162 protein-coding genes and 2 pseudogenes are annotated in these 164,945 nt (G+C 46.4%); 80 read left to right on the top strand and 84 right to left on the bottom strand.

From position 1 onward, the window contains the following. Positions 1 to 493: 493 nt before the first annotated feature. From ORJ01_RS14625 to ORJ01_RS14585, 9 genes are all read right to left on the bottom strand, one after another. Complete coding sequence (locus tag ORJ01_RS14625; protein WP_306178659.1) at positions 494 to 1,285, bottom strand: hypothetical protein; 792 nt, start codon at positions 1,283 to 1,285, stop codon at positions 494 to 496. A gap of 54 nt (positions 1,286 to 1,339) precedes the next feature. Next, the gene (locus tag ORJ01_RS14620; protein ID WP_306178658.1) at positions 1,340 to 3,421 is read right to left on the bottom strand and encodes a GNAT family N-acetyltransferase; all 2,082 of its coding nucleotides are present in this window, start codon (positions 3,419 to 3,421) and stop codon (positions 1,340 to 1,342) included. 3 nt (positions 3,422 to 3,424) lie between these two features. After that, entirely contained in the window at positions 3,425 to 5,593 is a 2,169-nt protein-coding gene (uvrD, locus tag ORJ01_RS14615; RefSeq protein WP_306178657.1) for a DNA helicase II, read from the bottom strand. A gap of 91 nt (positions 5,594 to 5,684) precedes the next feature. Further along, positions 5,685 to 6,383 carry an HAD-IA family hydrolase gene (locus ORJ01_RS14610; protein WP_306178655.1) on the bottom strand — a complete coding sequence of 233 codons (699 nt, stop codon included), beginning with the start codon at positions 6,381 to 6,383 and terminating at the stop codon, positions 5,685 to 5,687. Beyond that, positions 6,383 to 7,312, bottom strand: a complete 930-nt coding sequence (gene xerC / locus ORJ01_RS14605; protein ID WP_306178654.1) for a tyrosine recombinase XerC — start codon at positions 7,310 to 7,312, stop codon at positions 6,383 to 6,385. Before xerC ends, ORJ01_RS14610 begins: the two co-directional genes overlap by 1 nt. Then, positions 7,299 to 7,958, bottom strand: coding sequence for a DUF484 family protein (locus ORJ01_RS14600; RefSeq protein WP_306178653.1), 660 nt, complete (start codon positions 7,956 to 7,958; stop codon positions 7,299 to 7,301). Before ORJ01_RS14600 ends, xerC begins: the two co-directional genes overlap by 14 nt. Beyond that, entirely contained in the window at positions 7,955 to 8,785 is an 831-nt protein-coding gene (dapF, locus tag ORJ01_RS14595; protein ID WP_226751435.1) for a diaminopimelate epimerase, read from the bottom strand. Before dapF ends, ORJ01_RS14600 begins: the two co-directional genes overlap by 4 nt. Before the next feature lie 15 nt (positions 8,786 to 8,800). Beyond that, positions 8,801 to 10,057, bottom strand: a complete 1,257-nt coding sequence (gene lysA / locus ORJ01_RS14590) for a diaminopimelate decarboxylase (protein ID WP_226751434.1) — start codon at positions 10,055 to 10,057, stop codon at positions 8,801 to 8,803. A gap of 5 nt (positions 10,058 to 10,062) precedes the next feature. Next, the gene (locus ORJ01_RS14585; protein WP_226751433.1) at positions 10,063 to 10,236 is read right to left on the bottom strand and encodes a lipoprotein; all 174 of its coding nucleotides are present in this window, start codon (positions 10,234 to 10,236) and stop codon (positions 10,063 to 10,065) included. A 72-nt stretch (positions 10,237 to 10,308) separates the two neighbouring features. On the opposite strand from ORJ01_RS14585, the gene cyaY reads away from it, so the two are divergent. The 9 genes from cyaY to ORJ01_RS14540 all read left to right on the top strand — a co-directional run bounded on the left by cyaY (position 10,309) and on the right by ORJ01_RS14540 (position 18,083). Then, entirely contained in the window at positions 10,309 to 10,629 is a 321-nt protein-coding gene (cyaY, locus tag ORJ01_RS14580; RefSeq protein WP_226751432.1) for an iron donor protein CyaY, read from the top strand. 1 nt (position 10,630) lies between these two features. Beyond that, positions 10,631 to 11,311 (top strand): alpha/beta hydrolase, encoded by a 681-nt coding sequence (locus tag ORJ01_RS14575; RefSeq protein ID WP_306178652.1) that lies wholly within the window; start codon positions 10,631 to 10,633, stop codon positions 11,309 to 11,311. Positions 11,312 to 11,313: 2 nt separating this feature from the next. Next, positions 11,314 to 12,240 (top strand): hydroxymethylbilane synthase, encoded by a 927-nt coding sequence (hemC, locus tag ORJ01_RS14570; protein WP_226751430.1) that lies wholly within the window; start codon positions 11,314 to 11,316, stop codon positions 12,238 to 12,240. 8 nt (positions 12,241 to 12,248) lie between these two features. Further along, positions 12,249 to 12,986 (top strand): uroporphyrinogen-III synthase, encoded by a 738-nt coding sequence (locus tag ORJ01_RS14565; protein ID WP_306178651.1) that lies wholly within the window; start codon positions 12,249 to 12,251, stop codon positions 12,984 to 12,986. Continuing rightward, on the top strand, positions 12,983 to 14,107 hold the full coding sequence (locus ORJ01_RS14560; protein WP_306178650.1) for a uroporphyrinogen-III C-methyltransferase: 1,125 nt from the start codon (positions 12,983 to 12,985) through the stop codon (positions 14,105 to 14,107). Before ORJ01_RS14565 ends, ORJ01_RS14560 begins: the two co-directional genes overlap by 4 nt. Then, entirely contained in the window at positions 14,100 to 15,182 is a 1,083-nt protein-coding gene (locus tag ORJ01_RS14555; RefSeq protein ID WP_226751427.1) for a heme biosynthesis protein HemY, read from the top strand. The genes ORJ01_RS14560 and ORJ01_RS14555 overlap by 8 nt, the downstream gene beginning before the upstream one ends. Continuing rightward, positions 15,173 to 15,670: a DNA-deoxyinosine glycosylase gene (locus ORJ01_RS14550; RefSeq protein ID WP_306178649.1), complete on the top strand. Its 498-nt coding sequence runs from the start codon at positions 15,173 to 15,175 to the stop codon at positions 15,668 to 15,670. Before ORJ01_RS14555 ends, ORJ01_RS14550 begins: the two co-directional genes overlap by 10 nt. Before the next feature lie 200 nt (positions 15,671 to 15,870). Further along, the gene (locus tag ORJ01_RS14545) at positions 15,871 to 17,157 is read left to right on the top strand and encodes a TonB family protein (RefSeq protein ID WP_306178648.1); all 1,287 of its coding nucleotides are present in this window, start codon (positions 15,871 to 15,873) and stop codon (positions 17,155 to 17,157) included. A gap of 203 nt (positions 17,158 to 17,360) precedes the next feature. Further along, positions 17,361 to 18,083 (top strand): hypothetical protein, encoded by a 723-nt coding sequence (locus tag ORJ01_RS14540; protein ID WP_306178647.1) that lies wholly within the window; start codon positions 17,361 to 17,363, stop codon positions 18,081 to 18,083. A gap of 161 nt (positions 18,084 to 18,244) precedes the next feature. Here the strand turns inward: ORJ01_RS14540 and ORJ01_RS14535 are convergent, their stop codons facing one another. Beyond that, the gene (locus ORJ01_RS14535) at positions 18,245 to 18,652 is read right to left on the bottom strand and encodes a thioesterase family protein (RefSeq protein WP_306178645.1); all 408 of its coding nucleotides are present in this window, start codon (positions 18,650 to 18,652) and stop codon (positions 18,245 to 18,247) included. Positions 18,653 to 18,811: 159 nt separating this feature from the next. On the opposite strand from ORJ01_RS14535, the gene ORJ01_RS14530 reads away from it, so the two are divergent. Both ORJ01_RS14530 and ORJ01_RS14525 read left to right on the top strand, forming a co-directional pair. Further along, positions 18,812 to 20,161 (top strand): SEL1-like repeat protein, encoded by a 1,350-nt coding sequence (locus ORJ01_RS14530; protein ID WP_306178644.1) that lies wholly within the window; start codon positions 18,812 to 18,814, stop codon positions 20,159 to 20,161. A 58-nt stretch (positions 20,162 to 20,219) separates the two neighbouring features. After that, positions 20,220 to 21,569 carry an SEL1-like repeat protein gene (locus ORJ01_RS14525; RefSeq protein ID WP_306178643.1) on the top strand — a complete coding sequence of 450 codons (1,350 nt, stop codon included), beginning with the start codon at positions 20,220 to 20,222 and terminating at the stop codon, positions 21,567 to 21,569. Here ORJ01_RS14525 and fre read toward each other — a convergent pair whose 3' ends face one another. Genes fre through ubiD form a run of 3 tightly spaced genes read right to left on the bottom strand, consistent with a single transcriptional unit; the run spans position 21,570 to position 24,059 of the window. Next, positions 21,570 to 22,277 carry an NAD(P)H-flavin reductase gene (gene fre, locus ORJ01_RS14520; RefSeq protein WP_226751420.1) on the bottom strand — a complete coding sequence of 236 codons (708 nt, stop codon included), beginning with the start codon at positions 22,275 to 22,277 and terminating at the stop codon, positions 21,570 to 21,572. Between the two features lie 22 nt (positions 22,278 to 22,299). Continuing rightward, a complete protein-coding gene (locus ORJ01_RS14515) occupies positions 22,300 to 22,578 on the bottom strand; it encodes a 2Fe-2S iron-sulfur cluster-binding protein (protein ID WP_306178642.1) in 279 nt (92 codons plus the stop codon). Next, complete coding sequence (gene ubiD / locus ORJ01_RS14510; protein ID WP_306178641.1) at positions 22,575 to 24,059, bottom strand: 4-hydroxy-3-polyprenylbenzoate decarboxylase; 1,485 nt, start codon at positions 24,057 to 24,059, stop codon at positions 22,575 to 22,577. Before ubiD ends, ORJ01_RS14515 begins: the two co-directional genes overlap by 4 nt. A gap of 154 nt (positions 24,060 to 24,213) precedes the next feature. On the opposite strand from ubiD, the gene ORJ01_RS14505 reads away from it, so the two are divergent. Together ORJ01_RS14505 and ORJ01_RS14500 are read left to right on the top strand one after the other, a co-directional pair. Further along, complete coding sequence (locus tag ORJ01_RS14505; RefSeq protein ID WP_306178640.1) at positions 24,214 to 24,858, top strand: class II aldolase/adducin family protein; 645 nt, start codon at positions 24,214 to 24,216, stop codon at positions 24,856 to 24,858. An 85-nt stretch (positions 24,859 to 24,943) separates the two neighbouring features. Beyond that, on the top strand, positions 24,944 to 25,723 hold the full coding sequence (locus tag ORJ01_RS14500; protein WP_306178639.1) for an EAL domain-containing protein: 780 nt from the start codon (positions 24,944 to 24,946) through the stop codon (positions 25,721 to 25,723). 61 nt (positions 25,724 to 25,784) lie between these two features. On the opposite strand, the gene ORJ01_RS14495 is transcribed toward ORJ01_RS14500, so the two are convergent. Continuing rightward, the gene (locus ORJ01_RS14495) at positions 25,785 to 28,286 is read right to left on the bottom strand and encodes a TonB-dependent siderophore receptor (protein ID WP_306178638.1); all 2,502 of its coding nucleotides are present in this window, start codon (positions 28,284 to 28,286) and stop codon (positions 25,785 to 25,787) included. 158 nt (positions 28,287 to 28,444) lie between these two features. On the opposite strand from ORJ01_RS14495, the gene ORJ01_RS14490 reads away from it, so the two are divergent. Together ORJ01_RS14490 and ORJ01_RS14485 are read left to right on the top strand one after the other, a co-directional pair. Further along, positions 28,445 to 29,614 carry a cystathionine beta-lyase gene (locus ORJ01_RS14490; RefSeq protein ID WP_306178637.1) on the top strand — a complete coding sequence of 390 codons (1,170 nt, stop codon included), beginning with the start codon at positions 28,445 to 28,447 and terminating at the stop codon, positions 29,612 to 29,614. Between the two features lie 425 nt (positions 29,615 to 30,039). Beyond that, entirely contained in the window at positions 30,040 to 30,885 is an 846-nt protein-coding gene (locus ORJ01_RS14485) for an ion transporter (protein ID WP_306178636.1), read from the top strand. Here ORJ01_RS14485 and ORJ01_RS14480 read toward each other — a convergent pair. Beyond that, positions 30,876 to 31,586 (bottom strand): VC0807 family protein, encoded by a 711-nt coding sequence (locus tag ORJ01_RS14480; protein WP_306178635.1) that lies wholly within the window; start codon positions 31,584 to 31,586, stop codon positions 30,876 to 30,878. The genes ORJ01_RS14485 and ORJ01_RS14480 overlap by 10 nt on opposite strands. Before the next feature lie 162 nt (positions 31,587 to 31,748). On the opposite strand from ORJ01_RS14480, the gene ppc reads away from it, so the two are divergent. Then, a complete protein-coding gene (ppc, locus tag ORJ01_RS14475; RefSeq protein WP_306178634.1) occupies positions 31,749 to 34,379 on the top strand; it encodes a phosphoenolpyruvate carboxylase in 2,631 nt (876 codons plus the stop codon). A 314-nt stretch (positions 34,380 to 34,693) separates the two neighbouring features. Here the strand turns inward: ppc and ORJ01_RS14470 are convergent, their stop codons facing one another. The 5 genes from ORJ01_RS14470 to ltaE form a co-directional block, all read right to left on the bottom strand. Beyond that, positions 34,694 to 35,023 carry a hypothetical protein gene (locus ORJ01_RS14470; protein WP_306178633.1) on the bottom strand — a complete coding sequence of 110 codons (330 nt, stop codon included), beginning with the start codon at positions 35,021 to 35,023 and terminating at the stop codon, positions 34,694 to 34,696. A 267-nt stretch (positions 35,024 to 35,290) separates the two neighbouring features. Next, positions 35,291 to 35,686, bottom strand: a complete 396-nt coding sequence (locus ORJ01_RS14465) for a VOC family protein (protein WP_226751409.1) — start codon at positions 35,684 to 35,686, stop codon at positions 35,291 to 35,293. After that, positions 35,686 to 36,657: a lipopolysaccharide assembly protein LapB gene (locus ORJ01_RS14460; protein WP_306178632.1), complete on the bottom strand. Its 972-nt coding sequence runs from the start codon at positions 36,655 to 36,657 to the stop codon at positions 35,686 to 35,688. Before ORJ01_RS14460 ends, ORJ01_RS14465 begins: the two co-directional genes overlap by 1 nt. A gap of 17 nt (positions 36,658 to 36,674) precedes the next feature. After that, the gene (locus tag ORJ01_RS14455) at positions 36,675 to 37,970 is read right to left on the bottom strand and encodes an amidohydrolase (RefSeq protein ID WP_306178631.1); all 1,296 of its coding nucleotides are present in this window, start codon (positions 37,968 to 37,970) and stop codon (positions 36,675 to 36,677) included. 19 nt (positions 37,971 to 37,989) lie between these two features. Next, positions 37,990 to 39,075 (bottom strand): low-specificity L-threonine aldolase, encoded by a 1,086-nt coding sequence (ltaE, locus tag ORJ01_RS14450; RefSeq protein ID WP_306178630.1) that lies wholly within the window; start codon positions 39,073 to 39,075, stop codon positions 37,990 to 37,992. Between the two features lie 114 nt (positions 39,076 to 39,189). Between ltaE and ORJ01_RS14445 the strand changes: the two genes are divergently transcribed. After that, positions 39,190 to 39,807 (top strand): flavin reductase family protein, encoded by a 618-nt coding sequence (locus ORJ01_RS14445; RefSeq protein WP_306178629.1) that lies wholly within the window; start codon positions 39,190 to 39,192, stop codon positions 39,805 to 39,807. 10 nt (positions 39,808 to 39,817) lie between these two features. After that, entirely contained in the window at positions 39,818 to 41,377 is a 1,560-nt protein-coding gene (locus ORJ01_RS14440) for a serine hydrolase (protein WP_306178628.1), read from the top strand. Positions 41,378 to 41,429: 52 nt separating this feature from the next. On the opposite strand, the gene ORJ01_RS14435 is transcribed toward ORJ01_RS14440, so the two are convergent. Then, the gene (locus tag ORJ01_RS14435) at positions 41,430 to 43,670 is read right to left on the bottom strand and encodes a TonB-dependent receptor (RefSeq protein ID WP_306178627.1); all 2,241 of its coding nucleotides are present in this window, start codon (positions 43,668 to 43,670) and stop codon (positions 41,430 to 41,432) included. Positions 43,671 to 43,897: 227 nt separating this feature from the next. On the opposite strand from ORJ01_RS14435, the gene ORJ01_RS14430 reads away from it, so the two are divergent. Both ORJ01_RS14430 and ORJ01_RS14425 read left to right on the top strand, forming a co-directional pair. Beyond that, positions 43,898 to 45,958 (top strand): protein-disulfide reductase DsbD, encoded by a 2,061-nt coding sequence (locus tag ORJ01_RS14430; RefSeq protein WP_306178626.1) that lies wholly within the window; start codon positions 43,898 to 43,900, stop codon positions 45,956 to 45,958. Positions 45,959 to 45,998: 40 nt separating this feature from the next. After that, positions 45,999 to 46,598 (top strand): redoxin domain-containing protein, encoded by a 600-nt coding sequence (locus tag ORJ01_RS14425; protein WP_229586094.1) that lies wholly within the window; start codon positions 45,999 to 46,001, stop codon positions 46,596 to 46,598. A 21-nt stretch (positions 46,599 to 46,619) separates the two neighbouring features. Here ORJ01_RS14425 and ORJ01_RS14420 read toward each other — a convergent pair whose 3' ends face one another. The 7 genes from ORJ01_RS14420 to mtnK form a co-directional block, all read right to left on the bottom strand. Continuing rightward, entirely contained in the window at positions 46,620 to 47,528 is a 909-nt protein-coding gene (locus tag ORJ01_RS14420) for a sialidase family protein (RefSeq protein ID WP_306178624.1), read from the bottom strand. A gap of 12 nt (positions 47,529 to 47,540) precedes the next feature. Further along, a complete protein-coding gene (locus ORJ01_RS14415) occupies positions 47,541 to 48,776 on the bottom strand; it encodes an ABC transporter permease (protein ID WP_306178623.1) in 1,236 nt (411 codons plus the stop codon). Between the two features lies 1 nt (position 48,777). After that, complete coding sequence (locus tag ORJ01_RS14410; protein WP_226751398.1) at positions 48,778 to 49,959, bottom strand: efflux RND transporter periplasmic adaptor subunit; 1,182 nt, start codon at positions 49,957 to 49,959, stop codon at positions 48,778 to 48,780. Further along, entirely contained in the window at positions 49,959 to 50,954 is a 996-nt protein-coding gene (locus ORJ01_RS14405) for an HlyD family secretion protein (RefSeq protein ID WP_306178622.1), read from the bottom strand. Before ORJ01_RS14405 ends, ORJ01_RS14410 begins: the two co-directional genes overlap by 1 nt. Position 50,955: 1 nt before the next feature. Next, complete coding sequence (locus ORJ01_RS14400; RefSeq protein WP_226751396.1) at positions 50,956 to 51,897, bottom strand: multidrug transporter; 942 nt, start codon at positions 51,895 to 51,897, stop codon at positions 50,956 to 50,958. Next, positions 51,885 to 52,565, bottom strand: coding sequence for an ABC transporter ATP-binding protein (locus tag ORJ01_RS14395; protein WP_306178620.1), 681 nt, complete (start codon positions 52,563 to 52,565; stop codon positions 51,885 to 51,887). Before ORJ01_RS14395 ends, ORJ01_RS14400 begins: the two co-directional genes overlap by 13 nt. 380 nt (positions 52,566 to 52,945) lie before the next feature. After that, positions 52,946 to 54,139 (bottom strand): S-methyl-5-thioribose kinase, encoded by a 1,194-nt coding sequence (gene mtnK / locus ORJ01_RS14390; RefSeq protein ID WP_306178619.1) that lies wholly within the window; start codon positions 54,137 to 54,139, stop codon positions 52,946 to 52,948. A gap of 88 nt (positions 54,140 to 54,227) precedes the next feature. On the opposite strand from mtnK, the gene mtnA reads away from it, so the two are divergent. Further along, entirely contained in the window at positions 54,228 to 55,256 is a 1,029-nt protein-coding gene (gene mtnA / locus ORJ01_RS14385; RefSeq protein ID WP_306178618.1) for an S-methyl-5-thioribose-1-phosphate isomerase, read from the top strand. 89 nt (positions 55,257 to 55,345) lie between these two features. Here mtnA and ORJ01_RS14380 read toward each other — a convergent pair whose 3' ends face one another. Next, entirely contained in the window at positions 55,346 to 55,714 is a 369-nt protein-coding gene (locus tag ORJ01_RS14380) for a PH domain-containing protein (protein WP_306178617.1), read from the bottom strand. 238 nt (positions 55,715 to 55,952) lie between these two features. Here ORJ01_RS14380 and ORJ01_RS14375 point away from each other — a divergent pair, with 238 nt between their 5' ends. The 4 genes from ORJ01_RS14375 (at position 55,953) to lepB (ending at position 60,089) form a co-directional block, all read left to right on the top strand. Beyond that, the gene (locus ORJ01_RS14375; RefSeq protein WP_306178616.1) at positions 55,953 to 56,282 is read left to right on the top strand and encodes a helix-turn-helix transcriptional regulator; all 330 of its coding nucleotides are present in this window, start codon (positions 55,953 to 55,955) and stop codon (positions 56,280 to 56,282) included. 29 nt (positions 56,283 to 56,311) lie between these two features. Next, the gene (locus tag ORJ01_RS14370; protein WP_306178615.1) at positions 56,312 to 57,367 is read left to right on the top strand and encodes an alkene reductase; all 1,056 of its coding nucleotides are present in this window, start codon (positions 56,312 to 56,314) and stop codon (positions 57,365 to 57,367) included. A 336-nt stretch (positions 57,368 to 57,703) separates the two neighbouring features. Further along, positions 57,704 to 58,891: a GGDEF domain-containing protein gene (locus ORJ01_RS14365; RefSeq protein ID WP_306178614.1), complete on the top strand. Its 1,188-nt coding sequence runs from the start codon at positions 57,704 to 57,706 to the stop codon at positions 58,889 to 58,891. A 493-nt stretch (positions 58,892 to 59,384) separates the two neighbouring features. Beyond that, complete coding sequence (lepB, locus tag ORJ01_RS14360) at positions 59,385 to 60,089, top strand: signal peptidase I (protein WP_306178613.1); 705 nt, start codon at positions 59,385 to 59,387, stop codon at positions 60,087 to 60,089. Here the strand turns inward: lepB and ORJ01_RS14355 are convergent. The 7 genes and pseudogenes from ORJ01_RS14355 to ORJ01_RS14325 form a co-directional block, all read right to left on the bottom strand. Further along, on the bottom strand, positions 60,086 to 60,286 hold the full coding sequence (locus tag ORJ01_RS14355; RefSeq protein ID WP_306178612.1) for a hypothetical protein: 201 nt from the start codon (positions 60,284 to 60,286) through the stop codon (positions 60,086 to 60,088). The genes lepB and ORJ01_RS14355 overlap by 4 nt on opposite strands. Positions 60,287 to 60,590: 304 nt before the next feature. Beyond that, positions 60,591 to 61,163 carry a hypothetical protein gene (locus ORJ01_RS14350; RefSeq protein ID WP_226751387.1) on the bottom strand — a complete coding sequence of 191 codons (573 nt, stop codon included), beginning with the start codon at positions 61,161 to 61,163 and terminating at the stop codon, positions 60,591 to 60,593. Positions 61,164 to 61,717: 554 nt separating this feature from the next. Continuing rightward, a pseudogene (locus ORJ01_RS14345) lies at positions 61,718 to 61,831 on the bottom strand (IS5/IS1182 family transposase); the annotation flags it as partial. A 119-nt stretch (positions 61,832 to 61,950) separates the two neighbouring features. Then, positions 61,951 to 63,414 (bottom strand): cell division protein ZapE, encoded by a 1,464-nt coding sequence (zapE, locus tag ORJ01_RS14340; protein WP_306178611.1) that lies wholly within the window; start codon positions 63,412 to 63,414, stop codon positions 61,951 to 61,953. Positions 63,415 to 63,842: 428 nt separating this feature from the next. After that, on the bottom strand, positions 63,843 to 64,217 hold the full coding sequence (locus ORJ01_RS14335) for a hypothetical protein (protein WP_306178610.1): 375 nt from the start codon (positions 64,215 to 64,217) through the stop codon (positions 63,843 to 63,845). Between the two features lie 280 nt (positions 64,218 to 64,497). Next, the gene (locus ORJ01_RS14330) at positions 64,498 to 65,022 is read right to left on the bottom strand and encodes a hypothetical protein (RefSeq protein ID WP_306178609.1); all 525 of its coding nucleotides are present in this window, start codon (positions 65,020 to 65,022) and stop codon (positions 64,498 to 64,500) included. Between the two features lie 138 nt (positions 65,023 to 65,160). Further along, positions 65,161 to 65,457: a hypothetical protein gene (locus tag ORJ01_RS14325; RefSeq protein ID WP_306178608.1), complete on the bottom strand. Its 297-nt coding sequence runs from the start codon at positions 65,455 to 65,457 to the stop codon at positions 65,161 to 65,163. Between the two features lie 345 nt (positions 65,458 to 65,802). Here ORJ01_RS14325 and ORJ01_RS16205 point away from each other — a divergent pair, with 345 nt between their 5' ends. The 3 genes and pseudogenes from ORJ01_RS16205 to ORJ01_RS16195 form a co-directional block, all read left to right on the top strand. Beyond that, complete coding sequence (locus ORJ01_RS16205) at positions 65,803 to 65,955, top strand: phage integrase N-terminal SAM-like domain-containing protein (protein WP_371930766.1); 153 nt, start codon at positions 65,803 to 65,805, stop codon at positions 65,953 to 65,955. Continuing rightward, positions 65,937 to 66,050 (top strand): hypothetical protein, encoded by a 114-nt coding sequence (locus ORJ01_RS16200; protein WP_371930765.1) that lies wholly within the window; start codon positions 65,937 to 65,939, stop codon positions 66,048 to 66,050. Before ORJ01_RS16205 ends, ORJ01_RS16200 begins: the two co-directional genes overlap by 19 nt. Next, a pseudogene (locus tag ORJ01_RS16195) lies at positions 66,031 to 66,162 on the top strand (tyrosine-type recombinase/integrase); the annotation flags it as partial. The gene ORJ01_RS16200 and the pseudogene ORJ01_RS16195, both read left to right, overlap by 20 nt. Positions 66,163 to 66,736: 574 nt before the next feature. Here the strand turns inward: ORJ01_RS16195 and ORJ01_RS14315 are convergent. Both ORJ01_RS14315 and ORJ01_RS14310 read right to left on the bottom strand, forming a co-directional pair. After that, entirely contained in the window at positions 66,737 to 67,720 is a 984-nt protein-coding gene (locus tag ORJ01_RS14315) for an MDR family oxidoreductase (RefSeq protein ID WP_306178606.1), read from the bottom strand. A gap of 35 nt (positions 67,721 to 67,755) precedes the next feature. Further along, complete coding sequence (locus tag ORJ01_RS14310) at positions 67,756 to 68,382, bottom strand: TetR family transcriptional regulator C-terminal domain-containing protein (protein WP_306178605.1); 627 nt, start codon at positions 68,380 to 68,382, stop codon at positions 67,756 to 67,758. Positions 68,383 to 68,756: 374 nt separating this feature from the next. Here ORJ01_RS14310 and ORJ01_RS14305 point away from each other — a divergent pair, with 374 nt between their 5' ends. Further along, entirely contained in the window at positions 68,757 to 69,080 is a 324-nt protein-coding gene (locus tag ORJ01_RS14305) for a YajD family HNH nuclease (protein WP_226751378.1), read from the top strand. 162 nt (positions 69,081 to 69,242) lie between these two features. Here ORJ01_RS14305 and ORJ01_RS14300 read toward each other — a convergent pair whose 3' ends face one another. Further along, entirely contained in the window at positions 69,243 to 71,336 is a 2,094-nt protein-coding gene (locus ORJ01_RS14300) for a choice-of-anchor I family protein (RefSeq protein WP_306178603.1), read from the bottom strand. A 140-nt stretch (positions 71,337 to 71,476) separates the two neighbouring features. Here ORJ01_RS14300 and ORJ01_RS14295 point away from each other — a divergent pair, with 140 nt between their 5' ends. Next, a complete protein-coding gene (locus ORJ01_RS14295; RefSeq protein ID WP_306178602.1) occupies positions 71,477 to 72,634 on the top strand; it encodes a serine hydrolase in 1,158 nt (385 codons plus the stop codon). Between the two features lie 467 nt (positions 72,635 to 73,101). Here the strand turns inward: ORJ01_RS14295 and ORJ01_RS14290 are convergent, their stop codons facing one another. The 4 genes from ORJ01_RS14290 to ORJ01_RS14275 all read right to left on the bottom strand — a co-directional run bounded on the left by ORJ01_RS14290 (position 73,102) and on the right by ORJ01_RS14275 (position 76,050). Next, positions 73,102 to 74,010, bottom strand: coding sequence for a LysR substrate-binding domain-containing protein (locus tag ORJ01_RS14290; RefSeq protein WP_226751369.1), 909 nt, complete (start codon positions 74,008 to 74,010; stop codon positions 73,102 to 73,104). Positions 74,011 to 74,188: 178 nt separating this feature from the next. Further along, positions 74,189 to 74,731 (bottom strand): acireductone dioxygenase, encoded by a 543-nt coding sequence (locus ORJ01_RS14285; protein ID WP_306178601.1) that lies wholly within the window; start codon positions 74,729 to 74,731, stop codon positions 74,189 to 74,191. 6 nt (positions 74,732 to 74,737) lie between these two features. After that, positions 74,738 to 75,412 carry an acireductone synthase gene (gene mtnC / locus ORJ01_RS14280; protein WP_306178600.1) on the bottom strand — a complete coding sequence of 225 codons (675 nt, stop codon included), beginning with the start codon at positions 75,410 to 75,412 and terminating at the stop codon, positions 74,738 to 74,740. Next, positions 75,409 to 76,050, bottom strand: a complete 642-nt coding sequence (locus tag ORJ01_RS14275) for a methylthioribulose 1-phosphate dehydratase (protein WP_229586060.1) — start codon at positions 76,048 to 76,050, stop codon at positions 75,409 to 75,411. The genes mtnC and ORJ01_RS14275 overlap by 4 nt, the downstream gene beginning before the upstream one ends. Positions 76,051 to 76,193: 143 nt before the next feature. On the opposite strand from ORJ01_RS14275, the gene ORJ01_RS14270 reads away from it, so the two are divergent. The 5 genes from ORJ01_RS14270 to deoA all read left to right on the top strand — a co-directional run bounded on the left by ORJ01_RS14270 (position 76,194) and on the right by deoA (position 81,171). Beyond that, positions 76,194 to 77,342, top strand: a complete 1,149-nt coding sequence (locus tag ORJ01_RS14270) for a methionine aminotransferase (RefSeq protein WP_306178599.1) — start codon at positions 76,194 to 76,196, stop codon at positions 77,340 to 77,342. Next, positions 77,330 to 78,106, top strand: coding sequence for an amidohydrolase (locus tag ORJ01_RS14265; RefSeq protein WP_306178598.1), 777 nt, complete (start codon positions 77,330 to 77,332; stop codon positions 78,104 to 78,106). Before ORJ01_RS14270 ends, ORJ01_RS14265 begins: the two co-directional genes overlap by 13 nt. A gap of 93 nt (positions 78,107 to 78,199) precedes the next feature. Continuing rightward, entirely contained in the window at positions 78,200 to 79,375 is a 1,176-nt protein-coding gene (locus tag ORJ01_RS14260) for a sugar MFS transporter (protein ID WP_306178597.1), read from the top strand. Positions 79,376 to 79,429: 54 nt separating this feature from the next. Next, complete coding sequence (locus tag ORJ01_RS14255; protein ID WP_306178596.1) at positions 79,430 to 79,858, top strand: cytidine deaminase; 429 nt, start codon at positions 79,430 to 79,432, stop codon at positions 79,856 to 79,858. Between the two features lie 2 nt (positions 79,859 to 79,860). Then, positions 79,861 to 81,171: a thymidine phosphorylase gene (deoA, locus tag ORJ01_RS14250; RefSeq protein ID WP_306178595.1), complete on the top strand. Its 1,311-nt coding sequence runs from the start codon at positions 79,861 to 79,863 to the stop codon at positions 81,169 to 81,171. Between the two features lie 151 nt (positions 81,172 to 81,322). Here deoA and rho read toward each other — a convergent pair whose 3' ends face one another. Beyond that, positions 81,323 to 82,588, bottom strand: a complete 1,266-nt coding sequence (gene rho / locus ORJ01_RS14245; protein WP_226751360.1) for a transcription termination factor Rho — start codon at positions 82,586 to 82,588, stop codon at positions 81,323 to 81,325. Between the two features lie 194 nt (positions 82,589 to 82,782). Beyond that, positions 82,783 to 83,109, bottom strand: a complete 327-nt coding sequence (gene trxA / locus ORJ01_RS14240) for a thioredoxin TrxA (RefSeq protein WP_226751359.1) — start codon at positions 83,107 to 83,109, stop codon at positions 82,783 to 82,785. A gap of 102 nt (positions 83,110 to 83,211) precedes the next feature. On the opposite strand from trxA, the gene rhlB reads away from it, so the two are divergent. Together rhlB and gppA are read left to right on the top strand one after the other, a co-directional pair. Then, positions 83,212 to 84,501 carry an ATP-dependent RNA helicase RhlB gene (gene rhlB, locus ORJ01_RS14235; protein WP_306178594.1) on the top strand — a complete coding sequence of 430 codons (1,290 nt, stop codon included), beginning with the start codon at positions 83,212 to 83,214 and terminating at the stop codon, positions 84,499 to 84,501. Then, entirely contained in the window at positions 84,467 to 86,023 is a 1,557-nt protein-coding gene (gene gppA, locus ORJ01_RS14230) for a guanosine-5'-triphosphate,3'-diphosphate diphosphatase (RefSeq protein WP_306178664.1), read from the top strand. The genes rhlB and gppA overlap by 35 nt, the downstream gene beginning before the upstream one ends. Positions 86,024 to 86,074: 51 nt before the next feature. On the opposite strand, the gene hemB is transcribed toward gppA, so the two are convergent. From hemB to ORJ01_RS14180, 10 genes are all read right to left on the bottom strand, one after another. Further along, positions 86,075 to 87,082 carry a porphobilinogen synthase gene (gene hemB, locus ORJ01_RS14225; protein WP_229586055.1) on the bottom strand — a complete coding sequence of 336 codons (1,008 nt, stop codon included), beginning with the start codon at positions 87,080 to 87,082 and terminating at the stop codon, positions 86,075 to 86,077. Continuing rightward, positions 87,072 to 87,872, bottom strand: a complete 801-nt coding sequence (locus ORJ01_RS14220) for a TatD family hydrolase (RefSeq protein ID WP_306178592.1) — start codon at positions 87,870 to 87,872, stop codon at positions 87,072 to 87,074. The genes hemB and ORJ01_RS14220 overlap by 11 nt, the downstream gene beginning before the upstream one ends. A 2-nt stretch (positions 87,873 to 87,874) precedes the next feature. Further along, complete coding sequence (locus ORJ01_RS14215; RefSeq protein ID WP_306178591.1) at positions 87,875 to 88,384, bottom strand: hypothetical protein; 510 nt, start codon at positions 88,382 to 88,384, stop codon at positions 87,875 to 87,877. After that, positions 88,381 to 89,145, bottom strand: coding sequence for a twin-arginine translocase subunit TatC (gene tatC, locus ORJ01_RS14210; protein ID WP_226751354.1), 765 nt, complete (start codon positions 89,143 to 89,145; stop codon positions 88,381 to 88,383). Before tatC ends, ORJ01_RS14215 begins: the two co-directional genes overlap by 4 nt. After that, positions 89,123 to 89,503 carry a Sec-independent protein translocase protein TatB gene (tatB, locus tag ORJ01_RS14205; protein WP_226751353.1) on the bottom strand — a complete coding sequence of 127 codons (381 nt, stop codon included), beginning with the start codon at positions 89,501 to 89,503 and terminating at the stop codon, positions 89,123 to 89,125. The genes tatC and tatB overlap by 23 nt, the downstream gene beginning before the upstream one ends. A 2-nt stretch (positions 89,504 to 89,505) precedes the next feature. Beyond that, on the bottom strand, positions 89,506 to 89,760 hold the full coding sequence (tatA, locus tag ORJ01_RS14200; protein ID WP_226751352.1) for a twin-arginine translocase TatA/TatE family subunit: 255 nt from the start codon (positions 89,758 to 89,760) through the stop codon (positions 89,506 to 89,508). Positions 89,761 to 89,801: 41 nt separating this feature from the next. Next, positions 89,802 to 91,430, bottom strand: coding sequence for a ubiquinone biosynthesis regulatory protein kinase UbiB (gene ubiB / locus ORJ01_RS14195; RefSeq protein WP_306178588.1), 1,629 nt, complete (start codon positions 91,428 to 91,430; stop codon positions 89,802 to 89,804). Continuing rightward, positions 91,431 to 92,039, bottom strand: coding sequence for an SCP2 domain-containing protein (locus ORJ01_RS14190; protein WP_226751350.1), 609 nt, complete (start codon positions 92,037 to 92,039; stop codon positions 91,431 to 91,433). Then, a complete protein-coding gene (ubiE, locus tag ORJ01_RS14185) occupies positions 92,039 to 92,794 on the bottom strand; it encodes a bifunctional demethylmenaquinone methyltransferase/2-methoxy-6-polyprenyl-1,4-benzoquinol methylase UbiE (protein ID WP_226751349.1) in 756 nt (251 codons plus the stop codon). Before ubiE ends, ORJ01_RS14190 begins: the two co-directional genes overlap by 1 nt. A 123-nt stretch (positions 92,795 to 92,917) precedes the next feature. After that, complete coding sequence (locus ORJ01_RS14180) at positions 92,918 to 93,940, bottom strand: GGDEF domain-containing protein (RefSeq protein ID WP_226751348.1); 1,023 nt, start codon at positions 93,938 to 93,940, stop codon at positions 92,918 to 92,920. 258 nt (positions 93,941 to 94,198) lie between these two features. Between ORJ01_RS14180 and ORJ01_RS14175 the strand changes: the two genes are divergently transcribed. Then, on the top strand, positions 94,199 to 95,938 hold the full coding sequence (locus tag ORJ01_RS14175; RefSeq protein WP_306178587.1) for a DUF885 family protein: 1,740 nt from the start codon (positions 94,199 to 94,201) through the stop codon (positions 95,936 to 95,938). A 90-nt stretch (positions 95,939 to 96,028) separates the two neighbouring features. Here ORJ01_RS14175 and ORJ01_RS14170 read toward each other — a convergent pair whose 3' ends face one another. Both ORJ01_RS14170 and ORJ01_RS14165 read right to left on the bottom strand, forming a co-directional pair. After that, on the bottom strand, positions 96,029 to 96,271 hold the full coding sequence (locus tag ORJ01_RS14170; RefSeq protein WP_226751347.1) for a hypothetical protein: 243 nt from the start codon (positions 96,269 to 96,271) through the stop codon (positions 96,029 to 96,031). Positions 96,272 to 96,313: 42 nt separating this feature from the next. After that, positions 96,314 to 96,772, bottom strand: a complete 459-nt coding sequence (locus tag ORJ01_RS14165) for an EVE domain-containing protein (RefSeq protein WP_226751346.1) — start codon at positions 96,770 to 96,772, stop codon at positions 96,314 to 96,316. 62 nt (positions 96,773 to 96,834) lie between these two features. Between ORJ01_RS14165 and tesB the strand changes: the two genes are divergently transcribed. Then, positions 96,835 to 97,704 (top strand): acyl-CoA thioesterase II, encoded by an 870-nt coding sequence (gene tesB, locus ORJ01_RS14160; protein WP_306178586.1) that lies wholly within the window; start codon positions 96,835 to 96,837, stop codon positions 97,702 to 97,704. Here the strand turns inward: tesB and plsB are convergent. Then, positions 97,701 to 100,202 carry a glycerol-3-phosphate 1-O-acyltransferase PlsB gene (gene plsB / locus ORJ01_RS14155; RefSeq protein WP_306178585.1) on the bottom strand — a complete coding sequence of 834 codons (2,502 nt, stop codon included), beginning with the start codon at positions 100,200 to 100,202 and terminating at the stop codon, positions 97,701 to 97,703. The two genes, tesB and plsB, sit on opposite strands and share 4 nt — an antisense overlap. A gap of 80 nt (positions 100,203 to 100,282) precedes the next feature. Here plsB and lexA point away from each other — a divergent pair, with 80 nt between their 5' ends. From lexA to ORJ01_RS14130, 5 genes are all read left to right on the top strand, one after another. Beyond that, on the top strand, positions 100,283 to 100,903 hold the full coding sequence (gene lexA, locus ORJ01_RS14150; RefSeq protein WP_226751343.1) for a transcriptional repressor LexA: 621 nt from the start codon (positions 100,283 to 100,285) through the stop codon (positions 100,901 to 100,903). A 386-nt stretch (positions 100,904 to 101,289) separates the two neighbouring features. Next, positions 101,290 to 102,360, top strand: a complete 1,071-nt coding sequence (coxB, locus tag ORJ01_RS14145) for a cytochrome c oxidase subunit II (RefSeq protein WP_226751446.1) — start codon at positions 101,290 to 101,292, stop codon at positions 102,358 to 102,360. A gap of 3 nt (positions 102,361 to 102,363) precedes the next feature. Further along, the gene (gene ctaD / locus ORJ01_RS14140) at positions 102,364 to 103,947 is read left to right on the top strand and encodes a cytochrome c oxidase subunit I (protein WP_226751342.1); all 1,584 of its coding nucleotides are present in this window, start codon (positions 102,364 to 102,366) and stop codon (positions 103,945 to 103,947) included. Positions 103,948 to 103,957: 10 nt separating this feature from the next. Further along, positions 103,958 to 104,512: a cytochrome c oxidase assembly protein gene (locus ORJ01_RS14135; RefSeq protein WP_306178584.1), complete on the top strand. Its 555-nt coding sequence runs from the start codon at positions 103,958 to 103,960 to the stop codon at positions 104,510 to 104,512. Positions 104,513 to 104,514: 2 nt separating this feature from the next. Then, positions 104,515 to 105,393, top strand: a complete 879-nt coding sequence (locus ORJ01_RS14130; protein WP_226751340.1) for a cytochrome c oxidase subunit 3 — start codon at positions 104,515 to 104,517, stop codon at positions 105,391 to 105,393. 6 nt (positions 105,394 to 105,399) lie between these two features. Here the strand turns inward: ORJ01_RS14130 and ORJ01_RS14125 are convergent, their stop codons facing one another. Beyond that, positions 105,400 to 105,609, bottom strand: coding sequence for a DUF2909 domain-containing protein (locus ORJ01_RS14125; protein ID WP_226751339.1), 210 nt, complete (start codon positions 105,607 to 105,609; stop codon positions 105,400 to 105,402). Between the two features lie 21 nt (positions 105,610 to 105,630). On the opposite strand from ORJ01_RS14125, the gene ORJ01_RS14120 reads away from it, so the two are divergent. Genes ORJ01_RS14120 through ORJ01_RS14100 form a run of 5 tightly spaced genes read left to right on the top strand, consistent with a single transcriptional unit; the run spans position 105,631 to position 109,388 of the window. Next, entirely contained in the window at positions 105,631 to 106,356 is a 726-nt protein-coding gene (locus tag ORJ01_RS14120; RefSeq protein WP_226751338.1) for an SURF1 family protein, read from the top strand. Further along, entirely contained in the window at positions 106,349 to 106,861 is a 513-nt protein-coding gene (locus tag ORJ01_RS14115) for a hypothetical protein (protein WP_226751337.1), read from the top strand. The genes ORJ01_RS14120 and ORJ01_RS14115 overlap by 8 nt, the downstream gene beginning before the upstream one ends. Further along, positions 106,858 to 107,850: a heme A synthase gene (locus ORJ01_RS14110; RefSeq protein ID WP_306178583.1), complete on the top strand. Its 993-nt coding sequence runs from the start codon at positions 106,858 to 106,860 to the stop codon at positions 107,848 to 107,850. The genes ORJ01_RS14115 and ORJ01_RS14110 overlap by 4 nt, the downstream gene beginning before the upstream one ends. A 1-nt stretch (position 107,851) precedes the next feature. After that, positions 107,852 to 108,763, top strand: a complete 912-nt coding sequence (gene cyoE / locus ORJ01_RS14105) for a heme o synthase (protein WP_226751335.1) — start codon at positions 107,852 to 107,854, stop codon at positions 108,761 to 108,763. Beyond that, the gene (locus ORJ01_RS14100; RefSeq protein ID WP_226751334.1) at positions 108,753 to 109,388 is read left to right on the top strand and encodes an SCO family protein; all 636 of its coding nucleotides are present in this window, start codon (positions 108,753 to 108,755) and stop codon (positions 109,386 to 109,388) included. Before cyoE ends, ORJ01_RS14100 begins: the two co-directional genes overlap by 11 nt. An 11-nt stretch (positions 109,389 to 109,399) precedes the next feature. Here the strand turns inward: ORJ01_RS14100 and ORJ01_RS14095 are convergent, their stop codons facing one another. Together ORJ01_RS14095 and nfuA are read right to left on the bottom strand one after the other, a co-directional pair. Next, positions 109,400 to 110,413 carry a polysaccharide deacetylase family protein gene (locus ORJ01_RS14095; RefSeq protein WP_306178582.1) on the bottom strand — a complete coding sequence of 338 codons (1,014 nt, stop codon included), beginning with the start codon at positions 110,411 to 110,413 and terminating at the stop codon, positions 109,400 to 109,402. Positions 110,414 to 110,480: 67 nt separating this feature from the next. Next, a complete protein-coding gene (nfuA, locus tag ORJ01_RS14090; RefSeq protein WP_226751332.1) occupies positions 110,481 to 111,059 on the bottom strand; it encodes a Fe-S biogenesis protein NfuA in 579 nt (192 codons plus the stop codon). A gap of 124 nt (positions 111,060 to 111,183) precedes the next feature. Between nfuA and ORJ01_RS14085 the strand changes: the two genes are divergently transcribed. Further along, complete coding sequence (locus ORJ01_RS14085; RefSeq protein ID WP_306178581.1) at positions 111,184 to 113,739, top strand: M14 family zinc carboxypeptidase; 2,556 nt, start codon at positions 111,184 to 111,186, stop codon at positions 113,737 to 113,739. On the opposite strand, the gene ORJ01_RS14080 is transcribed toward ORJ01_RS14085, so the two are convergent. Continuing rightward, positions 113,694 to 114,452, bottom strand: a complete 759-nt coding sequence (locus ORJ01_RS14080) for a ComF family protein (RefSeq protein ID WP_306178580.1) — start codon at positions 114,450 to 114,452, stop codon at positions 113,694 to 113,696. The two genes, ORJ01_RS14085 and ORJ01_RS14080, sit on opposite strands and share 46 nt — an antisense overlap. 26 nt (positions 114,453 to 114,478) lie before the next feature. Here ORJ01_RS14080 and bioH point away from each other — a divergent pair, with 26 nt between their 5' ends. The 3 genes from bioH (at position 114,479) to ORJ01_RS14065 (ending at position 116,527) form a co-directional block, all read left to right on the top strand. After that, positions 114,479 to 115,243 (top strand): pimeloyl-ACP methyl ester esterase BioH, encoded by a 765-nt coding sequence (gene bioH / locus ORJ01_RS14075; protein WP_306178579.1) that lies wholly within the window; start codon positions 114,479 to 114,481, stop codon positions 115,241 to 115,243. A 64-nt stretch (positions 115,244 to 115,307) separates the two neighbouring features. Next, positions 115,308 to 115,604: a hypothetical protein gene (locus ORJ01_RS14070; RefSeq protein ID WP_226751328.1), complete on the top strand. Its 297-nt coding sequence runs from the start codon at positions 115,308 to 115,310 to the stop codon at positions 115,602 to 115,604. Positions 115,605 to 115,609: 5 nt separating this feature from the next. After that, complete coding sequence (locus ORJ01_RS14065; RefSeq protein WP_306178578.1) at positions 115,610 to 116,527, top strand: putative metalloprotease CJM1_0395 family protein; 918 nt, start codon at positions 115,610 to 115,612, stop codon at positions 116,525 to 116,527. A gap of 14 nt (positions 116,528 to 116,541) precedes the next feature. On the opposite strand, the gene ORJ01_RS14060 is transcribed toward ORJ01_RS14065, so the two are convergent. Together ORJ01_RS14060 and greB are read right to left on the bottom strand one after the other, a co-directional pair. Further along, positions 116,542 to 118,845 carry a Tex family protein gene (locus ORJ01_RS14060; RefSeq protein WP_306178576.1) on the bottom strand — a complete coding sequence of 768 codons (2,304 nt, stop codon included), beginning with the start codon at positions 118,843 to 118,845 and terminating at the stop codon, positions 116,542 to 116,544. A gap of 101 nt (positions 118,846 to 118,946) precedes the next feature. After that, entirely contained in the window at positions 118,947 to 119,444 is a 498-nt protein-coding gene (gene greB, locus ORJ01_RS14055; RefSeq protein ID WP_226751325.1) for a transcription elongation factor GreB, read from the bottom strand. 272 nt (positions 119,445 to 119,716) lie between these two features. On the opposite strand from greB, the gene ompR reads away from it, so the two are divergent. The 3 genes from ompR (at position 119,717) to ORJ01_RS14040 (ending at position 125,796) form a co-directional block, all read left to right on the top strand. Then, a complete protein-coding gene (gene ompR, locus ORJ01_RS14050; RefSeq protein ID WP_226751324.1) occupies positions 119,717 to 120,439 on the top strand; it encodes a two-component system response regulator OmpR in 723 nt (240 codons plus the stop codon). Beyond that, entirely contained in the window at positions 120,439 to 121,749 is a 1,311-nt protein-coding gene (gene envZ / locus ORJ01_RS14045; RefSeq protein WP_306178575.1) for a two-component system sensor histidine kinase EnvZ, read from the top strand. Before ompR ends, envZ begins: the two co-directional genes overlap by 1 nt. Before the next feature lie 291 nt (positions 121,750 to 122,040). Continuing rightward, a complete protein-coding gene (locus ORJ01_RS14040; RefSeq protein WP_306178663.1) occupies positions 122,041 to 125,796 on the top strand; it encodes a S8 family serine peptidase in 3,756 nt (1,251 codons plus the stop codon). 69 nt (positions 125,797 to 125,865) lie between these two features. On the opposite strand, the gene hslO is transcribed toward ORJ01_RS14040, so the two are convergent. Both hslO and hslR read right to left on the bottom strand, forming a co-directional pair. After that, entirely contained in the window at positions 125,866 to 126,711 is an 846-nt protein-coding gene (gene hslO, locus ORJ01_RS14035) for an Hsp33 family molecular chaperone HslO (protein WP_226751322.1), read from the bottom strand. A gap of 11 nt (positions 126,712 to 126,722) precedes the next feature. Continuing rightward, positions 126,723 to 127,136 carry a ribosome-associated heat shock protein Hsp15 gene (hslR, locus tag ORJ01_RS14030; protein WP_226751321.1) on the bottom strand — a complete coding sequence of 138 codons (414 nt, stop codon included), beginning with the start codon at positions 127,134 to 127,136 and terminating at the stop codon, positions 126,723 to 126,725. A 264-nt stretch (positions 127,137 to 127,400) separates the two neighbouring features. On the opposite strand from hslR, the gene gspC reads away from it, so the two are divergent. From gspC to ORJ01_RS13970, 12 genes are read left to right on the top strand one after another with little or no spacing between them, the layout of a single operon-like run. Then, on the top strand, positions 127,401 to 128,330 hold the full coding sequence (gene gspC, locus ORJ01_RS14025) for a type II secretion system protein GspC (RefSeq protein ID WP_306178574.1): 930 nt from the start codon (positions 127,401 to 127,403) through the stop codon (positions 128,328 to 128,330). Positions 128,331 to 128,358: 28 nt separating this feature from the next. Continuing rightward, entirely contained in the window at positions 128,359 to 130,452 is a 2,094-nt protein-coding gene (gene gspD, locus ORJ01_RS14020) for a type II secretion system secretin GspD (RefSeq protein ID WP_226751319.1), read from the top strand. Continuing rightward, positions 130,449 to 131,960 (top strand): type II secretion system ATPase GspE, encoded by a 1,512-nt coding sequence (gspE, locus tag ORJ01_RS14015; RefSeq protein WP_371930761.1) that lies wholly within the window; start codon positions 130,449 to 130,451, stop codon positions 131,958 to 131,960. The genes gspD and gspE overlap by 4 nt, the downstream gene beginning before the upstream one ends. Continuing rightward, on the top strand, positions 131,960 to 133,183 hold the full coding sequence (gene gspF, locus ORJ01_RS14010; RefSeq protein WP_306178573.1) for a type II secretion system inner membrane protein GspF: 1,224 nt from the start codon (positions 131,960 to 131,962) through the stop codon (positions 133,181 to 133,183). The genes gspE and gspF overlap by 1 nt, the downstream gene beginning before the upstream one ends. Continuing rightward, positions 133,184 to 133,621 (top strand): type II secretion system major pseudopilin GspG, encoded by a 438-nt coding sequence (gspG, locus tag ORJ01_RS14005; protein WP_226751317.1) that lies wholly within the window; start codon positions 133,184 to 133,186, stop codon positions 133,619 to 133,621. It begins immediately after the preceding gene. Then, positions 133,621 to 134,184: a type II secretion system minor pseudopilin GspH gene (gspH, locus tag ORJ01_RS14000; protein ID WP_306178571.1), complete on the top strand. Its 564-nt coding sequence runs from the start codon at positions 133,621 to 133,623 to the stop codon at positions 134,182 to 134,184. Before gspG ends, gspH begins: the two co-directional genes overlap by 1 nt. After that, positions 134,184 to 134,552, top strand: a complete 369-nt coding sequence (gene gspI / locus ORJ01_RS13995) for a type II secretion system minor pseudopilin GspI (RefSeq protein WP_226751315.1) — start codon at positions 134,184 to 134,186, stop codon at positions 134,550 to 134,552. The genes gspH and gspI overlap by 1 nt, the downstream gene beginning before the upstream one ends. After that, positions 134,545 to 135,159: a type II secretion system minor pseudopilin GspJ gene (gene gspJ, locus ORJ01_RS13990; RefSeq protein WP_226751314.1), complete on the top strand. Its 615-nt coding sequence runs from the start codon at positions 134,545 to 134,547 to the stop codon at positions 135,157 to 135,159. Before gspI ends, gspJ begins: the two co-directional genes overlap by 8 nt. Beyond that, on the top strand, positions 135,156 to 136,148 hold the full coding sequence (gene gspK, locus ORJ01_RS13985) for a type II secretion system minor pseudopilin GspK (RefSeq protein ID WP_226751313.1): 993 nt from the start codon (positions 135,156 to 135,158) through the stop codon (positions 136,146 to 136,148). The genes gspJ and gspK overlap by 4 nt, the downstream gene beginning before the upstream one ends. Beyond that, the gene (gene gspL / locus ORJ01_RS13980) at positions 136,145 to 137,338 is read left to right on the top strand and encodes a type II secretion system protein GspL (RefSeq protein ID WP_306178570.1); all 1,194 of its coding nucleotides are present in this window, start codon (positions 136,145 to 136,147) and stop codon (positions 137,336 to 137,338) included. The genes gspK and gspL overlap by 4 nt, the downstream gene beginning before the upstream one ends. Then, positions 137,335 to 137,805, top strand: coding sequence for a type II secretion system protein GspM (gene gspM / locus ORJ01_RS13975; RefSeq protein ID WP_226751311.1), 471 nt, complete (start codon positions 137,335 to 137,337; stop codon positions 137,803 to 137,805). Before gspL ends, gspM begins: the two co-directional genes overlap by 4 nt. A 55-nt stretch (positions 137,806 to 137,860) precedes the next feature. After that, a complete protein-coding gene (locus tag ORJ01_RS13970; RefSeq protein WP_306178569.1) occupies positions 137,861 to 138,556 on the top strand; it encodes a type II secretion system protein N in 696 nt (231 codons plus the stop codon). Here ORJ01_RS13970 and yrfG read toward each other — a convergent pair. Further along, positions 138,538 to 139,224, bottom strand: coding sequence for a GMP/IMP nucleotidase (gene yrfG, locus ORJ01_RS13965; protein ID WP_226751309.1), 687 nt, complete (start codon positions 139,222 to 139,224; stop codon positions 138,538 to 138,540). The two genes, ORJ01_RS13970 and yrfG, sit on opposite strands and share 19 nt — an antisense overlap. A 62-nt stretch (positions 139,225 to 139,286) precedes the next feature. Between yrfG and nudE the strand changes: the two genes are divergently transcribed. From nudE to pckA, 3 genes are all read left to right on the top strand, one after another. Beyond that, positions 139,287 to 139,898 (top strand): ADP compounds hydrolase NudE, encoded by a 612-nt coding sequence (gene nudE / locus ORJ01_RS13960; RefSeq protein WP_226751308.1) that lies wholly within the window; start codon positions 139,287 to 139,289, stop codon positions 139,896 to 139,898. Then, on the top strand, positions 139,852 to 140,676 hold the full coding sequence (gene cysQ, locus ORJ01_RS13955; RefSeq protein ID WP_306178568.1) for a 3'(2'),5'-bisphosphate nucleotidase CysQ: 825 nt from the start codon (positions 139,852 to 139,854) through the stop codon (positions 140,674 to 140,676). The genes nudE and cysQ overlap by 47 nt, the downstream gene beginning before the upstream one ends. Before the next feature lie 222 nt (positions 140,677 to 140,898). Continuing rightward, positions 140,899 to 142,497 carry a phosphoenolpyruvate carboxykinase (ATP) gene (gene pckA / locus ORJ01_RS13950; RefSeq protein ID WP_226751306.1) on the top strand — a complete coding sequence of 533 codons (1,599 nt, stop codon included), beginning with the start codon at positions 140,899 to 140,901 and terminating at the stop codon, positions 142,495 to 142,497. A gap of 173 nt (positions 142,498 to 142,670) precedes the next feature. On the opposite strand, the gene ORJ01_RS13945 is transcribed toward pckA, so the two are convergent. Genes ORJ01_RS13945 through ORJ01_RS13935 form a run of 3 tightly spaced genes read right to left on the bottom strand, consistent with a single transcriptional unit; the run spans position 142,671 to position 144,157 of the window. Next, the gene (locus ORJ01_RS13945; RefSeq protein WP_229586004.1) at positions 142,671 to 142,874 is read right to left on the bottom strand and encodes a DUF4177 domain-containing protein; all 204 of its coding nucleotides are present in this window, start codon (positions 142,872 to 142,874) and stop codon (positions 142,671 to 142,673) included. 39 nt (positions 142,875 to 142,913) lie between these two features. Beyond that, positions 142,914 to 143,156 carry a YheU family protein gene (locus tag ORJ01_RS13940; RefSeq protein ID WP_306178567.1) on the bottom strand — a complete coding sequence of 81 codons (243 nt, stop codon included), beginning with the start codon at positions 143,154 to 143,156 and terminating at the stop codon, positions 142,914 to 142,916. Continuing rightward, on the bottom strand, positions 143,153 to 144,157 hold the full coding sequence (locus tag ORJ01_RS13935) for a hydrolase (protein ID WP_306178566.1): 1,005 nt from the start codon (positions 144,155 to 144,157) through the stop codon (positions 143,153 to 143,155). Before ORJ01_RS13935 ends, ORJ01_RS13940 begins: the two co-directional genes overlap by 4 nt. A 53-nt stretch (positions 144,158 to 144,210) precedes the next feature. Here ORJ01_RS13935 and ORJ01_RS13930 point away from each other — a divergent pair, with 53 nt between their 5' ends. The 3 genes from ORJ01_RS13930 (at position 144,211) to ORJ01_RS13920 (ending at position 147,688) form a co-directional block, all read left to right on the top strand. Next, positions 144,211 to 144,708 (top strand): hypothetical protein, encoded by a 498-nt coding sequence (locus tag ORJ01_RS13930; protein WP_306178565.1) that lies wholly within the window; start codon positions 144,211 to 144,213, stop codon positions 144,706 to 144,708. Continuing rightward, on the top strand, positions 144,708 to 146,258 hold the full coding sequence (locus ORJ01_RS13925) for a GMC family oxidoreductase (RefSeq protein WP_306178564.1): 1,551 nt from the start codon (positions 144,708 to 144,710) through the stop codon (positions 146,256 to 146,258). Before ORJ01_RS13930 ends, ORJ01_RS13925 begins: the two co-directional genes overlap by 1 nt. Before the next feature lie 119 nt (positions 146,259 to 146,377). Then, a complete protein-coding gene (locus ORJ01_RS13920) occupies positions 146,378 to 147,688 on the top strand; it encodes a GGDEF domain-containing protein (protein WP_306178563.1) in 1,311 nt (436 codons plus the stop codon). On the opposite strand, the gene ORJ01_RS13915 is transcribed toward ORJ01_RS13920, so the two are convergent. The 4 genes from ORJ01_RS13915 to ORJ01_RS13900 all read right to left on the bottom strand — a co-directional run bounded on the left by ORJ01_RS13915 (position 147,668) and on the right by ORJ01_RS13900 (position 151,255). Continuing rightward, positions 147,668 to 148,462, bottom strand: coding sequence for a CLCA_X family protein (locus ORJ01_RS13915; RefSeq protein WP_306178562.1), 795 nt, complete (start codon positions 148,460 to 148,462; stop codon positions 147,668 to 147,670). The genes ORJ01_RS13920 and ORJ01_RS13915 overlap by 21 nt on opposite strands. 91 nt (positions 148,463 to 148,553) lie before the next feature. After that, positions 148,554 to 149,114 carry a CBS domain-containing protein gene (locus ORJ01_RS13910; protein ID WP_226751298.1) on the bottom strand — a complete coding sequence of 187 codons (561 nt, stop codon included), beginning with the start codon at positions 149,112 to 149,114 and terminating at the stop codon, positions 148,554 to 148,556. 68 nt (positions 149,115 to 149,182) lie between these two features. After that, on the bottom strand, positions 149,183 to 149,458 hold the full coding sequence (locus tag ORJ01_RS13905) for a hypothetical protein (RefSeq protein ID WP_236130366.1): 276 nt from the start codon (positions 149,456 to 149,458) through the stop codon (positions 149,183 to 149,185). 177 nt (positions 149,459 to 149,635) lie between these two features. Further along, positions 149,636 to 151,255 (bottom strand): NAD(P)/FAD-dependent oxidoreductase, encoded by a 1,620-nt coding sequence (locus tag ORJ01_RS13900; protein ID WP_306178560.1) that lies wholly within the window; start codon positions 151,253 to 151,255, stop codon positions 149,636 to 149,638. 179 nt (positions 151,256 to 151,434) lie between these two features. Between ORJ01_RS13900 and fdxA the strand changes: the two genes are divergently transcribed. Further along, positions 151,435 to 151,758 carry a ferredoxin FdxA gene (fdxA, locus tag ORJ01_RS13895; protein WP_226751295.1) on the top strand — a complete coding sequence of 108 codons (324 nt, stop codon included), beginning with the start codon at positions 151,435 to 151,437 and terminating at the stop codon, positions 151,756 to 151,758. Between the two features lie 12 nt (positions 151,759 to 151,770). Here the strand turns inward: fdxA and ORJ01_RS13890 are convergent, their stop codons facing one another. The 3 genes from ORJ01_RS13890 to ORJ01_RS13880 form a co-directional block, all read right to left on the bottom strand. Then, positions 151,771 to 151,902 (bottom strand): DUF3149 domain-containing protein, encoded by a 132-nt coding sequence (locus tag ORJ01_RS13890; RefSeq protein WP_229585993.1) that lies wholly within the window; start codon positions 151,900 to 151,902, stop codon positions 151,771 to 151,773. A gap of 75 nt (positions 151,903 to 151,977) precedes the next feature. Next, positions 151,978 to 152,493 (bottom strand): DUF2390 domain-containing protein, encoded by a 516-nt coding sequence (locus tag ORJ01_RS13885; protein ID WP_306178559.1) that lies wholly within the window; start codon positions 152,491 to 152,493, stop codon positions 151,978 to 151,980. Beyond that, positions 152,483 to 154,399, bottom strand: a complete 1,917-nt coding sequence (locus ORJ01_RS13880; RefSeq protein WP_306178558.1) for an ATP-binding cassette domain-containing protein — start codon at positions 154,397 to 154,399, stop codon at positions 152,483 to 152,485. Before ORJ01_RS13880 ends, ORJ01_RS13885 begins: the two co-directional genes overlap by 11 nt. Positions 154,400 to 154,512: 113 nt before the next feature. On the opposite strand from ORJ01_RS13880, the gene ORJ01_RS13875 reads away from it, so the two are divergent. After that, positions 154,513 to 154,719, top strand: coding sequence for a YheV family putative zinc ribbon protein (locus ORJ01_RS13875; protein WP_229585990.1), 207 nt, complete (start codon positions 154,513 to 154,515; stop codon positions 154,717 to 154,719). 16 nt (positions 154,720 to 154,735) lie between these two features. Here ORJ01_RS13875 and ORJ01_RS13870 read toward each other — a convergent pair whose 3' ends face one another. Together ORJ01_RS13870 and ORJ01_RS13865 are read right to left on the bottom strand one after the other, a co-directional pair. Beyond that, positions 154,736 to 154,963: a SlyX family protein gene (locus tag ORJ01_RS13870; RefSeq protein WP_226751290.1), complete on the bottom strand. Its 228-nt coding sequence runs from the start codon at positions 154,961 to 154,963 to the stop codon at positions 154,736 to 154,738. After that, a complete protein-coding gene (locus ORJ01_RS13865) occupies positions 154,956 to 155,927 on the bottom strand; it encodes a WD40 repeat domain-containing protein (RefSeq protein ID WP_236130361.1) in 972 nt (323 codons plus the stop codon). The genes ORJ01_RS13870 and ORJ01_RS13865 overlap by 8 nt, the downstream gene beginning before the upstream one ends. A gap of 104 nt (positions 155,928 to 156,031) precedes the next feature. On the opposite strand from ORJ01_RS13865, the gene ORJ01_RS13860 reads away from it, so the two are divergent. Then, on the top strand, positions 156,032 to 156,763 hold the full coding sequence (locus tag ORJ01_RS13860; RefSeq protein ID WP_306178557.1) for an FKBP-type peptidyl-prolyl cis-trans isomerase: 732 nt from the start codon (positions 156,032 to 156,034) through the stop codon (positions 156,761 to 156,763). Between the two features lie 49 nt (positions 156,764 to 156,812). Here ORJ01_RS13860 and rsd read toward each other — a convergent pair whose 3' ends face one another. Next, a complete protein-coding gene (rsd, locus tag ORJ01_RS13855; RefSeq protein WP_226751288.1) occupies positions 156,813 to 157,298 on the bottom strand; it encodes a sigma D regulator in 486 nt (161 codons plus the stop codon). A gap of 151 nt (positions 157,299 to 157,449) precedes the next feature. On the opposite strand from rsd, the gene nudC reads away from it, so the two are divergent. Both nudC and hemE read left to right on the top strand, forming a co-directional pair. Further along, positions 157,450 to 158,247, top strand: coding sequence for an NAD(+) diphosphatase (nudC, locus tag ORJ01_RS13850; RefSeq protein WP_306178556.1), 798 nt, complete (start codon positions 157,450 to 157,452; stop codon positions 158,245 to 158,247). 258 nt (positions 158,248 to 158,505) lie between these two features. After that, positions 158,506 to 159,576 (top strand): uroporphyrinogen decarboxylase, encoded by a 1,071-nt coding sequence (hemE, locus tag ORJ01_RS13845; RefSeq protein ID WP_306178555.1) that lies wholly within the window; start codon positions 158,506 to 158,508, stop codon positions 159,574 to 159,576. A gap of 46 nt (positions 159,577 to 159,622) precedes the next feature. Here the strand turns inward: hemE and sthA are convergent, their stop codons facing one another. Beyond that, a complete protein-coding gene (gene sthA / locus ORJ01_RS13840) occupies positions 159,623 to 161,044 on the bottom strand; it encodes a Si-specific NAD(P)(+) transhydrogenase (RefSeq protein WP_306178660.1) in 1,422 nt (473 codons plus the stop codon). Positions 161,045 to 161,147: 103 nt separating this feature from the next. Next, complete coding sequence (locus ORJ01_RS13835) at positions 161,148 to 162,266, bottom strand: fatty acid desaturase (RefSeq protein WP_226751285.1); 1,119 nt, start codon at positions 162,264 to 162,266, stop codon at positions 161,148 to 161,150. A 99-nt stretch (positions 162,267 to 162,365) separates the two neighbouring features. On the opposite strand from ORJ01_RS13835, the gene fabR reads away from it, so the two are divergent. Next, on the top strand, positions 162,366 to 162,974 hold the full coding sequence (gene fabR / locus ORJ01_RS13830; protein ID WP_306178554.1) for an HTH-type transcriptional repressor FabR: 609 nt from the start codon (positions 162,366 to 162,368) through the stop codon (positions 162,972 to 162,974). Here fabR and trmA read toward each other — a convergent pair. Further along, a complete protein-coding gene (gene trmA / locus ORJ01_RS13825; RefSeq protein WP_306178553.1) occupies positions 162,971 to 164,065 on the bottom strand; it encodes a tRNA (uridine(54)-C5)-methyltransferase TrmA in 1,095 nt (364 codons plus the stop codon). The genes fabR and trmA overlap by 4 nt on opposite strands. A gap of 125 nt (positions 164,066 to 164,190) precedes the next feature. After that, a complete protein-coding gene (locus ORJ01_RS13820) occupies positions 164,191 to 164,682 on the bottom strand; it encodes an RNA-binding protein (protein WP_306178552.1) in 492 nt (163 codons plus the stop codon). Positions 164,683 to 164,945: the final 263 nt, after the last annotated feature.

Here is a 164,945-nt window from a genome sequence, read left to right as displayed (position 1 = left end):
CATTGATAAAACGCTTCAAACCATTGCCACTGCCTCACCAATAGCCTCATAGTGATTTTCTTTATTTGTTAGAGTAGCGTTTTCAATGCTTGATGGCCCAGTGCATTGTCAGCGGTTTAATAAATCGAATTGCTGATCACTGAGGATCTTTCGATAATGTAAGCCTGCTAAACCTTGTAGACCAACTGTGTTGTAATAAGCGAAGCATCCTTTCCGTTATTTCAATGGTTCCTTTCAACTCATAACGTCTTGATTGAATGATATTGCTATAGCAGATTTGAGCGTTGTTTTACTTGATTAAATACAGATGAGAGCTTTTAGAATATCCTGATTTGTTAACATGCCTGTAATATCATCAGAATCACAGCTTTTGGCTACACAGTTATCTCATTAATAAAAATGGCTCTGTAAAGCTGAGCTGTTATTAATAAAATATAAACGTGTCATTATTTATATAATAAATGCGTAAAACAGTAAGTATATTTCAGATTAATTAAGGGCGTTGCAAGTTACCGTTACTATCAACTTGCCATTCTGTCTTGCCAAGGCTATTGATGAAATCTGCGACATCTTCTACTGGGCGAGCAGCGATATATTGCTTTTGTGCGTCAAGAAAAATCAGCCAATCGCCTTCAAACTTATTTAAATCAGCTTCGTTTATTTGAATGTGCATGCCCATGTATAACGGTGGCACGTTTTTCCAGCCTTGGGTAATTCGATAGATATAGCGACTGGTATAGTCTAAATGTAAAAAGTTGGCTTGTTCTATAGCGGTAAGTGTTTGTCTATCTGTAATGTTGACAATAGCTATGGTGCTACTGCGTTGGGCATAACTTTGCAGTAAAGCGGTGCTCTCTTGTTGTTGACTATTTACAGGGTTGGTCAGCAAGGGTTTTGTAATAGGTTCTGCAATCTCTAATGCAAAACGTTGTAGGGCATATTGATCAAGATAATCTTGATATACCATGGTTTTACTACAATCAACTAATGGCATGGGTTCGCGAGGTTTTAAACTTTGCCAAGCTTTAGCGTGGTTAATTGCAAATAGAAAATCTTGATAAGGAATATTTAAAGTGGCTTCAATGATGCTGGTTAATTCTCGTTTCTCAGGCAAACCCAATATTTGATAGTCTTTGATTTGTTGGCATTGAGCATACTGATCAGCAATAACGTTATAACTGGTTTGGGTATGGATAGCTGTTTGTAATAAGTTTCGCTCAGACAACGTAAGATGATCAAGAGTGGGTGCTGTACTACTGAGCAATAATGAAAATAAGCTAAACATAACGTCTCCGAAAATAAGGTCTTACTTTAGCATTAATAATGTAATGACAATAGTTTAGGCTGAATCTATGTGCTGTATTATTGCTTGTTGCATCAGTTTAATAGCGCAAGCTTTGCCTGAGAGTGAAAACCGTTGGCAAACCACTGCCCAGCTTTGTTTTTGCCAAAGTTTAGCAATGAATACTTGCTGCTGCAGCTTTGATAATACGACTGCGTATTGATTAAACCATTGTAGTAACTCACTAATCACGAGTTCAAAGGGGCGTTGATCTGCACTAAATAATTGCAGATTGGTAAGAGTAAGGAGCGTCATGGCGTGTTGAGTTGGCTGAATAAGTTGCAAAAGCAAATCACTCGCTATATTGCTTGGGTAGTCTGGTAATTCTTGATAAAGGCGCGAAGCAAATTCTAGTTTTAGCTGCTGAACCTTTGATACATTTTCTGCCGATAATGCTTTTAGCATAACCAGTGAAGGCTCCGCACTCGCTTTATCAAGCTGCATGCCGAGTCGAATAGCCGCAAAGCCCGCTTTTTGCCAAAAACGCACTAAATCAGCGGAAGCAGCAAAGCTACTGCCAACATAATGATAGCCTTGTTGCTGCAATGGCTTTTCTAATCGAGTTAGCAACTGACTTCCTAATTGCTGTCGTTGCAAATGAGGTGGCACCGCAATACGCATAATGCGCGCCAATTTAACGGTGGCTAATGCCGGGCTGGCCAAATGAAAAGCCAGATTTTGTGCTAATAAATGTCCTTGGATCCGGCGCTCTCCTTGATAGATTGCTTGGCTTAGCGCGTCATCGATCTCTCCCTCTTGGCTGATCAGGGCACAGGCCAGTAATTGTTTATCTTGTTCAAGGGTATAAACACTCAATGCTGGGTTATCTAGCAGTGCTGCCAGATCTTTTACCTGCGTTTGATAATGCGCAAAGCTCAACAAACCAAAGACTTGTTGTAGTTTCTTCGGTTCCGCTAGCCAGTCGCTGGCGTGATAATGTTTGAGTTCAAGGCTTTCAGCAGTGAGCGTCACGGCAGTCTCATCTGTCTGCTTTAAAAGAAAGCTTGATCTAATAATTTGTTCTAGCGGATCTTGTGCTTGATAACGGATAGGTTGAGTTAAACGTAATAATCGCCAATTCGGGCAGCGTTTCGTCAAATAAGGTTGAAAACGTAATTGAAAACCGCGGCCGGTGCCTTCGTAACCATGCTCGGTACTAGCAAAGACGATACGACTATAATGGTTTAGTAATTGTTGTAGTAAGGGCGTGGGTATTGCTGCTGCTTCGTCGATCAATAATAATTCGGCTTCGGGTTGTGAAGCTAATAACTCATCTACAGCAACAAAGCGCAGTGCTGATGAAGCAGAAGCCTCATGTTCGGTAAGTTGCGCAAAATGTGCTAAGGCGACTGCCGCTTGTGCCTTTGCCGGTGCGGTGATCAGTATGTGCTTTTTCCCTGATAGGGCTAAGTGTGCGGCGGCAATACCTAATGCTGCTGATTTACCACAGCCGCGATCGGCAAGTAATAATAATGGCCTGCGCCGATGGCCTGATACGACGTTTAAAATAGCGCTAACTGCGGTAGCTTGTTCAGACGTTTTATAAGGCATGGTAACGTCTAATGTTGCGGAGGTTGCCTCTGCCTTAGGCCAAGTTAAGTTATTAAAAAGTGTTGTGGCGTTGCCGCGCAAAACATTAGCTTGTTGTAATTGCCCAAGCCAAAACGCAATGAAGTAACCAGGGTAATCAGTGGGGGTTGGGTAAGAGCGTAAACGATGATGTGCTGGGTTAGCGAGTTGCTGCCATTGTAATGACTCAGGTGCTAATAATAACCAGAGTCCGCCTGCGGTGAGCGCACCCGCACTGGCCGCAATTTTGTCGGCATCAAAACCACTAAAGGCATTAATAATTAAGCAGTCACACTCAATTCCCAATAGTTGATGCGCTTTGTATTGTCCGATGTTCTGGCATTGCGCTGGTGTATTTGCGCCTAGCCACCAACTATGCGCAGGTTGTAGTGCCATTAACAAATGTTGTGCTTGAGCCAGTAACGACTTTTCATCACCTTGCAAAATAACCGGTAGGCGAATGCGGCAAGCTGCCGCCTTAGCTAACGCTTGTTGCAGTGCAGCAAGCATTTGTTAAACCGCCTCGAGTCGTGCATAAGCAGTCATTAACCATTTGCTACCTAACTGGTCAAAGTTCACTTGAATACGTGACTGTGGGCCGCTACCTTCATAATTTAACACCGTGCCTTCGCCAAACTTTTCGTGTAACACGCGTTGACCCAGTTTAAAGCCAGTATTTTCAAAAGCGCTATGGCTGGCGGCATGACTGTATCGGTTGAGCTGTGCTGGGCGACTGACTTGCGTGGTTAAACGGATCTCTTCAACACAATCATCCGGGATTTCGCGTAAAAAACGTGAGGGTTTTGGGTATTGCTCTTGACCGTATAAACGACGGCTTTGCGCATGGCATAAATACAGTTTTTGCATTGCTCGCGTCATGCCGACATAACAGAGACGACGTTCCTCTTCTAACCGTGTTGGATCATCACCACTTTGCTGGCTTGGAAACATACCTTCTTCTAAACCACACATAAATACTAACGGAAACTCTAAGCCTTTAGCGGAATGTAAGGTCATCAATTGTACGGCATCAGAATGTTCTTCTGCTTGGTATTCACCTGCTTCGAGCGCGGCTTGTGATAAGAAGGCTGCTAACGGGGTCATTTCTTCTTGCAGCACACTGTCGAAGTTCTGACAGGCGGTAACCAATTCATTTAAGTTTTCTATCCGAGTTTGGGCTTTTTCCCCTTTCTCGGCTTGATACATTGCATATAATCCCGACTGCTTAATCACTTGCTCGGCTTGTTCGTGTAACGGTAGCTCGTTAAGATCGGTATCTAATTGCGTGATCAACTGCATAAACTGCTCAATCGCATTCGCTGCTCGGCCACTGAGTTGTTTTTCTGCGAGCATTTGCTCAAGGGCTTGCCATAAGGTCTGTTGGTTAGCACGAGCCTGCTGGCGTACCTTGTTCATGGTGGTTTCACCGATGCCCCGCGCCGGAGTGTTAATTACCCGTTCCATCGCCGCATCATCTTGCCGATTATTCAATAAGCGCAGATAGGCTAAAGCGTCTTTGATTTCTTGTCGTTCATAGAAGCGTAAGCCACCGTATATCCGATAGTGTAATCCTTCTTGGATTAAGGCTTCTTCTAATACCCGCGATTGCGCGTTATTACGATATAAGATAGCGCTTTCGGTAAGTGGATTACCTTTGTTATGCCAATCGCGAATGCGACTGACAATAAAGCGCGCTTCGTCGAGTTCATTAAAAGCGTTGTAAGAAGAAATGGTTTCGCCTTCACTGCCGTCGGTCCATAGATCTTTACCGAGTCGACCACTGTTATTACTGATCACTGCGTTGGCCGCTTTAAGGATAGTGGCAGTAGAACGATAGTTTTGTTCAAGGCGGATCGTATCGGCACCAGCAAAGTCTTTTAAAAATTGCTGAATATTTTCAACTTTTGCGCCGCGCCAACCATAGATAGATTGGTCATCGTCACCTACGATCATCACCTTGGCACTGCTGCCGGCCAGTAGGCGTAACCAGTTATATTGAATAGCATTGGTGTCTTGAAACTCATCAACCAGAATATGCCGAAAACGTTGTTGGTAGTGGTTTCTGACGGCATCATGTGTTTTCAATAATTCAAAACTGCGTAGTAAAATTTCGGCAAAGTCGACTAAGCCAGCACGGTCACACATATCTTGGTAAGCCGCATAAATTTTAACCATTTGTTGTAAGCTAAAATCAGCACCGGCATCAATCATGCCTGGGCGTTGCCCTTCGTCTTTGCGGGCATTGATAAACCATTGAATTTGTTTGGCAGGCCAATGCTTTTCATCCAGATTCAGTGCTTTTAATACACGTTTGACTAAGCGATGCTGATCATCAGAGTCAATGATTTGAAAGCTTTGTGGCAAGTTAGCTTCTTGATAATGCGCGCGCAACATACGATGAGATAAACCGTGGAAGGTCCCCATCCATAAGTTATTTAAGCTAACGCCAATGGTGCTCTCAATCCGACCACGCATTTCTTGCGAGGCTTTATTGGTAAAGGTAACAGCGAGCAAGCTGTAAGGGGCCACTCTCTCTACCTGCATTAACCAGGCTAAACGATGCACCAGCACCCGGGTTTTACCACTACCGGCGCCAGCAAGTACCAGCATATGTTGTGGCGGTGCCGCCACGGCATCGCGTTGTTTATCGTTTAGCCCGTCCAGCAGGTAAGAAACATCCATTCGTCGCTCTCGATTCGCTATTTTTAGCCATTATAACAGCCTTGGTCTAAGCGCCAAGTCATACGCGTGGTATTAGTGTATAAATAACCAGTTATATTAGGTCGCGCAGTTGCTGTAATTGGTTAAAGTGCAAGTGGGGTAAAATTGACACCGGCGTTTGGTAATGGTCAAGCCACGCCGCCTGGCAACCCGCATTTAGGGCGCCCATCACATCAGCGCGATGGCTATCACCAATATGCAATATAGCACTGGGTTGCACAGCTAAACGTTGAGCTGCAACTAAAAAGAGATCGGCATAAGGCTTCATGCGGCCATCAGGGCCGGCTTGCAAGCTAAATTCAAATAAGTCGCCAAGCCCCATTTTTTTGATACAGGCATTACCGTTAGTGATGGCAATCAGTTGATAACGGCTGGCTAGACTTACCAGCAGTTCTGTTACTTCAGGTAACACGCTAATGGTCGTACGTGCATCCCAAAACGCTTGATATGCTAACTCGGCAATTTCGCCTGCTTCGCAAGATGTTAAGCCTAATGTCACTAAACCTGCCTCAACACCCAGTAAGCGCCAGCGGCCAATATCGTGGCGAATGTCGGGGTTGTTTTTCGCTAATAAACGGCGTTGCTGCCACCAAAAATCACTGTGGGTATTTTTTGTCAGAGGGGCATGCATATGCAGGCTTTGCAACATAGCGGCTTCAGCGGCGGCGATCACTGGTTTGTTGTCGTACAGGGTATCGTCCAAATCGAAAGACAATACCGAAATAGGTTGTAAGGCTTTAAATAATTGCATTATTTCTTCCTGGCCCTTGGATGGGCGCTATCATAAACCTTGGCCAGATGCTGAAAATCGAGGTGAGTATACACCTGGGTGGTGCTGAGATTGGCATGGCCCAATAGCTCTTGTACGCCGCGAAGGTCACCACTGGATTGCAATAAATGGCTGGCAAATGAATGGCGTAGCATATGCGGGTGTAAATGTTGGCCTAAGCCTTGCTGTTTAGCCCAATGCAGCACGCGCTCGCGCACTTGCCTTGGAGAAATACGTTGATGCTCAATACTTAAAAAAAGTGCATTGCGGTCTTGTTCGGCAGTGCTGTCGGAGAGAAGCGACGGGCGCATGTTTAACCAAGCCTGCAACGCACGAAGTGCTAACGAACCAACCGGAATTTGGCGTTGCTTATTACCCTTACCGGTAACACGAATTAAGGCTTCACCCTGATTTAAGTCGTTCAGATTAATCGCCACTAATTCGGCTAAACGTAAACCGGAAGAGTAAAACAACTCCAGCATGGCTTTATCGCGGCACGCCAAAATATCTTCAGAGCTATTAAAACTGAGCAATTGACTGAGTTGTTCAATTTCGAGTTGTTTCGGTAAGGTTTTGCTAGCTTTGGGTAATTTTAAAGATAGCGCCGGATTCTCGCGGGTTAAATGGGCTTGTTGTGCCCAGCGATAAAAGCTACGTAAAGACGACGCGCTAAGTGCCAAGCTACGGGCACTGAGCCCTGCTTTGCGAAATTGCAGCAATTGCTGTTGGATATGCGCTTGGCTTAATTTAAACCAACTTTCATGTGCAGGCTGTAAGGCATACGCGAGTTTGCTAAGTTGCTGCTGATAGGTTTGTAACGTCTGTTTGCTGTAACCGCGTTCCAGCCTTAAATAGCTTAAAAACTGCTGCACCGGCTCAGACCAGTGCAGCGGTAGCTCAGCTTTTGACATAAGGCGGTAACACCAAGGCTAACAAGGTAACCAAGTGGCTTAAAAACAACACATCCATACCCGGTTGAAAGTGCTCATCTTGCTCACTACCAAACGCCAAAATAGCCAATGGCTCATTGGCATGGTCAATGCGAAGTAGGGCTACCGAATGCACTTTCGCAGGAAAAATGCCTTGTTGCTCTTCTTTATTTAAACGGCCTAAATAAACCGACTGTTGCTGCAAGCGGCGGCTTAATAACAGTTCATAGGGGGCTAAATCTTGTTGGCCATTTTCTAAACCTAACAAACGACAATGCTTTACTAAGGGCATGGTATCAGCAAATTGCTGTAACGCTGCGGTCAGTTGTTTAAAGCTCGTTGCTTGGTGAATAGCGATATGCAAGGCATTAAGAGCGATGAAGATATGTTCGTTTTGCCGTGCTACCGACATTAAACGTGTTATATCTTCTTCAAGGAGATGAATTTTTTCACGTTGTAATTCAAGTTGTCGCTCGACTAATGACACTGTTCCGCGTTGTTGATGCGGTAAACGCAATTGCGGCAGTAAATCAGGATAGTGCTGAAAAAAATCAGGGTGCTGTTGTAAGTAATCGAGCACCACAGAAGCGGCGAGCAGCTCTTTTTTCTGGATCAGGCTGTCTGTCATAAGGATAATTGTCCATCAAATACATGTTCTGCGGGGCCGGTCATTTTTACCGGTGTACCCGGTCCGTTCCAACGAATTTGTAGGCTGCCACCAGGTAAGTCAACGCGAACCTGTTGCCCCAGTTTCTTTTGAAGTTGGCCTACTACTACCGCAGCACAAGCGCCTGTGCCACAGGCTAAGGTTTCACCAGCGCCGCGCTCCCACACTCGCAACTTAATATGGTGTTGGTTTAGCACTTCCATAAAGCCAATATTGGCTTTTTCTGGAAAACGCTCATGCGTTTCCAGTTGTGGCCCCAGCGTGTGTACATCGGCTGTGGCAACATCAGGCACATCAAGCACCGCATGCGGGTTGCCCATTGAAGCGACACCGCAAAATACGGTTTGTTGCTCTGTCAGCATAATGTAGGTCGCTTCTTGTTTTTGGGCTTTAAACGGCACTTTGGCCGGTTCAAGTTGTGGGATCCCCATATTCACCGTGACTTGACCGTCTTGTTCCACATACAAGGTGATTTTGCCTGATTTGGTACTGACGTTGATCTTAGTTTTATTGGTTAAACCACGATAGCGCACAAATTTAGCAAAGCAGCGGGCGCCATTGCCGCATTGTTCGACTTCTGATCCATCAGCATTAAAAATCCGATAATGAAAATCCAGATCCGGATCGTAAGGCGGCTCAACCATGAGTAGCTGATCAAAGCCGATGCCAAAGTTACGGTCGGCTAATTTTTTGATCTGCTCTTTGGTTAAAAAGACATTCTGACTGACTGCGTCAATCATAATAAAGTCGTTGCCTAAACCGTGCATCTTGGTGAAATTAAGTAACATATGAGCCCTAAATGCTTAGTCTGCGAGCAATTGTTCGCCACGCCATAAATCTTGCCATTGTTCACGGGCACGGATCAGGTGGCTGCGTGCGCCATCCACCATGATTTCAGCAGCTCGCGGGCGGCTATTATAATTCGAGCTCATGGTAAAACCGTAAGCCCCCGCAGAGCGCACGGCTAATAAATCGCCTTCACGAATGGCAAGCAGCCTGTCTTTACCTAAAAAGTCGCCTGTTTCACAGACCGGGCCCACCACATCATAAGTTTGTGGTGTCAGGTTTTGCTGTATGACTACCGGTACAATGTTCATCCAAGCACTATACAAAGCGGGGCGAATTAAGTCGTTCATCGCCGCATCAACGATGGCAAAGTGCTTTTCTTGTCCTGGTTTTAAGAACTCAACCTTCGTCAGTAACACCCCTGCGTTTGCAGTGATGGCCCGGCCAGGTTCCATAATCAGTTCTAACTCAGGATAGTCTTTTAAGCGCTCGACCACTTTTTTAATATAGTCTGAAGGTTGCGGCGGTTGTTCTTGGTCATAAGTTACTCCTAAGCCACCACCAATATCGATATGCTTTAATGCGATACCATCGGCACGAAGTTGAGTGATCAGCGCCAGCAGTTTTTCTAAGGCATCTAAGAATGGCTGTGTTTCAGTGAGTTGAGAGCCGATATGACAATCTACGCCAACCAACTCGATATGGCTTAGTTGCTTGGCATCACGATAAATCTCTGCGGCTAATAAAATATCGATACCAAATTTGTTCGCTTTTAAACCGGTCGAAATATAAGGGTGCGTTTTCGCATCGATATCGGGATTAACGCGCAGCGATACCGGGGCTTTTTTATTCAGCGACTTTGCCACCTCTTGTAAGCGGTGTAATTCACTCACTGATTCAACATTAAAGCATTTAATACCGAGTTGTAACGCAAAGTGCATTTCTTCAGCGGTTTTACCTACGCCAGAAAAGACCACTTTGGCTGGATCACCACCGGCAGCAATGACTCGACGTAACTCACCGGCAGAAACTAAATCAAAACCACTACCGAGTCGAGCCAGTATATTTAACACGGCTAAGTTGCTGTTGGCTTTTACAGCATAACAAACGAGACTGTGCGGATGCTGCGCGGCGGCATCGGCAAAGGCATGATAATGCCGTTCAATGGTGGCTTTAGAATAGACATAGGTTGGTGTGCCATAATTGGCCGCAATTTCTGACAGAGCAACTTGCTCTGCAAATAAGGTATCACCCTGATAATTAAAGTAATCCAATCTCGTCACCCTTGTTCTTCAGATTGTGTTGATATCTTTTGCGATGCGGGCTCTGCCACTTCTGGCTCGGCCTGTGGTAAGGTAAGTGGGCCTTTCTGGCCGCAAGCCGTAAGCAGAGCAGCGCATAATAGTCCGCTAAATAGCAGGCGTAACGGGCGTGAAATTCGCTGAGCGTACATGGTTTTTATTTCATTAATTAATTGACGCTCTATAATCGCATCCTTAGCAGTAAAAGCAAACAGGTGAAGCAGATGAATGACCTAGAATATGATGAATTAGCTGACCAAATGTTGTTAGCGGTAGAAGATGGCATCGAGCAACAGGACCTTGATCTGGATTATGAGTCGAATGGTGGTTTGTTGAGTATTGAGTTTCCCGACAAAAGTAAAATCATCATTAACAAACAACCGCCACTACACCAGCTATGGGTAGCAACTAAGTTTAACGGCCATCACTTTGAATGGCGCGATGGCCAATGGATTGATAATCGTACCGGTATTGAATTCTGGCAGTTAGTTAACGAGGCCGCTTCTAAACAAGCGGGTGCAACAGTTGTGTTGGGGCCGCAATAACATGGCATTACTTCCTTTTGTTGATGTACCGGCACAAGGCACGGCTCAAGCCGTTGTAGTTTGGCTACATGGTTTAGGCGATTCTGGTCACGGTTTTGCACCGATAGTACCGGAGTTGCGTTTACCTGCGAATGCCGGTGTTCGTTTTATATTTCCACATGCTCCTGAAATTCCGGTAACGATAAATGGCGGTATGCGGATGCGGGCTTGGTACGATATTAAAACCATGGATTTGACCAATCGCGCAGATGAAGCTGGCGTAAGGCAATCAGCTATCGCGGTCACGGCATTGCTCGATAAATTAATCAGCTCAGGTGTCCCGAGTGAACGCATTATGCTGGCGGGCTTTAGTCAGGGCGGTGTGATTGCACTGCACTTATTACCGCGTTTGCCTTATAAGTTGGCGGGTTTTATGGCGTTATCTACCTACATGGCTTGCCCCGATAAGCTGAGCGCAGAGCAGTTGAGCCACAACAAAAATACGCCGGTATTTATCGCACACGGTACTCAAGACTCTGTTGTGCCAATGGCTGCTGGTCAGCAGGCTTACAATACCTATAAAGCTGCTGGCTTTAACGTCAGCTGGCGCGATTATCGGATGCCGCACAGTGTTTGTGCGCAAGAAGTGGATGAAATCAGCCGCTTTATTCAAAGTCGCCTGATCAATAAGGCAGAGGTATAAGCATGGCCAAAATCCGTATTGCGACACGCAAAAGTGCCTTGGCACTTTGGCAAGCCGAATTTGTGAAAGCCGAGTTGCTGAAATATCATGCTGATTTAGATGTTGAATTAGTTCCGATGTCGACGCAAGGCGATAAAATTTTAGATACGCCGCTGGCGAAGATTGGCGGTAAAGGTCTGTTTGTTAAAGAGTTAGAAACCGCCATATTGGAAGACCGAGCCGATATTGCCGTACACAGTATGAAAGATGTGCCGGTAGCGTTTCCTGAGGGCTTACAGTTACAAACAATTTGCTTACGCGAAGATCCGCGTGATGCCTTTGTTTCTAACCAGTTCCGTAGTTTAGCTGAATTGCCACAAGGCGCTGTTGTGGGCACTTCGAGTTTACGTCGGCAATGCCAAATAAAAGCCTTACGGCCTGACTTACAAGTGCGTGATTTACGCGGTAATGTTAATACTCGGCTCAAGAAACTTGATAACGGGGAATTTGCAGCGATTATTTTGGCTGCGGCAGGGCTGATACGTTTAGGTTTTGCTGAGCGTATCGCCAGTTATTTAACCGTCGACAGCAGTTTGCCAGCCAACGGTCAAGGAGCAGTGGGTATCGAGTGTCGTAGTGATGATGCTCAGGTACAAGCCCTGTTAGCCCCTTTAGAGCACAGTCTAACGCGGCAATGTGTGTTGGCTGAGCGAGCAATGAATCGCGCGCTACAAGGGGGTTGTCAGGTGCCTATTGGTGCTTTTGCTATTTTAGAAGGTGAACAACTGTGGCTGCGAGGTTTAGTTGGCTCACTGGATGGTCAGCAGATTATTCGTGATGACGTTCGCGGTAGCATCGATGCTGCAGAGCAATTAGGTCAGCAATTGGCTGAACAATTGTTGGCAGCAGGCGCCGGAGAGATCCTCGCTGCTGTTTATCAGCAAAGTTAGCGCTTACTATGTTCTTAATTACGCGCCCTGCTGGCAAAGCAGACCATTTACTGGAATCATTAGACAGCTACGGTATTCCCTATCTGTATCAGCCGGTGATTACTACACAAATGGTGCAATTAAAACCGAAAGATATTCGCTGGCTAGAACAAGCGGATAGCTTAATTTTTGTCAGCATCAGTGCGGTGAACACCCTAGAGCAACAAGTTACAGTGAAACAATTGCCGGGGCGCTTATTTGCTGTCGGTGCCACCACCGGTGCCGCTTTGCAACGTTGGACTGGGCGTCAGGTGATCATCCCAGAAGATCAGCGCAGTGAAGGCTTGTTAGCACTACCAGAGTTGAACAGCGTTGCAGAGCAACAAGTGGTGGTGGTGCGAGGTAATGGCGGTCGTGAACTGATTAAACAAATCTTGGCGCAACGTGGTGCCACGGTGCGTTATGTGCAAAGCTATAGCCGTTTGCCATTGCCGTTAGATGGTGCTCAGCTGAAGCAGCAATGGCAACAGCAGGGCGTGCAGTGTATCGTAGCCACGAGTAATGAAATTTTGCAGCGCATTTTTGGGTTAGTGCCCACAGAGCAGCATGCTTGGCTTGCTCAACAACATTGGATCCTAGTTAGCCCACGGGCACGCGACAGTGCGCTGGCGCTAGGGATCCCACTACAGCATATTCATCTAGCAAGCAGCGCCAATGACGATGCCTTGTTAGAAGCGGTGACGCAGTTTAAGAGGAACATTCTATGAGTGAGCAAGGGCAGGCGACCGTTTCGGAAAAAGTGACAGCACCCGCTGAGGTTGCATCCGATACGACCCACACGGAATCATCAAATACACCGCCGCGCAAAAGTAATGGTCTGGCTTGGTTTGCCATTTTTCTTGTGTTGTCATTAACCGCCGCTATGGTGGCGGGGGGGTATTGGTTATGGCCACAATGGCAATCACTCCAACAGCAGAGCCAGCTCACAGAGCAGGCCATTGAACAAAAACTGCAGCAAACGACAGCGACGATCAGTCAGCAGCAACAGCAATGGTTAGAGGTTCAGAAACAAAAACAGTTACGCTTGCAGCAAGAGTATCAACAAGCGATGCAGCAAGATCGTGAACAATTGCAAATGCAAATACAGAGCTTACGCCAGCAAGTGCAACAGCGTGATGGCGCACCGCCACAACACTGGGTATTGATGGAAGTACGTTTCTTGTTAAAGCGAGCGAGTCAAAGTTTGGTCTTGCAACAAGATGTGCAAAGCGCGCGTTGGTTGTTGCAAGCAGCGGATGAGCAACTTGCTAAGCTAGATAATGTGCTGTTGTTAATCGTTCGACAAGCAATTAAGGATGATCTGGCTGCGCTGCAACAAGTCCCTAAAACGGATTTTTCACCGTTATATTTGCAGCTCGGTCAATTACGCCGGCAAAGCATGCAGCTACCATTAAAACAGCAAGAGCAACGTTTAATTCCTTCGCATCAACCGAATGATGATTTAGGCAATTGGCGTGAAAATCTGTCAAGTTATTGGGAGCAAGTATCAGGTAAATTATTCAATGTGCGTGCTGCGCAACCCCAAGATTTTTTCAGTTTATCTTCAGAGCAGCAAATTACGGTGCGCTTAAGCTTACAGCAGCAGTTATTGCTTGCGGAGCTGGCAATTTTACAGCAAGAGCCGGAAGTGTATCAGCACGCATTACAACAAGCCGCCGATTTATTGCAGCGTTACTTTGCTGCCGAAGATCCTATTGTGCAGCAAACCAGCGCTAGCATTGTCGAATTAGCTTCGGCTGCGATGCAAAAGCCCGCATTGCCCACTCTGCAAAGTATCAATCAGTTAGACCGACAACTTAGTATCATAACGGAGGCTAATTATGAGTAAGCTGTTGATCCTAACAGCAGTCTTAATTCTAGCCATGTTGCTGGGGCCGGTGTTCATTAATAACCCTGGTTATATCAAGATTGTTGCAGCAGGTTACACCATTGAAATGACCTTATTAGGCTTATTTGTGGCCGTCATCGCTGTGGTGTTAGTGTTAAAAATATGCTTAATATTGTTGCGGAAATTAGCTTATTGGCAGCAATTTTCGCTAAACTTCTTTCGTGGTAGGCGCCAACGCAAAGCGCGAGAATCTTTTGCCATTGGTCTGCAAGCGTATGCGCGGCAACAATGGCCTTTGGCCAGCGAAGAGTTACAACATGCTTTGTTAGATCCACAATACGTGAATGAAAAACGCATGTTGGCCAGTTATGCCAGTTTTTATGCCGGCAATAGCGAGCATGCAAATGAATTAGCTGCGGCGTTAACGGCCGATGAAAGTAGCACGACCTTTGTGCAAGCTGATTTGATGCTACAACAAAATAAACCTGGGCAAGCATGTCGTTTATTGGCGGCACATCTTGATGCTGCGAAAACCGATCCCGCTTTAGGGCAATTGTATCTGCAAGCATTAAAACAAGCCGGCCAATGGCAAACGTTGCTGCAAACTATTCCGTTATCATTAACTCAGCAATGGTTTGGTAAAGCAGAATGGCCGTTGCAGCGTTATGCCGTTTATCCTGCGGCATTGAGCCAACTGAGTGCGCAGCAAGGTTTTAGCGAAGAGTCTGAAATTTGGCAAGCGTTACCGTCAAAAGAGCGTAAATCGGCGGCTGCGATGTTGGGCTTAGCATGGGCGCAAGCTCAGGCGGGGCAATGTGAGCGTGCTGAACAGCGTTTAGTACAAGCACTCACCTTAGAAGACTTACCGGCAGCTTGGCCTTACTTAAAACAGATCCCGTTAAATAACTCAGTATTAAAGTTACGTAAAGAAGTGCAGCATTGGCTACGCTCTAGCCCCTCTAATGGCTATATTTACGCGGTACTTGCCTACTTAGCCGAGCAAGAAGGCGATCGTGAGCAAGCCAGTATGGCGTGGCAAAAAGTACGGCAATATAACCCCGAGCTGTGTCGGTAATTTTGCAAGGCTTGGCCGCGGTGACAAACCGCGATGCCAAGGTGTTAATTTTGGGGAGTATGCCGGGGGCTCAGTCGCTCGCCAGCCAGCAGTATTATGCCCACCCGCGTAACGCCTTTTGGCCCATTATGGCATCGTTATGCGGTTTCTCTGTCAATCTCGCTTATCACGAGCGCTTAGTCTTATTGCGACAACATGGTTTTGCGTTATGGGATGTGCTGGCGCATTGTCAACGTCAGGGCAGTTTAGACAGCGCCATTCGCCATGAGCAAGCCAACGACTTTAATCATTTCTTAGCCGAGCACGGTCAGTTAAAACTGATCGCTTTTAATGGTGCCAAAGCACAGCAAAGTTTTAACAAGCAGGTATTGCCAACGCTAGCCATCACACCCCCGCGATTGTTAACCCTTCCTTCAACTAGCCCGGCACATGCGGCGATGTCTCTTGAGCATAAATTGCAACAATGGCTGCACATTAAACAACGCTAGCTGTTATATGACGGCTAAGCATGAAAAATCGTGTTTTTCGCGCTTGAGAAATATGCAGCTGTCAAATGTCGACTGATGTTTTAATGTGGTGTTTGTTGTTGCGCTAAAGTGCTTTTGGTGTAGCATAAGTGTGTTTTTCAATATAGCAAGGATTAACAATGAAGCGCTTATGGATTTTGCTCCTGACATGGCTATGTAGCATGCCCCTTTCAGCTGATTGGAATACGGCAATGACGGCATACGACAAACAAGATTATGCGGTAGCTAAAACGGAATTTGAACGTTTGGTTCCTTTCGGCAACGAAGAGGCTATTTTTAATTTGGGCGCGATGTATCACCTCGGTGAAGGTGTACCGCAAGACAGTATTTTAGGTCTGGCGCATTTTATGTTGGCAGCAGAGCTAGGTAAGCCTAACATTTCCCATGTGGTAACGGGTTTACAGCAAAACCTAACCGCGTCGCAGTTAGCCCTAGTTGACACACAATTACAGCGTATCCGGCAACAAGTAAAAGTGCCAATGTTGACATCGATCGATGACAACGATAAAACTAAAGCGCCACAAGCGGTGAAGCGTGTTCAGGCAAAATACCCCGCGGCAGCGGCGGCAAAGGGGCAGTTTGGCTATGTGGCTATGCGCTTTTTAGTTGATGGCAAAGGTAATGTGCAAACCATTAATGTGGTGGACTCATTTCCTAACAACGTGTTTGATAGGGAGGCTATTAGAGCGGTAAGTCGTTGGAAATACGAAGCCAGTGGCAAAAGCCATATATTTAGCGCAGAGCTAAATTTTATCCTCGAGGGTGGTGTCAATGTTGCAAAAGTTGATGATTTAATACAGCAGCATCAACTATGGCAAGGCGCGTTAATCGGCTCACCGCAACATCAATTTATGCTAGGCCATTTGTTACGTCTGGTTAATATACAAAACAGTAACTACATTTCTATCGACCGAGATATGCCGATTACGGCAGAGTTAGATTTATCCGTTTTTAAACCGATGAATAAATTGGAAGTCGATTTTAGTGGTTTTGTCGGTTATGCGGTGGTGCGAATAGCCGATGACGGCACTATTGTTGAGCAAATTTATGCCGATATTGACCCCAGTAGTCAGGTGCAAAATTTGTTGGGGTTAAAGTTAAAAGGCAAGATAGATCACGACGTTTATCAAATCATGAAGTACAGTCATGTTTCAGCGCATCGTGCGCCCTGGGTTAGCGCTTCTTTTAAGATGCCGCAAAGTTATTCTGCACGTTTTTGGTGGGATAAAGCCGCGAAGAATGGCAGTAATGAAGCGCAACGTATTATGGCCGCTTATGATAAGCGCTGGGAGCAGTATTTATTAGAGCAAGAAGATGCCGAGGCGATGGCCTGGGTAGGCAGCCGCTTACTATTAGAAGGGCAGCGTGCGAAAGGTTTAGCCTTGTTAGATGCTGCTATCGCCAAGCAGTATCAACCGGCGAAAGAGTTAAAAAAGCAATTGCTATAAGCAACTCTAGTTATTATGAACAGCGGCGAAATGCCGCTTTTTTTGAACTTCAATTAAGCGGGTTTGGATAGTTAGCCATTCATTAACTAGCGACAACAGTGCTATAAAATACTTAATGCAACTAAACGACGGTGAGCTTATCTAAACAGAACACTTTATCTTGAGGCCAGCAGTAACCTGGTTATGTGAGTGAACTCTGCTTAATGGTTAAACTAAAACAGCTATTTCGGGAATATGCAGCAGCCTTTGCTTGGGCATTATTGTTGCACAGCCTCGTGTTGGTTTTGTTATTACACACCACGCTACAAAAACCGGTTGCTTTGCCACAAGCCGAGCCGATCAGCACCTTTCTTTATCAACCAGCAATTAAATCGCCAGAGCCTGTTGCAGAAATGAAAGTAGAGCGTCCAGTAAAGGAACCTTTGGCTCATGCAGATAAGATCGCAGCAAAACAGGCTGCAGCTAGCCACATTAATCATTCCATCAAGCCGCTTCAAGTCAGTGCTACAATCGTTAGCAAAGCGCGGCAGGACGAGCCAGTGTTAGCCTCAAGAGACATTAACTCCTTGCCTATTACGCCAAGGTCCAGCTTAGCTGAGCGTAGTTTAAAGCAATTAGCGCAGCCTAATCAGCAAGCGTTAGCACAAGCCGCTGACGCGAGCTATCAACAATGGCAGCAACAGCAGCTGCAACCTAGGATAACGGTAGCAAAACAACATCAGCAAGCCAGTGCCAATCCAGAAAAAGCCGTGTTATTTACTTATAATGATGGCCAGCAATTGGTTAAGCTCGGTGACAACTGTTTAATCGTCGATCCACAACTAAGTGGCTTTGAACAAATGATGCAAGCTAAGGGCGCACCTTGCAAAGAGAGTGATGATGCGCTGTTGTTTCGTCAAACCATGGCCAAGTGGTTAAGCCGTTAATCACGCTGAACCTTATAAGCACAAAACGATATTAACTTGGGGCGCTATAGCGAGTATCAGCCACAATCATTGCTTATCATCATCGATTAAAGCTAATTTCGAGTTAGTGGCTTGCCTGAGATCATTGCGGAATAATTGATAAGGGCAAGCCAGCTGACAATTTACTCTGCTAAATGCTGCTCTAGACGCTGGCGCAGATCACCCTCAATGGCTACCGCTTTACCGGTTTTTTGATCCAGGCAAACGAATGTCACTTGAGCATCTGCCGCAATAGCGTCGGAACCGGCTATCCGAACTTCCTGAGTGACCACCGCGCTCTTGCCTCCCACTTTACTAAAACGTGTATACACTTCTAGGGTTTGGCCCATGGTCGCTGCCACGCGGTAGTTAATATTGATATTGACAATTACCCAGGCCAAATTGTGTTGGCTAAACCACTGTATATCACCGCTGTCTTCTAAATACCCCCAACGGGCTTCTTCTAAAAACTCTAAATAGCGGGCGTTGTTTACATGTTGATAAATATCTAAATGATATCCCCGAACTTTAATCACTGTTTTATGTTGCATCTATAGCACCTATTTTTAGTGTATTTGCTCTGATTTTGGCATAGTTCGTACACCGCTGCCAGTGACCATTATGTTTTAATAGTTGACGCTTAACACGCCTTTGTTAATATGCTGATAACTGCTTCATAAATAAAACGCTTATATGTTAAGGATGAATCGATGCGATTAATTTTAGTACTAGGATTATTGCTACTCAGCTTTGGAGTGCGGGCTGATTGGCTGAGCGCTTTGCAAGCATATGAAAATAAACAATACGCTGTTGCAAAAACAGGTTTCACTAATTTATTACCCTTAGGTAATGCCAATGCCGCTTTTAACCTTGGTGTGATGGCATATTATGGTGAAGGTCAGGAAGTTGATCTCGAACAGGCCTTAACTTATTTTTTACTTGCAGAACAACTACAGCATGAACAAGCTGGGGGCATTGTTAAGCGTATTTATGAAGAAGCAAGCACAGCACAGCGAGCTGGTGCAGAAGAAGCGGCAGCTAAAGCGTTAGCGGGAGTGTTTATCAAAAAAAATGCTCAGCGTTATCAGTTAAGTAAAGAGCAACCACCAGCTGAAATATCCACACCAATGCCCGATATTCCCAATGATGTCACCAGAAAGCATCCATTTGGTTATGTCGTGGTACAGTTTTTAGTGGATGGTGAAGGGCGGGTAAAAGTTGCCGATGCCGTAGATGGCTTCCCAGAAGGGGCTTTTGATCCTTATGTTTTCCGCACTATGGGGCGTTGGCAATATGAAGCAACCGGTAAAGCCCATTTGATGTCGGTACGTCTGAGTTTTTGGGCCACAGGTTCAATGAATGCGCGTTCTGCTAATCAGATTATCAAGGGGCAAAATTTATGGTCTTATGCGCAACTGGGCTCGAGTAAGCATCAAGAAATGCTAGGCAGCGTATTAAATTTAGTTTCGATGGTGTCAGGTGCTGAAGTGTATATTGACGAAGATTTGCCCGCACCAGCCAATGAACCCGATGTGTCGGCATGGTTTGAAAGCAGAAAATTTGATATCAACATCCCGGGTTTGGCCGGATCAGTTAGCGTAGCAACTAACGAAAAAGGTGAAATTGTTCGATTGTTGGATGCCAGTGAGTTAACTCATCCCGCGGCAGAAACACTGCAGGGAATGCGGATCCGTGGTGCTAATAGTGGCTTTTTCCGGTTAAGTAATAGTTTATCGCAAGATCGTTCGTTTAGCCGTGTTAGTAAGAAAAACAGCATTTTGGTTGAACAATATCATGCCGTTCATCAAGAGTTGACAGCGGGTTACTGGTGGAAAACCGCGGCTGCAAATGGTGATCGCCGAGCACAGCGTATTTTAGGTGCGCAACGCGAAGATTGGCAGTTCTATCTTATTCAACAGCAAGATCCGCTCGCGACGGCCTGGCATGGTGCACGTTTATGGTTAGATGGCGAAGCCGCAGAGGGTAAAGCGCTATTAGAGCAAGCGCAAGCCGCAGGTTACAAGCCAGCGGGCGAGTTATTACAAGCCTTAAGTTTGTAGTGCGCTTAGCTATTCAAACCGCGCTAATTGAGAAATAGTGAAAACTAAGGAAGATAGAATGCGTTTTATAACACTCGTATTGCTGATGCTGACAACCTTCGCCGTGCAAGCGGATTTGCTGGTGTCTTTACAAGCCTACGAAAATAAAAAATATAGCGAGGCAAAAGCGGGCTTTATTACGCTACTACCACTAGGTAATCCCGATGCAGCCTTTAATCTAGGTGTGATGGCTTATTATGGTGAAGGACAAGAGATTAATCGGGTAGAAGCATTAAGCTATTTTTTACTAGCAGAAAAATTACAGCATCCAGATGCCAGCGCTATCGTGCAACGTGTGTATGCCGAGGCGAGCAGCGATGAGCGTCTGCAAGCCGACGCTGCGGCAGCTAAAGCTTTTGCTGCGGTTATTATTAAACAGGATGCGCAACCTTACCATCTTAGTAAAGAGCAGCCTCCGGCCGCCATTAATACGCCGATGCCGATAATCCCGGAAGAAGTCACCAGAAAGAATCCGTTTGGTTTTATTGTGTTACAGTATTTAGTAGATGGTACGGGAAGGGTACAGGTTGTTGATGTATTAGATAGTTTTCCGGTTGGTGCTTATGATTTTCACGCTATGCGCGAGCTGCGTCGCTGGGAATATGCAGCGACCGGTCGTCCGCATTTAATGTCGGTGCAGTTAAATTTTTGGATAGCCGGCGTGATGGATGCTGGCAGCGCGAATAGGATTGTTAATCAAAATAACCTTTGGACTTATGCACAAGCGGGCTCTGCTCGGTATCAAGAAACGTTGGGTAGCGCGCTAAATGTGATTTCTATGGTGTCGGGTGCTTTAGTTTATGTAGATAAAGATTTGTCGGAGCCTGGTGATAAGCTGGATTTAACAACTTGGTTTGACAGTAGAAAACTGAAAATTAATATTGAGGCATTTGATGGCGAAGTAACAGTGCAAACCAATGCAAAAGGCGAAATCGAGCGTGTGTTGCAAAGCGATGAACTTATTGCACCCGAGGCAGAGACGTTGCTGGGCATGCGCATTCGTGGCGGCAAAGAAGGCATTTTTCGACTCAGTAACAGCACCAAACAAGAACGCACTTTTAGTCGCTTAGTGAATCGCCCGACTATTTTGATACAGCAATATGTGCCAGTGCATGAGCAGTTAACGGCAGAGTATTGGTGGCGTACAGCCGCGACAAATGGCGATCGTCGAGCACAGCGTATATTAGGCGCGAAGCGCGAAGATTGGCAGTTCTATCTTATTCAACAGCAAGATCCGTTGGCGGCGGCTTGGCATGGAGCACGTTTATGGTTAGATGGAGAGAAGACCGAAGCTAAAGTACTGCTAGAGCAAGCACAAGCCGCAGGTTACAAGCCTGCGACTGAGTTATTACAAATATTAAGTTTATAGTTAGATATAAGCAAACGCATCAGCAAACATGTGCTCGCGATGGCCGCCTTGCGCGATAAAAGCCTCGCGAGCCACCCCTGCCATTGCAAAGGGGCCAGCCATATAAATGTCGTAGGCTTCAAGAGACACAATATCTTGCAACACGGCTTCATGCACTAAGCCGCGGCGACCTTGCCATTGTGCGCTAGGCTCTTGCACCACCGGAATCACTTGATATTTACGATTGCTGGCTGCCCAACTTGCTAATTCGGTCTGGTAATACAAAGCGTCTTCGCTTTTCACGCCCCAGTACAATAATACCGGGATGTCTTTTTTCGCTGCTGCGATTGCCAGAGCTATACTATGTACATAAGAGAACCCGGTGCCACCGGCTAATAACACGATGGGGCGATCACTGTTCGCTTGCCAAGCGGCATGACCGAGACCGACTTCAACTTGTACCGGCTCACCGGCAGCAAATTGTTGTTGTAGATGCGTTAACGCTGCGCCAGACCAGTTATCTCCCGCTGCCGCGCCAATGTGCAATTCTAACAACGGTTGTTCTGGGGTGCTGGCGATAGAGAAAGGTCTTTTATCTGTTGCGGTCAGACACAGTTGTAAGTATTGACCGGCAATAAAGTTAACGGGCGCAGCTGGCGCGAGTACAACTTTACTGACAACGTGAGTAAGAGCTTCAATGGCAACAACCTGACAAGCAATAGCGTTCATAAACATCTCATGTTAAGCGGGGTTAACCGCGTATAAAAGGGTGGTGTAGTTGCAGATCGGACTGGGCATAAGCCACGCAACAGTAAACAAATCGCTGCTGACGGTCAACGTCCGTTAATGGGCTTGGTTCAATATAACTCACGTCACCGTCACGTAGTTTGCACACGCAACTGGTGCATACGCCCTGCTGGCATCGGTAAGGAAAATCGATACCTTGGCGCAGCGCTGCCTGCAGAATAGTTTCTTCAGGCAGCACTTCAAAACTTAACTGCGCTGGCAGTACCGTGACCATATGGCTCATGGCTTTGCCGCGGGTAAAGTGATGCCCAGGCTTGGCCAGAGTGAATCAACACGTTGTTTGATTTCTTCTGACATGACAATAGGCTCACCCCATTCGCGCGTGGTTTCGCCCGGCCATTTATTGGTGGCGTCCATACCCATTTTTGACCCTAATCCCGATACGGGTGAAGCAAAATCAAGATAGTCGATCGGCGTGTTTTCAATTAGCGTAGTATCGCGCGCGGGATCCATACGCGTGGTAATGGCCCAAATCACATCTTGCCAATCGCGGGCATTGATATCGTCATCGCAGACAATCACAAATTTAGTATACATAAACTGGCGTAAAAACGACCAGACGCCCATCATCACGCGTTTGGCATGGCCAGGGTACTGTTTTTTCATCGTGACAACGGCTAAACGGTACGAACATCCTTCAGGGGGTAAGTAAAAGTCGGTAATTTCCGGAAATTGTTTTTGCAAAATGGGCACGAATACTTCGTTCAGTGCGACGCCCAAGATAGCCGGTTCATCTGGTGGACGGCCGGTGTAAGTACTGTGATAAATCGGATCTTTACGGTGTGTAATATGCGTTACAGTAAATACTGGGAAGTTATCGACTTCATTGTAATAACCCGTGTGATCTCCGTAAGGCCCTTCGGGCGCCATTTCACCCGCTTCAATGTAGCCTTCAAGCACAAATTCAGCGCTGGCCGGCACCTGCAAGTCGTTACTAACGCATTTAACCACTTCGGTGTTATCACCACGTAATAATCCGGCAAAACCATATTCAGACAGTGTATCAGGTACAGGCGTGACGGCACCTAAAATGGTGGCCGGATCGGCGCCCAGTGCTACCGACACCGGGAAGGGTTTACCCGGGTGAGCTTTTTGCCATTCAAAGAAATCTAAAGCGCCGCCACGATGCGATAACCAGCGCATAATCAGCTTGTTTTTGCCCAGCACTTGTTGACGATAAATACCCAAGTTTTGGCGGTCTTTATGCGGTCCTTTGGTTACGGTAAGACCCCAGGTAATCAGGGGGGCGGCATCGCCCGGCCAGCAAGTCATAACGGGCAACTGGGTCAAATCGACCTCATCACCACTGAGTACGACTTGTTGGCAAACGGCTTTTTTCACCTGTTTGACCGACATATTCAGAACTTGTTTGAAAATAGGCAATTTGCTAAAGGCATCTTTCAGCCCTTTTGGTGGCTCGGGTTCTTTTAAAAATGCCAACAATTTACCGACTTCACGTAAGGCCGCCACATCTTCTTGGCCCATACCCAAAGCCACTCGCTGAGGTGTACCAAATAGGTTGGCTAATACGGGGATCGAATACCCTTTTGGGTTTTCAAATAGTAACGCTGGGCCACCGCCACGCAGAGTACGGTCGGCAATTTCAGTCATTTCCAATATTGGATCGACTGGCTGCTTGATGCGAATTAATTCACCACGTTGTTCTAACTGCGCGATAAAATCACGTAAATCTTTATATTTCATTGGTTGCCTTCATCAATGACAGCGTAAGACGGTGCCTCATCTTGCGACTATTATACATTTCTACTGGACGACTGCCAGTTTTAGCCTGCTATGCGGCTGGCATCGCTGCTGACGCGACTTATACTGTTGTTAACATATTTCGACGGGTTATACGATGCAAGAGCAAGAAGGGGTTATAAAATTTCAATTGTTTTATCAAGCTGCGCCATTACCTGCCAACATAGATATTACCGAGTTAAATGCGTGGCGTACGCTTTGTGTACAAACGGGCATGTTAGGGCAGCATCCTGAGCGCTATGATAATTATGGTTTTGGGAATATTAGTCAGCGGGTCGCAGGTGGTGTACACTTTATCATCAGTGGCACGCAAACGGGTGGTAAATTGCAGTTAAGCACAGCAGATTACGCGCTGGTCACCGCTTGTCAACCGGCACTAAACCGAATTAGCGCACAGGGCGTAATTAAACCCTCTTCTGAAGCGATGACACATGGCCAGCTTTATCAGTTACTACCACAGGTCAATTTTATTATTCATGCGCATTGCCCGGCGATTTGGCAGCATGCAGATGCACTAGCGTTAGCGCAAACGGCTGCGCAAGTGCCTTACGGTACGGTGGCGATGGCGGAGGAAGTATCCCGCTTGTTTCAACAAAGTGAGGCCGCGGCACAAGGTATCTTCACTATGGCAGGGCATGAAGATGGTGTGGTGACCTTTGGCAAGAATGCTGAAACCAGCTTTCAAATTCTGATGCGTTATTATGCGGCTGCGCTGGCGCTGGGTGCGACACCAAATCGGTGATTGTCTTTGATAAATTATCAAAAAGCAGTCACAATCCAATAATGTTATTTTGTCTCATTTTTACTCCCACTAGAGAGCGCATTTTATGCAGTTTCCCGATTCAGTTAAACAACAGAGCTGCCAAGATTGTTTAAGTGGTCAAGATTTGGGTTTTGAAATCCGTATGGCATTTCAACCGATTATCGATTGGTACACGCAGCAGATTGTTGCTTACGAAGCGCTGGTACGCGGGCCAAACGGTGAAGGTGCAGGTTGGGTTTTCTCTCGGATAAACGATAGCAATAAATATTACTTTGATCAGGCTTGTCGGGTAAAAGCCATTGAAACCGCTGCGCGTCTAAAATGCAGTACCTATTTGAATATTAACTTTTTGCCGAACGCGGTGTATAACCCAGAAACCTGTATTAAAGCCACCATTGAAGCAGCCGATCTCTATGGCTTTGATTTAACCAAGCTAATTTTTGAAGTGACTGAAGGTGAGCAGATCCCAGATAAAGCGCATTTGAATCGCATTTTTCGCAGTTATGCTAAACGTGGCTTTCAAACTGCGATTGATGATTACGGTTCGGGTTTTGCCACATTAGATTGGCTAATTGAGTTAAGACCTCACTTATTAAAGCTAGATATGGAACTGATCCGGAATATTCACCTTAACTGCGCAAAACAATTTATTGTGGCCAAAACAATTGAGCAATGCGAGTTGCAAGGTACCAAGGTGTTAGCTGAAGGCATTGAAACAAAAGAAGAATTAGATTACTTAGCGGGTATTGGTGTGCGCTTGTTTCAAGGATATTATTTTGCCAAGCCGGCTTTAGAAGCGCTGACACCGCTAGAAAGCTTAACAGGGATGAAAGCATTAAATTAAACGTATAACGCAAAACAATAAACAAGGCGCCTTAAGGCGCCTTGTTTATTTTGGTGGTAACTTAGAAGTTATAAGATACCCGGCCATACACTAAGCGGCCTGAACGTCCGAACGGTGAATAGTTCGAGAACGAGGTAGCGCCTGTGGTATTTAAGTTAATGGGGTTAGCATCTGGATATTCATCAAAGATGTTATCAGCACCCACTGCCACGGTCCAACTATCGTTAAAGTCATAGCGGCCTTCCAAATCCATCAAGACTTTCGGACTTAATGTCAGATCAGTGGCTGCAGTAGTGCCCGGTGATAATACCTCACCGTAACGAGTTGCTTTAAAGGTCGCGCTGAAGTTGTCATAACTCCAGTTTACCGTGGCACCAAATTTATCTTTGGGTGCGCCTTTTTCAAACGTCAGTACGTTAACACGACCAAATAATGTTGGCGCTGGATCAAGTGCTGACAACTCTGTGGTTGCTGGTACTGCGGTGACTTTCGTTTCGTTAATATTACCGACCACCGTAAAGCTGAACAAACCAAAATCTTCAGTTGGTGTTGACCAGTTAATAACAACATCCACACCTTGTGTTTCGGTATCTACACCATTGATAAAGAAACGACCACCACCGATACCGATAAAGCCTTGCGAGCTTAAATAATCGCGCACGTTTGTTTGGGTTAAGTTTTCTGATAACACGATACGATCATCGATATCAATGCGATAACCATCTACCGTGATAGAAACACCGCCCACGTTAAATACGGCACCTAATGAGTAGTTTACTGACTCTTCAGCATCTAACGGTTTGGCACCTAACGCTTGCGCAACCGGGTTGCTTACCGGGAAAGTCGTGATATCAAAGGGTACACCGTTGATAAAGTTAGTCGAGGTAGCAGTAAAGTTTTGTTGCTGTAGCGATGGGGCACGGAAACCGTTTTGTAATGAACCACGAATACCAAAGTCATCGGTAAAATCGTAGCGTAACGCAGCTTTACCGGTAACATTACTGCCAAAATCAGAATAATCTTCAGCGCGCAGCGCCACTGAGCCCAGCATGTTATCCGTGATATTCGCTTCTAAATCGACATAAGCACCAACAGCACGACGTGTTTCACGCACTTCGTTAGATGGGCGGAAGCCCGGGAACACCTGCGCGCCAGAAGCCGTTGGGTTACCATTTGATAATAGTTCGCCGCCATTGCGCCATGAATCAGGTTCACCGGCGAAAATACCGTAACGTTCACGGCGTAATTCAATCCCGGTAGCAATGTTTAACGGCGAGGCTAGCGAGTCAACATTAATTGAGCGCACACCAGATAAGTTAAACACGGTTTGGCCATAACGGAAGCCACCAGCATCAAACTCGGTTTTGCTGGTTGGGCCGATTGAGCGGTTTAAGGTGTTTTCAATAGTGAAGGCCATACGGTTCTGACCCCAAACTAAAGACGTATCAACGGTCCACTCGCCCACATCAAATTCATAACCTACAGCAGCACTGGCATCCGTTACATCGGGTGCAATAATTGGTAAGAAACCGTCTGGGTAGATCGCCAGAATATTGCGGGAATCGTTGGCTGGGCGATAGAAACCGCCTGAACGCGCTTCACGATCTTGGTAGCTTAACCAAGCATAAATTTTACCGTTATCTAAGGTTTTACCGGCATTTGCAAACAAGGTAAATTGCGATAATTCAGGCTCACCATACCAAGCACTGAAGCGGTTGAAGTAGGTTTCACGCGTATCATATTGGCCATTGACCAACGGATACTGTTGACGATAATCCCAGCCGCCACGCTCTGTGCGCTCGGCGTCTTTGTATTCTGCAGATACGGTGAGGAAAGCATCTTTGCCAAGTTCAAAACCACGCCAGCCGCTCAAGGTTAGCGTTTCACCGTCAGTACGACTACGCTCAAGATTAGCCGGTGCACTCCAAGTGGCGCCTGTTGGGGTCGGTGTTGTTGGCGTGGTGTAGCTGGTTTCACGCCAGCCATAAGACGAGGTAAAATTACCGCCCTCACTCGCTTCGCGTAAACGAATGTTTAATACCCCGGCAATGGCATCTGAGCCATACTGGGCTGAAGCACCATCACGTAATACTTCAACTGCGTTAATCGCTGCAGTAGGAATGGTATTTAAATCAACAGCAGAAGAGCCACGGCCCACGGTACCGTTTACGTTAACTAATGCAGCGGAATGGCGGCGCTTTGAGTTAACTAGCACCAGAGACTGATCTGGCCCTAAACCACGTAAAGTAGCTGGGCGCACGGTATCAGTACCATCGCTTAAGCCTGGACGCGGAAAGTTAAAAGACGGTAGCGCGGTTGATAGAACTTGATTCAGTTCGGTTGAACCTGCTCGAGTTAAATTTTCTGCGCTGATAATATCGATTGGCACGGCAGTATCAGACACCGAACGACCGGCAACCCGAGTACCCGTAACAATAATCTGCTCAATTTTTTCTGCTTTTTCATCGTTTTCGCTGGTATTGCTTTGTTGCGCCATTGTTAGCGGTGTAAACAACGCTAAGGTAATAGCTAACGCAATAGGATGCGGTTTTATTTGGTGCATGTGAGTTATCCCTTTGTTATTTTTTGAATCTAGTTGCTGAACTTGCTGGTGTCAAACGTGTAACAGAATTAAACATTGCCTGCAGCGGCAAAATAATGACATAGTATAAAGCAGACTTCTAGAAGTCTTTTCGCCTTTGGACAACGTTGGAGCAATACATGAAAAAGAATACCCAGTTAATTCATGCAGGTCGTGGCAAAAAGTGGACTGGCAGTGCGGTTAATCCGCCTATCGTACGTGCTTCAACGATTGTGTTTGAGACCATGGAAGAGCTTAAAAACGCCAGTAAAAATAAAGGTAACGCTGTGCCGTATTATGGTCGGCGTGGCACGGCTACACATTTTGCATTTCAAGAAGCCATGTGTGAGTTAGAAGGTGGGGCCGGTTGTGCTTTATATCCTTGCGGTGCCGCAGCAATCAGTGGCGCTTTATTGGCGTTTTTAAAAGCAGGCGATCACTTGTTGATGGTCGATACCGCGTATGAGCCAACACGAGGGTTATGCGAAAAAGTGCTCGCCGGTTTAGGAATTGAAACCAGCTATTACGATCCCTTGTTGGGTGCCGAGATTAAGACCTTAATTCGTCCGAACACGAAGGTAATCTTTTTAGAATCACCAGGTTCGTTGACCATGGAAGTGCAAGACATACCGGCAATTTGTCAGGTTGCAAAGGCGCATAATATTATCACTATGCTAGATAACACTTGGGCTTCGCCGATCTTATGTCGGCCGTTTGAGCTTGGTGTGGATATTTCTATTCAAGCTGCCACCAAATATATCGTGGGGCATTCAGATGTGATGTTAGGCACAGCGAGTGCGAATGAGCAGCATTGGCCGCAACTGCGTGAGCATAGTTATTTGTTAGGTTACTGTGCTTCGCCAGATGATGTATATCAAGCTAGCCGGGGGTTGCGCACCTTGGGCGTGCGTTTAAAGCAACACGAAAAAAATGCTTTAGAAGTGGCTAAGTGGTTAGCACAGCGTCCAGAAGTTGAAACAGTGCGCCATCCTGCTTTTCCTGAGCACCCTGGGCATTCGTTTTTTCAGCGTGATTTCAATGGTAGCAACGGTTTGTTTTCTTTTGTATTGAAACAGGGCAGTACTGCGCAGGTGCAAGCCTTTATTGAAGGTATGCAGCATTTTAAAATGGGTTTTTCATGGGGCGGCTATGAGAGCTTGATTACTGCGGTGCCTAATGTGCAAGCACTTCGTTCGGTGACTCATTGGCCCTATGCTGGGCCTTTATTGCGCTTACATATTGGTTTAGAAGATCCAGAAGATTTATTGGCTGATCTGGAACAGGCATTTGCGCGAATGGCGTTGGCTTAAACTTACACCGCAATACCCTACGTTGTTGCGCTTGGTGTTTAAAGAGCATGGCAAACGTTTAAAGGCAGCGTTAGTTTAACGGCAACGCAAGTAGCACGTTATATTATCGCTGCCTGATATCAATGCCCCAATCACGATCAGCCACACATGACCATCACAACCAGTATTGGGGGAAAGTAGCAATGACGGTAAGCAGCGTGCTTTGTTTGAGCTGATAAAAACGGCCGACCAAGCGCTGTATCAAGCCAAAAGCCATGGTCGCAATCGCACCGAACTGTTTTGCACAAAAGCATAATGAGCCGTTTGACTATGCCGTGCTGCCCGCAAGGAGTTATCTTAGCTATTGCAACGCTATAACGTTCGCAATGCATTGACCTGTTCTATGGTTCTTCTACAATAGCGCCTTGATCTTTATGGAGGCTGTTATGGCAGAAGTTACCCGCTCAGCAGGCATCAGCATGCAGCAACAGGTTGCGACCTGGTTAAATAAAAATCTGGTGCAACGCACCTTATTGGCATTGATCTTAATTAATGCGGCAATTTTAGGTTTAGAAACATCCAGTGCAGTAATGGCCGCATTTGGCTCACCATTAATGCTGCTCGATAAGTTTATTCTTGCCGTCTTTGTCATCGAAATTGCGCTGCGCATTTACGCTCATCGTTTGGCGTTTTTTAAAGATGCCTGGAGTTTATTTGATTTTACCGTAGTGGCCATTGCCTTAGTGCCAGCCAGCGGGCCTTTTGCGGTATTACGCGCCCTTCGCGTATTACGGGTACTGCGTGTACTAACCTTTGTACCGTCGATGAAGAAAATTGTTGGCGCTTTAGTGCAATCGTTAAACGGTATGCTGTCGATTGCGATGGTGCTGGGCTTGGTATATTACGTGTCTGCGGTCATGGCGACGAAGCTTTTTGGTGAAGCCTTCCCAGAGTGGTTCGGCAGCCTTGGTGCTACCTTGTATACGTTATTTCAGGTAATGACGCTAGAAAGCTGGTCGATGGGGATCTCGCGGCCTGTGATGGAGCAGTTCCCCTATGCTTGGGCGTTCTTTGTGCCTTTTATTCTGATCGCCACTTTTACTATGTTGAACTTGTTTATTGCCGTGATCGTGAATGCCGTACAAAGCATGCATGATGAAGAGCATAAAGACGAAATCGATGCCAAACAGCAATTGCAACACGATCTGGTGGCGCAAATGCAGCAGTTGCAGGCAGAGTTAGCGGCGTTACGCGCGCAGCTGCCGCCTGCAGCTAAATCGGATCAAGGTTGATGCATAAAGGTTTCGAGTTCTTGGCCAGTCAGCTTGCTAATACTGCTAAACATAAACCACATTGCAAAAAATAATACCAACATACTGGGCAAAACGATAACGGGGTAACTCAGCCACGTCATCGTGCCCAGCTCTTCATTAAAGGCGGTGCTGCCAGGAGGGCTAACCAAGATCACCTTGGCCAAAATATAATTAAGTACCGACGATAAAAAGAACGAGCTCGCCACCAAATAACCGGCTATTGCCATTTTCTTTTCAAATTGTGCGCGTTGTTGTTGTGCATCCAAGGCTGCATAAAGCTTATCGTTATCCAACAACTCGCCATTCAATAAAAACTTTTTCACCAACGGATAGGGTGTGTATTGGCTAATCAAAACCGCTAAGCCTAAAGCGCCGGGGATCGCGGCTTCTTTAATGGCGATATAAGCGGCATCAAGTTGCAGAAGAGCAATGCCGCCCGTTAATAACACACTGATAACACCGAGCACCGAAAAGAAATTAACCTTACCGGCTTGGCGTAAATCCCAAATACCAAAACCAATAGGAAAAGCCAGTGCAACCACAATACCCCAGACGGGGCCAAGGTATTCTTCACCGCTGAATTTACTCAGGATAATCGCAGGTATCACCACGTTCAGCAGTAGGTTACTGATGAGGCCTGTCGATTTTTTTGCTGGGGTAGGACGTGTTTCAGAAGTCATAAGATCCGTATTAAAAGTCGTAAAATACTGTTAAGCGCAGTATAGCAAGAACCCAAGTTATCGCCTATGCACAGTTGTTGCCCAGTTGGTAATCAATCATAGTTGAGTACCAACGCAGAACAGGCTAGGGTGTATTAATTCTAAACGCAGTGGAGCACTGAAATGGATCAATACGCCGCCCTTAGGGCGAATGTCGGGTTATTAGGTACGGAGTTGGGTGAGACCTTACGCCAGCATCTTGGTGATGCGGTATTGGCACGAGTGGAAGAGATCCGCCAGCTGTCTAAAGAAGCGCGCCAAGGCAATAGCCAGCAAGCCGAGCAGCTACGCCAAGTACTCACGGCACTCAGTGATGATGAATTACTGCCAGTCGCTCGGGCTTTCGCGCAGTTTTTAAATTTAGCTAACCTCGCCGAGCAACATTTTAGTATCAGCGCGGCAGGGCGCAGCAGCATTGAAAAGCCGGAACCGTTAACGGAGTTGTTTCAACGCTTAAAAGACACCGCTATCGCCAAGGGCGACATTCAACAAGCGGTACGTGAGTTATCCATTGAACTGGTATTAACGGCGCATCCTACCGAAGTGGCGCGGCGTACTCTGATTCATAAATTGACCGAAATTGCCGCCTGCCTAGCGCAATTAGAGCATCCGCAAACCGACTGGCAACAACAGCAGTTACAACTGCGTTTAACCGAGTTAATTAGCCAAGCTTGGCATACTAATGAAATTCGTGAGCAGCGGCCAACCCCAGTTGATGAAGCGAAATCGGGCTTTGCAGTCATTGAAAGTTCGTTGTGGCAAGCCATTCCTGACTTTTTACGTGAACTCGATGCCGATTTACGTCGTGATCTTGGCACCGGCTTACCGCTTGATGCCGCACCCGTGCGTTTTTCTTCTTGGATGGGCGGCGATCGCGATGGTAATCCTTTTGTTACCTCCAAAGTAACCCGTCAGGTGTTGTTACTCAGTCGCTGGAAAGCGGCAGATTTGTTTATTCGGGACTTAGATTTACTGTCTACCGAGTTATCGATGAATACGGGCTCTGCGGCGCTACTCAACGCCAGTGAGCAGGCTTCTGAACCCTATCGTGCGGTACTTAACAAGTTACGCCAACAACTAATCACTACCCGAGATTGGCTAACCGAAGCGTTAAAGCATGATCGCTTACAGCGCCCGGCAGATTTAATTTGGCATAATCAGCAGTTGCTTGAACCCTTATTACTGTGCTTTGAATCATTACAGCAAAGTGGCATGCAATTAATTGCCCAAGGCCGCTTAACCGATACGCTGCGCCGCGCCTATGCTTTTGGCTTAACGTTACTGAAATTAGATATTCGCCAAGATGCCGCGCGTCATGCTGATGTTTTTGCTGAACTCACCCGTTACTTAGGCTTAGGTGATTATAGCGCTTGGACTGAAACGGATCGGCAAGCATTTTTATTGCGAGAACTGGCAAATAAACGACCGTTATTTCCGAAAAACTGGCAACCCTCCGCCGACGTTCAAGAAGTGCTGGATACCTGCGATATCGTGGCGCGCCATGGTAACGAAGCACTCAGTACTTATGTGATCTCAATGGCGGGTAAACCCTCCGATGTGCTGGCAGTACAATTACTGTTGCAAGAAGCCGGTAGTAGCTTTGCTATGCCAGTCGCACCGCTGTTTGAAACCTTAAGTGATTTACAAAACGCGCCCGATTGTATGCGGCAATTGCTCAGTATTGATTGGTATCGCGGTTATATTAATGGTCGCCAAGAGGTGATGATCGGTTACTCTGACTCGGCTAAAGATGCCGGTGTGTTCGCGGCCGCGTGGGCTCAATACAGTGCGCAAGAAGCGCTAGTGAAGCTGAGTAAAGATTATGGCGTGAAGCTGACACTGTTTCATGGCCGTGGCGGTACTATCGGCCGTGGCGGCGGCCCTGCACATGCGGCGATTTTATCGCAGCCGCCGGGTTCGTTAGCTGGGGGTTTGCGCGTGACCGAGCAAGGCGAGATGATCCGCTTTAAGTTTGGTTTGCCTGAGCTAGCCATCCGTAGTTTGGCCCTGTATGCCAGCGCGGTATTAGAAGGCATGTTGTTACCACCGCCGGTACCAAAAGAAAGCTGGCGCAGCCTGATGAGTAAGCTAGCCGATGATTCTTGCAACGCCTATCGGGCCGTCGTGCGACATAATAAAGATTTTGTGCCGTATTTCCGTGCCGCTACGCCAGAGCAAGAGCTAGGTAAGTTGCCATTAGGTAGCCGACCCGCTAAACGTAACCCGACCGGCGGCGTTGAAAGCTTACGAGCGATCCCGTGGATTTTTGCGTGGTCACAAAATCGTTTAATGCTGCCCGCTTGGTTGGGTGCCGGCAATGCCTTAGCCTTGGCAGTTGAGACCGGACAAACCGATTTACTGGATGAAATGCAACAAGAATGGCCATTTTTTGCAACGCGGTTGTCGATGCTGGAAATGGTGTTTTTAAAAGCCGATCCAGAAATTTCGGCCTATTACGATCAGGTGCTAGTGCCCAAAGCGCTGCAACACCTTGGTGTTGAGTTGCGGCAGCAATTGGCGGCGGATCGCGAGTTACTGTTAAAGTTGATCCACAGTGATACGTTGATGGCCAAAGAAGGTTGGATCCGTGAGTCGATAATGCTGCGTAATACCTATGTCGATCCGCTGCATATTTTACAAGTGGAGCTGCTAAAACGCTCTCGGCACGATCCGGAGAAAATCAGTGCGCAAAGTAATCGGGCGCTGATGGTCACTATCGCCGGTATCGCGGCAGGGATGCGTAACTCGGGTTAAGCAAAATAGGCGGATAAAGACCGGCCAATTTGTGTGATACCACTGCGTTTAGGGTTTCGCACAACGCGGTTTGCTCATATCAATAGGCCATGAATTATCCATGTGGCTTGATGATGAACTTCAGCAATGAGGTTCATCTTTTCAAGCCAGCAAAGTGGTTCACATGCTTTCTCTATGGATGAGTTCTGCTATCTATGGCCTTCAACGGTTTATTGAGAGCAAATCGGCTATTTTTTCGGGCAAGTGTTCGTTTTTGTGCCGGTTTTTCATCAGCGTTATGCCAGCCTTTCTGTAACCTGTGTTGGCTGAACCTTTTAGCTGGCTTGCCAAGAGCAAGCCTGATCGGTCAAAAGCTGCGCTTTTGCCAGCAAAGCTTTGTCATGATCTGATACCCGAGTATAAAACTTCAACATTTTATGAATATTCCAATAGTGCTCAATGCCACAACTAATCTCTTGCTGCAAAGCCTGTTGTATTTCTGCGCTTGGGTTGAGCTCTTTTATTTTTGCATGAAGAATTAAAGCATTAGCGAGTTTTTCAACGCTCATCGATTTGGCACCCTGTTCCCAAGAAATAATCATGGTTGCCAAAGATGAACAAACACATAAAAACAGAATGACGACCAATGTTTTTAGATTCAGCATTTAATTTCCCTCTTAATGTTTATCCGTGAAGTTTTAACTGAGGTATCAGTTGAATATTGACTATGCTTTAACTGGGTGTCGCAATATCACTAGACTCACTGTCCAGCATGTTTTTTACATACTCCATGTTCGCTTATTTCAAAATAAGCTGGCAAGATGTTAGCATGATGTGTTTTTTTTAAAAGTAAATTGTTTCTTGTAATGCTTTTAGCTTAGATTGTTGATTTTAAAACATTGCAGATTGTTGCCAGCGCGTTTTGCCGAACACTAATGTTCATACAACTCTAAAGGTAAGCCATCGGGATCGGGAAAAAAGGTAAAGCGTTTGCCGGTAAACTCATCGACACGAATGGCTTCGACTTCAACAGCGTTGCTTTGTAAATAACTGACCCAATGGTCGAGGTCGGTGACGGCAAACGCCAGATGGCGTAAGCCTTGTGCTTCCGGTTGGCTGGGTCTGGCGGGGGCCGCTGGAAAGCTAAATAACTCTAATTGGCTGCCATCTGGCAGCTGTAAATCCAGTTTCCAAGAGCTGCGCGCAGCCCGATAATTTTCGGCCAATATTGTTAAACCCAATACTTCCGTATAAAAGGCTTTGCTGCGCGGATAATCACTGACAATCAGCGCCACATGGTGGATCGCATTTAATTTGGGTGGCTGCACTAGAGGATCTTCTTAATTTCGGTTACTAGGGTGCTATCTTTGCTGCTGTTTTGCAATGGCTTCAGTATGGCTTCGGCAGCGCTGCGTTGTTCTGTCGCCAGGTACAGTTGGCCTAAGCGAAACTGTGCCCATTCTCGAAATTCGGGCAAGCCTTCTGCTTCAAGAAAGCGTTCTAACGCGCGAATGCCTTGTTGCTCTGCGGTTTTACCGACAGCGGCAGCACGACCGAGTTGATACAGCGACAATAAACGACTGCGGCTAGCTTCTTTATCAACGGCGGGCTGTGCACTGGCTTTGGCAAACTGTTCAATCGCTGCCTCATAATCACGGCTTTGCGCAAACTTTACCCCTTGCAAAAAATAGGGCTCAGGTCGAGTTTGTAGCGTCGTTGCCTTAGCTAATAACGCCTGCGCAGCGGCCGGGTCATCGAGTTGCAGTAGCAATTCCAGTTCCAGTAATTGGCCTTGCAGCGGTGAGGTAAGTTGCAGCTGCTTACTCAGTTGTAACGCTTGCGCTTTATCACCACCAGCAATACCGGGTGCCTGTGCATAATATTTCGCTAAGGCTTGTAAATACTGTGCATTGTCTGGTGCCAGTTCTACTGCCGTGGCAAAGGCTTTAGCACAGCGTTTCGCCGCGCTAAGTGCACTGAACATGCTGGCTTTTTGTGCGCTGTCGCAGTTAGCTTGGCCATACCAAAATTGATATTGTGCCTGCTCAGGGGCGTTTTTCACCGCTCGGGCTAACAGCTTTTCGGCGAGTTCAACGTTGCCCAGTGACAGCTCGGTGCGGCCGAGCGCAGCCAATAAGGCTGCGTCTTTTGTTTTGGCATTCACCAAGGGCGTTAACAGGCTTTTTGCTTCTTGATAGGCCTGTTGTTGCCAAAGCCCTTGTACTTGTTGCGGCACATCTTGTTGCGCCGCAAGGGTAAAGCTGCCGCACAGCAGTGCGGCGGAAAAAAGGCGAAACATGCTATTCCTTAAAGTGTTCACTCTTGCATGCTAGGGTAAGATAACGCCCAGTTTACATAAAGCTCGGTGCCGGTTTTTAAGGCTTTTTCATCAGCATAGAAAAACGGTGAATGATTCGCCGGTGCTTTAGCCGCGTCTTGGCCTTCGGGCGTAACGCCAAGAAAAACAAATAAACCCGGTGTTTCTAAGGCGTAAAATGAGAAATCTTCGGCACCTGTCACTAGGGCGCTTTCTTCAACTTTTTCTTTACCCGCAACTTGTTGCAAAATTGGCAATGAGCGACGAGTCAGCGCCGGATCATTTAACGTGACAGGATAACCTTCGAGGATTTTAACATCGGCAGTGGCACCGGTTACGGCAGCACTGGCTTGCGCGGCTTGTGTTAATAAACCAAAAATTTGTTGGCGAATACCCATATCAAAGTTACGAATCGTGCCTTCTAAATACACTTCATCAGGAATAATATTATTGCGTACGCCGCCTTCAACGATACCAAAACTGACAACGGCTGGCGCGCGGGTAATATTAATTTGGCGGCTGACAATGGTTTGCACATTATTGACGATTTGCGCTGCAGCCACGATCGGGTCAACCCCAGCCCAAGGCGCAGAGCCATGGGTTTGCTTACCTTTAACGGTGATTTGAAATTGATCTGAGGAGGCCATCAAAGGCCCTTGCCGATATTTCACAACACCGACATTGGCGGCAGACCAAACATGAATGCCGAAGATGGCTTCGGGTTTGCTTTTAGCAAACAAGCCTTCTTTTAGCATCAGTTCGGCACCGCCTTCTTCACCTGCCGGTGCGCCTTCCTCTGCCGGTTGGAAGATAAACATCACTTTACCGGTGAGCTGCGCTTTGTTTTTTGAGAGATATTCGGCCGCGCCCATTAGCATTGCCACATGTAAATCGTGGCCACAGGCATGCATTACGCCCACTTCTTTACCGCGATATTCGCCTTTGGCTTCTGAGCGAAACGGTAAGTCGGTTTGTTCGACAACCGGCAAACCATCCATATCAGCGCGTAACGCCAGTAAGGGGCCGGGCTTACCACTGTCTAAAATCGCCACCACTCCGGTATGCGCAATATCGGTTTGCACGGTCATACCGAGTTTTTTTAAGTGTGCGGCAACCAATTTCGAGGTGCGAAATTCGCGGTTACTTAATTCAGGGTGCTGGTGCAGATCCCGGCGCCATTCAATCACTTTCTTTTCTAGCTCAGGGCTAATGCGTTGGGTGTCAGCGAAAAGTGGCATGGCCATAAAGGCGAATTGGCTGGCTAGCAGGGCTGCCACAAGAGGGCGTAAGATCATGATGAGACTCCAGGAAAAGTTAGTGAGATCTACTATGCGCAAATTGGCTTAATAAATCCAGTGTCGTGGCAATATCTGCTGCTGATACATCTAAATGACACACCCAGCGCAAGCGCGTTAGCTGACCACTGGCATTGGCGTAATTGCTGCTGGTGAGTTTAACGTTATGCTTAGCCAGAAAATCGAGTAGATCTTTCGCCACATTGGGAGTGAGGTCGGTAAACACAATATTGGTTTGCGGCAAATCTAACTGCAAATGCCCAGCAAAACAGCCTTGAGAACCTAATGCTTGTAACCCTTTCGCAAGTGTATCAGCATTATGATGATCCTCTGCCAAACGCTGAATATTATGTTGCAAGGCATATAAGCCCGCGGCGGTAAGCATACCGGTTTGGCGCATGCCGCCGCCGAGCATCTTGCGTACACGCCGAGCGCGCTGGATAAAAGCCTGCGAGCCCAGTAATAATGAGCCTACTGGTGCACCTAAGCCTTTGGATAAACAAATTGAAACCGAGTCATACCCCTGGCACAGGGCTTTAGCCATGGCGGTTGGGCTCAGTTGATGCTGTGGCGCTAAAGCCACTGCCGCATTAAATAAGCGCGCACCGTCGATATGGCATTGCAGTTTTTTTTCTTTCGCTAGCGCGGCCACTTGCTGCATATAACGTAACGGCAATACCTTACCGCCGATGGTATTTTCAATTACGATCAAGCGCGTACGAGCAAAGTGTGGATCGTCTGGTTTGATAGCATCGCTGATATCTTGTAGCGCTAGGCTACCATCCGCTTGCAGCGCAATCGGTTGCGGTTGGATTGAACCGAGCACCGCCATACCGCCGGCTTCCCATTTATAGGTATGCCATTGTTGACCTACGATGGCTTCATCGCCGCGCTGGCAATGGCTCATCATGGCAATCAGGTTGGTTTGCGTGCCACTTGGAGCAAACAACGCATCTTCAAACCCCAGCATATCTGCTGCGTAGCGTTGCAGTGCTATAGTAGTCGGGTCATCATTAAATACATCATCACCCAACGCGGCGTTGAGCATCGCTTGTTTCATGGCGACAGAAGGTTGGGTTACCGTATCACTGCGAAAATCTGGCATCTGGTCTCATCTCTGCGGCTAACATCTGGCGTTCAGGCTAGATTGCTGGCAGGCTAAAAGCAAGTTGCTTGCGTTTGCTAGACGAGGTCTAGCGACAGAGTATAGAGGAAGAGCATGGCTGATTATTTTTTTGAACCACAGCAGGGGCATGGTTTAGCACATGACCCGTTTAATAGCATTATTGCGCCACGGCCCATTGGTTGGATTTCTAGCATTAGCAATGCTGGGCAGGTTAATCTGGCACCTTACAGTTTTTTTAATTTGTTTAACTATAAGCCACCGATTATTGGCTTTGCCAGCACCGGTTGGAAAGACTCAGTACAAAATATTGCCGAGCAAGGCGAGTTTTGTTGGAACTTGGTGAATCGGCCTTTGGTTGAAGCGATGAATCAAACCAGTGCCAGTGTTGCCGCCGACGTGAACGAGTTTGTCTTGGCGGGGTTAACGATGGCTGCGTCTAAATTGATTAAACCGCCACAGGTAGCCGAAAGCCCTGTGCGATTTGAATGCAAGCTAAGCCAGTTAATCCCATTACAGACAGCCAATGGCGAGCAGGTACCCACTTGGTTGGTGCTGGGTGAAGTGATTGGGGTGCATATTGCGTCATCGTTATTAATTGATAGGGTGTTTGACACCTTGGCTGCAGATCCGGTATTACGGGCGGGTGGCCCTGGCGATTATTACACGTTAAATGCCGCGAATAAATTTAGCTTATTGCGACCAAAAACTTAAGGATGAACATATGCAACGGCAACTCTGCGCATTATTGTTAGGCTTAACTACAGCGGCCATGTTGCACGCGGAACCGCTAACACCTGAAGCCGTATCGCTCGATTTGGCGCAAGTGGTGCCCGCGGCGCTGCAGCAGTTTGATACGCCGGGGATGGCTGTGGTAATCATTAAAGATGGCCAATTGGTGCATCAGGCGGGTTATGGTGAACGTGATATAAGTGCCCAAGTGCCAGTGACCGCGGACACGTACTTTCGCCTGGCCTCTGCGAGCAAAGCGTTTACCGCGGCCAGTGTGGCGATCTTAGTGGATGCCGGTAAGTTAAATTGGGACGACAAAGTCATACAGCATTTACCGCAATTTCGATTGCAAGATGCTTGGGTCACTGCCGAGTTTACGATACGTGATTTATTGAGTCAGCGCAGTGGCTTAGCCAGTGGCGCAGGCGACAGTATGATTTGGCCTGAGCCCAGTGGTTTTAGTCGTGATGAAGTGATCAACAATTTACGCTACTTAACACCGTTAAGCAGTTTTCGCAGCCAATATGCTTATAGTAATGTGCTGTATATCACTGCCGCCGAATTAGTGGCCAAAGTCAGTGGCCAGCCTTGGCAGGATTTTGTTGCCGAGCAAATTTTTCAGCCGCTGCAGATGCAGTGTTATGCCGGTGCCGTGCCTGATAGCGCCTTAGCCGAAGCGGCGCTACCGTATGAGTTTCGTGCCGAAGCGGGTTTTTTGCCGATCCCACGAAATGCGATTGACGGTAAAATGTTGATGGCCGCAGCTGCAGGTGGTGTGGTGTGTCGCGCCTCCGACATGGCGAAATGGTTAAGTTTTTTATTGGCTCAAGCCGATGCCCGTACCGCAAAAGTGGGGCCGGTCAGTCGTCAGCAGTTACAACAAATGTGGACTGCACAAACGCTGATGCCCGTCAGTTCACTCGATTTGGAATTAGATTTCACCCATTTTAGTGCCTACGGTATGGGCTGGCGCATGGCTGATATGCACGGTTACAAAGTGATTCATCATACCGGTACCTTATCGGGTTTTCAGGCACATGTGTTGTTAGTGCCAGAGCAGCAGTTGGGGGTTGTGGTATTAAATAATGGTTCAAACAGTGGTGCACGCCAGTCGGTGGTGCAAACGGTGTTAAAGCATTATCTAGCGCCTGAACTGCAGCGTGATTGGGTCAGTTACTATGCCGATCAACGACAAGCCTTTGCGCAGCGCGCTGCGCCGCCGCAACCGGTGGGGACAGGTGAGGTGTTGTTGGCATTACAAGATTACGCAGGCAGCTATGTGGACCAATGGTTTGGTGGTATTGAAATCAGCCAAACGGATAGCGGTTTACGTTTTCAGTCAGCGAAAATGATTAATTTACAAGGCAGTTTGCAGCCGTTTGCCGATCATAGCTTTATCGTGCAGTGGGATGATGCCAATGTCGCGCGCAATGCGTTAATCCACTTTGAGCTTAATAATCTGCGGCAAGTCACAGGCTTTAAATTAGAGCCTTATGCGGCAGAGCCTGGCGAGCGCCACGAATATCGGGATATGCAATTTTACAAACAGTAAGGGCGAAACAAAAAAGGCAGCCAAAGCTGCCTTTTTCATGAGCGGGTATGACTTAGTAGAAGTTCATCCGGAAGTCGATACCAAATACCCGTGGTTCGTTAACAAAACCAGTCAGGTTACTGAAGTCAATGGCACCTTTCAGGTTGTCCTGATCAGTGATATTGCGGCCAAACACACCGACTTCATAACTGTTTTTGTAGTTAACGTAGGCCACGCGTAAGCCAGCTTCATTATTGTTTTTGCTGTTGAATTCTGCTGATTCATACAAGAACAAATTGGTGTCGCCTTGCACTTGGTAATCGGCATACACATAGATTTCACCGCTTTCTAACGGATAATCGTAGCGTGCATTCAAGGTTAAAATGGTTTCTGGAGCTTGTGGGAACGGGTTGCCGTTAATTAACGCTAAACCATTTACCACCGGATCTAACACCGTACACTGCCCAGAGCCACAAGGTGCAATAGTCAGGTTGTCGTCTTTTAGCTCGGTTTTGTTATAGCTAAAACCACCACCTAACATCAGGTTTTTTAATACCCGATAGTCAAAATCTACTTCAAAGCCGTAGCCTGTGCCTTTGTCAGCATTGATTAGCTGGTTACCTTGGGTTTCACCACCAATAGCTGATAATTGAATATCATCAATGACGTAATAAAACAGCGCAGCATTTAAGCGTAAGGTGTTGTCGAGTAAATCAGACTTAGTACCCACTTCAAATGAGGTAATGGTTTCAGCACCGGCGACTGACGGCGGCGCTTCAAATGCCACATCACGACCTTGGATAGTTTGCGCACGGAAACCTTCGGCGGCGCGGGTAAATAAGCTAGTCGTATCGGTTAAGCGATAGTTAGCGCTTAATTCCCAGCCTAATTGATCGTCTTTTACTTTGATCGGATCATATTGTTGCTCAGACGCGATACCAAGTACTACCGCAAAACCATCAACGTTTTGTTGGCCAACCGAGAAGGTTTTTTCATCATCGGTATAACGTAAGCCGCCCGTTACGGTTAGCTTTTCGGTGAGTTGATAAGTTGCTTGACCAAATAACGCCCAGCTAGTATTGCCGTGAAATACTTCGGTGGCACCAAAGAAACCATCAACGGTATTCACCGCAAAAGATGAGTCAAAATAGTAAGTACCGACCTGCCAGCTCAGCGCATTACTGGTATCACTGGCTAAACGGAATTCTTGGGTAAATTGACGCAGACCATTCAGTTGATCTTCAGTAACGGCATCGGCTACTGCAGCATCACCCGCTTCATTCACATTACCACCGTCGATGTCACCAATACCGCCGCCACTGGCTTTTTCTAATGCGGTGATAGAGGTAAGGGTCATTTCTTCTAATTTCACGTCAACTTTCAGCGAGGTACCCCAAGCATCATAGTTTTGACGGTTATTACCTGGGCCATCATAAGCGACAACATCACGATCGTAATTGTTGTTTAGCTCGTTGCTGCCTTGAGTCAGGATGTTTTTGCGGAACATGGTTGATGTGCCGTCGTAGTTACGATTATGCACATTTAACAAGGCATCAAATGCATCTGATTCAAATAAGAATTGTAGACGTGCCGCGCGCTCATCATAGCCGCCCATCACATCATTTTGGCCAGTAAAGCTATTGTCGATCCAGTTACTGCGATGTTGTGATAACAATGACAAACGAGCAGAGAGTGAATCAGTTAAACCGCCACCCACAGCACCTTCAAAGTGTGCGCTGCCTAAGGTGCCAGCCGTCGTTTTTACATAGGCATCGAATTCTTGGCGTGGCTTAACGGTATCAAATTTAATGATACCGGCGGTGGTGTTACGACCAAACAGCGTGCCTTGTGGGCCACGTATCACTTCTACTTGTTCGACGTCGAACAACGGGAAGCTTTTTAAGATCACGTTTTCCATGACAACATCATCCATGACGATAGACACAGGTTGTGATGCAGCGAGATCGAAATCGGTGTTACCTAAACCACGAATATAAAAACGTGGTGCGGCACGGCCGTTTGAACTTTCGGCATAAAGGCCGGGTACTTTAATCGCTAAAGCGGTAATGTCATCACCCGATGAGAAAATACTGTCGAACTTTTCACCAGACAGTGTGGCCACAGAGATTGGCACTTCTTGAATGCTTTGGCTGCGACGCTGTGCGGTAATAGTGATGGTTTCCAGTTGTTTTTCTTCAGTTTCTAAGTTTTTGTCACTTTCCTGCGCCAGCAGAGCAGGAGAAAAACCCAGTGTTGCACCGAACAGTGCTGCGTGCATCGCAGCGACTAGGGCAGATTTGCTGAATGGGGTCATTAACATTGCACCTTTTAAGTTGTGAGCGAATCGTCATTATATGAGTGTATGTGCCTATAACGATGCCGTGCTGGAGTGACCACAGTGGCATGGTTAAAAGCGGCCTTAATATACCAGCTTATCGTGTTTTTTGCTGCATTTAGCCGAATTTTTCAACAGGAACACTAGTAAAGTGATCGCCGGTGTTGTAACAACGTAAACAGCGTAAATGGTTAAGGGATAAGACGATGCGTTTTTTAACGGTTTTGTGGTGCCTTGTGCTTTTGGGTGTTAGCCCAGGGTTATTTGCACATACCACCGGTTGGCAACCTGCACAGCATTTACGTGCAGAGTTAGTAAGTGAATACCAAACGGTAAAGCCTGGGCAAACACTGCAACTCGCCTTACATTTTATCCCTGACGAACACTGGCACACCTACTGGATTAATCCAGGTGACTCAGGCTTACCCACCAGTATTGATTGGCAGCTACCCGCAGGGGTGACGACTGGCCCCATTCAATGGCCCACACCTCAGCAATTCTCTATTCCCCCTTTAATGAATTACGGTTTCGGCGGCCCCACCGTGTTGCTGAGCGAATTAACCGTACCGGCAGATTACGCCGCTACTGAGCTAAATATTGCGGCAAATGTTGATTGGCTGGTTTGTGAAGAGATTTGTATTCCCACCTCAGCCAGTTTTGAACTGACCTTGGCGGTGGCTGCACAAGCTATCGTGTCAGAAACCGCCGTTGACCTGATCAACCTAGGTAAAGTGAGTCAGCCCAATGTACTTGCGGTCAGCGGTCAATATGATATTGCCGGAGGCAGCTTGTCAGCCGCGATCAGTGGCTTGCCTGATATCGATTTTCAACATTTCTTCGTGCGCGCCACTGAAGTTGTCGATCACGCCGCGCCGCAGCAATTATTAGTCAGTGAAGGGGAGTGGATTTTACGCCAGCCGCTGAACACTTACTTTACCGGTGCGCCAGAGCAATTTGAAGTGGTGTTAGTGAGCGCTTCCGGGCAGGGGTACAGTGTGCAATTGCAAGTGGCCAGTGATGGTGCTGCAAGTAGCAGCCCTGCCACGAAAACAGTGCCAACGCTGTGGTTGGTGTTATTAATGGCCGCAGCAGGCGGTTTTATTTTGAATCTCATGCCGTGCGTGTTCCCGGTATTATCGTTAAAAGCCTTGAGTATTGCGGGTAATACCGGATCGCAGCAACAACAGCGCTCAGATGCCCTGTTTTACAGTTTGGGGGTAGTGCTCAGTTTCGTCGCTTTAGCATTAGTGTTATTAGCCCTGCGCAGTGCCGGCAGTGCGGTTGGTTGGGGCTTTCAATTACAAAGCCCTTGGCTCGTGGCGGCACTGGCCTATCTGTTATTTGCCTTGGGCTTAAGTTTGTCGGGTTTGGTGCAGTTTGGCTTGGGCTTGATGAATACCGGCAGCGGCTTAACCCAGCAAAAAGGCGGTAAAGGCTCGTTTTTTACCGGCGTTCTGGCAGTGATTGTTGCCAGCCCTTGTACCGCACCCTTTATGGGCGGCGCGTTAGGTTATGCCGTGACGCAACCTCCGTTGTTAGCCTTGTTGGTTTTCGTTGCCTTGGGCTTAGGCATGGCGCTGCCTTTCTTGTTACTTGCCTATATGCCTCGCTTGGCAAAAGCCTTACCTAAGCCTGGCGCCTGGATGGAGACCTTAAAGCAATTATTAGCCTATCCACTGTATTTAAGCGCTGTTTGGCTGGCTTGGGTCTTTGGCCGACAAGTCGGTATTGATGCCTTAGCCATTTTGCTGTGTGGTGCGGTGGCCATTGCCGCAGCCTGTTGGTTATGGGGCCGTTGGCAAATGCGTCGGCAGAGTCTGGCAGAGCCGATATTTGCTGTGTTGTTGGTGGTGTTAGCTTTGTATGTGGTGAGTTTTCCTGCACCTAATACCTCAACCAATACCGCTGATGCAGCACAGCAACATTGGTCAGCATGGAGCCCGCAACGTTTAGCTGAACTTAAAGCCGCCAATAAACCGGTACTGGTTAATATGACAGCCGATTGGTGTATTACCTGCTTAGTCAATGAACAGGTGGCACTGAATACCGAGAGCAGTAAAGCCGCCTTAGCCTTATATGATGTGACCTATTTGAAAGGCGACTGGACGCTCAAAGATGCCGATATCACGGCGTATTTGCATCAATATCAACGCGAGGGCGTGCCTTTATATGTGTTGTATTGGCCAGGGCAGCCTGCCGAAGTGTTACCACAGATTTTAACGCCTGATACGCTCAGGCAAACCTTAGAGCGGTTAAGTCGTCAATAACACCGCTTCATTTATTTGAACATTTACAGGAGTTAACCCTATGAAAAAAATGACATTACTTGCAGCAGCCGCTGCTACGTTGTTTGCGGCTAACCTGTTTGCAGCACCGCAAGTAGGTGCGCCAGCACCTGACTTTACGGTAAAAGACTCAACCGGTAAGGTACACAGCCTAAAAGATTTTGCTGGCAAAGAGGTGGTATTAGAGTGGACCAATCATGATTGTCCGTTTGTAGTAAAACACTACAACGGCAATATGCAGCAGTTGCAAAAAACCTATACCGAGCAAGACGTAGTGTGGCTCAGTGTGATTTCCTCTAAGCCCGGCAGTCAAGGCCACATTGATGGCGCAAAATCAGCTGAACTGACCACAAGCCGTGGTGCCGCGCCAACAGCGGTGTTATTTGATGAAAGTGGTGTGATGGGTAAAGCCTATGATGCGCGTACCACACCACATATGTATGTAATTGATAAAGCCGGTGTACTGCAGTATATGGGTGGCATTGATAGCATCCCGTCTGCCAAAGTAGATGATATTGCTAAAGCTACACCGTATTTCGCTAATGCTGCAACCGCAGTATTAGCCGGTCAAACGCCTGATCCTGCGGTGACTAAGCCTTATGGCTGCAGCGTTAAATACTAAGAGGTGAGTATGCTGCCGGTTTCAAGCAGCCGGCAGCTCACTGAGCGCCACTGCAGCAAAATAAATCGCCGTTTTGCTCTCGTGTGACGAATAATAACTGATTAACAGCTTGTCATCTTGTAATACCATCCCTGCGTAACTGCAATCACCACCTGAAGGTAATGTTAGCCATTCTGTTAGCTCACCACTCAGTAAGTTAATACCACAGAGACCGGTACGCACCCTATCATCATATAATCTGACACACGCCACTACGCGCTGATCGGGCAGTTTCAGCCAAGTTGGACCACCAATGCGGGCGCTTAATGTTGTCCACTGCCAATCGGAATAAGGTGCTGAGCTGCGGCCTAACAATCCCGGCTCAGGATCGCGGCGTAACAAACATATTACATCGTTTGTCTCTAAAAAAAGGAGATGGTTTTCATTGGCATAGCTGCCCTGATAAACATCCTGTAATGATGTAAATTTTAGAGTGGCATCAGCAGAGTAAAGCCTGGAGAGGGTTGGTCTTTTAACGTGATAGGCAAGCGCGTAGGCGGTATCTTGCTGCCAGCTGATGCGCCAGAGCCAAAAGTTTATATCGCCGATGGGCTGCGGAGCAGACCAATTGATACCGTCAGACGATGCACAAATAAATGATTGATGACTGCCGGCACTTTTATCATGTAATGCGGCTACACCATTGATTAACAGCCGGCCATCAGGGTGTAGGCTAAATTTAGGATCGCGCAAATCGGCCTGCGGATCAACGATGCAGGCCACAGCTTGCCAGCTGGCGCCTTGATCTTGTGAGCGTAATAAACGGCACATGCCATCGCCAGAAACATGGTCAGCAGCTTCGCGAAACACACACCACAGCGCACCCTGCCAAGCAATTAAGTCGGTAAAGGCATTGTGGTCACCTTGTTGCCAAATACAGCGACTGTGCATGGTGACTCCGTATTAATCTGTTTGTAAGGCCGTGATCGGATCCAACTCTGAGGCTTTAATGGCAGGATAAACCCCAAAAGCGACACCGATTAGGGCACAGATACTAAAGCTTAGCACGATGGCCGGGATTGACCAGGACACGGCCCAGCCAGAATAAAAAGCAATTAATTCAGAGAGAATAATACCAAACAGAATACCGGCGATGCCGCCAACAATAGCAATGGTGAAGCTTTCGGCAACAAACTGCAGTTTAATATCGCGTTTTGTGGCGCCAATGGCTCTCAGCAAACCAATTTCTTTGGTGCGTTCTAACACCGTGGCCAGCATGATATTCATAATACCTATACCGCCCACCAGCAGCGAGATACCCGCCACACAGGACATCACAATATTAAATATTTTTTGTGTTTGCTCCTGCTGTGCTAATAACGCCGCGGGTACGATTAAGCGAAAATCATCAATATCATTATGACGTTGCTGCAATAAATAGTTTAGGGCGCGGGCTGCGACGGCGCTATTGGCGCCTTCGGTTAACTGCAAACGAAACGAGCTGAGTTCGGCATCTAGAGGAATACTGCGAAAGCGGCTGCGGGCGGTTTGTAGCGGCATAAACAGTTGGTTTTGTTCACCACCCAGCTTAATACCCTGAAATTCGTTTTGGCTATTATAGGGCTCGGCTAACACGCCGATAACCTCTAACCAGACATGATTGACTTTAACATAACGGCCAAGTGCATCGCCTTCAGGAAACAAATTAGCGGCCATTTGTGAGCCGAGCACGGCCACTTGTGCGGCATACAGGTCTTCTTGCTCGGTAAAGTTACGGCCGCTAGCAAATGGCAAGCTACTAAGTGCCATATAACTGGGTAATACACCCACGGCTAAACCTTCGCTTTTACCGGTGTGGCTGATAATGGCATAGGTTTCGAGCTGGCGCTCGGCGCTAAAGCCGGTGATGTTAGGTAGCGTTGTCACGGCCGCTTGCAGATCGCTTTGGCTCAGCCCTAAAGAATGTTTACGATGCTCTAATAAGGTTTTTTCGTCAAAGGTTTTGCTCTCAACAATAATGTTGCGCAGCCCCATGGTTTCAATGGTTTTTAAGGCTTCGCGTTCGGCGCCTTCACCAATGTTGAGCATCGCAATTACCGCACCTACACCAAATATCATACCGAGTAAGGTTAGAAAGGTACGAAGTTTATGTTGTGCCAACTCGGCCAAGGTATCTTTTAGCATGGCGCTATGTTTCATGTTAGTTCTCCGGTGGCAATAAGCTGATACGATCGCCGGCGCTTAGGCCTTCGATAATTTCGGCGTGTGTTAGGCTTTTAGCACCTAAGCTCACGGCTTGTCGTTGCAAACTGCCGCCGCGTTGTTGCCACACATATTGGCCTTTTTCATCGCTGAAAATGGCTTGCAAGGGTAGCGCTAACACCTCCGGCAAGGTGTTAGCTAAAATCTCAGCGCGTACTTTTGCTCCCGGTAAAAAGAAATCTTGTTGGGCGCTTGGTGCCACGATAACTTCAATATAGCGGCGCGGATCGCGACGTTCGCGCGATTGCGCCACTTGACCCACGCTTTGGATGCGGCCCTCAAGTACTTGCTCTGGGCGAGCGGTTAAACGAAAAAACACCGGTTGATCGACCGCTAAGCCAACCGACTCTTGTTCAATAATCAGCAGTTTGACATGTTGTAAGCTTAAGTCTGGAATACTGCCCAGCTTTTCGCCGGGAAACACCATCCGACCCACCTCGGGTTTTTCACCGCGCCAATTGCTGTCATATAGCAAAATACCTTTGTGTTGAGCGCGGATTTCGAGTGCAGCTAAGCCCGTTTCAGCTTGGGTTAGTAAGCTTTGTTGCTGCCCTTTTTGCAGTTGCAGCAAGTCGAGTTCGCCTTGTGAGCGGTTGGCAAAACTTTGTTGTTGCCAATCTAAGTAAGACTGCTTTTCACCTAAAAACTCTTTATTTTGCATCGAGTCTAAGATTTCTAGGCGTGAGCGTATTTGGATATCATCAATACTAAAACGGTCGGCAAAAGCAAATTCTTGCTGCACAAGGCGCTGATCTAAGCCAATAGTGGACAGTTCCGCTTGTTGCTGAGTGCCTTTAAAGTCTTGATCGGCCAGCACGCCAGATAAAGCATTACTGGCATCACGCCGGCTGCGTTCTAACTGTGTCGCATCAAAACGGATCACCAAATCTCCGGGTGAAACACTGCTGTATTCTGGGGTGATCTCGGCAATAAAACGGGGGCCGCGGGTACTTTGAGGCGCATTAATGCTAATGGCGTTAACGGCAAATAACTCCCCTTCAGCTTGAATGCGGTGTTCAAGCGTGCTCGATTGCAGTGTTAATAAGGCTGCGTTCTCATCGGTTTCACTACAACCACTGAGCAGCAGCAAACTTCCGGCTAACATAACGGCAAAGCGCATTATTCACCTCCTGCCGCTAAACGAATTTGTAAGCGCGCACTCATACCCGGGCGCATAATAGCCAAATCTGTTTCATCGAGTTTGATACTGGCATCAACGACTCGGCTAAGATTTTCGGCTGTTTTGTTGCGCACCGCAGTACCTAAATCGGTCAGCACACCACTAAAGTTGCGCTCGGGATAGGCATCCAAGGTAATTTGCACCGTAAGGCCGCTACGAAGGTACTTTAAATCAACTTCATCAATTTCTGTTTTGATATACAAACTTTCTAATTGGCTAACTTCGGCAATGGGTTGGCCAAACTGAACGGTATCGCCAACCGATGACTTTTCACCGTTATAATTGGGTACATATACCATAATGCCGGCAAAAGGCGCGCTAATTTTTAACGAGGCAACTTCCCGTTTTAGTTGTTCCACTTCGGCGCTTAAGCGGGCGATTTTCGAGGAAATAATTTGTTGCTCGGCATCGCGTTGTTGTTGATGAAAATCTAAACGACTTTGCGCTAATTGATACTGACTTTTCGCAATAGTGAAGTCGATCTGCGATTTTCGGCGATCATTTGCAGAGCGAGAGTTATCCACTATCTCGGCCTTACGCTGTTCACGATCATGGTCGTTTTTGCGTTCGGCTAATTGCAGTTTTAATTCCTCAAAACGTTGTTCATCAGCGGTTAAACGGTTGGCTAATTCTTGCTCTGCACTGCGCAGTTCAATATTTTTATTACGCAGCTCGTCTTGTACGCTTTGGCTATCAAAGCCAATTACCGGCATGCCTTGTTGCAACAAACTGCCTTCTGGCGCCATTTCTTTAATATTGTATTGCCATAAGCGGCCGACACTGGGAGGGGTGATGGTAAAAAAAGTGGCTGCGGCTAACTGACCCGTTGCTCGTACCGTTTGGCGTTGTTGCTCATTATTGCTCGTTTCTGGTGCGGGTGTGCAGCTAATTAAGCCGAAACAAACCAGGCTAGAGAGTAGCAGTCGAAATGGCATGTTAGCGTACCTCTAATAGCAAGCCCATGCCCAGCAACGGCTGAGATATGGGTAGGTTGCTCGCGCTAAATTGCGCTCGATAATACAAGGCATTGCCCCAGGCTTGACGCTTTTCGCCTTGACCGGCCAGTTGTTGCAGTGTTACGGGGAATTGCAACTCAGGGGAAATATCAAAACGAGCGCTAATGTGTTTAGCTTGCTGCAAACGCGCTACATCCACTTCATGTACCCAGGCTTCAACATAAAGGCCATTTAATTCGGTCACTTCAGCAATCGACCATCCGGGCTGTGCGGTAACACCGCCAAATAATTTGGTGCGATACCAAGGATGTAAGCCATAACTGATGGCGCCGTCCCGTTCAGCGTACACGCTCATTTTGGTCAGGTTTAACTCTGCTTCAGCGAGCTCTGCCGCTGTTTTATCAATTTGCAGTTGCTGTTTGAATAACGTGGTTTGTTGTTCTTGCTTGGCAGTAACGAGGGTTTCCCGGGCTTTTTGCAATTCGGTAGTAGCACGTTGCTGTAATAGCTGGTTATTTTCATAGTCGTACAAACTGAGGTTGGTTTTAGGCACCGCTGCGTCAATGTTGGCTTTCTCTAATAATAATTCGCGGCGCTGCAGTTCATACTCTGCTTCCATCACCTTTAAGGCTTGTTGGCTTTCGAGTTGTTTTAATTGCTCTTGAGTGCTGACTAATTGGTTTTTGAGCCGTTCAATGTTGGCTTGTATGGATCCGGCATCAAATACTGCCACCAAGTCGCCGGCTTTAACCGCTTCTGCTTCGGGTTTTAGCCATTGCACTTGAATACGCCAAGTGTCGCTCATTGGCGCGACAATGGTTTGCCGATATTCAGACACTAAACTGCCGGTAAGCAACAGCGGTAATTCACTTTGTACTTGCTGGCTCAGAGTGGTGGCCAGGATCAAACTTAAACCGAACATTGGCTGTCCTCAAGTATTTGGCCGTCACGCATTCTAATAACCCGCTGGGCATAAGCGGCAATGTCATCTTCATGCGTTACCATCACGACGGTATTGCCTTGCTGGTGAAGACTGGTGAGTAATTGCATGATTTCTACTGAGGTTTTACTGTCTAGGTTGCCGGTAGGTTCATCGGCAAAAATCACTTTGGGGTTGTTGATCAGTGCACGCGCAATCGCGACCCGCTGGCGCTGGCCACCTGACATTTCTGCTGGCTTATGATGCATGCGATGGCCTAACCCAACTTGTTCTAATAACGCTTCTGCACGTTGTAGCGCTTCAATGGCGGGGGTGTCGGTATAGCGTAAGGGCAGCGCCACGTTTTCGGCGGCACTTAGCCGGGGGAGCAAATGAAATGATTGGAAAATAAAACCAATATGCTGATTGCGCATGGCCGAGAGTTGTTCATCATTCAGCGCACTAACATCAGCACCGGCCAGCTGGTATTGACCACTGCTCGGGGTGTCGAGACAACCCAGAATATTCATCAGTGTTGATTTGCCTGAACCCGAACTGCCCATAATGGCCACAAATTCATTTTCTGCGATGGTTAAACTGACCTCTCGTAGCGCTGCAACCTGAGTATCACCGCTACCAAAAATTTTACTTAACGCTTGAGCGCTTATCATGGAGCAACCTTACAACAAAATCATTATGGCAGTTTGGCATAAGGTGCAGTGCAAGAACCAGTTTAGTAGGTAGCTATAGTGTAACTAAATGTAAACTTGGCTTTAATAACCCCTGCGCTCAGTGTCGCTTGGGCAGGGGGCTTAGGGCTTGTTGATGTTTGATGGTTGTTTTTGCAGCTGAATGGCTGGTATTTATACAAGGCAGAGCTTGTGCCGTGTAGTTATTCTACATAAACAAGCGACCCGTTTGTATGGAACAAACGGGAACAGCTTGCTGGCCGCAGGCGAAATATAGGATATATTTCGTATAACGTAGTAGAAATGCCAGCCACACGCTGCCCGAACAAAATCTAAACAGCAAACGTCAACAAGCCCTAGGCTTATACCGGCAATAAATCTAAAACTTGCTCAATACTGTTCAGGCTTTGGCGCTGCATAATAAAACGGCGGCCAAGCTCGATAGCCTGTTTTTCGATGCTGGCGCGCTGTTGCTCACTGCTGACTTTATCTAAGTCGGCCACATGCGCTAACCCTACGGTACGCCGGATCAGCTCACAGCCAGCATAGCCAATGGCATCAGCAAAAACCTGCTGCAAAAATTGTTTTTGATATAAGCTGTTACGCAGCATCGGATCTTGGCTGTCTTGGCTCATTAACTGGCTAAATTGTTCAGCGAATACTTGCCACAGTGTTAGGCATTGTTGGCGCACATAGGTTTGGTGTTCAGTGACCGCCTCGGTATCTGCCAGTAACCCAGCGCAACCAAGATAGTTCAAACAAAAGTTAGCCAGTAACGAGCCAACATCAAAGCCGATAGGGCCATAAAAGCCAAATTCGGCGTCGATCACCTTGCAGTTTTCAGCATTGACAAAGATACTGCCGCTGTGCAAATCGCCGTGTAACAAGGCTTGTGGCTTAGATAAAAAGTCGGCTTTTAGTGCGGCGACTTCCGCTTGTAGCGCTTCGTCTTGCCATAGTTCGCGTGCGGTGCTGATAATCAAATCATGGATGTTATTGCGCTCGTGATTGCAGTAGGGATCGGTAAAAAATAAATCTTCGGTAATTTGGCAAAGATCGGGGTTAATAAACTGCGCCACGGCAGCTTTTTTTGCGGGCCCCGTCAGCACAAAATCACTGGTATAAAATAAGGTGTGCGCTAAGTAATGGCCAATTTGCGTTGCAACATGCTCATACTGTTTGCCTTTAATCAGTGCCGTGCGCAAGATGGTATATTGCTTTAAATCTTCCATCAAAATGGCCGACAGCTCAGCATCAAAATGGCGGATTTCAACGGTATGCTCAGGGCAAAAACGCGCATGTACGCGCAATACTTCCGCTTCAATACGGGCGCGGTCGGTGCTTAAAGGCCAACTTTCGCCCACACAGCGAGCATAGGGCAGGGCTTGCTTTACAATCAGCGAAGTCCCTTTATCATTCGACACACGAAACACTAAATTGAGATTGCCGTCACCAAACTCTTCGGCAGACAGCTTACTGTGATCGCCAAAGAGTTCACTGTGCTTGTCGGCAAAACGCATGGCGTCGTCGTTATTGAAAATGCGGTAATCAGTCATCGGGTTACCTATTTACTTGAGAAGAAAAACGCGTGGCAGCATAATCGCAAACCTTATAGACGTCTGCAACGCCAAATAGGAATAAGCTATGAAAAACTTGTCTGCACTTAGTCTGAAAACGCATCAGGGAGAGCTATACGTTTTAGATCAAACCTTATTACCCCATCAACAGCAATGGCTGCATTGCACAACGGTAACGCAGATGGTGACGTTGATCCAGCGTTTACAATTACGCGGCGCACCGGCTATCGGCATTGGTGCCAGTTTATTATTAGCCTATCGTGCTACTCAGGGCGATAGCCAAGCACAACTGCAAAAAGACGCCGAAATATTACGGGCCGCACGGCCAACGGCGGTGAATTTAATGAATAACTTAGATAGCATGCTTGAGGCTATTCAGCAGACGGATTTTGTCAGTGCCACGGTCGCGTGCGCCGAAGCATTATTTGCGGAAGATGTGGCGTTGTGTCAACTGATGGCAGAGCACGGTGCGGCCTTAGTGCAACCGAATGAACAGTTATTAACCCACTGTAATACCGGTGGTTTAGCTACCGCAGGCGTGGGTACGGCGCTAGGTGTGATTAATTTAGCGCATCAACAAGGCAAAAATATTCGGCTGTGGGTAGATGAAACGCGGCCACTATTGCAAGGTGGTCGTTTAACCGCGTGGGAGTGCCAGCAATTGGGTATTCCGTATCAGCTAATTTGCGACAATATGGCCGCGATGTTAATGGCGCGCGGTCAGGTCGATCGCATTTTTGTGGGGTCAGATCGTATCGCGGCCAATGGTGACTTTGCCAATAAAGTAGGTACTTACAGCCTTGCGGTATTAGCGCACTATCATCAGGTCCCCTTCTATGTAGTGGCACCGCATACCACCGTCGATTTAGCCTGTGCCGATGGCAGTGTCATCCCTATTGAACAACGAAATGCCGATGAGGTACGCGGGGTCAGTGGCGCCTTTGGTCAAACCTTGTGGGCACCCGAGGAAGCACCGGTGTTTAACCCCGCGTTTGATGTCACGCCAGCCAGTTTAGTCACCGGTTGGGTGCTGGATACCGGAATTTACAGCCAGCAAGATATTTCCGCAGGGGTATTGCAGCAACTATTTGGCTAAGGCCTTTAGCGACTCAACAACTAGCAATGATAACGAGAGCAAAAATGCCGGTTATCCGCCCGAGGTTTAGGGTGGCAACACCGGTATTTTTACAGAATGCTTAGCGAGATATGCTTTGAGATCTCAACAATGGCAGTGCTGCCTGTAAATTCAAATCTTACCTTACCGACTGCAGATAAATAAATTTCCAGCTCAGAATCGAGATCGAACGTGCCCGACGTTTCTACTGAGTAAGCCACGATATTTTTGTAGGGTAGCGAAGTAAAGTCCTTTTTGCTGCCGGTAATACCTTGCACATTAACCGCAATAATTCTTTTATTGGTGAATACCACGCCGTCACGCATCGATTTATACGAATCGATAACGGTTTCATTGTCTAACAACAGTGCCGAGACTTTTTCAGCAAATTCACTGTTTTGTTTCAGTTTAAAGACGCTTTTGTTATTAAAATCGATCATGAAATATCCTTGTTAGCGATGTTTGGTCAACAAGCAAAAAAGACAGCTTAAAATAAACAATGCAATAACGCTAATGTGGCTTTGTTTATTTGCCTTAAATCGTGCTGGTGGCTATTGAAAAAGCGTTAAGCCGTTTCGTGCTGCCACCTTGGCATTATTTTGTGTTTACCCCCTTGAAATCGCTTGCTGCCATCTACATATATCGGTTTATCGCGATATATAAATAAACCTATGCCTGATGACGACAACCTCAACAACACCGCTAACGGCCAAGCAATTGGACGACATGATCAAAGCGCTGGCGCATCCGGTGCGTCGCGACATAGTAATCTGGTTAAAAACCCCAGAGCAGTATTTTGCTGATCAAGAACATCCACTAAGTTTAGGGGTGTGTGCTGGCAAAATTGAGCGGCAAACCGGTTTGTCGCAAAGTACGGTATCAGCGCATCTCGCTACGCTGCAGCGTGCCGGGATTATCTGTAGCCAGAAGGTCGGGCAATGGCATTTTTTCAAACGTAACGAGGCGCTGATGCAGCAATTTATGTTGCAACTTAGCGCCGAGCTTTAATTTCTCTTTTCAACGTACAGGACAACACTATGCCAACCTTATTTGATCCTATTCAAGTGGGCGATTTACAGCTAAAAAACCGCATTATTATGGCACCGTTGACGCGCTGTCGCGCCAGTGCCGGACGCGTACCCAATGATTTAATGGTGGAATACTATACACAGCGCGCCAGTGCGGGCTTAATTTTAACCGAGGCAACCTCAGTAATGCCTATGGGCGTGGGCTATCCTGATACGCCTGGTATTTGGTCAGCAGAGCAAGTGGCTGGCTGGCGCAAAATCACTTCCGCTGTGCACCAGGCCGGCGGCAAAATTATGCTGCAATTATGGCATGTGGGGCGTATTTCTGACCCGCATTACCTAGATGGTGAACTGCCGGTAGCGCCAAGCGCCATTGCTGCTAAAGGGCATGTTAGCTTAATGCGCCCGAAAAAAGATTATGTCACCCCACGCGCGCTGGAAACCGCAGAGTTGGCGGATATTGTAGCAGCCTACCGCCAAGGTGCTGAAAACGCGAAGTTAGCGGGTTTTGACGGCGTAGAAATTCACGGCGCCAACGGTTATTTACTTGACCAGTTTTTACAAGACAGCACTAACAAGCGTACCGACAACTACGGCGGCAGCGTAGAGAACCGTGCCCGATTGATGTTAGAAGTGACCGATGCCGTAATTGAAGTGTGGGGCGCAGGGCGTGTGGGTATGCATTTAGCACCGCGCGCAGATGCACATGATATGGGCGATTCGCAGCGTGCCGATACCTTTGGCTTCGTTGCCAGCGAATTAAGTAAGCGTGGTATTGCCTTTATCTGTAGTCGCGAAGCACAAGCTGCGGATAGCTTAGGGCCCAAGCTGAAACAGCTCTTTGGCGGTGTCTATATTAGCAATGAGAAGTTTGATAAGGCGGCTGCAAATAAAGCCTTGGCTGAGGGCATTGCCGATGCGGTGGCCTTTGGTGTGCCTTACATTGCTAACCCGGATTTGGTGGCGCGCATGCAGCAAGATGCACCACTGAATGAGGCTAAGCCTGATTTGTTTTATGGCGGTGGTGTAGAGGGTTACACGGATTATCCGTTTCTACCTCAGTAATTAGCCCTCACGTTAGGCTGGGAATAAAGAGCAGTTGCCACAATGGCACTGCTCTTTTTTATTATGTTCAGCTACGTTAGGGTTATCGCTATTGCAGTGGGCGTGTTAAGCGCATGTGTTACTCAATGAGTGCAAATAACGGCTTTAGACCTTGCTAAATCTTAATGAGTGTCAAAATGTTGCCAGCATTCTTCGGAAAGCTTGCGGCTTTTTATGACTAACTGTATAAATCAGGCAGGGTAGCGGTTGGCTAAGGCTCACCCAACCAATGGCCTTATTTAAGGCACCGAAGAGTTTTTGCTGTGCGCTTCGCACCCTGATCTGGGTTTACTGTTAATGCCGTTATTTTTGTTATCACCCATTTTTATGTTGTTACTGGTGCACTGGCAGTTTGCGCCACAGGCTGCCGCGATTAGCCAGTTATTTCCTGTGTTAGTGTATGCGATGTTGCTGTTAACCGCAGGGTTGGCGGTGCTAATGCGGCAATGGCATTGGTTGTACAGTGCCGTATTGTTAGCTAGTCATTATTATGTGGTTGAAATGGCGCTGACAAGTGAGCAACTTGCAGCAATAACGATGTTTCTGCCCTTGCTGATCACCCTGTTATTTGTGTTACTGCAATTAAAACCTAAACCACAACCTAGCACGCTATCAGGCGTGTTCCTGCTGCTTGTCATACTGTTTGCACCGCCCGCCATGCTGGTATTACCGCTTGCTGATATTGTGACGCAGTTATCCCTGCCGGAAACGTTTTTAAAGCCGGTTTCTGACAGCGTTGCTATTAATTGGGGCACCCTTTGGTGGATGGCCTTAGTGGCGACGGGCTGGTTAAGCATGCTCAGTTATCATAGTGCTAATAGCCAGCGTTGGGGGCAGTTTGCTGCGTGGTTAGCAGTGATGCTGTGTTATCCCTTTATCTTGTTCGAGCAAGTCGCCGGTTGGGTCACTTTGGCGGCAGGTTTAAGTTTGCTGCTCAGTTTAACCAGTCAGATGCTGCACCTAGCTTATATTGATGAACTGACCCAATTACCCCAGCGGCGAGCGCTGCTGAACCACTTAAGTCGCTTAGGTAAACGCAGCGCGGTGACCATGCTAGACGTTGATCACTTCAAAAAGTTTAACGATACGTATGGCCATGATGTTGGCGATCAGGTGCTTAAGTTGCTTGGCTCGATTTTGGCTAATCAGTCGGGTTTAACGGCTTATCGTTATGGCGGCGAAGAATTTACCTTGGTGTTTCATCATAACAATCAACAAAAGCTGGCTGAAAAGCTAGAGCAAGTGCGTGAAGCCGTGGCAGAGTATCCATTGGTGATCCGTCAGCAACAGCGGCCAACAGACAGTAAAGATGGCAAGCAACAACGCGGCAGTGCCGCCGCAAACAAAACCGTGCATGTCACCATCAGTTTAGGTTGCGCCTTGCGCAATAGCGGTGAAAGTACCGAGCAATTACTAAAACGCGCCGATGAAGCCCTGTATAAAGCGAAAAAAGCCGGGCGTAATAAAGTGGCGTTTGCTAGCTGATAACAGCGGTATAAGACGTTGTTTTGTTTGAAGCTGAGTGTTTAACCTGCAGTTGCTTAGGGTGCAAATTTTTCAAGTCGGTGACGAATTTACAGTCTAAACTTTCAACTTCTAGGTGGTAACACGTGAATCTTAATAAGGGGGAATATACTGTGAAAAAAAATCTACTCGCCATACTTACTGCACTGGCCATAACCGCGTCATACTTTTTGTTAAATGCGGTTTCCCCAGAGATGACATTAGGTATTAAAGCCACGTTGATGGCGGTATTCGCCACATTGTTTTACATACTTTTCGCAACGCTACTCAAGAAAAATTAAATTCGATTGTGAGATTCATCGGAAGCCATCTGATGAGGTCTCGTTAAACGCCAAGTACTGTAGCGATTAGCTGATCAGGCTATCGGTATCTGACTCCGAAGCTTTTCCCGAAGCTTTTTGGATCGTAATTTATTGTACCAATGGCAAGGTTTTTAAATATAAAGGAACGCTGAGTGAAAGAGACAAGAAATCTTAAATTTGTTTTTTTTAACTTAACTTTCTTTACTATATGCTCCTACATGCTTCATAGCTACGTTATTTACTTTGGTTTTCTTTATGAGCTTTTATCAGCAGTGTTGTTAATGATTTTAGCTTTTATGCAGAGCTTCGCTGTATTTAAAAAAAGAAGGTCACTTGGCGTTATCTATTCAATAACCGCGCTCATGATACTATTTTATTCAATCAGGGTGGGCGGAATTAATGGGTATTATACAACCTATGCTACTGGGCTCTCTAGTTATCCAACAGTGAATGATGGTGACTATCTGATGGTGTCACCAATGTTTATGAGTGTGAGAAGAGGTGTTTTCATCCATTTTCAGCTTGATGACGGGCAGGATTTCGCAAAACGTCTATATGGTTTACCCGGGGATAAAATACATATTTGTAATAATTCAGTTTATGTTAACAACTACCACTATTCGCTAGCGAATGATTGGATTGGTGATCATATTAATGAGGGTCTTGTTTGCTCGTCAAGAAATCACAACTTCACTTTAGGAACGGATGAATTTTTTGTGCTTGGCGACAACACAGTTGCAAGTATAGATTCGAGGCACTTTGGACCAATAAAAGCTACACATATTCGAGGAGAAATTATTTATAAATATGGTGCAAGATATGGGTTTAACAGTTTTTCTATTGACGAAAGTTTTTAGACTCTGACTTTAATTGAAGCATTTTTTTGCTGAATGCTATCAGATGCCGAGCTTTCAGAGCTTAACGTTTTCGCCGTTGGCGAGATACTTTCTTTTGCGTCGCCAAAAGAAAGTATCCAAAGAAAATGCGACCCCACTTCCGCTCGAAAGCCCAACTGCTCATGCGCTGTCCAAGGCGAAAACGTAACTCGCGCCATGCTTCGTCGCCGCACTCAAACACCCGTTTTCTTAAAACCTTGGCCAACGATGATCAGTCGGCACGCTCAAAGGGTAATAAAAGCCAGAGCGGTAAATAGCTTGTTTGTGCAAAGCGGACATTTCACGGGGTCATCAGCAAAGACTGCTTTATATCTTACAGCGGGCAATACTTAAACCAAATGTCACGCTTGTTCGACGACGTATATCTGAAAAACTATCTTAATTAAAGCCCTATCTGAATCATCTTCAATGTTAGGCTTTTAATGGTTTGCAATGAGTTGTGAATGGAAAAATCCAGTGCGGTTATTTTTTCCGCGACTCAGTCGATACACTAGCTCTGTAGTCAATCCAACGTTCTCTTAATGACTCTATTAATGCCAGAGCAATAAAGAAAAAAGCTAGACTAAAAGGATTAGGATTGTAATGAATGCCTAAGCCTCTAACCGGATGAATTAACGGTTTATTTGGATTTGCCAAATCAACTGCATAAATCCTTAAAACACCATCAGTGTTAGTGCTGAAACTGCCTTTTGTAATTTTCGTATAAAAAACGACTTGTTGTGGAGAATCAGAGTACTTAATGGCTTCTGATAAGTTCTTGCACTTTTGCCAACCTCGGAACCAAATCTCCTTTTCCTTAAAAGACGTAAACAAAATAATATCGTCTGGGCCAGATATTCTAGAATTACACCTAAACGAGTATAGAGTCCCCTCTACCTTTGTTAATTCAGCCTTATCGACGCCATCAGTGTAGTACCTGAAATGCCACGTTAAATACAACAACACAGCGATTAGTATAATTTGAAATGGCACAGGCAAGCGTTTTAACCAAGCCATAGTTTTAGATCGTTTAGGCATCGCTGGGATTTTTTGCACGACTTACTCCCTTTTTTTCTCAGTCTCGTTCAGTCTTATTGACTCGACCTCTACCACTGGAACTCCACCAGCCATCTTAGCAATATCTCTTATTTGGGAAGTGGCTCCAGCCTCATCACCTATATTGTAGCGATAAGCTTGGTTTTGCCGCGTAAAAAAGCAAAAAATCAGCTTGCCGCTTAATAATCTGTTTTTATAAATGCGCTTGGTCTGCTTAGCGCTTTTTAAACTACAGCGAACGCAATAATGAAAAAATGGGGGCGCGTAATAACCTGATGATAGGTAGCGTTGCGGCTATTAACACTAAGACCAGCATAAAACAGCTTGCCAATATTAATAGAGCAGGTATTAATGAAATTTGGAAACTATTTAGCCAGCCAGCCAGCTGGGCTGAGCAGCCAAACGAGTAATGCAAAGGCTAAGGGCAGGCTGATGATGGCTGCGATTAAAGCTTGTTCCCACACTTGGAATATCCTACTCGTGGCTAACGTAAAAGATATTAGGGTCAGATGAACATTAATCTAGAAACCTTCATCTGCCCCCGGTTTTCCCGCAAGGAGTTGAGGCCAAGGCAACAGAGCGTCCATCCGTGATAAAAAGATCTCTTTACGCGTTGTACGACGCTTGTTGGAAAACTCACTATCTGCAAAAGTAAGTTGATGGCTCATGATGCGTTCTTTATGAGTTATCATTTGTGGCAGATTATTTCATATTAGGGACTTATACGCATGTTCCCTAGGTAAAAATCTGACATAGTTTCAATGGTTTGCAAGGTAAAGAGCTTTCGTCATTGCCGTCCCCATTCCTTTCCACCCATTTCTACCAACCGAGACGCTGCTCGTCGAAAGGAAAAGGCGAGATCATTGGCGGCTGATAATTGTGCCAGTGACACGCCACTTCGACCCGTCGCCGACCACTCAAATTGTTCACCCTCTTTGGTGCGAATCATGGTCGTCGCAAAGGAACTCGAGTTTCCCCCCTTCTCACTAACAAACAACTCTTCATTTCCATCACTGCTTTCAACTTGCGCTTCAAACTCGACAAATAATTCATCGAGCGGGACTTTTGCCGCTAGCACCAAGCGGGTGCGAGATTCATAACACACGTCAATGAGGGTCACGAATCGACGCGCTTCGTCATGGAGATTGGCGTCTAATTGCGGCACGCGGTCCATGATGAGGACCTGAAATCGGTCGCAGAGGGAAATATAATCAGCCGCGCCGAGTGGTTGGTAGCATAACTCGGAAAAGTCAAACCAGGCGCACCGGTCATTCAATCGGGCGACCTGGACGGTGCGACCGAAAGGTACGTGAATGGCCTCGGCCTCAGTTCCGGATGCAGTGCTATCAAATATTTCTTTCAACTGCGCCTGTATGTTGTTATCACTATTATTATCGCCGTGAACATCTTTGTTTGACCAAAAATAGGATTGACCATCAGCTCGAGTTTCGAGTCGATAATCCTTGACGGAATCCTCCATGGAAATAATGTCGAACCTGTGTTTTAACATGTCTATGAATGGCAAAAAGAGGGATCGGTTAATGCCTCCCTTATACAAGGCATCGGGGGAGCGATTCGAGGTGGCCACCACCACGACATTCCAATCCAATAATAATAAAAAAAGTCGTTTCAAAATCATGGCATCGGCAACGTCTGTTACTTGAAATTCATCGAAACAGAGGAGTTGGGCTTCCTGTGCCAATTGCTGCGCAATGATGGGTATCGCATCATCTCGTGGGTGCTTCTGTTTGTAGACAAAGATTCGATGATGGACGTCTAGCATGAATTCATGAAAGTGGACGCGGCGTTTGGTAATTTTTACGTGTTTGAAGCTGTGGCTGTCATTATTACAGCAAGAATCATCAGGAACATTAACCGACGCGTAAAAGAGATCCATTAGAAAGCTTTTGCCGACCCCGACCGGTCCATGAATGTACATGCCTCGCGGTGGTGGACCAAAAGACCACAAATGGAATTTCTTTCGAAGAAAGGACTGAGCGGATGCCAAGGATCGCGTCAGTAACAGTAACAGCGGACTGCTGCTTGTAGAGCTGCTCTCTGTCGGTCTGTCGGTGCGCACGGGTACTGGTGGGAGCGAGGTAAGAGACTCGTGCAGGGCATCGAGTTTTGCCGCCAGAGCGACTTGCGCGTCATCTCGTCGCACCTCCTCCGCATCCACCTTGCGTTCATACGCCGCTGTCACGGGGCCTGTCGGGAGGGACCGCCGAGCAACGCGATGTTGTGCTGCCATATTCTTCATCACCGTCTTCATCATCAACATGATGAGTTTATCAACATGGTAAGGAAAGTACGATCAAGTCCGCTTCTTCCCGCTTTTTTCGATTGTCTCAGGTCTAGGAACTTATTCGCAATTTATCTCGTCGGTTTCCCCAAGATCTTCGAGGAGTTGCGAAAGTGTATAAGAGATATTAGGGTCAGATGAAGATTAATCAAGAAACCTTCATCTGACCCCGGTTTTCTCAGTTAACAAATCTATCGGAAATGGAATCGCTACCACGACAAAAATCAAAGCAAAAAAGGTTGGGCATTTAATAAAGTTAATGGGATTAATTGCCTAACGCTTTGCTAATTGGCTGCCGCAGCGCAGTGTAGGGAGTCCAGTGGAGGCCACGCTTTTTGTGGCCGGAACGAAATTTAGCAACTTGTTATACGTCATCTTCAAAGGCAATCAATTCCTAAGGCACATACAGTGTAGATAGCAATTAAAGGGAAAAACGCCGTATAAAGAGCTGAGAAAACACCTGCAAACCAATGAATAAAGAGTGATGAAGGTTTCTTAAAAAAACTGGCTGCAACAAGCATTAATATAATCGGACTCCCATACATAATAATGTTGCTCAAAGCATACTTAATTGGGGGCTGCACTATTCCATAGGGAGAACTTTCGAAGAAATACCCATATGCACCAAGCAGAATTACTACAAACAATACTATAGAAGAGACAGGAATTGCTCCTATTCTCATTCGTAACCTAAAAATCAATTCAGCAGCCGCGAAAAGAAGTAAGAAAATAGTGATTAATACCGTGGCCAAGATACTCTCCTTGACGTATAACGCTTATTCGGCGGGTCGACTCGCTTTTAAACACGGGTTAACCTGCCTTTGTAAATTTAATGTGCGAAACATTACACCGCTTCTTTTAAACTTACAATGACTTATAGGTACAGCTGGTATTTGTGCCAGCAACAAATACGGGTTAACCCGTCTAACAAAGCGTGAGTTAGGCTTGGGCATTATGTGCATACAAATACAGCGGTTTTCGGAAACTAAATACCAGAACGAATATCTGCTTTTGGTACAAATCTGCCATCCCCTACTTGCTTTTTAACCCCACTGCTGCCAGCTGCTGCAATTGCTCAAGCTGCAGTTCGGTAATACCAAACTGCTTTAACCGCAGGGTTTGCTTAAGTTCCAGGCTTTCTATCCGAAATGTTAGTACTTTGCGGTTGGGGTTTAGCTTTAAGCCGCTGATATTGTGCCAGGGGTAAAACTCGCTGCCGGCGATGCCATCGCTTAGCGTGATGCCATCAAGGCTAGCACTAAAGGTTTTCGGCTGCCTTGCGCCTATAGCAATAGAACAAAACAGTGCTAACAGCGGTGCAATTGCCAGCAGCGCCATTAAACGGCCGCTGTGGCGCGGTTCCAGCGCTATTAACGCTGGCAGGTACTTATAGCCAAAAAAGGTGGCACTTAAGATAATGCCATTAACCAGCAGGATCTTATAAAGCTTGTGTGTGCGGCTAACAGAACTTTGCTGCAGTATCATTGTTATAGTAATGGGTTGAGCCTTATTTAATAACCAGCTACGGTGTAACAGCACGCTAACGATTTTCGTCATGTAGCAACAGTATTTCAGGCGATAATGTCGCCGGTTTTATCATCCAAAACAACCAACACATAACGCAAAGCACACGGGCGACGAGCCGCGCAGCGGGTTGGCGTCCCAGCGACCGCAGGGCGCAAGTGATGCGCATTGTTAGCTTTGCATATCAATTTCAACAACTTGAGCCTCTGTAAATATACTTTTAGCTTTTTCAAACACGATATCTCTATTAGCTGGATGAACTGTAATATCTATTGCGTTATCTGATAGCGTAAAAAGTGTAAGACAACCAGCTATTTGGATTTTTGATATATCAGACTTTTTTATCAATCGTCCTTTGGTGTTATAAAAACGTGAGTAAGAATTTGTCCTTACTTGCACGGTTGTACCTAAATCACTAAATGTTCTTTCGACTTTATCCAAATAGTTAATAGGAATCATTGATTCCAACTTTATTACCAATACAAAAAATAGTATGGAGCCAATCAAAAATATCAAAGTGTCGATAAATGCCTCCGCAAAGCTAACAGTTATTATGTAGACCTATCAGTAACACCCGAGAGGTAAAAATAAATATATACCTATGAGTTTACCGAAAATCAATAACTTGAGAAGCCAACCAAGCATTTAATTCACTTTAAATTTACCATGTTACTGAGAAGTCTCAGTAACACCCCACATCCAAACAGAGTAAACATACGCAACATCAACAGCCTAGGTTAATTTAGCCCTGTTTATCGGGTGTATTACTGAGACTTCTCAGTAATACACCCGATATTCAACAGGAGGATTAATATGGCTAGCTCACTTTTCCTTGAAAGTATTAGGCAGGTTTTGTGCACTAAACATTACTCAATTCAAACTGAGAAAACGTATCTACTGTGGATAAAACGCTTCATTTTATTCAATAAAAAAAGCATCCTAAAGACATGGGAGAGCAGGAGGTAACTGGTTTCTTGACCTATTTAGCCGCAAATAGACAAGTTACTGCGTCCACTCAAAACTTGGCACTCTGCTATCGTACTAATAAAAGCAGGTACTGACATACGCACGGTTCAAGAGTTGTTAGGGCATACAGATTTGAAAACCACTCAAATATACACGCATGTCATAGGGCAACATTCATCTGGGACATCGAGCCCGATAGATCGGTAATGTGTAACCAAAACCGGACTCAATGTCCGGTTTTGCAGTAAAGCAGACATTGGCATATGGATTATGGTGCGGTGATGGATCTCTGCTTTTCGCTCAAAGCAGTCATAATCTTAAATCGAAATACTCCAAAGGCTGAAGTGCTTTTAAATCCCATTACGTTGCAAGCCGTGCAAGTTTGCACGACCAAGGTTTTAAGACGAGGGGTGTTTGAGTGAGGTGCGGTAGCGCCGAGCGAGTTACCTCGTCGCCTTGGGCGGGCAAAATTGAACGGGCTTTCGCCGCAACGTGGGTCGAATTTTCTTTGGTGACTTTCTTTTGGCGAAACAAAAGAAAGTTACTCGCCAACGGCGAAAAAGTGGTTCATTTAATGAGTAATTGCGGACATGCGCATAGACATTTTGATGCGGCAGAAATTTCTGTTGTTCGCTCAATGCAGCTATTTAATACTTTTAGGCAAGAGAGTAGGGGTTTAATTTTTTATTAATTAAACTCAGTGACGCAGGCGAATTATTTCGCTGCTGTTAAATCAAAACTGCCCGCAAAAACGGGCAGTTTATCAACCTAACTCAAAGCATTACTCAGCGACTTTCACAATTACTCGGCCGCGTACTTTACCTTGTAGCAGGTCGTTCGCGGTTGTGACCACTTGCTCTAAGGTAATATCGTGGCTGATGGTGTCAAAATCTTCTGCCGTTAACAATTCACTTAGGCGTTGCCAGGCTTCAATGCGATCTGCTAATGGGCGCATTACGCTATCAATGCCGTATAACACGACACCGCGCAGGATAAAGGGCGCCACGGAAGAGGGAAAATCCATGCCTTGTGCCAAGCCGCAAGCGGCAACGGCACCACCATAACGGGTGCTAGCACAGGCGTTGGCGAGGGTATGGCTACCGACGCAATCGACAACACCCGCCCAACGTTCTTTTTGCAGCGGTTTGCCCGGTGTACTTAATTGTTCACGGGCTAAAATATCTGTTGCCCCAAGTTTTTTCAGGTAGTCACTTTCTTCAGGCCGCCCGGTGGCCGCCACTACGTTATAGCCCAGTTTGCTCAGTAAGCGCACCGCATAACTGCCCACACCGCCATTAGCGCCGGTGACTAGAATTTCACCTTGCTCAGGGGTAACGCCATGTTTTTGCAGCGCGAGCACACATAGCATCGCGGTGTAGCCCGCCGTTCCTACACCCATCGCTTGCGCTGGGCTAATGCCTTTAGGAAGCGGGATCAGCCAATCACTTTTTAAACGGGCTTTTTCAGCTAAGCCACCCCAATGACCTTCGCCCACCCCAAAGCCGTTGAGCAGCACCTTATCACCGACTTGAAAACGGCTAGAATCAGATTGCAAGACTTCGCCAACCAGATCGATGCCGGGCACCATGGGAAAGCTGCGCACAACCGGCGCTTTGCCCGTGATCGCCAGAGCGTCTTTATAATTGAGGGTACTGGTTAATACTTTTACGGTGACATCACCGGCAGGCAGTTGATGCTCGTCTACGGTTGTTAACTCGGCGCGATAACCTTGCTCATCTTTATTAATTAAAATGGCCTTAAACATACGATTCTCCGTTTTACAGTGGGGTGTAATTAAAATTAATGGGTAAGTTGTTTCAAAAAGAACTGACCAAATTGCTGTAACGGTTGTGCGGATTGCAGCAAGCGCGCCCGCGCGACCGCACCTTCCCAACCGATCCAAAATACTTCTGCTAAAGCTGCTGGGTCTTTATCTGCCGTGATCTCAGCTTGGGCTTGTGCTTGTTTTAAGCAATTCGCGACCAATGCTTGCCAGCTGCTATAGGTCGCCACAATAGCGTGGCGAAAGGTGTCGGGTAATTGCGGTAGTTCCAGTTCTAAATTACCGATCAGGCAGCCCCGACTAAATTGATACTTAGCCATACCGTTACTGGCATCGCTCATAAAATGGCTAAGCCGTTGCAGAGGGGGATAACGGGGGTCGTTAAGATGTTTGCTTAATTTCGCTTCAAAGTACTGGCGATAGTGAGCTAATACTTCTAACCCATAAGCTTCTTTGTTTTCGAAGTAATGATAAAACGAACCTTTGGGGACCTGCACCGAGCTTAATATAGTATCCAAACTGCTTTGGTTAAATCCTGACGAGGTCAACCATACTAAGCCTGCGCGCAGCAGCACGGCCTTGGTATTCGGATCGGCATCTTGGTTTTTCTTCGGTCGGCCGCGTTGGCGCTTTTGGTTATCCATAGCTCACTTTAATTAATTAGACTGCTTGGTCTAATTTAGGCCAACTGCTGCCATTTTGCAAGCGACAGGGCTGTCGACTTTGGTCTAGGTGTTGAGAATGTTTAGTCTAAAAGACGCGGTAAGGACCACAATGGTTTAAAAATGGGTGGCAGCCGCTAAGTCATTTAAGCTCAGGTATTAACCCCTGCGGTTACGCCCACTCAATGGTGTTGCTGCAATAGAGAGAGCCGTTGCAATAAGCTGCATTTTTTGCGGTGACGCAGCGCTGATGAATTGCATCAATCAAACAGGCTGGTAAGATAACCCTTCATCGAAATGGTTTGCCTCGCAGTGGCGGTTATCTGCCATGCCACCCCAAAAATACTAGGACAGTCATGAGCAAAAGTGCTTATCAGCAACAAGAGCAAGGTTATCGCGATAAAGCGTTAAAAATGTACCCCTGGGTTTGTGGCCGTTGTGCCCGTGAATTTGTGCATTCAAACCTGAGAGAATTAACGGTGCATCATATTGATCATAATCACAGCAATAACCCTGCAGATGGCAGCAATTGGGAGCTGTTGTGTATTTATTGCCACGATAACGAGCACAATAAATTCCACGAATATGTGTTGTATGGCGGCACCACCGAGCAAAAGGTCGCAGCGGCAACGCATAATCCTTTTGCTGATTTAAAAGCGCTGCTGAATAAACCTAAATAAGGACGGTTACTCTCTTTTCTGGCCTGGTTTTGGCTGTCCGTAGCGGCAAACCTGTTACTGCTCAGTTACGTTATTGGCAAATGGTAGTTTAGGCGTTGTGTTAAGGCCTAACACCTGCGTGATTTCGCAGCAGGTGTTAGGCGATAACGTCAAGCGCAATGTTTACTGTAACTGGATATGATATACGCTAGTGGTGCCACTGACTTCATTGCCAACAAGCAGCATGGGTTGGCCGCTAGGTGAATGTTTTGCGGGTACAAAAAATAAACCTTCAGGGCCCAAGTCGCCGCTGTTGCTTAAATTGAGTGACGGATCAGCTTCATCCCAAAAATCACGGCTATTCAAATAATCTTGGAAAACAGGTGCTGCAGGATTACTGATATCAAATACCACTATACCGCCCATCCGCTCTAAGCCTATAAAAGCATAATGTTTATTGCCAATTTTACCGACAGCTAAGCCTTCTGGCTCCGGCCCTTTATTATCGCTGCGATTGTCAAAGGCATCACCTTCTTCATGGTTGCTGTTAAACCAGTCTTTGCAAGGTATGTCGCGGTTACTACCCAGCATACAATCGTCACTGGCTAGCAGCTGTTCTAAAAAGTCGCCAGAATCATATTTTAATGACATATCTGTGGTATCCCAGATGGCAAAGGAGCGCGCCCCGTAGGTATAGAGTTTGTCATACATCAATCTGTCGCCTGTTTCACCCAACGCAGGTAAAGTGCCATCAGCTTTGTAAAGCAATGGCGAGCCATCAGCATGAGTTTGGTAACCCATGGTCCAACTCACGTTTACGCGGCCTAACAGATCATCTTCGCGACAGTTGCCGGGTTCGCCCAGCGCTGCGCCACAGTAAGCGAAAACGCTGGGGTTAAGTAGGGCGCCGGCTGCTAACTCACGTAAATGGGCGGGTAAGTCATCGCCACAGCGGCGATCAAAACCGTTACGATGCACTAAGTGTTTAACGCGGAACTCTTCGATAAACCCCTCGTTGGTATCGCCATTACAAGGGGTGTTGCCGGAGGTACCAAAATATGCAGCGTTGTTTTCGCCCCAAGCTCGGGCATCACCCTCGTTGGCAGTGATGAGATAAGTAGTATTGCCTACTTGATAAGCGGCCATCGCATCAGGTTGGTACATACCGGTGATACCGGGCCATTGCGCAATATTAATACTGTCTTCGGTATCACTCAGGTCAAGGCCTTGGCCACTGGCACCATGATCTTTAAAGCCTAAAGGCAAAATAGCGCTGATACTGGCGCTCTCAATATCTATCACCGCAACGGCATTATTTTCTTGTAAGACCGCCCATGCGGTTTTACTGTCTGGTGCAACGGCAAGATATTCAGGTTCCAGATCTTGAGCCACGCTAGCATTGGGGCCATACACCCGAACACCGGCAGTTAAGAGTTCGGCTTTTGCTGTGTTGAAGGCGTTAAATCCGGCCGTGCGCACTTGTGTTTGAGTGATATTATTCAGATCACTGACACTAATTATGCTGATTGATCCTTCAGGATCAACTTGATAATCGTCACTGGGCTCACCTTCATTAGCAACTAATAAAAACTGACCATTTGGGGTAAAGGTGAGCATATCAGGTAGCGCACCTACTTGTACCTGAGCCAGTTTGCTCAAATCTTCAGCGCGATAAAAGGCGACAAAGCCGTTATCTGTTTTATTTGCAGCTTCAATGGCTACTGCAATAAGTCCTTTGTATATTGCTACGCTATTAACTTTTGCACCCGCAGCGATATCTGCCACGGAAATGCTGCCTATTTTTATTGGGGCGATTGGATTGTCTATGGCTAACACATCCAGCTCACCCAGTTGAGCGTTAACGACAAAGCTGCGTTGTGTTGCAGGATCAAATGTGACTATTTCAGCCGCGCTCTGCCCAAATGCATTGCTTTCATAACGACCAGCAAATGCCAGCTTTATGCGGTTAGGCGTGCTTTCTGCTGCAGCGGCATTACAGAGTAAAGACGTTTGCGAGACTTCGCTATCATCGAGCTGATCATTACGATTGCTGTCTAAGCCTGTTTCCAGTTTTACCCCTCCGACATCACAATCACGATCTAAGCCAATGTGAGTTGTGCGGATCAAGGTGTTGAAGCCAGTGGCGCCATCCGAACCGGCTAAACCGGTAGCGCCATCGCTGCCATTTTCACCATCGTCACCAGAACAGCCGGCCATTATTAGCGCCATGCTAGAAAAACAGATTAACTGAGCCAGTCGAGTTTTGTTAAAGCGCATTATCATCTCCAGGGTATGTGCAAATGAAAGCACTTTAAGCAGTAAAGATGACAGCGGGGTGTTGTTTACATGACCAAGTTGTGACAGTGGCGCCATTACTGTTAGCATGGGCTTTAAAACCGATTTTAGAAGAGCCCGCTATGAAGTTAACGTTGATCAGTGCCTTAATGTTATTTAGCAGCGTTGCGATTAGCGCTGAAACTTACTTTCCCCCGGCCGGTACTTGGCAGCAGGTTAGCCCACAAAGCTTGGGCGTTAACGCTAGTAAACTGCAACAAGCGGTTGATTATGCGATTGCCAGCGAAAATCCCGCCGCCAAAGATCAAGCCCTAGTGCAAGCAACCACCTTTGGCGCACGCGAACCCTATGATCAGATTATTGGCCCAATGTCGGTAAGAGCCGCGGCCAATGGCATGGTGATTTATCAAGGTAAAGTGATTGCGACTTGGGGCGATACGCAAAGTGTCGATATGACACACAGTATCAGTAAAACCTTTTTAACCACGGTAACCGGTTTGGCGTTGCAGCAGGGCTTGATCCACAATATGCAGGATTTAGTTGGCCCTTATTTACCTTCAGCGAGTGAGCTCTTTGCCAGTGAGCACAATCAGCAAATTCGCTGGGATCATTTGCTGCGGCAAACCAGTGATTGGCAGGGAACCTTATGGGGTAAACCGGATTGGGCCGATCGCCCGGAAGGCGAAGCAAAAGACTGGCCTAATCGGCCACTTTATACGCCGGGTAGCCGTTACAAATACAATGATGTGCGCATTAATGTGCTGGCGCTGGCCACCACCTATGTTTGGCGCAAACCGCTGCCGGTGGTGTTAAACGAACGGATTATGCAGCCAATTGGTGCCAGCAGCACATGGCGTTGGCACGGTTACGACAACAGCTGGATTGAACTGGATGGCCAGAAAATCCAAAGTGTTTCTGGTGGGGGGCACTGGGGCGGCGGTATGTTTATCAATGCTTGGGATTTAGCGCGTTTTGGTTATTTATTTTTACGTGACGGCAATTGGCAAGGCCAGCAATTAATTAGCCAAGACTTCATTCGTGCTGCCAGAACGGGCGGCAGTGCCAAAGCCGATTATGGTTATGCTAATTGGTTTCTCAACCCCGGCCGGCAAGCGTTACCGGCTGCACCAGAAAGTGCAGTAACCTTTCAGGGCGCTGGGCGTAACGTGATTTACCTCGATCAAGAGCATGATGTACTGCTGGTTGCACGCTGGATTGGAAATGGCGATGAGTTGAACCAGTTGATTGCTAAAGTGTTGGCGGCGCTACCAAAAAAATAAGCAAAGCACTTCATTGTCTAATTCATAACACTGAGACAGTAAAAGTTAACGGGGTATTTTTGATAAAAAAATGCCCGGTTTATAAAAACCGGGCTAAGACAAGGTAGACAGGTAAGGGTAGGTTAAACCCTTCAACAACTTTAACCGCTGCATTCGAATCTCGAACACGGGTTAACTATAGAATTTTGTAGCGATCGGTACAAACGATAAAAAAAAACCTGATAGATTAAATTTATTCAACTGTATTATGGGAACTTTTTAAGGTTAATAAAGCGGCGATAATAGCCTAAAATGCAGTAAATACGGGGTATTTGTGCAAAGAGTAGTCGATTAGGCTGGAAAATTTGCGGCTGCGAAATAAAGAAAAAATAGTCATTAACGCGACTTGGTAATTATTAATAAATTAGCTTGAGCGAGTAAGAAGGCGATTGGCTGTTATGGTCTTAGCGCATATTGCAGAGAAATCATCACTTAGTCATGGCGGGTAAAGAGAAGTCGGCGGTATGAAAGCTTTTTAAGATCCAATCAATCAGCAGTTTAATTTCCGGACGGTCGGTATCATCATTATGTTGCACGAGGTAATAGCGATCGCGACTGACTAACTCTTGTTCAAATAATTTAACTAAAGAGCCGCCAGTAAACCATGCGTGGCTGATGGGCATTGGAATTAACGCAACGCCCAAACCCTGTTGCGCAGCACGTGCCACACTAAACATACTATCGAGTTGGATAATTTGTTTCGGCTGAAATTGATGATAACCGACACGTTCTGCCCATTGATGCCAAGCAGTCGGCCGTGCTTGATGCAAAATTAGCGGTGTTTTTTCTAATACCCGGTAGCCTTTGTTATGCAATTTTTGAAACAGCGCCGGGTTACAAGCGGGTAAATAACTGATCGGGAATAAATCGTAAACGGAAGCGTCTTCAGGTTTTTTACCGGATAGCACCACAGAGACATCGGTATACTTAGTGTTTTCGCGTCGTGATTTAACGGTTTCTAACTTTAAGTTGATATTGGGGAATTGCTCTGACCATCCCCGCAAACGTGGCACAAACAGTTCACTGGCAAAGAATTCAGGCATGGAAATACTAACTTCACGCACGCGCTCAACTTGGCTAAATTGGGTAATGGTTTGGCTTAACTGTTCCAGTAGCGGTTTTATTTCAAGATAAAATTGCTTGCCCGTTTCGGTTAATTCTATGGCCCGCGTTTTGCGTTCAAATAAGCTTAAATTTAAATTGTCTTCAAGTTGTTTGATCTGATGGCTGACAGCAGAAGGCGTTAAGTACAGCTGTTTAGCCGTATCTTTGAAGCTTAAACATTCAGCTGCAACACAAAAACAACGTAGACCGCGTAGCGGTGTTTGCAAAGACATAAAAGACTTACCTGCAGTAAAGCATGGGATAAATTGGTTAGTTTAGATGTTAAGTATGACAAAATTAATGCAAGAGCTGAACCACTAAATGCAATATCTTCGCATTCAGTGGTTTACTGGCAACAATAAGCTGACTTTAAGCACAAGATGCACGAAGTTGGTGCATTTTGCGCTAAATTTAGTCTAACAGCGGAAACTGACGAGACACTGTACTGCCGGTAAAATGGGCGACCCAGCCTTCGGTATTATTAAAAAAACGGATAGCGGTAAAATCTGGGGCACTGCCCATATCAAACCAGTGCGGTGTGTTGGCAGGCACGCTAATTAAATCATTTTGCTGACATAACACTTGATAGATTTCATCGCCTAAATGTAAGCAAAATAAGCCTTGGCCTCGCACAAAAAATCGTACTTCATCTTCCGTGTGGATGTGCTCATCCAAAAATTTTTGTCGCAATACCGCCTTGTCAGGATGGCTTGGATGCAAAGAAATGACATCGACAGTGCTGTAACCTTGCTGTTGTTGTAGTTTGGCAATATCTGAGGCATAAGCCAACATTACTTGCTCAGCGCTGCTGTTTTCATCAATAGGTGCATTGGCTTGCCACTGCGTAAATTGTACGCCTTGTTGTTGTAACTGCGCGCTGATCTCATTAGCGTCTGTTGAAACAAAGCGCGCTTGCTCGGGTTGGTTAATAGCAAAAATATGCAAAGTACTCATGCGTATTTATACCTCTATTTGATAAAAGTTTTCGGCAACGGGGTGATCGCTAGCGGCTTGTTGTTCACGGATTAACTGCACCGTAGCCATGCCTGCTTGTCGGGCGGCATCTAATTCTGCGACGACATCGGATAAAAACAACACCTGTGCTGGCGGCAATTGCAGCTGTTTTAAAATAGCTTGATAACTGGCTAAGTCGCGTTTCCCCCCAATGCGCGTATCAAAATAGCCACTGAGTAAGGGTGTAAGATCACCCGCGTCAGAGTATTTAAACAAGAGTTGTTGGGCAGTAACAGAGCCTGAGCTGTAAATGTACAATGGAATACCGCGCTGTTGCCACGTCTGCAATTGCGCTACGGCATCGGGATACAGATGGCCCGTAAAATGACCTTGCTGATAACCCTCTTGCCAAATCATGCCTTGAAGGCTTTTTAACGGCGTTATTTTTTGATCGGCATCTAACCAGGACAATAAGGCACTAATGCATTGTTCTATATCTGCTTCTGGTTGCTGTAGCTGTTCGCGCACGGCGGTGAGTTCCGCCAAGACCGCCGGTTGCTGTTGATGCTGACGAACAAAAGCCGCTAAATGTAACCGAGCATAAGGAAACAGCACCTCAGTGACAAAGCTAATGCGTGTTGTGGTGCCTTCAATGTCGGTAATAATGGCTGAATAAGTCACGGTTTTCCTGTAATTTTTAGACGTTCAAGCTCGCAGTTTATGAGAAATTCCCAGCCTTCTAAATGCCTTTTTGCTTCAGCTAAACTGTATCCCCACACATAAAGACCATGGCCTCTAACTAACAGCGCAAATGGTAAGGCTTTGCTTTTCCAGCGTTGCTGTACTTGTCGAGCTAAAGCCGGAATATCTTGGGTGTTGTCAAAAATCGCTAAAGTGAGCGTTTGCTCATGGCTCTGAATGCCGCTGATGGCTTTTTGCATTTCATAACCACGAAATGGGTAGTTATCGGCACCGATCAAGCGAGAAAAAACGGTAGCATGCACGGAATGGGTATGCAGAACGGCTTTGATCTGAGGGTCCAGTTGATAAAGCTGAGCATGCAGTGCGGTTTCTGCCGAGGGAGTACCGTATTGGCAATGCAGTTGATCGGCTTGCCAGCTCACCGGTAATAAATCTTGTGGGCTAAGTTCACCTTTGTCTTTACCTGATGCGGTAACCAACGCCATATTGTCAGTTTGACGGATCGAGAAATTGCCGCCGGTGGCGGGTACCCAGTGGCGGCTGGCGATCCAACGGCCTAAAGTGCATAGCGCAATAGCGTTTGGATTAAGTTGTTGCACCTGTGCGGTATTATTCATCAGAACCTTACCTTCATAACGGTTTGCCTCATCGCGGGAAATAATAAAGCCATACGTTTAAGTGTTTAAGCGTATAGATGTCTATACATGAAATAAGCCAAATGATAGCATTGAAGGCGGTTTTCGCAACTTTTTCTGCACTTATGTCGATAGTTTCCAAGTTACCTGCGGTAGGTACCACCATCTTTAGTCAGATGTCGCAATTAGCGGCAGAGCATCATGCCATTAATCTGTCGCAAGGTTTTCCGGATTTTGCAGCTAATCCGTTCCTGTTACAGCGCTTAGCTAAGCACAGTGCGGAGGGTTTAAATCAATATGCGCCGATGCCTGGTGTGCCGATGTTACGAGCACAAATTGCGGCGTTAACCGCGCGTTGTTATCAGCGACAGGTCTGTGCCGATAATGAGATCACGGTAACGTCAGGTGCAACGGAAGCCTTATTTGTGGCAATCCAAATGCTCGTGCAGCCTGGTGATGAGGTGCTGCTGTTTGATCCCGCCTACGACAGTTATGCTCCGGCAATTCAGTTAGCCGGTGGTACGCCCGTGCATGTTAGGCTGCAAGCACCTGATTATCAGGTTGACTGGTCACTAGTATCCGCGGTGATGACGCCTCGGACCCGATTAATTATCGTCAATAGCCCGCATAACCCCACCGGTATGGTGTTTAAGGAATCAGACTGGCTGGCTTTACAGCAGTTGGTGCTGACACATCAACTGTATTGCATCAGTGACGAAGTGTATGAGCACATGGTGTTTGACCAGGCCGCACAACTGAGCGCGCATTGCTTCGCGGCATTAGCGGCGCGTACCGTGGTGGTATCCTCTTTTGGTAAAACCTTTCATGTTACTGGCTGGAAATTAGGCTATGCCATAGCCCCGCCTTCGTTCACCGCTGAGTTTAGAAAGATTCATCAATATGTCACCTTTGCCAGTTTTACGCCCGCCCAATATGCCATTGCGGATATGTTGCAACAGCAGCCGGAACAGGTTGCCGAGCTGGGGCAATTTTATCAGCAAAAGCGCGATTTTTTTGCTGCGGCGCTAGCGACTAGCCGATTTACCTTGCTTCCCTGTGCCGGTACTTACTTTCAGTTGTTAGATTACAGTGTAATTGCTGCCGAAATGACCGATGTGCAGTTTTGTCAGTGGCTCACCACTGAGCATAAAGTGGCAGCCATTCCGCTTTCTGTGTTTTATCAGCAAGGTTCAGCAGATCGGATTATTCGTTTATGTTTTGCTAAAGAGCAACATACTTTGGCGCAGGCTGCGGAGATCTTATGTCAACTTTAAAGGTCGCGGTGCTGCAAACCACGTTAGTGTGGCAAGATTGCCACGCAAACCTGACTCAGTTGACGGCGCAATTAGCTGATTTAGAGCAGGTAGACTTAATTGTGCTACCCGAAATGTTTAGCACTGGCTTTAGTATGGATAGCGCCCAAGTGGCAGAGCCTGAACCGGGTGAGGCCTTGTTGTGGTTAAAACAGCAAGCTGCGTTGTATCAGGCGGCCATCACTGGCTCAGTTGCTGTGCGCACGGCAGAAGATCATCGGGTAAATCGATTATATTTTGTGACGCCGGATGGCGCAGTGCAATTTTATGATAAGCGGCATTTGTTCCGTATGGCCGGAGAGCATCATGCTTATCAGGCTGGGCAGCAGCGCGTTATTGTTAATTACCGTGGCTGGCGCATCTTGCTCCAAGTCTGTTATGACCTGCGTTTTCCCGTATTTAGCCGTAATAAAAATGACTATGATGCGATGATCTACGTTGCTAACTGGCCAGCACCGCGCAGTCGTGCCTGGTGGGTGTTATTGCAAGCGCGGGCGATTGAAAATCAAGCTTATGTGTTTGGCTGTAATCGGGTGGGTGAAGATGGTCATGGCATGCAGTATGCGGGTGACAGTTTAATTGTGGACTATCTTGGAAAGCCAATAGCAGAGCTTGCCGCAGACGAAGCCGGAGTGCTCTATGCCACAGCCGATCTTAAGGCATTACATGCTTTTCGTGAAAAATTTCCAGCCGCTTTAGATGCCGACAACTTTAACTTGGTTTAGCGTTAAAACGTGATCCGCCATACTGCCTAGCAGGGATGAAGCAATTTTTTCGCTGATACCGAAGCTCCTTCGGTCAGCATTTTGGAGTAGGTTATGTCGCGTGCAGCGCCAACCGTAGTGATTTTTAGTGGTTTTTTTCTGTTAGGTAATTTGATCATTTTATGGGGCATTTTATTGCCTGATATGGCCAAAGACCTACAAATGTCGACCAGTATCAGTGGTCTATTTTTTAGTTTGTTGTCGATGGGTGCCATTTTTGGGGCGGTGATGGGCGGCAAATATGCGCAGCGTTTTCACTTTTTAAGGTTGTTTGCCAGCTTGGCGTTGGTTGAAACCTTGTTACTGTTATTGTTCTCATTTATTACAAGCTGGCAGTTATTACTGCCGCTCATCGTGTTAGTGGGCATGACTTACGCGGTCATGTTTACTGTGGGCCACACCTTGATCGCGAGATTGTTTGCGAATAAACGCGCCGCGATGATGGGGCTGATGGATTTTATGTTTAGTTTAGGGACCTTGGCCGCGCCCTTATGGGTCGTAGTGTTATTTTGGGTGCTAGACGACTGGCGCTGGCCGCTGCGTTTTATTGCGTTGGGTTTACTGCTATTAGGGTTTTACAGCTTATATGTCGCCAAGGTGCAGCCACAAATGGCCAGTAAGGCGGAGCACAAAGGCAGTAGTTTGTCTTATGTCAAAGTGCTGCGTCAGCCGTTATTTTTATTAATGTTTTTAGTGATGATTGGCTACGGCGCAGCCGAGTGGGGCCAAGGTAATTGGTTTGTCAGTTACGCAGCAGACGGTATTGGTATAGAAACCGAGCAAGCGCGATTATTACTTGCTTGGTTTACCGGTGGTATGGTGCTCAGCCGCTTGGGCTTCGCTTTATTACTCCGTTGGTGTAGCCCAGCGCAATTAATGTTGCTGTTAGCCTCGCTCGCACTGAGCGGTGCTTTGTTATTAAAACTCAGTGTTGGTTTGCCACAACTTACCGCAGGTAATGTATTACTGGGCTTAGGCATCGGCGGCTTATTTCCACTGATGTTGGCAACAGCGATGGATATAGATAGTGAGAATGGCCCCGTGTTATCGGGTATTGCCAGCATTGGCACTTCTGTGGGCTTTCAATTTGCGGGGTTAGCCACTGGGGTGTGGGCGCAGCAAGCGGGTATTTTACAAGCTTACTGGTTAGTACCTTTAGCTTGTGCGTGGTTATTGCTGATGATTCTGTTGTTCTGCCGTCGTTTAACGCCATTAACCGCAAGCGCTTGACCGCAGCGAAAAACCCAGCAAAACTATATGCCCATTAGTCACTGAGTTTTAGCTGTGAAGACAATTAATTGGGCCGCGTTAGAAGCGGCCGCAAAAGACGCCGCTGCGCAGGCATACGCCCCTTATAGTCAATTCCCTGTAGGCGTGGCTGTACTGGCCGAGAATGGCCACATCTTTGCTGGTTGTAACGTTGAAAATGCTTCTTACGGTGCAACGGTATGTGCAGAGCGCAATGCCATCGCCGCTGCCGTGTTAGCGGGGCATCGTAAATTACTGGCCGTTATGGTCTATACCCCACAAGAAAAGCTGACACCGCCTTGCGGTATGTGTCGTCAGGTGATTGCAGAATTTTTCCAACCAGACAGCCCTATTGCCAGTTGTAACCATTTAGGTCAACAGCAACATTGGGAACTGCAATACTTATTACCCGATGCCTTTACCCCTAACTATTTAGCTGCTAGTAACAAGATATCAAAGGATTAAGCATGGCGATCCCACAGGAAATTATTAAAACAAAACGGAATGGCCAAGTATTAACTGAGGCCGAGATTAAACAGTTCGTACAAGGTTTAACAGACGACAGCTTTAGCGATAGCCAAGCGGCTGCGCTGGCCATGGCCATTTATTTAAACGGTATGACGGTAGCCGAGACCGTATCCTTAACGTTAGCGATGCGCGATTCAGGCACGGTATTGAATTGGCAAGGTCAGTTAAATGGCCCGGTAGTTGATAAACACAGTACGGGTGGTGTGGGTGATAAAGTCACGCTCATGTTAGCTCCGATGGTCGCAGCCTGTGGTGCCTATATGCCAAGTATTGCCGGCCGCGGGTTGGGCCATACGGGGGGCACAGTAGACAAACTGGAAGCAATCCCAGGCTATAGCTGTACGCAATCACTGAACCGTATTCGCCAACTGTTACCTGAGTTAGGTTGCGTTATTGTTGGTCAAAGTAGTGAGCTCGCCCCTGCAGATCGTCGTTTGTATGGCATTCGTGATGTGACGGCCACGGTAGAATCTATACCACTGATTACCGCGTCTATTTTGTCGAAAAAGTTGTCTGAAGGCTTAGATGTGCTGGTGATGGACGTTAAAGTGGGCAATGGGGCCATTATGGCAACGGCGGATGATGCTGCTGCGCTGGCGAACAGCATTGTTAACACTGCAACCGGTGCAGGTGTCGCTACCCGCGCGTTAATTACTGATATGAATCAAATCTTAGGGGCTACTGCGGGTAATGCGTTAGAAGTGATGGAAACGCTGGATTATTTAACCGGTAAATACCGTGAGCCAAGATTACATCAATTAACCTTAGAACTCGGTGCGAATATGCTGGTTCTAGGCAAGGTGTATGCCGATAAAGCCGCTGCAGTAGCTGCGTTAGAGCACAGCCTGAGTTCGGGTAAAGCGGCAGAGATTTTTGCGAAGATGGTCAGTGCCATGGGTGGCCCCGCAGACTTGTTTGAAAAGCCTGCGCAATATTTAGCGGCAGCACCAGTGAATTTAGTGATCGAGTCACCTCAAGCAGGAGAACTGCACTATGCCAACACCGTTGGTTTAGGCATGGCCGTTGTAAGATTGGGTGGAGGGCGTTCGCATCCTGCACAGAAAATTGATCCTGCGGTTGGCTTTAGTCAGATTGTAAGTGCGGGAAATCAAGTCAGTATAGGGCAACCTTTAGCCACCGTGCATGCGGCAACCACGGCTGCAGCCGAGATGGCAAAAGCAGAGTTTTTAGCTGCGTGTCGTTTTGACCTTACCGCGGTAGCACCGTTAGTACATCAAGTGATTGGTTAACGGGAGTGACGGTTTGCTATTGAGATTTTTTAAGCGGTGTTTTTACGCACGAAACGAGTAGTGCATAACGCGCTATGCGGTTCGTTTTGTTAAATGCGGCATGCAGTAATAAAAAACCGGCTTGCGCCGGTTTTTTTATTAACAACTCAACTTAAGACTTTTGACGTTTCATCGCATCAAAGAATTCGTCGTTTGTTTTAGTCATTAACAATTTATCGATAAGGAATTCCATACAATCGGTTTCATCCATGGGATGTAAGATTTTCCGCAGGATCCACATTTTTTGTAGTTCTTCTGGTGACGCCAGTAATTCTTCACGGCGCGTACCTGAACGGTTAAAGTCGATAGCAGGGAACACACGGCGCTCAGCGATTTTCCGCGATAAGTGCAGTTCCATGTTACCGGTACCTTTAAATTCTTCGTAGATAACCTCGTCCATTTTAGAACCGGTATCCACTAAGGCTGTGGCGATAATGGTTAAACTGCCGCCTTCCTCAACGTTACGTGCCGCACCAAAGAAACGCTTTGGTTTGTGCAAGGCGTTTGCATCCACACCACCGGTTAATACCTTGCCTGAGCTAGGGATCACGGTGTTGTAAGCGCGAGCTAAACGCGTAATCGAGTCAAGCAGGATGATCACGTCTTTCTTGTGTTCAACCAAGCGCTTGGCTTTTTCGATAACCATTTCAGCAACTTGTACGTGACGGCTAGCCGGTTCATCAAAGGTAGATGCAATTACTTCCCCTTTCACTAAACGCTGCATCTCGGTGACTTCTTCTGGGCGTTCGTCGATTAACAACACCATCAGTACACAATCAGGATGATTGGCGGCGATAGATTGGGCGATGTTTTGCAACAGAATGGTTTTACCGGCTTTTGGTGGCGCGACAATTAACCCGCGCTGCCCTTTACCGATAGGTGAGGCTAAGTCTAGGACACGTGCCGTGATATCTTCGCGGCTACCGTTACCCCGTTCCATGCGTAAACGTGAGTTCGCATGCAGCGGCGTTAAGTTTTCGAATAAGATTTTGTTACGAGCATGCTCAGGTTTGCCGAAGTTAACTTCGCTGACTTTTAGCAGGGCGAAGTATCGCTCACCTTCTTTAGGTGGCCGAATTAAACCGGAAATGCTGTCACCCGTACGCAAGTTAAAGCGGCGGATCTGGCTAGGCGAGACATAGATATCGTCTGGGCCAGCTAGGTACGAGCTGTCAGAGGAACGAAGGAAACCAAAGCCATCCTGTAAGATTTCTAAGCAACCATCACCGTAAATTTCTTCACCGTTTTTGGCATGGGATTTAAGGATGGCGAAAATGATATCTTGTTTGCGCAGACGAGCCATGTTCTCTTGGCCCATAGACTCAGCTAACTCAACCAGCTCGCTAATTGGCTTCAGTTTCAGTTCTGTTAAATGCATATTTGATGGGTTCTTGTTGGTGGAAACAGATTAAATGCTTATCAATTCGATAAATATGGGATAGAAGTTGGTTTATTCGACAGACAAGCGTGGTTCAGGGTGTTTGCTACTGCACACAATAGCAGCTGCGATAACGTCCGTCCAGCGGACAATAGAAAAAAGGCGTATAAAAAATACGCCTTTTTAGCACATCGTTAGATATTGCTGTCTAAAAACTGCTTTAATTGCGTTTTTGACAGGGCACCTACTTTAGTAGCGGCAACTTGACCATTCTTGAATAACAGTAAGGTTGGAATGCCACGAATACCAAATTTTGGTGGTGTGTTCGGGTTTTGGTCGATGTTGACCTTGGCCACTGCAACTTTGCCCGCATATTCAGATGCGACATCATCCAGGATTGGCGCGATCATTTTACATGGGCCACACCATTCCGCCCAGAAATCAACCAGTACTGGCGTTTCTGCTTTTAATACATCAGCTTCAAAGCTGTCGTCAGAAACCTGTAAAATATGTTCGCTCATCTATTTCTCCGTTCATGCTGTGCAGTTACACTGCAAAAAATATATTATCAATTTAATCGCGGCTGTTTCTTATTGCAAGCGTAACAGTTATGCTAGGTAGATATGAATAAAACACACTTAACATCGCATAAATTCGCCGATTTCGGATTGGCACCACAGGTTCTTGACGCTCTTGCAGCGCAAGGTTATGACTATTGTACGCCAATTCAGGCACAATGTTTACCCCTAGCGCTTGCTGGGAAAGACATTGCAGGTCAAGCACAGACGGGTACGGGTAAAACACTCGCTTTCCTTACTGCGACCTTCCATCATCTGCTTACGCATGAACCCAAGGGTTCAGGTCAACCTCGCGCCATCATAATGGCTCCTACGCGAGAGTTGGCAGTTCAGATCCATAATGATGCCGTTATGCTAGCGCAAAAATCGAATCTGCGCCTTGGCTTGATTTATGGGGGCGAGGGTTACGATTCTCAACGCCAATTGTTAGAACAAGGCGTAGATATTTTGATCGGCACTACCGGTCGCTTAATTGATTATTTAAAACAAGGCTTATTTGAGCTGTCACAAATTCAAGTGGTGGTGTTAGATGAAGCTGATCGCATGTTCGATCTGGGCTTTATCAAAGATATCCGCTTTATGTTTAATCGTATGCCGCCAGTCACTGAGCGGTTAAGTTTACTTTTTTCAGCTACTTTGTCTTACAAGGTACAAGAACTGGCCTTTGAAAAAATGAATCAGCCAGTGCATATCCATATCGCACCAGAAGAAATGACCGGCAGCCGGATCAGTGAAGAGCTGTTTTATCCAGCACATGAGCACAAAATGGCTTTGTTGCTGACGTTATTAGAAGAAGAATGGCCAGATAAAGCCATTGTTTTTGCGAATACTAAGCACGCCTGTGAAGACGTGTATCATTGGTTAGATGCTGATGGTCACCGCGTCGGTTTACTGACTGGCGATGTTATTCAGAAGAAACGTTTAAAAATTCTCGACGATTTTACAACCGGTAAGTTAGATATTTTAGTTGCCACCGATGTGGCTGCGCGTGGTTTGCATATTCCGATGGTAAGTCATGTATTTAACTATGACTTACCCGATGATTGCGAAGATTATGTGCATCGTATTGGTCGAACCGGCCGTGCGGGTGAAAGTGGTAAAGCGATCAGTTTTGCATGTGAGCGTTATGCCCTAAACTTAACCGCGATCGAAGATTATATTCGGCATCCGGTACCTGTTACCCAGTATGATGCTGATGCCTTGTTAACTGATGTTACACCACCGAAGCCACGTGTTAGACGCCGTCCAGCACAAGCACGAAGTGGTGCAGGTAACCGCGGTAATAGTGGACGCCCGAGTAATGGCACAAGATCTCCTCGCAGCCGCCCTAGATAATCACTCCCTCGACAGCGATCACGCTGCCTCGATACGCTCACCGCATAGTGATATTTATGCGGTGATTGATCTCGGCTCCAACAGTTTTCATATGTTGATGGTCAAAGTGGTTGGCGGTTCTGTGCAAGTTATTGGCCGGGTTAAACGCAAAGTACGTTTGGCTGCGGGTTTAAATGACAACTTAGTCCTCAGCCACAAAGCCATGAAACGTGGTTGGGAGTGTTTGGCGTTATTTGCAGAGCGCTTGCAAGATATTCCGGCTGAAAATATTCGCATCGTCGGCACTGCCACCTTACGTTTAGCCCAAAACGTCAAAGTGTTTTTGCAAGAAGCAGAAGCGATCCTTGGCCAACAGGTGCAAGTGATTAGCGGTGAAGACGAAGCGCGCATTATTTACTTAGGTGTTGCACATACCTCCAATAGCGACAGCAACCGCTTGGTGATCGATATTGGCGGTGCCAGTACCGAGGTCGTCATTGGCCAGGGTTTTACACCGACTTTACTATCTAGCCTGAATATGGGCTGCGTAACCTACCTTGAGCGTTATTTTACAGACCAACAATTAAGCGAAGATAATTTCTCGGCGGCGATTCAAGCGGCTGAAACGGAGATCGTTAAGATCCGTGAGTCTTTTCTTAATGAAGGTTGGCAAATTGCGGTGGGGGCGTCAGGCACCGTGCAAGCCATGCAAGAAATCTTGGTGGCACAGGGCAAAGACGAAGTGATTACACTGCGCCGTTTAGAAGACATTATGCAGCAAGCCATGGCGTGTGGTCCGGTTGAGCAATTAAGTATCTTAGGTTTAGCGCAAGAACGTAAACAAGTGTTTGCCTCTGGTTTAGCGATTTTGATTGCGCTGTTTCGGCAGCTACAAATTAGTGGCATGACCTTATCCGGTGGCGCTTTACGCGAAGGCGTGCTGTATAGCATGTTGCCGGGCCTGCAAGACAGTAATGTGCGTAATCGTACAGTAAACAGCTTGATGGTACGTTACTTTATTGACCAGCAACATGCCGAGCGGGTTGCCGAGATGGCGACGGAGTTGGCTGGGCAATTACAAAGCCGTTGGGATCTGCAAAAGTTTGAAGGGCACAGTATGCTTCGTTCTGGTGCCTTATTGCATGAGCTGGGCTTACTGATTGAATATAAAAATCACCATCACCACGGTGCTTATATTATCAATCATTCTGACTTGCCCGGGTTTACCCGTGCGCAACAGCAGTTAGTGATGGCTTTGGTGTATAACCATCGTGCTGATATTGCACGGGAAGTGATCGCCAGACAAACTATGACCTCGGTGTTATTAACCGTGCGTTTAACGCGGATCTTACGTTTAGCGGTAATTATGTCGATGCGGCGTCGGTTGGAGGCTTTACCGCAGGTAACGATTAGCGCTAAGGCAGAAACCCTGACCTTAACGATGCCAGCGGGTTGGCTAGAGCAGCATCCGTTAATGCGTGCCGAGTTAGAACAAGAAGTACAATATCAGCAACAAGCGGGTTGGGAATTAATTATCAATTAAGTCTGCTTGCCGCCATTGCTAAAAGCAAGGCAGCAAGCATCCTCTTGTCGCTTAACCGTTTTGTTTTAACCAGATCGCGACCTTCTTCGCAAAATACGTCAAAATGCCATCTGCGCCTGCCCGTTTAAAGGCTAATAACGACTCCATAACCACCGGTTGCTCTGCAAGCCAGCCATTTTGAATAGCGGCCATATGCATGGCGTATTCACCACTAACCTGGTAGGCAAAAGTTGGCACGCCAAACTCGTCTTTCACGCGACGGACAATATCCAGATACGGCATACCTGGCTTTACCATGACCATATCCGCACCTTCTTCCAGGTCCATGGCCACTTCGTGCAGGGCTTCATTGCTGTTTGCCGGATCCATCTGGTAATTCTTTTTATTGCCGCCTTTTAGGTTGCCAGCTGAGCCAACCGCATCGCGGAACGGGCCATAATAGCTGGAGGCATATTTAGCAGAGTAAGCCATGATGCGGGTATTCACATAACCGGCTTCTTCTAATGCTTCGCGGATCGCCCCAATTCGACCATCCATCATATCAGAGGGCGCCACCACATCGGCACCGGCTGCGGCATGCGACAATGCCTGTTTTACCAATGCTGCGGTGGTAATGTCGTTTTGCACGTAACCCTTTTCATCAATAATGCCGTCTTGGCCATGCGTGGTAAAAGGATCTAATGCCACATCGGTAATGATGCCCAATTCGGGTGTATGTTCTTTTAATAACTGAACTGCGCGCTGCGCTAAACCATCGGGGTTCCACGCTTCCTCAGCGGTTAATGATTTATTGGCGGCTGGGGTGACTGGGAACAGCGCGATAGCAGGGATCCCCAGTGCGACTAATGCTTTGGCTTCTTCGAGTAGCAAATCCAGTGTAAGCCGTTCTATGCCGGGCATTGAGGCAATGGCTTCGCGTTTATTAACACCGTCGATAATGAACATCGGATAAATCAGGTCGTTCACTGTTAGCTGATTTTCTGCCATTAAACGTCGGCTAAAATCATGCTCACGCATACGGCGTAAACGGCTAGCAGGAAAAAAACGGTTAGTGTGCATCAATAATATCCTCAACGGGTAATTGCAATAAACGACAGCTATTTTGGTAACTCTGCTCGGCGACTTGCGCTAAGCTTTGCCCCGTTAAACGCGCAACTTCGGCGCCAATAGCAGGCAATAAAGCGGGCGTATTATGCCGAGGGCGCGGCCTGATAGTTCGGGGGGTTAAATAGGGTGCGTCGGTTTCTAAGATTAAACGATCGGCCGGTAAATATTGAATAGCTTGTTGTAAGGCTTGGCCTCGGCGCTCGTCACATAACCAACCGGTAATACCAATATAAAGTCCAAGCTCAAGGTAGGCTTTCAGTTGGTTAGTATCGCCCGTAAAACAATGGGCAATGCCACCGCGAAGCGGGGGTTGTTCTTTTAGCATGGCTATTTGCGTAGCAAAGGCATCGCGTTCGTGCAGATACACGGGTAATTGATACTGCTTAGCCAGCGTGAGCTGTTCGGCAAAGACCTGTTGTTGTTGGTCGCGTGGTGAAAAATTGCGATTAAAGTCTAAGCCACATTCGCCTATCGCCAATACATGGTTTGCTTGCAGCTGCAGGGCAAGTTGTTGCAGCCAGTCTGCCCCGACGTTGGCCGCTTGGTGCGGGTGCACGCCAGCAGTACTGTAACAACCGGTATGTTGCTGGCAAAAGCTGAGATTTTTCTGGCTTTCGGCTAAGTCGCTACTAATTAATAAACAATCAGTGACACCCGCGGCATTTGCTGCAGCGATAATGGCGCTTTCTTGGGCCGCGAATTGGGCACTAAAAAGATTAAGCCCACAGTCAAACCAGCGCATGATTAGTCAATGCGTCTTACTTTAAGCGTACGGTTGTTTTTATCATTGGCTAGATAAAACGATCCGACCGCGCCACGCTTAATATGATGTGCCTCACCTACACTGATGGGATAAAAAGCAGAATGAGTTTGACGCCACACTTGGTCATTCTCAAATTCCACAATGACCTCTTTACGCAAGCTATAGCTGACTTTTCGCACGATAGAAGTGATTTGCTCAATATTATCCACGGCTTGCTTACGTTCGTGACCAAATTGGCTTTCTATCGTTTTAAGATCAACTTCGGCTGCAACCTCAGGCTTAGTTTGCACGACTTCTGCAGGTGCAAGTGTCGGTGCTGAAGTACTTAACGTATTGGTCGATGTATTAATGGCATCATAACAGGCCAAGCGTTGCGCTGTTTGCGTTAGCGTGCGGCACTGTTCAAGTGCATTCGCAAGGGGGCTTTGTGCCATGCTGAACGGGCTGAAACACAGCAATAAACTGCTAGTTGTTAACAAGCGTTTGATCATGGTTGTTGCTCCTCAGTGTTGTCTGCTGCACTGTTATCGGCTTTAGGCTCATAAAAGCGGCTAAGCCACAGGCCCACTTCAAATAGCATCCACATTGGAATAGCCAATAACGTTTGTGATAACACATCTGGTGGGGTTAATAGCATGCCGAGAATAAAGGCCCCGACAATAATGTAAGGCCGTTTTTCTGCCAAGGTGGCACGGCTAACGCTACCACTCCATACCAGTAATAGAATGGCGATAGGAATTTCAAAGGACAAACCAAAAGCAAAAAACAGCTTCAGAACAAAGTCTAGGTAACTGGTAATGTCAGTGGCAATGGTTACACCTTCTGGCGCGACGCTAGTGAAAAAGGCAAAAACCAATGGGAAAACAATAAAATAAGCGAAAGCGATGCCACCATAAAATAACAAGGTACTGCTCGCCACTAACGGCGCCATTAAGCGTTTTTCCCGGCTGTATAGCGCTGGGGCAATAAACTGCCACACTTGCAGTAAAATATAGGGAATCGCTAAACAAATAGAGACCATAAAGGTTAATTTAAACGGCGCAAAGAAAGGCGCAGCCACATCGGTGGCAATCATGCTGGTACCTTCTGGTAGCACCGCCAGCAAGGGTTTGGCTAGTAAAGCGTAGATGTCGCGTGCAAAATAAGCCAAACAAAGGAATACCAGTAATACTGCAATAACAGAGCGCAGTATTCTATTGCGTAATTCAATTAAATGACCAAGAAGGCTATTAGGATCCGGTTTTGTTTTCATCTTTTACGACAGTCTCACTGGAAGTAGGGGTGAGGTCTTTGCCAAGTTGTTGAGTTAAGTTGTTCAATGACATTTGGGCATTGGATGGTCTTACCGAATTTGCCGCTTCAGTTAATTCTTTGATGGCTGCTTTTTCATCATCACTAAGATTAAGTAAGTTTTTAGCTTCAGCATCTTTAAGTTTTTGATGTAATTCGTGTATCCGTAGGTTGTCGCTGAGTTCGGCTTGCATTTGTTGGCCAAACTGCTTCACGCTACGCACTGTTTTCATGGTACTGCGGATAGCACCTGGTAAACGTTCTGGCCCAAGCACGAGTAACGCTACTATGGCAATGACGAGGAGTTCCCAAAAGCCCATAGTTAGTGTTTATCTTTCTCAGAGTTAACAGACTGTGTAGAAGTTGACTCAGTTGCACCATGCGATTTCTCAGCAAGTTGCTCTGGTTTTTTAAAGCTTTCGTCTGTTTCGTCGTCGGCTTTTTCATCTTTTACTGAGTTACGAAACCCTTTGATAGCAGCGCCAAGATCATTGCCTATGCTGCCTAGACGTTTCGTGCCAAACAATAACACCACGATGACTAAGACAATTAATAATTGCCAAATACTGATACCCATGTTGCACTCCTCATCGATGCTAAAACTATGTTATGCGCTGGCTAAGCCAAAAGGGCTTTAATTACAAAGAAGGCGGCGAACAGCCCCAGTGTGGTAGAAAGCCAAGTGTTCCCTTGATTGAACGTTATACTAGCACTAATCACGCTGGCTGCAGCAAGAATAGCGTTAATTATTTGCCGTTTGCTTTGTTGTTGCTGCAGTTGCAGTTGTTGTAGTTGCAATAACAAGGCTTGCTGATGTTGTGGGCCTTGCTGCAAATAGCGATGAAATAATTCCGGCATTTGCGGCATCTTCTCAGCCCAAAACGGCAGGTTTTCTTTTACTTGGCGCCAAATAGCCGGTAAACCGACTTGTTGTTTTACCCAATTCTCTAAAAAGGGTTTCGCTGTTTTCCACAGATCCAGTTGCGGATATAGCTGGCGACCTAGCCCTTCGATATAAAGCAAGGTTTTTTGTAAAAGAACCAGTTGCGGCTGCACCTGCATTTCAAAGCGTCGCGCGGTATTAAATAAATTGAGCAGGACTTGGCCAAAGGAAATTTCGGCCAACGGTTTTTGAAAGATCGGTTCACACACGGTACGGATTGCGCTTTCAAACTCTTCTACTTTGGTATGAGCCGGTACCCAGCCCGAATCCAGATGAAGCTGTGCCACTTTGCGATAATCACGGTTAAAAAAGGCGACAAAGTTTTCAGCTAAATAGCGTTTATCTTCAGCATTTAAGGTGCCCACGATGCCACAGTCGATGCCGATGTACAGTGGGTTCTCGGGGTGTTCACGCGAGACAAAGATATTACCTGGATGCATATCGGCATGGAAAAAACTGTCGCGAAACACCTGCGTAAAAAAGACTTCTACACCGCGTTTGGCCAGCAATTCCATGTCGGTGCCTTGTGCTTGCAGCGCCGGTATATCTGAAACCGGAATACCGTAAATACGTTCCATCACCATGACATTGTTGCGACAGTGATCAGCGTAAACCAAAGGAATATACAGCGAATCTGAGCCTTCGAAATTACGTTTTAATTGAATGGCGTTGGCGGCTTCACGTTGTAAATCTAATTCATCTAAAATGGTTTTGCGGTATTCCGCGACGACTTCGCGTGGTCGCAAACGTTTGCCGTCAGGTAAAAACCGTGCTGCAATTTGCGCTAAGCTATCCATTAGCGCTAAATCAGCCAAAATTTGTTTACGAATACCGGGGCGGATCACTTTGATTACAACGTCTGCGACACGGCCATCGTCTTGGCGCAATTGCGCGGTATGCACTTGGGCGATTGAGGCTGAGGCTAAAGGTGTCACGTCAAAATCGGCAAATAAATCACTGATGTGGTTTAACCCCAGTGCTTGTTCGATCAGTTGCTGTGCTTCCTCTCCAGGAAAGGGCGCCACTTTATCCTGCAAAATACTTAATTCATCCACCAAGGCTGCGGGAAGCAGGTCACGGCGAGTTGAGAGCATTTGGCCAAATTTAATCCACACCGGCCCTAAACTTTGCAAGGCTAAACGCAATCTGGCGCCCACGGCGTGTTCTGGATAACGATTACGTAACCAAAAGGCACAACGACGGAATAAACGCGCGTACCAAGGTTGCCAGTGTTTTGGCAGTAGTTCGTCCAGACCGTATTGCAGCATGGTTTTTTGGATCTGGTAAAAACGACTTATCCGCACCTAAAGCTCCTGGTATTGTTTTAACTGGCGACGTAACATTTCTAATCGTGCCTGTAGCTCGCTAAGTTCTTGGGTAAATTGATCTGCTTCTAAACGGGTTGGGCTGAGCCGCAGTTCATCTTGAACCAACTCCAGTTGTAATTGGCTGAGTAATTTTACTTTTTCTTGCAAATAGGCTTGTAACTGGCTCAAGGTAATACTGATTTTATGTGCTGCGGCATCACCGATATAGCCCGATAAAGCGTGCTGCCAATCGGGATTTAATTGCTGTAAAAAATAAGAAAATTGCTGGGCAACTTGTAAATCACCATCAATGTCTAGAGCATCACTTTTAATCAATTTAGTGAGCTGGCTGGGATCACGCAGCTGGCGTAAGGTCGCTAAATTTGTGGAGATTTTACAATCAGTAGCCTCGTTATGCATATTAATCAGTAACGAGTCATGACTTGCGCTGACCACTAAGGTTAAGTTTAAGTCGCGTAAACAAAAAGACAGCTGCTTGCCTTGCAGACGCTGTAAAGCAGGCTTACAAGCAGGATCCATCGCAATTAACTTACGGCTGAGTTTTTCAGCAATGGCACAAAGTAATTGCGGTAGTAAGGGTAACATTAGAATTTATACCCGCGGTGTAACGCTACAATACCGCCGGTTAAGTTTTCGTAGGTGACTTCGGCAAAGCCCGCAGCGCTCATCATGGCTTTTAAGGTGTCTTGGTCAGGGTGCATACGGATAGATTCTGCCAGATACTGATAGCTTTCTTTATCATTCGCAATTAATTGCCCCATAAAGGGCAATAAGCGGAACGAATATAAGTCGTATGCCTTGCTTAACCATTCATGGCTAGGCTTAGAGAACTCCAGTACCAATAAGCGCCCCCCCGGCTTTAATACGCGAAAGATGGAACGTAAGGCAGCGTCTTTGTCGGTGACATTGCGTAAACCAAAGCCGATAGAAACGATATCAAAGCTGTTATCGGCAAAGGGCAGGGCTTCTGCATTCGCTTGCACATATTCAATATTATTGACCAAGCCCAAATCACGTAATTTATCACGGCCAACATTGAGCATCGATTCATTGATATCGGCTAATACTACCTTGCCAGTGGTGCCGACGCGTTTTGAGAAAAGTGCGGTAATGTCACCTGTTCCCCCGGCTAAATCAAGGACTTGCTGGCCAGGGCGCACACCACTACAATCAATGGTAAAGCGTTTCCACAACCGATGAATGCCCAGTGACATGACATCATTCATAATATCGTACTTGGCAGCTACCGAATGAAACACATCCGCAACCATGGCAACCTTTTGTTCTGCCGGTACCGATTTAAAGCCAAAATGTGTCGTGTTGTTGTTGGAATCGCTCATAACAGTGCCTGATTTAAATACTAGACTGTTAGTGTAAAAGATTACTGCAGCCGAGCCAACAGGCGTAACTGCAGAACAGGGGAAAATTCGGTAGTCAAGTCAACGACTGCCGTAAACGGCAACTTAGGCAAATGCTAGCATGCTTTCACTGGCAACTTGATTACGCCCACGCTGTTTAGCGAGCAGCATGATGCTGTCAGTACGTGCTAAGAACTGATACCAGTTTTCTGATGATTGATACAGGGCGACACCAAGAGAAATGGTGATTTTAGGCAAACTCTTTTTGTCTTTTGCAGAAATAAAACGGAGTTTTTCTACGCCTTTACGCACTTGTTCGGCAATTTCATTAGCAGTGCGTAAATCAACATCGGGTAGTAATAACAAGAATTGTTCGCCACCAGAACGAACAGGTAGGCCGCTTTCTTGCACATAACTGCGCACTTTAGTTGCCACTTTAGACAATATTATGTCGCCAATAAGATGACCATAATCCCGATTAAAGCGGCTGAAATGGTCTAAGTCGACCGCGATGGCCGCAATTTGTCGATCAGGCTGTTCACTAAGCCATAAATCAACTTGGCTTTGCATCGCTACGCGGTTATACAAGCCGGTTAAGGGGTCTTGTAAACGCTGTTGCTTGATTTGCTCAAGTTCATTGCGTAGTTGGTGGCTTTGTTGATTGGCACTTACCAGCTGTTGATTTAGCTGTTGCTGTTGTTTGCGGTAAGTCAGGGTAACTTGCTTTAACTCTGCTAATGCCGGTGGCATTGGCATGGCATCTTGTTCAAGTTTAAACACGGTATGATCAAGCTGATCAATAAAATCTTCAGTGGCTTCAGCCGCTAAGTCGGTATAACCAGACAGGCGCGTGACCATACCAGAAACATCTTGCAGTAACTGCTCTTGTTGTTGTTGTTCGGGAAGCAAATGACGGTTGTATAACTCCGCCATAATAAAATCATCAAAGCGGGCTTTTGCAGCCAGTTTTTCTTCAATTGCTTGGCACAACGCGTTGTTGTTACCACTGATATACTCATACCCAACCGTGTAGTTTGTCGGATGAGCCGCCAGCTGGTTATGTTTCAGAAAAGCAACGACTTGAGCGGCTTTATCCGTGGCTTGCTGCATCGTATCTTTATACTTCATAGCACGACTTAGAGCTCCGTTAACGGTAAGCTGTTAATTTACAAAACCATAGTACGTGATATAACGTCAGTGGCAACAGGTTTTATGGATAATTTGTTATATTCAGTGAATAAATCCCAAAGCTGATACGGAATTTAAAATTCCATTACTTAATTCTCTCGATAAACATCAGTAATACTGCGTTTCGTAGGGCTGCTATCTGAGAATAAAGCCGCTACAATCAAGAATGAGCGATTAAAACAGGGTGTGTTTATGCTAATGACAATAAAAAGAGTGGCAGGCGTATTAACCGCATTAGCCTTGCTGAGTGGTTGTGCTTCAAAAGCGCCCGCACCAGCAGCCTTAAGTTTTGAAGAGGTGGCAAATACCATTTGGTTGGCGGAAAGAGCTCTTCAAACTGCCGCACCAGGGCAGTTAATGGATATGTCTGCTGAAGCCATGAGCTTGCGGCAAAATCAGCGTTTAGCATTACAGCAACGTTTATTGGCGATTGACAGCTCGCAGTTAACTGAACAAGAGCAAATTGACCATGCCATTTTGGCTTATCGTTTAGCTGATGAAATTGACCAGTATCGTTTTAATGCCCATCTGATGCCGCTGACATCTGAATCCGGTTTTCATACTGCTTTAGCATTTAGCTTGCAGCGTACTGCCATCAAAGACATTAACGATATCGAGCAGTACTTACAGAAGTTAGCAGCGGTACCCCAGTATATGTCGCAGCAAATTAGCTGGATGCGTCAAGGTTTAAGTCAGGGTATTACTCAACCTAAGGCCGTGCTGGCGGGATACGAGCAAAGTATTAGCTCTTATATTGTGACAAATATAGAACAAAGCGTATTTTTTCAGCCTTTATTGCAAAAGCCGGCGGCTGTAACCGATATGCAATGGCAGCAGTATCAACAACAAGCCAAAAATGTGATCAGATCAGAAGTGAATACGGCTTTTCAAGCGTTTTATCAGTTTATGATTGATGAGTATCTGCCTGGGGCGCGGGATGATATTGCCGCAAGCAACTTGCCCGATGGTAAGGCGTTTTATCAAAATCGTTTAGAGCATTACACAACGTTAAAATTAACACCTGAACAGGTGCATGCTACCGGTGTGGCTGAAGTAAAACGTATTCGAGCTGAAATGCAGCAAGTGATTAATAGCTTGGGATTTGACGGCAGTTTTGCTGACTTTGTTCAGTTTTTACGCACCGATCCACAATTTTATCCGCAATCAGCAGACGAACTGCTGCGTTACGCCGCGTATTTGTCAAAACGCGCCGATGCGCAATTACCGCGTTTTTTCAAGCTATTGCCGCGGACACCTTATGGTGTGGTAGAAGTCCCTGCTGAAATTGCTCCTAAATACACAACCGGTCGTTATTCGGGAGCAACGCGTGATGATCAAGCGGGTTTTTACTGGGTTAATACCTATGCGTTAAATCGGCGGCCATTATATGAAATGGAAGCGTTAACGCTGCATGAAGCGGTGCCGGGCCATCATTTACAAATTTCCTTGGCCAGAGAGCAAGCAACACTGGCTGATTATCGTCGTTCATTTTACACCTCAGCTTTTGGTGAAGGCTGGGGCTTATACGCGGAGTACTTAGGTATTGAGATGGGTTTTTATCAGGATCCCTATAGTAACTTTGGCCGCTTAACTTATGAAATGTGGCGCGCCGCCAGATTAGTTGTGGATACCGGTATGCACAGTTTAGGTTGGAGTCGGCAACAGGCTATCGATTTCTTAGCACAAAATACGGCACTGTCGTTACATAATGTGCAAACCGAGATTGACCGTTACATCAGTTGGCCAGGGCAGGCTCTGTCGTATAAGTTGGGTGAGCTAACCATTAAACGTTTGCGACAAGAGGCCGAGCAGAAACTGGCTGAGCGTTTTGATATTCGAGAGTTTCATCAGGTGGTATTAGGTAATGGCAGTGTGCCATTAGCGGTGTTAGAGCAACAAGTTCGGCGTTATATTGCTCAAAAACTGGCTACAGAGTAGATAAATCAGTCTAAATAAGTATGCCGGCAAGTGCCGGCATACTTATTTTAAACCTGAAGCGAAGCTGTAATAAGCAGCAGGCAAACAAATTTAATGACGTAAGACAATATTGGGTGCGGTATCTATTTCACCATGATGATCAATGGCTGCCAGCTTGCCATCAAAATCAAGCACCGCAATTTTTCCAAATGCCATATTCCTAACAAACTGTAATTGGTAACCATACCGCTGCAGTTCAGAAACAGCAAATTTCTGAGCTAAGCTAAGTTGTTGCCAAAAATAATCAATGTCCCTATTAATCCGGCGCCTTTCTTGTGACTGAGTTGCAAACATACTGGGCTCCAAGATGGTTAAGATCGATTAATCTGCACTGCATTACTGTAAATCAAGTAATGATTGCCACTGTTCTTTAGATAACGGCATGACAGATAAACGATTTCCTCGTTGGGTTAACGAGTGATTTTTCATCATAACTGAGCTTTTGATTTTGTCCAACCTGACCACTTGCGAGAATCGTGTCAAATATCGCAAATCCACGGCGGTCCATCGCGGTTGCTCAGTTGTTGCTGTTTTATCATAGTATGGGCTGTCAGTTTGAAACTGACTGGGATCAGCGTAAGCCGCCCGGACAACTTCTACTATTCCTGCCAAACCTATAACGCGGCAACTGGAATGATAGATCAGCACTTGGTCGCCAATTTTTACGGCATCTCGTAAAAAGTTACGTGCCTGATAATTGCGCACACCCTCCCAAACAATAGCTTGTTCTGGGGCATTAGCAAAGTCATCAATGCTACATTCGGCCGGTTCTGTTTTAAAAATCCAATAGTTCATTTTGCCAGTCTCCATGAATTACGGCAGAATAACAGGACTTTTATCATGGAACAGGCCGGAATATGAGTCAGGTATTAGCAAATCTATTGTCTTTACTGAAGCTAGAAAGCATTGAGTTAGGGTTATATCGTGGCCAAAGTCAAGATTTAGGCTTCAAAGCGGTGTTTGGTGGCCAAGTAATGGGGCAGGCATTATCTGCGGCGAAAGAAACCTTACCTGAAGAGCGCAAAATCCATTCGTTTCACTCTTATTTTTTAAGACCCGGTGATGCCAGCAAACCGATTGTCTATGAAGTAGAAAACATCCGCGATGGTAAGAGTTTTAGCACCAGACGGATCAGCGCTATTCAATTTGGCAAACCCATTTTTTATATGACCGCGTCGTTTCAAACCGGTGAAGTGGGTTTTGAGCATCAAATTGCCATGCCCGAAGTACCGGCACCGGAAGAATTAGTTTCTGATTTAGACTTTTATCAGCAACATGCGACACAAATTCCAGAGAAGTTACGCAGTAAATTTATCTGCGAAAAACCGATTGAAATGCGACCTGTCGATTTTCAAAACCCTTTTTCGCCACAAGTGAGTGCCGCTAAGCGTTTTGTTTGGTTTAAAGCTAATGGCAATATGCCGGATGATTTACGCGTGCATAAATATCTCTTAGCTTATGCCTCTGACTTTAATTTTTTACCCACGGCACTGCAACCGCATGGTCGCTCATTTTTAGCGCCAAACATGCAAGTGGCCACGATTGATCATGCCATGTGGTTTCACCATGATTTCCGCTTTGATGACTGGTTGTTATATGCAGTAGATAGCCCTGCGGCATCAGGCGGCCGTGGTTTGGTGCACGGCCACTTCTTTACGCGTGAGGGCCGCCTTGTAGCAACCACCATTCAACAGGGCGTTATTCGCGAGTATGCCAGTGCTGATTAAGCCCGACATTCTTTCGGCATAATGCTATTAATACTTTGCAGTACGTCACTGCGAAGCAGCACATTCACGGTTTGAGATAGGGTGCTAAGCTCTGCCGTGGCACATACTCGGTTGTCTTGATCCAACTGAGTATAGCCTGCCTGTTTTAGTGCCTGACTTAACGTGGCGAATAAGTTTTTATCGTAGTATTCCGGCGCATTAATACCGTGTAGTGTTAGCAAGCGTTGCGCCAACTGATGGCTTTGCTGCTCTAAATCTGCACGATCTAATGGGCCATGCGCGCGCAATAAATTAAAGACCACAGCATAACGCTGTAAAGTATGCTCGGCATTATGTGCGAGCAGCTCCAGCATCACATATTCGCGACTGTGTTGAGAGGGCGCACGATAATACTCATCATCTAACCGGACTAAACCCTGATGCATAAATTGTTGCAAGATGGTTTTTACGTAGTTGCCTACCGAGGGTACGTACAAAAATAATTCCTGGCGCAGCAAACTATACAATTGTTCGGCAATACGAATTAGCTGGCTTTGGCTCGTTTGTTGTTGATGTAAAACGGCTGAGGCTAAGATGGCTGGGATAATAAATAAATGCAGAATATTATTGCGATAATAGCTCATCAATACGGTATTAGCTGGCGTTAAGCTGATGACATCACCGAAACTATCCCGACTGACTTGGATTTTTTTCATCTGCAGGGCATGATCAATCATGTCTGCGGCAGACATATGCGGCAGTGTCACCAAGGTATGATAGGGCGCGCCTTGCTGGAGTTGCAGGTAGCAGTCAAGTTGCTGGATCAGCTCTTGCCGACTAATGGCTTGTTTATCGCTGGCTAATAGCGCCAGTGACAGCAAATTAATGCTATTCAGTGCCGCGGCCTGATTGATATGTCGCATAATTTGCTCAGACAATTTAGCCACCAGCGGGTTCAGCCACTGCGGTTTAGGCGCTTCAAGAGAATTAATCTCGCTTTTCCAATCCGGTATTTGCTGCGTTAAATAGTGATTGAGTGAAATGGGTTCGCCAAAATTAACATAGCCAAAGCCATAATCGCGTAAATTACGGATCGCCTTAAGTACACCACCAACCGATTCCTTTTTCTTGCCAGAGCCCTGCAATTCACTGAGGTAAGTGTTTACTTCCATGACATGCTCATAACCCAGATAAACCGGCACTAAAGTAACGGGGCGATCGATGCCACGCAGCATTGATTGTAGGGTCATCGCCAGCATGCCGGTTTTAGGGTTTAATAAACGTCCCGTGCGACTACGGCCACCTTCGGTGTAGTACTTCACCGCATAACCTTTCATAAACAGCAAGCTTAAATATTCGCGAAAAACGGTTGAATACAACTTATTGCCACTGAAACTGCGTCGAATAAAAAATGCCCCGCCACGACGAAAAATCGTGCCTGCAGGCCAGAAATTTAAGTTAATGCCTGCGGCGATATGCGGTGGCACTAACCCCTGATGATAAATAATATAACTGAGTAGCAAGTAATCCATATGACTTCGATGGCAAGGTACATAAACAATTTCATGTCCTTTTTGCGCCAGATCGCGCAAAGTGTCGACATTATTGACCTTAATGCCAGCATAAAGCTTTTGCCATAACCATGTCAGAATACGATCACCAAAACGTAAAGTTGACGTGCGGTAATCGGCTGCAATCTCTTGCAGTAATTTGCGAGCTTCTTGTCGCGCTGCGGCGTAATCTCCATTGCGGTTAGCCGCTTCATCGGCGATGGCTTTTTTAACCGCAGGCGTGGCTAATAGCGCATTAAATAACTGACTGCGGTTCATCAGTTTTGGCCCTGTTGCTGCCAGTCTCTGTCGATAAAAGTGGATCCGTGACATGCGCAGCAGTTTTCTGGCAGTGCTGGCTTCAGCGCCAAATTGTCCAGCCATTTGTTGTAGATCTACTGGTTTACTTAAGCGCACCAGCGTGTGTCGACCTGAGATAAATACAATCAGTAACTTAGCTAACCAGTTAGGTGAATGTGCTTCCCCCAGTAACCATTTAATACTGTCTTCCTTACCTGGTGCACGACCCCATAAGATCGAGATCGGCATCAGCTGTGCCTGTAATTTGGGGTTGGCTAAATGAGCCGCGAGTAATGTTTGTCCTTGCTTTAATGCACGGGTATCGCTGCGGCCACCAATGATTTGGTGAGGTTTTTCGAGAAATAAGATGCGTGATAATTTCTGCCCCCGCAGTTCGACATGGCTAAGCGGATCGGGCAAGGCTAGTTGCTGGCAAACGCGACGCAGCGTGGCGACATCACTGGCTGATTCGGTGTGGCATATATAAAATAATGGCCGTTCTTTATTAACTCCCAGTTGTTGTAGGGGGTTATCAGGAACGATTTTGAATTTAACGAGTAGGCGAATAGGCCATTTTAATAATAAGGTCAGTAACGACAAGCTTGAGAACATAATGATACCGAGCAAACTGAACAGTGCTAAGAATACCACAGCTGCGTAAGCTGGCAAATTCAGCTGCAGAACAACGCTTGGCATTTCGAAAAAGGCTGTATATACTGACAGTACTTACTGTATAGGTAGCCAGCATTATGAGACCATTAACGCCTCGTCAGGCCGAAATTCTGCAATTAATCAAAGATTACCAACAAGAAACCGGAATGCCACCCACGCGTGCCGAGATTGCGCTGCGTTTAGGTTTTAAATCTGCCAATGCAGCGGAAGAACATCTCAAAGCCTTAGCTAAAAAGGGGGTACTGGAAATGATGCCCGGTACCTCGCGAGGGATCCGTTTATTGGAAGACGATTCCGCTCCCGAGCAATTGGGTTTGCCTTTGGTGGGCAAAGTTGCCGCTGGTCAGCCTATTTTAGCCGCTGAGCATGTACAAAATCATTATCAAATTGATGCGCATTTATTTAAACCCCATGCTGACTTTTTACTTCGGGTACAAGGTATGAGTATGCAAGATATCGGCATCCTCGATGGCGATCTGTTAGCCGTGCATAAAACAACTCAAGCAGAACATGGCCAAGTGATTGTCGCCCGTGTCGATGATGAAGTAACGGTAAAGCGTTTTCAGCGGCAAGGACATGAAGTTTTATTGCTTCCTGAGAATCCAGATTTTGAGGTGATTAAAATCGATTTACGTGAACAGCAATTTGCCGTTGAAGGCCTTGCTGTAGGTGTGATCCGTAACGGCAGTTGGCTATAAAATAGTCGCTGTTCAACAAGTTAATTTATAATTGCACTGGTATGACCTCTGGGTTTTATCGGTGCTTTTGCATTTTAGGGGTTTACATAACGCTCATACTGGACAATTCTTAAGCGGTAACTGTTCAAAAAATAATTAAAGTTAACAGTTGCTGGTTTCAGCGCTTGCTTCGAAATCACAAAAAATAATAAAAATAAGAAATTGCGAAACTTACCACATAGATTCGGTCAGGATAGGTTTACATAAAAGCCGTGTAGTTCTGTGTTCTTGGTTTCTGCAGTTTGCAATGCAAATGACAGAGGAGAAGTACAGTGACAAACACGCGTTGTCTGGTTTGGTCGCTGCCGACCCTATTTTTTGCCGCATCGGCAAATGCATCAACATCTATGCCTTTGAATATGACCAAAGGCGCTACGGAGATCAGTCAGCAGGTTTATCAACTGCATATGACCATCTTCTGGATTTGTTGTGCTATCGGTGCAGTGGTGTTTGGGATTATGTTTGTATCCATGATCCTTCACCGCAAAGCAAGAGGGGTGCAGCCGGCTTCATTTCATGAAAGTACCAAGGTTGAAATTCTGTGGACGGCCATTCCGGTCGTTATTCTTGTTGTGATGGCATTTCCCGCCACGACCACCCTATTGGCGATGGATGACACCTCTGCTGCCGATGTGACCGTGCAAATTACCGGTTCGCAGTGGAAATGGCATTATAAATACCTTGAACACGATGTTGAGTACTTTTCATTATTAGCGACACCCAGAGAGCAAGTGGCCAATAAACTGGCCAAGGGTGAAAACTATCTATTAGAGGTCGATCGGCCTTTAGTGATTCCTGTTGGGAAAAAAATTCGCTTCTTAATGACCTCAGATGATGTGATTCACTCGTGGTGGGTACCTGCATTTGCCATTAAAAAAGATGCGAACCCTGGCTTTATTAACGAAGCATGGACTCGGGTAGACGAGCCTGGCACTTATCGTGGGCAATGTACTGAGTTATGCGGTAAAGACCATGGCTTTATGCCAATCGTGGTGATCGCCAAAAGCGAAGAAGATTATTTAGCGTGGATCCAGCAAGAAGAAACGCGGATCGCCGGTGAAAAAGCCGCCGAACAAGAATTACTTGCCATGAATATGAGCATGGCAGAGTTAATGAGTACCGGTGAAAAAATCTATCAAGGTTGGTGCGTCGCCTGTCATCAGGCTACTGGCATGGGGTTACCTGGTATTTTCCCTGCGTTAAAAGGCAGCGAGTTAATCCTTAACGATCGCAACGGCCATATTAATGTGTTGGTTAATGGTCGCCCGGGTACCGCGATGCAGGCATTTGGTAAGCAACTCAGCTTAAAAGAATTAGCAGCGGTCATCACCTATACCCGTAATGCTTTTGATAATAATACCGGTGATACCGTGCAGGCTGCCGATGTGTTCGCTGTCCAGCAAGGCAAGGGAGAATAACCGATGTCAGCAATTACTACTGAACATGATGATCATGCGCATGATCATAAACCTAGCGGCATAAAACGCTGGTTGTTTACCACGAACCACAAAGATATCGGCAGCATGTACCTTATTTTCGCTTTGGTGATGTTTTTCCTTGGCGGCAGTATGGCAATGGTTATTCGTTTGGAGTTATTCCAGCCGGGTATGCAATTTGTCGAACCTCACTTCTTTAACCAAATGACCACAGTGCATGGCTTAATTATGGTATTTGGCGCGGTAATGCCGGCCTTTACCGGTTTAGCTAATTGGATGATCCCAATGATGATTGGTGCGCCAGATATGGCGTTACCACGGATGAATAACTGGAGTTTTTGGATCTTACCTTTTGCGTTCTTGATCCTTTTACTTAGTTTATTTATGCCAGGCGGTGGCCCCAGTTTTGGCTGGACGTTCTATGCCCCGTTATCGACAACCTACAGCGGTGACAGTACGGCGCTGTTTGTGTTTTCGGTGCATATCATGGGTATTTCTTCCATTATGGGGGCAATTAACGTGATCGTCACCATTTGGAATTTACGTGCTCCTGGTATGACATGGATGAAAATGCCATTGTTTGTCTGGACGTGGTTTATCACAGCGTTCTTACTGATTATGGTTATGCCTGTATTAGCAGGTGCCGTGACCATGGTGTTGACGGATAAATTTTTTGGTACCAGTTTCTTTGATGCTGCCGGTGGCGGTGATCCCGTGCTGTTTCAGCATATTTTCTGGTTCTTTGGTCACCCTGAAGTGTACATCATGATTTTGCCAGCCTTTGGCATTATCTCCGCCATTATTCCAACCTTCGCCCGTAAACCGTTGTTTGGTTATGCCTCTATGGTGTATGCCACCGCCAGTATCGCTATCTTGTCGTTCTTGGTTTGGGCCCACCATATGTTTACTACGGGGATGCCGGTGTTTGCGACCTTGTTCTTTATGTATTGCACTATGTTAATTGCGGTACCTACCGGGGTAAAAGTGTTTAACTGGGTGGCCACAATGTGGCGAGGGGCCATGACGTTTGAAGTGCCGATGATGTTTGCCTTAGCCTTTATTGTGCTGTTTACCATCGGTGGCTTCTCGGGCTTGATGTTGGCGATAACGCCAGCTGACTTCCAGTACCATGATACCTATTTCGTGGTAGCACACTTTCACTATGTGTTAGTAACAGGCGCAGTGTTTTCGATTATTGCGGCGGCTTATTACTGGTTGCCTAAATGGACCGGCTACATGTATGACGAGCGTCTTGGCCAGTTGCATTTTTGGTGTTCTTTGATTTCTGTAAACATGTTGTTTTTCCCAATGCACTTCGTTGGTTTAGCGGGTATGCCACGCCGTATCCCTGACTATGCCCTGCAATTTGCTGACTTTAATGCTTTTATCAGTATCGGTGGCTTCCTGTTTGGCCTGTCGCAACTGATCTTTGTGTGGGTGTTGGTTAAATGTGCGCGCGGCGGTGTGCCCGCTACTGCGCAGGTTTGGGAAGGTGCTGAAGGTTTAGAGTGGGAAGTGCCGTCACCTGCGCCTTATCACACCTTTGAAACACCACCCGTAATTAAGTAGCGGAGGGCTTATGCAGCTGCATCGTACGCTGGTCAGTAAATTACTACTGGTTGTGTTACTGATGTTTGGCTTCGGTTTTGCCTTAGTACCTTTATATGACGTGTTTTGTGATATTACCGGTATTAATGGCAAACCCTCGGCAACGCCAGCCACTGTGCTGGCGAATAATATCGACACTAGCCGCGAAGTGACCATTGAGTTTTTGGCGCGACCAAACAAAGACATGCCGTGGATTTTTAAACCCGAGATCCGCCGTTTGACGGTGCATCCAGGTGAAATTTACGTGATGAACTATATCGCAGAAAACCCCACCAGCCGCATGATTGTAGGCCAGGCGGTGCCATCGGTTTCGCCAGGCCAAGCTGCACTCTACTTACACAAGATTGAATGTTTTTGTTTCACCCAACAGCAACTGGCGGGCGGCAATAATATGCTGATGCCTGTGCAGTTTTATGTCGATCCGGCGCTACCGGCGCAGTTCAGCACGATTACATTGAACTACACCCTGTATGACGTGACTGCCAGTTGGCAGCCGGACACTGCTACAGCAAAAAGTGGGGAATAATAATGAATAAGACCTATGAAAAATATTATGTACCGGCACAAAGCCCTTGGCCAATAGTCGGTGCGGTAGCGATGTTTTGTATTGCCTTTGGTGCTGGGCATTACGTGATTGATGTCAGTAAGCAACAAAGTGGTTTTGGCGGTTGGTTATTGCTTGCCGGTTTTGCCATCCTCATTTTTATGTTGGTAGGTTGGTTTAGAAATGTCATCGATGAATCTATGGCCGGTTTATACAGTGCGCAAATGGATCGGTCTTTCCGACAAGGTATGATTTGGTTCATTGTGTCTGAAGTGATGTTCTTTATGGCCTTTTTTGGTGCCTTGTTTTATGGCCGGGTGATTGCGATGGAATGGCTCGGTGGTGCCAGTAACAATGCGATGACTTTTGCTATTTTATGGCCCGATTTTCAGCCGTCATGGCCACTACTAAAAACGCCCGGTGGTATTGAAACACAAGCGATGCCAGCATGGGGTTTACCGACCATTAATACGGCGCTCTTAGTGATTTCGTCTGTCACATTGCATTTTGCGCATGTGGGGTTAGAAAAAGAAAAGCGTGGCCAATTAAAGTTGTTTTTGTTGCTGACGTTGCTCTTAGGCGCAGTGTTTTTGTGTTTACAAGGCTATGAATATATTCATGCTTATCGTGATCTTGGCTTACGCTTAGACTCTGGCTTTTACGGTAACACTTTCTTTTTGTTAACCGGTTTTCACGGCTTACATGTCACGCTGGGTGCAATCATTCTACTGTTTATTTTTTTTAGAGTGTTAAAAGGGCACTTCACGCCAGAAAAGCATTTCGCTTTTAAAGCCGGTGCCCTGTATTGGCATTTTGTTGATGTGGTTTGGTTATGTTTATTTGTCTTTGTCTACATCATTTAAACGGCTTTAATAAGGGCGGGCATTAGGTGCAATCAGTCCGGTCGCCATCGCGATAATAATTAAGGCGAGGGCGATCGCTGAAAACAACACCCGTTTACCAAGATAGTGAGACAAGCTGTGGCTGGATTCGGTTTGACGCATAACGCTAAAACCGGCTTTTACCAGATTAACCACGATATAGATCAGCAATAGAACGATGGCTATTTTTATTATCATTTCATCTCCGGAGTTTGACTGATGCAGTTTAAGTTGTTCGGTCACTTATTTAACGTTAATCGGCTGTGGTGCTTTATTACTCTGGCCGCTTTTTTAATATTAATCAAGCTGTCGTATTGGCAATGGCAACGTGCCGCAGAAAAAACCGAGCAATTACAACAGTTGGCCGTACTGCAGCAGCAAGGTGCTATCTCTGCGTCGCAACTGTTTAACTTGGTCAGTGCCGAGGCCGATGGTGTGTTAGTAGAAGATGCTGGCCGTTGGTTAGCCCCTTACGTGTGGTTATTAGATAATAAAATTGTCGAAGGCCGCGTCGGTTACGATGTGTTAATACCGGTGCAATTTCAAGCAACGGCACCCGCGTTACTCGTTAATTTAGGTTGGGTTGCCGCGCCAAGCAGTCGTCAAAGTTTACCTGAAATAACCATCCCTGCTGAAGTCAGTGTATCGGGTCTAGTGAGAACAAAATTAGGTGGCGTGCTGCTTGGGCAAAACCTTGAAGGCAATACTTACCCGATGCGTATGCAACAAGTCGATATCACTGCTTTACAACAACAACTGCCGGTACCGCTTTATGCGGCCGTTATTTATCAGCAAGCGCCCTCTCGTTTTATTCCGCACTATAAAGCCGTGGTGTTACCGCCTGAAAAACATCGCGGTTATGCCGTGCAGTGGTTAGGTTTAGCCATCGCGGTATTAGGTGTTGCGCTTGCAGCTAGTTTGCAATTGGAGAAAAAACATGAATAAAAACAAATTTCTGCTGTTGTTTATCCTCTGCTGTGCTCTGCCATTGGCCTTGGCTAAGCTGGTGTTAGAGCTCGGTTGGTTTTCACCTGGTTCGAGCAGTCAGGGGGCTTGGTTGGAACAAGAGATCTATTTACTCGATGATGCCAGTGCTCGCCAAGATCATTGGCGTATTGCAGTGGTTGCTGCAGCGTGTGATCAAAAGTCCTGCCAGCAAGCTTTATACACCGTAAAGCAACTGTATACCGGATTAGGTCGCAAGCAAAACCAAGTGCAAACGGTGTATGTTGGCCAGCAATTACCGGCTGATTATGCCAATTTTCCGCAGTCAGATGTAACCAATGCGGCAACGGCGGCATTACAAAACCAAATTGTGTTAGTTGATCAACGCGGCCTGGTGTTATTGCGTTATCCGATGCCAGAGCAAGCAGAACAAATGGCGGTTACGGCTAAATCGATCCGCAGCGATTTAATGAAGTTGATGAATTACGACAGGACCAGCGTATGACATTACATAAAAAATTGGTCACTTTGACCCTATGCTGGACCATGCTCGTGATCATTTTAGGCGCTTACACCCGTTTAACGGACGCCGGTTTAGGCTGTCCAGATTGGCCAGGTTGTTATGGTTTTTTGAAGGTGCCGGCCCATCCAGAAAAAGTGTTAATAGCTGCTGAGCGTTTTCCTGAGCGACCCTTAGAAACGCATAAAGCGTGGAATGAAATGGTGCATCGCTATTTGGCCGGTACTTTAGGTCTGCTGATTGCCGCACTCTTTATCAGTAGTGTTTGGCAACAACGGCGTTTAACTATTATTCCCACGGCGTTAATTATCTTAGTGTGTTTTCAGGCCTTGCTCGGTGCACTAACGGTTACGATGGGCCTATTTCCATTGGTAGTGATGGCACACTTACTGTTTGGTTTTGGCATTTTTTGCTTATTGGCTTTATATTGGCTTAAGGTGCATCCTCATTGGCTTAGTCGAGAGCCTCAATTGCTTCGTCTAAAACCTCTCGCCATCTTGGCGGCTATTGTGGTGTTGATGCAAATTGCTCTAGGCGGCTGGACTGCAGCAAATTATGCGGCTTTGGCCTGTTTAGATTTACCCCTGTGTGAAACGGGATGGTCAAATCGTTTAGCCTTTGCTGAGGCCTTCGATTTACATCTTGGTCACGGTGATTACGAATATGGCGTGATGTCGCAAGATGCTCGTGCCACCATTCATGTATTACACCGCATTGGTGCGCTTATTACCTTTAGCGTGGTGGCCTTTTATGCGTGGCGTTTATTCAAGAATGCGCAATCTTCGCTAATGCAGCGCTTGGCACTAGCCATTGGCGCGACCTTGTTACTGCAATTTACCTTGGGCGTGCTCAATATTGTGCTACACCTACCTTTAGCAAATGCAGTTGCACACAACTTTGTCGGTGCCAGTTTGCTGATGTTCGTTGTGGTATCGGTCTATCAAATTAATCAGCAACAAGGCAGGGAGAGATAATATGGCAACGTTATTATTATCAGGGATGCACAGCCGGCTGTGGCGCGACTATTTAGAGCTGACTAAACCCAAGGTTGTCGCTTTGTTAGTGTTAACCGCTTGGGTGGGAATGGTGTTGGCGACAGATCAATGGATTTCCTTTGGTTTGTTGTTTTCAGCGACGGTGGGGATCGGTTTATTGTCGGCTGCCGCCGCAGCGTTAAACCATGTAGTTGATCAGCGCATTGATGCACAAATGGCTCGTACCCACAGTCGGCCAGTGGCTCGTGGTCGGGTTAGCAGCAAACAAGCGGTGATTTTTGCTTGCAGCTTAGCCTTAGCGGGCTTTGTTTTGCTGTACTTTGCAGTAAACCCGCTGACAGCATGGTTAACCTTACTCAGTTTGTTTGGGTATGCAGTGGTCTATACCATGTTTTTAAAACGGGCCACCCCGCAAAACATCGTGATTGGTGGTTTAGCGGGCGCCATGCCCCCTTTATTAGGTTGGGCTGCTGTTACCGGTGATATTCATGGTCATGCTCTGCTCTTAGTGATGATCATCTTTGCTTGGACACCGCCGCATTTTTGGGCGCTGGCTATCCACCGTCGCGATGATTATGCCAAAGTGAATATGCCCATGTTGCCAGTAACGCATGGCATTGAATATACAAAAAGTGCCATTCTGTTATATACCCTAATACTATGCATTGTGTGTCTCTTACCTTATATTGTCGGCATGACCGGCGCTATTTACTTAGTGGCCAGTACGTTACTGAATTTACGGTTTTTGCAGTACGCGTGGAAACTGAAATTTTTTGCAGAGGCCAGCACAGCGATGGCCACCTTTAAGTTTTCCATTGTGCATTTAATGTTGCTATTTTTGGTGTTAGTGGTCGATCATTATTTTAAGGTATTAACGCTTTATGTTTCGTAGTATTAGTTATTTATTATTGACCGTAGGGGCATTGGTCGCCGGTGTGCTAACATTTTTAATGTTACAACAACCCGCAGCGCCGAAGCAGGCATTGGTATATCCACAGGCGCGAAATTTAGCCGAGTTTAGCTTAACCGATCAACATGGTCAGACCGTTGGTCGACAAGATCTGTATGGGCAATGGACGCTCGCTTTTGTTGGCTACACCTTTTGCCCAGATATTTGCCCGCTGACCTTAGCTAAGCTTGCGGGTGTGCAGCCCGAATTAGCGAAAATGCTCAACGAGCCATTGAAAATCTGGTTTATTTCGGTTGATCCACAGCGTGATACGCCGAAGCAAATTAACGAGTACGTCAATTATTTTCAGCAACCGGCATTGTTAGGTGTTACGGCAGGGCACGATCAGCTGTTTCCGTTTGTTCGAAATATTGGTTTGATGTACGCCATGAGCAGTAATGCCGAAGGCAATTATCTGGTTGATCATAGTGCTTCGGTGGTGCTATTGAATCCACAAGGACAAGTGGTAGCTATGTTTAAACCCGAGATGGTGGTTGGGCAGCCGCCGGTGATTGATCCCGAACAGCTGCTTGCCGATTTCCCGTTGGTGTTAGCGCAACTTAAATAACGTTATTGACCTTAGCCTGCGTTTAACCAAGGTTGCGAATACCAATAAAAGTAACCTTTTTTACTGAGCGATGGCGCAGTGCAGTTATAACGACTGCGTCCGCGATTTAAAGGTTTACTGGCGGTGACTTCAAATGTTGTTGCATCTAACCAGACCGGCTCAAGCACTTCACTGCCTGCATAGCAGCGCAGTTGTTGCCGACGAAAATCCTCTATTTGCAGGGATAAGCGCAGTGTAGGAGGGTTAGCACTGACTTGCTGATCGGCCATCACATACTCTGTAATAGGAAAGGCCAGCGTACGCAATTTTTGACTGAGATCTTTGAGATCCGCATACTGACCCGCTGCAGGATAACGCGGGATCCGCGTTAATTTTGTTAAAGGGCCAATGGCTCCCGATTGCTGACCAATACCAATAAAGCCTAATTGCTGCACTAAATCTTCTAGTGCATTATTAAATTCGCCATAAGGGTAGGCTAACCATTTATGCTGTTGGCCCGTTTCTTCTTGAATGCGCTGCTCTGCTTGCAGAATACTTTGCTTCATCCGCTCTAACCAAGCAACTTCTGTTTCATCTTTATTGCGTGTTGCCATATGCTCATGCCACATGGCGTGGTTAGCGATTAACACGCCATCATCTGACATTTGTTTGACTTGCGGCCAAGTTAGCACCGGCCCGATACGCTGATCAATCGCGCCTGGGCTGATAAAAAGCGTATAGGGGTAGCCGAATTCCTGCAAAATAGGGTGTGCCGTGGTGAAATTGTTTTCATAACTATCATCAAAGGTGATTACCACGGCATTATCGGCAATCGGTTGTCCCGAGGTTAATTGTTGAATTAACACGTCAAGGCCAATAACTTGAAAGTTGTTATCGCGAAAATAACTGAGATGGGCGCGAAGTTCATCTGGGGTAACACTGCTCACACGCGGCGTGTCGCTGGCAACATGATGATAAATCAACATTACGGCCGCTTGAGCCGGAGAAAGTATTAACGAAAGTAACAGAAGTATCAGCGCACGCATAAAAAAGCCCCAATAAGGATATCGAGGCTGTTATAGCATAGTTGGTAATAAAATGCTGCTAGCGCACTTAGTAATAAGAGTGTTCGCCGCGCTGGTGTTCTGTAATGTCTTTTACGCCAGACAACTCGCCTTCGAAACGTGCTAATAACTCTTTTTCAATGCCTTCTTTTAACGTTAAGTCGACTTGTGAGCAGCCATTACAGCCACCGCCAAATTGCAGGATTGCCACGCCAGTGGGTGTTAATTCCATCACGCTAACACGGCCACCATGGTTGGCTAATTGCGGATTGATTTCACTATCGATGACATATTGCACGCGTTCCATTAAAGGGGCGTTGTCACTCACCTTACGTACTTTGGCATTCGGCGCTTTTAATGTCAGCTGTGAACCCATCTGATCGGTCACAAAATCGATTTCTGCGTCCACTAAGTAAGGTTTACTTTCTTCATCAACTACCGCATCAAAGCCGGTAAAGTTCAGCGTGATATCGGTTTCTTCAACCGCATCGGGTGGACAATAAGACACGCCACATTCCGCCTGAGCCGTGCCAGGGTTGACCACAAACACCCGAATGTTGGTGCCAGCAGGTTGTTTTTCTAACAGCTTGGCAAAGTGGGTTTGAGCCTGTTCTGAAATTGCAATCATAGTAGTACCTGACTAAATTACTAGGTTATGCCTTATGATACTCTTCCTATTGCGGCGATGCCAGCCCTGCTTGAGTTTTGTGCTGCTTTCTGGCTAACTTAGCGCATAAACTCGGGGGATTGTAATGAAAAAACTGGCTACAATTATTTTGTTTTTTGCAGTTTGGCAGGTACAGGCCAACTACTTCAACGAAAAAGTCATTAACGACGTGTCCGCACCTGAAGCGCTGTTAGGTTTCAAAGTGGGTGACTGGCATGCGCGACATGATCAAATTCAACGTTATTTTGAAGTGGTCGCAGCTCAATCGGATAGAGCACAACTGGAAGTTATCGGGAAAACTCATGAGCAGCGGCCGTTGCTACAATTGGTTGTTTCTTCTCCTGAAAATTTAGCTAATTTAGAACAAATTCGCTTGCAGCATTTAGCTCAGGTGCAAGGCAATGCTCGCATTACTGCAGATAGCCCAGTGGTCATTTGGTTGGGTTATAGTATCCATGGTAATGAAGCGAGTGGCGCCAACGCAGCCTTGGTTTTAGCGCATTATTTAACGGCAAGCACTAATCCAGAAGTACAGCAGTGGTTAAAGCAGGCCATCATTTTAATTCAGCCCAGTTTAAACCCTGATGGTAATGACCGCTTTGCAAGTTGGGTGAATATGCATCGAGGCAAAGTTGCGGTGACAGATCCACAACATCGTGAGCATATTGAACCCTGGCCGAACGGCCGACCCAATCATTATTGGTTTGATTTAAATCGGGATTGGTTATTACTGCAACATCCGGAAAGTCAGGCGCGTTTAGTGCAGTTTCACAAATGGCAGCCGAATATTGTTGGCGATTATCATGAAATGGGTACCAACAGCACGTTTTTCTTCCAGCCCGGCATTCCGTCACGCAATTACCCATTAACACCTGAGCGCAACTTTGAGCTGACTAAAATGATGGCGGGTTTTCATGCGCAAGCCTTTAATCAACGAGGCGCACTGTATTACACGCAAGAAAGCTTCGATGATTTTTATATCGGTAAAGGCTCAACCTATCCGGATATCAATGGCAGTGTCGGCATCTTATTTGAACAAGCCAGTAGCCGTGGCCATGCCCAAGAGTCGATTAATGGTGTCTTAGCTTTTGCTGATGCCATTAAAAACCAGTTTGATGCCTCGTTATCAACTATTCGTGGTGCTGTAACCAATCGGCAACAGCTATTAACCTATCAACAAGCGTTTTTCGAGTCTGCCGCGCAGCAAGCCCGCAGTGATCGCGCTAAAGGCTATATCTTAACGGAATCGCAAGATCAAAGTCGTTTAACGGACTTATTGCGTTTATTAGCACAGCATCAGATCACGGTATATCCATTAGAGCAAGATTGGCAATATGAGCAACAACAGTTTAAAGCCGGTCAAAGTTATTATGTGCCATTACAACAGGCGCAGTATCGGTTATTAAAAGCGGCCTTTAGTACCGATAAGTCCTTTAATGACAACACGTTTTATGATGTGTCGGCTTGGACCCTGCCTTATGCTTATAACATTGATTTTGTTCAGGTCAACCGTGAGCCTGGCCGTGCCTTAGCTGATCAACCTTGGCAATGGCAGCCTCGGGCGCCACAACAAACGCCAGAAGCAGAAGGTTATGCCTACGTATTAAATTGGCAGGATCAGCAAGCCCCAGTAATGTTGCATGCGATGCTGGCTGAAGGTTTAGTGGTGCGTGCAGCGCTGGGTGATTTTACGGGGACCACCACCAAGGGTAATCGCGGCTTTAAAGCGGGTGCCATGGTTATCCCTGCGGGTTTACAGCCTCATGCAGATTGGTTTTTCCGCTTACAAAAAATACAAGAGCGTTTTAATTTACCCATCCATACCCTAACCACAGGGCTAAATAGTCGTGGTAGTGATCTGGGTAGTAGTAATTTTACGCCTGTTACTTTACCGCAAGTGTTAGTGGTGGCGGGGCCGGGTGTTAACTCAACAGAAGCCGGTGAAGTGTGGTTTAACCTCGAGCGTTTAGCCGGTGTTTCACCCAGTATGATTGAGCCTGATCGCTTATCACGAGTTAATTTAAGCCGCTATACCCATATTATTGTGCCAGATGGTAACTACCGTAGCTGGTCTGAAGCAGACATTAATCGTTTACGGCAATGGACCATGCAAGGCGGTATTTTGTGGGGTCATAAAGGTGGCGCCACTATGTTAGCGCAAGCCAAACTGCTACAAGCTGCGGTGTGGACTGCAGATGATATGGCCGAGCTGATCCCTGCTAATGAATTAACCTATGCTGATAAAGAGGCTTTGGCCGGCAAACGTCGCATTGCTGGGGCTATTTTTAATGCTGAATTGGATTTATCACATCCGTTAACCTTTGGTCTCAATCGTAAAGATATGCCGCTGTTTAAAAACTCTAATGTGTTGTTACAGCCAAGCAAAGCACCCTTTGTTAATGTTGCTAAGTACAGTGCTGAACCCCATTTAGCCGGTTACACCGCAGCAGAATACGTACCACGCATAGCCGAAGGTGCGGCTCTCGTTGCGCATAACTTAGGTCGTGGTCGGGTCATTGGTATGACGGATAACCCGGTGTTCCGTGGCTATTTCCAAGGTTCAAGCCGTTTACTCGTCAACGCACTGTATTTAGGTCATGGTTTTAGTGCTAACGCGGAAGATGAAGAGGATGACGAGTAGTTAAACGCGGGGGTTACTGCCAGCGTCCAAACGCTAACCAGGCTAGCACCATGCTGTTTTAGCAGGCGCGTCAGCTGGTTGGCTGTTGCGCCGGTTGTTACAACATCATCAATTAACACTACATGTGCCGGTAATTTGCCGGCACAAGTTATTTGAAACACCCCTTTTAAATTCTGCTGGCGCTGTTGTCGATTTAACCCCACTTGATGTGCGCCGTCTTTGCCGCGTTGTAAAATATCCAACAATGGCAACTGCAAATTGTTGGCGGCAAGCTCAGCCAGTATTTTGGCTTGATTAAAGCCACGTTTCCGCTCTTTTTTACGCGTCATTGGCACATACACAATCGCATCGGGCAAGGGGTGGCCTGCAGCTTGATAGTGTTTCAGTAGTTGCACAAACTGCTGCTGTAATAATGCGGCCGAATAGGCATCGGCATGAAATTTCCAACGGCGGATCCAATGCTGAAAAGGTAATTGATACCAAGCTAAACTGAGTAAGCGATCAAACTGGCAGTCTGTTAAACCATTGCTGACTGCCGGAAGCCAGAGCAGGTTATAATGGCAGAGGGCAAAAGGTAATTGCGGTAAAGCAGTTTGGCAATCAGGGCAAAGCAATTGCTGATGGTTGAGCACTGGCAGGGTGCACCACAAACAGGGAGACGGCAGAAGTTTTTGCCATAGCCAACGCAATGTATCGAGTAGCTGCATAGTCATTAGTGGTCAGTGTAAATGGAATAAGCATGGCAGAAATGAGTAAAAATGCTAAGCCAACCTTGGTGCTATTGCACGGTTGGGGATTGAACAGCGGTGTCTGGCAGCAAGTTAAAGCCACCCTATCAGAAGATTATCAGGTCGTTACGCCAGATTTACCGGGTTTTGGCATGAATCAGCGTTTTCCAAGCGGCTATGCTTTTGACGACGTTGTAACGCAACTAGCGGCGATGATCCCTGCACAAAGTTATCTATGCGGTTGGTCGTTGGGGGGGCTATTGGCTATTGCCATTGCCGCACGTTATCCCAATAAGGTTGCGCGATTAGGGTTAGTTGCCGCCTCACCGTGTTTTCTGGCGAACGCCAACTGGCCTGGTATGCAAGCGGCAGTACTCGAGCAATTTGCTCAAGCACTGACCCAGAATATTGCGCTGACTATTCAGCGTTTTCTGGCGATCCAGGCGATGGGATCAGAACATGCCCGCGCTGATATTCAACAGCTTAAACAGGCGATTGCCGCCGCACCTTTGCCTGCAGACGAGGCCGTACACGGGGCTTTACGTTTATTAACAGAGCAAGATTTAAGGCAAACGTTTAGCACCTTAAGCCAGCCGGTGTATGGTTGCTTTGGTCGGCTTGATTCATTGGTGCCAGTTGCGGTAGTGCCTGAACTACAAACACTTTTGCCAAAAGCGCACTGCACGGTATTAAACAAAGCCTCGCATGCGCCCTTTATTTCTCATCCTAACGAGTTTGTCAGTTGGCTACAGAATGGGTTGTTGGCAAAGGAATAGCTTTCTTTTTCTGGCTTTATGGTTAATAATTAATCAATATAGATCTCATTACGGAAGTCACACTATGCAAATACAATCTGCTTATGCTGCAGGCATGCAAGGTTTGCAGCGCGCGAGTGCCGGTATTACGGAAGAAACCGTTAATATCAATCGGCAAACTCAGCAAAATCGTATTCAAGAGCAAGATGTTGCCGCACAAAACAATCGTGAAGCAACCGCTGCCACAGCATCTGAGCCGGTGCAAGACACAACGCAATCCATAGTTAAAATGGAGCAGCAACAAGTCGCGGCACAAGCGAACGTTCGTTCTTTGCGTACGGCAGATGAAATGCTCGGTAGTATCATCGATATTCGAGTGTAAACTCTATGCAAATCACATCCACCTATCCTAACGTCAGTATCAACACCGCGAATCCGGCAACGGAACAGGCGCGGCGTGATATGCAGCGTCGAGAGTTGGTGGAGCCTGTTCGTGACACTGAAAAAGGCAGTGCTGAACGTGCATTAAATTCAGATGATCGCACCCGTAATGGCAATGCGAACAGCAATGTCACTTTGTACGACCGTAATGGTAAAGAAACCGAAACCCAACAAGCGGTAGAAGGGCGGCAGCAACAGTCTTCCGATCAGCAATCTTCTGAACAACAGGCTTCAGAGCAAAAATCTTCCGAGCGGCAAGCCGCTGAACAGGCAGAACAACAAGCCCAAACCGAGCAAAATGAAGTGCGTGAGTTACAAGCGCGCGATCAAGAAGTGCGGGCACACGAGCAAGCGCATGCCACCATTGGCGGTCGTTATGCCGGTAGCCCCAGTTACGATTATCAACAAGGCCCTGATGGTCGTCGTTATGCTGTCGGTGGTGAAGTGCAAATTGATCTCAGTCCTGTGCCAGGTGATCCGCAAGAGACTATTCGTAAAATGCAGCAGGTTAAAGCGGCGGCATTAGCGCCTGCTGAACCTTCGGGGGCAGATCGCAGTATTGCGGCGGCAGCGAGTCAGCGTGCGCAACAGGCCCAGGCAGAATTAATAGCACAAAATGCCGAAAAGCTGATTGAAGCTGCGGCCAGTTCAACAGCTAATAGTGAAACAACTGCTTCGTTGAATGCTGCGACGGCAACAGACACCCCTCAGCAAGTAGAGTCGGCACCGGTTGCCGGTATTGTATTACCGCAGCGTGAGCGCTTAGAAATAAACCCCATGATGCAGACACGTACTAAAGTGATTCAAAACTTCTACCAGTTGGCGACAGAGCCACAACAGCGGCCACTGCGCCAACAAGCCTAAGTTTCAGCCCATCGCTACTTTTTGGTTTTCGCTAATGCGGCCGCAAAGGCCTGTCCCATGGCCGCGTTTGCGCTGTCGGGTTGCGGTTTTGCCTTAGCTGTTTTAGTGGTTACGGGTTTTTGACCACTCGCTGCCGTTGTCGCCTGCTGTGTAGGTTCGTTTAATTTCATGGTAAGAGCAATACGTTTGCGCGCCGCATCCACTTCTAACACCTTAACCTGCACAATATCCCCAGCTTTAACAACCTGATGCGGGTCACTGACAAATTTATCGGCTAAAGCTGAGATATGCACTAAACCATCTTGATGCACACCGACATCAACAAAGGCACCAAAGTTGGTGACGTTAGTTACGACGCCTTCTAAACGCATGCCGATTTTTAAATCCGCTAAGGTTTCCACGCCCTCTTTAAAATGCGCCATTTGAAATTCTGGCCGCGGGTCGCGCCCTGGTTTATCGAGCTCTTTGATTAAATCGGCGATGGTCAATAAACCAAAATGTTCATCAACAAAGCGAGCCGGATCAAGCTGCTGTAAAAAGCTGCTATTGCCAATAATTTGCTCCACGCTTTTTTGGTGTGCCGCTAAGATTTTTTCCACTAAAGGATAGGCTTCAGGATGCACACCAGAGGCATCTAACGGGTTTTCGCCATTGTTGATGCGTAAAAAGCCAGCCGCTTGTTCATAGGCTTTAGGGCCAAGGCGTGGCACTTTCAATAGTTGTTTACGTGTGTTGAATCGACCATGCTCATCGCGATATTGCACAATATTTTGTGCCAAAGTTTTATTCAGGCCCGCCACTCTGGCTAACAAGGCGGCAGAAGCGGTATTCAGATCAACACCAACAGCGTTTACGCAATCCTCGACTACGGCATCGAGCGATTTGGTTAATAAACTCTGATTGACATCATGTTGATATTGGCCAACACCGATGGCTTTGGGTTCAATTTTGACCAGTTCGGCAAGTGGATCTTGTAAGCGACGGCCGATAGAGACTGCGCCACGAATTGAGACATCGAGGTCGGGAAATTCTAAGGCCGCTAATTCAGATGCTGAATAAACCGAAGCGCCGGCTTCCGACACCATGACTTTGCTGATACGTTGTTGTGGTAAGGCTTTTATCACTTCAGCGGCCAGTTTATCGGTTTCTCGTGAGGCGGTACCATTACCCACCGCAATTAATTCAATCTGATACTGTTTAGATAGGGCAATCAGCGCTTGTAATGATTTGTCCCATTGATTAGTTGGTGCATGAGGATAGATGGTCGTGTGATTAAGCACCTTGCCCGTTTCATCAATGGCGGTCACTTTAACGCCGGTACGTAGGCCAGGATCGAGCGCGAGTGTAGGGCGCATACCGGCAGGCGCGGCCATTAGCAGATCTTTTAGATTGCGCGCAAACACCTTGATGGCTTCGGCATCAGAGCGCTCGCGCAATTCGCTCAGTAAGTCATTTTCTAAGTGAAGTTGTAGTTTCACTTTCCAAGTCCATTGCACCACGGTGCGTAAAAACGCATCGGCAGGGCGATCAAGCTGGCGCAATTTAAAGTGATTCGCCACCATTTGCTCACAGATAGCATGTGGTTGCTCAGCGTTAGCATCGGGGATCAATTGTAATTGTAAGATACCTTCGTTTCGTCCACGAAACATCGCTAAGGCGCGGTGTGAAGGAACATGTTTCAGCGGTTCGGTATGAGAAAAATAATCACTAAATTTAGCGCCTTCCGCTTCTTTACCGTTAACTACCGTGCTTTGTAATTGCGCATTAGCAGTAAGGTATTCACGTAGTCGAGCTAACAAGTCCGCATCTTCAGCAAATTGCTCCATTAAGATATATTTGGCCCCATCTAGCACTGCTTTCACATCGGTATAGCCTGCGTCAGCATTGATATACGCTGTGGCGGCTTGCTCAGGTTCCAGCATCGCATTGGCTAATAATGCCTCCGCTAGCGGCAGGATCCCCGCTTCAATAGCTAATTGGCCTTTGGTACGGCGCTTGGTTTTATAAGGCAGGTATAAATCTTCTAAACGGGTTTTATTATCGGCGGTTAATAATGCCTGCTCTAGCGCAGTAGTTAATTTGCCTTGCTCAGCAATGGTTTTTAAGATCACTTGCCGACGCTCTTCTAACTCGCGCAAATAGGTTAAACGCTGATCTAAGGTGCGAAGTTGAGTGTCGTCTAAGGCGCCTGTCACTTCTTTGCGGTAACGGGCAATAAAGGGCACTGTCGCTCCTTCATCTAATAAAGAGATGGCTGCGGCAACTTGCTCTGGACGAGCAGCAATTTCGGCGGCAATTTGTTTAACAATGATAGACATAATAGCTTCCTGTCTGCATTGTGCAGTAACCACGAGGCAGACGTTGGTGAGTTAAATGAGTATAGGCTAAGGCCTTAACGAGAAAATAATAGCGTGACATTTTACAATGCTGCATCGGGGTAATGGATAGCAACGATATACCAGTCTTTTAGTCCGGTCGGTGTTTGCACTGTGGCCATATCATCAACTTGTTTTTTGAGTAAGGCGCGGGCCATCGGAGCATCGATAGAAATGTAATCGTTGCGACCATAAATTTCATCTGGGCCGACAATCCGAAAGGATAACGTTTGACCATCATCATCTTCAATTACAACCGATGCGCCAAAGAAAACACGACCTTCTTGCTGTGGCGAATAATCGACAATACTTAGCGTATCTAAGCGCTTTCGTAAAAAACGGATACGGCTATCGATCTGTCGCAATAAACGTTTATTGTACTGATAATCCGCATTTTCTGAGCGATCCCCAAGGCTGGCAGCCCAGCTAACAATACGGGTGACTTCGGGCCTTTTTTTAAACCACAGTTCATCATGTTCGTTTTTTAATTGCTGATATCCGGCGCGCGTGATCAATGTTGTTTTACTGCTGGTTCTTTTCACGAGAAGTAACAAGCCTTGTTAAAAAAAGCATAAAGTGTTGGGCGATGTTGCCAGTTGCTAGTGCTGATTATCAATCAAAGCCGTTGTTGGCGTAAAGCCTTTTAGGGGCCTACCGCGCTACATCATCAGCTCTTTTAGAATAAAGGAGCTGCCTTGTCTTAGTGATGGCGTGTTCGTTTGAAAAGTTTTGTAACATTGTTTGTGCTTAAGGCTTGATGCAAAGCCAGTGATTTCGTTTATAGTGAGGAAAATGCAGCACAAAGGACAAGGCAGTGGTCACAGAGACAACAAAAATCCTAGTAGTGGATGATGACTTACGTTTACGCTCATTATTAGAGCGTTATCTGGTCGAGCAAGGTTATCAGGTCCGCAGTGTGGCAAATTTTGAGCAAATGCAGCGCCTAATGGAGCGTGAGCATTTTCACCTGCTGGTGCTCGATCTGATGTTACCTGGTGAAGATGGTTTATCTATCTGCCGTAAATTGCGTCAACAAGAAAACGATATTGCTATTATTATGCTAACGGCAAAAGGGGATGAGGTTGATCGGATTATCGGCTTAGAAATGGGCGCAGATGATTATTTACCGAAGCCTTTCAACCCCCGTGAATTACTGGCTCGTATTCGTGCAGTGCTGCGCCGTAAAAACAAAGACGTGCCTGGTGCGCCAAGCCAAGAAGAAACTATTGTCACTTTCGGTCCTTTTCGTTTTAACCTTGCTACCCGTGAAATGTTTAAAGGTGATACCGTTTTACCATTAACCAGCGGCGAATATGCGGTGCTTAAAGTGTTGGTGAATCATCCCCGAGAGCCGCTCTCACGAGACAAATTGATGAATCAAGCGCGTGGTCGTGATTATTCAGCGATGGAGCGCAGTATCGATGTGCAGGTGTCGCGCTTACGTCGTATGTTAGAAGATGATGCAACTAACCCTCGCTATATTCAAACAGTATGGGGTTTAGGCTATGTGTTTGTACCCGATGGTCGGTTGAATTAATGCCGTTTTTACCGAAAAGCGCCTTTGGCCAAACGGTTTTCTTAATTGGTTTTTTGCTGCTGATCAATCAATTAGTGTCGTATTTCTCGGTGGCGTTTTATGTTATTAAACCCAGCACGCAACAAATAAGCTATCTGATTGCTCGCCAAGTTAACTTACTGATCCCAAAAACGGAGGTGTCGGCAGAAGCCAATGCGATATTACGTCAGCATGTCGAAAGCATCACCGGCGCTCAACTGTTCTCGGAAGCCGAAGCACAAGAGCAAGGCTTAGCGAATGCCAGTTATTATCGTTATTTTTCACAACTGATGTCGAAAGAGTTACAAACTGATACCGAAGTTCGTATTTCGCAAACAGAAAACTTTGTATTTTGGGTGCGTTCAAGCACTGCTCCCGAGTATTGGGTCCGCGTACCACTCACCGGTTTAGAAGAAACTAGCTTTCCGTTATTAACCTTTTATTTATTAATGATTGGTGTCCTCAGTGTTATTGGTGGCTGGTTGCTAGCACGTCATCTAAATCGGCCTTTACAGGGGCTACAGCACGCAGCGATTCAAGTTGGTAGAGGTGAATTTCCACCACCATTGTCAGAAAAAACCGGTGCAAGGGAGATTACAGCAGTAACCAAAGCGTTCAATTACATGGCAAAAGGGATCCAGCAGCTTGAACAAGACCGTGCGCTATTGATGGCTGGTGTGTCACATGATTTGCGCACACCGCTTACACGGATCCGTTTGGCTTCTGAGATGATGAGTGAGCCAGATAGCTGGATCAGAGAGGGCATTATTAACGATATTGAAGATATGAATGCCATAATCGATCAGTTTATTGATTATTTGCGCCATCACAAACAAGAAGAGCTACAACAGGTGGCGTTAAATGAATTGCTGCTGGAAACCGTGCAAGCGGAATATGTGCAGCAACGACAGTTGATCACCTGCTTAGATCCCCATTTACCCTTATTATGGCTGCGCCGTATTGCGATAAAACGTGTATTAAATAATTTATTGGAAAATGCACTGCGCTACAGTGACGGCGCTATTGAAATTAGTAGTGGCTATCAGCGCCAAAAGAAATTGGTTTACTTTGAAATCCGGGATCACGGCCCAGGTATCCCAGAAGATAAAATGCAGGCTATGTTTACGCCATTTGTGCAAGGTGATGAAGCGCGAGGCAGTGGCGGCTCTGGCTTAGGCTTGGCTATTATCAAAAAAATTATTGATACGCACTCAGGCGAGGTTCGATTAAGTAACCATGCGCAGGGGGGCTTAGTCGTAACTGTACTTTTTCCCTTGCAAAAACCGCATTAGTTTTTTTGTAACATTTGTCAACCATTCTTGACGCAAAGTTTAAATATACACATCTCTTTACACTTATTTTGTCTCTAACATCATTACATTTGTATTAAGCTGTGGTAAAAACAATAAGGAAGCCGTTAAAACGTACTTGGCTTTACTTATAAAAACAACATTCTCGCGGTGATGCCCATCACTAACCTAGTGAAAGGTGTTAACGCTGGTTAGTAAGAGCGTTTAACGATAAATAAACGCCAGCATAATGATATAAAAACAATAGTTTTAAGGAGCAACACCTTGGTGAACATGAAAAAAGCCCTACTGGCATCGGCCATCAGCATAGCGATCTCAGGCTCTGCGCAGGCCGGTATTCAGCAATTAAAAGCGGCCAATGGCCAAAGCGTGCATGAAGTTTATGGTGCTGTGTCAGCTTCTATTGACGAGCAAGCTCAAACGCCTAGCGCATGGTACGTATTATTAAATGCCCCTGCCACTACCGAAGCATTAAGCGGTCAACAATATAATGTGCAACTTGCGCAGCAAATTACCGCTCAAGTTGAAACTTTACAACAAGACATCACAGCGCAATTATCAGTATTAGATGCAGACGCACAAGTTTTAGCAACGACTAAAAACTTAGCAGCCGGTCTCGTTGTGCAGGCTAGCCCAGAAGCTTTAGTTGCACTGCGTGCGAATCCTGCCGTGGTTGATATTATGCCTATTTATGACAGCGAATTGCATGTCGCAGATAGTGCGCCTTATATCAAAGCGAAACAAATTGTCGACGCTGGCTTAGCCACGGGCGCGAATACTCGAGTGGCTATTTTAGATACCGGTATCGACTATACACATAGCCTGTTAGGCGGCCCTGGCACAGCAGAGGCTTATAGCGCTGCTATTGCTGCCTCTGCACAAAGCACGGCTCCAGCTTGGCCACAAGGCAGCGTTATTGGTGGTTTTGATTTTATTAATAATGATCCAAACCCAATTGACCCTGCGGCCGAAGGCCATGGTACTTGGGTAGCTAGCGCCGTAAATGGTATTGCCCCAGATACTTCTTTTTACGGTTATAAAGTGTGTGCGCCAGCACCGGTCAACTGTACGGGTGTGGCACAACTTCGTGCTTTAGAAGCTTCGATGGATCCCAATGGTGATGGTAACTTAGAAGACCGCGTTGATATTATCAACATGTCTTTAGGTGGTCAGTTTGGTTCAACTCAAACAACATCGGGTACGCAATTCTTAATTCAACGTGCAGTGAATTTAGGTGTGAACGTGGTGATTTCTGCCGGTAATGACGGCAATATTCCATTTCGCGTTGGTGGCCCAAGTACCACACCAAATGCTTTATCAGTTGGCGCGATGACCAACCCAGCAACCTCAGTGGGTGTATTTGAAAGTGCTGAGATTGATGGTGAAGATGTCGTTATGGTTGCAGCAGGTTTTAACAAAACCTTTGATTTTAGTTTTAATTCAAGCACGACACCTTTAGTGGTTATCCCGGGAAGTTACACTGCCTGTGATCCTTTAGCTGAAGATGTGGATTTAACGGGTAAAGCGGTATTGCTGTCGCGTGGTACCTGTGGCTTCGTAGTAAAAGCCAAAGTAGCACAAGATCGCGGAGCAGCGTTTGTGATCATTGCTAACAGCAACCCAGGTGAAGCACCGATTGTTGCTGGTGGTACAGACGACTCTGTAACAGTACCAACGATTATGATTACCAAAGAAGTGGGCGATGCTCTGAAAGCCAAGTTAGATGCTGGCGATATGGTAGATTATTCTATCTCGTCTGTTGCTAAATCAGGTGCGGGTGCGACAGCTGACTTTACATCACGTGGGCCATCGATGGATGGTTTATTAAAACCTGAAATTACTGCGCCAGGCGTACAAATTGAAATGGCACGAACCGGCACAGGAACAGGTACGTCAAGGGCGAATGGTACTTCTTTCTCTGCGCCAATCACCGCAGGTGGTGTGGCCTTAGTTCGTGAGTTACTGCCAGAGCGTAATGCTTCTGAAATTAAAGCAACGTTAATGAATACGGCCAATATGGACGTGTACTTAACGCCAAAAGCCATTAATCCAGACGCGAAATTAGCGCCGATCAGCCTGATTGGTGCCGGTTTAGTGGATGTGGAAAAGGCAGTAAGTTCGCCAGTGGCTGCTTGGGTACATGATACTGCTTTTGATACCAAACAAGCGGCATTATCTTTTGGCTTACAGACGCTGGACAGTGTCAGTTCAATGACGAAAACGGTTACGGTTAAGAACTTTAGTTCTGACGCAAAAACCTACCAGTTAAGCACTCAAGCGCGTTATGCTGACAAGGCTGAAACGGGTGCATTAAGTTGGAACATGCCAGCCAGTATTACTGTGCCAGCAGGTCAAACTGTTAACTTTGATGTGACCTTGACGATTGACCCAGCTAAATTACCGGCATTTACATTAAGCAATGGCGTGTATTACAGCCCGTTGATGGCAGCATCTCAGCTAGATACTGCTGAATATGATGGTGCTATTGTTTTCAACGATGCTGCAACCAGCACAGCGAACGACTTACATTTGGTTTATCACATCATCCCGAAAGCCGCAGCTAAACTTCGCTTAGAAGGTGAATTAGTCAGTGGTAAAGCGGCAACAAAAATTACTAACACCGGTGTTGTTGATGTTGAACCTTTTGCTTCAACCTTAGTGGCAGCGTCGCCAGTCAACGCGGCCTTGAATCCTAAGCATGATATTCGTGCAGTAACCTTGGATATTGCAGAGGCGGGTTTCTGTGGTTCAGGTTATGCAGTATACCCGACGATTCACTTAGAAGGTGGCGTTAATCACTTATTACAAGGCAACTATTCAGTTGATTTGGATGTGAATAACGATGGTGCTTATGACTTTACAATGAATACTTTACTCATTACACGTTTTGGTGCGGCGTATGCGGCTTCGCCTGGTGTGTTTGTATCGTTTAATACTCGCTTTGGTACTTTATCTGGTCCATTTGGTGATGTAATCCACTATGCTGGTGGTAAACAAGTGACGCTTGAGGCTTGTTTTGAGTCTGTTGGCTTATCTGCCATGGATTTAGGTCGCACAGTGAATGCACGTGTTAGAACAAGTAGTGATTCTTACTCACTGACAGCAACGAACATTGCTGATTCACTGACCACTACGATGACTATTGCACCATCACCAGCGGTAACCTTATCAAGCAGCGCTGAAACAGCACCTGCTCCAACGGGTGCGGAAACGACAGCAGCAGATGACGACACTACTGTAACGATGTTACAACCAGGTGAGTCAGCTTATGTGATGCGTCCAGAGGGTGATGATCGTAGCTTTGTGATGATTTCTGCTGCTGCAGAAGCTATTGCCGTAGCCGATTACTCAGCCCCAATGGCAGCACCAACAGTTACTGCAAACCAAACTTTCTCCGTGAATGAAAACACAGCGACAGGTACAGTGATTGGTACCATTGATGCAGAAAGTGATTTCCGCTCTGCCGTAGCCGAGTTTGTTGTTCTGGGCAGTTCTTCTTCGGTCATCAAAGTAGAGAGCAACGGTGACATCGTTGTCGCTAATGCAGCTTTATTGGATTATGAAGCGGGTCTGACGTCAGTACAATTTGAAGTTGCTGCAATGGATACTTCAGGTAGTGTCTCTAGCCCAGCTAGCGTAACAGTAAATGTGGTTAACGTTGCAGATGCTATGCCGACCTTGACGGCCACGGTGAGTATGGCAAGCTTAGCGTCGGGTACTGCTGCTGGTACAGTTGTTGGTTCTGTTGCTGCGCAAGCGAACGAATCGGGTGCCACGATCAGCTCGGTAACCACAAACAATTCATTGTTTGCGGTACAAAATGGCCAGTTAATTCTGACGCGTTCACCGAGCCGTGATGATGCGAAAACACATAGCATCGTGATCACCGCTCGTGACTCTGCAGGCTTACAAGCTACGGCTAACGCCAGTGTTACTGTAACGCATAAGAGCTCAGGTGCTTTCGGACTGTTTGGCCTGTTATTAGTGCCAGTACTGTTTATCCGTCGCCGCTTTGCTAAAAAAGCGTAATTAAGCGTTCGCTTTAAACTAAAAAACCTCCGTAAAAACGGAGGTTTTTTTATAGGTTAAACGAAAAGTTTAAAGTTTATCGTGGATAGCTTGCAGATCATCTACGCTAAAGTGATAAGACTTATTACAGTATTCGCATGACATATCCAGCCCACCTAAGGCTTGCTGTTCTGCCACTACATCACGGCCTAAGCTAAATAAAGCGCTTTCACACTTTTGCTTCGAGCAACCACAGACAAAGCTAATCGTTTGGCTAGGAAACACTTCAACCTGTTCTTGATGGTACAAGCGATAGAGCATGTCATTAGGCGGCAGGTCTAACAGCTCCGTTGCGGTAATCGTATCGGAAAGGGTGACTAAATCTTGAAAATCCTCTCGCGCTTTATCAGGCTCAACCGGTAATACTTGTAACATAAGTCCGGCGGCACGGCTTTTCTCGCCAATATCGGTGAATAAATAGAGGCGGGTAGGCAACTGCTCTGATTGATGAAAATACGCTTCTAATGTTTCGGTGAGGCTATTCCCTGTCAACGGAATAATGCCCTGGTAGCGTTCGCCTTGAGTGGGAGTGATGGTGACTATTAGATAGCCATGCCCAATCAGTTCGTTAAAGCTGTCGCCTTGTAATTCCGCTTGCATTCGCACTACACCACGGAACTGTTGAAGGTGATTGCCGTTTACCGCGGCGAATTTAACTGGGCCATCACCTTGCAGCTGAACAGCAATTTCGCCTTCAAACTTTAAGGTAGCGGTGAGTAAGCTGGTCGCCATAACCAGTTCTGCCAGTAATTGCTTAACGGGTAATGGATATTGGTGATGTTCTAACATGTGTTCTAGGCTGTCACTCGCATAAGCTAATTCACCGCGAACATGTTTTTGTTGAAATAAAAAACGTATCAATGCATCCGAAGCCATGCTGGTTTCTCTCACTGCTGGGATTTTAATAATAATAATTGCCGCCGCTCTTTCTTATCAGGTTTGGTATCCGGATGCGGTGCAAATAAAGAGTTAGTTTTACGTAATTCCGCGCGTTCTGCGCGCCGCTGCGTACTTTCAGCGGTTTCTTCATAAAGTTGTTGTGCCAAAGGTGCGGCTAAACGCTTTTCAGTTAAGCCAGTCACGATCACAATTTTTTCATCTACACCTTGCGCTAAACGAATGGTTGCACCAATCTCAACTTGACGACTTGATTTACAGCGTTGGCCATTGTAATGAACCTTTCCACCGTCGATCATGTCTTTAGCTAACGCACGTGTTTTATAAAAGCGGCAGCCCCATAACCACTTGTCTAAGCGAATGTTCTGCGGCGCTTTTTTATCAGTGTGATGTTGAGTTGTCATCTTTTACCTGTAAATTGTTCGACCATGGTAGATTATTTCACGTATAGACAAAGGTTATCACGAGTTGAGTTGACTAAAAACCATAGCTACCCTGATGGTCGGTTTGGCTATTATAGTGGAAAAGTTCCTTTTGGCTTACAATCAGCGTTATTTTTATGGTTATAAGTTTGTAAATAAGCACGGCAAAGCTTGTTGATGCCGTTGCAACTCAGTAAGATGCCTTTAGCTTAATATCAGGATGAGAGTATAAATTTGAGTTTCTCAATGTCCCTTCTTCAGTTGCCCACGCAGCTAAAAAAGCTGCCGTTACGGCCGTTTCGCAGTGCCTTGAATCTGTTGCTGCTGTTGATATTAGCATGGCTTCTCGCAAAATTGAGTTGGCAGTTACTGCCATCGCCCACCTCGCCCGCTTTAATGGTGTCGAGCAGTGCTAGTATCGGCAACGTTAATCATGAAGTACCGCAAGATTTAAACAATTTAACGCGCTACGCGCTATTTGGTGAGGCGGCACCCGAAACAGCCGCGCCAGTGGCGGTTGTCACGGAGGCGCCAAAAACACAATTAAATGCCAAATTAACGGGCTTAGTGGCTGTGCCCGCTAAGCCTGAAGCCGGGAGTGCCATTATTGAGCAACGCGGCACAGAGGTAACTTATGCTGTTGGTGATAATCTTGAGGGTACCCGTGCTAAATTGCACCAAGTGTTAGATGATCGCGTATTGCTGGAAATTAATGGCCGCTATGAAACGTTAATGCTGGATGGTGTCGAATTTACGCGCATCGCGCAAGCAAATGCCGGCTTAGGCCGTGAAGATAATGCCGATGCCTATGCAGTAGAAGAGCCCATAGTGTTAGCGCAACCTATTGCGACAGGGTTTAATACACCTGAAGTGCAGGCTCGCCGTGACGAGATTATGGCTGAGCCGATGAAGTTTTTCGATTATGTGCGGGTGACACCGGTACAACGAGATGGACAGCTTGCGGGTTATCGATTGATGCCAGGCAAAGATATTGCCATCTTCCAACAGCTTGGTTTTTTAGAAGGCGACCTGGCTATTGAGATTAATGGTGTGGCGCTAAACGATATGCAACAAGCGTTGCGTGTAATAAATGATATCCGCGATGCCACTGAAGCATCGGTAAAGGTTGAACGAGATGGCGAAATCAGAGATATTCTGTTTAGTCTGTCACAATAATATAATGATAAAAATTGGTTAATCTCTCATGAAATCAGGCTTTTTCCTCAGGAACAAAGGGCGCACTCTTGCCAGTATGATGTTAGCTGCGTTGCTCAGCTTTTCAGTGGCTGCAGATAGTGACATTAAGTACTCGCCAAACTTTAAAGGCACCGACATTAATGAGTTTATTAATATCGTCGGTATGAATCTGAAAAAAACCATTATTGTTGACCCGCAAGTGCGGGGTCGGATCAATGTGCGTAGTTACGATATGCTGACCGAAGAGCAGTATTATCAATTCTTCCTCAATGTGCTGGAAGTATACGGCTTTGCTGTTGTCGAAATGGACAGCGGCATTATGAAAGTCGTGCGCAACAAAGATGCGAAGACATCCAATATACCGGTAGTGGGGGATGATGACCCTGGCTTTGGTGATGAAATGGTGACGCGGGTGGTTCCGGTGCGTAACGTCTCGGTTCGCGAATTAGCCCCCTTGCTACGGCAGTTTGTTAACCAGGGTGGTGGTGGCCACGTGGTAAACTACGACCCTTCTAATGTTATTATGATGACGGGCCCTGCTGCCCTCGTGGCGCGCTTGGTTGATATTATTCAACGCGTGGATAAAGCGGGCGATCAGGAATTAGAAATCCTGAAATTGAATTATGCCTCTGCTGCCGAAATCGTTCGTATTTTAGAAAATATCTATCGTTCACAGAATCGTGGTGAACAACCTGATTTCCTTGTGCCGAAAATTGTCGCAGATGAGCGTACCAATAGCGTTATTGTCAGCGGCGAAGCGCAAGCCCGTGAGCGCGTGATTGCGTTGGCCAAACGTTTGGATGCGGAATTACAAACCAGCGGTAATACCCGAGTGTTGTATCTGAAATACGCCAAAGCTGAAGATCTCGTGCCAGTGTTAAAAGGCGTAAGTGATTCTATTGTCGCTGAAGCGCAAGGTGCACAGCAACCGACACCGCAAACGGCACGACGCAGTGGCGGTCGTGAAATCAGTATTGAAGCGCATCCAGATAGCAATTCTTTAGTGATAACAGCACAGCCCGATATGATGCGCTCACTCGAAGATGTCGTAAGGCAATTGGATATTCGCCGTGCGCAGGTGCTAGTTGAAGCGATTATAGTCGAAGTGTTTGATGGCACGGGCACCGATTTTGGTGTGCAATGGTTAAATGAAAATGGCGGTGGCACCAACTTTACCGGCACGAATACGATTCCAATCGTGAATATTGCAGCGGGTGCGGCACAAGCGTCACAAATTACTCGCGGAAATACCACACAATCTCGTGATCCTACCACCGGTGAATTAATTACTACCACAACTGCTGATACAAATCGTGACTATACACAGCTAGCCACTGCTTTGCAGAGCCTGAATGGCGCTTTGTTAGGGTTTTATAACGGTAACTGGGCTGCTATTTTACAGGCCGTTCGCACCAGTACTAACTCTAACGTTCTGGCCACGCCACATATCACTACCATGGACAACCAAGAAGCGATTTTCTTAGTCGGTCAAGAAGTACCGGTGATTACAGGTTCAACCGTTGGCTCTAACAATACTAACCCTTTTCAACAAGTACAGCGCCAAGAAGTGGGTATCAAGTTAAAAGTTACCCCACAAATTAACGAAGGCGATGCGGTACAGTTAGTGATTGAGCAAGAAGTATCCAGTATTGGCGGCACCACCGCGGTTGATATCACGATTAACAAGCGTGAAATTAAAACCACCGTGATGGCCGATGATGGTGCCACCATTGTACTGGGTGGGTTAATTGACGAAGACGTGCAAGAAAGTGAATCAAAAGTTCCGCTGTTAGGCGACATACCTATTCTGGGGCATTTATTCAAATCAACCAGTGTCAGTAAGCGTAAACGTAACCTAATGGTATTTATTAAAGCGACCATTGTCCGTGACGGTAGCGCTATCAGTGGCATTAGTAAGCAAAAATATAACTTTATTCGTGCTGAGCAATTAAAGCGCGAAGAAGAAGGTATTCGCTTAATGCCGCTGACTAATCAAGCTGTGCTGCCTGAATGGGACGAGTCGTTAAAATTACCGCCCAGTTTTAACGAATATATTGAGCAGCAAAACCGATCTGCTGTTGATGGGAAGAAAGAACAATGATGAGCGATGTCGCCGACCTGGAAATAACACCGGTCAGCAGCAAAATCCGCTTACCGTTCGGATTTGCTAAACGCTATGGTGTGTTATTGCAGCAACAATCGCAAAATTGGGTGCTGTATGTGCAGCCGACAACGACGCCACAAGCTTTGCTTGAGGTGCGCCGTTTGTTGGCAGAGCCTTTTACAGTACAAAAGCTGGATGCTGCAGCCTTCGAAGCATTGCTCGAAGCTTCTTATCAGCGCGATTCTTCCGAAGCACAGCAATTGATGGAGGATATTGGTAACGAGGTCGATTTGGCTTCACTTGCTGATGAAATTCCTGAAACAGAAGATTTGCTAGAAAACGAAGATGACGCGCCGATCATTAAATTAATTAACGCGATGCTCGGTGAGGCCATCAAGCTAGGCGCTTCAGATATTCATGTAGAAACCTTCGAAAAAGCCTTAATTATTCGCTTTCGGGTTGATGGGTTATTGCGGGAAGTGCTGCGACCACATCGGCGTTTATCCAGCTTATTGGTATCGCGCATTAAAGTTATGGCCAAGTTAGACATTGCTGAAAAGCGTTTGCCTCAAGATGGTCGTATTAGTTTACGTATTGCCGGTCGCGCAGTGGATGTGCGCGTATCCACCATGCCATCGAGTCATGGCGAGCGTGTGGTACTGCGTTTACTTGACAAAAATAACTCGCATCTGAACTTAGCCGATCTGGGAATGACCCCTGCGGTAGAGCAGCTATTCTCGCAACTTATTTTAAAACCGCATGGCATTATTTTGGTCACCGGCCCTACGGGTTCCGGTAAAAGTACTACGCTGTATGCCGGTTTAACCGAAATTAACACTAAAGATCGGAATATTCTTACGGTAGAAGATCCGATTGAATATGAATTAGAGGGTATTGGCCAAACTCAGGTGAATAGCAAAGTGAATATGACCTTTGCTCGCGGTTTGCGTGCGATTTTACGACAAGATCCCGATGTGGTGATGGTCGGTGAAATTCGCGATCTTGAAACGGCACAAATTGCCGTACAAGCCAGCTTAACCGGTCACTTGGTCTTGTCGACTTTACACACCAACACCGCTGCAGGTGCAATAACGCGTCTTGAAGATATGGGTATTGAAGCCTTTTTACTGTCTTCAAGTTTACTCGGCGTGCTCGCGCAGCGACTGGTTCGTACTTTATGTCCGCACTGTAAAGCTGAGCATGTGCCAGATAAAGAAGAACGTCATTTACTCTCGGCCAATAAAAAAGAAGACTTGCTAATTTATCGTGCCACCGGCTGTGAGCACTGTAACTTTAGTGGTTACAAAGGCCGTACCGGCATCCATGAACTGATTGTGGTTGATGATCAGATGCGAGAGATGGTACATAACGGCAAGGGCGAGCAACATATTGAAAAATATGCACGACAATTCAGCCCCAGTATCCGCAGCGATGGCTTTAGTAAGGTGTTAGCCGGTATTACAACGTTAGAAGAAGTACTGCGGGTTACCCGTGAGGATCTGTAATGGCGGCCTTTGAATATCAAGCCTTAGATGCCTTTGGTAAAAAAGCCAAGGGGGTATTAGAAGCTGATAATGCTCGTCAGGCGCGACAGCTGTTGCGTGAGCGTAAGCTAACGCCTTTGACCGTTGAAGTGGCCTCACAGCAAGAAAAAATGCTGGCCAGTGGTAAAAGTTGGTTGAAACGCAAAATATCAGCAGCCGAGCTGGCGCTGATCACACGGCAAATTGCGACCTTAATTGCAGCAGCTTTGCCGATTGAAAGTGCCTTATTGGCGGTTGCCGAGCAGTGTGAAAAGCCGCGTTTAAAAAATATGATGATGTCGGTGCGTTCTAAAGTTGTCGAGGGTTATAGCCTCGCCGAAGGCTTAGCCGAATTTCCACACGTGTTTGACCATCTCTACCGCTCAATGGTGGCGGCGGGCGAAAAATCTGGGCATTTGGATCAGGTACTTAATCGCTTAGCTGATTATACCGAGCAGCGGCAACATATGCGTAATCAGATCATTATGGCCTCGGTTTATCCGATCGTTATGGTCGTGGTGTCTTTGCTGGTTATCGGTATTTTATTGGCCGCAGTCGTCCCCAAAATTACTGAGCAATTCGAATATATGGGGCAACAATTGCCTGCCCTGACCCGATTTATGATTAATGCCAGTGAGTTTACCCAAAGTTACGGTGTGATTATTGTCGTAGCGCTGTTGTTGTTACTGGTAGGTTGGCAACGATTATTACAACGGCCTGCATTTCGGTTGCGCTATGATCGGCGTATTCTCAGGGTTAAAGTGATTGGCCGCATCGTCAACAGTGTAAACACTGCGCGGTTTGCACGTACGCTCAGTATCTTAAATGCCAGTGGCGTGCCGTTGTTAGATGCTATGCGCATTAGTGCTGATGTGTTAGCCAACAGTTACATGAAGCAAAGCGTGGCCGAAGCTGCGGCGAGAGTGCGTGAGGGGACATCATTAAAGTCAGCTTTAGAGCAAACTAAACTGTTTCCACCGATGATGCTGCATATGATTGCCAGTGGTGAAAAAAGCGGTCAACTAGATTCAATGCTAGGCCGTGCCGCTGATACTTTAGATCGTGAATTTGAAATGACCATGACCGTATCGTTAGAGATTTTTAAACCTTTAGTGGTTATCGTGCTAGCGGTGGTGGTGTTTCTGATTGTATTGGCAATTTTATTGCCGATTTTAGAGCTTAATAACATGGTAGGAAAATACTAAATGAAAAAGAGTGCCGGTTTTACCTTGCTGGAAGTGATGGTGGTTATCGTCATCCTAGGATTGCTTGCCAGCTTTGTCGTGCCAAATTTAATGGGTAATCAAGAAGAAGCTGCTCGTCAAAAAGTTGTGGTGGACATTCAACAATTAGAAAATGCCCTAGATATGTACCGCTTGCGCAATAGCTTCTATCCCACCACGGAGCAAGGGTTAGAAGCCTTAGTCACAGCACCTACCTCGCAACCGGTGCCACGTTCTTACCCTGAAGATGGCTTTATTCGTCGTTTACCCAAAGATCCTTGGGGTGAAGAGTATATTTTGATTAGCCCTGGCCAAATGGGTCGCTTAGATGTGTTTAGTAAAGGACCCGATCGAGTTACTGGTACGGATGACGATATCGGTAATTGGAATTTAGACGGTAGCAATTCAGGCAATAATTAATGCGGCGTGCTGCGGGCTTTACTTTATTGGAAGTGATGCTGGTGATACTGTTAATCGGTATCCTGGTGTCAACGGTAGTACTGAGTTTTGGTAATGACTCAGTGCAAGACCGTTTAGACAAAGAGGTAAATCGCTTTCAACAAGTGTTTCAGCACTTTGCTGAAACGGCTGAATTGCAGCAGCAAGAATGGGGCCTAGTAGTCACAGAAAACAGTTACGCTTTTGTGTTATACAGCGATGATGGATGGCAGTGGGTTGAAACCCCGACGGCTGCGGCAGCCTATCAATTACCTAGCGGCCTGTTATTGCAGTTAGAGCTAGAGGGTTTGCAGGGCGCTGAGCAAAATTTGTTGAGTGAGTTAGAGTTTGACACGCCTGAGTTAACAGAATTAGCTGAAACGGCGGCTGAGCCACCGCTACCCAAGGTTTTTATGTTGTCGTCCGGCGAAATCAGCCCGTTTCGATTACAGTTTCGATGGCGTGAAAATGGTGAAACCTTAGAGCAAACGGTCGGCACCGATTTTAGTATTCCGTTAATACGTTTTGAATTAGGTAATCGTTAATGCGCCAGCGTGGTTTTACCTTATTAGAGCTCTTAGTCGCGCTAGTGATTTTTGCCACCGCGGGTGTGGCGATTATGCAAGCTAGCACAAATCACATGCGCGCTTTACTGCAATTAGAAGAGTTAACCATTGCCAGTTATGTCGCGAACAATCAATTGCAACAAGCACAATTTTCGCGTACTTGGCCTCCGCGTGAGTTAGAACAAGGCGAAGTCGAGATGGCAAACCGCACCTGGCGTTGGCAAATGCGTGCCACCACAGTGCCGGATCAAGACTTGCGGGAGTTGACGGTCAGTGTACGTTTAGAGCAGCAGCCCGACGTGGTGATATATCAGCTGAAAACCTATGTTGGACGGCTTGATGAATAACCGTGGATTCACGTTTTTAGAAATGTTGTTGGTGATGGCGCTTTTTGCCATCGTCGGTTTATCTTCCGTAGCCGTTTTAAGCACCGTGACGCAAAGCGATGCTGCCTCTAAGTTATCTATCGCCCGTTTGCAACAATTACAACGCGCGATGCTGTTGCTAGAGCGCGACATTATGCAGATCAGCCCTCGCTATGTGCGCATTGAAGGTGATGCACCGCAGCAAGAGCGGTTGTGGGGTGAGCAGTATTTGCTTGAAAGTGAAGATCATGGAGTCAGTTTTACGCAGCAAGGTTGGCGTAATCCGGGTATGTTATTGCCGCGCAGTGAAGTGCAAGCGGTGGCTTATCGTTTACAAGATGGTCAGTTACAACGCTTGTTTAATGTCTATGTCGATGCCGTTAATAATACCGAGCCACAACAACAAAATTTATTAGCAGAGGTTGAGCAATTTCAACTGACGTATTATAGCGCAGGCGAGTGGGAAGAGCGCTGGCAGCATCAATATTTGCCAGAAGCGATAAAAGTACGCATTAAGCAACGCGATTTAGGTGAGTTAGAGCGGATCTTTGTGTTACCCAATGCGCTTTGGCGCAAGGGGGGATTATGAGCAAATGCCAATCGCAACAGGGCGTTGCTTTAGTCACCGTTATTATGATTGTGGCCATCATCACTGTGCTGGCCGTTGGCATGAGTAGCCGTTTGCAATTGCAATTGCAACGTCAGCAAAATTTACAACAACAACAACAAGCTTTTTGGTATGGCATGGGCGCAGAAGCCTTTGCCCGCGTGTTGTTACGTCGCTCCTTAGCGGGCGCGGAGACGGTGCATTTAGGCCAAGATTGGGCTGCGCAGGGCGCCAGTTTTATGGTTGAAGATGGTCAAATTGCCGGTGAAATACAAGACTTACATAGTTGTTTTAATTTAAATGCTTTGCAACAGCAACCGGACCGAACTCAGCCAGGCCAATTGCAGCAAACGTTAGCTCAGCGTAGTTTTCAACGTTTGTTAGAACAAGTCGTGCCAGAGCTGAGTATGCCTGCAGAATATTTAACGGCTCGGGTGAGTGATTGGTTAGATGCCGATAGTTTGCTCAATACCGCTGGCGGTGCTGAGCAAGATGATTATGCCAGTTTAGCTTTTCCCTATTACACCGCGAATAGTTTGTTTGTGTCGGTATCCGAGTTGCGATTGATGCTTGATTTAACACCGGCAGATTATCAGTTACTGCTGCCTTATGTTTGTGTTGTGCCAGAGCAAGCTGAATGGTTGTTAAACGTGAATACCTTAACCGAAGAGCGCGCGGCCTTATTAATGGCGTTGCTACCGGAGTTAACTGAAGCACAAGCACAAGAAGCCATCTTATCGCGACCAGAAGAGGGTTACACTGATGTGGACAGCTTTTTGCAAAGCAGCGCCTTGGCCGGTTTAACTGTGCCAGATGATGTGAAAAAAGTACTGACCGTTAAGTCTGATCACTTTACACTGCTAGCAACCACTGCCTACCTAGAAACCGGTTTTCGGCTGACAGTGGTATTTAAACGAGAAGAAAATAATGCAATCAAGGTATTGGCTCGGCGTTTTGGAGGCCAGGGATGAATGAACACATAATTATCAGGCTGGGTAGTCAGCCTGAGCAAAGCATCAGTTGGTTGGTCTGGGCGCCGTTAACGCAAGAAGTGATCGCGAGTGGCGAAATTGCTGCTGTCAGTGAATTACCGCAACTCGCTGCAAGGCTGGGCTCTGCTCGTGCCGTGGTGGCTCTGGTACCTGCGGCCGATGTGTTACTGAAAAAAGTAGCGTTACCAGCAAAACCGAACAAGCAACTGCTCCAAGCTTTGCCTTATATGCTAGAAGAAGAGCAAGCCGAAGATATTGATAAACTTTATATTGCGCTGGGTAAGGTAGAACAGCTAGCCGAACAATATTGGCAACAAGTGGCCATTTGTCAGCGACATCGACTAGAGCAATGGCTAGGTTGGTTACAAGAGGCTGGCTTTAAGGTAGTGCGCTTGGTGCCTGATGCTTTATTGCTGCCCGCTACCCGTTTGCCTTGTTGTATTGAGTTACAGCAACAATGGTTACTGCGGCAAGATGAGTGGCAGGCAACCTCAATTGAAAGCGGTTGGTGGCCAGATTATTTGGCTTTAGCTCAATTGCCGCAAGTGCTCAGCTATAGCCCATGGCCAGCACATGTGCAGCATTTGCATGATACAGCAGCGCCTGAGCTACCTTTAGCCTTGCTCGCCAAAGGCCTAAACGAAACCGATTTTAATCTGTTGCAAGGTTCATATGCACCAAAGCGTGCACAGAATCGTTATTGGCAACAATGGAAATTAACGGCGATGATCTGCGGCCTATGTTGTTTACTGTATTTTGTGCAGCTTGGCACAGAAGTATATCAACAAAAACAACAGTTAGCGGCGACAGAGCAGCAACTGCGTGCCTTGTATCTCGAGACTTTCCCGAATGATCGCATTGTCAATTTGTCTAGGCAAGTACGGCAGAAACTGCAAACCGTAGGTGCTGGTAAGCAAGAGCCGCATTTCTTAAATTTATTAGCGGTTCTACAGCAGCGGTTAGAAAAGCTTCCTGATTTGAAATTAGATTCGCTTCGCTACGATGCATCTCGGCAAGAATTACGTTTTGGTGCCAGTGCCGCCGGCTTTCAGAGTTTTGAGCAATTAAAATCGCAACTAGAGCAGGCCGGCTATCAAGTCGAACAAGGCGCACTGAGTAACGATGGTAATCGGGTACAAGGCTCAGTTGTGATGCGAGGTGCAGTATGAAGCAACGCTTTTTTCAATGGTGGTATGGCTTAGCGTCACGTGAACAACGCTTAGTATTAATTGCAGTGCCTTTAGTAATACTGGGGGTTTTTTATTGGTTAATCTGGCAACCGTTACATCAGGCTAAGCAGCAAAATGTGGTTGCTTTACAACAAATGCAACAACAGTTGATCGCTTTACAACAAGCTAAGCCGCTATTACAGCTGGGCGATACCAGCCCAGAACGCGTGGGGGGCAGTTTAGCGCAGATTATTAGTAATAGTGCACGTAGTTTTAATATTCGGGTCAGTCGGATGCAACCGCAAAATGATCAGTTGCAATTGGTGCTAGATGATATTGCTTACGCACAATTATTACCGTGGTTACACCAATTACAGTATCAAAATGCGGTGCGTTTAGTCAGTTTAGACATCGGCGTCACTGATAAACCGGGTATCGTTCGCGTGCGCAGAATGGTTATTGAGTAGTATGAAAAAATATTGGAAGTATGTTTTAGTTTGTTTGCTGGCTTATAGTGTTTTTATGTTAGTTCTAACGCCAGCCAGTTGGTGGTTACGCTTAGTGCCCTTACCGGCTAATGTGCAGCTAGGCACGGTTACTGGCACATTATGGCGCGGCGAAGTACAAGGTATCGCTTATCAAAACCTCGTGTTGCCGACATTAGAATGGCAACTCGCGCCATGGTCATTATTCACGCTGCGAGCCAAAGTTAGCTTTCAAGCCGGCAGTGTGCAGCAAGAGCAACAGCCTTACATGCAAGGCACTTTGATTGCAGGTTTTAGCGGGATGCAATTGCAGCAATCCTTATTTAAAATGCCTGTGGCAACCGTGGTGCCGATGTTGCAATTACCGCTACCCGTGCAAGCGACGGGGAATTTGCTGTTGCAAATAGACCAACTTAATTTAAAACAAGGTGCGTGTCAGCAATTGCAGGGCCAAGCGTCATGGCTTGATGCCAAGTTACAACCGCCAACAGGGCAATGGCTAGATTTACAGCAATTGCATGCTGATCTCAGCTGTGAGCAGGATCTGCCGGTGCTGGTAACCGATGCCAATAACGTGCTTTCTTTAGATATTCGCGCGAGTATCAAGCCAAGTGGTCGTTTGACGGTACAGGGCAGCCTAAAACCGTCGGCCGACTTACCCGAAGAGGTGCATCAAGCGATGCGCTTTGTCGGGCAGCCGGATGCGAATGGCCGTTATTCATTAAACTTTTGATGGCGGCTCTCATAAATAGCCGGTAGCAGTTGGTGGTAATCGGTAACCGCAGCATAGTCACTGAAGTTATTATGCGGTTTTTGACTGTCTGGGTTAGCCACCGCCAATAGATGCTTAATACCAAACTGCTCTGCGGCTTGTAAAATGACTAAGCTGTCATCGACGAATAAGGTTCGATTAACATCAAAACCTAACCGTTGTTGCAGTTTTTGCCAGAGCAGTTGGCTTTCTTTCGTTACGCTAAACTCATGTGTCGAGATTAACTCTTCAATGTAGTTAGCAAGATCAGTGCGTTCGAGCTTTAAAGACAAGCTGTCAGGATGCGCATTAGTCACCAGCACAATATGTCGCCCGGTGGCTTTTAGGGCAGTGAGAAAAGCCGGCACATCTGCGCGCATTTGGATTTTATTGATAATTTCACGCTTTAATTCGGTGATCGGTAATTGCAGTCTTTTGCCCCAATAGTCGAGGCAGTACCATTCTAGTTTACCTTGCAAACGTTGGTATTCTTCTGCCAATTCAGCCGCCGCTTGCTGAGGGCTGATACCGCTAATTTCAGCCCAGCGCAGGGGTAAATGCTGTTGCCAAAAGTAGTTATCAAAGTGCAAATCGAGCAGGGTGCCATCCATATCGAGCAAGACGGTGTCGATTTCTGACCATTGCAGCATAGGTTTTTCCTATTAATCGTTTTATAGTAGTGTCTGATGTTAAGTTTACCAGAGAGCCCAGTATGACGCAGCGTAACAGCGACAAACAAAAACCAGAAATTCTTGCGCAGGAAATTGTCGCTCAAAGTCGATTGTTTAAAATTGAACAATTAGAGTTACGGTTTAGCAATGGCGTAGAACGCACTTACGAAAGAATGCGTGGAAGTAATCGTGGTGCAGTAATGATTATTGCTTGCCCTGATCCCAATAACTTTTATCTGGTCCGTGAATACTCAGCAGGCACCCATGACTATCAACTTGGTTTTCCCAAAGGCTTGATTGATCCTGGTGAAGACGTGGTAACAGCGGCTAATCGTGAACTCAAAGAAGAGATTGGTTTTGGCGCGAAGCGCTTCGTGCAATTAAAATCTCTGGCTTTAGCCCCAGGCTATTTTAATGCTACAATGCACATAGTATTAGCCTTCGATTTATATGTGGAGCGTCTGGCTGGCGATGAGCCAGAGCCACTGGAGCTAGTGAGCTGGTCACGTCAGCAAACGGATTTATTGCTGCAACAGGCCGATTTTACCGAAGCACGCAGCGTAGCTGCTTTGTTGCTGGCACAACAGTATTTGGAAGCGAATCCGGATGTTTTTAAGCAAACTGCTGGAACCTGTAAAAACGACAGCCCGTGAAGCGGGCGCTATTTTGTGGGAAATGTACCAAACTGGTAATTTTACCGAACAACAAAAAAGTGACAGCAGTCCGGTCACCACCGCTGATTTGGCGGCTAATGCCCATATCATTGCACAACTATCGGCCTTAACGCCCGATATCCCGATCATCTCAGAAGAAACACATCTGGTTCCTTTAGCGCAGCGTTCTGATTGGCCACGTTATTGGTTAATTGATCCTATGGACGGTACGCAAGAATTTGTGGCTCGTAGTGGCGATTTTGCCGTGAGCATCGCTTTAGTAGAACACGGCTGGCCAGCGCTAGGGGTGATTTACTGGCCAAAAGAAGACGTTATTTATTATGCAACGCGCGGCAATGGTGCTTTTAAGCAGCAGGCAAACTTAATTAAACGCATCGCTGTACATCAACATCAAGCCGGTGAACAGCTGCGTATTGCGGTAAGTCGACGCCAACCACGACAACCGATAATTGATTTGCTCAGTGTGACACAACAGGTCGAGTATATCCCGCTAGGTAGCTGCTCTTTAAAAAGCTGTTTGGTTGCTGAAGGAAAAGCCGATTGTTATTTACGGTTAGGACCAACCGGTGAATGGGATACGGGCGCGGTGCATGTCATCGTTGAAGAGGCCGGTGGTAAAATCCTCGACAGTCAATTTGCACCGCTGAGTTACAATCAGCGTGAAACACTGGCCAATCCGGATTTTATGGTGATAGGTCAAGCTGCGGCTCCTTGGTCAGACTTAATCCGCGCAAAAAGTACTACGCGGATCCTGTAATTAAATTACCAAATCCTGTAAGTAAGCAACAGGCTGCAGCCCTTGCTGTTATTGGCTTACAGCCCGATTGCTTGTCAATAATCTCTATCTTTTATGTTTGAAAAACGCTATGCTTATCAGGTGTTTTTTGAACAAATTTCAGCCGTTTGTTCAAAACGCAACAAAATTTAAATAGTCCGCTAGAGACGCACCTTTACCTACAGTACCCTAGGAGTCAACAACATGTCCGATCTGGATCTGGGCCAATACGGCATCACGGATGTCGCGGAAGTCATTTACAACCCTTCATATGATTTACTATTCGCGGAAGAAACACGTAGTGATTTAACTGGGTATGAAAAAGGTAAACTCACAGAGTCAGGCGCCGTATCAGTTGATACGGGAATTTTTACTGGTCGTTCTCCTAAAGATAAATACATCGTTCGAGATGACACTACACGCGATACGGTTTGGTGGTCTGATCAAGGTAAAAATGACAACAAGCCTATTAGCACTGAAGTATGGACCGACTTAAAAGCGCTGGTCACCAAGCAATTATCAGGTAAGCGTTTATTTGTTGTTGATACCTACTGTGGTGCGAATGCCGATACTCGCTTAGCCGTTCGTTTTATCACTGAAGTGGCGTGGCAAGCGCATTTCGTTAAAAACATGTTTATTCGCCCAACAGACGCTGAGTTAGTGACGTACAAGCCTGATTTTATTGTGATGAATGGCGCGAAATGTACTAATCCTGATTGGCAGAAACATGGCTTAAATTCAGAAAACTTTGTGGCTTTTAACTTAACTGAGCGTATTCAGTTAATTGGTGGCACATGGTACGGCGGCGAAATGAAAAAAGGTATGTTCTCTATGATGAACTACTTTTTACCGCTGCAAGGTATCGCTTCGATGCACTGTTCGGCCAACGTGGGCGCGGCAGGCGATGTTGCTGTCTTCTTCGGGTTATCAGGCACGGGTAAAACAACGTTATCAACTGATCCAAAACGTCAATTAATTGGTGACGATGAACACGGTTGGGATGACGCTGGTGTATTTAACTTTGAAGGCGGCTGTTACGCGAAAACGATCAACCTGTCGAAAGAGAATGAACCTGATATCTTTAATGCTATCCGTCGTGATGCCTTGTTAGAAAACGTTACGGTCTCAGCTGACGGTAAGATTGATTACAACGATGGTTCTAAAACCGAAAACACGCGTGTCTCTTATCCGATTTATCATATCGATAATATCGTGACCCCTGTATCCAAAGCGGGTCATGCGAAAAAAGTCATTTTCTTAACGGCGGATGCCTTTGGTGTGTTACCACCGGTATCAAAATTAACCAAAGAACAAGCGAAGTACCACTTCTTGTCTGGTTTTACGGCGAAACTGGCAGGCACCGAGCGTGGGATTACTGAGCCAACACCAACCTTCTCTAGCTGTTTTGGTGCGGCTTTCTTAAGCCTACACCCAACGCAATATGCGGAAGTATTAGGTAAGCGGATGGCAGCATCAGGCGCTGAAGCTTATTTAGTGAATACCGGTTGGAATGGTTCAGGCAAGCGCATTTCGATTAAAGCGACGCGAGCTATTATCGACGCTATTCTAGATGGCAGTATCGAGAACGCAGAGTTTGTGCAATTGCCATACTTTAATTTAGCCATGCCAAAACATTTGCACGATGTTGAAGATGGTATTTTGGATCCGCGCATGACGTATGCCAATGCGGCTGATTGGGAAGTGAAAGCTCAAGATCTGGCCAGCCGTTTTGTAAAGAACTTTGAAAAGTTCACTGATAATGCCGAAGGTAAAGCCTTAGTTGCTGCTGGCCCTCAGTTGTAATTATTGCGCGTTATTAAAAAAGCCAGCCTCGTGAGGTTGGCTTTTTGCTTTGTAAGCCGCAGGTTCTGGTGGGTATTGCGCTAGCCATCGCGGCTTTCTTTGTCATATTAATCACCTTGATGCAAAGTTGGTGCTATGTCACCGTTGCTGCCATTGGGAATGGCAGAAGACGATTATGACTTCGCGCGCTTGGCAATACCGTGAAAATGCGTTGGGCCGCCGGGCATCGTGGGATCCATTTGAAAGTCGATATCGATAATCTCCCAACCTTCTTCACCTAATGCATTTAAGTAAGCTTCAGCTTGCTCTACCGTTCGTCCTCTAAGAAAGCCAGTTTTTCCAGCGTTGGCAGAATCAATAATTTTATATTCCCACATAATTGTTTATCGCTCCTTTATTGCGGTATCGGCTAGGTTCTACATTGAGCCGTCAGCAGCTTGTTGTTGCATAAAATGTTGCTTAGACATCAGGTTGACTGTTTCGTCTAACTCAGAATAGACAATCAAAACTTCGCCTGTTTTTAGTTGCCGCCGGATAGCTTGCACCTTGGCTGCTAAGGACACTTCTTGCTCACCGTAATCGGTGCCTTCGCGCAGCACAAAGCTTTCAATTAAGTTATCTAACGTGGTGGGGTCGATATCGGTATAAGAAATAATCATAGACTAAGTTGCTGCTTAATGAAGGCGGGGATCCGCTGGTTAAGCCAGAATACCGGTTTAAACGGGTTGCTACCCGTCACAAAGCCAACATGTCCACCATGTTGGCTCAGTTCGTAGTGTACACTGGCGCTTAAGTCTGTTGGTTTAGGGATAACGGCATCACTTAAAAAAGGATCGTCATGTGCATGGATCACCAAGGTGGGAATTTGAATATGCCGCAAGAACGCTTTACCACTGGCTTTTTGATAATAATCTTGTGCATCACGAAAACCATGTATTGGTGCAGTATAATGCTGATCAAACTGTTCAATGCTGCTAAAACTGCGAATTTGCTCAAGGGTTAGCGGTAAGGGAAAGTTAGCATGAGACGCCAGTTTCTGCTGGGTACTGGCTTTTAAACGGCTTAATAAATAGCGTTGGTACACCTTGCTGCTGCCACTATTGATCCGTTTGGCGCTGGCTGCTAATTCTAAGGGCGGGCAAATGGCCACCGCAGCTTTAAGTAAATTCGCCCCACCTTGCTCACCACAATATTTGACTAACACATTGGCGCCGAGCGAAAAGCCGACAGCGCTGATCGGCATTAGCGGAAAGCGTTGCTGTATTTGCGCTATGACCTCGGCAAAGTCACCGGTATCACCACTATGATAAGCGCGTGGCAATTTATTAGGTTGGCCATGGCAGCCACGAAAATGCATTAACACGGCAGGCCAATTGCGCTGTTTTAGTTCTGTGAGTAAGCCTTGAATATAATGGCTATCGATATTGCCCGCTAAACCGTGTAAGAGCACCACTAAAGGCCGCGTATCCGTCGCCTTGGGTAATTCTGTCCAATTTAATTGCAGTTCATCGCCATCACTGAGGGTCAATAATTCTGCTTGGCTACTGAGCCGAGCTTTTGGGCTCAAGTACTTGGCGAAAATGGTTTGCAGGTGAGCATGCTTTAGCCACCACGGTGCTTTAAAGCTGCTGGTATAAACTGGTCTGATCTGAGCTTGCAAAAGGCGGTATCCTGGTAAACAATGAATCATTAATGATATTTAGGTGCAGCACTATGCAACGAAGACAATTTATTTTATCCGGTATCGCTATTGCTGCTGCATCAAGCCTAGGAATTGGCGTTTGGGGTTGGCAGCAAAGCTTTACCCCAAACCATGCTAACCGAGATCTTGTGCTATCAGCGTTATTACCGGCTTTATTATTGGGAGCCTTACCCACAGCTGCGACTTTAGCAGAAGCGGAGCTGATACGCACTAAAACAGCCATTGCCGATTTCATCCCTTTCTTGCCGTTACGCCAGCAACAAGAATTACATCAGTTGTTTAATCTGCTTGCCCAGCGCCTAACTCAGCTGGGTTTAACTGGGCATCTTAGCCATTTAACAAGTTTATCTTTGCCACAACGTTTGAGCCTGCTAGCGGCTTGGCGTGATAGTTACTTGCAATTGTTACAGCAAGCTTATCATGGACTAAGAGAGCTGCTATATGGCGCTTACTATGGTCAACCCGAGCATTGGGCCGCGCTGCCATATCAAGCCCTGAGACTTCGCTAATGACAGTGAAACATATTGATGCCAGTACTTTAACGCACGATCAGCATTATAGTGCAGATGTAGTGATTATCGGCTCCGGTGCAGGGGGCGGCATTGCCGCCGAGCAACTTACCGCAGCCGGTTTTAAGGTGTTGTTAGTGGAGGAGGGCGCATGGTATCAGCGTGAAGATTTTGTCATGGAAGAGCGCTGGGCTTATCCGCAGCTTTATCAAGAAGGTGCGGCTCGTAAAACGCGTGACCAAGCGATCAGTATTTTACAAGGTCGTACGGTGGGAGGATCAACCACAGTCAATTGGACATCGTCATTTCGTACGCCAGCAGCCACCCTAGATTACTGGCAGCAGCAGTTTGGTTTAGCTTTTCAGGCTGAGCAAAGTTTAACGCCGTTTTTTGTTTTAGCGGAACAGCGTTTAAATATGCAGCCTTGGTCGCTGGCACCAAATGCGAACAACCAGCAGTTGCAGCGAGGTTGCAAGGCATTAGGTTGGCACTCTGGTGTCATTAGTCGAAATGTGAATGGTTGCGCGAATCTTGGCTATTGTGGTTTTGGTTGCCCGATAAACGCCAAACAATCGATGTTGGTTAGCACTATTCCTGCAGCGCTGGCGCAAGGGGCAACATTACTCTCTCGTTTGTCGGTAAGGCAATTAAACTGGCAAGGAAACAAAATACACAGTCTCAGTGCATTGCCGGTTAATGCTTATTTTCAGCCGCAAAAAGGCATTAACGTCACGATCAGTGCCAAGCATTATATTGTTGCGGCGGGGGCCATAGGTTCACCGGCGTTGTTACTTCGCTCGAAGGTACCCGATCCTTCGAAACGGTTGGGTAAGCATACTTATTTACATCCGAGTGTCATTTCGGGTGCCATATTTGACGAGCGTATTGCCGGTCATCAAGGCGCGCCGCAATCTATTTATTCTGATCAGTTTGTTTGGCCACAAGATAAAGAACACATCGGTTATAAACTAGAAGTGCCGCCCGTACATCCGGTTTTAATGGCAACGAAGTTAACGGGTTTCGCCGAGCAGCATGCGCAATTAATGCAGCAATTTGACCATCTTCAAGTCACCATTGCGTTGTTACGCGACGGCTTTCACCCTGATAGCCAAGGAGGGCACGTTCAATTAGATCAATTTGATCAGCCATTGCTGGATTACCCGATCAGTGATTACCTATGGCAGGGGATGCGCAAGGCGTTGTTATCGATGGCCGAGTTACAATTCGCCGCCGGTGCCAAACAGGTTTTGCCTATCCACCATGACGCGCAAGCTTATCGTAGCTGGACAGAGGCGCGGCAAGCTATTCACAATTTAGCGTTAAAACCACTGAAACAAACCGTGGTATCCGCCCATGTGATGGGAGGATGTAATATGAGCGCAAAAGAGCAGGATGGGGTAGTTGATAGTTTTGGCCGACATTTTCAACTGGAAAACCTGTCAATATTTGATGGCTCTATTTTACCCAGCAGTTTGGGGGTTAATCCGCAACTGACTATTTACGCGTTGGTTTGGCGTAATTGTCAGCAGTTAATTCAGCAGTTAACCTAGCTTGAATTTTTAAGGGTATAGGGCTTAACTATTTTTGTTTTTAGCATCGACTTTAATCTTAAGATTAAACGGAATTGTGTTAGGCTAATTACCGATTATAGATTGTTTTATGAGCGGTTATGACTTCTCCTTTGTACACTGCGTTAAGTCACTACATCGATTTATTACTCGATGCGGTTTGTGCTGTTGATCAGCATGGATGTTTTGAGTTTTTAAGTCAGGGCGCCGAGCGTATTTTTGGTTATAAGCCAGAGGAAATGCTTGGAAAGTCAATGTTCAACTTTATTCATCCTGATGATCGGCAAAAAACCCTAGACGCAGCGCAAGCTATTAACCAAGGCCAAGTCGTTATCGACTTTGAAAACCGTTATATTCGTAAAGATGGTCAAGTGGTCTATCTGTTATGGTCGGCGCGTTGGTCTGGTGACAAACAACAGCGAGTGGCTGTAGCGCGTGATATCACCCAATTAAAACAGACTGAAGCGCGGCAAGCGGCTATGTATGCTATTTCAGAAGCCGCTTTTACGGCAGATGATCTGTCCGCGCTCTATCAACAGTTGCAACACATTATTGCCAGTCTGATGCCTTTACGCAGTATTGTTATTGCCCGAGGTGCCAACGCCGCTGAATTGTACCTACCCTACATAAATTTAGAGCAAACAAACGCAGCTCAGCAGGCAGGTGCTGAACAATTTTGTTGTGGCGTGCTGCAACAAAGCACTGCACCGCATCAGCAATTAGTACCCGATCAGCAGGGTTGGTTAGGGGTGCGGTTAAAAGCGTCGGCTAAAACATTAGGTGTGCTAGCGGTACAACTGCCAACAGCGCCTGGGGCCACCGGTTTTGCCGATAGTGAACTGATTGACTTTATTGGTCAGCATATTGCTATCGCTATCGAGCGAAAAGAATTATTGTCGCGTTTACATTACAGTGCTTTATACGATGAGCTAACCCAGCTCCCTAAACGCGAACTGTTTAAAGATCGCTGCCAACAAGCTTTAGCGGCATTGCCTCGACATAATGGCTGTTTAGCCTTGTTCTATCTCGACTTAGACAATTTCAAACCCATCAATGATCAATTAGGTCATGCGGCGGGTGATAGCGTGTTGCAGGAAGTGGCAAAACGTATTCAACGCTGTATTCGGCATAGCGATACGGTGGCGCGTTTTGGTGGCGATGAATTTGTTATCTTGTTATCAAAGTTAGATGAGTACAACGTGGTGTTCGCTATTGCTGAGCAAATACGGCTTGCTTTAGCGAAACCTATCTTGTTTAAACAGCATGCGATTCATGTCACCAGTAGTATTGGGGTGGCTTTGTATCCTAGCTGCGGCGCCAACACCGAACAGCTGATGGCCACAGCAGACCAAGCGATGTATCAAGCAAAGCGGCAGGGTGGCAATCGCTGGTTAGAAGCTAAGCCCAATTAAGCTGGCGCCAAGTTGTTTAAAGTAACTGAGCCAGTAATGGCTTAATGCTGCGGTTAAAGTGGCATCTGGATAAATACCAAGCTTCGCTGCAGCACTTTTCTGCGTACCAGACACCAAAAAACTGTTCTTAAGTGGCTGGCTTTGCAGCACTGTTTCAAAAGCACGAGCGGCCATTTCTTCTGGCAAAGCCAAATAAGCACGTTGCCGGGCTTGATCCAATTGATGGCAATGTTGAAAAAACGCGCTAGGGTTTTGTTTGTCTGGGCTGAGGTACAGTAACTGAAAGGCCTCTTCAAGCAACAGGGTTAATGGATGCACTTTTAAGGGGAGGTTATCTAGCCACATACGACTGGCAAAGCGCCCTGTTGGCGCGGCCACGCTAAAGCTTTTTGCCGCAACGAAATGATCAAAAGCATGAAACCACTCATGGGCTAAACTGCCACCACCGGCATTTTTAGCCAGTGCCAAGATACGGCCTTGTGGTTGATAAAAAGCGGCCACACCGGGTTGGCCACCAATGCCAAACGTCAGTGCCAAACTTCCTTTTAATGAAATGACTTCAGCAGGAACTTGCAGTATTTGCTGTAAATCACAAAAGGCATCAAAGAATAAGTTGGCAGCGAGCTGTTGCTCTGCCGCGGTAACCCAGCGGCCGATATGGATACTGTTAAAACCAAATATGGCTACGAGATCGGCAAAGCTAACATCAGCGCCACTGCGATGCGGTGGGCCGTTACGATAATATTGGCGTTGAATTCGGGGAGATACTGGCATGTCGTTAGTTTAACGACTGCTAGCACCGTGTTGCAATAAAAAAGCGGGCCACCTTGCTCGGAGAAACACAGCAGCCCGCATACCTGAAAGGTTAAGCGTATAAACTATCGAAAATACTTAAAAAGGTCGGTTGTTGGCGGATAGCCACTGGCATTTTTAAGCGGCGTGCTAAATCTTGAGCATGGATCAAACCACGAATATGATGTTGGTCACGGTCAACCACCACGCAATATTGTTCCCCGCTAGATTGCAGCGTATTGATAATATCGGCAATGGTGCAGTTTTGCAGCTGTTGATACGCCAAGGCCTTGATGCGATCTCGTGGCCGCATTAAATCGCGAATTTTTAACTCACGCCGATCTGCACCTAAAATTACCTGACGCATAATGGCTTGTTCAGATAACTGCTCAATATGGATCAAGCCAGTCAGTTCATTGCGATCATCCACCACCAGTTTTAACGGGCTGCGTTCTTGTTGCATCATCAGAAATGCATCAGCAGCAGTGGTATCACCGGCAATGATGGTCGGCTCGCTGTGTTTAAAGTCAGTAAATACGCTGGTGGCAGGTGATTGCAGCGTCGCTTGGGCGAAGTCGGCTGGTTGCATTAAATGATCGACGTTTTCTAAATTAAATAAGGCTAATTTTTTCATGATAAATACTCACACATAGAGGCACGCAGAGGCCGCGCCGAATTAATAACAGAAATAAACTATTAAAATCAGATGTGGAGTAAAGCGGGGGGAGCGCGAGCGGTATCTGGGCTACTCGTGAATGCTAACCAAGGCGCAGCATAACCAGAAACGACAACTGGCAAATTAATAATGCTGAGTACTTGCGCAATAGTGCTGGCAACTTCCGCTTCATCCGGTTCTGGCTCGGCGTTGGTGACCGCATAATTATAGGTTGGAGTTTGTTGTGTTAGTGCTTGAAACTGACTGTCAGCCAATGGCGATAATCTTTGGTCATGCGCATGACCTGCTTCTGTTGTTAACAACAGACTCAGATAAAAAAGCGCAATGAACAAATTTAGCAAAGGCATAAAAAACTTCAGTGACTAAACGACGTATTGAATATCATAATGGCTACTCTCTGGCAAAAGCACAAGCGTTGTTACAAAAAATAACGTCAGTCTGAAATATTGCTGCGCTGAAGAGGGCTCAGCGCAGCAATCTTATGCCTGATGTGTCGCAAGTAAATCCAGTGCTAAAGCTTCTGCTACTTTGATGCCATCTATCGCTGCGGATAAAATACCACCCGCATAGCCTGCGCCTTCACCGGCTGGAAACAAACCTTTGATATTAACGCTTTGAAAATCGGCGCCACGTTTAATACAAATGGGCGAGGAAGTGCGAGTTTCTACTGCGGTGAGTAAACCATCCGCTTTGGCAAAGCCACGAATTTGCTGCTCAAAAGCGGGGATCGCTTCACGGATGGCGGCGGTGGCATAGTCGGGCAGTAAGCCCGCTAAATCGGTTAGTTTTATGCCCGGGGTATAAGACGGTTGTACTTCACCCAATTCAGCAGACGATTGGCCTTTTAAGAAATCGCCAATTAATTGCGCTGGCGCCCGATAATCTTCACCGCCCAATTTAAACGCGGCTTGTTCTAACTTACGCTGCAAATCGATACCGGCCAATGGATGCCCAGGATAATCTTGCTCGGGATGAATACCGACCACGATAGCACTGTTGGCATTGCGTTCATGCCGCGAGTATTGGCTCATGCCATTGGTCACAACTCCGCCTGTTTCAGACGCCGCAGCGACTACAGTGCCACCAGGACACATACAGAAACTGTAAACGGTGCGTCCGTTTTGACAATGATGCACCAACTTATAGTCAGCCGCGCCTAAGATAGGGTGGCCTGCGCTAGGGCCCCAACGACAGGAGTCGATCATAGATTGTTCATGCTCAATGCGAAAGCCAACCGAAAACGGCTTGGCTTCAACATACACTCCCGCATCATACAGCATTTGAAAGGTGTCACGCGCGCTGTGGCCGATAGCCAATATCAAATGCTGACACGCTAAGTAATCACCGTTATTCAGAGTGACACCCTCTAGTTGCTCATCAGTGATATGCAACTGCTCGACTCGGCTGTTAAAGCGGATCTCGCCACCTAGTGCAATAATGCTCGCACGCATTTTTTCGACCACACCCACCAGTTTGTAGGTACCGATGTGCGGTTTACTCACATACATAATTTCTGCAGGGGCGCCGGCGCTGACAAATTCAGTTAACACTTTACGCCCGTAATGTTTCGGATCTTTGACTTGGCTATACAGTTTACCATCAGAAAAAGTACCGGCTCCGCCTTCACCATATTGCACATTCGACTCAGGGTTAAGCGCTTGACCGCGCCAAAAACCAAAAGTGTCTTTAGTGCGTTCACGTACCGCTTTGCCACGTTCCAAAATAATCGGTTTAAAGCCCATTTGTGCTAATAATAATCCCGCAAATAAACCACAAGGACCTAAACCCACCACGATGGGGCGTGAGCTGAGTTCAGCAGGAGCCTCTGCCACAAATTTGTATTGAGTATCGGGTGTGGGTCGAACATGCGGATCTTTGCTAAAGCGCGCCAATAAAGCGGCTTCTTGTGCCACATCAATATCCAGCGTATAGGTCAGTTGGATCGCCATTTTTTTGCGAGCATCAATTCCGCGCTTAAAGACCGTGATGTGTCGCACATCAGCATCAGCCACGCCCAATTTAGTGAGTACGGCAGTACGTAACTCGGCGTTTTCATCCTGATGGTGCAAAGGTATTTTAATTTCGGTTAAACGCAACATAACAATCCTGCTGATAATCGCTGAAAGTCTAAGCAAGGCAAAGTGCCAGCTAAAAAGCGTTATTTTACGTGATCTCGGCTCGGTTGTCCGTATTCGTTTGCGATTGTCTTGCGTTGCTCAGTTGTTTTTCGTGGCTGCTGCAGTATGATCAGCATCTGTTTTAGTAAGAGGGGTGTGACATGGCATTTGTGGTAGGCGAAAACTGTATCAAATGTAAATTTACAGACTGTGTGGCGGTGTGCCCAGTAGATGCTTTTTTTGAAGGGCCGAATTTGTTAGTTATTAGCCCAACCATATGTATTGATTGTGGTTTGTGTGAGCCAGAATGCCCCGCGAACGCGATTTTCCAAGAAGAGAAAGTACCGACCGAGCAGCGCGACTTTATTGCCCTAAATGCAGCATTAGCTGAGGTTTGGCCAAATATTCGCACGGTAAAAGCGGCACCCGCCGATGCGGATGCCTGGAATGGTGTAGCCGACAAATTACAATATTTGGAAACCTAGGCAGCGGGTAAATTATTCTTCAGCAGTTTCAATCTTATAAATAAAATAAACCGCATAAAAAATGCATAAACCAATAACAATGGCTAACCCTGCAAAAGAAATAAAAACCACCGGATCGTTAAGAAACTCATGCCAAATGTTCATTAGAAAACCCTCTTTGCTTGTGACAAACAAAGTGTAGTTTTGGCTATCTAGGCCAGCTGTGATCTGGATCAAGCTTTAAGACAAGCTCGCCACGAACTGTGCGCTGGCTTGACGTAGATCAATTAATTCACGCCTTAATTGCGCTGATGAAGGTACCTTTAATTGCTGCAGGTAATCACTGAGGTTATCGGCATTACGTTGGGTATGAAAGCGTAGCTGCGCCACTAACAGTTGTTGCTCTAGTTGTTCGGCCACTAATTCGGCTTGCAGCAAACCTTGTTTCAATTGTTGCTGATGCGCTGCGCTAAGGCCTAAACAGGCTAATTGGCTACGCTGCTGGCGCAAGCCTTCGGTAATTTGGCTGTTTAATGGGGTTAACGCCTTAAGCGCTGCTGCTAGGCTAAACGAAGTCAGTTGCCAGTGTTGCTGCTCTGCTAAACTTAACGCCAACAGTACATTGATGTTGGCGTAATAGTCATTTTGCCAGCGTAAGCAAAGCGTTTTTAGCTGTGGATAAACGGCCAGGCTAAATTGCCAGAGCAAGGCACTGTCTAGGCTAAGTAACGGCTCGTCTAAGGGCTTATTGGCCATTTGCTGCCCAGAAGCTACTGGTTTGTTGTTCCCATTGCTCTTGTGCCATAAACCATTGCTCTTCTACTTGGTCTTGCTCGGCACTGGCGCTGCTTTGTTTGCTAAGTAACGCGGTAAGCTGGGCTTTTTGCTCTGCATCATAAATGGCCGGATCGGCCAGTTGTTGTTCTATCTCAGCAAGTAGGGCGGCAAGTTGTTGCTGGCGTTGTTCTAATTTGTCGATTTGTTGCTTTAATGGCCGCAGTACATTACGAAGCTCAGCTTCTAAGCGTTTTGTGTCTTTGCGCTGCACCGCACTATTGCTGGTTGGTGCGTTATTATCCAGTGCGGCGGCTTGGGTTTGCCGGGCATCTTGTTGCATCCACTGGTAATAGTCTTGCAAATCGCCTTCAAATGGCGCCACTTTGCCATGTGCTACCAAATAAAACTCATCGGTGGTGCTGCTCAGTAAATGCCGATCATGCGACACCACAACAATGGCCCCAGCAAAGTCTTGTAACGCCATAACGATGGCTTCGCGCATTTCTAAGTCTAAGTGGTTGGTGGGTTCATCAAGTAACAATAAGTTAGGTCGTTGATAGACTAACAGTGCCAACACTAAACGGGCTTTTTCGCCGCCAGAGAAGGGCGCACAGGCTTCTAAGGCTTTATCGCCATGAAAACCAAAGCCACCCAGAAAATCGCGGAGCTTTTGTTCGGGTACTAAGGGGTCTAACCGCACCAGATGTTGCAGCGGCGAATCTTGTGGTCTAAGCGTTTCTAGTTGATGCTGCGCAAAGTAGCCTAAGCTAACGCCATTGGCATACCACACTTCACCACTTTTCGGTGTTAGCTCGCCGGAAAGCATTTTAATCAGGGTAGATTTACCCGCACCATTGCGACCCAGTAAACCAATACGACTGCCAGGCAATAGCTGAAAATTAATATTACTTAAAATAACCTTGTCACTGTAGCCGGCTTGCACGTTTTCCATTTTCAGTAACGGATTAGGTAAGGCTTTAGGATCGCGAAAACTAAAGTTAAACGGTGAATCAATATGGGCAGGTGCCAACATGGTCATGCGTTCTAGCGCTTTGATGCGGCTTTGCGCTTGGCGTGCTTTAGTGGCTTGAGCTTTAAAACGGTCAATAAATTGTTGTAAGTGAGCAACTTGGCGTTGCTGCTTTTCAAAATTCGATTGATGTTGCGATAATTGTTCGGCTCGCTGGCGCTCAAACTGGCTGTAATTACCTTTGTACAAGGTAACGGTTTGTCGCTCAATATGCACAATGTTGTCGGTTACAGCATCAAGAAAATCGCGGTCGTGGCTGATCAGTAATAAGGTACCCGGATAATTAGTGAGGTACTTTTCTAACCAAAGCACGGCATCTAAATCAAGGTGGTTGGTCGGTTCATCCAGCAAAAGCAGATCCGCAGGTTTCATCAGTGCGCGCGCCAAGTTCATCCGCATACGCCAACCACCCGAAAAAGACTTTACGGGGTGTTGTTGGGCATCGCCACTAAAGCCTAAACCCGCTAACAGAATACCGGCTTTCGCTTCCGCTCGATAACCATCAAGCGCTTCAATTTGTTGGTGTACTGCCGCTAAATCGCTTTCACTACACTGACTACGCGCTTTGATTAATAGCGGGAAAAGTTGCTCATCACCTTGCAGCACATAGTCTAGGGCGGAACAATCCAGAGCAGGGGTTTCTTGCGTTACGGTGGCGATAACCCAGCCAGCGGGCAGGTTAACGTTACCACTGTCGGCATGCAGTTTTCCGAGCAATAACGCAAACAGGCTTGATTTACCGCAGCCATTTGCACCGACAATTCCCACCTTTTGTCCTGGAAATACGGTAAGATCGGCCCCACTGAATAACGCATTTATACCGCGGCGTAATTCGACCTGCTGTAACTGGATCATGTTTTTCCTTGTAACAGTGAACTAGGTGGGCAATTTTACGCTATATCCCAGATAAGCCAAGGGCAGTTCGTGAAATTTGCCTTTTACTCTGCCTATACCCCATGAGGATCTAAATGACGCAGCGCAAAAAGAAACGCTTCATCGCTGGCGCAAGTTGCCCACAATGTAAAGCGCAAGACACCATGAGTTTATTTATCGAAAATAATGTTGAGAAGGTGGAATGCGTGGCTTGTGGTCATCAAATGACCCAACCCGAGCAGCAGGTCGCAAAATCAACCCGCAGCAACGAAATGGTCATTGGTGTGTTTAAACCAGAATAAGATGATTGCCAGGCGCTTAATAATGCGGCGGTGGCGGCTCTTCTTCAGGTCGTAAGATTTCACTGTCTTGCGGTAATTGCTGTAGTTTCTCTGCCAGAGTTAAAATTTGGCGTTGCAATTGATCAATACGTTTTTGATGCGCTAATAATTCTTCGTGTAAGCAGTTAACGGTATCTTCTTGAAAAGCAATTTTGCTCTCCAGTTCAATCAGATGTAACTGAATATCTATGGGTTCACTACTCATTGGTTATTTTCCATACTTCGGCTAAGCCACTGGAGCTTTCGCTAATTATACGCTGTGCATCAAGAAAAGCGACTGCATGCACTACGGCACTTTCTGGTCGGCTGCCAACGCGTGGAGAAACCCGCCAGCGTTGGATCTCGCGACCGGTTTTGACCTCCCATAACACGAGGTTACGTGTTGGCGCGCCGGTTAATAAAAAACGCCCATCAGCGCTAAATCGAACGGCACTGAATACTTGCTGCCTTGTAAGCATTTGCAATTGGCTGACAAGTTGTCCTGTTTGTATATCCCAAATTTGCGCTAAATGTTGGCTATCGGCAGTAAAGGCGAAACGCCCTTGTGGATCCAAGGCGACTTTAGTTACTCGACTGGGATGCGTGAAACTATATCGAATTTGCGCGGTCTGAGTGTCCCACAGGTAGGCATTGTAATCATTGCTACCCGTTAAGGCATAGCGACCGTTTGGTGACATGGCCACGCTATTGATGCGTTCGGTATGACCGATAAAATCTAAGCGACGGCCACTGCTCAGCGTAATGTGTTGCACGGTATTATCGCTTTTGCCAATCAGAAGATGGGCGCCATTGTTCGAAATAGCAATATCGCGAATGCTGTGTTGGTCGGTTTGCCAATATCCAACATTTTGACCATCTGCCGTGCGCCAAAGCGCAAAAGTGTGTTGATCTGCCGTTAATACGTGGCTGTTATCTTCACTTAGTGCCAAATTAAGCACTAAATTGTCACTGGCTTCTTCATGTCGCCATTGATACTTTAAGGCGTTTTGCTGTAGATCCCAAAACGCAATGCCGTCTTGTACGGATGAGACCACCGCATATTTGCCATCTGAAGACAGTGCTGCGGCATAGCTTACGTTGGCAACATGAGGCCATTGCTCCACAGGGGTCGTTTCTACCTTGCTGCAGGCACTGAGTAATAAACTAAGGAAAAGCACAGGATATTTCATCTTAGGTGTTAACCTCATCCAAACAAAGCGTTAGTATAGCGGGGCGAATAGTCCCTTATTAAATCATATTTTAGCAATTGCACTGCTAAACTTTGGAGAAAAGAATGCGCGTTAAAACTAAACTGACTCTGGTTGCTGTAGCGTTGTTAACGCTGAGCGCTTGTAACAAAGAAGAAAAAGCTGAAGTGGCTCCAGTAATGGAAACAGAACAAGCAAAACAAGCTTATAGCTTAGGCGTATCTGCGGGCCGTTATTTACAAAGCACCGTAGATGAATACAGCAAAATTGCTATTCCATTAGACTCTGCGTTAATTTTACGTGGTGTGCAAGATGGCATGGCGGGTAAATCTGAAGTATCTGAAGAAGACATTCAAGCGCTATTGACCGCGTTAGATGAAACTTACCGTGCAGAGCAAGCAAAAGTTGCTGAAGCATCAGCGGCATCGGCTAAAGCAGCCGGTGAAGCATTCTTAGCTGAAAATGCCAAGAAAGAAGGCGTGATGGTAACTGAATCAGGTTTACAGTACGAAGTTGTGCAAGCTGCTGATGGCGCTAAGCCCGTAGCAACAGACACCGTAAAAGTACACTACACCGGTACCTTAACGGATGGGACGGTTTTTGACAGCTCAGTAGAGCGTGGCGAGCCAATTGAGTTCCCATTGAATCGCGTTATTCCAGGTTGGACTGAAGGCGTGCAGTTAATGAATGTAGGCTCTAAGTTCCGTTTCACTATTCCGTCAGAATTAGCTTACGGCGAACGTGATATGGGCACTATTGCACCACATAGCGTATTAGTATTCGAAGTAGAATTATTGGATATCGTTAAAGCACAGTAAGTAGCCCAATAGCAGAAAAAGCGGCTTAAAGCCGCTTTTTTTATGGTCTTCAAACTGCGGTGGTATTATCCGCGTGTCTAATATAAAGCGTTTCAATCAGTTTATCTTCTAGCTCAAAGCGCTCTTCTAAAGCTTGGCCTAAAGCCGACAATTCGATATCAAAACTGCCACTGTTACGTGTGCTTAGATGCTCGGCATATTTATCGTTAAACTCTAACGATAAGTCAGTAGAAACGGCAATCTTTGGATATAAGCTATCTGCTAGTCTACGGCTGTCGGTACCATTAACGGCACATTGTGTAACAATTCGTTCGTAAACCTCAAAGTGACCCGCCGATAAGTAGTCCATCAATAGTTGACAAAACTCTCTAATTTTTTCTTGTGAAGGCATGGTATGACGATCTTTTTCAAAAGGTGGCAAACCAGCTAAGCGGCAATAGCAAACAATAATTTGCTGTCTTTCTGCTAGCCAATTATCGATGGCTGTTAGGCTACCGCCCCACTTTTGTTGTGCTTGCTGTACGCGGGTGTACATTAGCTTCTCCTTAGGTGCAGTTACGTTTCTGCATTAATGCCAAATTAAAAGAATTTCATAGCAAAGATCAACCGTTTTTTTATTGGTCTGCTCAGTAACTACCAGTATGATAGCTGCAACATAGCATAGTAGCGCGCGGAATAACCCACTAATGATCAAACACAGTGTTGTATTATCAGCAAAAGAGCAAGCATATTGGTTCATTGTGAACCAAGGCCGGGTATTTTTATCAGCTGAGGGCACATTGCCTTTTGGTAGTCAAAGTCACTTACCGATAGCAAGCCAAGGTACACAGATTTGTTGGATCGGCGAATATCAGCAACATCCCTGTTATTTAATGGTGTTTGATGATCAGGCAACCGATGAAACGCAGTGGCATTCAGCTCGCGTTTTTTTAACGCATGGTGAGGCATTATTTCAATTAGCGGCCAGAGCCACGCAAGTCGCACTGTTTTTACAAACACATCGCTTTTGCGGGCAATGTGGTAGCGCCATGCATTTGGTCAATTGGGAATTAGCCAGCTTATGTCATAAGTGTGGTCATCGCTGTTATCCTCGGATCGCACCTTGTGTATTAGTGGCGATCGTCAATGATGGCAAAATCTTGCTGGCGCGTTCTAGTCGGCATAAAGCCGGTTTTTTTTCGGTGCTAGCCGGTTTTGTTGAGTCTGCCGAAACCTTAGAGCAAGCCGCTATACGTGAAGTAAAAGAAGAAGTGGGCGTTGATATTACGGATTTGCAGTATGTGGGGAGTCAGCCTTGGCCATTTCCGCATTCTTTGATGACTGGTTTTTTAGCCCAGTACGCTGGCGGAGAGATTGTTTGTCAACCGCATGAAATTGAAGAGGCGTATTGGTGTGAGTTGGATAAGTTGCCACAAACGCCAGGTATTGAAACCTTATCAGGACAACTCATTGCTTTAGCACAGCAGTGTTATGGCAGAAAATAAAAAAGCCACAAAATGTGGCTTCAATGGGGAAAGCATGGTCTCGTATAATCGAGCTTCGTATTTGTTGTTTCTTGACTAGCGCAGGGATTTTATAGCAGATAGCGAGCAGCGATACAAGCCCATATGACAAAATAATGAACCTTAGCTGAATATATCGTGAATTTTAGTACGGCCTTAACGCAGCAATTCCGGCCAGAGCATAGAGCTTCGGGCGCTTAGCTGTTAAAATATCGCAACTATTAGCACAGCGGAAAAGTTATGCAATTAAAAAATGATCGTTACCTAAGAGCGCTTATGCGTCAACCTGTCGACCAAACGCCTATTTGGATGATGCGCCAAGCCGGCCGTTATCTACCTGAATATCGCGCCACGCGAAGCGTAGCAGGTGACTTTATGTCGCTGTGCAAAAACCCAGAATTGGCTTGTGAAGTGACAATGCAGCCATTACGCCGTTACCCCTTAGATGCGGCTATTTTGTTCAGTGATATTTTAACGATCCCAGATGCGATGGGTTTAGGATTAACGTTTGGTGTCGGTGAAGGCCCTCGTTTTAGTAAACCGCTCCGTGACTTTATGGACGTGGTGCATTTACCTATTCCTGATCCTGAGCAAGAGCTGCGTTATGTAATGGATGCCGTTCGTACTATTCGTCGCGAACTGAACGGCAGTGTGCCCTTGATTGGTTTTTCAGGTAGCCCATGGACTTTGGCAACCTACATGGTTGAAGGCAGTGGTAGCAAGACGTTTAGCATCATTAAAAAGATGATGTACAGCGAGCCAGAGATCCTGCACATGTTATTGGATAAGCTGGCGCAAAGTGTCATTTTATACCTGAATGCGCAAATTGCTGCAGGTGCGCAAGCACTGATGATTTTTGATACCTGGGGTGGAATATTAACACCACGCGATTACAAAGAGTTTTCATTAAGCTATATGCAAACGATCGTCAATGGCCTAACAAGAGAAGCTGACGGTCGTAAAGTGCCCGTCACCTTGTTCACCAAAAACGGTGGTCAATGGCTTGAGACCATGGCAGCAACCGGTTGTGACGGTTTAGGTTTAGATTGGACCACGGATATTGGTCAGGCTCGTGCGCGAGTCGGTGATAAGGTTGCGCTACAGGGTAATATGGATCCTTCTGTTCTGTTAGGTAGCCCAGAGCGGATTCGGCAAGAAGTGCAAGCCATTCTAGACAGCTATGGTCAAGGCACTGGACATGTGTTTAATCTGGGGCATGGAATTACCCCAGACGTGAATCCTGAACATGCCGGTATTTTTATCGAAGCTGTACAAGATTTAAGCCGTACTTACCATCTGCAAACAGAGTAGCCATTAGCGTAAGTAAAAAAAGCAGCACGGGTGCTGCTTTTTTCGTTTAGAACAACCGGTTTAAACCGTTGAGTGCGGCTACCCGATAGGCTTCTGCCATGGTCGGATAGTTAAAGGTCGTATGCACAAAGTAATTGAGGTTATTACCGCCATTTTTTTGCATCATAATAGCTTGGCCGATGTGCACAATTTCTGCTGCCCGCTCGCCAAAACAATGGATCCCTAAGATTTCCAACGTATCACGGTGAAATAACAGTTTCAGGCTACCGACATTGGTATTAGCAATTTGCGCCCGTGCCAAGTGTTTGAATTGAGCTCTGCCCACCTCGTACGGAATTTTCGCCGCCGTTAACTCTTGCTCGGTTTTACCGACTGAAGACATCTCAGGGATGGTGTAAATACCTGCAGGGATATCCGCAATCAAATGCCCATCTAAGTTACCTTTCACAATAGCTTCACCGGCTAAACGACCTTGGTCGTAGGCAGCACTGGCTAAACTTGGGTAACCAATGACATCGCCGACGGCATAAATATTGTCGATACTGGTTTGATATTGTTTAGTGACTTTTAGTAAGCCACGGCTATCTGCTTCTAACCCCACATTCTTTAATGACAGCGTATCGGTATTCCCAGTACGGCCATTAGCAAATAGGAAACAGTCGGCTTTCATCTTTTTGCCCGACTGTAAATGCAAGATAACGCCATCATCGGTGCCTTCGATATGAGAAAACTCTTCACCGTGGCGGATGGTCATGCCTGAATTCCAGAAATGGTAACTGAGAGAATCAGATATTTCGGCATCCATAAAAGATAACAAACGGTCACGGGTATTCACCAAATCGACACGCACGCCAAGGCCGCGGAAAATGGAGGCATATTCACAACCGATCACACCAGCACCAAAGATAATGATATGCCGTGGATCATGCTGTAACGATAAGATAGTGTCGCTGTCATAAATACGCGGATGACTAAAATCAACATGCGGTGGTCGATAAGGGCGTGAACCACAAGCAATAACAATCGTTTCTGCGCTAATCACATAGTGACTACCGTCAGTTTGAGTGACTTGAATATGGTGGTTATCAATAAAGTTCGCTTCGCCTTGATGCATTTTGACCATGTTGCGATCATAAAAGCCCGCACGCAGTCTTACTTGTTTCCGGATCACGCCAGCGGCATGTTTCAGAATTTGCGAGAATGTCAGGTTTTTTACCTGCTCTTCCATTTGGAACAGTGGGTTTTCATTAAACTCAATCAGTCGGCTAACCGAATGGCGCAATGCTTTAGAGGGGATAGTGCCCCAGTGGGTACAGCCGCCGCCTACTGAAGAGTAACGCTCGATTGCAGCCACCGATTTACCACTCTTGGCTAAATACATGGCGGCACCTTCGCCGCCAGGCCCTGTGCCAATTACAATGGCATCATAGTCATATTTAGGTTTTTTATTTGCCGATTTTGCTGTCACTAGCTGAATTCTCACACCGTTTTACTGTACAAATTAGCATAACAGGTATCAGAGACAAAAAAAGAGGCAAAGCCTCTTTTTTAAATGTCAGCGGGTTGATCCCTTATTGAAATGCCGCAGTTAAACGTTGCCAATGATTTTGTTGCTGCTGCAAATGTTCTTTTAATTCTTGATAACGTTGGGCAAACTCTGAAGCATTGTATTGGTTAACCAAAGCAGCACGACGTTGTTGCAGAAAGTCTTTTTTCAGCTGATAGTAAGCTTGCAACTTAACCATTAACAGTTGGTATTCCTGTTCGAGTAATTGCAATAGCTGTTCTGAGTTCGGCAGTAACATGGCTTTTTGTTGTGCGCGTTTTAATTGCATTTTCGCAACAGCTTGAGCGATACGATCTTCGGGCACGGTGCGTAAATTCCAAGTTAACTTTAACCATGAACAGCTTTTGATCAGCCATTTAGTCGGATCAAACTGCCACCAACGAATACCGTTACGATAATCATATTCAAAAATGTGGTGATAGTTATGATAACCCTCACCGTAAGTTAATAAGGCAAGAATGCCATTATCACGTGCGCTGTTTTGATCGGTATAAGTTTGCTTACCCCAGATATGCGCTAGCGAGTTAATAAAGAAAGTAAAATGATGACTTAATACTAAACGTAACACCCCCACGCTTAATAACATGCCCCACATATTGCCAAAAATAAAACCCAATAAAACGGGCACACCAATATTAGTGAGTAAGGCTAATGATAAATAGTGCTTATGTTGAAAAGCTAAGATTGGGTTTTTCTGCAGATCGCGAACATTATTATAGTTGTTATAAGTGTCGCCTTGATAATCACGTAGCATCCAACCGATATGACTGTACCAAAAGCCTTTGCCTGCCGAGTAGGGATCTTTGTCATTATCATCAACATGCCGGTGATGATCTCGATGATCTGACGCCCAATGGATCACACTGTTTTGCAGAGCAAATGCGCCACCGATAGCAAAAATCCATTGCAAAATAGGATGTGCATCATAGGTTTTATGCGACCATAAACGGTGATAGCCAGCAGTAATAGCAATACCGCAATAACCCATACATAAGATCATGGCGATAATTTCTACTGCCGTAAAGCCAATAGTCAAGGCATAATAGGGAGCCGCGACAGCGGCAACTAAGAAACTAGAACTAAATAACAGTACATTAGTCCAGATAATTGGATTTTTTTTCATGGGACCACACTTTGAGCTTACAACTGTTCGCTAATTTACCGAGCAGCTGCGGGTAGGTCAAGGTAAATCGGTTCTATTACACCAAGATTGGGATGTATCGTGAGCAGAGCAGAACAAAAAGAACGAACCCGCCAAGCCATCATTAATGCGGCGTTTTCACAGTTAAGTGCGGAAAAAAGTTTCGCGAGTTTAAGTTTACGTGAAGTGGCGCGTGAAGCCGGAATTGCACCCACATCTTTTTATCGGCATTTTTCAGATATGGATGAATTAGGGCTAACTCTGGTAGATGAAGCGGGTTTAATGCTCAGGCAACTCATGCGCCAAGCACGGCTTCGCATTGAGAATAATGGCAGTGTTATTAGTACTTCAGTTGAAACCTTTATGGAGTTTGTGACTGAAAACAGTAACGTATTTCGTTTATTACTGCGTGAGCGTTCTGGTACCTCGGCGGCATTTCGGGCAGCGGTAGCACGAGAGATCCAACACTTTTCCGCTGAGTTAGCGCATTATCTTCGTAAGCAAACCGAATGTACGGTTGAGCAAGCACAGTTACAGGCCGATGCCATGGTGACATTAGTGTTCCATACTGGCGCAGATGCCTTAGATGCACCAACCGAACAATGTCGGCAGTTAACACGTCGCACCATTTTGCAATTACGCTGGCTGGCGCATGGCGCAGCCAGTTATGGTCGAAAACTAACGGATTAGTGTGGCAACCGTTTTAACCACACTCCGGTTTCAATATGATGGGTATAAGGGAACTGATCAAACATCGCCACTTTTTGTAATTGATGGGTCTTTTGTAAAAAGGCGAGATTATCGGCCAGTGTCTCAGGATTACATGAGATATATATGATATCGTCAAAACCACTCACTAACGCTAAGGTGGCAGGATCTAAGCCCGCGCGCGGTGGATCAACTAATACCGTATTCAACGCTAAATTTTTCAAATCTAACTGTTTTAGGGTTGTCCCTTCAGCTAAGGCAGCTGCAACATCTTCGGCCGACATTTGTAGCACTTGTAGATTGTCGATCTTATTCAGCGCAATATTAAATTCGGCTGACTTAATAGAACTTCGAGCCAACTCGGTAGCAACCACTTGATTAAAATGTCGAGCAAGAGCTAGAGAAAAATTGCCATTACCACAATACAGTTCGAGTAAATCACCGTTCAGTTCTGCAGCAACACTCGCAGCCCATTGCAACATCTGTTGGTTAACACCGGCATTAGGTTGCGTAAAGCTCCCCTCGACTTGTTGATAATGCAAAGGTTGCTGGTCGACATTAAAAGTCTCGATAACGTAATCTTCGCTGAGTACCACTTTTTGTTTACGCGAACGGCCAATGACTTTGATCTTATAATCAGTCGACAAGCTAGCGACTAATTGTTCCGCAGCTAATTGCCATGTTTCATCTAGCTTTCTTTTATAAATTAGACTTACGAGTAATTCACCCGTAGACGTCGCTAAATAATCGGCCTGATAAAGTTTGTAACGTAATTCATGGTTGAATTGGATCTGCTTTAATAGTACTGGCATAAAGTCAGCTATTAGCGTGCAGGCAACAGGGAAGTAATCAATTCTGACGGGCTGGCGCGTTTCTGGATCAAACATCGCATGATAGATGTCATCGCCATTGTGCCAAATACGAAACTCTGCGCGTTGCCGAAAATGACTGGCCGCAGATCGAAATAACTGTAAAGGGGCAGTGTCATCGAGTTGCAATAACTGAGTAAGGCGTTCTGCCTTTTCAGTTAATTGTGTTTCATATAAAGCGGGGAATACTTGACCTATCGACATGAGACTCTCTATTGCTAGCATTTAAACGGACATTTTACGTGTTTTTACTAGCAGAGCCAATGCGCAACAAGCAAACCTGGCACCGAACATCATTATTAGTAAGGGCCAGGTCAACTTTTAAAAGATTACTCAGCAGCTTGGTTTTCATCATCCTGACGATCACGGGCTTCACGAACTTTTAATGTGCGTTCTTGAAATTCGAAATCATTTAATTTGCCAATCATGTTGTTCGCATCGGTAGCCGCAACTTCAACAAAGCCAAAACCACGACGGCGACCAGTTTGACGATCTTTCATCAATCGTACATTTATAACCGTACCAAAACGGCCAAATAATTCCTTAACTGCATCTTCATTAGCACGGTAGGGTAAGTTACCTACATATAACGTGGCGGTATCGCCTTGAAAGCCTTCAGTCGAAACGGGATTGTTGACTGCCTTAAATTGTGCGGTTGGTTTTTTAACATCAACTAAGATAGGGACTAAGATACCGCATGCTAGTACGCCAGCGATAAAAGTCAAAGCAGTAGACATAGATGAAACTAAATAGAAAAGGACAAAGGCGATAACAGCGAGGGCCAAAGTATAAGGTAAGGTGTTTCTTAAAGTGGGTGACATAGTAAATTCCTGCAGATAAATGAAAAAAGGATTCTTGTAATAAAAAGCATAGACATCTTAACGATTATTTTATGAACAGCCAACAGAAATAATGCATCTAATGCCTTACTATTTGGTACAAAAATAATCAAAATGAGCTTTTATTGAGCTCTTAACATTAAACGAGCTATTTTTTACAAAAAAGCACTTGCAGGATATTTAAAAGGTCCTATAATGCGCGCCATGCCACGGGGGATGCGGCGAACGAGAGTTCAGCAAAACCT

It is taken from the genome of Alishewanella sp. SMS8, assembly GCF_030737935.1.
Taxonomy (GTDB): Bacteria; Pseudomonadota; Gammaproteobacteria; order Enterobacterales; family Alteromonadaceae; genus Alishewanella; species Alishewanella maricola.
The sequence above is the reverse complement of the archived record's forward strand: the minus strand, read 5'-3'. Positions and strand labels throughout refer to the sequence as shown.

Coding starts and splice junctions, on each gene's coding strand:
- ORJ01_RS14440 (WP_306178628.1), top strand. CDS start 39,818: ATGCAACGGCAACTCTGCGCATTATTGTTAGGCTTAACTACAGCGGCC.
- ORJ01_RS14330 (WP_306178609.1), bottom strand. CDS start 65,022: ATGACGAAAATCGTTAGCGTGCTGTTACACCGTAGCTGGTTATTAAAT.
- gspG (WP_226751317.1), top strand. CDS start 133,184: ATGAAAAAGAGTGCCGGTTTTACCTTGCTGGAAGTGATGGTGGTTATC.
- rsd (WP_226751288.1), bottom strand. CDS start 157,298: ATGTACACCCGCGTACAGCAAGCACAACAAAAGTGGGGCGGTAGCCTA.
- ORJ01_RS13820 (WP_306178552.1), bottom strand. CDS start 164,682: ATGTCACCCACTTTAAGAAACACCTTACCTTATACTTTGGCCCTCGCT.
- ORJ01_RS14430 (WP_306178626.1), top strand. CDS start 43,898: ATGCGTTTTTTAACGGTTTTGTGGTGCCTTGTGCTTTTGGGTGTTAGC.
- ORJ01_RS14420 (WP_306178624.1), bottom strand. CDS start 47,528: ATGCACAGTCGCTGTATTTGGCAACAAGGTGACCACAATGCCTTTACC.
- nudC (WP_306178556.1), top strand. CDS start 157,450: ATGATCAAACACAGTGTTGTATTATCAGCAAAAGAGCAAGCATATTGG.
- ORJ01_RS14545 (WP_306178648.1), top strand. CDS start 15,871: ATGCCCCTTTCAGCTGATTGGAATACGGCAATGACGGCATACGACAAA.
- ORJ01_RS14415 (WP_306178623.1), bottom strand. CDS start 48,776: ATGAAACATAGCGCCATGCTAAAAGATACCTTGGCCGAGTTGGCACAA.
- trmA (WP_306178553.1), bottom strand. CDS start 164,065: ATGTCGATAGGTCAAGTATTCCCCGCTTTATATGAAACACAATTAACT.
- gspE (WP_371930761.1), top strand. CDS start 130,449: ATGATGAGCGATGTCGCCGACCTGGAAATAACACCGGTCAGCAGCAAA.
- ORJ01_RS14220 (WP_306178592.1), bottom strand. CDS start 87,872: ATGCGCTGGTTTGACTGTGGGCTTAATCTTTTTAGTGCCCAATTCGCG.
- cyaY (WP_226751432.1), top strand. CDS start 10,309: ATGAATGACCTAGAATATGATGAATTAGCTGACCAAATGTTGTTAGCG.
- envZ (WP_306178575.1), top strand. CDS start 120,439: ATGCCGTTTTTACCGAAAAGCGCCTTTGGCCAAACGGTTTTCTTAATT.
- gspD (WP_226751319.1), top strand. CDS start 128,359: ATGAAATCAGGCTTTTTCCTCAGGAACAAAGGGCGCACTCTTGCCAGT.
- ORJ01_RS14215 (WP_306178591.1), bottom strand. CDS start 88,384: ATGATCAAACGCTTGTTAACAACTAGCAGTTTATTGCTGTGTTTCAGC.
- ORJ01_RS14435 (WP_306178627.1), bottom strand. CDS start 43,670: ATGACCCCATTCAGCAAATCTGCCCTAGTCGCTGCGATGCACGCAGCA.
- nudE (WP_226751308.1), top strand. CDS start 139,287: ATGACGCAGCGTAACAGCGACAAACAAAAACCAGAAATTCTTGCGCAG.
- gspH (WP_306178571.1), top strand. CDS start 133,621: ATGCGGCGTGCTGCGGGCTTTACTTTATTGGAAGTGATGCTGGTGATA.
- cyoE (WP_226751335.1), top strand. CDS start 107,852: ATGGCAACGTTATTATTATCAGGGATGCACAGCCGGCTGTGGCGCGAC.
- ORJ01_RS14495 (WP_306178638.1), bottom strand. CDS start 28,286: ATGCACCAAATAAAACCGCATCCTATTGCGTTAGCTATTACCTTAGCG.
- xerC (WP_306178654.1), bottom strand. CDS start 7,312: ATGTCAAAAGCTGAGCTACCGCTGCACTGGTCTGAGCCGGTGCAGCAG.
- ORJ01_RS14110 (WP_306178583.1), top strand. CDS start 106,858: ATGACATTACATAAAAAATTGGTCACTTTGACCCTATGCTGGACCATG.
- ORJ01_RS14555 (WP_226751427.1), top strand. CDS start 14,100: ATGAGTAAGCTGTTGATCCTAACAGCAGTCTTAATTCTAGCCATGTTG.
- ORJ01_RS13880 (WP_306178558.1), bottom strand. CDS start 154,399: ATGATCCAGTTACAGCAGGTCGAATTACGCCGCGGTATAAATGCGTTA.
- ORJ01_RS14355 (WP_306178612.1), bottom strand. CDS start 60,286: ATGGCGCGAGTTACGTTTTCGCCTTGGACAGCGCATGAGCAGTTGGGC.
- ORJ01_RS13860 (WP_306178557.1), top strand. CDS start 156,032: ATGCGCGTTAAAACTAAACTGACTCTGGTTGCTGTAGCGTTGTTAACG.
- mtnA (WP_306178618.1), top strand. CDS start 54,228: ATGAAAAACTTGTCTGCACTTAGTCTGAAAACGCATCAGGGAGAGCTA.
- dapF (WP_226751435.1), bottom strand. CDS start 8,785: ATGTTACTTAATTTCACCAAGATGCACGGTTTAGGCAACGACTTTATT.
- ORJ01_RS14455 (WP_306178631.1), bottom strand. CDS start 37,970: ATGATCTTACGCCCTCTTGTGGCAGCCCTGCTAGCCAGCCAATTCGCC.
- ORJ01_RS14460 (WP_306178632.1), bottom strand. CDS start 36,657: ATGTTTCGCCTTTTTTCCGCCGCACTGCTGTGCGGCAGCTTTACCCTT.
- gspJ (WP_226751314.1), top strand. CDS start 134,545: ATGAATAACCGTGGATTCACGTTTTTAGAAATGTTGTTGGTGATGGCG.
- ORJ01_RS14410 (WP_226751398.1), bottom strand. CDS start 49,959: ATGCGCTTTGCCGTTATGTTAGCCGGAAGTTTGCTGCTGCTCAGTGGT.
- ORJ01_RS14070 (WP_226751328.1), top strand. CDS start 115,308: ATGCAAATACAATCTGCTTATGCTGCAGGCATGCAAGGTTTGCAGCGC.
- ORJ01_RS14130 (WP_226751340.1), top strand. CDS start 104,515: ATGAATAAGACCTATGAAAAATATTATGTACCGGCACAAAGCCCTTGG.
- hemC (WP_226751430.1), top strand. CDS start 11,314: ATGGCCAAAATCCGTATTGCGACACGCAAAAGTGCCTTGGCACTTTGG.
- ORJ01_RS14305 (WP_226751378.1), top strand. CDS start 68,757: ATGAGCAAAAGTGCTTATCAGCAACAAGAGCAAGGTTATCGCGATAAA.
- ORJ01_RS14575 (WP_306178652.1), top strand. CDS start 10,631: ATGGCATTACTTCCTTTTGTTGATGTACCGGCACAAGGCACGGCTCAA.
- ORJ01_RS14180 (WP_226751348.1), bottom strand. CDS start 93,940: ATGAAGTATAAAGATACGATGCAGCAAGCCACGGATAAAGCCGCTCAA.
- ORJ01_RS13865 (WP_236130361.1), bottom strand. CDS start 155,927: ATGAAATATCCTGTGCTTTTCCTTAGTTTATTACTCAGTGCCTGCAGC.
- hemE (WP_306178555.1), top strand. CDS start 158,506: ATGCAATTAAAAAATGATCGTTACCTAAGAGCGCTTATGCGTCAACCT.
- ORJ01_RS13925 (WP_306178564.1), top strand. CDS start 144,708: ATGACAGTGAAACATATTGATGCCAGTACTTTAACGCACGATCAGCAT.
- ORJ01_RS14470 (WP_306178633.1), bottom strand. CDS start 35,023: ATGCTGAATCTAAAAACATTGGTCGTCATTCTGTTTTTATGTGTTTGT.
- ORJ01_RS14480 (WP_306178635.1), bottom strand. CDS start 31,586: ATGACTTCTGAAACACGTCCTACCCCAGCAAAAAAATCGACAGGCCTC.
- ORJ01_RS14400 (WP_226751396.1), bottom strand. CDS start 51,897: ATGTTCGGTTTAAGTTTGATCCTGGCCACCACTCTGAGCCAGCAAGTA.
- tatC (WP_226751354.1), bottom strand. CDS start 89,145: ATGAAAACAAAACCGGATCCTAATAGCCTTCTTGGTCATTTAATTGAA.
- ORJ01_RS14060 (WP_306178576.1), bottom strand. CDS start 118,845: ATGTCTATCATTGTTAAACAAATTGCCGCCGAAATTGCTGCTCGTCCA.
- gspF (WP_306178573.1), top strand. CDS start 131,960: ATGGCGGCCTTTGAATATCAAGCCTTAGATGCCTTTGGTAAAAAAGCC.
- ORJ01_RS13970 (WP_306178569.1), top strand. CDS start 137,861: ATGTTAGTTCTAACGCCAGCCAGTTGGTGGTTACGCTTAGTGCCCTTA.
- ORJ01_RS14270 (WP_306178599.1), top strand. CDS start 76,194: ATGTCGATAGTTTCCAAGTTACCTGCGGTAGGTACCACCATCTTTAGT.
- pckA (WP_226751306.1), top strand. CDS start 140,899: ATGTCCGATCTGGATCTGGGCCAATACGGCATCACGGATGTCGCGGAA.
- ORJ01_RS14560 (WP_306178650.1), top strand. CDS start 12,983: ATGAGTGAGCAAGGGCAGGCGACCGTTTCGGAAAAAGTGACAGCACCC.
- ORJ01_RS14395 (WP_306178620.1), bottom strand. CDS start 52,565: ATGATAAGCGCTCAAGCGTTAAGTAAAATTTTTGGTAGCGGTGATACT.
- ORJ01_RS14445 (WP_306178629.1), top strand. CDS start 39,190: ATGGCTGATTATTTTTTTGAACCACAGCAGGGGCATGGTTTAGCACAT.
- ORJ01_RS14165 (WP_226751346.1), bottom strand. CDS start 96,772: ATGAACTATTGGATTTTTAAAACAGAACCGGCCGAATGTAGCATTGAT.
- ORJ01_RS13900 (WP_306178560.1), bottom strand. CDS start 151,255: ATGTTGCGTTTAACCGAAATTAAAATACCTTTGCACCATCAGGATGAA.
- ORJ01_RS14600 (WP_306178653.1), bottom strand. CDS start 7,958: ATGACAGACAGCCTGATCCAGAAAAAAGAGCTGCTCGCCGCTTCTGTG.
- cysQ (WP_306178568.1), top strand. CDS start 139,852: ATGTTTTTAAGCAAACTGCTGGAACCTGTAAAAACGACAGCCCGTGAA.
- ORJ01_RS14100 (WP_226751334.1), top strand. CDS start 108,753: ATGTTTCGTAGTATTAGTTATTTATTATTGACCGTAGGGGCATTGGTC.
- hslR (WP_226751321.1), bottom strand. CDS start 127,136: ATGACAACTCAACATCACACTGATAAAAAAGCGCCGCAGAACATTCGC.
- ORJ01_RS14315 (WP_306178606.1), bottom strand. CDS start 67,720: ATGTTTAAGGCCATTTTAATTAATAAAGATGAGCAAGGTTATCGCGCC.
- ORJ01_RS14295 (WP_306178602.1), top strand. CDS start 71,477: ATGAAGTTAACGTTGATCAGTGCCTTAATGTTATTTAGCAGCGTTGCG.
- ORJ01_RS16205 (WP_371930766.1), top strand. CDS start 65,803: ATGGCTAGCTCACTTTTCCTTGAAAGTATTAGGCAGGTTTTGTGCACT.
- ORJ01_RS14610 (WP_306178655.1), bottom strand. CDS start 6,383: ATGCAATTATTTAAAGCCTTACAACCTATTTCGGTATTGTCTTTCGAT.
- ubiE (WP_226751349.1), bottom strand. CDS start 92,794: ATGAGCGATTCCAACAACAACACGACACATTTTGGCTTTAAATCGGTA.
- fre (WP_226751420.1), bottom strand. CDS start 22,277: ATGAACGCTATTGCTTGTCAGGTTGTTGCCATTGAAGCTCTTACTCAC.
- tesB (WP_306178586.1), top strand. CDS start 96,835: ATGAGTCAGGTATTAGCAAATCTATTGTCTTTACTGAAGCTAGAAAGC.
- ORJ01_RS13930 (WP_306178565.1), top strand. CDS start 144,211: ATGCAACGAAGACAATTTATTTTATCCGGTATCGCTATTGCTGCTGCA.
- ORJ01_RS14275 (WP_229586060.1), bottom strand. CDS start 76,050: ATGAATAATACCGCACAGGTGCAACAACTTAATCCAAACGCTATTGCG.
- ORJ01_RS14625 (WP_306178659.1), bottom strand. CDS start 1,285: ATGTTTAGCTTATTTTCATTATTGCTCAGTAGTACAGCACCCACTCTT.
- ORJ01_RS14065 (WP_306178578.1), top strand. CDS start 115,610: ATGCAAATCACATCCACCTATCCTAACGTCAGTATCAACACCGCGAAT.
- ORJ01_RS14135 (WP_306178584.1), top strand. CDS start 103,958: ATGCAGCTGCATCGTACGCTGGTCAGTAAATTACTACTGGTTGTGTTA.
- ORJ01_RS14080 (WP_306178580.1), bottom strand. CDS start 114,452: ATGACTATGCAGCTACTCGATACATTGCGTTGGCTATGGCAAAAACTT.
- ORJ01_RS14565 (WP_306178651.1), top strand. CDS start 12,249: ATGTTCTTAATTACGCGCCCTGCTGGCAAAGCAGACCATTTACTGGAA.
- ORJ01_RS13835 (WP_226751285.1), bottom strand. CDS start 162,266: ATGAAAAAAAATCCAATTATCTGGACTAATGTACTGTTATTTAGTTCT.
- ORJ01_RS13890 (WP_229585993.1), bottom strand. CDS start 151,902: ATGAACATTTGGCATGAGTTTCTTAACGATCCGGTGGTTTTTATTTCT.
- ORJ01_RS14260 (WP_306178597.1), top strand. CDS start 78,200: ATGTCGCGTGCAGCGCCAACCGTAGTGATTTTTAGTGGTTTTTTTCTG.
- ORJ01_RS13885 (WP_306178559.1), bottom strand. CDS start 152,493: ATGGCCAATAAGCCCTTAGACGAGCCGTTACTTAGCCTAGACAGTGCC.
- ORJ01_RS14370 (WP_306178615.1), top strand. CDS start 56,312: ATGCCAACCTTATTTGATCCTATTCAAGTGGGCGATTTACAGCTAAAA.
- ORJ01_RS13940 (WP_306178567.1), bottom strand. CDS start 143,156: ATGATTATTTCTTATACCGATATCGACCCCACCACGTTAGATAACTTA.
- ORJ01_RS14120 (WP_226751338.1), top strand. CDS start 105,631: ATGCAGTTTAAGTTGTTCGGTCACTTATTTAACGTTAATCGGCTGTGG.
- lexA (WP_226751343.1), top strand. CDS start 100,283: ATGAGACCATTAACGCCTCGTCAGGCCGAAATTCTGCAATTAATCAAA.
- tatA (WP_226751352.1), bottom strand. CDS start 89,760: ATGGGTATCAGTATTTGGCAATTATTAATTGTCTTAGTCATCGTGGTG.
- uvrD (WP_306178657.1), bottom strand. CDS start 5,593: ATGGATGTTTCTTACCTGCTGGACGGGCTAAACGATAAACAACGCGAT.
- ORJ01_RS14310 (WP_306178605.1), bottom strand. CDS start 68,382: ATGGATAACCAAAAGCGCCAACGCGGCCGACCGAAGAAAAACCAAGAT.
- gspI (WP_226751315.1), top strand. CDS start 134,184: ATGCGCCAGCGTGGTTTTACCTTATTAGAGCTCTTAGTCGCGCTAGTG.
- ORJ01_RS14530 (WP_306178644.1), top strand. CDS start 18,812: ATGCGATTAATTTTAGTACTAGGATTATTGCTACTCAGCTTTGGAGTG.
- ORJ01_RS14265 (WP_306178598.1), top strand. CDS start 77,330: ATGTCAACTTTAAAGGTCGCGGTGCTGCAAACCACGTTAGTGTGGCAA.
- ORJ01_RS14525 (WP_306178643.1), top strand. CDS start 20,220: ATGCGTTTTATAACACTCGTATTGCTGATGCTGACAACCTTCGCCGTG.
- fdxA (WP_226751295.1), top strand. CDS start 151,435: ATGGCATTTGTGGTAGGCGAAAACTGTATCAAATGTAAATTTACAGAC.
- ORJ01_RS14505 (WP_306178640.1), top strand. CDS start 24,214: ATGCAAGAGCAAGAAGGGGTTATAAAATTTCAATTGTTTTATCAAGCT.
- gspM (WP_226751311.1), top strand. CDS start 137,335: ATGAAGCAACGCTTTTTTCAATGGTGGTATGGCTTAGCGTCACGTGAA.
- ORJ01_RS14620 (WP_306178658.1), bottom strand. CDS start 3,421: ATGCTTGCTGCACTGCAACAAGCGTTAGCTAAGGCGGCAGCTTGCCGC.
- ORJ01_RS14040 (WP_306178663.1), top strand. CDS start 122,041: ATGAAAAAAGCCCTACTGGCATCGGCCATCAGCATAGCGATCTCAGGC.
- ORJ01_RS14540 (WP_306178647.1), top strand. CDS start 17,361: ATGGTTAAACTAAAACAGCTATTTCGGGAATATGCAGCAGCCTTTGCT.
- ORJ01_RS14515 (WP_306178642.1), bottom strand. CDS start 22,578: ATGAGCCATATGGTCACGGTACTGCCAGCGCAGTTAAGTTTTGAAGTG.
- rho (WP_226751360.1), bottom strand. CDS start 82,588: ATGCATTTAACAGAACTGAAACTGAAGCCAATTAGCGAGCTGGTTGAG.
- ppc (WP_306178634.1), top strand. CDS start 31,749: ATGGATCAATACGCCGCCCTTAGGGCGAATGTCGGGTTATTAGGTACG.
- ORJ01_RS14285 (WP_306178601.1), bottom strand. CDS start 74,731: ATGAGTACTTTGCATATTTTTGCTATTAACCAACCCGAGCAAGCGCGC.
- ORJ01_RS13875 (WP_229585990.1), top strand. CDS start 154,513: ATGACGCAGCGCAAAAAGAAACGCTTCATCGCTGGCGCAAGTTGCCCA.
- ORJ01_RS14425 (WP_229586094.1), top strand. CDS start 45,999: ATGAAAAAAATGACATTACTTGCAGCAGCCGCTGCTACGTTGTTTGCG.
- ubiD (WP_306178641.1), bottom strand. CDS start 24,059: ATGAAATATAAAGATTTACGTGATTTTATCGCGCAGTTAGAACAACGT.
- ORJ01_RS14485 (WP_306178636.1), top strand. CDS start 30,040: ATGGCAGAAGTTACCCGCTCAGCAGGCATCAGCATGCAGCAACAGGTT.
- tatB (WP_226751353.1), bottom strand. CDS start 89,503: ATGGGCTTTTGGGAACTCCTCGTCATTGCCATAGTAGCGTTACTCGTG.
- ORJ01_RS14290 (WP_226751369.1), bottom strand. CDS start 74,010: ATGTCTTTGCAAACACCGCTACGCGGTCTACGTTGTTTTTGTGTTGCA.
- mtnK (WP_306178619.1), bottom strand. CDS start 54,139: ATGACTGATTACCGCATTTTCAATAACGACGACGCCATGCGTTTTGCC.
- bioH (WP_306178579.1), top strand. CDS start 114,479: ATGGCAGAAATGAGTAAAAATGCTAAGCCAACCTTGGTGCTATTGCAC.
- ORJ01_RS14125 (WP_226751339.1), bottom strand. CDS start 105,609: ATGATAATAAAAATAGCCATCGTTCTATTGCTGATCTATATCGTGGTT.
- ORJ01_RS14585 (WP_226751433.1), bottom strand. CDS start 10,236: ATGTACGCTCAGCGAATTTCACGCCCGTTACGCCTGCTATTTAGCGGA.
- ltaE (WP_306178630.1), bottom strand. CDS start 39,075: ATGCCAGATTTTCGCAGTGATACGGTAACCCAACCTTCTGTCGCCATG.
- ORJ01_RS14115 (WP_226751337.1), top strand. CDS start 106,349: ATGAATAAAAACAAATTTCTGCTGTTGTTTATCCTCTGCTGTGCTCTG.
- ORJ01_RS14490 (WP_306178637.1), top strand. CDS start 28,445: ATGAAAAAGAATACCCAGTTAATTCATGCAGGTCGTGGCAAAAAGTGG.
- ORJ01_RS13910 (WP_226751298.1), bottom strand. CDS start 149,114: ATGAAAAAATTAGCCTTATTTAATTTAGAAAACGTCGATCATTTAATG.
- gspC (WP_306178574.1), top strand. CDS start 127,401: ATGTCCCTTCTTCAGTTGCCCACGCAGCTAAAAAAGCTGCCGTTACGG.
- ORJ01_RS14085 (WP_306178581.1), top strand. CDS start 111,184: ATGAAAAAACTGGCTACAATTATTTTGTTTTTTGCAGTTTGGCAGGTA.
- ORJ01_RS13945 (WP_229586004.1), bottom strand. CDS start 142,874: ATGTGGGAATATAAAATTATTGATTCTGCCAACGCTGGAAAAACTGGC.
- ORJ01_RS14405 (WP_306178622.1), bottom strand. CDS start 50,954: ATGCCATTTCGACTGCTACTCTCTAGCCTGGTTTGTTTCGGCTTAATT.
- nfuA (WP_226751332.1), bottom strand. CDS start 111,059: ATGATTGCAATTTCAGAACAGGCTCAAACCCACTTTGCCAAGCTGTTA.
- ORJ01_RS14500 (WP_306178639.1), top strand. CDS start 24,944: ATGCAGTTTCCCGATTCAGTTAAACAACAGAGCTGCCAAGATTGTTTA.
- ORJ01_RS14300 (WP_306178603.1), bottom strand. CDS start 71,336: ATGCGCTTTAACAAAACTCGACTGGCTCAGTTAATCTGTTTTTCTAGC.
- ORJ01_RS14170 (WP_226751347.1), bottom strand. CDS start 96,271: ATGTTTGCAACTCAGTCACAAGAAAGGCGCCGGATTAATAGGGACATT.
- ORJ01_RS14380 (WP_306178617.1), bottom strand. CDS start 55,714: ATGATCGATTTTAATAACAAAAGCGTCTTTAAACTGAAACAAAACAGT.
- gspL (WP_306178570.1), top strand. CDS start 136,145: ATGAATGAACACATAATTATCAGGCTGGGTAGTCAGCCTGAGCAAAGC.
- ctaD (WP_226751342.1), top strand. CDS start 102,364: ATGTCAGCAATTACTACTGAACATGATGATCATGCGCATGATCATAAA.
- ORJ01_RS14190 (WP_226751350.1), bottom strand. CDS start 92,039: ATGTTACCCTTACTACCGCAATTACTTTGTGCCATTGCTGAAAAACTC.
- zapE (WP_306178611.1), bottom strand. CDS start 63,414: ATGGCAGCACAACATCGCGTTGCTCGGCGGTCCCTCCCGACAGGCCCC.
- rhlB (WP_306178594.1), top strand. CDS start 83,212: ATGAATAAAACACACTTAACATCGCATAAATTCGCCGATTTCGGATTG.
- trxA (WP_226751359.1), bottom strand. CDS start 83,109: ATGAGCGAACATATTTTACAGGTTTCTGACGACAGCTTTGAAGCTGAT.
- ORJ01_RS14375 (WP_306178616.1), top strand. CDS start 55,953: ATGACGACAACCTCAACAACACCGCTAACGGCCAAGCAATTGGACGAC.
- ORJ01_RS14095 (WP_306178582.1), bottom strand. CDS start 110,413: ATGCGTGCGCTGATACTTCTGTTACTTTCGTTAATACTTTCTCCGGCT.
- hslO (WP_226751322.1), bottom strand. CDS start 126,711: ATGGCTTCGGATGCATTGATACGTTTTTTATTTCAACAAAAACATGTT.
- yrfG (WP_226751309.1), bottom strand. CDS start 139,224: ATGCTGCAATGGTCAGAAATCGACACCGTCTTGCTCGATATGGATGGC.
- ORJ01_RS13870 (WP_226751290.1), bottom strand. CDS start 154,963: ATGAGTAGTGAACCCATAGATATTCAGTTACATCTGATTGAACTGGAG.
- ORJ01_RS14535 (WP_306178645.1), bottom strand. CDS start 18,652: ATGCAACATAAAACAGTGATTAAAGTTCGGGGATATCATTTAGATATT.
- coxB (WP_226751446.1), top strand. CDS start 101,290: ATGCCTTTGAATATGACCAAAGGCGCTACGGAGATCAGTCAGCAGGTT.
- deoA (WP_306178595.1), top strand. CDS start 79,861: ATGGCGATCCCACAGGAAATTATTAAAACAAAACGGAATGGCCAAGTA.
- gppA (WP_306178664.1), top strand. CDS start 84,467: ATGGCACAAGATCTCCTCGCAGCCGCCCTAGATAATCACTCCCTCGAC.
- hemB (WP_229586055.1), bottom strand. CDS start 87,082: ATGCACACTAACCGTTTTTTTCCTGCTAGCCGTTTACGCCGTATGCGT.
- ORJ01_RS14365 (WP_306178614.1), top strand. CDS start 57,704: ATGCCGTTATTTTTGTTATCACCCATTTTTATGTTGTTACTGGTGCAC.
- ORJ01_RS16200 (WP_371930765.1), top strand. CDS start 65,937: ATGGGAGAGCAGGAGGTAACTGGTTTCTTGACCTATTTAGCCGCAAAT.
- gspK (WP_226751313.1), top strand. CDS start 135,156: ATGAGCAAATGCCAATCGCAACAGGGCGTTGCTTTAGTCACCGTTATT.
- ORJ01_RS13915 (WP_306178562.1), bottom strand. CDS start 148,462: ATGCCAGTATCTCCCCGAATTCAACGCCAATATTATCGTAACGGCCCA.
- ORJ01_RS14175 (WP_306178587.1), top strand. CDS start 94,199: ATGACAATAAAAAGAGTGGCAGGCGTATTAACCGCATTAGCCTTGCTG.
- ORJ01_RS13920 (WP_306178563.1), top strand. CDS start 146,378: ATGACTTCTCCTTTGTACACTGCGTTAAGTCACTACATCGATTTATTA.